Consider the following 225247-nt stretch of genomic DNA (forward strand, 5'->3'; position numbering starts at 1 on the left):
CATTCCGATCTTCTCCGTCTCCATCGCGCTGGAACGCCAGGGCCAGATCGTCGCCGGCGTCATCTACAATCCGGCGATGGACGAGCTCTACAGCGCCGAGCGCGGCGGCGGCGCCTTCCTCAACGATCGCCGGCTGCGGGTCTCCGGCCGCACCAAGCTGTCCGATGCCGTCATCGGCACCGGCGTGCCGCATCTCGGCCGCGGCCATCATGGCAACTACCTCCTCGAACTGCGCAACGTGATGGGCGAGGTGGCGGGCGTCCGCCGGCTCGGCTCGGCTGCGCTCGACCTCGCCTATGTCGCCGCCGGCCGGATGGACGGTTTCTGGGAGCAGAACCTGTCGCCGTGGGATGTCGGCGCCGGCATTCTGCTGGTGCGCGAGGCCGGCGGCTTCGCCACCGACAAGTCGGGCGGCCAGGACATGTTCGGCACCGGCGACATCGTCGCCGGCAACGAGGCGATCCACCGCGCTCTGCTGAAGACGCTGAAGAAGCCGGTGCCGCCGCGCTGATTTCGTTCGGCTTCGGCCCCGCGCGCATGCGCCGCGGTCATGAAACGGTCATCCGGCCTTGCAATCCTTGCCCGCATGTTCCCACATAAACGGCATGCAGGTCGGTCATGCATAGCAGCGGCAACGATTCCCATATCGACATCCCCTTCTGGGGCCGCTTCCACTATTCGCGCGCCGAGATCATCGCCGACGGCATCGTCCATGCGGTCGGCATCGTGCTGGCGATCGCCGCCGGCGCGGCGCTGCTGTCGCTGGCGGCCTTCCATGCCGGTCCGGGCGAATATGTCGCCGCGGTGTTCTATGTCGTCTCGCTGCTGACGGTGCTGTCGATCTCGCTCGCCTACAATCTCTGGCCGCTGACGCCCGCCAAGTGGATCCTGCGCCGCTTCGACCACGCCGCGATCTACCTGCTGATCGCCGCGACCTACACGCCGTTCCTGACACAGCTCGACGATGCGGCCGTCACCGGTCCGATGATCGCCGTCGTCTGGGCCGCGGCTCTCGCCGGAATGGCGGTAAAGCTCTTCCTGCCCGGCCGGTTCGACCGGCTGGCCATCGTCTTCTATCTCGCCATAGGCTGGAGCGGCATGGTCGTCATCCGCCCGCTGCTTGACACGCTTCCGCCGCTGACGCTCGGGCTGATCCTGGCCGGCGGCATCGTCTATTCCTGCGGCGTGGTCATCTTTGCCTGGAAGGGGCTGCGTTTCCACAACGCCCTGTGGCACGGTTTCGTCGTCACCGGGGCCGGCCTGCACTGCGCCGCTGTGATCGATTGCATGGTCGTCGCGCGCTTTTGATCGGCGCGACGGACGGCCTCTTGGCCGTTAGCGTCTTCCCATTTCGTCATAATTCCGCTTAGAGTCCCAAAGAGTTTATCGCCGGGAACGGATTCGGGGCGAGAATGGGCATACTGAGATCCTTTGGACTGGTCGGCTCATCGGATGTGATGGAGTACGACCCGCACAGGCTGTCGAGCCCGCAGGTCTTCGTTCTGTCGATGCTGGTGTTCCTCGCCATCGTCGCTTTCATCGCCGCCATCCTCACCCGCCAGATCTCCGCCGCCTTCTCCAGCAACCCCGGTCTGAACGGCCTGATCCTCGGCGTTTTCGTGGTCGGCGTCTTCCTGGCCTTCCAGCAGACAGTGCGGCTCTTCCGCGAGGTGCGCTGGATCAACTCCTTCCGCGCCGGCTCCGAGGTCAACGAACCGGTGCTGCTGGCGCCGATGAAGGCTTTGCTGTCGCGCTCCTCGAGCATGTCGCTTTCGACCGCCTCGATGCGCACCATGCTCGATTCGATCGCCACCCGGCTCGACGAGAGCCGCGACGTCTTGCGCTACCTTACCGGTCTTTTGATCTTCCTCGGCCTGCTCGGCACCTTCTGGGGTCTGCTCGCGACCATCGGCTCGATCAGCGACACCATCCAGTCGCTCGATCCCGGCTCGGGTGACAGCGGCGCGGTGCTCGACTCGTTGAAGGCGGGTCTCGCCGCTCCGCTCGCCGGCATGGGCACCGCCTTCTCGGCGTCGCTGTTCGGCCTGTCCGGCTCGCTTGTACTCGGTTTCCTCGATCTTCAGGCCGGCCGCGCGCAGACGCGGTTCTACACCGAGCTCGAGAACTGGCTCTCCTCGGTCACCGACTTGTCCTCCGACATGGTCGTTCCGGATGCGGGCAGGGGCGAGACTTCGGACGAGATCCGCGCGCTGTCGGAGCGCCTGCGCAGCCTGCAGGAGCATGGCGGCTCCAACCCGCGCGTCGCCACCGCCATGGCCAATCTCGCCGACGGCATCTCCGGCCTGGTCAAGAATATGCGTTCGGAACAGCAGATCATGCGCGACTGGGTCGAGGCGCAGTCCGAGGAGCAGAAGGCCATGCGCCGCACGCTCGACCGTCTCGCCGACCAGCTGAAGAACCGGGAACTCAACTAAGGACCAGACCGAATGGCGCTTGCAAGGGCAAGGCGCGGCAACCGCCACATCGACTATTGGCCGGGCTTCGTCGACGCCCTGTCGACGCTGCTGATGGCCATCATGTTCCTGCTCTCGGTCTTCGTGCTGGCGCAGTTCCTGCTCAGCCGCGAGATCAGCGGCCGCGACGAAGTGCTGGCGCGGCTCAATTCCCAGATCAACGAGCTCACCCAGCTCCTTGCGCTGGAGCAGAGCACCACCCAGGACGCCCAGGACAGCGTCGCCAATTTGCAGGCCTCGCTCAGCGCCGCGGAGAACGAGCGCTCCCGGCTGCAGCAGCTTCTGGACCAGGGCGCCGGCGCGGATTCGCAGGCCAATGCCCGCATCAGCACGATGTCGGGCGAACTGGACGCGCAACGGCAGATCAGCCAGCGCGCGCTCTCCCAGGTCGAACTGCTCAACCAGCAGATATCGGCGCTGCGCAAACAGATCGCAGCGCTCGAAGAGGCGCTCGACGTGTCGGAGGCGCGCGATCGCGAATCCAACACCAAGATTGCCGATCTCGGCCGCCGGCTGAATGTCGCGCTGGCGCAGCGCGTGCAGGAACTCAACCGCTACCGTTCCGATTTCTTCGGCCGCCTGCGTGAAATCCTGTCCGACCGCGAGAACATCCGCATCGTCGGCGACCGCTTCGTGTTCCAGTCCGAGGTTCTCTTCCCCTCGGGCTCCGACGAGATCAACGATGCCGGGCGCGTCGAGATGAAGAAGCTCGCCGACGCCATCATCGAGTTGCAGCGCGAAATCCCGCCGGAGATCAGCTGGGTGCTGCGCGTCGACGGCCACACCGACAATGTCCCGGTCTCGGGCAACCGCCGCTACCGCGACAACTGGGAACTTTCCTCGGCCCGCGCGACGTCGGTGGTCAAATTCCTGATCGAAAACGGCGTGCCGGCAAACCGCCTCGTCGCCGCCGGCTTCGGCGAATTCCAGCCGCTCGACGAGACCGGCACAGACGAGGCGCGCACCCGCAACCGCCGCATCGAGCTCAAACTCACCGAGCGCTGAGCTTCACCATCCCGCCCACAGCGCAATCAGCGCCAGTGCCGCCGGCAGGGCCTGCAGATAGAGGATGCGCCGGCTGACGGTCACCGCACCAAACACGCCGGCGACGACGATGCAGGCGAGGAAGAACGTCTTCACGGCGAAGCCTGGTTCGCCGAGCCAAAACCCCCAGGCGAGCCCCGCAACGAGAAAGCCGTTGTAGAGTCCCTGGTTCGCCGCCAGCGCCTTCGATGCGGCGGAGAATTCGGGCGTCGTGCGAAACGTCTTGCGGCCGAGCGGCCGGTCCCAGGCAACCATCTCCAGATACATGAAATAGACATGCAGCGCCGCCACCAGCGCGATCAGAATAGTGCTGAGCATCTTACCTCCGGGCACGGCCGCCGTGGATGAAGCCGCCCCGACATTAGTTCGCCCGAATAAATTACGCCATTCGGATCAACGGGAAGTGCGCGTTCTGAAGAATTTTCGTCCGCGATTTGTTCATGCGTCGCCTTCCACACCCCGGCTTCGCAAAAACGAAGCGCGGCAACGATTTCGCGTGTCCGCAGTCCGGTGTGAACAGCGGGCCGCATCTCGTACTTGCCGTTGCCCCGCCCATGCTGTTCTTTCGCAGCTCAACAAACGAACGGAATCGCCATGTCCTTCCAAAAACTCGACGAACTCGGCCACAAGCTTGAAGCGCTGGAGCATGCGCTGGCCATCCTGGGCGCGGACGAGGCAACGCATATGGCGGTCGGCGGCGGCGACAAGCGCGCCGCGGCGATGGCTTCGCTTGCCGGCATGCTGCACCGCCAGGCAACCGCGCCCGAGATAGCCGACTGGATCGAGGCGGCCGAAGCCGAGCCGCTCAACGAGGATCAGCAGGCAGCCCTGCGCGAATTGCGCCGCCACTATGCCAACCTTACCTGCCTGCCAGCCGAATTCGTCGAGCGGCAGACGGTCGCCCGCATGCGATCCGAGCAACTGTGGCGCAGCTTGCGCGGCGTGAACGACTGGGCCGGTTTTCTGCCGGCGCTCGAAGGCGTCATCGCACTGGTGCGCGAGGAGGCCGCCATGCGTGCCGACAAGCTCGGTCTCGATCCCTATGACGCGCTGATGGAACAGTACGATCCCGGCAACCGCGCCGCCGACATCGCGCCGGTCTTCACCGAGCTGAAGGCGTTCCTCAGGGATTTCGTGCCGGAAGCGCTGGCTGTCCAGGAAGAGCGTCTCGCCAAGGCGCCGCTCAAGGCGCTGTCCGGAAACTATCCTGTTGAGCGCCAGCGCGAGCTCGGGCTGGCGATGATGGCGGCGGTCGGCTTCGACCTCACCCATGGCAGCCTTGCGGTGTCGCACCATCCCTTCTGCGGCGGCGTGCCGAGCGACGTGCGCATCACCACGCGCTACCGCACCGGCGATTTCCTGTCGGCGCTGATGGGCGTGCTGCACGAGACCGGCCATGCGCTCTACGAGCAGAACCTGCCCGGCGAATGGGCGCACTGGCCACTCGGCAAGGCGCGCGGCATGGCCGTGCATGAAAGCCAGAGCCTGTTCGTCGAAAAGCAGCTCGGCCGCAACCCGGCCTTCTGGGTCTGGGCCCTGCCGGTGGTCGAAAAACATCTCGGCGAAGACTGGTCGCTCCAAGACATCCTGCCGCATGTGCACCATGTCGAGCGCGGCCTGATCCGCGTCGACGCCGACGAGGTTACCTATCCGCTGCACGTCATCCTGCGCTTCGAGCTGGAGCAGGAGCTGGTCTCTGGCCGGCTCGAGGCGGCGGACATTCCGGACGCCTGGGACGCCAAGATGCGCGACTATCTCGGTCTCTCGACGGAGGGCAATTTCGCCGACGGCCCCATGCAGGACGTGCATTGGCCGGGCGGCGCCTTCGGTTATTTCCCCTCCTACACGCTCGGCGCCATGATGGCCGCGCAACAATGGGCGGCGCTGAAGCGCGAACATCCTTCGGTCGACGAGGACGTGTCGAAGGGCCGGTTCGATGGGGTCAACGAATGGCGGCGCGAAAAAATCTGGTCGCAGGGCTCGCGCTGGTCGACGCCCGAACTGATCGAGCGCGCCACCGGCGAGAAGCTCGCCGCCCGCCATTTCACCGAGCACCTGAAGCAGCGCTACGGCAGGGTGTGAGGGACCCGCAAACGACGTGGGAGGAGAGACGGCATCTCCAGCGTTCACGCCGTACTCACGTTCGCGCGAGGCGCTTGCCGGCGAAACGCTTTCGCCTAGGTTAGCGACATGGGGCGGCTGCATTTCGCCGGACCGCAGACATCATTCGAGGGAGGTTTCGCAATGAAATTTTCGCGACGCGACACGCTGCAGCTCGGGCTTGCGGGGCTCGCCGGCTTCGGGGTAACGACCTTCATGCCGTTCACCGCACGGGCGCAGGGCAAGGGCGACAGCTACAAGACGATGGGCGGCGAGATCCTGATCAGCCCGATCAGCCATGCGAGCTTCGTGATGAGCATGCCGGGCCTGGTCATCTACAACGATCCGGTGGGCGGCAAGGAACTCTATGAGGGCCATCCGACTGCCGGGCTGGTGCTGATCACCCATGAACACCAGGACCATTTCGATCCCGAAACGCTGGCCGCCATTGTCGGCGCGGACACCAGGCTCGTGGTGAACCCGGCGGTGATGGACAAGCTGCCGGCCGACCTCAAGGCCAAGGCGGCAGCGATCGGCAATGGTGAAAAGACCACGATCGGCACGGTCGAGATCGAGGCGATCCCGGCCTACAACACCACCGAGGATCGCAAGAAATATCATCCGCAGGGGCGCGACAATGGCTATGTGCTGACCGTCGACGGGTCCCGGGTCTACATCGCCGGCGACACCGAGGACATTCCTGAGATGCGCGCGCTCAAGGACATCCTGGTGGCCTTCGTGCCGATGAACCTACCCTACACGATGGACGAGACACAGGCGAGTTCGGCGGTGACGGAATTCAAGCCGGCCTTCGTTTATCCCTATCACTACAAGGGCAGCGACCCGCAGGCTTTTGCCGCAAAGCTGGCTGCGGCAGCGCCTGATATCAAGGTGGTGCAGGGCGCCTGGTACGGGTAAGCGGCTACTTCCGCGCCGCGCGGATGGCCGTGGAAGACAGCCGCGAGCGCGGGCCGTGGATGAAGGTCCATGCCGGCGCCCTCATGCGGGCCAGAAGCGGCGCGTCGGCCTCGTCGACCCGGGCATAGTCGAAGGTCTTGGCCACCATCGACGACAGAAATGACAGCGTCGAGCCCGGCCGGTCGATGACGGCGATCGGAAAGGTCATGACGATCTGTTGCCAACGCTGCCAGCGATGAAAGTCGCGCAGACCGTCCGCGCCCATCACCCAGACGAAATCGACGCCGGGATTCCTGGCGCGCACCAGCGCAAGCGTGTCTGCCGTGTAGCGCAGATGATGGGCGGCTTCGAAGGCGGTCACCTTGATGCGCGGATCGCCGGCCACCGCTTCCGAAAGCTTCAGCCGCTCGGCGAGAGGCGCCAGTTCGGTGCTCGACTTCAGCGGATTGCCCGGCGTGACGATCCACCAGAGCTGGTCGAGCGCCAGCCGTCTCAGCGCGATCTCGGCGACAAGCGCATGGCCGGCATGCGGCGGATTGAACGAGCCGCCGAACAGGCCGACGGCTTGGCCCTTCTCGACATGCGGCATGCGCAGGTAGTGCGCTGGAACCGGCGGCACCGGCGCTTCAGGAGACGAAAGCAAAGCAGATCAAGGCCGCACCTGCCCGATTCCGCGCACGCGGTATTTGAACGAGGTCAACTGCTCGACGCCCACCGGTCCGCGCGCATGCATCTTGCCGGTGGCGATGCCGATCTCCGCACCCATGCCGAACTCGCCGCCGTCGGCGAACTGGGTCGAGGCGTTGTGCAACAGTATGGCCGAATCGATCTCGTTGAAGAAGCGCTCGACGGCGGCAGCATCCTCGGCGACGATGCCTTCCGTGTGGTGCGAGGAATGGGTCTCGATGTGCTCGATGGCGTCGCCGACGCCCTCGACGAGTTTCGCCGAGATGATCGCGTCGAGATATTCGGTCGTCCAGTCGGCATCCGTGGCGAGCTTCGCCTTCGGGAAGGCGGCGACCACTTCTTCCGACCCCCGGATTTCGCAGCCGGCCTTGTCGAGCGCCTCAAGGATCGGCGCCAGATGCGTGGAAGCGACGGCTCGGTCGATCAGCAGCGTCTCGGCGGCGCCGCAAATGCCGGTGCGGCGCATCTTGGCGTTGACGGCGATCGCAACCGCCATGTCGAGTTTGGCCGACCGGTCGATGTAGAGGTGGCAGATGCCTTCAAGATGCGCGAAAACAGGCACGCGCGCCTCCTTCTGCACTCTGGCCACGAGGCTCTTGCCCCCGCGCGGGATGATGACGTCGAGATTGCCCTGGAGGCCCGACAGCATCTCGCCGACCGCCGCGCGGTCGGCTACGGGCACGAGCTGGATCGCATCCTCGGGCAGGCCGGCGACCGTCAGGCCCTCGACGAGGCAAGCGTGGATCGCGGCGGAAGAATTCAGCGAATCCGAGCCGCCGCGCAGGATGACCGGATTGCCGGCCTTCAGGCAGAGCGCGCCGGCGTCGGCCGTGACGTTCGGCCGACTCTCGTAGATCACGCCGATGACGCCGAGCGGCGTGCGCACACGCTCGATGTGAAGGCCGTTCGGCCGGTCCCATTGGGCGATGACCTCCCCGACAGGGTCCTTCAGCGCCGCGATCTCGCGGATGCCTTCGGCCATGGCCTTGACACGTGCCGGATTGAGCTTCAGCCGGTCCATCATGGCCGGCGACAGCTTGGCCTCCTCGCCATTTGCCACATCGATCGCATTGGCTTCGAGGATCGCCTTTTCGTTGCCCTCGATGGCGTCGGCCATGGCGATCAGCGCCGCGTTCTTTTGAACCGGACCGGCGACGGCGAGCGGGCGGGCAGCCGCGCGCGCCTTGCGGCCGATTTCGGCCATCAGGGCGGTTGTGTCTTCGCGGGATTTTTCATGCGCCTTCAGCATGGCTCACCCTTTCGCTTCCTTGCGGTACTCTAGGCCGGCGCGGCTTACCACCAGGTCGTCGCGATGCACCATCGCCGATCTCGCCTCGTAGCCAAGCACGGCCTCGATCTCCGCGGTCTTCAGCCCGGCGATCCTTACGGCATCGGCGGCATCGTAGGCAACCAGCCCGCGCGCGATCTCGAATCCCTCGGGCGAAAGTACCGCCACCGTGTCGCCGCGCGAGAAGCTGCCGCTGACCAGCCTGACGCCCGCCGGCAGCAGCGACTTGCCCTGTAACAGCGCGCCTATCGCGCCGGCGTCGACGGTCAGCCGGCCGGCCGGCTCAAGCTGGCCGGCGATCCAGCTCTTGTACCCCTTCACCGGCGTGCGGCTCGGATGGAACAGGGTGAAACGCTCGCCGCGCTCCATGGCAGTCAACGGGTTCAGCCGCGCGCCCGAGGTGATGATCATGGCGGTGCCGGCGGTGGTGGCGATCTTGCCGGCGTCGAGCTTGGTGCGCATGCCGCCGCGCGACAGTTCGGACGCGGCGGCACCCGCCATCGCCTCGATCTCGGGTGTGATGCGCTCGACCACCGGCAGGAACTTCGCGTTGGGATCAGTCGCCGGCGGGGCGGTGTAGAGCCCGTCAATGTCGGAGAGCAGCACCAGCAGGTCGCCGCCCATCATGGTCGCGACACGCGCCGCCAGCCGGTCATTGTCGCCGTAGCGGATTTCGGAGGTCGCGACCGTGTCATTCTCGTTGATAACAGGAACGGCCTTCATCTTGAGCAGCGTGCCGATCGTGGCGCGGGCGTTGAGATAGCGGCGGCGCTCCTCCGTGTCGCCAAGCGTGAGCAGGATCTGGCCGGACTTCAGCCCCTTGCGCCCGAGTTCCTCCGACCACGCGCCGGCAAGCGCGATCTGGCCGACGGCCGCGGCTGCCTGGCTCTCCTCGAGCTTCAGCGCACGCTTGCCGAGGCCGAGGATGGTACGCCCCAGCGCAATGGCGCCGGAGGACACGACCAGAATTTCGGCGCCATCAGCGGCGAGCGCGGCGATGTCGTCGGCGAGCGACGCGAGCCAGTCGCGCTTGAGGCCGGTCGAACGATCGACCAGCAGCGCCGAGCCGATCTTGACCGTGATGCGCTTGTATTTTTTCAGCGACTGGGTCGTCATCGCCAGAACCTATTTCTGCCAGCGCGCTTCGCCGGAGGTCACTTCAGGAGCCGCCTCGCGCGCAGTGTGAACTTCCGCGATCAGGGCGCGCAGCACCGCCTCGACGCCTTCGCCCGACACCGCCGACAGCATCAGCGGCGCGCGGCCGGCGGCGCGTTTGAGCGATGCCGCCTTCTTCTTCGCCGCTGCCGCGTCGAGCGTATCGACCTGACTGAGCGCCAGGATTTCCGGCTTTTCGTCAAGGCCGTTTCCGTAAGCCGCGAGCTCGGCGCGGACCGTCTTGTACGCCTTGGCCGGGCTCTCCTCCTGCGCGGAGACAAGGTGGAGCAGCACGCGCGTGCGTTCGACATGGCCGAGGAAACGGTCGCCAATGCCAACGCCTTCGTGCGCGCCTTCTATCAGGCCGGGAATGTCGGCAAGCACGAATTCGCGCCCGTCTATGCGGGCGACGCCGAGGCCCGGATGCAGCGTGGTGAACGGATAGTCGGCGATCTTCGGCTTGGCCGCCGTCACCGCCGCCAGGAAGGTCGACTTGCCGGCATTGGGCAGTCCGACAAGCCCGGCATCGGCGATCAGCTTGAGGCGCAGCCAGATTATGCGCTCCTCGCCGGGCTGGCCGGGATTGGCGCGGCGCGGGGCCTGGTTGGTCGAGGTCTTGAAGCGCTGGTTGCCGAAGCCGCCATTGCCGCCCGCAGCCAGCCGGAATTTTTGTCCGACCTCGGTCAGGTCGCAGATCAGCGTCTCGTTGTCGTCCTCGTAGACCTGCGTGCCGGCCGGCACTTTCAGCGTTACGTCCGCGCCCCTGGCGCCCGTCATGTTGCGGCCCATGCCGTGCACGCCCGTCTTGGCCTTGAAATGCTGCTGGTAGCGGTAGTCGATCAGCGTGTTCAGCCCGTCGACGGCCTCGACCCAGACGTCGCCGCCGCGCCCGCCGTCGCCGCCGTCCGGCCCGCCGAACTCGATGAATTTCTCGCGGCGGAACGACACCGCGCCGGCGCCGCCGTCGCCGGAGCGTATGTAGACTTTCGCCTGGTCGAGGAATTTCATCTAACGGACAACGATCTGCTGTTTATGGAGTTTGTGGCTTCGTCTATCGCAAAGAACCGGCAAGCGCGAGTGCCGGCCTGGCGAATGGAATAGCCGGCACATAGGGGTTTTCATGAAGCTCGTCACCTACAATACCCAATATGGCGTCGGCCGCGACGGCAAGTTCGACCTCGAGCGCATTGCGAAAGAGGTCGAGGGCGCCGACATGATCACGCTGCAGGAAGTGACCAGGAACTTTGCGCGAAACGGCGGCGTCGACATGGTCGAAGGGCTGGCGGCGCTGCTGCCCGGCTACTTTCACGTCTTTGGTGCCGCCATGGACCTCGACTTCGGCGCCATCGACGGCGAGGGCCGTCCGCTCAACAGGCGCTTTCAGTTCGGCAACATGGTGCTGTCGCGCTGGCCCGTGGTCGCCTCGCGCAACCTGCTTTTGCCGCGCACCCTGAGGACGAGCCGCGGCAATCTCCAGCGCAGCGCGCTGGAAGCGCTGGTCATCGCCCCGTCCGGACCGCTCAGGGTCTATTCCGTGCATCTCGACCACGTCTCCGTTACCGAACGGACCCTGCAGATCCACGATCTCAAGCAGCGCGCCTTCGCTTATGTGGGCGAGGGCGGGGCAATCAGCGGCTCGGCCGAATACGGCTTTCCCGAGCCGCCGCGCCCGCAGGGTTTCGTCCTGATGGGCGATTTCAACATGGACCGTTTCTCGCCCGAATACGCGCTCATGGTCGGCGAGCGGGACGAAGCCTCGCCCGAAACCGATCCCGTCGACGTCTATTCGCTGGGCAGCGGCCTGCCCGAGGGCACGGTCAGCTGGGTCGACGACGCCAAACCCGAGGACAACAGGCTGATCGACTTCGCCTTCGTCGAGGCCAGCCTCGCCGGGAGGGTCGGCAAGGTCTGGATCGACCGCGACGCAAAAGGTTCCGATCATCTGCCGGTCTGGTTCGAGCTGGCGTGATGCCCCGGCCGGACGGCCGGCGATCTTCAGCCGGCCGCCTGCGACGGTCATGACCAGTTCCTCAAGCTCTCCCAGGTCTTGCGGTCGAGGCGATAGCGCTCGACCGGCACCTGGCCGGCGACGATCGAGTTCATCATCCCCTGGCCGGCATACTGGAAGCCGCATTTGTGGATGACCCGCCGCGAGGCCGGGTTGATGACCCGCGCGGACACGTGCAGGACCGGGATGCCCGTGGCGCGGAAAGCGAGATCGACCAGCGCATGCGCAGCCTCGGTGGCGTAGCCCTGCCTCCAGTAAGGCTCGCCGATCCAGTAGCCGAGTTCCAGCCCGCGATCCTTGGCGTTCAACCCCGCGCAGCCGACGAACGTTCCCGTTTCGGGACCCGATCCGGCAAGCGTCAGGGCGTAGGTGGCGCCCGGCTGCCTGAGCTGGCACATGGCGATGAATGCGCGCGCTTCGGCCTCACCGTAGGGATGCGGCATGCGCGCCAGCATCTGCGCCACGTGCCTGTTGTCGGCGAGTTGCATAAGCGCGGGGATGTCGCCTTCATGCGGCGACCGCATCACCAGCCGCTGCGTGACCAGCACCGGCCGCTCGATGAACAGACTTTCGTCGTCGCTGTCGTCCTTGTCGGCAATCATGGCAGTCCCTCCAGGGTGAAAAAGAAAAAGGGGAGATGGCGACCCATCTCCCCTGATCCATTTCCTGGCTCTGCCAGACACCGGTTCCCGAGATGGGGCGCCGGTGTTTTAGTGCGGAACCGGCTACTCCGCGGCCTGGGTCGTCGGGTTTACCGACACGTAGGTACGGCCATTGGCTTTCTTGCGGAACGCGACGGCGCCGGACTCGAGCGCGAAAAGCGTATGATCCTTGCCCATGCCGACGTTGACGCCGGGATGCCAGGTCGTGCCGCGTTGACGAATGATGATGTTGCCGGGAATGACGGCTTCGCCGCCGAACTTCTTCACGCCAAGGCGCTTGGATTCGGAATCACGACCGTTGCGCGACGAACCGCCAGCTTTCTTGTGTGCCATGGTTGATCTCCTTCAGCCGCTCTTCTTACTCTGATTCCTTGCCGGCCGCAGCATCTTTGTCGACCTGCGCCCGAGGCGGCTTGCCCGCCAGCAATTCCTTGGCCTGCGCCACCCATTCCTCGCGCTCGATGCGGCCGCCGAGGCTGAGCTCTTCGTCGAGCTTGGCGACGTCCGCCTTCTTCAGCTTCGAGATAGACGCCAGCGTGCCGTAGCCCGCCTCGGTCAGCTTGCCCTTCAGCACCGGGCCGACGCCTGAGATCAGCGAGATGTCGTCGACGACATCGGGCTTCGCGGCCTTGGCCGCCTTCGCCTTGGGGGCCACGTCAGCGAAAGCCGCGACAGGAGCCGCCTCCGCTGCAGGAGCCTTTGCCTTCTTGGCCGGAGCGGGCGCTGCTTCCGCAGCCGCTTCCGCCTTGGCCGGCTTCGCGGCAGCCTTCTTCGAAGGCTTCGCTCCGCCGAGCAGGATCTCGTCGATGCGGACGGTCGTCTCGTACTGCCGGTGGCCGTGGCGGCGGCGCGAATTCTGGCGGCGGCGCTTCTTGAACGCGATGACCGTCTTCGCACGGCCCTGCGCGACAACTTCCGCCGTTACCAGCGCACCATCGACGAACGGCGCGCCGAACGTCACGGCATCGCCCTCGCCATGCGCCAGCACATAGCCGATTTCAACCATGTCGCCGACTTCGCCGGCGACCTTCTCGATCTTCAACACATCATTGGCGACGACGCGATATTGCTTGCCGCCCGTTTTGATGACTGCGAACATTTTTTGCCTTTCGCTGTTCGGTCGGCCTTCTGGAATGCTCGGAAGCATTCCGGCCGTCTTTTTGTCAGTCTGCGGGGTCTAACTCTTTGTTTTGTCGCAATCCCGGACGGAAAACCGGTTTCCACTTTTCCTGGAATTGCTCTAAAACACGACCGGCGCGGAGAGACCCCACGCCGGATGCGCGGGTTCCCTAACCGAAGGAAGCAATCGAGTCAAGGCAAGCGCCGGAATTCCGCCATCCGCGGGCATGCGGTGGCAACATCGACGGTATTCCTCGCTGGGCGTTTGAACGCGACATGAGGTGATCGACCGTTTTGCCGCCCGTCCTGGCGGGGCCACCGCTCGCCCGACATTCGACGACAAGCCGCATTTCCAGCGTGAATTGGCCTTGTAACCGCGAAGGTCCGCCGTTATCTAGTGCCCGCGCCGGAAACGGCGTCCGCGGAGAGGTGGCAGAGCGGTTGAATGCACCGCACTCGAAATGCGGCATGGGTGCAAGCCCATCGGGGGTTCGAATCCCCCCCTCTCCGCCAGCCGTCTTCGAATAAGGTAATAGGGTCATTGAGTTAGTCGGGCTTACGAGTAACCAGCCCCACATTTTGCCCCACGCGAGCCTCTGGCATATTTATGAAGTTCGTCCTGCGTGTGGCAAGAGTACACCGCGAAATGGTCAAATACCAACGGGCCTAATGCCAGAGGGCCGCCCAGGGTTTGACGTTGCTCCACCACTCTGCAGGTGTCGCGATGCGTATTGGAAGGTGGCGAAGCCGATCGCGTTTGGAGACAATCGTGCGCCGGTCGCAGGTGCAAAAAAAATCGCAACCTAGGCCGATTGCATTGCCTATGATCTCGCGATCTGAGGCGTCCGGCAAGACGGCCGTCGAGGGCGCGTCGATCATTCTTCTTCCCAAACTGATCGCATAGTCTATGTCATCGGAATCGCGGCTGACGATCTCCACGGCATAATCCATCAGGTTCTTCCGAACCGATCTGTCCTGGGTACCATCGATCTCGTCGAGCGTCTTTGCGGCCGCAACGATTTGCCAAGGTGCCCGTCCGCCGAGATGGCAAACATGCATCAAAGCTTCCACATCGTGGGCGCGAGTGCAGTCCGGCTCCTCTGGCAACGGGGCCTGCTCGAAAATCTGATCGCCGTATTTCACCATTAGATTGATGACGTTGGTATCGAGAAAGACGCGCCGTGGAATGGCTTCGAACGGGTAGCGCTCACAGTCGGCGCTATGCTCCGCTTGGCTGCGATACAATATCCATCTTCGGCGCCTCGCATCCCAATATTCGATCCCCATGTTTGATCTAAAGCCCTCGTCAACGATCGCACGGAATCACCGATCCTCACTGTCCACCATATCGTTTCAATCCCGGTCACAGCGCCGAAAAGTTTTAACAACCGAAGTTTAAGGGGGGGACCCCCGCTGGCTCGCAGACCGAATGTCGATAGTGTATGAAAAAACGATTCGTTAGAAGCATTCTGCGCGGCAAGAATACGATGCGGGGCCCACTTTCCGATGAAGAGTCTGAAAAAGAGGAAAGCGGGCTCCGATAGCGTCCCCGGTCAGCGCGATCCGAAAGTTACTGAAGCGTACAGGACTTCTGCGGGACGTATGCTTATCGGCCGGGTTGAGGACGCCCTCGAACACCCTGAATTGAAGACAGTTGTGGGCAAGGCGAATCTGATTTTTACGTCGCCGCCTTTTCCGCTCGTGAGGAAAAAGCGCTACGGCAATGAGACCGGCGAACAGTATTTGAAGTGGCTGGAGAGCCTTGCGCCCCGGCTGTCGGACCTTCTCGCTCCGGAAGGCTCCATTGTGATCGAGATAGGCAATTCGTGGGAACCCGGCGTCCCAGTGATGTCCACGCTCGGTCTCGAAGCGCTCTTGGCTTTCAAGCGGGCTGGTAACCTGCACTTGTGCCAGCAACTCATTTGTCACAATCCTGCCCGGCTCCCCAGCCCGGCACAGTGGGTCAACATAAATCGCGAGCGTCTGAAAGACTCCTTCACACATGTCTGGTGGATGTCGCGGGACCATCACCCCAAGGCGAACAACCGCCGCGTTCTGCTCCCCTACAGCGGTCATATGAAAGGTTTGCTGAAATCCAAGAAGTACAACTCTGGGGTTCGCCCTTCCGGGCATGTGATTTCGGCGTCAGGCTTTCTGACGGATCATGGCGGCGCGATAGCGCCCAACGTCCTCCGTATTTCAGAGGATGATGCGACCCTGCCAGAGTCTCTGCTCCAATTTTCGGGGACGTCGGCTGATCTCAAATATCGCGAATACTGTAAAACGCACGGGCATGAACTTCATCCTGCTCGCATGCAGATGGGATTGGCCAGTTTTTTCATCGAGTTTTTGACCGAGCCGGGCGATCTCATCCTCGACCCCTTTGGCGGGTCCAACACGACCGGTTATGCCGCCGAGTCATTGAAGCGTCGTTGGCTTTCTGTGGAAGCCAGCGCGGACTACGCCCTGGGCTCAAGGGGGCGTTTTATGGAGCAGGAAGAGAAGGCAGCTTAGTCTAGGGGGGAGAAATGCAGCCTGACGATTTTGGAGAGCTGACTATCGGCTCCGGCGCGATCAAGAACTACGCGCGGATGCCGTACACTATGTGGTTTGCGCTTGCCGAGTTTATCGACAACTCGACCCAATCGCGCCTGAATTATCCCGAACTGGTGGATGAAGCGCTGAAGCGGGAGGGCAATCCTCTCACAGTCGAGATAGAATATAACGTGACCAGACGTGAGCTGACGGTCACCGACAATTCCATCGGAATGTCGAAGGACGATTTGATCGCCGCGCTCAAGATCGCGCAGCCAACGAAAGACAGCAAGGGCCGGTCAAAGTACGGTATGGGCATGAAAACTGCTGCCTGCTGGATCGGTAACAAGTGGAAAATTGAAACAGCAGAACTGACCGGTGGTGAGGAGTGGACCGCCGACATCAATGTCGATCGTATAGCAGCCGGCGACAACAAGATTCCGCTGACCGTCAAAGGGGTGGGTCCCGATGAGCACTATACGAAAATCACGATAACGGACCTCAACCGCAATCTGCAGTCGCGCACGGACGAGACCATCAAGGCGTATCTGAGCTCAATCTATCGTTTCGATCTTCAGGCCGGACGCCTGAAGATCATCTATCGCGGCGAAGAGATACGGACGCCACCGGACGACAATTTCGATGTCGATATGGACGGCAACCCGATGAAGTTGCCTTTCGAGCACACGATAGGCGGTAAGAAAGTCAAAGGCTTTGTGGGCGTCCTCAAGCAGGGCGCGGGCGGGAGGAAGTTCGCAGGATTTTCGCTCTATCAGAACCAGCGGCAGATCAAAGGTTTTCCGACTGCTTGGAAGCCGAGCAACATCTTTGGCGGCATCAATGATGAGGGCGCGAACAATCTTGTCTCCCAACGCCTGATGGGCATTCTGGAGCTGGACCCGGCGTTTCACGTCTCTCACACCAAAGATGCGATCCTATATACCGGAAACGAGGAGGAGGAGCTCGAGGATTACCTTTTCGATCTCACGAAAGACTATCGTGAGTTCGCCAGTCGGAGACGAGGGGGAGATCGCGATCCCATCAAGCGCGAAAAATTCCGGGAGATGGTTGCCGACCTCAAGTCGGAGTTTGTCAACGACGAATTGAAGGACGTGATCAACACATCGGTGTTGCCTCCTCTGGAGACGATCCTTGCCAACAACGCGAAGCAGGCGGAAGGCGTCGTCGATGAGGAGAAAGTCGCGTCTTGGCAGATAACGGCCGACTTACGTGTCGATATCTGGATTCAAGACAAGAGCGAGAACGACCCATACGTGGTCAGCTATGCCGGCGCGGGCAAGGGGATCATTCATATTATTATCAACAGGATTCACCCGTACTACACGGCGCGCCCGACAGTCGAGGCGATCTACGAGTGCATCCGTCAGTACATCTACGACGCGGTCGCCGAATATCGGGTCGGGCAGATGATCAAAGTGACGCCTGATAGTGTCCGGCGAATGAAAGACTCGTTGCTCCGCGCTGACGCACACCGCATTGAGAACATCGATGCTCCGGGAACGACCGGCAACGCCGGCAGCGGCCCCGACCAGGCGTAGCATATGGTCCCGCTGCCGCTGCGAGACTGGCAAAAAGACGCCTTGGAGCTATGGAGAGAGGCGGGCAAAAGAGGAATCGTTGAAGTCGTTACCGGCGGCGGAAAAACGATATTCGCGCTGTCTTGCATTCGTGAGATCGAACTAGGCACAACTCTCGTCATCGTTCCAACCGTCGCGCTCCTGGACCAGTGGTGGGAGGAGGCGGCAGGCTTCTTCGACATCTCGTTGAATGACATTAATATCGTCACCGCGTCAGGGCGTATTCGGCCGGGCACAATCAATCTCGTGGTGCTGAACACGGCCGCCAAACTCGAACTGGCGCAACGCAAATTGCCGTACTTCCTGATAGTCGATGAGTGCCATAAAGCGGCGAGCCAGAAATTTAGAAGCGCGCTGGACGGCGAACCCGTCGCCACTCTCGGTTTGTCGGCCACGCCGGAGCGTCCGTACGACGAAGGTCTAAACGACGTTTTGATCCCGAAAATTGGGCCAATCATCTACCGCTACACGTACAAAGACGCATTGCGCGATAAGGTCATTGTGCCGTTCGATCTGAAGAACGTGGTGTTCGAACTGGAGCCTCACCGACAAGCGGAATACGAAAAGCTCACTAAGGCCGTTGGCCGAGCGATTGCCAGGAACGGGCTCGATGACGATCGAACGATCGTGCTTTTGCTGCGGCGAGCGCGCCTCGTCAATCTTAGCATGAACCGCATTCGCCTCGCGCTTCGTTTGGTGCTTGCCCACAAGGGCTCCCGCACGATCGTGTTCCACGAAGATATCGAGGCATGCGACGTAATCCAAGAGGTGCTGACCGAAGCTCGGATTCGCTCAGGGGTTTACCACTCAAAAATGAAAATCCGCCAGCGCGCCGAGACTTTGCTGGCATATCGTAAAGGTGAGATCGACGTTCTTATCACCTGCAGGGCCCTTGATGAGGGCTTCAATGTCCCTGAGACGGAAGTGGGGATCATCGCGGCGAGCACGGCGACGCGCCGTCAGCGCATCCAGCGGCTAGGCCGTGTCTTGCGGCCCGTAGCGGGAAAAGATCGTGCCGTGATTTATAGCCTGGTTGCCACTGAGCCTGAGATCAAACGACTTCGGCAAGAGGAAGTTGATCTGGAGAATGTCGCAGAAGTCACGTGGGGGCGCGCATGAGTACCATCGTCGTTGGGGACTGTGCACCGGAAAATCTTCTTGAGGTATGGGATGCGGATGCGGCGCGTGAAAGTGAATTTGAGTTCGTTGTCGCGAAAGCCTTGACTTGCATCTACCCCAATTACCATTGCTTTCCGTTCGCGGGCTCCTTCAAACTCGAAGATAACGTCTCTCGACCCGACATTGCCATGGTCGCGAAAGACATGTCGCACTGGTTCGTCATTGAAGTAGAGCTCATTTCGCATTCGCTTGATGCTCACGTTCTGCCTCAGATACGCGCCTTCCGGTACGGCGAACCTCAAGCGGATTGCATCAGCATTCTCTCCCGTGAACTTCAGCTAGATCGTGATCAAATAAGGACCTTCCTGATGGGCGTGCCCCGAACGGTTGCGGTCATTGCGAACAAGCGGCATCGCGATTGGGAGATTTCCTTCCGCTCGCTTGAAGTGCAACTGTTGACAGTGTCTGCGTTTAATTCACCCGCCGGCATTCAGGCCGTTGAAGTGGACGGACGCTTGATTGCGCAGCAGGAACATATCGGATTCGGCTACTACATGGCGACCGATCGGAGCTTACGCTTTCATCGCGGTGTTGGCCTACCGGACGGCGCGATCATGGTGGACGACTTCTTAGGAGCGGGCAGCATGTGGACCGTCACGCGCGACACATCTTACGCGTGGGTGACGCGGAACCAGGGCACGCCGGACATCGCTAACGGATCGCTAGTGCAGATGATCAGGGCATTCGGCGGCCGTTTTCTGATCAAGCAGTCGCCGGGTTACTGAGGAGAATCGCAGGTCACCAACGTCGGCCGCGAACCCAGGAACAGCACATCTTTCACGAACCTAAAGTGGACTCCGATAATAGGGTGTTATCGCGAGTTGGATCGTTCAACCGATAGCATTTACGGGCGTTCGCTCAGACATAATTGAAGCTGCCTCATCCTGGGGAGCTTGTTTTCCGTCCGCTTCATTAGCGTGAGAAAGTCACAACCATTCTTGGGGAACAGACCCTCCACCCAACCCAGGGACGGTTTGGCTGGATATGCCGCTCTATCTATCTGAACAATTTTCGACCACCCTACCTCGTCGATCTGCGCGGCAATGTACTTTACCAGCAACTCAGAAGCACGCATATCGAGTTCAAGCATCCTTCTCAGGGCTCGCACCGTAGCGCCGACAGGGTTTGGGTTGGGATAGAGGTTTATGTCGAGATAGCGTCTTTCCAAATCGTCTAACGTACCAGGCTTTGCATAGATTTTTCGGTCGCTCAGAAGATAGATTATAGCGTCAACGTTAAAGAAAGTGGTGTTCAAGACGTCCTCCAGATCATTCACCTTCTTGTACCCACTAGTGTGCGCCCATGAACACCTCAAGTCCCAGAAATCAATGTCTACGACCGGGGTCGAAACACGAAATCCCCCAAATTTGTTTGGTGTTGCACCACGCCTTTCAACTAGGCTCTGAAATTTTTCGGGCTTGGTCACTTCCACCACGAAATCAAGATCAGACTGGAAGCGCTTTATGGGGGCATAGCGTAGCTCACGCAGAGCTCCTCCTATGAGCGCTACACGGCCTACTTCTTCCAATTCGTCCAATACTTCAGCGGCAAATCGTTGTCCCGCTACGACCTTTTCGCTGCGCAGCAACTGCCACGCTTGCTGGGCTAGTCGTCTGCGGATTTTTGTTTCAGGCACCATCGTGCACCTCTCTAAACATTGCAAAGAGGTCAATGGCAAAATTCTCTGTCATGCCCGAAACCATATCGGTCAATAGAAGCAGTTGGTGGTACCGCGCATTGATGGGTGTGGGATCGGTTCCCAGCTCAGCCTCGAATGAGGCAACGTAGTTTCTGGAGATATGACTGTAGACAAATTGTCCAAATGGCGTGGGCTCGGGAGCTTTCACTGCTAAGCGAACCTCGCGCCTTTTTTTCCTATCCAAACTGCATTCTTCAATGGCCCGCCAAAAATAGCTCATCAAGCCTTGCAGCAAAGTGTCCCCTTCGAGTTCCAGCTTTTTAACGCTCGGCGCGTTGTAGGCATGCTCGCGGGCAAAGCTTTTCAGAGCTTTGCATAAGGGCGAGCAGGTAGCAGCATCTAGCAAACCATGAGGGAAATCTCCGCTCAAAATCCGGTCCCTTTCGCGAAGGAACGCATCTGCCACAGAGTTCATCATATGATGGATGGTGAAGGTTCTATAGTACTGGGAGCCGATTTCGTTGACATCAGCCGTTGGCCTCTGTTCCGTTCGGAGCTCATTCACCTTGCCTCCAACGCCCTTTGCGATATCTGCGAACATGGGGCCAGCGCTCTCAATCGCAACTAGCAGGTCGTTTATGGAAACCAGTCCCTTCTTAATCGCGTCTTCGATATCGATGACCGAATAAGCGATGTCGTCACAAGCCTCCATTAGGTAGGCCAATGCGTGACGTTTGCCGGAAACGAGGCCCACGGAAGCTAGAATTTTTTCGGCATTTGCCTGGTCTGCCGAAAAGTAGCCAAACTTCTTTAGCGCAGGATGACACTCTTTTTTCTCGCTTCGACCTATGGATGGCACCGTATATTTCATTAATGCCGCCAAAGAAGCGAACGTTAGATCAAGGCCAAAACTTCCCTTGGCTACTTGCAGGCGCGTGAGGAGCCTTAGCGCTTGAGCGTTCCCCTCCCAAGAGCGGAAATCCTGCTTTTGCTGCTCACTCAATTCTCCTCCATCTGCCAAAAACAAGTCAGGTCTGGTCTTGAACCATCTTTGGATCGACGCCTCCCCCTGGTGTCCAAAAGGTGGGTTTCCTAGGTCATGCGCTAGCCCTACCGATGCAGCAATCACCGGAACTTGGTCTTGCGCGATGTTGGGTCCAAACGCTCCGGCGTTCTTTCGGAGAAGTTGGGTGGCCAAAGAACGGCACAGATTGGAAACTTCATGCGAGTGGGTAAGTCTGGTTCGGACGCTGTCGTTCTTTTCTAACGGGAAAACTTGTGTTTTGTCGGCCAAGCGGCGAACAGGCGCCGAAAACAGGATGCGGTCATAGTCGCGTTCGTACTCAGTGCGGTCATCCGGCTCCCGTTTCGGAGAGGTGACCCCAGCAGAGAACCGATTAGGGTTGAAAAGGCTAAGCATATTTCAATCGCCTGCGAGGGGAACGAAAAGAGCACAAGGCATTAACAACTGCAACGGCCTTCGTCGATGCAATCTGAACCATCCAGGGTTTATCGGAGCCTCCTACTCCTGAGAAGGTGGAGCCATGAAAAGCACGAGATAGCCTCGTGACTTAAACGAAACGGCCTGCGGCAAACCCGGGGCGGTTCTGAAGCGCCATCCCGATACAACGGCCAGCGCGAGATGAGGTCTGGCGACCGTACGGGCGCACTCAAAGTTCCTCCTGTGTCCGTTCGAGTTCGCTTAGAGAACAGTCGAAACAGCGTTGTTTGTGAACATGTCGCCGTCTCGAATGTATCGAGCGAGCATCGCATCGGAAGCGTGTCCGGTCTGAGCTCTGATTTTGAATGTCGATGCACCTGCGATAGCCGCACTGGTTGCGAAACCAGCGCGAAGGCTGTGGCCAGAGTACAACGCCGGATCGAAGCCTGCTGCCTCGGCTCGACCCTTCACGACGATGGACACCGCCTCACCCGAGAGACTTTGATCGGCGACATGGCCATGGCGGTTAATGCCGCGAAAGATGGGGCCGTTTTCGATCACAGCGTGGCTGAGCCAATCGGTAAGGTGTCGCACTGGACACCACCGTGTGCGCCCGAATGGGATGCCTATCTTCCGCCCCTGCCCTTCCTGATCGGTCTTCGATCTACGGAGCGTGACCACCATGCCCTGGCGGACGTGCTCGATGTCGGCGACGACAAGGCCGACGAGTTCCGACCTGCGGAATGCGCCGGCAAAACCAACCAACAATAGTGCTTTGTCCCGACGGTCTAAGGGGCGATCTCCCATGCGTTCCAGGATTGAGAACAAATCATCGCGGACGATAGGCTTCGCTTGCCGTTGGGCTGTACCTACCGACCGCCTGATGCCGCGCATGGTGGCACGCACTAGCTCATGCCTGGTGGGGTCAACTGCCTCCATCGCGAGATGCGCCTTGGAGATTGCCACGAGACGTCGCTGGATCGTCGCAGCTGCGTGGATGCCTGCACTCTCTGCCAGATATTCCGCAACAAGATACGGGGTCGATGGGACAATGCGCCCGGTGCTTTCGTAGTGGGCTAGATCAGCCCTGTAGGCACGTTTAGTGCTGTCGGTGAGTGATTGGTTGATCAGGTTCCTGACAGCATCTGGCGAGCCCAGAACGGGCGAAGATTTGCATTCCACCGATCTCGTGTCGGTGGGAGGCCAGCCCAAAGTCCTATCTTTGCAATTGATTGCACGCGACCTCGCGACCGCTTGGCCGTTCCACATCGTCATGCTCGACCTCCTACTGCCTCAATCCGGCATTGAAGAAGCAGGTCGAGATTGTCGCCAAATATCGCCAGAACGTCCGTGACCAGGTTTGCAGGAAACCCGGAGTATGTGAGATGAGCAACCTCGGCCTCGCCTAGGATTGTCCCGGAGCCGGGATAGGAAATCCTGCGATCCACGAGGTGCCCTTCCGCCCTGAACACGATGTGCCCGACGAGATCGGCGTGTGCTTTTATGGGCAGGTGGCGCTGCATCATCTGACGCAGAGCCGTGCACCGATCTGTAAATAGGGAAAGCGCCCGCCTTCCCAGGCGGCAGTGTCCGTCGAATGCGAACTCCGGCCAGCCGCCGATCAGGAAGGGTTGGGGAACCGCCGTCGGCGCTATTGTCACCGGACCGGCGCTTGACGCCAGCCAGATGAGCGGGATTGTCAGCGGATGGCCCTCTTGCGTGCGTGTCGATGCGAGGCGAGCTACCTCAAGTACGTCCTCGGGGATGCCTAACTGTCGGTAAACATCGAGAAGCGTCGCGAAAGAGCCTGCAACCTGCGGAAAGGCATAGGCAGGGAACCGCTTTGTCCCGGCCAAGAGCCATGCCGCCAGCGTCCGCTCGACGAGATGCCGCATTGGGTCGGCCACTACGTCGCAAAGCTGGTGCTGATTGAGATCAAGGAAGGCCGACCGTTGCCCAGTCCATCGGGGATGCAAATCGGCAGCGACTAGGAGCTCACAAGCATCCCGGCATTTGGGAGCTGCGCAGAGATCGGCAACCAGTCGTGCTGCTACGACTTGGTCTCCACCTTGCTCGGCCCGCCATGTTTTACGTGTCGAGGCTAGTAACACAGATCGCACGGTTTCCAGATCGCCGATACCTATGTCCTCTAGTGCTATGACGACCAGCCTTCGCCAAAAGCGGTCTGGTTGGACGGACAGAAGGTAACTTGCCGCCATCAGTGCTCCGGAGACGTGTCCTCGACGGATCGTCTTTTGAAGGGAAGATGTGGCTACGTATGCGTCGTCCAGAAGCCCCGCTTGGTTTGGCCGAATGACTTCAAGGTATTTATTATCCAAATGCACGATCACTCCTCCTTGGTTATAGGAGCAAGAGTATCGCGTGGCCACGCTACGTCATTGTTTTTGCTATAATTTCTACAAGGTTTTGCCAGACGACGGACGGTAGCGGGAAAGATGCGCGCAGCGAACCCCGTTTGCTGGCGTCCATCTTTCGGTGACGATGGCTCCTAACGAAAGGCGTGCGCTTCTTGATTAGCAGTCTTCCGGAATGTGCGATGTCTTGGTTGTCCAATTCCAAGTCCAACTGGCCTCTTGGACAATTCCGAGGAACCGCCTAGTCCTCTCCTGAGGTGCTCTCCTTCGGAACTCTTTCGAGGTCACCGGACCTCGGAGCACCATTGCTGGCGTCAGCCAGCAGTGGTCCTTCTGTTCCTACTGACCGATCTATTCTTGTCCCCTGAGGTAAGTGGGAATAGTAGGTAGGTTATAGAATAAAGGACCTTATTTCGAAGAATGCGTTCGGTCAGGACAACCCTGACAGGTACTTCCAGGCTTCGGGATTGTGCGCCTTGCACCACGTTGGAACAGGCTTCCCATGTTCCACAGCGTTCATCTCCGCGAGCATGGTATCCACCTGTTCAGAATGATCGACGGCGATCTCCAAGGCAAGAAAAGCGAAGCGCCTCATCACGGTGATCGAGGGGAACGCAAAGAAACGCTTCTTTAGCGTCGGCTCCTTGCCTTCTAGACTCGATACCGAAAGCTCCATATCGATATGGTGCTTTACCGCCGACATGAAGAACGGCCAATCCCAAAGAACGATTTTGAACAGCGTGATCTGGAGGCCCTCGGGCCATTCGCCAGCTAGGCCCAGCAGGCAATGGAACTCATGGATCGTGGTGCGCTTGCCTGTCACCTTGCGCCAAATCGACGACATGATTTGTGCACGATCGTAATTCGTGACAGGTCCCGGGACGCCTTCCCTTACCAAGGTGATGTTCTTACGCCGCCTTCTAACAAAGGGAGGCTTTCTGATTATTCGACGAACTGTCTCCACAGAGCAGCCGATCTTCGCGGCCATTTCGGGTTGCGGCAACGCGCACCATGAAAAGCCGTCGAGTTCATAGGGCGACGCGGCAATCGTAGCTGCAACTAAATCGCGAAGCGCATCCACATGGTACTGGGGCTTCATTGCAATAGGCTCGCCTACAACTGGGACGTCGAAGTGCGGCGAGTTTCTTCAAGCCATTGATCCAGATCGCGAGCCTTATAAACGATCAAGCGGCGGCCCATCTTCATGAAGGGTGGGCCGTCTCCCCTCATCCTCATTTTCGCGAGCGTGGACGTTGATATGCCAAGCATGCTGGCAGCGGCCTCAGTGCGCAGAACGTGGCCCGAAGCGGTAGGGATGATCATGGTCGAATTTCCTCGTGGTTGATCTACCCACGAGTGTCATCAGGTATCCGGACTGCCCGCCAATGGTGTTTTTCGACTTATTTTTACCAGTGGTCGAGGCTAGCCCCGGAGAAAGTCGGGATCAACGAAACTTCCAACAGGAGGGTCTTGCCCCAGCGCGACTTGAAACTCGAACTCCAAGCCCTCCAAGAACTTTCTCATTTTTTCGTCTTTAAGCAGCTTCTTTATTTTCGCGTGAGTTTTGGGGATTGTTGACGGCGAAAGAGGCTTTGATCTTGAGGCGCTAACGTATTCGCTGGTCAGCTGGTATGCCTCGTCCCAAGTTTTCTTACTTTGCACATATCGCTCAACCAGCACGTAACGCACGTAGTCGCGCTGGAGCGCTGGCAACCTGTACCGAACGCCGTTGGGTGCCGAAATAAGTTCGTTCCGAAACCGGTACCTTAGCGCCGCATAGGTTTCTTTGGCCATTGTACTGGCATTTGGGTCCAAGGCGGCCATGAAAGCGTGGCGTAGTATTGTGGCTGGCGAACCGCGACCGGAGGCGATCCGCTCTAGCTGCTGGACGACGCGTGAATGCTTGGTCAGCAGATAGCTTTCGGCCCCCTTAGTCATAGTGCATTAGCGATCCGCGCTGAACACATACGCTGCCCATTTCTCCATAACCGACCTACGCCGCTCCAGAAGGTCTGATCGAGCATAAGCCTGTTCTGTCTTGTCACCGACCTTGTGCGCCAGAACCATCTCTGCGATCTCGCGAGGGGCCGCCTCGTTCTCCGAACTCCAGTCCCTAAACGTGGACCGAAATCCATGCGGCGTGAACCCCTTCATTCCCATACGGTCGATCAGTGCCGCAAATGCCATATTGGATAGCGGCCTCTCGGATTTGTCGCTCGGGAATACGAACTTCGACCCATAGTCCCTGCACCCCTCCAATAGTTTGATTGCCTCGGGTGCGAGCGGCACGCGGTGCTCTCGTTTCATCTTCATCCGCTCGGCTGGTACAACCCATATTCTCTTCGCTAGGTCGATCTCGCTCCAAGTTGCAAGCCGTACCTCGGCGGAGCGCAACGCGGTCAAAATGACAAATTGCAGCGCCTTGGCCGAAACGGCGTCTGCCTCCCGCTGTCGGAGCTTCAGAACGAACTTGGGCAGTTCTTCCCAACGCAAAGCGTCGTGATGTTTTACTTTTCGAGATTGCCGGGGGAGTGCTTTCAAAATCCCATCGAGGGGACTGTCGCCAGTGCGATGGCCAGCCACTTTCGCCCAATCGAAAACCATCTTCATTCGTTGCTTAAGTCGGCGAGCGGTTTCTTCCTTTTCCAACCAGATTGGTTGCAGGACATCCAGCAAATGGCCGCTAGTCACTCGATCTATGCGGAGATCACCGATTTTGGGGAAGGCATACGTAGCTTGCGTGTTGATCCACTGATCAGCATGCTTTGCGTTTTTCCACGTCGAGCGGTTTTCCACCCACACGTGTCGGGCCGCCTCCTCGTAAGATGGTGTGGCTCGTCGTTTTCGACGCTCCTGCAACGGGTCATGCCCTTGCTTGGCCGACCTCCGCATTGCGGAAGCTGCAATACGCGCCTCGTCGAGTTTCACAATCGACAGCGAACCCAACCCAATGTCTTTGCGACGACCGTGAACTGTGGTTCTGAGAACCCATTGGCGGGAACCGCCCTCTCGAACGTGGAGGTACAGCCCGTCACCGTCCGCGTATCGGCCCGGCGACTTAAGATCGCGCATCTTCTTGGTTGTAAGTTTTCCCATGCCCCACAGTTTGCCCCACGAATGGAACGCCATCAAGGGGACAAGTGAGGAACGTGCTTACAATCTTTGCAACCAATTGCAAATTATTTTCAATGTGTTAGTCGATCCAAATGATCGGCGGAGAAAGTAGGTTGGGGGGACCCCCTCTCCGCCATGGGCAGTCTATTGGAAGACAAGAGTTTCGACGAGCCGGTGCGCATCTTGACCGGCAGGGCGAAGAGCGTGACACGCCAAGTCAGGTCGACGGCTGAGGCGGCAAACTATCTCCTCTACCATTGGCCCATAGGAGGCGGCAGGAAGCACCTGGCGGCCCGCAAGGCATGCCCGTCGCGCCGATCTGCTGCGCATCGATCTGGACTCAGCCCTAAACACCGTGAAGCCGTTCAACGAGCACTACAACGCCATGTCGGAACTTCGTGCCGCGACGCTTCGGTGCGAGGCAATCTTGCGCGGCGTGTCGCCTGAACAGTTCGGGGAGTCGTGGAACTCGACGCCCGGTCCGGCTAAGGATTGACGGACTATTGCATTTCGCCGAATTTAGCAGATGCTAATTTGTTAGCCGGGGGCCGGTACCAACCGGCTAGGCCCGGCTGCGTCCGCTCCCACCCAATGTGAGGCAGTCGGGCCACCAGAAGGGGAGTTGGGGAAATGAAAAAGACCTATACGAAGCCGTTGTTGGTTCGTCGTGAGGTTCTCAGCAAGGTAACGGCGCAAGAGCTGCCTTCAGACATCATTATAAGGGAAGAAGTCCTAGAATAGCCACGGACGCAACTCTCATCCGTGAGACTTTCAAACCAACGGCTATGGGGATTTGACATGAAAAAGCAGTACGAGAAGCCGACGCTAGTTCGTCGCGAGACCTTGGACGAACTCACTGCGAGCACCATGGTCATCGTGTCGTCGAAGACCCGCGCCGAACCCTGATCTGGCGCGTCACGCCAGCCACATACCCAGACCCACCACCACGGCGGCGCAGGCCGCTCCGAAGGCTATCCAGCCGATCGGCCAAGGCGGCGGGTCAGTCACTCGGATGCCAGTTGATGGCTAGGCCCGCAATCACCCACCGGGGAACCCGTATCGGTGAACCGCCGCCATTGAAGGCGGTGACCTTGCCACCGGTCCGGCACCGAGTCGCCCAGCGCCCCAGACCAACTGCCCTCAAGGCAATTGGTCGCCAAGCTTAACGTTGCCTTCATATCAGCAGCAGCGAGAACGCGATCCTGTAGTGAGCAACGGAGGACCCTCACTTCAGTTCCACAAGGAAGAGCTGAAATTTACCGGAACCAAGGTCCATGACATCCGTTGCGACCCTGAAGGGACAACCCCCTCTCAAGGAGTTGCAATATGAATATGCTATTCAAAGCCATTATGGTGACGGCCATCATTGCTGCCGGCGGAAGCTCGGCATTAGCCGAATCGAAAAAGGCAAGCGCGCCGGGTCAGGACCGCACGTGCCTGATAACGACCAAGAACCCTGGCAGCTTCAACGATGCTGATGTTGCCGACGCAAAGTGGCTGCCAAGAAAGGCGGCTGAGGCTCAGGCGAGCAAGGACCCGGATACAATGCGGGTGTTCGACTACGACCAGGATGCGCTGGTCATGAACAAGACATATGCGTCGGCAGAAGAACTCTGCAACAAGCACTTCAACTGAGCCAGGCAATCGTCCGAGCCTCAAACGAACTAGCGTGACGAACTATTGGCCCGCTGTCGAGCTACCTGCTGACAGCGGGCCTTCCAAGGACCCGCTTAGTTCTGGCGTGCGATACCCGACCTGGGCGCCCCGAAGCTGCGGCGGCAGGGGCGGCCTCCAGGCCAGCCGGAACGGGGTTTCGCTTCAGGGCTCCCCCTTCGCCTTCACCGTCTCGATGAAATTGAGTTCGTCCTGGATCGCCTCTTCGATATCGCAGACCACCGCCTCCAGACTTTCCAATGGGATGCCTTGGGTCGCCGCATCTGAGATGCAGCGTCGCGCCAGCGCCTTGACTGTCCTGGCGCTCGGTTTCTTCGCGTGCTTGTGATTGACGTTGGCATCAAGCCATACGTCCATGAATGCCTCAGCGGCCTCATCCATTTAACGTGCCTTCCCGCGCGATGTCCCTTCGCGGCATTAGGAACGCGCGACGGCGACAATGGATGCGGGAGACCAATAGATCCCGGGATTCGAATTTGGTCAGGCTGTAATCAGGCTCGTAACGGGCATCGCAGCCTCAGACGTGACTCGCCTGTGTCGCCGCGGGTTTGACCATTCCGCTGCGCCTCTATGGCTCCGTCAGACCTTGCCTTGCCGCCCAATCGACGGGATGCACCGCGTAAAAGTAGGCGGCGCGTTGCCTGGCGATGTATTTCAGGTGGGTGCCGTTGGGCAGCCAGACGATGTCGCCGGTGTTACATTCGTGCGCGGCGCCGTCGAACTCGACCGTGAGCGGCCCTTCGAGAATGAACAGCACCTCGTCATAGGTGACCGTCCAGTCGATGGTCGCGTCCTCCAGATATTCGATGCCGGCGCCCATCTCCCGGCTGATCGAGGCGTCGATTACGCGGGCGATCGCCGTCGTGCCTGTCGGCGTGACCGCTGGCTTCAGCTGCATCTGCGACCGCTTGAAGATCCTTGGCCCCGTCATCGCGTCACTCCCTGCTGGCAATGTTGGCCTTGGACGGCGTCACGCCTGACGGGGCCAGCCCGGCGAGCCACCCGGTAAGCGTGTCGGGCTTGCGACCGAGATGCTCCATGCGATCCCGTCGGCGCACGGCGCCACGCACGAAATGCGCGCCGACGAACCGGAACGGCTCAGGCGGAAAGCCGCGCCGGACCGGGCGTACCAGGGCGGCGTTCGACCAATCGTCATCGCGGCCGAGCAGCAGCGATGCAAGGATGTGGCCCCCGAGATAGGTCATGCCGATGCCGTTTCCGGAAAAGCCGTATCCGTAGAGGATGTCCCGGTTGCCGGGCAGGCGGCCGAAAAGCGGCAGGCCGCTGTCGGTACGGTCGATTGGTCCGTTCCATGCATTGTCCAGCGCAAAGTCGGCGAGCGCCGGATGACCGGCGCGCAGCGCGTCGCGCATCGCTTCCACGCGCGGCGACGGTCGATGGAAACGCCGGTCGATCAGCCCGCCGAAGCCGATGTGGCCGCCGGTGACGCCGACATTCAGCCGGCCGTCGCGCGTGACCCGCCAGCCGGCGACGAAGACGCGGCTGTCGATCATCAGGGGGCCGCGCCGGTAGCCGGCCCGGTCAAGCTCTTCCGGGATCGGCAGGGACGCCGCATCATCGCTGGAGATGTTGAACAGAGCGGGTGCGAGTTCGGGAACGGCCGCCGACCAAGCATTCATCGCCAGCACTATCCGATCGGTCTGCACCTCTCCGCCGCCGGTCCTGACCGTTAGCGGCGCGCGGCGCGAGAAACCGGTCATCGCTGTCTTTTCATAAATGCGAACGCCGCGCGCGAGCGCCGCGCGGCGAAGTCCCCGGACCAGGAGGCCCGGATGCACGGTGGCGGCTGAAGCATCGAAGGCGCCCGCGAGGAAGCCGGACGAGCCGGTTATGGCGGCGATCTCGTCGCGGCTTACCCGGCGGGCGGGCTCACGGCCCAGCCGTTCGTATCGGGAAAGCGCGTCGTTCCAGGCGCCGTCTTGGGCCTCGCAGGTCGCGCCCCAGATCCAGCCGACGCGATCGAACCAGCAGTCGATGCCGTTCTCGGCGCAGAATCGCTCGATCCCGTCGATCGCCATCGTCGACAGATCGACGATGCGCAGCGCCTCTGCCTCATTCCGCAGCGCGGCAAGCGTGGCAAGCTTGGTCCAGGCGGACAGGAGCATGCCGGAATTGCGGCCGCTCGGGCCGCCGCCGCAGATGTCGCGCTCGATGACGACCACGTCGAGACCGGGGTCGGCTTCTCGCAGACGGATGGCGGTCCACAGGGCGAGATAGCCGCCGCCGACGATGCATACATCCGCCTTCGTCACGCCTTTCAGCGGCGGCGCGAGGTCGGCCTCGACGGCCAGTGCCTGCCGGAGCCAATGGCTGCGCCAGACGATATCGGATTCGGCAACCTTGTTCATGGTTTTGTACAGCCTGGACCAATATTTGATCAAATTAGTGATGCGAATCTGTTTGAACTGCAAGCGAAAATTGCTAGTCTGCAGCCGTTGCATGCAATCATGTGCCATTTCCGGTGTGAGAATTTGATCGAATGAGTGCCGCCCCTGCCGTTCTTCGCAACGCCGACCTTGATGCCGTTCTTGCCGACGCGGAAGAGCGCCTTACCGCCGCGAACCCGAACAGCTTCGCGCGGCACCGGGAAGCGATGGCTGCCCTGCCCGGCGGCAACACTCGCGCGGTGCTGTGGTACCGTCCGTTTCCGCTGGCGCTGGTCGGCGGCGACGGCTGCCACGTCGAGGATATCGACGGCCATCGCTATGTCGACCTCGTCTCCGAATACAGCGCCGGGCTCTACGGCCATTCCGACCCGACGATCGCCAGGGCCATGAAGAAAGCCATCGACGACGGGCTCGCGCTCGGCGCTCCCAATCGCTACGAGGCCCGCTATGCGGCCGCAATCGTGGAGCGTTTCCCGGCCATCGAGCGCGTGCGCTTCTGCAATTCCGGCACCGAAGCCAACATCATGGCCCTGTCCATGGCGCGCGCGATCACCGGCCGCGGCAAGATCATCGCCATGCACGAGGGTTATCACGGCGGCGTGCTCACATTCGCGCATGGCGGCTCGCCGCTTAACCTCCCGTTCCCCTTCGTCTTCGCGGACTACAATTGCATAGACGCAACGGTGGCCCTGATTCGCGAGCATGCGAAGGATCTGGCGGCCGTCATCCTCGAGCCGATGATGGGCGGCGGCGGATGCATACCGGCGACGCGCGAGTTCCTGGTCGCCGTCCGGGAGGCGACGCTCAAGAGCGGCGCGCTGCTGATCTTCGACGAGGTCATGACGTCGCGGCTCCACTATCGCGGCCTGCATGGCGCGCACGGCATCAATCCCGACATCATGTCGCTCGGCAAATATCTCGGCGGCGGCGCCAGTTTCGGCGCCTTCGGCGGTCGCGCCGATCTGATGGACCGCTTCGATCCGGCCAGGCCCGGGGCCTTCTCGCATGGCGGCACCTTCAACAACAACGTGCTGTCCATGGCAGGCGGGCTGGCCGGCTTCACCGAGGTGCTGACCGAGGAGGCCAGCCGCGACGTCAACGAGCGCGGCGACCGAATGCGCGCGGCCCTTGGCGAGGCGTTCGTCAGGCACGGGGTTGCCGGCGTCGTGCTCGGGCGCGGCTCGCTCATGAACATTCATTTCGTGCCGGGGCCAGTGACGAGCCCGGCGCCGCTCGACGGCGTCGATCCGCGCATCCTGACGCTCTACCACGTCGAGATGCTGTTGCGCGGCCAGCACGTCACGCCGCGCGGCATGCTGGCGCTGTCGTTGCCCTTCGGCGACGCCGAGGCCGACGGCTTCGTCGCCGCCTTCGACGATTTCCTCGCCGCCCATCGCGCGCTGCTGCCGCGAGCCGCCTGACGATGGCGCTGCGAACGCCTTCGACCGGCGGAACGGCGCATGCGCGAATCCACGCGGTGCTGCGCGAGGCGCTGATGAACGGCGACTTCCACCCCGGCCAGCGTCTCGTCGTGCGGAGCATCGCCGAGGAGTTCCAGACCAGCGCCATGCCGGTGCGCGAGGCGCTGCGCCAACTGGTCAGCGAGGAGGCCCTGTTCGATCACGCCAACCGCGGGGTCATCGTGCCCGAAGCCAGCGTTGAAGTGATCTCGGATCTTACCCGCGTCCGCTGCTCCATCGAGGGATCGGCAGCGGGATGGGCGGCCTCGACCATAACACGGGCGGAACTGGATGCCGTGCGCGTCCTCGACGGCGAGATGAAGGACCGCGCGATGCGCGGCGCGGCGGCCGACTATCTTTCGCTCAACCGGGAGTTCCATTTCGCAGTGTATCGCGCGGCGCGTTCGACCGTGCTCCTGCCGATCATCGAGCGGCTGTGGCTGCGCGCCGGCCCCTGGCTCAACATCATGCGCGAGGAGGCGACCCTGGGCATGGGCCTCGACCATCACGCCGAGATCATCGACGCGCTCGTAAAGGGCGACGGCGAACGCGCCAGGCGGGCCGTTGCGACCGACATCTCGGACGCCGCCGACATCATGCTGCGAGCCGCCAGCGGCCTGAACGGGAGCGAGGCGCGCCGCGGGCGTCCGCGCCTGGGAGAACTGGCGCGACGGCGACCGGCGCGCGCATAAGGACGGCGGGAGTGAGCAGGAAATCATGAAGCAAGCACAAAAGGTCATCATCACCTGCGCAGTGACGGGGTCGATCCATACGCCGACCATGAGCCCCTATCTGCCGGTAACGCCGAGCGAGATCGTCGATGCGGCGGTCGGCGCCGCGCAGGCCGGTGCGTCGATCATCCACCTCCACGCACGCGATCCCGCGACCGGCAAACCGTCCCCCGATCCGAAGCTGTTCATGGACTTCCTGCCGCGCATCAAGCAGCAGACCGACGCGGTGATGAATATCTCGACCGGCGGCGGTCTCAAGATGAGCCTCGAGGAGCGTCTCGAAGCCGCCCATGCCGCGCAACCCGAACTCTGCTCGCTCAACATGGGCTCGATGAACTTCGCCCTCCACCACATCGCGCCGAAATACAGCGAGTGGAAACACGAATGGGAGAAGGGCTACCTCGAGGACACCAGGAAGGGCATCGTCTCCAACACGTTCGAACAGATCGAGCGTATCATCGTCGAGGTGGGCCAGGCCTACGGAACGCGCTTCGAGTTCGAGTGCTACGACGTCAGCCATCTCTACACGCTGGCGTACTTCCTTGACCGCAAGCTCTTGACTCCGCCGCTCTTCGTTCAGACGATCTTCGGGCTGCTGGGCGGCATAGGACCGGACCCGGAGGATATGCTCCACATGCGCCGCACCGCCGAGCGCCTGTTCGGCGATGCCTTCATGTGGTCGATCCTGGCCGCCGGCAAGCACCAGATGGGGCTCTGCACGATGGGGGCGATCATGGGCGGCAACGTGCGTGTCGGGCTGGAGGACAGTTTGTATCTGGGCAAGGGCCAGCTCGCGAAGAGCAATGCCGAGCAGGTGGCGAAGATCCGTCGCATCCTGGCGGAGCTGTCGCTCGAGGTGGCGACGCCCGACGAGGCGCGCGACCTCCTGAAGCTCAAGGGCGGCAACGAGGTTGCGTTCTGAGATGGAGCCGGTGGTCACATATGTCGGCGTCTCGCACCCCTGGATGTGCGACGCCATGGGGCACATGAACGTACGCCATTACATGGCCATGTTCGACGATGCGAGTTTCCAGCTCCTCGGCCAGCTGACCGGCGTGGAAAAGGACAAGTCGCTCGGCTGGGCGGATGTCCGCCACGAGATCGAATACAAGCACGAGACGCCGGCGGGCGCCCTGTTGACGATACGTTCGCAGGTGGTGCGCGTGGGCCGTTCCTCCGTCACCTACAGGCATGCCATGACCGGATCGATCGAAGGCGAACTCCACGCCGAGGCGACAGTCACCTCGGTGCGCTTCGATCTTGCGGCGCGCAAGTCGCTGGACATCGACGCCGAGACGCGTCGCCGAGCCGAAGCGCTGATGGTGGGCTAACGTGGTCAGGCTCGTTGCTGGAACGCCGGCGGCCCTTCAAGGCAGCATCGAGACGGTGGAGATGCACACCGGAGGCGAGCCGGTACGCATCGTGACGGCCGGCTACCCGCCTATTCCCGGCTCGACCATCCTGGAGAAGCGCCGCTATGCGCGCGACCACCTCGACCACCTTCGGCGCATGCTGATGTTCGAGCCGCGTGGCCACCACGAGATGTATGGCGTGCTGCCGGTCGAACCCGATCTTCCCGAGGCGGATCTTGCCGTGCTGTTCATGCACAATGAGGGTTATTCGACGATGTGCGGCCACGCGACCATCGCGCTCGGCCGCTATGCGGTGGACACCGGAATCGTGGCGCCGATCGTGCCGGAAACGCTCGTCAGCCTGCAATGCCCCTGCGGTCTGGTTCGGGTCAGGGTCGCCGTCGAGGAAACGTCGAGCGGGTTCGCTACCGGCGCCGTGTCGTTCGAGAGCGTGCCGTCCTTCGCTTTCGCGCTGGACCTGCAAGCCGATGTGCCGGGCGTCGGCCGCGTGCCCTGCGACATCGGCTATGGCGGTGCCTTTTATGCGCTGGTCGATGCCGGCGCGATCGGGCTCGACCTTTCCGAAACGCCGCTCGACCGGCTTGTGGATGTCGCCGACCGCATCACCAGGCACGTCGCGGCGACCGTGCCCCTGGAGCATCCCGACGACGCCGATCTCGCCTTTCTCTACGGCACGATCCTGACCGACGGCGGAGACGGCTCGGCCGGACGCCCGAGCCGCAACGTCTGCGTCTTCGCCGAGCGCGAGGTCGACCGCAGCCCGACCGGCAGCGGCGTGTCGGCCCGCATCGCCGTGCAATGCGCCCGCGGTCTGCCGACCGGCGAGAGGCGAGATTTCGAGAGCCTGACCGGCGCGGTGTTTTCGGCCACCCCGGTGCGGCGCGAGCGGCTGGGGCGCTTCGAGGCGGTGCGCGTCGAGGTCAGCGGGCGCGCCTATTATTCCGGACGCTCGAGCTTCTCCGTCGAGCCTGGCGATCCGCTGGGCGGCGGCTTTCTCTTGCTTTGAGTGGTGGGAAAGAAATCTCCCCGCTGAAGGCCAGGAATGATGACACGGGCCGCATCCTGTATGTCGCGCGTCATGGCGGCGCGCAGGCCCGCCGCGTCCCCCGCGGCGACCGCGTTCACCGCCGCCTCGTGCGCCTCCAGACCGGAACGCATCTCCTCGCGGTTGGTGACCAAGTTGAGCAGCGGCCCTATCTGCATCCACAGCGTTTCGATGAAGCGCAGCAGGCGCGGCATTCCGGCCGCGGCGTAAATGTGGAAGTGAAACTGGCGGTTGAGGTCGAGATATCCGGTCCAGTCGTCGCGGTCCGCCTTGAACATGCTGCGGTTGATGTCCTTGAGCAGCGCGACGTCGGCGCGACCGAGGTGCGGGCAGCCACGCTCGGCGGCCGTTCCCTCGAGTATGGTGCGCAAATCGGCGATCTCGCGAAAATCCTCTGGCGAAAGCATGGGCAGAGCGAAGGTCCGGTTGGGCTGCACATCCAGTGCGCCTTCCGTCACCAGCCGCTGCAAGGCGCTGCGAACCGGCATTGGGCTCACATTGATGACGTGGGCCAGCGTGCGGATCGAGATGCTCTGTCCTGGCCGTAGCTGACCCGAGATAATCAGGCGGCGCAGCTCGTTGTAGACCTGATCGTTCAGGGTCAGCCGCTCGGGCGGCGCGAAATCGAGCAGTGCAAGTTCTTCCTGGCTTCGTGCCGACACCGGTCGTCCTCCTTCATCGGTTCCTTGCGCCTACTCGGCAGCTTCGGGCAGGATCGCCCATGCCTCGAGCTCCACCAGCAGTTCGGGGTACACGAGTTCGACCTTCAGCGTGGCGCGCGCTGGCGCGAAGTTCCCGAACACCTCCCGGTAGGCAGCGTCCATGGCCGGATAGTGCGAAAAGTCGGCCAGATAAACGGTGACCTTGGCCACGTCCTCGAGCGTCGCCCCGACCCCGGCGAGCGCCGCCGCCAGATTGGCGATCGTCTGCCTGGTCTGCGCCGCAACGTCATTGGGCGCAACCACGTTGCCGGCCTCATCCAGACTGGCCATCCCGGAGGCGGCGACAAGGTTCCCGCGTCGTACGACCTGGCTGTAGCAGCCGATCGGCTTGTGCAGCCCTTCCGGGTTCGATCTCAACATCTCGGTCACGGTTCCGCGCTTTCTGCGCCGGGCGGCGCGAAGGGTGTGGCGTCGGCGAACCGGCGAAAGACGTTCTCCGTGATCCTCGACACGTTGTTGTCGAAACCGTTGTGCGGCAGGCTGGCCGCCCAGGCGATCGAGCCCGTGGAGAACACGGCGCCGCCGTTGGGCGTCTCGAAGAAGGTCATGTCGGCATGCACCAGCGGATTTTCGGTGCCACCGATGATGTAGTTGGTGGCGGGCATGTCCTCCTTGCCGATCATCATCTCCTCGGTGTGATCCTCGGAGCGGGCCACGACAAGCGCATTCGGAGGCGAGCCGAGCCGGCGGTCGTAGCGGTCGATCTCCTGGCCGGCCGCGCCGCCTCCCGCCAGCCCGAAATCGCCGATGATCTCCTCCTCGACGCCGTCAAAGATGAATGCGGCGCGAGGATCCCGGCTCTCGGGCGTACGCCGGTAGTAGGAGGAGATGTCGAAGCCGGAGGCGGTAAAGCCGACACCCACCAACTCGTTCGGCGCGCGGCCGACCCTGCGCCACATGCCGCCATATTCGCCGTTGAAGCTCATATAGTATTCGCCGGGCTCGGCTTCCCATGGACGCGAGCCGTCCTCGGCGCGCCGAAGTTCCAGAACACCGGCTACTTCGGGATGGTAGGCGACCCGCCAGAAGAAGCCATTGCCGCCAAGATACATGAGCCGGCCGCCGCGATCGAGGAAGGCCGACAGCGCGTCCCACATCGGCGTCGAGGTGTATTCGGGGTGGTTGCCGGTAATGACGAGCGCATAGTCCGCCAATAGGCCAAGGCCTTCGTTGTGAAGGTCTTCGTCGGTGATCACGTCGACCTCGATCCCGCACGCGCGAAACCAGCCGAAGATCCAGCCGTCGTCGTTGAAGGCGGACAGCGTCGTGTTCGGCCGCATGTTGACGATCGGCCGCAATCTTGTGCCGATGGACATGCCGCTGTCGTCATTGTGGACGGCGTAGAGCGAGTCGCCGTATTCCGGCCGCGTGTTCAGGAAGAGGTCGCTCTCCACCAGCTCCGGAAGCTGCCCGAGATACATCTCGTACAGGTTGCTTCGGTTCATCACGCGGTAGTTGCCATAGGCCATGTAAGTCGCCGTCGAGGCGAGGAAGACAGCTCTGGACCCGGGTTGGCCGCGCGGCGCCCTGACATAGAAGACGACATGCTCCGCGTCGCCGTCGCCTTGCAACCTGGCGGCGTAGACGCCGCTGGGCAGGCCCTCTGGAACGGTATAGGTGAAGTCGGTTTCCCACCGGCAGTCCGAAAGGTCGTCGTCGTGGAAATGGATCGCGCCATATTCCTCCGGCGCCGACTTCCAGTCGTGCCAGCGGGCCGACCAGTTCCAGCCCTTCATGGCGCGGCCCGGCATGTTGATCAGCCGGCCGTCGAGGCGGCAGGCCGAGAGATCGACGAAACATTCGCGGTCCATCTGCCGCGAAAAGTCCCATGCGCCAACGAGGTCGGCAGCGAGATCGGCGGCAAGCGGTTCGACGATCGAACGGCGCAAGCTTTCGGCCGCAAGCGCACCGGCGAACAGGCGCGGGCTATCGACCTTGCCGTTGTAGTGACTTGCGAAACGATTCGCACCCGCGGCACGCGCCGCCACGATGAAAGTTCCGTCGCCGCCGCAGCGGAGGCCGCGCGCCGCCCTCGCGACTACACTCTGGGGCGCCGAGAAGCCGGCGTGGACGTCCAGCGGTTCCGCGTGCAGCATGGCGGAGCCCGTTTCCACGTCGTAGGAAGCGGCGACAAAGGTCCATTGCCGGACAAGCAGCGGTTTGGCTAGCCTGATGCTTGTCCCGTCCGGCAGCCTGAGCGCCAGCAGGTTGCCGGCCTCGAGCGACAGATCGAAGCCGGATCCGGACTCGACGGTCAGCGTCGAGAGGATCGACTGGGGGCTGTCCTTGGACAGCGTCGGCCAGATCATCGCCGTGACGGAGAAGCTGCCCAGACCTGCAATCGCGCGTCCCCCGGGGACAACCCCGCACGAGCCGATCGCGATCGGCTGATGCCGTGCCGGATAGACGCCGTCGAAGGCGCTGGGAATGGCATCCTCCTGCAGTCCGGGCCCGTCGCGGTGGGAATCGACGCAATGAAGCCGCACCAGGGAGGCCCGGTATTGCTTCGATCCGTTCTCGGCCGAGACCTTGAACGCGATCGTCTCGCCCGGGCACGCGCTGATCCGGTCCGTGTATCCTGCAAGCGTGCGCGCCATGTCAGACGCCCTCCGGCACGTCGCTGCCGAAATATTGCCTCCAGCGCAGTTTGAAGACCGCCCATTCGGCTTCGTCCCAGTCGGTGAAGACGGGGTCGCGATGCACGGTCAGCGGCTGGCCCTTCACGCCGTTGAACTGGATGAGCACCCAGGCACGCGCGTGATCGACGCGCAGCAGGGCGTGCTTTCCGGGCACCGGCAGTGTCCGAAACGCCCGCAGGAGCCGCTGCAACTGCGGGCTGTGGTGGCCGAGCGGAGTCTTCCGGAACTCGGCGGCAAGGGAGGGGTCCGGGAGGATCGGGAAGGCCATCATGCGCTCGTTTGCATCGGATGTGGTTCGGTTACCGGAGCTGCCGGCGCATGCGCCACCAGCGCGGCGGCGAGCAGCCGCTGCGTGTATGGATGTCTCGGTCTCTGGAAGACCTCCTCGGTGTCGCCGGCCTCCACGAGATCGCCGTTGAACAGCACGACGACGCGGTCGGCCAGCGAGCGCACCACGCCGAGGTCGTGCGATATGAACAGCATCGAAACGCCCGTGCGCGCACGCAAATCGCGCAGCAGTTCGAGCACGCGCGCCTGAACGGACACGTCGAGCGCCGACAGGACTTCGTCGCAAAGCAGCAGCGACGGCTCGGCGATCAGTGCGCGGGCGATCGCCACGCGCTGGCGTTCCCCGCCCGACAGTTCGTGCGGGAACCGCTCCGCATATTCGGCGGGAAGGCGCACGTCATCGAGCGCCTTGTCGACTCGCGCCGCGACGGAAGCGCTACGCTCGCCGAAGAACACGTCGCGCGGACGCGACAGAATCTCGCCGACCCGCATGCGCGGATTGAGCGATGCGTCGGGATTCTGGAAGATATACTGGATTTCGCGCCGCTGGGAGGACGGGCGCGCTTCGAGCCTTGGCGCCAGCACCTTGTCCAGGTAGCGGATTGCCCCCGCGCCGGGCGGAGCCAGCCCGCAGATAGCGCGCGCGATCGTCGACTTTCCCGAACCGCTCTCGCCGATCAGCGCCACCGTTTCGTCACGGCCGATCGAGAAGTCGACGCCGTGAACGACTTCCGTTCCGGCCGCGCGTCCGATGCCGAACAGGCCGCGGCGCCCGCCATAGGCGATGCGCACCGCCGACACCGAAAGCAGACCAGTCTCAGACGGGGCGCGCCGAACCGGACGCTCCGGCGCGGCCCGGAACAGCGGCACCGCCGCGATCAGCGCCTTCGTATAGTCGTGCCTGGGGCGGGAGAAGACTTGCTCGGCGGCGCCGATCTCCACGAGCGCGCCGCGATAGAGCACGGCCAGCCTGTCGGCGATCTGGCTGAGCAGGGGCAGGTCGTGCGTGACATAGACCATCGAAACGCCATGGGTGGTGCGAAGCGTTTTCAGCAACTCGACGATCTGCTGTTGAACGGTGACGTCGAGACCGGTCGTGGGCTCGTCGAGAACGATCAATTCCGGCTCGCAGGCCAGCGCCATGGCGATTGCGATGCGCTGCTGCTGCCCACCGGAGAGGCGATGCGGATAGCGTCCGCCGACGTCAGGCACTTCGCTCAGCCCGACCTGCCCAATCAACTCACCGATGCGGACCTGGATGGCCTCGGCATCTAGCTTGCGGTGCTCGCGAAGCACCTCGGCGATCTGGTCGGCGACCGTCATCGCCGGGTTGAGCGCGGTCGTCGGGTTCTGCGGCACGAAGCTGATGCGGTTGCCGCGCAGCTTCTGCAGCGCCTCGACCGGCAGGGCGGCGACGTCGACGCCGCCGAAGAGAACCGAGCCGCCCGCGCATCGCGCGTTCGGTGGCCGATAGCCAAGCAACTGGTAGGCCAGCGTGCTTTTGCCGGAACCGCTCTCGCCCACCAGGCCCAGCACTTCGCCTCGCCGTACTTCGAGGCTGACCCGGTCGACGGCGCGCTGCCAGCCGGCCGGCGTGCGGTATTCGATCGAGAGGTCGCGCACCTCGATGCAGGCCTCCGTCGCCACTAGTTGGCCCTCACCGGTGAACGGCCAAGCACGCGGGCAAGCCCTTCCGTGAAGAAGTTGAGCCCGATGACGAGGCTGGACAGCATCAGTCCGGGTCCGAACACGGCCCATGGCTGGATGGTCAACAGGTTGCGGTTCTCCGCGATCATCAGGCCCCATTCGGGCGATGGCGGGCGCAATCCGAAGCCGAGGAAGCCAAGCGTGCCGATGATGACCGGCGCATAGCCGGCGCGCACGGCGAATTCGACCAGCAGCACGCCGGTTGCGTTGGGCAGCATCTCGCGTCGCACCACAGAGAAAGCCGGCTCGCCGCGAAGTCGCGCCGCGGTGATGTAGTCACGCGTTACGATTTCGAGCGCTGCCGCGCGCGCCATGCGCGCGATGCGCGGCGTGTAGATAAGGGCGACCACCAGCGCGACCAGTACCGGCGAACCGGCATATTCAGGGCCGGCCATCGACACAGCGAGCAAAGCGAGGATCAGGAACGGGATGCTCAGCACCGCCTCCACGATGCGCATCACGAGCTCGTCCACCCAGCCGCGCACATAGCCGCAGGCAAGCCCGATCATCGAACCCAGCGCGACACCGAGCAGGGTTCCGGAAACCGCCAGCGAGATGACGATCCATCCGCCGTGCAGCGTACGGCTGAACACATCGCGGCCGAGCTGGTCGGTGCCGAACCAGTGAAGCAAGTCCGGTCCCGCGACCGGCCGGCCCGCCATCATCTGCTGCTGGGGGAAAGGTGCGATCCAGGGTCCGGCGGCCGCAAGCACAAGATGGACGGCGAGCAGCGCCAGGCCGATGCGGAAGCTGCCTGGCGCGGACGCGAAGGCCGCCCATCGCTTCTGCCGGCGCCTTGGCGGCAATATCTGCTCGACGGCCATATCTCAGTTCCTCAGCCGCGGGTTGAGCAGGATGGCGCCGATGTCCGCGGCGAGGTTCACCAGGATGAAAAGCGCGGCCGCAAGCAGCACGGACGCTTCGACCAGCGGAATGTCGCGCAATTGGAGGGCGTCGACGAGCAGCGAGCCGAAGCCCGGGAACAGAAAGACCCGCTCGACAACGACGACGCCGCCGATCATGAAGGCGATGTTGATCGCAGTGGCGTTGAGCCAGGGGATGAGCGCGTTCGGCAGCGCGTGGCGCAGCACGATGCGGCGGCGCGTCATGCCTTTCAGCTCGGCCATGCGAATGAAATCCGAATCGAGCAGCTCGACAAGGCTCTCGCGCAAGAGCCGCGTTCCGTAGGCCGCGAGCAGGATGGCTAGGGTGAGAGCCGGCAGCGTGATCATGTAGAGGAAGCCGATCGGCCCCGCCGCCGCCGAAACCTGCGCAAGCGGAGGGAAGACGGGATAGACGACCGCAAGGCCGAACAGGAGGAGTGTCGCCAGCAGAAACTCGGGGGTCGACAGCACGAGCACGGTGAGTGTCGAGATCGCGCGGTCGGCGACGCCGTTTGGGCGGAATGCCTGCACCAGCGCCGGCGCGATCGACAGCGGGATGTAGAAGACGAGGGCGAGACCGGCCAGCACCAGCGTGTTGCCCAGCCGCGGAAACACCACCTCGGAAACAGGCTTGCGCAAGGTGAGCGAGACGCCGAAATCGCCTTGCAGCGCGTTGCCGGCCCAGATCGCGTACCGCTCCACCGCGGGTCGGTCGAGACCGAGCTCGACCCGCAGCTTTTCGCGCGCCTCCAGTGGCGCCTCGCGGCCGAGGATGCGCGAAGGTATGTCGCCCGGCAGCACCTCGACCGCGGCGAAGATCACCACCGAAACCAGCGCCAGTGTTCCGAGCGAGTAGACCAGCCTCTGCAGGATGAGGGAGACGGCGCTGTTCATGGAAGGCAGATCGTCATCTTGAGAAAATTCCCTGGACGGTTCTTAGGCCGGCATCCCGGCGAAACAGGTCGCTGCCGGCGCCTCCCCATCGCGGGAAGGCGCCAGACCGTAGCGAACTCGGGATCGCGTCCGCAATCCCGCTGTCCAGGCTTCAGTTCTGGGCCTCCTTGCCGGTGCAGACGAAGTTCTCGTAGTTGATGATCGGCACTTGCGGATGCGGCGTATAGCCGTCGCATTCGGCGCGCATCACCGCGACGTCGCTGACGAAGTAGGGGATAATCACGCCGCCGTCCTCCGACAGGACCTTCTGCGCCTGCTGGTATAGCTGACGCCGCTTGTCCGGGTCGACTTCGGAGCGAGCCTTGTCGAGCAGTCCGTCGAACTCGGCATTCTTCCACTTCGCTTCATTGTAGGTCGCGTCGGACTTGAAGGTGTAGGGCAAACCCTCCGCAGCCGGGCGTCCCGACCAGTTGGATCCGAAGAACGGCTTCTTCATCCAGATGACGTCCCAGTAGGAATCGGCCGGGTTATTGACGATGTTGACGGTGATTCCGGCCTGTGCCGCCATCTGTTGGTAAGCCTGGGCGAACGCGACCATGCCCGGAAAGCCCTCGCCGGTGTTGAGTTCGACCGTCAGCCCGTTGGGATGCCCGGCGTCGGCGAGCAGCTTCTTGGCTCCCTCTATGTCCTGCGGCTTGATGTCCGACATGTAGGCGTCGGGGCTGGTAGGCGGGACCGGGTTGTCGTTGCCGGCGACGCCGTTGCCGAGCACGATCGTGTCGACGAGGAGCTGCCGATCGATGACTTTCTTCAAAGCCTGGCGTACGCGCACGTCGTCGAAAGGCGGCGTGTCGACCCACATCGACAGCGTCACATAAGTGCCGGGCGCCGACTTCTTCAGCGTGAGCGTGGTGTCGCCGGCGAGCACGCCAGCGTTCGCTGCGCCCGCTTGCATGATGAGGTCGGCAGCGCCGGACTTGATGGCGGCCAGCCGCGTCACATCCTCGGTGATGACGCTGAGTTCGAGGCATTCGGCCTTGGGCAGCCCCTTGCGCCAGTAGTTCTTATTGCGCTGGAAGACGCGGCGGGTCTCCGGTGGATTGTAGACATCCTGCACGAACGGGCCCGTTCCTATGCCCTTGGCCTTCAACTCTTCCTTCGTCGACCCGTCCGGCACCACCATGCCGTACTTGATGCCCAGGACCGTCGGCAGGTCGGCAATCACGGTGGGTGTCTTGAAGGCCACGGTCAGGTCGTCGACCGCGGTGATGCCCTCAGGATCGAGGAAGCCCAGCACGCTTGCCGCCGGTGAGCCGACTTCGGGGTCGAGAAGGCGGCGGAACGAAAACACCACGTCTTTCGCCGTCATCGGCCTGCCGTCGTGGAACTGTACGCCTTCCTCGAGGTGAAACGTCCAGGTGAGGCCGTCTTGCGACACATCCCAGGTTTTCGCCAGTTCGGGAATCGGCTGGAAGCTCTCGTCCAGATTGACGAGACGGTTATAGACGGCGTTCTGCTGATAGCTGTCGTCGGACAGGTTCACGAAGGCCGGGTCCATTGTGAGGGTCGGTCCGCCGGGCTCCGTGCCGATCACCTTCACGCACTCCACGGCGAACGCATTCGTCCCGGCGAGGGCAGCGAGGCTCGCACCTGCCAGCAGCGTCTTCAGCGTCTTCTTCATCTTCATGACCTTGTTCCCCTGTTCTCGTTGATCTTCGGCTCGGTCACCTCGCGGCGCATCAATTTCGCACGCCGTCCTTCCAGTCGAGCCATCCCTGGTAGCGGATGTAGAAGGGAAGGAACCAAGGCCTCCCCCAGTAAAGCGGGTTTGCCGGCATTTCGGGCCGGTCGAGCGGCGTCGTCGCCCGTTCGCCGAGTATGCCGCGCGCGGTCGCATCGCCGAGCCACGTCCCGAATGGCATCCCGGCGCCGAAGCAGTAGCCCATGGCGTAGTGCATGCCGTCGTGGCTACCGCGATGCGGAAAATAGTCGAATGTGCCGGCGCATTGTCCGGTCCAGGCATGGCTGACACGGACGACGCCGAGTTGCGGAAAAAGCTTCAGCAGCTTTTCGCGCAGCCTGAGCGCCACGGTGCTGAGATCGTCGTGCGCCTCGCCCGTCAGAGCGCCGTAAATGAGCCGCGAACCGTCCGGCGCGACGCGTGCATATTCCATCTCGCGGGCGCAGTCGTGAAAGCCGCGCCGGCCCGGCATGACGGCGGCGATAACGGCCGGATCGAGCGGCTCGGTTGCGATCATATAGGCCCGGATCGGCACGATCCGGCGTCTAAGCCAGGGTGTCGCCTTGCCCGTATAGCCGTTGGTGGCCGCTATGAGATGCTTCGCCTTGATCGGTCCCCGGTCGGTCTCCAGCAGCCAGGCTTCGTCCTCCCGCCGCATCGTGAGAACCCGCGTGCCCGAGTGGATGGCCGCTCCGGCCTGCCGCACGCGCTCGGCCAGCCCGTTGTGGAACAGGCCGGGATGCACGGTGCGGTGTTCAGGGATCACCGCGCCGCCCAGGAATTTCGCGGTGACGATCTCCCGTTGCTGCTCGTCGCGAGGCACCATGTGGAAGGCGTGGCCGAAATGCTCCTTGCGCGCCGACAGCTCCCTTTCGAGGGCGTCCATATGGGCCGGCGTGTTGGCGGCGATGTAGCGGCCGGAAGGCGCATGGAAACAGTCGATCTTTTCGCGTTCGATCAGGCCGTTCACAAAGGCGAATGCCCGGTTGCAGCCTTCGTAAAGTTCCTTGGCGCGCTCCAGACCGAATTTTGGGATCAGCGTGGTGAAGTCGTATTTGAGTTGCCGCCCCAGCATGCCGAAATTACGGCTTGAAGCGCCGGAACCGACGCTGCCCTGCTCGATGACCGTCACTTCCGTTCCAGCACGCGATAGCGTGAGCGCTGCGGAGAGGCCGGTGTAGCCGGAGCCGACGATGGCCACGTCGGTGGTCGCCGGTACGGTGCGTTGCGCCTCGTGTTGCCGCGGCGCGGCGTCCCACCAGTAGGGGTCGGTCCTGAAGCCCGGCGCCAGAGCATCCGAACCCCGGTTGGGCGCCGGAGAAGGTCGCTGCCTTGGCCGAGTACCTCCGAGCATGCCGAGATCCCACAGTGAAAATCACATATACTGTGATCTCACTTTGGAGCATGGCTCAGCCACCTGTCAAGCCGCTCGCAGCGGGTGCATGATTCGTAGTTTAAGGATTCCCCGATGGTCGTCCCGGCAGGCGAATCTTCTTGGCTGGCACAGAAGGCGCAGCGAGCTTCCGTTGCCGCAGGGCTATAGCTTGCCGGCCGTCGAGCAATAAGCCAAGACAAGCTGGCGCCAGTTGACCGGATCATTGCCTCATGGACATCCGCACAAATTCCTTGCTCGATGCAGTGGCTTCCGCCGAGCGGCCGTTCGTCAAGATGCACGGTCTGCGCAACCATTTCGTCATCTTCGACAGGCGCGCCGATCGCCGCGCCTTTCGAAGAGACGACATCGTCAGGATCTGCGATGCCCAAGTGGGCGTCGGCGGCGACCAGCTGGTCACCATTGAACCGCCCTCCCGAGAAGGGATTGCTCGCGGCGCCGATGCCGCGATGCGAATCTTCAACATCGACGGCCGCGAGGTTTCGGCATGCGGCAATGCAACCCGGTGCGTCGCGCATCTGCTGTTTGAGGAAAGCGGGAACAGCGAGCTTGTGCTGGAGACAGGGGGAGGCTTGCTGAAATGCCGCCGTTCGGGCGCGATGCAGGTCAGCGTGGAGCTTGGACCCATCGGCTGGAACTGGCGGGATTTTCCGCTTGCGCGCGAAGTCGATATGTTCGACCTGCCCGTCCAGAGCGGGCCTCTGCGTCACGGCATCGGCCTCTGGATCGGCAATCCGCACGCCGTTTTCTTCGTTGACAGGCTGGCGGAGATCGATCTGGCCCGGGATGCCGCTCCGATCCACGACGATCCACTGTTTCCGGAAGGCATCAATGTCGGCGTGGCGGAACTGGTGGACGCTCAGACGATCCGTCTCGCGGTGTGGGAGCGGCCCGGCATCGCCACGCAGGCCTGCGGGACCGGCGCGTGTGTCGCTGCCTTTGCGGCGCGCCGCAAGGGCCTCACCGAAAGCGAACGGTTCACCGTGCATCTCCCGGCCGGTCCGCTGACGATCGAACTCGCGGGAGCCATGGCTGTCATGTCCGGCCCGGTCGCCTATTGCTGTCGGGGGGTAGTCGCGGCTGAAGCCGTCGACGACTTCGAGTGATCATCCGCCGGAAAGCCCCGCTCCTCCCAGCCGGAGCTTCAGGCTATGCGCGAACCGTTCTCGTTGAGCAGCACGCAGTCGGCGGCATCAAAGCCGACATCGACCGCCTCGCCCTCCCGCGCGATCCTGCCGCTGATGGGCGTGTTGGCGCGGACGGTCGTTTTGCCTCCGATATCGATCTCGTAGATCGCACTGGATCCGAGATAGGAGGTCGAGACCACCCGACCCGCCAGACGGTTGGACATTGCAGCGGAACCGACCGACAGCTTCTGCGGGCGCACCACCACGGTAATGGCGGCGCCCGGCACGAGGGTCTTTTTGGGCGCGACGACCGCGACCGTCTGTCCGGCCGCAAGCAGGACGGTCGTCGTTTCGGCATCGGCGGCGGTCACGGTTCCAGCGAGCATGTTGGCCTTGCCGAGGAAATCGGCCACGAAGGCCGTAGCGGGCATCTCGTAGACCTCCTCGGGTGAGCCGATCTGTTCCACGGCGCCTGCGTTCATGACCACGATCTGGTCGGACATGGACAGGGCTTCTTCCTGATCGTGCGTCACGAAGATGGCCGTGATGCCGGTTGCCTTCTGGATCTTCTTGATCTCGACGCGCATGTCCTCGCGCATGTTGGCGTCGAGCGCGGAAAGCGGTTCGTCGAGGAGCAAAACTTCCGGTTCGAAAACAATGGCGCGCGCAAGCGCGATGCGTTGCTGCTGTCCGCCCGACAGTTGCGACGGCAGCTTCTTCTCGCTGCCCGGCAGCCGCACCATATCGAGAGCCCGGCGCACCTTGCGTTCGATGTCGGCCTTCGGCACGTTGCGGTACTTCAGGCCGAACGCGACGTTGTCGAAGACGTTCTTATGTGGAAACAGCGCGTAGCTCTGAAAGACCAGGCCGATGTTGCGCCGATAGATCGGAATGTCGTCGACCCGCCGTCCGCCGATCGAAATCTGGCCGCCCGATATGTCGACCAGCCCGGCGATCGAGCGCAGGACGGTGGTCTTGCCACAGCCGGACGGGCCAAGAAGGGTGACAAAACTGCCGCGCCGGATGGCCAGCGAAAAATTGCGCACCGCCATGAACCTGCCATAGGCGATGTCGATGTCGCGGAACTCGACCGCCGGGGCATTCGCATCCGTGCCGTTGCGAGGTGCAACCCCACCCGCGACGAGCTGCGAAGCCCCGGCCGAACTCGGCCGAGGCTTTAGGGTCTGATCCGCCAGCTTGTCAGGCACCCTTCGAGATCCTGTCCCACTGCTTGGTCCAGGCATCCTCGTTGTCCGCCCAGTAGATCGGGTCAGCAAAGGTCAGCGACTTCATCGAGCCGGTCGGATCGAAGGCCGGAAGGGCTGCGATCTTGTCGGTGAGCTTGACCTTGGTGGGATCGAGCGAGGGCGGATAGTTCTGGCCCTCGGCAACCGCGATTGATGTCGCGGGTTCGAGCATGAAGTTGAGCAGTTCCTCGCACTCGGCCATGGGCGATCCCTTGAGGACGAGCATGTCCTCCATCCAGGCATAGGAGCCGGCCGGGTCGAGATAACCGATCGGATGGCCTTGCTGCTGCAGCGCGGCGATGCGGCCCGACCAGGCATCGGTCACCACGATCTCGCCCTTTGAGAGCAGGTCCATCAGTTCGGCGCCGGAACTCCAGAACTTCTTGGCGAGGTCGCGCGTCTCGCGCACCTTGGCCCAGATAGCGTCCATGTCCTTGATGTTGTTGGGATCCTGCCCGGTATCCAGCGCCGCGTACCAGACGCGGGTCGTCATGTCGGCATAGCCGCCGACCTTGCCGGCATACTTCTTGTCGGAAAGCATGGCCGCGCCCTTCTCCTTCGCCTCCTCCGGCGAGATCACGGTGGTGTTGTAGGCAAGGCCGGTCGTGCCGTAGTCGTAAGGAACCGCCGAGAGCTTCGGCGTCAGCTTGCGGAACGGCTCGATCATCGGCTGCAGCACATTCGCCAGATTGGGAATGTTGGCCTCGTTGAGTTCCGAGTTCACCCCCGCGTTGACGTATTTGATGTAGTAGTTGACGCCCGACGAATGGATGATCTGGAAGTCGCCCGGCTTCGATGTCTTGATCTTGGTGATGATCTCGTTCTCGTCGCCGAAGGTGCCCTGCACCACGCCGATGCCGGACTTGGCCGTGTAGGGCTGGAACGCATATTTATCGATCGCCTCCTGCACCACGCCACCCCATCCGTCGAAGCGGACCTCCGTGGCGGCCGCGAGGGCCCGGCCCATCCATGGCATCGACAGGCCGGCCGATGTCGCGGCCGCCGCCGTCAAGGTCAGGAAGGTCCGTCGGCTGACATCCCCGTTCGCATAGCGCTCATGCAGCCTTTCGAGCCGTTTCGTGCTGGATAATTTCATTATGCTCTCTCCTCTGGTTTGCCGCGTCTTCTCAATATGGTGAACCCTTGCAGAATAAGCCCGCCGATCAGCGGAATGCCGACGGTCACCAGTATCATGACCGTGCCGAGCGCATTGATTTCCGGGCTGATCGAAATCTTCAGCATCGACAGGATCTGGGTTGGCATCGTCTCGACGCCGGCCGGCCGCCAGAAAAGGCTCGCCGATGTGTTGTCGAAGGAGATCGTGAAAGCCAAGAGCGCGCCCGCGACCACTGCCGGGACCAGCAGTGGAAGGGTGATTTCACGGAACGACGCCATGCGCGAAGCTCCGAGCGAAAGCGCCGCCTCCTCATAAACGCGCCGGATGGCGATCATGCGCGCCTGGGCTATCAGCACGACATAGGGCACGGCAAGCAGGATGTGGCCCAGCACGAGCAGCAGCAACGTTCTTGGCTGATCGACCGCCTTGATCAGCACGAGAAGGCCTACACCGAGGATGGTTTCGGGAACGAGGGCGGGCAGGATCACCAGCGTACCGAGGGCCTGCTTGCCGCGGAACTCGAATCGAACCAGAGCGAAGGCGGTCACCACGCCCACGGCCGTCGTAACCGCCGCGGTGACGAGCGCGATCCACATGGAGGTTCGAAACGCCGTCAGAACCTGATCGTTAGCCAGCAGCTTGCCGTACCATTGCAGGCTAAAGCCCGTCATCGGGAAACCGCCGAACATCGATGAGTTGAACGACAGCAGGACCGTGGCGACGATCGGCGCGAACATGAAGACATAGACGCACAGCGTGATGAAGCCGGTCAGCCGCCAAGCCCATCTTCCTTCCCTGTTCCGGGAAGCCGCCACGGTCATCCGCCCAGCCCTTTGACGATCTGCGACATGCCCATGTAGCGAGTATACAAGGCGGCGAAAGAGCCGAGCACAACGAAGAGGACGATGGAAAGAGTGGCGCCCATTGGCCAGTTCAATTGCCCCATGATGGTGTCGTAGATGAGGTTTCCAAACAGCGCGTCGCGGCCGGCGCCGAGCAGCTGCGGCGTCACGTAGCTGCCGGCGGCCAGCACGAAGCAGAGCAGCAGGCCCGCCGCGAGGCCAGGCAGCGAAAGCGGCAGCGTGACCTCGCGGAAGGCCTGTGCGCTGGTGCAGCCCATTGACCGGGCAGCGGCGATCAGCGTGCGGTCGATACTCTCGAGGCTGACATAAACGTTGAGGATCATATAGGGCAGCAGGAAATGCAGCAGCCCCAGGATCACCGCGCCTTCCGTGTAGAGCATCTGCAAGGGTTGATCGATCAAGCCGAGCTTGAGCAGCGCGACGTTTATGAAACCCTGCTCGCCCAGGATGTGGATCCACGAGAAGGTGCGAATGGTGAAGCTGATCCAGAACGGCACGATGAGCAGCAGGAGCAGGAGCCACTTGTGCTTGAAGGTCGTCGCCCAGATGAAATAGGCCGGGAAATAGCCGAGGATCCCGCAGATGAGAGCGGTCATGGCCCCGACCCGCAGCGTCTTGAACAGAAAGCCGTGATAGTAGCTGTCGGTCAGGAATTCATGCCAGTTCGCCAGCGTCGGCACGGTCGTTTCGACCCCGGCCGTGACGAAGGTGAAGAAGGTGTAGGCCGCCATCACGGCGATCGGAAGCAGCAGGAAAAAGATCAGCAACAGCAATACGGGCGCTACCATAATCCACGCCAGCCGCGGATCGTATAGTGTCCATCCCTTGATCATCCGCTCACTTGTCCGAGGCGCGCCTTTGCAGCGCTTTTGTTCCCGCGGCAAAGATTGGGTGATCGGGGCGGTGATGTCCACAGGCGGCGTGCAGAAATCGATTCGTCCAAGGCTGGAAGCGCCGGTGAGCGCGCCCTGGGAACCAGTCGCCGACAACCCCGGCGGACACTGGCGCCGATTAACATCCGGCAGTGAATCGGCTTAAGGTATTGAACCACCGCGGTGTCGTTTCATGCCCAAATCCATCAGCACCATGACCGATTTTCGAAGGGTTGCGCCTGAACGCTTCACGTCGAATATCCGCGTATTCCTTTCGTCGACCTTCCGCGACATGCAGGCCGAACGCGCAATGCTTCTGGCTCAGGCCTTCCCTCCGGTTCGTCAGCTTTGCGCAAGGGCAGGGCTGGGCTTTCACGAGGTGGATCTTCGCTGGGGCGTAACGGCGCAAGAGGCAGAAGCCGGCGAGGTGCTGCGCATCTGTCTGGATGAGATCGACGCCTGCCGACCATATTTTCTCGCGACCATCGGCGGCCGATACGGCTGGATCGATCCGGACGCGGAGCGACGTCTCTCGGCGTCGTTTCCCCACCTGGCGAGATATGCCGACCGAAGCGTCACGGAACTCGAGATCAGGCACGCCCTCCTGGATCGACCCGATGGCGCGCAAAACTGCACGCCGCTTGTCTATGTCCGCGAAGATGCGGTTGCAGCGAGCGCCGACGAACCTTCCATCCGCCGGCTGTTGGCGGATCTTGCGGCTACCGGGATTCCTCTGCGCCCATACGTTACGCCGGACGACCTCGCGGCCCAGGTCTCTGCCGATCTCGCCGCCGCCATTGCCCCTGTTCTCGAAGCCGCGCCGGACCGATCCACGGCGGTCGACCAGCGGGCGTTCGAGGCGATGCTGCTCGCCACCGGCTTCCAGCGTGACCTGCTTGTCGACCAGTTGAGGGGCAAGCTGCTGCGAAACCGCAAAATCGTCGTCGTCGGCCCGTCGGGATGCGGGAAGTCTACCCTGCTGGCGGCGTTGGCGCGCATAGAGAGGGTTCGCCGATCGGCGCCCGACCGTCAATCCCGGAACCTGGGCCTTCTCGCGCGTATCGGCAGCCTTTTTTCGCGGGGTACGGACGACGGACCTGTCCTGTTCGCCTCTCTTGCGGCCATGTCGGGCTCCTGGCAGCGGCTGTCCCTGGAACTGTGCGGGACGGCAGGCATCGAGGCGACGGCAGATCCGGTCGCCGATTTCGATCGACTTCTGTCGGAATTCAAGGGCACGGTCGTCATCGACGACCTCGATGCGGGGCAGGACCTGATTTTCGGTCAGGCTCAGGCTTGGCTGCGCAATGCGGACTGGCAAGCCAAGCTTGTGGTTTCAACGTCCGACCGGGCGCTGGCGGACAACCTCGCCGCGCAGAACTTCGCCTTGTTCGAAATGCCACGCGTAGCGCCTGTCGATCGTTCGGCGATGATGGAGTCGATCCTGATCACCTTCGGCAAGCGACTCGACGAGAAGCAGCAGGAGATGGTGCATGGCGCGGCGGTGGAATCTCCGGCGCTCCTGCGCATCATCTGCGAGGAAATGCGGCATCTCGGCCTTTTCGAGGAGGTCGACTCAACCCTCCGGGAACTGCTGTCCCTCGAGAATGAAAGTCGGGCCTTCGAGGTGATCCTGGCCAGGCTGGAGAGCGGGAATGACCGAGCCGAGATGGTCTCGAGAACGCTGCTGTTGCTGTCCGCCGCCCGCAGCGGCCTGACCGAGCGAGAGCTTCAGGACATTCTTGGCGTGGCTGGCAAGCCGCTGCCGATGATGCGGCTGTCTGCGATATTGCTGCCGCTGCGTCCGTACCTGCTCGACCGACGGGGGGTTCTGTCCATTGCCTACCCCTCGCTTGAAGCCGCGGTCGGGGCGCGTTACCGGCGAGGGCGTGACGCGTCGCACGAGCGCTCCGAGCTCATCAGCCATTTCCTGTCCAATCGCCTCACACCGCGTTCCATCGATGAACTTCCCTGGCTGATCGCGATGAATCGCGACGCCGCTGCTGCTCAGACGTTGGCCGGCGACATGAGCTTCCTTGCAGCGGCGATGGAGCGCGATAGCGTCGCATGCCGTGCCTTTCTGCGCAGCCTGCCCCGCTTGAGCCTCGCAGCGGCAAATTCCGCCGCGGCTCGGGCCGTGGCGGCTGTCGCGGACGTCGCCTCCGGCGACGAAATGATCGCCGTGGCGCTACAGGCGGCCACGGCGCTCGGCGCAGCCGTTGAGGCGGTTTCCATGGCGATGAGCCGCGCCTCTGGATCACAGTCGGCCGCGCTGCTCGACGCTCTGGCCGACGGCCTGACCGCGTCCGGAAGATCGGCGGAGGCGCTTTCGGTTCTCCAGCGTCTGCGCAGGCAGTTCGACGGCGCAAACGATGCAGCACGTATTGCCAGCGTAACCGAGCGGGCCGGCGCCGTCGCGCAGCAGACGGGCGACGCGGAGCTTGCCCGAGCATTGTTCATGGAAGCCGCCTCGGCCCATCAGAGTCACGGCAATCGCTGGGCGGCCTCTCGAGCGAGGGCGAGCGTCGGCACCGCACTGATCGATCTGGGACGTTACCGCGAGGCGGACGAGCTGTTCGCCGAGGTCGAAATCGAAGCGCGGCGGCGCCACGACTACGACGTGACCTCGCTCGCCATCGGCGGGCGGGGCATTGCCCAACGTTTTGCCGGCCGGCCGCGCAAGGCGATCGAACTGCTCAAGGAAGAAGCGAGGCGGTGGCGCCTGAGCGGCAACGGCAGTCGTCTTGCCAACTCAATGATCAATCAGGCGCAGTGTGCGATTGACCTCGACGATTTCGACGGCGCCGACGCGCTGCTCGAAATGGCCATCGCCGAGGCGCGATCCGGCCGGGACGAACGGATGGAACTTGCGGCGCTCGATCTCAGGGTCGAGATATTGCAGCGGCTCGGGCTGGACAAAGGCGCCAGGTTTCGAAAGCTCGCCGCCGAGCGCGATGCGCTGAAGGCTGCGTCCGAAACTCGATGACCGTTCATCGGCCACGGTCGGGAGCCATGGCCCCCGACCGGCCGCCTCAAATTCAGTTCACCAAAGACGGGCAGATCGATTGCCCCGGCAGGGCAGCCGGCCGCGACAATTGCGCCTCGTCGTCTTTCTGGACGCCCAGTGCCTCGCGCAAGGCCCGCGCCTTTGATGTTTCCAGACTGAAAGCGGCCAGTTCCATAGTGCCCTCGTCGATCGATTCGAAGACGCACTTGCTGTCCCATTCCTCTGCCGGGATCTTCGACAACGCGGACGGCTCCAGATCGATGAAGGCATTCACACAGGACTGAGCCGCGTCCGCCAGGGCGCCTGCTCGCTGCTCTTCGATCTCGCTCCGGGTCGTGCTGAGGAAGCTGAGTTCGAGAAGGCCGGTTCTGGCGTTCCAGCGCGGCGTGCGCACCTCGGTTACCCCGTCGCGCGTTGCAATCGTCAGATCGGCGAGCTTCTGCACCGGAAACTGCTCGCCCAACTTGCCGTCGAGCGCAGCGCGGAACAACCGCTGCAGATAGACGAATTCCTCGATCGAGCGGAGTTCGTCCTGCCGGCCGGCGTCGGTGGCGACGGCAATTCGCACGACATCGTCGACCCGAGTGTCGAGTGAAGGAAATTGCCAGGGGCTCTCATCGACCGTGTCGTTCAGTGTCGGCTGGTCCTCCTCCCACCAGTTCTCGACGTTGGGAGCGAAGTAGGGCAACGTGGCAAAGGCCGTCTGAAGCATGAACTCGAGCGGCGATGTGGTGCGCACACCCGCGCCTGCGAAGTTCAGGTCGGCGTCGCGGGACCATTCCCGCTCGCGCACGCCGCTCCAGACCTCATACTGCGGAGGCGGCGCAACCGCCGCATTGCGCTGCGTCTCGTCGTCGAACCGCGGGTCGGCTGCCGCTTCATCCGCAATGCAGGCTCCGAAGTCCTCCAGGGTAGCCTGCGACGAGCAATAGTTCATGGAGCCGACCAGATTGGGGTCGAAATAGCCTGGTTTCGACACCAGCAGGGATTGCGGCTCGAACAGGGCTCCCTTGCGTTCAAAGGCAAGTGCCGCGGCGGCGACAGTCGACTGGTTGGCCAGAATGCCGTTGGCGTTCCGCTCGGCATAGGAGACAATCTGTGCGGAGAGGCTTTCCGGCACGATCGTCGGAGCCGACCGGGCAACCAGCGCCAGATTCCGCCTGGCCCAAGCGTAGTTGTAGAGCATCAGCGGGTCGTTTGCCGCGCTGCGCGTCTGTTCAACCGTGGGATCCGCCCCCGAGTAGGTGTCGACATAGCGATCGACCTCGATGGCGCGGCAGCCCAGCGACGTGTCGACCAGGGCCGGGTGCAGCTGAATCTTCAGCTCCAGCAAAGGCGTCGCCTTCGTCATCGTTGCGGCGATGGGGCGCCCTTCCGCCGCATAAACCAACGCCAGCTGGACGATCTCGGGATCCGCCGGCGGCAAGTCGATCACTGTGCCGTCGCCGCGCTTCAGCGAAAGCACGATGTCCGGACCCTGGCTGCGCCATGTCATCTCACGGAAGTCGAGAACGACGTCGTCGTCAGTGGGAGCCCGGCCGATCAGCACCCCGCCGATCCGCCTGGAGCCCGAGAGGCGAAAGAAGCTGCGCGAAGACTTGAACGCCGGCGACCGCACCTCTGCGACCTGAGCCGGGCGCAACGCAGCTTCCGTGATGATCGGGCGCGGCTTGGCAGGGCCTGCACCGCCGCCACCGCCACCGCCACCGCCACCGGCAGGCTGCCCGTCGCGCCAGCCCGGAAAGTAGTCGTCGAAGCCCGCAATAGCCTCGATGGATTGCGGCGCGGCGCGTCCGCCGGCCGTCACCGCCCGCTCGTAATCATCGACAGCGAGGCGGACACGATCGAAATCGACATGCGCCTCCTCGAAACGGACGAGCGTCGGCGGCCGGTTTTCGATGAGCGCCGGGGCGTTGCTGTAGGAGATTTCCGGCGCGAGCGCCTGCAGCGTGGCGCGCTCGCTCGCCCGCACCCCGCTACGGGCCGTGGCGCCGTCTGCGGATGCTTCTATCCGCAGCGCCACGTCGTCGGGCGCCACGCCCAGCAGCAGGTCCTTGGCATACATGCGGGACTGGATGTCGAAGGTCGCCTTGTGCACCCCAGCCTTGCGCAGGCTCTCCTCAAGTGCGTCGCCGTAGGGCAGATCGCCAGGCGGAAGCTCGGCCAGCGCTCCCATCATGCGCAGCGCAAGCTCCTGCTGGATCGCGGCCTTGGCGGGAATCTGCGTGAACTGCGCCGCATAGGGCGCCAGCTTGTGCTTGATGGATTTCCAGGCGGCGGGGTTGCCGTCACGCATCTCGGTGCGCAGGAATTCCTTGAACTGCTTGCGTGCTGGCGTCTCGACCCGCTGGTCGGCGGTTCGCAGATAATCCTCGGCCTCGAGCCGGGCTAGTCCGTTGCCAGCGCCGTCCTGAACGCCGATCGAATGGGCCGGTGCGTCGCCGAGCCCGACGCCCAATGAGACGGGCCGTTGCGCGGCCTCGGCCAGAATTGCGGTGCGGGCAGCGATCCCCCGCCTGTTTGGGATCGTTGTGGTCGATACGCCCAGCCGCCTGATCGCAGCGCGCGCATAGGCGTCCTCGAAGCCTGCCGCCAGTTGCTCGAGCACCGTCTCGTCGCATTCGGGCGAATCGTCGACGCACCATCCGTCGGCGCTCTGCGTATCCTCAGCGGGCGGCGGCGGTTCTGTCGCGGCGGCGGCCAGCGCCTCGCGCCAGGTCTTGGCGGCATCCTGCGCGGACAGGTCGATCTCGATGTTTTCAAGATCGTCGACGGCAAGCGCCAGGCGAGTTGCCGTCTCATTGCTGGCGCCGACAGCGACGACCGAGCCGCCTACCAGGGCCATCAACGACAGAACGAACAAGGCCCGTCCGAACCCGCCAAAAGTATTGAACAGGCCGCGGCTTATGAAGAAGGTTCCGACCTTGCCAAGCCAGCCCTTTGGCGCCCCCAGATCGAGCTTGGACCGATCGACGCCCACCTCCACCCGCCGTATGATGTCGACGAACGCTCGCGCCTGGGCGACCTGCTGGCGTTCGGCGAGCAGGCGCTCGAGTTCCGCCTTCTGACCGGGTTCCAGATCGTCGATGCTCTTGTCCGGATTTTCGTCCGCGATCCTGGCGATGGATGTCTGCAGCTGATCGATGATCTCCGTTGCGCGCAGCATCTCGGCGGTGGGCGGCAGTTCGGGCAGGCTGCCATCCTTTGCCTTCTCCACCAGCGCGTCGAACTCGGCTTCGCGCTCCTTCTCGATCAGGGCCGAATACTGGGCGCGGCGGCCTCGCCATGACACATAGGCGAGCGCCGCCAGAAGCAGGCAAATGACGCCGACGATCAGCCCGAACTGCAGAGCCTGGAGCTGTTCATGAATCTTGCCGAACCGCTCGACGGCCGCCGCGACGACATCCAATTGGCCGCTGCCGCCGGCCGCCTGACCCCAGGCGACGAAGGCAAAAAGCGCGAGCCCCGCCAGCGCGACCGAAATCGACACGATGAGCAAGGCGCTGGCCGCGAACTCGGTCAGGCCAAGCAGGCCGGCCGTCGCCAGCCGCGGCGTGCTGCTCTTCTTCGCCAAGCTGCTTCGCAGCGCAGGTGCGGCCACGTAATACAGCAGAAGCGCTGCGATCAGACATCCAATACCCAAAGACGTTAGTGACATGATTGCGCCCCCGCGCGTTGAGACTGTTGTTTCGACTTACCTCATCATTCACTGCGATCACAATCGTGGGTGGCTGAGCACTTCTGCAGCCTGGTCTCACTAAAGCACCGTTGCAATATTAGCCCCTAATTGTGACCATGCGATCTCTATTCTTCACCGATCGTGCTTACGATCCATTCGTGAAAGCTGCCGACCCGAGCATATATTCCAGGCAGCATCGGGTGCCCGCATTGTTTGCCCCAACTGACCACGCCAAGCTGTACGTAGTCCTGCGTTTCCGGGTCCCGGACCGTCAACGGCCCGCCGCTGTCGCCGTAGCAGGAATCGCGGCCGCTGCCGGCAACGCCGGCGCAGACCTCGGTGTCGTAGATCCTGCTCGCCGCGCCGTAGACCTGGCGGCAGAGCTCCCGATCGACGATCTCGACCTCGGCTTGCCTCAACTCCTCCGGTATCTTCACGCGCGGGCTATCCATCAGCGACTGGAGCGCCTTGGCATCGAATTTGTCGTACAGGGCCTTGATGGCTTTCTCGTTCTTGAATTCGAAGGTAGCGCCCCAGCCGATCACGATCGTTTTCGCCCCGGGAACGTTCAATCGCCGGTCCGAGGAACCGTCGGCAAGCGCAACCGTGGGCAGGTCGAGCGGCTCGGCAAGCCTGATCAGCGCGATATCGGTCTTCGGAGAGGGCGGCAAATCCTGTTTCTGCCGGGCCACGGAGGCGGCGGACTTCGCACCTACGGCCTCTTCGGTGGGAGCGGCCGAGCTTTCCAGCATCAAGGGCGGCGCGCCATAGAGAGGATGAATGACGATCTTGTCGCCGGCGACCACGGAAAGTTCTGAAAGCTTGACGCTGCCATAGCCCACGGCGACTTTCGTGCGCCGCTGAAGGCAATGGGCCGCGGTCAGAACCCAGCGCGGCCTGATGAGCGAGCCTCCGCAGAACCCCTTCTTGTCGTCGGGGCCTGCTAATATACGCACTTGCCAGGGCCAGCTTCCCTGGGCGGCCGGAATGCCGTTGACGATGAAGTCGTCTAGAAAGTCGTCATCGGCCGCCTGGCCGGTGTAGGCCGAGCCGGCGAGTATCGCCGCGACGACAAGCGCCCTCGAACAGAACAGTTTCAAGAGAAGCCCAACCCGTTCTATGTTGCCCGCAAGCAGTTCATTCCGAAATGCTGGCGAAATCAAGGAGCAGCTGGAAATGCCGGATTCAGCTATCCCGACAGACGACGTCGAGCGCGATCTTGTCGAGATCGAGACAGGCATCGAGACAGACGCGGCGCCGGCTGAAATCTCCAAGCGGCTGCAGGCCCTGTCAGCGCGTGCCGGCCCCGACGGGCTGACCGCCGGGCTGGATCGGCTGCGCTTCCTCATTGCCCGCGCCACTGTCGAGAACAGGCTCGGCCTCGCCGGTCGGGCGATGGGCACGTTGATCGAGGCGCGGCGGTTTGCGGCCGCTCCGGAAGGCTTGCCCTTCCGGTCGCGGATTTCCCGCGCGATCGCAACCGTGCATGCCTGGCGCGGACGCGGCGAGCAGGCCAAGGGAGAACTCTTGCGCGCGGTCGCCGAAGCGTCGGCGGCCGACAGCGGAGCCGACTTCGCCGCGGCTATGGCCGAGGCCGCCCGCGTCAGCCAGGAAATCGACCGTTTTGACCTCGCACTTGTTTTTCTGGACGCCGCGCTGGCTTCGTCCCATCTCGCACACGTGGAGCGCATCCGGGCGACGGTCAACCGCATGCAATGCCTCAACAGGCTTGGACGCCACGACGAATGCCTGCAGGAGATAGACGCGACGAAAGCGGAGCCCGGCTGGAGCCAGCGCCGGCTGCTGTTGCGCATGCTCGAGAAAGCGAGGGCGCTGGCAGCAATCGGCAAATCGCCCGAGGCTCAAGCCGCGCTGGAAGAAGCGCGGCGTCTGTTGCCATCCGATCCGGAGACCTATTCCCATATTGACTGGACCGAGGCCTCGGTCGAGGTGACCGCCCGCGACAATCCGGCAGACGTCGCCGCGGGTCTGCGCGAAATGATCGCCAGTTTCGCCGAGGATGAACTCCACCAGCGCGAAGCCGGCGCCCGACTCGCGCTGAGCGAGCTGAAGCGGCAGTCCGGCGACCGGAAGGCCGCCTTCGACGAGGCGGTCAAGGCGCTGCGGATCGCCGTCGCCGAGAACAATTCGCGCATGGCGGAGCGCGCCCGCAGCGCCATCTTTCGGACCGGCGACGGCGAGGCAGCCGATGTCGCATCGCCGCAACTCTCCGAACGCTATATACTGGCGGAACCGCTCGGGCGCGGCGGCTTTGGCGTCGTCCACCGCGCGATCGACCTGCAGACCGGCGAAGAGCGCGCCATCAAGATGGTCAGCCTCGATGGCGTGGCTGACGCGGACAGGCGCGAGCGGCTCGCCGCCGACGCCAGGGCCGAGATCGAAGCGGCGAGCCGGCTGCGCCATCCGGGCATCGTGCGCATCCACCATGCCTTCGTTTCCGACGGTTCAATCGTCATCGTGCAAGATCTGATCCGCGGCCGGACGCTGGCCGCGCTGGACCGCGCCGGCGATCCGAGCGCACTGTTTCTGGGCATCTTCGCCAAGCTTGCCCATGCTCTCGTGGCGATGCACGAGAGCGGCGTCGTGCATCGCGACCTGAAACCTTCGAACGTCATCGTCGACGAGCGGGACAGGCCGGTGATCATCGATTTCGGCCTGGCGGCCGTCGCTGGTGAAAGGGGAGACATGGGGCCGGCGCGCGGTACCCGGAATTACGTGGCCCCGGAACTTCTGCGGTTCGGAGAGAAGCCTGGCCCCGATCCAAGGCAGGATATCTACGCCTTCGGCCAGATGTTGGAGGAGTTCCTGCCCGACCGCCGGCAGGCAGGGATTATCGGCCTGCTTGGCATAGGCCGCGCCGACCCGCTGCAGAACATGAGGCGCGCGATGCTGGCGCCCGATCCTCGCCAGAGGCTTGCCTCGTTGCGCGCGGTTGCGGCCGAACTCGATCGTGCACAACCATCGTAGTTCGCAGGGAACGCCCTCCCGCCTCAAGCCACGAGACGGAAGCCACGCCTTTTCCGGTTGATCCTTCGCCGACCGGCTACTTGCTTCGATAGACGAACAGTTCGACGCTCGACGGCTCCTCGCTGCTCGTCACCAGCAGCAATTCGGCTTCGCCGGAAGCCTTGGCGTCGAAGACGGCCTTGGCGGCGTCGGCATTGTCGGAGGCGATTTCCTGGCCTTGCGCGTTTACTCTCAGCCAGACCGGACCGGCGCCGTGCGAATAGGCGAGCACCGCGTAGCTGTGCCCGCCGTCGAGCCTGATGGGAAGGCTGCGTGCGTCAAGGCTTCGGTTCACCGGTTGAACCTGCGGATCTTTGACCGCGACAAATTCGCCGCGCTTGGCGAGTTCATCGAGAAACCGGTTGAGCACATACTGCCGGTGGTCATCGAACTTTCCAAGCTCGCGCTGCCAACCGGCCCGTTCCGCCTCCATGTCGAAGGACGATCCGTCGAGCAGGTCGCGGACGAGGCCGGCCTCCTGGGCGTAGTTCACCATCGCCGCGCTGGGAACCTTCGTGACTTTCTGATCAGAGGCCTCCGAGTCGGCCGGCAGTGGCACGACGGTGCCCGAACTTATGATGCCGACAACGCGCCCCTGCTGATCGATCACAGGTCCCCCGCTGGTCCCGCCGGTCAGCGGAATCGTGTTGTGAATGAGGCGGCCGTCAGCCGTGTCCTCGGGCGGAAACAGGAAGAAGTTCGTCACCGCGCTGACATTGCCGAAATGCACCCGTGGCGTCGGGAAGCGGTGGGCGTTCTCGTTGCCCTCTATGTCGCGAAGGAAGTAGCCGGCAAAGGCGATCTGGTCGCCGGCCGCGGCGCTGCCGGGCGGCGCGAGTTCCAGCACGGGCCCGGCATCCGAACCCGGAGCCAGTTCCAGGATCGCCAGGTCGTAGGCGCTCGGCAGCTTCACCTGTTTGAAGGCGCCGTCGGCGGTCTTGGTCCCAGCCTTGTGCTCGCGAAGGTAGCGGGAGAACGGTTCGTAGCCGGCATGGATCGTGACGGCTGCCACGGTGAAATCGCGCGGAGCCGCTCCGGGACTGCGGACAATGATCTCGAGATCGCGGCGCCCGGCAATCTGCGCTGCGACGTGAGCGTTCGTCACCAGGCGTGTCGGTGTGATCGGCCAGGCAGTGGCGACGCCGCGTTCGACGCCGTTCTGCCTGACGACGACCAGGTGGACGGCCTTCTGCAGCCTATCTGCTTGTCCGCGCCACGCAGAGGGCTGATCGAGCGCGCGTTCTTCCCTGCTCGTCAGCTCGTTGGAGACGCTCTGAAGCCGTGACGTGTGTTCGTCGACGGTCACCCACAGATAGCCGGTGACCAGCACCACAGCCCCCAGCACAGACGCGACGAGGGTAGCGTTGCGCTTCAGCCGTTCGAGCGCGATCTCGAGAGCAGGAACCGGCGCCTGGAAATCGGTGACGTCCGGGTCCGGGCCGGTCGCGCCGTCCGGCGGCAGCAGTTCGAAGCGAAGCGTCGGTCCATCCGGGCCGCCGAGCGTGATCAGGTCGCCGTCGCGGAGCCTTGCCTGGGCCATGGTCGGCCGGCCGTTCACCTCGACATAATAGTCGGCCAGCCGGGCGACTTCCCAATCGCCGCCGGCCTGCCGCTTGAGCTGAAGATGGCGGCGGCCCGCGCGCTTTTCGTTGGAGGGCAGGACGAAGCTCGCCCAGCTCCCGTCGCGGCCGATCAGGATTTCAGACGATTGCGGCGAGAAAATCCGGGACTGGCCGGTCGAAACCAGAGTAACCCGCACCGCGCATTGATATGATTTTGCCGCAGCGGCATTCGACAAATCGCTCCGGCGCGTCCGCCAGGAAAACCCCATCGCCCGATCGCCCCCTTCCCGTCACGGCCGACTTTTCGAGCCGACGGCCTGCCCCGGAAACCTGTCATTGAAGAATACGCCGCGCAATCCGGCAATTTCTTGGCGACGAGCGATAGCGCGGGTTTTTGCCGGTTCGGCCTCCCGCCGCAGGTTTGATAATATATGCATAGATGATAGCCTCGCCGGATGCTGGCGCCCGGCGGGAGGGGAAGTCGATTGGCAGTTGAAGCGGATGTCGCCAGCGCTGGCATCGGCAATGACACGGTGGGGCAAAGCCTGCCCGCACTGGTCTTCTCCATCGGCGTTACCGGCCACCGATCGCTCGCGGACGATCCCGAACTGGCCGATGCGGTGGCCGGCACCATCGGCCGCGTATTGGACAGTATTTCGGCCGCAGCCGAACGTCTGCCTCCGCAGAGCGAGGACGGCCGGCGGACCACGCTGCGCATTGTAACCATGCTGGCCGAGGGAGCCGACATCATCGGCGCCTCGGAAGCGATGCGGCGCTCGGTGCCGGTTGCGGTAATTCTCCCTGGATCGATCAGGGCCTACCGGTCGACCTTCGAGCGGCAACAGTGGCTGGACAGGTTCGACGCCACGATCGCGGACGCGCACAGCGTGACCGAACTGCCCTATGAAGTCATCGACGCCGCCGACTACGAACGCGCGAACGGCTTCATCCTTGCGCAATCGGACCTGTTGCTGGCGGTGTGGGACGGGAAGCCGGCGCGAGGACGTGGGGGAACCGGGTCGGTCGTGCAGGACGCACTCGACAGAAAAATACCGGTCGTCGTCATCGATCCTGTTCTGGCTGGAGAAGCATCCGTCATCGTGGACCCGGCTGCCGCAATGCTGCCCGGGCGGGTCTACGATCTTCCACGGGTACCAGTGCAGACCGCGCTGACTCGCCTCGTCGCGTCGGTGCTCCGACCGCCATGGGCGCCATCCCGCCATACCGCGCTGAAGGATTATCTCGCCGAGCCCCAAAAATTGCGCAGCTGGAGAGTCGCCCAGCGGCTGCTCAAGCTGGTCGGCTATTCCTTCCGCACGGCGCGGAAGCGGGTTCGCAAGGGTCCGCACGAACCGGCTTTACCCGACGATCCGGCCGCGCAGCGCATTGAACGCGAGTTCCAGCGCGCCGACCGGCTGGCCAACCACTACGGCGACCAGATGCGGTCGACAATGGTGTCCCGCTATTTCGTCATCGCGTTCGCGGCATTCGTGAATGCCGCCGTTTCCATCCTGCTGCCCGCCTATCTGCCCTGGTCGACGCTCATCCAGCTGATCGTCACCGTCTCGTCGCTGATCGACGAACGAACCGCCCGCAGGCGCCGCTGGCACGAGCGCTGGCTCGACTACCGGGCACTGGCGGAAGGGCTGCGCTGCCTGCGCCATGTCCACCCCCTCGGCATGGACGACGAAGTATACCGGCGGTCATCGCCGGCAAGACCGCTCCACTGGACCGAGTGGTATCTGGCGCGGCTTGCGCGCGACATCGGTCCGTCGCCGGGAGCCCTGACGCCGGAGGAAATCGGCCGTCGGTACCGGGGGATTCGCGACTTGATCGGTGAGCAGGTCGAATATCATCGAAAGGCCCTGCGCGATCTTGCCAGGCTCGATGGCCGCCTGCGCCGGCTTTCGACCATCAGTCTTGCGGCGACGGTATTGGCGGGCGTCGGGAGCCTCGTCATTCAATTCGTGTATCCGACCGCGTCCAGCTTGCTGCCGTCGATTGCCGCGGCCCTTCTGGTCATAGCGCCGGCATTTGCCGTTGCCGCGAGCGGTCTGCGAAGCAGCGCCGATCTCGCCCGCCTTGCACAGCGCTCCGCGCGGACGGCAGCGGCCCTGAGCAGGATCGGACGCCAGATGGACGGGCTCCCGCCCACCTTCGATCGCCTTGCCGTCGCGGCCAGGATGACATGCGGCGCGATGCTTCAAGAGCTGCTTGAGTGGCGGTTCATCCGCGAAAGCCGCCAGACCGGTCGGCTGAGAACACTGCGGGGGAGGCGCTAGACATGTCTTCTACAGACCTATCTCCGCGGGACCGGCATCTCTTCGGGCCAGGTCCCAAGACGATTCTCTCGCTTGACGGCGGCGGTGTCCGCGGCGCCATCAGCATCGCGTTCCTGGAGCGGATGGAGGCGCTTCTCGGCCATGGCGGTCAGCATCGGCGGCTCGGCGATTTCTTCGACCTGATAGGAGGAACCTCGACCGGCGCCATCATCGGCGCTGGCCTGGCGCTCGGTCTCAGCGCCGAGGAGATGCGCAGCTTCTATGTCGATCTGGCGCCGCGGATCTTTCGCCGGCCATTCTGGCGGGTGGCGGGACTTCAGGCGAAATTCGATTCGCTGCACCTGAAAAAAGAGCTCGCCGGCATCATCGGAGACCGCAAGCTCGACAGCGAGGACCTGAAAACCGGCTTCTGTCTCGTCATGAAGCGGATGGACAAGGGAAGTCCCTGGATCCTGTCCAACAACCCTCGCGCGCGATACTGGGCGGATCCGGATGACGGCTCATATATCGGCAACCGGCACTACCATCTGGCGTCGCTGATTCGCGCCAGCACCGCGGCCCCGCACTATTTCGATCCGGAGCCGCTGACGATCGTCGAAGGTGAGGAAGATGGTCTGTTCGTGGATGGCGGCGTAACGCCCTACAACAATCCGGCGCTTCATCTGTTTCTTCTGGCGACGCTTCCGCAGCATGGGATCTGCTGGAACCTCGGGCCTCGCGACCTGACGATCGTCTCCATCGGCACGGGCCGCTTTAGCGACAAGATCACAATCCGCGAGGTCTTCTATGTCAGGGCGATCGGCCTGGCGATCCGCGCGTTGGCCGGGTTGATATCGGACACCCAGACGCTCACACTTGGACTGATGCAGGCTCTGGGCGAAACGCCGACGCCTTGGCAGATCAACTCCGAAGTCGGCACGATGCAGGGGCTCCCGCTGCCGGGCGGTCCGCTGTTCCGGCACGTCCGCTACGACGTCCGCCTGGACCGGGACTGGCTGGAGGAAAATCTCGAGGTCAAGCTTGACGAGCGGACGGTGAGACGGCTGCGCGCGATGGACGATCCGAGCATCGTGCCGCTGGCCTATGAGATCGGACAGCTTGCTGCGGAAAGACAGGTTCAATTGGAGCACTTTGCGCGGCCTGCCTAGCGGCGACATGCGTCGGGCGAGCGGGCTTCGATTGACTATTTGCCGATTCCCGGTAAAAGCCAGCCGCGAACGGGAACTTCTAGTGATGCGCGGCCTGATGATGGCGCTCTTTGCACTCGACTTTCCCGGCCATAGTGGGACGTTCAGGGCGAACCATTGGGCCGGGCGCATTGGCGTGCCCTTCGTGTCCAGCACCACTACGGCCAAAACGATCACCACCAAAACGACCGCCAAAACGGTCTGATCTCCCTTGGCCTTACCGTCCCTCCCGGGTCTGGCCCGGGGAGACGAGGCCCGCGCCGGTCGGCGGGTTCCTCCAGAATCAACAGGCGGAGAGGGGGCAGGAGAATACTCATGGGTTTCAAGGTTGCAGTCGTCGGCGCCACGGGCAATGTCGGGCGCGAGATGCTCAATATCCTCGAGGAGCGCGGCTTCCCCGCCGACGAGGTCGTGGCGCTCGCCTCGCGCCGCAGCCAGGGCACGGAAGTGTCCTATGGCGACCGGACGCTGAAGGTCAGGACCCTCGACCAGTACGATTTCTCCGACACCGACATCTGCATCATGTCGGCCGGCGGCGAAGTGTCGAAGCAATGGTCGCCCAAGATCGGCAAGCAGGGCTGCGTGGTCATCGATAATTCGAGCGCCTTCCGCTACGATCAGGACGTGCCGCTGATCGTGCCGGAGGTGAATCCGGACGCGATCGCGCTGTTTACGCGCAAGAACATCATCGCCAATCCGAACTGCTCGACGGCGCAACTCGTCGTGGCGCTGAAGCCGCTGCATGATTTCGCGACCATCAAGCGCATCGTCGTGGCGACCTACCAGTCGGTCTCCGGCGCCGGCAAGGAAGGCATGGACGAGCTGTTCACGCAGACCCGCGCGGTGTTCGTCGCCGACCAGGTCGAGAACAAGAAGTTCACCAAGCGCATCGCCTTCAACGTCATCCCGCATATCGACGTCTTCCTCGACGACGGCTTCACCAAGGAAGAGTGGAAGATGGTCGCCGAGACCAAGAAGATGCTCGACCCCAAGATCAAGCTGACGGCGACCTGCGTGCGCGTGCCTGTCTTCATCGGCCATTCGGAGGCCGTCAACATCGAGTTCGAGAAGCCGATCACCGCCGACGAGGCGCGCGACATACTGCGCGAGGCGCCGGGCTGCGTCGTCATCGACAAGCGCGAGAACGGCGGCTACATCACGCCGCTCGAATCGGCCGGCGAGGACGCCACGTTCATCTCGCGCATCCGCGAGGATTCGACCATCGAGAACGGGCTTTCGATGTGGATCGTGTCGGACAATCTGCGCAAGGGCGCGGCGCTGAACGCCATCCAGATCGCCGAGCTTCTGATCGAGCGCGGCCTGATCCAGCCCAAGCGCAAGGCGGCGTAGTTTTCGCTCACGGGCCGTACCGCCGCCTCCGGCGGCTGGCCCTCCGCCCCTTCGACAAGCTCAGGAGGCGCCGGATTGACGGCGGCCCGCAGTCGCGGGCTCGGCCTGCGGCCGAAAGGCACTGGGCTTTCCTCCGCATTGAAGGGAGGGATGCCTGTGCGCTTCATCATTGCCACGCCTGCTTTCGCATCTGGCTTTTGTCAAAGAACACTCCCCGTTTCGGGGAGGTGGGAAGCGGGGCGCGGGCCCAAGCCTCTCAAATTTTTGTACGTGGCCCGGTTTCCCGCGCCCCGCCGGCGTTCTTGCCCTGATGGAGGACGGGGCCGTTGCCCTTGGTCTCCGCCAAGGCCCGGATCTGGGGGTTCATCACCCAGCCGCGCCACCGTAGCGCGACCGATCCGGCGCCGCCGCCCTCCCCGTCATCCGGTTCATGACCCGGGTTCCCGCGAGAGCGATGGGGCAAGTATGCGGGAGGCTCGATCGGTGTGAATGAACAGGCCCGATTATTTTTCGAGATATAAGGAAATCCGAGGGTTGACGCGGATGTATATCCACGCGGCCTGATGACTTGGACGGCGCCTTCCGGAAAAGAAAACGGCGGAGGATTGCTCCCCCGCCGTCTGCGTTTGGACCACCCGCAGAAAGATCAGGAAGCGGCGGCTTCCTCGGCAGCCGGAGCGGTCGCCGCGGCGATCGCCGCCGCCGCGTCGTCCTGCGCCTTCTTCAGGGCGGCGGTGCGCTCCTGAGCCTTCTTGCCGGGCAGCGCCTTGGTCGGGTTGTTGCGGGCCTCGCGCTTGGTGATGCCGGCCTCGTCGAGGAAGCGGGCGACGCGGTCGGTCGGCAGCGCGCCGTGGCTCATCCAGTGCTTGACCCGCTCGGCGTCGACCTTGACGCGCTCGCCGTCCTTGGGCAGCAGCGGGTTCCACGAGCCGAGCTGCTCGATGAACCGGCCGTCGCGCGGCGAACGCACGTCGGCGACGACGACGTGATAGTAGGGACGCTTCTTGGAGCCCGCTCGGGCCAGACGAATCTTCAGCGACATTTGTTTCTCCTTGGAATTCTGTCGATTGATGGGTTGATCTATGCGTTTGTCTTCAGCTCGCCGTTTCCGGCGGCGATCTGTTCGTGGTGGCGGATCACTTCCTTGATGACGAAGTTCAGGAATTTTTCCGCGAAATCCGGGTCGAGCTGTGCCTCGTCGGCGAGGCGGCGCAGGCGAGCGATCTGCTCGGCCTCGCGCGCCGGGTCCGCCGGCGGCAGGCCGTGCTCGGCCTTGAGCACGCCGACCGCCTTGGTGCAGCGGAAGCGCTCGGCGAGCATGTGGATGAGGGCCGCGTCGATGTTGTCGATCGACGCCCGGTAGCCGGCGAGCATTGTCCGCGCGTTGGCCGTTTCGATCGTGTCGCTCATCTCCCCCTCACTTCTTCTTACCCAAGCCCGACAAGCCGCCGCCGAGGCCCGGAAGTTTCATGCCACCCGGCAGGCCGGGCAGTCCGCCACCGCCCAGACCAGGAAGACCGCCGGGCAATCCCCGCGGCAGTGCCCCGCCGAGGCCGGCGGCCTCCGCCTGCTTCCGCAGCGCCTCGAGCTGCTTGGGGTCCATCTTCGACAGATCGGGCATTCCGCCCATTCCGGCCATGCCCCCGGGCATCATGCCGCCGAGACCCATCTTGCTGGCAAGCCCGCCCATCATGCCGCGCATCATGCCGCCGCCTTTGCCCTTGCCGCCCATCGCCTTCATCATGTCGGCCATCTGGCGGTGCATCTTCAGGAGCTTGTTGATCTCGGCGGCGTCGGTGCCCGAGCCGGCGGCGATGCGCTTCTTGCGGCTGTGCTTCAGAATGTCGGGATTGGCGCGCTCGGCCCTGGTCATCGACGAGATGATGGCGACCTGGCGCTTGAACATCTTGTCGTCGAGGCCGGCGGAGGCGAGCTGATCCTTCATCTTGCCCATGCCCGGCATCATCGACATGATGCCGCCCATGCCGCCGAGCTTCGACATCTGCTCGAGCTGGCCGGCGAGGTCGTTCAGGTCGAACTTGCCCGACTGCATCTTTTTCGCCATCGCCGCGGCCTGTTCGGCGTCGATGCTTTCGGCGGCTTTCTCGACCAGCGAGACGATGTCGCCCATGCCGAGGATGCGGTCGGCGATGCGGCGGGGATGAAACTCCTCCAGCGCGTCCATCTTCTCGCCGGTGCCGATAAGCTTGATCGGTTTGCCGGTGACGGCGCGCATGGAAAGTGCCGCGCCGCCGCGGCCGTCGCCGTCCATGCGGGTGAGCACGAGGCCGGTGACGCCGACGCGTTCGTCGAAGCTTTTCGCGAGATTGACGGCGTCCTGGCCGGTGAGGCTGTCGGCGACGAGCAGGATTTCGTGCGGGTTCGAGGCCTTCCTGATCTCGGCCATCTCGACCATCAGCGGCTCGTCGATATGGGTGCGGCCGGCGGTGTCGAGGATGACGACGTCATGGCCGCCGAGTTTTGCCGCCTGCACGGCGCGCGCCGCGATCTGGACCGGCGACTGGCCGGCGATAACGGGCAGCGTGGCGACGCCCGCCTGCTCGCCGAGCTGGCGCAACTGCTCCTGCGCGGCCGGACGGCGCGTATCGAGCGAGGCCATCAGAACCTTCTTGTTCTGGCGGTCGGTCAGGCGCTTGGCGATCTTGGCAGTGGTCGTGGTCTTGCCCGAACCCTGCAGGCCGACCATCATGACGACGACCGGCGCGGGCGCGTTGAGGTCGATCGCCACGCCCTCGGAACCCAGCATCCCGACCAGCTCGTCATGGACGATCTTGACGACCATCTGGCCGGGCTTGATCGACTTCAGCACGTCGGCGCCGACAGCCTTGGCGCGCACCTTGTCGGTGAAGGAGCGCACGACATCGAGCGCCACGTCGGCTTCAAGCAGCGCACGGCGCACCTCGCGCAGCGCTGCCGAGACATCGGCCTCCGACAGCGTGCCGCGGCCGGTCAGGCCGTTCAGAATCGAGCCAAGGCGCTCTTGCAGCGACTCAAACATTTCATTCCCTTCGTCTCAGGCTTTCAGACCCGAGAGGTAGTGCGTCCGCCCGTCAGGTCCAAGCAATGCGCAAAGCCAAAAAGCACCCGGGGGCGCATCGCGCTGCCGGGTGTTGGCCTCCGGGATCGATTTATACCTTCCACCTATAACAAGGTTTCGGGTCCCGGTCGGCTTGCTCGGAGTGTCTACTCGTCGCGGAATTCGCTGCGCATAGACAGGAAAAGCCGGCTGGAGTCAAGGTTTGGGCGCCGCAGGTAGTGGGTCAGCTTGAAATCCGGATAATAGGTCCGGACTTACTTGGTATAGTGAATTTGACCGAGCTGAAGTCGATCTTCCGGGTATCGTCCTCGCCGACCGACGCGCACTCCAGACAATCTGCGTAGCCATCCGACAGGTAGAGGAGGAATATAACGGGCCCGGACAGGCCGCTCACATCGGCTGTCGCATCGCCGATGGGGCTCGCCACCTGAAGTGGCGGCGACCGCCGGCTGACGGTAAAGTCCATGAAGAAACCACTTCCGGTGTTTCTGCGCTCGTGCACGAGCGCAGTCTCGATTTGCGCGAGGATCGGCGAGCCGAGGGGATGGCCAGAGCAAATAGCCTCTATGGCGGCTCGCTCGAAGGCATTCAACGACGATTCAGGGCTAGTCTTTGCGCTCATGAGTAACTCGCTCCGTAGGGATGCGCCGCTCGCTGCCGCTAAGGCGAGGCAACGCTACCGGCAGTCGGAAGGCTACCCCAGGTCCGGCGTCACCCTGAGCGGCGAGCGTGGATGCATGAGCAGCAGCCAGGTGGCCAGGATCGAGGCGATGCTGATGCCGGCGATCATCGCCGTTTGCGCCGGCGTCCAGTCAAGGGCGGTCAGTGGCGCGCCGCGAAAGAGCGCAAGGCCGCCAAGTGCGTCGTCATGCGAGATGAACAGGAAGCCGACGAGATTGTTGCCGAGATGCGCGCCCATCGCCGCGCCAAGATTGCCGGTCGCGTAGACGAGCAGCGCCAGCAGTGCGGCGAAGGCGCCGATCGAGATCGCCACGCCGATGTTCATGCCGAGCACGGATGCGGGGTTCCAGTGCAGCGCGGTGAACACCACGGTCGGCAGAACCGCCCATATCAGCGGACTGCGGAAACGGTGGGCAAGGCCGCGTTGAAGGTAGCCGCGGAAAAGAAGCTCTTCCGAGGAGGTCTGGACGAAGGCGAGCAAGAGGATCGGCAGCAGGAAAAGCAGCCAGGCGCCGAACTCGACCGGGCCGCGCCCGACATCGGGGGTGATGAGCAGATAACCGAGTTCCGTCAGCAGCGAGGTTATGACGACCGCGACGAAACCCTTGAGGAAGCCGTTGCCGGAGAGCCGGGCGCTGTTGCCGAAGAGCCGGGAGAGCTTCTCCCGGTGCAGCAGGCGCATGGCGATCCAGACGCCGAGCCAGATGCCGGCGAAGGTGGCGAGCGTGGCGAAAAGGCCACCGGAGGTGGTGAGGAAGCGCTCGAGGGGATTGCCGCCGTCGAAGGTCAGCACCTCGTCCTCGCCGGTCAGCATCCAGCCATAAGCGCCGGCGAAGACGACAGCCATCGTGATCACCAGCCAGCACACCGCCACGATCACTGTTCCCGCAATCAGGCGTGGCAGGGTGGTCTTTTCGTTCGGCGAGCGCCTGTAGCGCTCGAAAGCCGTGGGATCGATCGCCATCGGGAGCCTGTTCGAGGGTGGGTTTGTCGCGATAGGCTCGATGAAACGGCGCCGCGTCAAGGGGACACCCAAAGCTTCGATTGCGATGGTGAAAAAAATCCGCCCGGAGACGATCTCCGGGCGGATTTTCAAACCAGTGCTCAAACCGGCGCCTGTCGGCGCATCAGGTCAGCGCAGCACGTAGACGATGCGACGCGTGTCCGGCTCGACCAGGACGGGCTGGCCGTTCACGTAGACGTAGCGGTATTCGTAGTCGGGAATTTCCCGGAGTTGCACCGTCTCGGGAAGTCCCGCTCCGACGACGACTTCGCCGTCGAGATAGACCGGCTCGATCTGGTTCGAGGTGACGTAGGTGCGCACCTTCTCCGGCGGGTCGATGACCGTGCCGGCGGCTCCGCCCGCGATCACGCCGGCGCCGCCGCCGACGACCGCGCCGACCGGGCCAGCGATGAGCGCGCCCGCGACCGCGCCGGTCACGCCGCCGGTGACGGCGCCAGTCGCGCCGCCGTCGACGTCAGCCGGAGCCTCGACGATCCGTACGCCGGAATCGGCCGGCCGCTCGGTGAGGACAAGCTGGGCGCCGCCGAAATCGCCGGTCAGATAGTCCGAATAGACCCAGCCGTCGCCGTCGTTGAAGGCGACGACACACCATTTGCTGGCTTCCAGGCAACCGTTGAGATTGGCCGACTGTCCGGCGCCGATGACGCCGACGACCTGATGCTGCGGGCCGGGGCCTGCGCGTACGTTGAGGTCGGTGGTGGCGACGACGGCCGACTGCGCGAAGGCAGCGCCCGTCATGGCGAGCAGTGCGCCGGCTGCCGCCGAAACGAGAAATTTGCTGTGCATTTGTCTTCTCCGTTCTGATGGTCCCTCGACCCTGAAACGGGGCGCAAGTCGATGAGTTCCGGTTAAACCGGGCCGCTCCATGACGTTTTGTTGCAATGGGTTTCAGCCGTCCTGCAGCGCCGGTTGAGCCGGGCCGGAGAGCAGTTCGTGCACGAAGCCGAGCTTTTGCGCCGTTACCGGCGAGATGACGAACGGGTAGAGGTCGGGCAGGCCCATGCAGCGATTGATGGAGTTGGACGCCTCGGAGAGCACCAGCCAGCGCGCCAGCGTGCGCTCGAACGGTTCGGGCGGGGAACCGCCGACAGGCGGCTGGCCCCTGTCGCTGTCGGGCAATTCGTCGCCTGCGTCGGTGTCCAGCCGTGCAAGCGGAATTCTCAGCGCACGCACCATCTCAAGCGTGTCGGTGATGTGGAGATAATGGGCGAAGGTCTCGGCCCAGTCCTCCCAGGGATGGCTCGCCGCATAGGCGGAGATGTGGCGGTTTTCCCAGTCCGGCGGCGCGCCTTCGGCATAGTGGCGGCGCAGCGCCTCCTCGTAGTCCGCGCTCTCGTCGCCGAACAGTTGGTGAAAACGTTGCAGGCGGCCGGCATCGTCCCGGATCAGACGATCCCAGTAGTAGTGGCCGAGTTCGTGGCGGAAGTGGCCGAGAAGCGTGCGGTAGTCCTCGCCCATCGCGGCGCGCATCTTCTCGCGCTCGGAGGAATCGGCCTCGGCGACGTTGAGCGTGATCAGGCCGTTGTCGTGGCCTGTCAGCACATGTTCGCCCGTCGGAACGTCGCCGGCGAGCGGATCGGCGAGGAAATCGAAAGCGATGCCGACTTCCTCTTCCGGGCCGGCCTTGGCCTCCACCGGCAGGCCGAAGGCCAGAAGCGAGTAGATGGCGCGCTTCTTTGCCGCCTCGACCCTGATCCAGCGCTCGCGGTTGCCTGATATCGAGAGGTCGGGGATGGTCTTGTTGAGCGCGCAGGCTCGGCAGAACAGGCTTTCGGGCTCCGCCATCCAGTTGCAGCCGCATTCGGCCGCGTTGACGCAGGCCGGCGCCCCGGCGCCGGAAAGCGTGAAAGCGCCGCGTCTCGGGTCGTAGAGCACGAGGCTTGCGCAATTCAGGCACTGCGCATTCTCGAAATAGAGACGGCCGCCGCAATGGGGGCAGACAAACAGCTTCATGATTTCCGATCGATTCAAACAACTCAGGCGCGGGACGCGCAGCAACGCTTCCGCGCCGCCTTCGGTTCCGCGTCCCGGAAGTGGGGTGTGTGCGTCCTCGACAAAAGGGACATTGCCAGCAGTGTCCTGTCGATCACAACATCGACAACTTCGCCGTTTAGCGGCTGTTCACCGCAACAAACGCTTGATCGGTGCGGATTTTTTGGGCATTTCGCTGCAGATCACGGTGTTTCGCCTGTTCAATAACCGCCGTGACGGGCATGCGTTTGGCTGGCAGGGTTCCCTGCACGGGATTGTGGTTCAGGCAACTCAGGAGAACGGCATGGCATTTTTTGCCAAGGGAAGGATGTTCGCGGCGGCGACCGCGGTCGCGCTAGGCTTGCTGACGGGCAGCGCCCAGGCGGCCCAGTGCGGCGATACCGCTGACGGGTTCGAGCAGTGGAAGGTCGACTTCGCCGCCGAGGCAAAGGCGGCCGGCGTCAAGAAGAAGGGACTGGCGGCGCTTGCCGGCACGACATACGCCACCGGAACGATCAAGGTTGACCGGGCGGTCCACAAGGCTTTCAGCGGCAGCGTCGAGTCTTTCATGCAGCGCCGCGGTGCATCGACGATCATATCCAAGGGCCGTTCGCTGAAGAAGGCGAACGCTGCGCTGTTCGACAAGATCGAGCGCACCTATGGCGTGCCGCCCGGCGTGTTGCTCGCCATCTGGGGCATGGAGACCGGTTTCGGCTCGTTCATGGGCAAGCAGAATACGGTTTCAGCCATTGTGACGCTGGCGTATGACTGCCGCCGTCCGGCCTTCTTCTATCCGCACGCGATCGGAGCGCTCAAGCTGGTCGACCGCGGAGCGCTGAGCGCCAGTTCGGTCGGCGCAATGCATGGCGAGATCGGCCACACCCAGTTCCTGCCCGGGAATGTTCTGAAATATGGCGTCGGCAACATGAACCTGCGCGACAAGAACACGGCGCTGATGTCCACCGCCAATTTCCTTGCCGGCCACGGCTGGCAGCCGGGCGCCGGCTACGCGGGCAACATGGGCGCGATCGCCGGCTGGAATTCCGCGAACGTCTATCAGCAGGCCATCGCCCGGATCGGCGCAGCCATCGACGGCGAGTGACGCGCCGCTTGCATCGCAAACAAAAAGCCCGGCGTGCCGGGCTTTTTGTTTGATTTGCCTGCCGGTCAGCCCTTGCGCTTCCTTGCCGCCAGCGTCCTCAGCCGCAGCGCATTGAGCTTGATGAATCCGGCCGCGTCCTTCTGGTCGTAGGCGCCCTGGTCGTCCTCGAAGGTGACCAGCGCGTCGGAATAGAGCGACTTTGGCGAGCGGCGGCCGGTGACGATGACGTTGCCCTTGTAGAGCTTCAGCCTGACATCGCCCTCGACGTCCTCCTGGCTCTTGTCGATCAGCGCCTGCAGCATCTCGCGTTCGGGCGAGAACCAGAAGCCGTTGTAGATCAGCTCCGCATAACGCGGCATGATGTCGTCCTTGAGATGGGCGGCGCCGCGGTCGAGCGTGATGGATTCGATCGCGCGGTGCGCCTGGAGCAGGATCGTGCCGCCCGGCGTCTCGTAGACGCCGCGCGACTTCATGCCGACGAAGCGGTTTTCGACCAGGTCGAGGCGGCCGATGCCGTTGTCGCGGCCGAGGTCGTTCAGCGCCGCGAGAAGCGTTGCGGGCGAAAGCTTCTTGCCGTTAATCGCGACCGGATCGCCCTTCTTGAAAGAGATGGTGATCTCGGTGACCCTGTCCGGCGCGTCCATGGGCGAGACGGTACGCTGGTGGACGAATTCCGGCGGCTCGGTCCACGGGTCTTCCAGCACCTTGCCCTCCGATGAGGAGTGCAGGAGGTTGGCGTCGACCGAGAAGGGCGCTTCGCCCCGCTTGTCCTTCGGCACCGGGATCTGGTGCTGTTCGGCGAAATTCAAAAGGTCGGTGCGCGACTTGAAGGACCAGTCGCGCCACGGCGCGATGACCTTGATGTCGGGGTTCAGCGCATAGGCCGAGAGCTCGAAGCGGACCTGGTCGTTGCCCTTGCCGGTGGCGCCGTGAGCGATGGCGTCGGCGCCGGTCTCCTTGGCGATCTCGACGAGATGCTTGGAGATCAGCGGACGGGCGATCGAGGTGCCGAGCAGGTAAAGACCTTCATACTGGGCATTGGCGCGGAACACCGGGAAGACGAAGTCGGAAACGAACTCCTCGCGGACATCCGTGACGCGGATGTCCCTGATGCCCATCATCTCGGCCTTCCGGCGTGCCGGCTCGAGCTCGCCGCCCTGGCCGAGATCGGCGGTGAAGGTGATGACCTCCGCGCCGAGTTCGGTCTGCAGCCATTTCAGGATGATGGACGTGTCGAGCCCGCCCGAATAGGCAAGCACCACCTTCTTGACGTCTTTCCACTTCGACATGCCGGTCCCCGGTTCGATTTTCGGGGCACTCATATCAGGAAAGGCGGCGCGGACAAGCCGAGGACAGGCCGCACGCCGGCGCTGGACCAAGGAAACGCCGCTCGATGCGCTGGCTCGCGGACCGCCGCCGCTTTATAGGTGGGGGTAGCTAGGGTCAGCCGTCATGCCATTCATCCCCGACACAACCGTGCTCGTCCAGTTCGCCATCGCCTCGGTGATCCTTGCGATCACGCCCGGACCCGACATGACGCTCTTCGTCAGCCGGACGCTCTCACAAGGCCGCGCGGCGGGTTTCGCGTCGATGGCCGGCGCGCTGACCGGCACGATCGTGCACACGCTGCTGGTGGTGATCGGCGTGTCCGCCCTGATCATCGCGTCCCCCACCGCCTTCCTGGTGCTGAAGATTTTCGGGGCCGGCTATCTCGTCTACCTGGCCTACCAGGCGATCCGCTACGGTTCCGCCTTCTCGCCGGAAACGCGGAAGGGACCGCGCATATCGGCGGCGAGAAGCTTCTCGATCGGACTGGGCGTCAATCTGATGAACCCGAAGGTCATCCTGTTCTTCATGACCTTCCTGCCGCAATTCGTCTCGGCGCATGATCCGAACGCGGCAGGCAAGCTTTTCTTCCTCGGCGCGATGTTCGTGCTGATCTCGATACCGGTGACGGCGCCGATGGTGTTCGTGGCCGACCGCTTTGCCGCCGCGATGAAAAGAAGCCCGCGTGTCACCCGGGTGGTCGACTATCTGTTCGCCGGGGTCTTTTCCGCCTTTGCCCTGAAGATCATCACGGCGCAGGCGAAGTGACATCCTTGCGGGGCCGCCAACTGCCGGCGGTGCGGCCGGCGACCAGCCAGTAGCCGATGCCGCCGCACATGCCTGCCCCGACGACCAGCAGAGCGAGGCTCGAATCGGTGATCGCCGAACGCCTGCCTGCTGGCTGGGAAACCAGGTCCAGCCCTTCGGAAACCTCGTACATCCCGTCGGCGGCCCGCCAGAAGAAACCGAGCACCACGACCGCGACGATGCCGCCGGCGATGGCATAGAAGAGCCAGTCGCGCTTGCCCAGGATCTCGGCAAGCAGAATCGCCGGCGCCGACGGGACGAAGGCGAAATAGGCGACGAAAAGGGCTACGAATGGGATCACGAAGATATATGAGCCCGCGAGCATCGCAGGCAGTTCCTCGGCCGCAGATCCCGCCGAAGCGATGACCACGACAACGAGGAAGGCGCTGGCGGCAAGCGACGCGACGGAATAGCCGGCGATGATGATGAAGAAGCGGCCGAGATAGGTCAGGACGCGGTTCACGGAAGCTGCCTGCCTGCGACGCGGTCCACGAAACGGCCCGCCACCAGCCAGTAGATGGCGCCTCCCGCGAGCCCGCCCGGAAGGGTGGGCAGGACGAGGCCAACCGGGACAAGGGAAGCGCCGCCGGAGAAGATGTTGAACAGCCCTATCGCCACGACCGCATCGATACCACCGGCGAGCGCGAACCGCCACCACCGGTTCCAGCGCAGCGACAGCGACAGCCAGACGACGACGAGGAAGCCGGGAAGCGCCGTGGCGAAGGTGATCACCATGCCGGCAAGAACAAAGCCCGCGAACTCCATTGCCCGGTTTCCAAACGGTTCCGGATCATTGCCGGCGAACAGGCTGGCAAAGGATAACGTTATTGCGATCACCACCAGGGTCGCGACGAACACCGCCGCAAGATAACCGCCTGCGACCACGGCCCCCACCGTGGCGCCGCGCCTCCAGTTCACGCCTCGCCGTGCCCCGCGATCATCATGGCTTCGAGCGCGAGACGGTCGGTCCTCTTCATGCGCTCCGACTCCGACTTGAGCTGGCCGCAGGCGGCGAGGATGTCGCGGCCGCGCGGCGTGCGGATCGGCGAGGCATAGCCGGCATTGTTTATGTAGTCGGCGAACTTCTCGATCGTCTCCCAGTCGGAGCACTGGTAGTTGGTGCCCGGCCAGGGGTTGAAGGGGATCAGGTTGATCTTGGCCGGGATGCCCTTCAAGAGCTTGATCAGGCCCTTGGCGTCCTCGATGGAGTCGTTGACGTCCTTCAGCATCACATACTCGAACGTGATTCTTTTCGCGTTCGATAACCCGGGATAGTCGCGGCAGGCCGCGATCAGTTCCTTCAGCGGATACTTCTTGTTGATCGGCACCAGCATGTCGCGCAGATCGTCATTGGTGGCGTGCAGGGAAATGGCGAGCATGACGCCGATCTCCTCGCCGGTGCGCACGATCTCCGGAACGACGCCGGAGGTCGACAGCGTGATGCGGCGCTTGGACAGCGACAACCCGTCGCCGTCGGACGCGATCAGCAGCGCCTTCTTCACCGCCTCGAAATTATAGAGCGGCTCGCCCATGCCCATCATGACGATGTTGGAGATCTTGCGCCCCTCGGCGGGCACGATGGCGCCGGCCGGCGTATCGCGGTCGGGAAAGTCGCCGAGCCTGTCGCGCGCCGTCATCAGCTGCGTCAGGATTTCCTCTGATGTCAGATTGCGCACCAGCTTCTGCGTGCCGGTGTGACAGAAGGAGCAGGTGAGCGTGCAGCCGACCTGGCTTGAGATGCAGAGCGTGCCGCGGCCTTCCTCGGGGATGTAGACGGTTTCGATCTCGACCGGGCGGCCGGCGCCGCGCGGCGGAAAGCGGAACAGCCATTTGCGGGTGCCGTCGGCCGAGATCTGCTCCTCGACGATCTCGGGACGCGCGATCGAAAAATGCGTGTCTAGCTCCGCGCGCAGATCCTTGGAGATGTTGAACATCTCGGAGAAGTCGGAGACGCCGCGCACATAGAGCCAGTGCCAGAGCTGCTGGGCGCGCATCTTCGCCTGCCGCTCAGGCACGATGCCGGCGGCGACCAGCGCCTCGGCGATCTCGGCCCGGGTAAGGCCGATCAGCGGCGGCTTTTCAGGCATGCCCGCGCGTTGCGCAATGCTTGCGCGGGCAGGTCCGGTGGTGAGGTCGAGGGTCAGGGCCATGATCGGGTCATATAGGATGGGCCGGGCTTACGTGCCCGTTGCGTTGGCCGCATGTATCACGGGATCGGTTTGGCGTCACGTTGTGGCGGAATCGAGCCGGTCTATTGGCTTTCTCCAAACGAAAGGGCCGGTCGAGCCGGCCCAGTCGAAGATTCTCGGCGATAGCCGCGCTATTTGCAGCCGGCGATCGAATCCAGCGCCGCCGAAATGCCCTTCAGCGAGAAGGAATAGCTGGTCTTGGTGCCGCGCCCGGACTGCGCCTGCACCTGCATGCTGTCGCCGCCCTTCATGGCCGCGATGAGGACCGGCTCTTCGGCGGCGTTCTCGACCCAGGCCGACTTGCCCTTGGTGAACATCGTGAACTTCTTGTTGCCGATGGCAACCGACACTTTCGAGCCTTCCCTCAGCGCATAGCCGGCGATGAACTGCGGCTCGAATGACACGGCCTGTCCGGGCCGCTGGCTGACGAAGAAGAACATGTCGCCGTGGTCGACCGAGGCCGGCTGCATCGATTTCGGCTTCGGAACGGTCAGCACGTAGCAGACCTTGCCGTTCTGCGCCTGATAGCTGTAGGTCGCCCAATCGCCGTGCTCGGCCATCTTTCGCGCGGACTGCGCGTAGGCCTGGCCGGCCAGCATGACCAGCGCCAGGCTGGAGAGTATCGCGATCAATCCCCGCATCGTCTTTTGTCTTCCCATGTTCTTGCCGGCTGCCCGTGGGGCTGGTCCGCTGGCCGGATGCGACCCAAGCCCGTCGGGTTCATTTTGATTTAATCTGGGTTACCAAATGATGAACCTTCATGAGAAGGATCAGCTTCAGATACGCCGCACTGCGCCGCCTGCGCAAGCGGCGCACTTGTCCATCGACAGGGTTCAAGAGCAGGAAAGCGGCAACAGTTTGTCTTTTGCCGCGACGATCGACGCGTTGAGGCCCGGTCAGTCCCTGTCGAGCGCTTCCTTCGCCGCCAGGCGATGGGCCGGCGTCATATGGGCGCGCATGGCGGTGATGGCAGCCGTCAGCACCGCGATGTCGTCGGTAAAGCCGAGCCCCAGAATGACGTCCGGGATGGTGTCGGCCGGCAGGACGAAATAGCCCAGCGCGGCGAGCAGAACCGCCTTGGCGCGAAGCGGCGTGTTCCTGTCCAGCGCGCAATAGTAGGCCGCAACGACCTCGTCCATGAAGGGAACCTGGCGCGCCGCCTTTTTCGCGGTGCGCCAGAATTTCTCGCGCACGTCGTTTTCGGCGGCGCCGGCAGTGTTGGTGGAACGCGATTGAGCGACCATCGGCGATTCTCCTCACGGCAAATGTGGGAAATAATGCCGGGCGCTGCAAGATGCCGTTCCAAAGGCTCCCAATTCATCCGCCGGCGTAGCGGTTCATGCGCCTGGCCAGTTCGAAATCGAGCGCCGTCAGTCCGCCGGCGTCATGGGTGCTCAGCCTGACATCGACGGTCTTGTAGACATTCGACCAGTCGGGGTGATGGTCGAGCTTTTCGGCGGCAAGCGCCGACCGGGTCATGAAGGCGAACGCCTCGCTGAAATTCCGGAAGGTGAAGCTGCGGCTGATCGACAGGCCGTCGCCGGCCACAGTCCAGCCATCGAGGCCGGCCATCGCTTCTTCCACGGCCTGTCTGCCGAGTTTTTCCCTTGCCATGTCATGCTCCCGTTCTTTCGGGAAGATAGCGCCGGCCCGCCGACGGCCAAGCGGTCGTCTACCGCATGATCGAGGTGACGTCCGGGGCGCCTGCCGGCGGGCTCGACGGGCGCGCATCGGCGCCGGCCAGCGGCCATGCCTCCTCGATGACATAGGGGCCGCCGCCAACCGAATCGCGCGACGACATCAAGACGAAGCGGCCGACGCGGAATGGCGCGGTGGAGAAATTGCCGCGCGCCGACAAATATTTGGCGACGTCGGCCGGGCTCGAATTGCGCAGCCGGGCAAGGGTGACGTGCGGCGTGAACTTGCGCGCGTCAGCGGCGATGCCCAATCGCTGGCAGATGCGGTCGATCTCGCCCTGGAGGGCGTTGAGATCAGGCGAGGCCTTCGTGCCGGCATAAACCGAATGCGGCTTGCGGGAGCCGAAGGCTCCGACGCCGGAGAGGGCCAGCGAGAAGGATGGCCGGCGCACGCGATCGAGCGCATTGGCGATCTCGTCGGCGACGTGGCCTTCGACATCGCCGATGAAGCGCAGCGTCATATGGTAGTTTTCGACGTCCATCCAGCGCGCGCCGGGCAGGCCTCCGCGCAGCAGGGAAAGGGAAAGTGCGGCGTCACGCGGAATTTCGAGGGCGGTGAAAAGTCGCGGCATGGCCAGGCTCCCTTCCTCGAATCGTACTCTCGACGCTCAGCGAATCATCGATCCCCCGGAGGGGCAAGCGGTTTTTCGCAACGGCACTGCGGCGTCGGGGATGCCGCAACGTAAGCTCGCGCCCGCATTGGTTTTTGTCCGCTCAGGAGTCACCGCTGCCCGCGGCGATCAGCTTTTCGACCGCCGGCAGCATTCTTTCGACCATGCGGTCGATGCCCTGGGCATTGGGATGCATGCCGTCATCGAGCAGGAAAGCGCGGTCGGCCGCCACGCCGTCGAGGAAGAAGGGATAAAGCGCGACGCCGTATTTATCGGCGAGACGCGGATAGATCGCGTCGAAGGCCGACTGGTAGTCGGGGCCGAGATTGGGCGCGGCGCGCATGCCGGCGAGCAGCACGGGAATGTTGCGCTCGGCCAGCCGCGCCAGCATGGCGTCGAGGTTCTTTTCGGTGATGTCGGGGCCGATTGCGCGCAGCATGTCGTTGGCGCCGAGTTCGAGGATGACCAGTTGCGTGCCGTCCGGCACCGACCAGTCGAGCCTGGAGAGCCCGCCGCTCGTCGTGTCGCCGGACACGCCCGCCTTGGCGATCACGACATCGTGACCCTTTTCCCGGAGCGCTTTTTCAAGCTTTTCCGGAAAGCTTTGGCCGGCATCGAGGCCGTAACCGGCCATCAGGCTGTCACCGAAGCCAACGATTTTGTACGGCTCGGCTTTTGCGGCGGCGGAAATCGACAACACGGCGAGGGCGGCCGCGAAGGCGAAACGCACGGGGAATTTGAAAGCCATGCCGCACAACCCATATGACGAAGACGCGCGCCGCCTCCTGCCCTCCATATAGGACAGTTTTTCCGTGACAGAACCCGTCATCCAGTTGAAGGACGTGTCGCTGACGCTTGGTCACGGCGCATCCTCCGTGCATGTGCTGAAGAGCGTCAGCCTCGAGGTCGGCCAGGGCGAGGCGACCGGCATCGTCGGCCCGTCGGGCTCGGGCAAATCGACGCTGCTGATGGTGCTCGCCGGGCTCGAGCGGGTCGATTCCGGCACGGTGCGCATCGCCGGCGAGGTCCTCAACGGCAGGAGCGAGGATCAGATCGCGGCCTTCCGCGGCAGGAATGTCGGCATCGTCTTCCAGTCCTTCCACCTCATCCCCAACATGACGGCGCTCGAAAATGTCGCCGTGCCGTTGGAGCTTGCCGGCCACGCCGACCCGTTCGGCGCGGCGGCGCGGGAACTGGCGTCCGTCGGCCTGTCCGAGCGCACCACGCATTATCCGGGCGAACTCTCCGGCGGCGAGCAGCAGCGCGTTGCGATCGCCCGGGCGCTGGCGCCCGAGCCCAGTATCCTGATCGCCGACGAGCCGACCGGCAACCTCGACCAGGCGACCGGCCGGCAGATCGCCGATCTCCTGTTCGCCAAGGCCAAGGAGCGCGGCATGACCCTGGTCCTGGTGACGCACGACCAGTCGCTCGCGGCGCGCTGCGCGCGGCAGGTGGCGATGCGTTCGGGCCGGATCGAGGCCGGGCCGGAGCTGGCGGCGGTGTCGGCGTAGCATGACGGCAGGCGATACGACTTCCCCATCCAGCGTTTCGGCAGGCTCAGCGAGCGGGTCGCGGAGCGAGCGCGGCGAGCGCTCCATTTTTTCCTCCCCTCGCCGCACATTGAAACTTGCCCTTCGCTTCTCGCTGCGCGAGATGCGCGGCGGGCTGTCCGGCTTCCTGATCTTCCTCACCTGCATCGCGCTCGGCGTGGCCGCGATCGGCGGCGTCAATTCGGTGGCGCGCTCGATCACGGCGGGCGTCGCCGAAGAGGGTCAGTCGCTGCTCGGCGGCGATATCCGCTTCGAGCTCAACCAGCGCCAGGCGACGGACGCCGAGCGGACCTTCCTGGAAGGGCTGGGCACGCTGGCCACGAGCGCCAACATGCGGTCGATGGCCCGGCTCGAGGACGGGTCCGACCAGGCGCTGGTCGAGGCGAAAGCGGTCGACGGCGCCTATCCGCTCTATGGCGAGCTCGCCACCGAGCCTGCGATGACGCAGGCGGAACTGTTCGGCGCGCGCAACGGCGTGTTCGGCGCGGCGGCGCCGGAGCTGCTGTTCGAGCGGCTCGGCATCCAGCCGGGCGCGCGGATAAAACTCGGGACCGCGACCTTCGAACTGCGCGCCAGGATCGTCACCGAGCCGGACGCGGCCTCGGACGGCTTCGGCTTCGCGCCGCGGCTGATGGTGTCGCTGGACGGACTGGCGGCGTCCGGCCTGGTGCAGCCGGGCAGCCTGGTCGAACACGCCTACAAGGTGCGGCTCGACAGCCGGACGAGCGAGGCCGAGCTTACCGAAATCCGGGAACAAGCGGGGCGAGAGTTCCCTGAAGCCGGCTGGTCGATACGCACACGGCTCAACGCCGCGCCGTCGCTGTCGGCCAATATCGAGCGCTTCTCGCAGTTCCTGACGCTGGTCGGGCTGACCGCGCTCGTGGTCGGCGGGGTCGGCGTCGCCAACGCGGTGCGTGCCTATCTCGATTCCAAACGCGGCGTCATCGCAACCTTCAAGAGCCTCGGCGCGTCAGGGGGCTTCGTCTTTGCGGTCTACCTGATCCAGATGCTCATCATCGCCGGCATCGGCATCGCCATCGGGCTTGTGCTGGGTGCGCTCATGCCCTTCGCGGCGCAGGCAGCGCTTGCCTCGGTCATCCCTGTTCCCGCCGAGGTCGGCATTTATCCCTCGGCGCTTGGCATGGCAGCGCTGTTCGGCGTGCTGGTGACGCTTGCGTTCGCGCTGCTTCCGCTTGGCCGCGCGCGGGACGTGCCCGCAACGGCGCTGTTTCGCGAGATGGGTTTCGAGGCCGGTGCCCTGCCGCGCAAGCCCTATGTCTACGCCGCCGCCGGGATCGCCGTGCTTCTGGCGCTCACCGCCGTCTGGTTCTCCGGCGACCGGCGCATTGCGATGATCTTCGTCGGCGCGGTGATCTTCTCCTTCATCGTGCTGCGCAGCGTCGGCCAGTTCGTGCAGTGGCTGGCGAAGAAAAGCCCGCGCGTGCGGTGGGTGGCGTTGCGCCTTGCGATTGGCAACATCCACCGTCCCGGCGCGCTGACGCCCTCGGTCGTGCTGTCGCTCGGTCTCGGGCTGACGCTGCTGGTGACGCTGGCGCTGATCGACGGCAATCTCAGGCGGCAGATATCAGGCAGCCTGCCGGAACGCGCGCCCAACTTCTTCTTCGTCGACATACAAAGCACCGAGGTCGAGGATTTCGCAGCCTTCGTGGCGGGCGAGGCGCCGGCCGGCGAACTGATGCGCGTGCCGATGCTGAGGGGTCGCATCGTCGAGCTCAACGGTGTCGACGTGCAGAAGGTGACCGTGCCGCCGGAAGGCGCCTGGGTGCTGCGCGGCGACCGTGGCGTGACCTACGACGCGAAGCTGCCGGAGAACGCCACGCTGGCCGAAGGCGAATGGTGGCCGGAGAACTATGCCGGCGAGCCGCTGGTCTCCTTCTCGGCCGACGAAGCCAGTGAGATCGGGCTGAAGATCGGCGACACGATCACGGTCAATGTCCTCGGGCGCGACATCACGGCCCGGATATCCAGCCTGCGCAAGGTCGAGTGGGAGTCGATGGGCATCAACTTCGTCATGGTGTTCTCGCCCAACACCTTCGCGGGGGCGCCGCACAGCTGGCTGGCGACCCTGACCACGCCCGACGCCACGACCGCCGAGGAGGCACGGCTGCTCAACGCCGTGACGCGGAGCTTTCCGGCCGTCACCACGGTGCGCGTCAAGGATGCGCTCGACGTAGTAAACCGCATCGTCGGCCAGCTCGGCACGGCGATCCGCGCTGCGGCGAGCGTGGCGCTGATCGCCTCCGTGCTGGTGCTGTCCGGCGCGCTGGCGGCGGGAAACCACGCCCGCATCCACGACGCCGTCGTGCTGAAGACGCTCGGCGCGACGCGCAGGACTCTGATCGCCGCCTTCTCGCTCGAATATGCGCTGATCGGGCTGGCGACGGCGGTCTTCGCGCTCCTCGCCGGAGGCGTGGCGGCCTGGTATGTGGTTTCGCAGGTGATGCAGCTGCCCTCCGTCTTCCTGCCCGAGGTCGCCGTGGCGACCGTCATTGCGGCGCTGGTGCTGACGGTCGGTTTCGGTCTTGCCGGAACCTGGCGGGTGCTTGGCCACAAGGCCGCACCGGTACTGCGCAACCTGTAAAGGGCCGGACGCAGGCTCAGCCCAGCAGTAGCTGCAGTAACGCGCATGTGATGACGAAAAGTTCATCCGCTCACGCAGCGTTGCAGTCCGTTACGGGTCTTGTTCTTGACGTCAACAAGCATCATATTCTCCGCAGGCATGCTGGGACCCCGCCAGCGGCGCCTGGGCGCTTGAAAAGCCGCCTGACACCGGACGGGGCAGAAGCAATGAGGAATCCAATGGCTGAACTCCGCAATTATCAGACGCGAGCCGTGCCGAATGCCGGCAGCCGCGCTGATACGTCAATCGACGAGGGCCTGCGCGCCTATATGATCAAGGTCTACAATTTGATGGCGCTGGGCCTTGCCATCACCGGCGTGGCCGCACTCGCCACCATGATGCTGGCCACGACCAACGATCCGGCGGCCGCCGTCGCCACGCTCGGCAACGGCAAGATGCTGACCGGCCTCGGCGCCGCGCTCTACGGCTCGCCCCTCAAGTGGGTCGTCATGCTGGCGCCGCTCGGCATGGTCTTCTTCCTGAGCGCCCGCATCCAGTCGATGAGCCTCTCCGGCGCGCAGACCGCGTTCTGGGTCTTCGCCGGCCTGATGGGCCTGTCGCTGTCGTCGATCTTCCTGGTTTATACGGCGCAGAGCATCGTGCAGACCTTCTTCATAACGGCGGCCTCCTTCGGGGCGCTGTCGCTGTGGGGCTACACGACCAAGCGCGACATGACCGGCATGGGCACGTTCCTGTTCATGGGCGTGATCGGCCTGATCATCGCCATGGTGGTGAACATCTTCCTGGCGTCGCCGGCGCTGCAGTTCGCCATCTCGGCGATCGGCGTGCTGGTCTTCGCCGGCCTCACCGCCTACGACACACAGAAGATCAAGGAGATGTATTACGAGGGCGACGAGGTTCTGGTCGCCGGCCGCAAGGCCATCATGGGCGCGCTGACGCTCTATCTCGACTTCATCAACCTGTTCACCTTCCTGCTCTCGTTCCTCGGCAACCGCGAATAAGCGCAGGCTGGACCATCAAACACCGAAGGGCGGCCCAAGCGGCCGCCCTTTTCTTTTGGCGGCGCCCTCGATTTTATGCGTCCGGACAAAGACGCCGGGCGAGCATCGTGAACGAATCAATCATAAGGCCGGCGGCAGCCGCCGATCTCGACGCGATCACTGAAATCTACGCGGACGCGGTGAGGAACGGCACGGCGAGCTACGAGCTCGAGCCGCCGACGAGGGCGGAGATGGGCGCGCGCTTCGAGACGCTCGTTGTTGGCGGTTTTCCCTACGTCGTCGCCGAAGAATCGGGAACCGTGCTCGGCTACGCCTATGCGGGTCCGTTCCGGCCCCGCCCGGCTTACCGCTTCATCGTCGAGAACTCGGTCTACGTCGCGCCGCACGCCAAGGGCCGCGGCCTGGGACGGCTGCTGCTCGAAAGGCTGATCGCGGAAGCCGCAAAGCTCGGCTTCCGGCAGATGATCGCCGTCATCGGCGACGGCCATCCCGGCAGCGCCTCGGTGAAGCTGCACGAACGCATGGGTTTCCGTCACAGCGGCCGGCTGGAAGGCTCGGGCTACAAGCACGGGCGCTGGCTGGACACCACCTTCATGCAGCTGTCGATGAACGGCGGCGCGTCGACGGCGCCGGATCCCGACTCGCTGCCGGAACGGAAATTCAGGGCTGGCAGCGTGAAAGCCGGCTAAGGGCGCGCGGGCTTCACGACCTGCCGGGGTGCCTCTGCCGCGCCTCTCAGCGGAACGATCTCTCAGGCGTCGACCAGTCTCAGCTTGTTGTCGAAGACCGAAAGCACCCGGGCAAGTTCGTGGCCGCGCTTGAGGATCAGGCCCGTCGCTGATGTGACCGACCACGTGCCTTGCCGCCGGGCGAGCGACGGATTCTTCGTGATGCGGAAGAGCGGCGTCTCGCTGGTGCGGCGGAAGACGGAGAAGACGGCGCGGTCGGAGAGATGGTCGATGGCGTAGTCGCGCCATTCGTTGGCGGCGACCATGCGCCCGTAGAGCCGGAGAATCTGGTCGAGTTCGCGTCGCTGGAAGGTCACCGGCAGAGCTAGCCGCTCGCGCCGGACCTCGTGCAACGGAATCAATATTGAGGAATCGTCCCCACCCTCCGTCCCGCTGGCCCGATCCATCGTCGGTGACCTTTCATCACGGTTTCATGACGGTCGAAGCGTGACGTTTTCATGCTGCAATTGCAAGCCCCGGAAACGCGATCCGGGCAGCGTTCCAACATTAATCACAAATCGGTAACAGCCTGAAACATTCTGTATCGATTGGTGATGCTGCGCCACATTGCTGCCTTTTTTTATCCGCGCTGACGCCCCAATGTCCGACGAATTTACCCGTGTTGCCTGAGACGGTTCGGTCCGGCACCGGCTCGTAAACCCCAAGCCCCCCGCCCACGGGTCTGCGTCGGATCGAACCAACCTCGGCCTTCCCAAGGAAGCCGAGTGCGACGATCCCAAAATCCTGAATTCTGAATCACCGGTGCCGGAAGCAAGCTGGCGCCGGTTTTTCTTCGTTCCGGCTGGCCCGGGCCAAGCCCTAAGGCGTCTCGGCTTCCGGAGGAACAATGGCTGCGCCGAGGATCGGCCCGGGCAGCCCGTCCCTGGTCACGGACTGGAGAAGGATGGCGCAGCCGCCCTTCTTGTTGACCTCGCTGCGCGGCAATTCGAAGCGCGCCGCCTTGCCGTGCCACATTCCGGCGGTCTGCACGCTGGTGACGGGATTGGCGTAGGTGATGGTCTTGCCTTTGTTCTCGCCGCGCTCGATGGCGACGGGCCGCATCGGATCGAAATGCACCAGCACGAGGTGGGCGTCGCCCTTCTCTCCGGGCGCCGCCGCCGCATCGATCACGACGCTTTCGCCGGCGCGGGTGACGCCGATGTCGACCGACAGCCCGTCGCCCTTGTTCTCCATCTCGGTGATCGCCCAGGAGACCGCGTCGCCCTTGGCGCCGTTGACATGGGCGCGCCCGTTGATGACGGCCTGCGGCGTGTAGACCGTGCGCTTGCCGAACGCCTTGCCGTACCGATGCTGGCGCTCGGTGTTTTCCGGCGTCGCCAGAGTGTCCTTCCAGCCGAGATAGTCCCAGTAGTCGACATGGTAGCCGAGCGCCACCACGTCGCCTCTCTCGGCGAGTTCGGTCAGCACCGCGTCGGCGGGCGGACAGGAATTGCAGCCCTGGCTGGTGAAGAGTTCGACAACGGCCCTGGGCTTCAGAATGTCGCCGGCAAAGGAGGGCACGGCGCAAATCAGCGCCGCCGCCGCCGCCATCCTCAACAGGAGCCGTCTGTTCATGCGCATCCCGGTTCCGCCGGCAGGACCGGCTCTTATCGTTCGCCGGAATGCTTGCCAGACCGCCTCAACAAGAGGAAGTCACGTTGCGGTGAAACGGGATGGCCGAGCTCAGCCGACCCCCTCAACCGGCGCAGCCCGAGGGGGTCGTTCGATCGCCGGTTCAGGCGGCCAGGTCGCGCAGCACGTATTGCAGGATGCCGCCGTTCTTGAAGTATTCGAGCTCGTCGACCGTGTCGATGCGGCAGAGGATCGGCACGTTCTTCACGGTGCCGTCGCCATAGGTGATCCTGGCCGTCATCTTCTGGCGCGGGCGGATCTGCTGCAGCCCGTCTATGGTGACGGTCTCGTCGCCCTTGAGCCCCAGCGAGGCCCATGAGGTCCCCTCCTCGAAGCCGAAGGGGATGACGCCCATGCCGACCAGGTTGGAGCGGTGGATGCGCTCGAAGGACTGGGCGATTACGGCGCGCACGCCGAGCAGGTTGGTGCCTTTGGCGGCCCAGTCGCGCGACGAGCCGTTGCCGTATTCGACGCCGGCGAAGATCACCAGCGGCACGCCCTCCTGCTTGTAGAGCATGGCCGCGTCGTAGATCGAGACCTCCTCCTTCGACGGATAGTGGATCGTGAAGCCGCCCTCCTTGCCGTTCTCGCCCAGCATGTGGTTGCGGATGCGGATGTTGGCGAAGGTGCCGCGCATCATCACCTCGTGGTTGCCGCGGCGCGTGCCGTACTGGTTGAAGTCGGCGACGCCGACGCCGTGGTCTGTAAGGTACTTGCCGGCGGGCGAGGCGGCCTTGATCGAGCCGGCCGGCGAGATGTGGTCGGTGGTGATCTTGTCGCCGAACAGGCCGAGAATGCGCGCGCCCTCGATGCTGCCGATGCCGCCGGGCTTGTGGCCCATGCCGACGAAATAGGGCGGGTTCTGAACATAGGTAGAGTTATCGTCCCAGGAATAGGTCTGGCCTTCGGGCGCCTGTACCGCCTTCCAGTAGTCGTCGCCCTTGAAGACATCGGCATATTTGCGGGCGAACAGCTCGCGGGTGACGTTCTCGGCGACGAACTCGTCGATTTCCTGCGTCGAGGGCCAGACATCCCTGAGGTAGACCGGCTTGCCGTCGCGGTCTTCGCCGAGCGGCTCGGTGGTGAGATCCTTGGTCACCGTGCCGGCGAGCGCATAGGCCACGACCAGCGGCGGGGAGGCGAGGTAGTTCGCCTGCACGTCGGGCGAGACGCGGCCCTCGAAGTTGCGGTTGCCGGACAAGACAGCGGCGGCGATCAGGCCCTTGTCATTGATGGTCTTGGAGATCGGCCCCGGCAGCGGGCCGGAATTGCCGATGCAGGTGGTGCAGCCGAAACCGACGAGGTTGAAGCCGATCTGGTCAAGCTCCTTCTGCAGGCCGGACTTCTCGAGATATTCGGCGACGACCTGGCTGCCCGGCGCCAGCGAGGTCTTGACCCACGGCTTCTGCTTGAGGCCGCGGCGGTTGGCGTTGCGCGCCAGAAGGCCGGCGCCCATCAGCACCGAGGGGTTCGACGTGTTGGTGCAGGAGGTGATGGCGGCGATGACCACGTCGCCATGACCGATATCGTATCCGGCGCCCGGCACGGCATAACGCGCGGCGATGTCGGCGGTCTTCTTGTATTCGATTTCCATCGCCTTGGCGAAACCCTCGGCGATGCCTTCGAGAGGCACGCGGCCCTCGGGGCGCTTGGGCCCGGCCATGGACGGCACGACGGTCGAGAGGTCGAGGTCGAGCTGGTCGGTGAAGACAGGATCGGCGGAATCCGTGTCGCGCCACATGCCCTGCGCCTTCGAATAGGCTTCCACCAGCGCGATGCGGTTCTCGGCGCGGCCGGACATGGTCAGATAGCGGATGGTCTCGGAATCGACCGGGAAGAAGCCGCAGGTGGCGCCGTATTCCGGCGCCATGTTGCCGATGGTGGCGCGGTCCGCGAGCGTCATGTTGGAGAGGCCGGAGCCGAAGAACTCCACGAACTTGCCGACCACGCCCTTCTTGCGCAGCATCTGGGTGACGGTGAGCACGAGGTCGGTGGCGGTGACGCCTTCCTTCAGCTTGCCTGTGAGGCGGAAGCCGATGACCTCGGGAAGCAGCATGGAGACCGGCTGGCCGAGCATGGCGGCTTCAGCCTCGATGCCGCCGACGCCCCAGCCGAGCACGCCAAGCCCGTTGACCATGGTGGTGTGCGAATCGGTGCCGACGCAGGTATCCGGGTAGGCGATAATGTCGCCGTCCTGGCCGGTCGTCGTCCACACCGTCTGGGCGAGATATTCGAGGTTGACCTGGTGGCAGATGCCGGTGCCGGGGGGCACGACGCGGAAATTGCGGAACGCCTGCTGGCCCCATTTCAGGAAGTTGTAGCGCTCCTGGTTGCGCTCGTATTCCAGCTCGACGTTGCGGGCGAAGGCCATCGGCGTGCCGAATTCGTCGACGATGACCGAATGGTCGATGACGAGATCGACCGGCACCAGCGGGTTGATCTTCTGCGGGTCGCCGCCGAGCGCGGCCATGGCGTCGCGCATCGCGGCAAGGTCGACCACCGCCGGCACGCCGGTAAAATCCTGCATCAGCACGCGGGCGGGCCGATAGGCGATCTCGACGCCGGCCTTGCCCTTGTCGGTCAGCCAGCCGGCGACGGCCTGGATCGATTCCTTGGTGACCGAGCGCCCGTCCTCGTTGCGCAGCAGGTTCTCGAGCAGCACCTTCATCGAATAGGGCAACTGGCTGATGCCGGTCAGCCCGTTCTTCTCGGCCTCGATGAGGCTGTAGTAGATGTACTCCGTGCTCCCCACTTTCAGGGTGCGGCGGCAATTGAAGCTGTCGAGCGATTTGGACACGTGCGATCCCATCCTGGTCTGTTCGGCCTGACGGGAACGGACTCCGATGGCATGCAATCACGCGCAAAGGTGCGGGTACGGCCATTTCCGCTGTCCGCTCCCAAGCGTCCGAGCCGTTGAAGGCGGCGGGCGCGCTGGTCCGGCGCAAAATTCGGTTCCCGCGCCGACCGCTGGCACGGATGACCCGCATATAGAGAAATTTCTGGAATAGTTCTAGACACGGAATCGCCATTTTTGCTGCGCCGCACCAGCGGGCGGCCTGCAAAGGGCGGTACGGGCCTTGGCAACGGGGAAGACGATGCGGCTGATCGCCGAGGATCTGAGCGGCGAGCGCGGCGGGCAGCCGGTCTTTTCGGGCGTCGGCCTGTCGCTCGGCGAGGGCGAAGCTCTCATCGTCACCGGACCGAACGGATCAGGCAAATCGACATTGCTCCGGGTCATGGTCGGGCTGCTGCCCGCGGCCGGCGGCAGCGTGCGGCTGGAAGGCGGCGGCGAGGCGTTCCCGACGGTCGCGTCGGCTGCCCACTATCTCGGCCATCTCAACGCGATGAAGCCGGCGCTGACCGTGACGGAGAACCTCGCCTTCTGGCGCGATTTCCGCGGCGATGCGGCGGTTTCAGTGGGCAACGCGCTGGAGACCGTCGGGCTCGGGGCGATCGGGCATCTTCCCTTCGGCTACCTCTCCACCGGCCAACGCCGCCGGGCGACGATCGCCAGGCTGCTGGTCAGCCGGCGGCCGCTCTGGCTGCTCGACGAACCGACGGCAGGGCTGGATGCGCAGTCGGAGCGGCAGTTTTCCGCACTGATGGCGGCGCATCTTGCCGGCGGGGGGATGATCGTCGCCGCCACGCACCTGCCGCTCGGGGTCGAAGGGGCAAGAGAGCTGAGGATGGGCGAGGTTGGCGCCGACTTACCCTCCACCTCGCGGGGAGGGTCGACCCGCGAAGCGGGGCGGGGTGGGGGCGGTCCAGAATCGAGTGCTTCGTCTCCACCCCCACCCGGCTCACACCCTCGGGGTTCGCCACCCTCCCCGCAAGGGGGAGGGTAAGGTGGGCGCCCTCTACCTGCGCGAGCTTCGCCTGGCGACGCGCGCCGGCGGCGGGGCGCTGACCGGTGTCTTGTTCTTCCTGGCGGTGGTCGCCACCATCCCCTTCGCGCTCGGCCCCGACCTCAACATGCTCGCCCGCATCGGCCCGGCGATATTGTGGATCGGCGCGCTGCTCGCCTCGCTGCTCGGCCTCGACCGGCTGTTCCAGGCCGACCGCGAGGACGGTTCGCTCGACGTGCTCGTGCTGTCGGCCGACCGTCATATGCTGGCGCTCACCGTCTTCGTCAAATGCCTGGCGCACTGGACGGCGAGCGTGCTGCCGCTGGTGATCGCCGCGCCGGTGCTGGGGCTGATCCTCAACATGGAACCGCTCGGGATCGGCGCCACCGCGCTGACGCTGCTGGTCGGCACGCCGGCGATCGCCTTCATCGGCGCCGCGGGCGCGGCGGTGGCGGTCGGCCTGCCGCGCGGCGGCGTGCTGGTCTCGGTGCTGGTGCTGCCGCTGGCGATCCCGGTGCTGATCTTCGGCGTCTCGGCGAGCTATGCGGCGGTGAACGAGCCGGACCCGTTCATGCCGCCCTTTCTCATTCTCGCCGCACTGACGCTGTTTCTCGCGGTGATCGGCCCGGTCGCGGCGGCGCTCGCGCTGCGCTATTCGGCTGATTGAGCATGACCCCGAAAAGTTGCAGACTTTTCGGCCAAGGTCATGCTTCCAAGAAGCCGATGCGGCGTTCGGCGCGATTGCGGGGGAAGCTTCCGGCCGATATGCAGCCGGGCCAAGGAAGGCAAGAACGATGACCGCGCATGCGCTCTATGTGACAGCGGCTTACGGCGTATCGGCGCTGGCGATTGCCGGGCTGATCGCCTGGGCGCTCTTCGACAACCGATCTCGGCGACGCGAGATGGCGGAGCTGGAAGCGAGCGGCGTGCGCCGCCGCTCCGACCGCAAGGACGCAAGCTGATGGCGACGGAGGCGGCAACGCCGAAGCCGCGGCGTCTCATCGTGCTGGCGCCACTCGCGCTGTTCCTCGGACTGGCAGCGCTGTTCCTGATACAGCTCCTGTCGGGCCGCGACACAGCCGAGATTCCCTCGGCGCTGATCGGCGAGCCGGCGCCCGAGACCAGCCTGCCGCCGCTCGAAGGCATGGACCTCCCCGGCCTCGACAGCAAAAGCTTCGCCGGCAAGGTGACGCTGGTGAATGTGTGGGCGTCGTGGTGCGCGCCCTGCCGCGAGGAGCATCCGCTGCTGCTCGCGCTGGCTGAGGACAAACGTTTTTCCATCGCCGGGCTGAACTACAAGGATGCGCCGGAGAACGCGCGCCGCTTCCTCGGCAGCCTCGGCAATCCCTATTCGGCGATCGGCGTGGACGGCGCCGGCCGAACCGCGATCGACTGGGGGGTCTACGGCGTGCCGGAAACCTTCCTCGTCGGCAAGGACGGCAAGATCGCCTTCAAGCATGTCGGGCCGCTGTCCGAGCAGGCCGTGACCGGCGCGCTGCTGCCGGCAATAGAAAAGGCGCTGGCCGCCAATTAGGAGCCAGCGCCGTTCTAATTTTACCTGGACTGCGTTTACGCGACGGCTCAGCCGTAAATTTTCTTGTAGGCGTGGCGCAGCATTTCGCCGCGGTCGGCGCGAAGGTCCGCGAGGTCGCGCTGGGAAAGGCCGGCGATCTCGTTGGCGAGGCGGTTGTATTCGCGACGCTTCTCGATGCGCGTCTGCGCGTAGGCGATGAGGTTCTGGATCATGGCGAGGCTCCTTGCCGCTCCCCAAGTAGCGGCTGAATGGTTGTTCCTCCCTGACAAGCCAAAGATATGCAACGATGTGTGCAATGCAACATGGCATGTTGCATCGCAGCAATGCGCCGCGCGCATGGCCGGTTAATGCCGGCTTGCGAACCGCTGGAAGCCGACAAGCATCTCCTGCATGCATCGTCGCGCCTCTGTAGCAGCGAGCATCGCCTCTACGTCCTCCGGCTTCTTGCCGAGCAGCGCGATCTCGAATTCGTCGCCGGCAAAGACATCAAACGACATGGTATTCAGTATTTCGCGCAGCGCTGTGCGGGACGTCAGCGAGCGCGGCGAGGCGTGGACGAGCATCGCCGGCTTGCCCACCGCCGCCTCGCCCGACACCAGCCAGTCGAGTGCGTTCTTCAGACCGCCGGGCACGCCATGCGCATATTCCGGACAGGCAATGACGATGCCATCGGAGCGCCCGACCAAGTCGGCCAGCCTCAGGACCTCCGCTGTCGGCGTCTGCTCGTCGTCCGGGTTGAAGATCGGCAATTTGCCGAGCCCGTCATAGATTTCGAGCCTGCAGCCATCAGGCGCGCAGTCGCGCATGGCGAGAAGCAGCGCGCTGTTGGTGGAGACTGCGCGCAGGCTGCCCGACAATCCGAGAAAATTCACAGGGGTTGCGCCTACCAAAGGGTCTGCTTGTAGGCCTCGTCGAGCCGGCGGTCGGTCTCAGCGGCCGACTGGTCGACGGCCATCTGGTCGCGCAGGATTTCGCCGAGAGTCGGCATGGAGCCGCGGTCGGGCCAGCTTTCAGGCTTCCACAGTTCGGAACGCATGAAGGCCTTGGCGCAATGCATGTAGGCCGCCTTCACCGTGACCACGACCACGCTGATCGGCGGCTTGCCCTCGACCGCCAGGCGCTCGCGCAAGACGGCATCGGTGGTGATCCTCGCCTCGCCGTTGACGCGCAGCGTCTCGTTCATGCCGGGGATGAGGAAGAGCAGGCCGACGGCCGGATTGACGACGATGTTCTCCAGCGTGTCGAGCCGGTTGTTGCCCGGGCGGTCGGGTATGGCGATGGTGTTGTCGTCGAGCACCGTTGCGAAGCCCGGCTTGTCGCCCTTGGGCGTCACGTCGGCATTGCCCTGGCCGTCCGACGAGGCGATCAGCACGAACGGGCTCCTGGCGATGAAGGAACGGCAATGGCGGTCGAGCCGCTTCAGCTCCTTGCGGAGAGCGGCGTCATGGACGGGCTTGTAGAGACTGCGCAGCTCTTCATGCGAGGTGATAAAGTCCATGATCCCCTCCGGCTACTTCTTCTGGAGCTTCTCGTCGAGTGAATGGCGCATGATGAGCGGCATCTGGCTGAAGGTGAAGACCAGCGTGATCGGCATGATGCCCCATACCTTGAAGGCGACCCAGGCATCGGTCGAGAAGGAGCGCCAGACGATCTCGTTGACGACTGCCAGGAAGATGAAGAACAGGCCCCAGCGCAGCGTCAGCTTGCGCCAGCCTTCGGCGTCGAGACTGAAGGCGGAATCGAAGACGTAGCCGAGCAGCGACCTGCCGAACCACAGCCCGCCGAGCAGCACGGTGCCGAACAGCGTGTTGATGATGGTCGGCTTCATCTTGATGAAGACGTCGTCCTGCAGATAGAGCGTCAGCCCGCCGAAGACGAAGACGACGACGCCCGACACCAGCGGCATGATCGGCAGGGTGCGGGTGAGTGCCCAGGAGACGGCCAGCGCGATGGCGGTGGCGATCATGAACAGCCCGGTGGCGATGAAGATCGGCCCGCCGAAGGCGGCGAGCGCCGGAAACCGCTCGGCCAGCCATTCGCCGCGCGCATTGGCGAAGAAGAAGACAACCAGCGGCCCGAGCTCCAGAGCGAGCTTCAGCAGCGGGTTTATTTCCTTTTTCCTGGGGTCGCCGGGTTCGCGTTCGAGGATCGGTGGGTTCATGGGCGCTCAAGAAACTCCTGCGATCGCCTTGGCGAAATCGCTTGCGGAAAAGGGTTCGAGGTCGTCGATCTGCTCGCCGACGCCGATGAAATAGACCGGCAGTTTGTGCTTGGCCGCGATCGCAACAAGGATGCCGCCGCGCGCGGTGCCGTCAAGCTTGGTCATCACCAGGCCGCTGACGCCGGCCACGTTGCGGAAGATCTCCACCTGGTTGAGCGCGTTCTGGCCGGTCGTCGCGTCGACGGTCTGCAGCACCGTATGCGGCGCATCCGGATCGTGCTTGCCGAGCACGCGCACGATCTTCTCCAGTTCCGCCATCAGCTCGACCTTGTTCTGGAGCCGGCCGGCGGTATCGATGATGAGCACGTCCGAGCCGGCGGCCTTGGCCTTCTCGTAGGCTTCGAAGGCGAGGCCGGCGGCATCGGCGCCGAGTTTCGAGGAGATGACGGTCGAGCCGGTGCGCTCGCCCCAGATCTTCAGCTGCTCGATGGCCGCGGCGCGGAATGTGTCGCCGGCGGCAAGCATCACCTTCAGTCCGCCGGCGGTGAGTTTCGCCGCGAGCTTGCCGATTGTGGTTGTCTTGCCCGTGCCATTGACGCCGACCACCAGGACCACATGCGGCTTGATCCGGAGGTCAAGCTCCAGCGGCCTGGCCACCGGGGTCAGCACCTTCTCGATTTCGGCCGCCATGATGGCGCGCACGTCGGCGTCGGACACGTCACGGCCATAGCGGGCGGCCGACAGCGCATCGGTAACGCGAAGTGCGGTCTCCATGCCGAGATCGGCGCGGATCAGTACGTCCTCCAGATCCTGCAGCGTTTCCTCGTCGAGCCGCTTTTTGGTGAAGACGCCGGCGATGTTGCCGGTCAGTTCGCGCGAGGAACGGGCGAGACCCTGGCTGAGGCGCTGGAACCAAGAAGGCTTCGGCGCTTCAGGCGCAGAGGCAATGACAAGCTCAGCCGCTTGTCCAACGGTCCTTCCGACGGTGACCTTGCCGGGAGTGCTTCGAATCTCAGGAGGCACCGGCTGAGAGGGCTGCGGCTCGGGAACGTATTCGGGGACCGCCGGCTCGACTTCGGGCGGCACGGTCGAAGGAATCTCGGCGGGGGCGGGCGTTTCCGGCAGGTCAGGAGAGGGAGGCACTTCCCGTGGCCGTTCCGGCTCCGGCTGCGTCGGAATTTCTGGCGGCGAGTAGGGCGGAGCCTCCGGCTGCGGAGCCGGTGGCGTTTCCGGAGGAAGGTGTGGGGTCTCGGGGGGCGAAGCCGGCGGGGTTTCGGGCGGAGCCGGCGGCTCGACAGGCGTCGGCGTATCGGGCGCTTCGCCGAACGAAAAGACCTTTCGGAAAAAACCCAGCGCCATCTGGTTCAGGCAGCCCGGTCGCGCGTGTCGGCGGCAGGCGCGGCGAGCAGCCGTTCGCGGTCGTGGCCGGTGACGACTGCCGCGACGATGTCGCCAGGCTGCCCCGCGTCGAGCGCCGTCAGCGTGAAACCCTCCGTGCGGCCGAGGCCGTCGCGTTCGATCAGCACGGACTGCTGCGTGCCGGCAAGCGATGCGAGATGCTTCGCGTAGGCATGCTCACCCTCGGCGCGCAGACGTGCGGCGCGTTGCTTGACGATTTCGCGGCGGAGCTGCGGCATGCGGGCGGCGGGCGTGCCTTCGCGCGGCGAGAAGGGGAAGACGTGCAAATGCGTCAGGCCGCATTCTTCGACGATTTTGAGCGAATTATCGAACATCGCCTCGGTCTCGGTCGGGAAGCCGGCGATGATGTCGGCGCCGAACACTATGTCCGGACGCAAAGCGCGGACCTCGGCACAGAAGCGGATGGAGTCGTCGCGCAAATGGCGGCGCTTCATGCGCTTCAAAATCATGTCGTCGCCGGATTGCAACGAGAGATGCAGATGCGGCATCAGCCGCCTTTCGGTGGCGATGGCCTCCATCAACTCATCATCGGCTTCGATGGAATCGATCGAGGAAAGGCGCAAGCGCCTGACGTCCGGCGCCTGGCGCAGGATCGTTTTTACCAGCCTGCCGAGCTTGGGGCTGCCCGGCAGGTCGCCGCCATAGCTGGTGAGATCGACGCCGGACAGCACGATCTCGGCATAACCGTTGCCGGAGAGCCGCTTCACCTGCTCCACGACCGCTCCCATCGGTACGGAGCGCGAATTGCCGCGGCCGTAGGGGATGATGCAGAAGGTGCAGCGGTGGTCGCAGCCGTTCTGCACCTGCACGAAGGCGCGGGCGCGCCCCTCGATGGCGTCGACCATGTGCGAGGCGGTCTCGCGCACCGAGAAGATGTCGTTGACGCGGGCCTTCTCGAAATCGTTGACGCCGAAGTCGGGGAGTGCGCGGTAGTTGTGGCTTTTCAGCTTCTCCTCGTTGCCGAGCACGAGGTCGACCTCGTCCATGGCGGAAAAACTTGCCGGATCGGTCTGCGCCGCGCAGCCGGTGACGATGATCCTGGCGTTCGGATTCTCGCGGCGCGCCTTGCGGATCGACTGCCTGGCCTGGCGCACGGCCTCGGCGGTGACCGCGCAGGTGTTGAAGATCACCGCGCCGTCCTTCAATTCGCCCAGGCCGGCGGCCGTCGCCTCACGGCGCATGACTTCCGACTCGTAGGTGTTCAGCCGGCAGCCGAAGGTGACGATCTCGACGCTCATCACGCCGCGCTTTCGGTGTCGCGCGCCCAGGCGCCCGTCGCCGGATCGAAGCTGCCGGAAAATTCCCATTCCGCCGGACCGGTCATGATGACGTGATCATCATCGCGCCAGTCGATGTGGAGCGGGCCACCAGGTACGGTGATCGTAACCCGGCGGCCAGTGCGGCCGGTGCGCGCGGCGCTGGCGGCGACGGCGCAGGCGGCTGAACCGCAGGCGCGGGTGAGCCCGGCGCCGCGCTCCCAGGTGCGGATGATGATCGTTTCGGGAGAGGTGACATGGGCGATCGAGATGTTGGCGCGCTCCGGGAAAATCGGGTGGTTTTCGAGCATCGGGCCGAAGCGGTCGAGCGCATAGGTCCAGACGTCGTCGTCGACCCAAAAGATCGCGTGTGGGTTGCCCATATTGGCGACCGAAGGCGAATGCAGCACCGGCGCGTCGATCGGGCCGACCTGCAGCTCGATGGCGCGCGTGTCGCGGAACTCCTCGGCGAGCGGGATGTCCTGCCAGCCGAAACGCGGCACGCCCATGTCGACCGAGATCGACCCGTCGGCGTGTTCCTCGGCGGTCAGGATGCCCGCGATCGTCTCGAAGGTGAACAGCTTCTGGCCGGTTTCGGCGGCGAGCGCCTGCACCACGCAGCGCATGCCGTTGCCGCAGGCCTGCGCCATCGAACCGTCGGAGTTGATGATCTCTATGTAGTTAGCAGTGCCTGGCGTCCTCGGATCGTGGATCGCCATGATCTGGTCGAACTTGGTTGCCGGATCGGCGTTGAGCGCGACCGCCGCGGCTGGGGTGACGCGGTCGGCGCGGCCGCGCATGTCGGCGACGATGATCTCGTTGCCGAGCCCGTTCATCCTGGCGAAGGGGGCCGCGTTGGCCATGGAGCAAAGCTTCCGCTGGTCTTTCCGGCGCTATATGGCCGAACCGACCGCGAATTACCAGTGCGGGAAAGTCGCGCTCGCCGCCCGTTGCGTCAGGTCACGGCGAAGAGGCCGAGCGCCAGCCGGGCAGGTCGGGGATGTTCCCGACCGCCGTCCTGGCGCAAGCGTTCCGCCGGTGTGGAGGCCAGCAGGCGGCGATTACCGCGCTATGCTCGGCGTGCAGGGGGACGCCCGATCATGCCGATGAAACGCACCAGAACGCCGTGGATGAAGGCCGAGGATTTCGGTCGTTCACTGCCCAGAGGCATCGGCATCAATCTGCTCGTACCGGAGATCGGCCCGATGGAGGCGTTCTGCCGCGACGTGCTGGGTGCTGATATCGTCTATGCCGACGAAGATTTCGCTGCCGTCACGCTCCTCGGGTCGGTCTTCATGCTGCACGCCGACCATTCCTATTCCGACAATCCGATGAGCGGTGTGATCGAGGGCGTCGAGCAGCGCGGCACAGGGCTGGAGATACGCATCTACGGGCTCGATCCGGACGCCGTCGAAGCGCGGGCGCGCGAGCAGGGGCACCATGTTCTTGCCGGTTCGCTCGACAAGCCGCATGGATTGCGCGAGTGCCATATTGTCGGCCCCAGCTTCTATGTCTTCGTGCCCAGCGTGGCGATTGGCGGCTGAATCGAGGCCGGATTGCCGGGATTTGCCGGGATAATTTTGCAACAAACCTCGCCGCAAACCGTATTTTAACCATATCTGGCTGAAATTTGGCCACCTTCACCGGCTTGATGGTGGTGGAAAGATTGTTCCTGGAGCGCCGACGGCTGTCTGGCGGAGGGTGTTATGGCTTTTTCAAAGACCGGCCTTGTTGCGGTTTCGCTGGCGGCCCTGCTTGCGGCGGGCTGCTCGAGCACCCGCTTCACGTCCATGAACGACCAGCCGGCGCCGCTGTCGCCCGCTCCATCCGGCAACGTGACCGCCTCCACGACGCTGCCGCCGCCGGCCACGCCGGCGGATCCGGCGAGCTTCCCCGCGGCGCCTGGCGAATCCACCGACGTCGCCTCGATCAATCCCGGAGCAGACCCGGCGGCGGCTGCACCCGATATCACGACAGGCAGCGTGGTCGGCGCGTGGAATGCGTCGGTCTCCGGCCAAAGCTGCCAGTTGATAACGTCGCTGACCAAGCTAGGCTCGAACAATCGCGCGGCGTCGCGGCAGTGCGCTGCCCCGGTCAACGGCGTCAAGGCATGGAACGTCGCCGGCAAGCAGCTCTCGCTCTATGACGAAAGCGGATCGGTCGTCGCCCGGCTCTACTCGTCGGGCCCGGAAAAATTCGATGGACAGACCTCGACCGGATTGCCTATCTCGCTTAACCGGTAGACCGTTCCTTCCACACGTCGTTTCATGACCGATGCATCTGCGTGACGGCCTCGAGCCGCATCCGACCCTCGCGCAGCGTTATGCGCATCGCGTGGAGATCGGCGAAGTCTCCGACGATGGCGAGCAGCGCAAGGTCGTCGCGGCGCTCGACCGGCTCATCGACGAGATCAGGACCAAGCGGCTGCAGCGCAAGTCGAGCGCTCTGGGCTGGCTGTTCGCCAAGAACCGCGCCGCTACGGAGGCCGTGACCGGTCTCTACATCCATGGCGGTGTCGGGCGCGGCAAGACCATGCTGATGGACCTTTTCTTCGACACCGTGCCGGTGAGGCGCAAGCGGCGCGTGCATTTCAACGCCTTCATGGCCGACGTGCAGGACCGCATCCAGAAGCACCGGCTGGCGCGCAAGAACGGCGCGGCGAAGGAAGACGACCCTATCCCGCCAGTCGCCAGGGCGCTCGCCGAAGAGGCCTGGGTGCTCTGCTTCGACGAGTTCTCCGTCACCGACATCGCCGACGCGATGATCCTGTCGCGGCTGTTCTCGGCGCTGTTTGCCAGCGGCGTGGTGCTGGTCGCGACCTCCAATTTGGCGCCCGACGACCTCTATCGCGACGGGCTCAACCGCCAGCTCTTCCTGCCCTTCATCAGCCTGCTGAAGCGCCATGCCAAGGTGATGCCGCTCGATTCTCCCACCGACTACCGGATGGAGAAGCTGAACCGAATGCCGGTTTATCTGACGCCGATCACCGCCGAGACGGATCGGCTCATGGACGAGGCGTGGGAGGTGGTGACGCGCGGCGCTCCCGCCCGGCCCGAGGCGCTGACGGTCAAGGGGAGGCAGGTGTCGGTGCCGCGGGTGGCGGGCGGTGCGGCGCGCTTCGCCTTCGCCGATCTGTGCGACGCCCCGCTCGGCGCGAGAGACTACCTTGCGATCGCCGCACGCTATTCGACTGTCTTCATTGATCGCATTCCGGTGCTCGACCAGACGCGACGCAACCCGTCGAAACGCTTCATCCTTCTTGTCGATACGCTTTACGACAGCCATTCGCGCCTGTTCGTCAGCGCGGAAGCGCAGCCGCAGGAGCTCTATCGGGGCCGTCCCGGCGTCACGGAAGCCTTCGAGTTCGACCGCACCGTGTCCCGGCTGATCGAGATGCAGAGCCGCGAATGGCTGGACGGCTGGGCGGAACGGGCGCGCGCAGAGCCCGGTCGCGGCAAGCTGGAAAGCCAAAACTCGAAGGTTGCCACGCCGGTCCCCCAGAATTGATGACAGTTTTGTGAAGCTGTTTTGACGTTTACGTAAATGCATTTCAATCTAACCGATTGAAAACATTCACCCAAAAATAATCGTTTGAATTTTTTCCGGTGCGGCGCTATTGCCAAGCGCGAATTTTCGGCATTGCCTCTTTCTCTTTGGCCTCTCGCACTTCACCGGGCCATCCGCCCGGTTCCGGATTAAGGGAAAAATCCTCACATGGCACGCAACAAGATTGCCCTCATCGGCTCCGGCATGATCGGCGGCACGCTCGCCCACCTCATCGGCCTCAAGGATCTCGGCGACGTCGTCCTCTTCGACATCGCCGAGGGCATTCCGCAGGGCAAGGGGCTGGACATTGCCCAGTCCTCGCCGGTCGAGGGCTTCGACGCGCGCTATGTCGGCGTCAACGACTATGCCGGCATCGAGGGCGCGGACGTCTGCATCGTCACGGCCGGCGTGCCGAGGAAGCCCGGCATGAGCCGCGACGACCTGATCGGCGTCAACCTCAAGGTCATGGAGCAGGTTGGCGCTGGCATCCGCAAATACGCGCCCAAGGCCTTCGTCATCTGCATCACCAACCCGCTCGACGCTATGGTCTGGGCGCTGCAGAAATTCTCGGGCCTGCCCAAGACGCATGTCGTGGGCATGGCCGGCGTCCTAGACTCGGCGCGCTTCCGCCACTTCCTCGCCGAGGAATTCAAGGTCTCGGTCGAGGACGTGACGGCCTTCGTGCTCGGCGGTCACGGCGACACGATGGTGCCGCTGGTGCGCTATTCGACCGTTGCAGGCATTCCCCTGCCCGACCTCATCAAGATGGGCTGGACCTCCAAGGAGAAGCTCGACCAGATCGTGCAGCGCACCCGCGACGGCGGCGCCGAGATCGTTGGCCTGCTCAAGACCGGTTCGGCCTACTACGCGCCGGCCGCTTCCGGCATCCAGATGGCGGAGGCCTATCTCAAGGACAAGAAGCGCGTGCTGCCCTGCGCCGCGCACCTGTCGGGCCAATACGGGGTCAAGAACCTCTATGTCGGCGTGCCGACGGTGATCGGCGCCGGCGGCGTCGAGCGCGTCATCGAGATCGACCTCAACAAGGCCGAGCAGAAGATGTTCGAGAAGTCGGTCGAATCCGTGCAGACGCTGTGCGAGGCCTGCGTGAAGATCGCGCCGAACCTGGCCAAGAAATAAGCTGGCGAAGAAGTAAGGACGCGGCCATGAACATCCATGAGTATCAGGGCAAGCAGCTCCTGAAGTCCTTTGGCGCGCCGGTCGCCGAGGGGGTTCCCGTCTTCAGCGCGGGCGAGGCTGAAGCCGCGGCCAAGAAGCTGCCCGGCCCGCTTTATGTGGTGAAGAGCCAGATCCATGCCGGCGGCCGCGGCAAGGGCAAGTTCAAGGAGCTGTCGCCGGACGCCAAGGGCGGTGTGCGGCTGGCGAAGTCGGTCGCCGATGTGGTGACCAACGTCAACGAGATGCTCGGCAACACGCTGGTCACAAAGCAGACCGGCCCATCAGGCAAGCAGGTCAACCGCCTCTACATCGAGGACGGCGCCGACATCGACCGCGAACTCTATCTGTCGCTGCTGGTCGACCGCACGGTCGGCCGCGTCGCCTTCGTCGTGTCGACCGAAGGCGGCATGGACATCGAGGCGGTGGCGCACGACACGCCGGAGAAGATCGTCACCGTGGCGATCGACCCCGAAAAGGGCGTGACGCAAGCCGAGCTGAAGGCGCTGAACGCCGCGCTTAAGCTCGACGGCGACGCCGCCAAGGACGGCGAGACGCTGTTCCCGATCCTCTACAAGGCCTTCACCGAGAAGGACATGAGCCTGCTCGAGGTCAACCCGCTGATCGTCATGAAGGACGGCCGGCTGCGCGTGCTCGACGCCAAGGTGTCGTTCGACAACAACGCGCTGTTTCGCCATCCCGAGATTCTCGAACTGCGTGACACGACCGAGGAGGACGAGAAGGAAATCGAGGCTTCGAAATACGACCTCGCCTATGTCGCGCTCGACGGCAATATCGGCTGCATGGTGAACGGCGCCGGGCTTGCGATGGCCACCATGGACATCATCAAGCTCTACGGCGCCGAGCCGGCGAACTTCCTCGACGTCGGCGGCGGCGCTTCCAAGGAGAAGGTCACGGCGGCGTTCAAGATCATCACCGCCGACCCCGCCGTAAAGGGCATCCTGATCAACATCTTCGGCGGCATCATGAAATGCGACATCATCGCCGAAGGCGTGATCGCAGCGGTGAAGGAAGTCGGGCTGAAGGTGCCGCTGGTGGTCAGGCTCGAAGGCACCAACGCGGACCTCGGCAAGAAGATCATCAACGAGAGCGGGCTGAACGTGGTGTCGGCCGACGACCTCGACGATGCGGCCAAGAAGATCGTCGCGGCGGTGAGGGGTTGAACGATTACACATAATCGCACATATTCTGACTGTGTGATTATGTGGAGATGGCAAGATGAAGAATGTGACGCTTGCAATCGACGAGGCACTTCTCGAACGCGCGCGCGGCTTGGCCGAACGACGCAAGACGTCCCTCAATGCGATGGTGCGGTCCTTGCTCGCGCATGAGGTAGAGCAGGAAGACCGGATCGCCTGGGCGCGGGAAGGTATGCGGAAACTTATAGAGGAAAAGCAGAAGAAGGGGGAAAGCGGCCCACCCTTTACGTGGAACCGCGACGAAATCTATGCCGAACGAGAAGATCGAATCATTTCTCGACTCGAACGTCCTCCTCTACGCGGCTTCGGAGAGGACTCGTGATCCGCGTCGTTTCGACATCGCCCTTGATCTCGTCCTTCGGACGCTGTTCGGCGTTTCGGGCCAAAGTCTTGCCGAGTTCGCTAATGTCTCGCGGCACAAGAAGCTTCTCGAAGAGCACGAACTTGATCGCTGGCTGCTGTTTCTCGGCACTTTTCCTTTCGTGCCAGTCGATCAGGACTATGTCGCGGCGGGTCTTGCAATGGCCCGCCGCTACCGGCTCAGCTACTACGACGCGGCGTTGCTTGGCGCGGCCGAGCGCCTCGGGGCGCCGGTTTTCTACACGGAAGACCTCAACCACGGCCAGGTCTACGGCACGGTCCGGGCAATTAATCCTTTCCTTTGACAGCTGAATTGCAAGGACACATCGCTTCATGTCCATTCTCGTCGACAAGAATACCAAGGTTCTCGTACAGGGCCTGACCGGCAACACCGGCTCGTTCCATACCGAGCAGGCGCTGGCCTATCACGGCACCAAGATGGTCGGCGGCATTCACCCGAAAAAGGGCGGCACGTTCTGGGACGGCAGCGTCTCGCTGCCGATCTTCGCCACCGTCGCCGAGGGCAAGGCCAAGACCGGGGCAAATGCCTCGGTCGTCTATGTGCCGCCGGCCGGCGCCGCCGCGGCCATCATCGAGGCGATCGAGGCGGAAATCCCGCTCATAGTCTGCATCACCGAGGGCATCCCGGTGATCGACATGATCAAGGTGAAGGCCAGGCTCGACCGCTCGGCATCGCGCCTCATTGGTCCGAACTGCCCCGGCGTGGTGACGCCCGACGAGTGCAAGATCGGCATCATGCCCGGCAACATCTTCCGCAAGGGTTCGGTGGGCGTTGTTTCGCGCTCGGGAACGCTTACCTATGAGGCAGTGTTCCAGACCACGAATGAAGGGCTCGGCCAGTCCACCGCCGTCGGCATCGGCGGCGATCCGGTCAAGGGCACGGAGTTCATCGACATATTGGAGATGTTCCTCGCCGACGACGAGACCAAGTCGATCATCATGATCGGCGAGATCGGCGGCTCGGCCGAGGAAGACGCGGCGCAGTTCCTGATCGACGAGGCAAAGCGCGGCAGGAAGAAGCCGATGGCCGGCTTCATCGCCGGACGCACGGCGCCTCCCGGCAGGACCATGGGTCACGCGGGCGCGGTGATCTCCGGCGGCAAGGGCGGCGCGGAAGACAAGATCGCGGCGATGGAGGCGGCGGGCATCAAGGTCTCGCCTTCGCCGGCGCGGCTGGGAAAGACCCTGGTCGAGGCGATCAAGGGATAAGAAATCAGGGAGTAGGGAATAGTGAGCAGGGAAAAGCGAAGGTAAGGAACGCCGCGGCAAGGCGGTGCAGAACTGTAACCGATCACTATTCCCTACTCTCTATTCACTCCCCTCAAAGGAGACGGAGCGGCGCTCCGACAGGCAAAAATGGCACGGCAAGATCAGGCCAACGACGAGTTCTCTCTCACCTCCTTTCTCTATGGCGGCAATGCCGACTATCTCGAGCAGCTGCAGGCTGCCTGGGAAGACGATCCGCAGTCGGTCGATCCGCAGTGGCAGGATTTCTTCGCCGCTCTGAAGGACGACGCGATCGACGTCAGGAAGAACGCCAAGGGCGCGTCCTGGTCGAAGCCCTCATGGCCGATGCAGGCGAATGGCGAGCTGGTTTCGGCCCTCGACGGCGACTGGGGCCTGGTCGAGAAGCACATCGAGAAGAAGGTCAAGGACAAGTCCGCGTCCGGCGGCGTGGCGCTCTCCGACGCCGACCTGCTGCAGGCGACGCGCGATTCGGTGCGCGCCATCATGATGATCCGCGCCTTCCGCATGCGCGGCCATCTGCACGCCAACCTCGACCCGCTGGGCATCGCCAAGCCGCTCGAGGACTACAACGAACTGTCGCCGGAGAACTATGGCTTCACGGAAGCCGACCTCGACCGGCCGATCTTCATCGACCATGTGCTGGGGCTGGAATACGCCACCATCCGCCAGATGATGGACATCCTGAAGCGGACATACTGCTCCACGCTCGGCGTCGAATTCATGCACATCTCCGACCCCGAGGAGAAGGGCTGGATCCAGGAGCGCATAGAGGGGCCTGACAAGGGCATCGAGTTCTCCAAGCGCGGCAAGATCGCGATCCTGCAGAAGCTTATCGAATCGGAGGGCTTCGAGCAGTTCATCGACGTCAAGTACAAGGGCACCAAACGTTTCGGGCTTGACGGCGGCGAGTCGCTGATCCCGGCGCTCGAGCAGATCATCAAGCGCGGCGGCGCGCTCGGCATGCGGGAGATCGTGCTCGGCATGGCCCATCGCGGCCGCCTGAACGTGCTCTCCCAGGTGATGGGAAAGCCGCACCGCGCCATCTTCCACGAATTCAAGGGCGGCTCCTACGCGCCTGACGACGTCGAGGGCTCGGGCGACGTCAAGTATCACCTCGGCGCTTCCTCCGACCGCGAGTTCGACGGCAACAAGGTGCATCTCTCGCTTACCGCCAATCCGTCGCACCTGGAGATCGTCAATCCGGTGGTGATGGGCAAGGCGCGCGCCAAGCAGGACCAGATATTCGGCCGCACGCGTGAGGAGATCGTGCCGCTCGAGGAGCGCGCCAAGGTGCTGCCGCTGCTGCTGCACGGCGACGCCGCCTTCGCCGGCCAGGGCGTGGTGGCCGAGTGCCTCGGCCTGTCGGGCCTGCGCGGACACCGGGTCGCCGGCACGCTGCACTTCATCATCAACAACCAGATCGGCTTCACCACCAATCCGCGCTTCTCGCGGTCGTCGCCCTATCCGTCCGACGTCGCCAAGATGATCGAGGCGCCGATCTTCCACGTGAACGGCGACGATCCGGAAGCCGTGGTCTACGCAGCCAAGGTGGCGACCGAGTTCCGCATGAAGTTCCACAAGCCCGTGGTGGTCGACATGTTCTGCTACCGCCGCTTCGGGCACAATGAGGGCGACGAGCCGGCCTTCACGCAGCCGATCATGTACCGCAAGATCCGCACCCAGAAGACGACCGGCGCGATCTACGGCGAGCGGCTGGTCGCGGAGGGCCATATCACCCAGGAAGAGATAGACAGGATGCGGGCCGACTGGCGCGCGCATCTGGAATCGGAATGGGAAGTGGGACAGGCCTACAAGCCCAACAAGGCCGACTGGCTGGACGGCGCCTGGTCGGGCCTGAGGGCCGCCGACAACGAGGACGAGCTCAGGCGCGGCAAGACCGCCGTGCCGGTCAAGACGCTGAAGGAGATCGGCAAGAAGCTCACCGACGTGCCAAAGGATTTCGAGGTCCACAGGACGATCGGCCGCTTCCTCGAGACGCGGCGCGGCATGATCGACACCGGCGAGGGCATCGACTGGTCTACCGCCGAAGCGCTCGCTCTCGCCTCTATCCTGCTCGACGGCAACCCGGTCAGGCTGTCCGGGCAGGATTCGGAGCGCGGCACCTTCTCGCAGCGCCATTCCGTGCTCTACGACCAGCGCGACGAGACGCGCTACATCCCGCTAAACAACCTCTCGGCGGCGCAGGCCGGCTTCGAGGTGATCAACTCGATGCTGTCGGAAGAGGCCGTGCTCGGCTTCGAATATGGCTACTCGCTGGCGCAGCCCAACGCGCTGACGCTGTGGGAGGCGCAGTTCGGCGATTTCGCCAACGGCGCGCAGGTGGTGTTCGATCAGTTCATCTCCAGCGGCGAGCGCAAGTGGCTGAGGATGTCTGGCCTCGTCTGCCTCTTGCCGCACGGCTATGAGGGGCAGGGTCCCGAGCATTCCTCGGCTAGGCTGGAGCGCTTCCTGCAGCTCTGCGCGGAAGACAATATGCAGGTCGCGAACTGCACGACGCCGGCGAACTACTTCCACATCCTGCGCCGGCAGATGAAGCGTGACTTCCGCAAGCCGCTGATCCTGATGACGCCGAAGTCGCTGCTGCGCCACAAGCGCGCCGTGTCGACGCTGGCCGAGATGTCTGGCGAATCGGCCTTCCACCGCCTGCTCTGGGACGACGCGCAACTGCTCGGCAACCAGCAGGTCAAGCTGGTCAAGGACTCCAAGATCCGCCGCGTCGTGCTGTGCTCGGGCAAGGTCTATTACGACCTCTACGAGGAACGCGAGAAGCGCGGCATCAACGACGTCTACCTGCTGCGCGTCGAGCAGCTCTATCCGTTCCCGGCCAAGGCGCTGATCACCGAGCTCAGCCGCTTCCGCAACGCCGAGATGGCGTGGTGCCAGGAGGAGCCCAAGAACATGGGAGCCTGGTCCTTCATCGACCCCTATCTCGAATGGGTGCTCGCCCATATCGACGCCAAGCACCAGCGCGTGCGCTATACCGGCCGCCCGGCGGCGGCCTCGCCCGCCACCGGCCTGATGTCGAAGCATTTGGCGCAGATCGCCGCTTTCCTCGAAGACGCGCTCGGCGAATAGCTAGAAACCAAGGCAGAACGGACAGGCAGGACCAGAAACGATGGCTACCGAAATCCGCGTTCCCACCCTCGGCGAATCCGTCACCGAGGCCACCGTCGGCAAGTGGTTCAAGAAGGTGGGCGACGCCATTGCCGCCGACGAGCCCATCGTGGAGCTGGAAACCGACAAGGTGACCGTCGAGGTGCCGGCGCCTTCGGCCGGCACGCTGAGCGAGATAACCGTCGCGGAGGGCGACACGGTCGGGCTCGGCGCGCTGCTCGGCCAGATTTCCGCGGGCGCGGCCGCATCGGCAAAACCGGCTGCCAAGGCCGACGTAAAAACCGAGGCCAAGCCGGCGACCGTTGCGCAGGCCGCGGGGGCGTCTGGCGCCGACACCATGAAGGAGGCGGCCAAGAAGACGGCGGCCGTTGCCGGCGACGCCGGCGCGGTGGAAGAACGCAAGGCGCCGCCGGCGCCCGCCGCCGCCAAGCTGCTCGCGGAAGCCAACCTGTCGGTCGATCAGGTGACGGGATCGGGCAGGCGCGGGCAGGTTCTGAAGGGCGACGTGCTCGACGCCGTCGCCAAGGGCGCCCCGTCCCAGCCGGTCGAGACGCCGCGCGTGGCGGAGGTCGCCAAGGCGGCGCCTGCGCTATCTTCGAGCGACGACGCTTCGCGCGAGGAGCGCGTGAAGATGACGCGGCTGCGCCAGACCATCGCGCGCCGGCTCAAGGAAGCGCAGTCCACCGCGGCGATGCTGACGACCTTCAACGAGGTCGACATGTCGGCTGTCATGGCGATGCGGACCAAATACAAGGATGTCTTCGAGAAGAAGCACGGCGTGAAGCTCGGCTTCATGGGCTTCTTCACCAAGGCGGTGACGCATGCGCTGAAGGAAATCCCTTCGGTCAATGCCGAGATCGACGGCACCGACATCGTCTACAAGAACTATGCCCATATCGGCGTCGCCGTCGGCACCGACAAGGGCCTGGTCGTGCCTGTCGTGCGCGACGCCGACCAGATGTCCATCGCCGGGATCGAGAAGGAGATCGGCAGGCTCGGGCTCGCGGCGCGCGACGGCAAGCTGTCGGTCGCCGATATGCAGGGCGGCACGTTCACGATTTCGAACGGCGGCGTCTACGGCTCCCTGATGTCGACGCCGATCCTCAATGCGCCGCAGTCCGGCATTCTCGGCATGCACAAGATCCAGGACCGGCCGGTCGTGGTCGGCGGCCAGATCGTCATCCGCCCGATGATGTATCTGGCGCTCTCTTACGACCACCGCATCGTCGACGGCAAGGAAGCGGTGACCTTCCTGGTCCGCGTCAAGGAGAGCCTGGAGGATCCGGAACGTCTGGTGCTCGATCTCTGAGTAGAATTGCTTCACTGCGTTCGCGGCCTTTCGAGATAGGCAGCTTTGAAACGACATTCGCCTGCAACTGTCTCTAAAGCGAAGCGCCGCTTCGCGTGAGGAAGGTGATGACATGGAAGCCGCTGCCGCATCGACTGAAATCTGGATTCTCGGCTGGAGCGCCGTGCTGCTGCTCGTGCAGGTGGTCGCCCAGGCTACCGCCGCCTCGGACCTCGGGCCGACCTATCTTTTCAGCCCGCGCGACGAGCCGCGCGAGTCCAAAAGCGTCGTCGCCCGCCGGCTCTACCGGGCGCTGAAGAACCTGCTCGAAACCTACCCGGCCTTCATCGCGATCGTCGTCGCGCTTGTCGTCACCGGCAAGACAGGAGGCCTGGCCGCCACCGGTGCGTGGCTGTGGCTGGCTGCCCGCGTGGTCTATGTGTTGATTTACGCGGCAGGTATTCCCGTGGTGCGCACGCTGGTCTGGCTGGCGTCGATCGTCGGCCTTGTGCTGATGCTGATCGGGTTGATGACCTGACGGGGCACCGGTCGAGATGAGCGGGGCACGAAAAATTCTGCTCGTCACCGGCGGCGGCCGTGGCATCGGCGCGGCGACGTGCCGGCTAGGCGCCGCCGCGGGCTACCGCGTGGCGGTCAACTACGTATCCAACCACGCCGCGGCCGGAACGCTCGTCGAATCGATCCGGCAGGCGGGAGGAGAGGCCATCGCGGTGAAGGCCGACATGGCCAGCGAGTCGGACATCCTGACCATGTTCGAAACGGTCGACCGCGCCTTCGGGCGGCTCGATGCGCTGGTCAACAATGCCGGCGTCATCGACGTGCTTTCGCGCGTCGAAGAGATGAGCGCCGCCCGCATCGATCGGATGATGCGCGTCAATGTGACCGGCCCGATGCTTTGCGCCCGCGAGGCGGTGAAGCGCATGTCGACGAGACACGGTGGCAAGGGCGGCGCGATCGTCAATGTGTCGTCGATGGTTGCGGTGCTCGGCGCGGCCAACCAGTATGTCGACTACGCGGCGTCCAAGGGCGCGATCGATACGTTCACCATAGGCTTGGCGCGCGAAGTGGTCGCCGAAGGCATCCGCGTCAATGCGGTTCGGCCCGGCTTCGTCGATACCGACATCCACGCAAGCTCGGGCGACTCCGATCGGTTGAGATCGGTTCTGGACATTTTGCCGATGAAAAGGCCTGCGACTGCCGAAGAAGTTGCGCGCTCGATTGTCTTTCTTCTGTCGGAGGATTCATCCTATACGACAGGCGCAATCCTGAATGTAAGCGGCGGCCGCTAGGCCGGATACGAGGAACAACAGCATGGCTTATGATGTCGTCGTCATCGGAACCGGTCCGGGCGGATATGTCTGCGCCATCAAGGCCGCGCAGCTCGGCCTGAAGACGGCGGTCGTGGAGAAGAACGCGACGCTCGGCGGCACCTGCGTCAACATCGGCTGCATCCCGTCCAAGGCGCTGCTTTACGCATCCGAGATGTTTGCCGAAGCGCAGCATTCCTTCCCGGCGCTCGGGGTCGAGGTCGGCAAGCCGAAGCTCAACCTGAAGCAGATGCTGGCGCACAAGGACGTGACGGTCGAGCAGAACGTCAAGGGCCTCGATTTCCTGATGAAGAAGAACAAGATCGACGTCCATCGCGGCGCCGGCAGGATCATTGCAGCCGGAAAGATCTTGGTGACGGGCGAGGACGGCAAGACGGAAGAAATCGAGACGAAGAATATCGTCATCGCCACCGGCTCGGATGTTGCCGGCATTCCGGGCGTCGATGTTGTGTTCGACGAGAAGGTGGTCGTGTCGTCGACCGGCGCGCTCTCCTTCGACAAGGTGCCGGCGAGCCTCGTGGTGGTCGGCGGCGGCGTCATCGGCCTGGAGCTCGGCTCGGTCTGGGCGCGGCTTGGCGCCAAGGTCACCGTGGTCGAGTTCCTCGACACCATCCTCGGCGGCATGGACGGCGAGGTCGCCAAACAGTTCCAGCGCATGCTCGCCAAGCAGGGTTTCGACTTCAGGCTCGGCTGCAAGGTCACCGGCGTGAAGAAGGCGAAGAAGGGCGCGTCCGTCACCTTCGAGCCGGTAAAGGGCGGTGCGGCGGAGACGGTCGAGGCGGACGCCGTGCTGATCGCGACCGGCCGCAAGCCTTATACCGAGGGGCTCGGTCTTGCCGAGGCCGGCGTCGGGCTTGACGAGCGCGGGCGTGTGAAAACCGACGGCCATTTCCAGACGAACGTGCCGGGCATCTATGCGATCGGCGACGTGATCGCCGGGCCGATGCTCGCCCACAAGGCGGAGGACGAGGGCGTCGCGGTGGCCGAGATCATCGCCGGCCAGGCCGGCCACGTGAACTACGATGTCATCCCGAGCGTCGTCTACACCAGCCCGGAGATCGCCTCGGTCGGCAAGACCGAGGAGGAACTGAAGAAGGCCGGGATCGAATACAAGGCCGGGAAATTCCCCTTTTCCGCCAATGGCCGTGCGCGCGCCATGCTGCACACCGAGGGCTTCGTGAAGATCCTCGCCGACAAGGCGACCGACCGGGTGCTCGGCGCCCATATCGTCGGTTTCGGCGCCGGCGAGATGATCCATGAAGCCGCCGTGCTGATGGAGTTCGGCGGCTCGTCGGAGGATCTTGCGCGCACCTGCCACGCCCATCCGACCATGTCAGAATCGGTCAAGGAAGCGGCGCTCGCCACTTTCTTCAAGTCGATCCACATCTGAACGGGTCTTCCCGCCTTTGCGGGAATTGAAAGCTCCTGCAACGTAAGGTAGAGGTAGTGTGGCGATCCACCGGGATACGCAAGCTGCCGCACCTGCGGCAGGAGGCGTGTCAGGAGGTGATCGTCCCATCAGCTTTTCTGACTATATTGCGGTGCAAACTTGATGTAAGAGTCGCCGCCCTCTCTGCATGTACCCGGCGGAGCGGAATCGAATCGTTTGAACTCGGTGCGGCGCGGACCCATATCGAACATCATCGTCCGGGCTCGACCTTGCCTTGGGCGAGACCTGCGCAAGCGGATTAAGTTGGCAATGGCTAAGTACAGGTTTCACAAGCTGGCCGCGCTGGCGGTGCTCGTCGGCGTCGGCGCCTGGGTCGCGACCGGCGAATTCTCATCCGTGGGGAGCGCCCAGAACGAAGCGGCGGAGACGCCGTCCGTACCGGCCGAGCAGCCCGAGGCCGCGCTGAGGACGGTTGCCGTTGTCACGCCGCCGCGCATCATGCATGCGCGCGCGATACACGTTTCGGGCCATACCGAGGCGGAGAAGCGCGTGACGCTGGCCACCCGCGTCATGGGCGTCATCGAGAGCCTGCCGGTGAAGCAGGGCCAGCGCGTCGAGCGCGGCGATCTGGTGATGCGCCTCGACGCCGAGGACAAGGAAGCGGCGATCCGGATGGCCGAGAGCGTGGTGACGCAGCGGCAGGCCGAGGCCGACGCCGCTGAACGGCTGGTGGCCGGGGGCAACGCGCCGAAGCTTCAGGCCGACCAGGCCCGCGCGGCGCTCGCCACCGCCAGGTCGCAACTGGAGAATGCCAAGGCCGAGCTTGCCCAGTACGAGATATACGCGCCCTATAACGGCCTCATCGACCGGGTTCCCGTCCAGCGCGGCAGCACCATCCTGGCGGGCGCCGAGGTGGCGACGCTGATCAATCTGGACCCGCTGCTGGCCCTCGGCGAGGTGAGCGAACGCGACCTGCGCTATCTGGAACTGGGCGACACCGCCGACATCCGGCTGGTCGACGGAAAGGTCGTGAGGGGCACGCTGCGCTACATCAGCAGGGATGCTTCCTCGGCCACCCGAACCTTCCGCATCGAAGTCGCGATCCCCAACGAGAACAAGGAACTGCCGGCCGGCATGACCGCCGAGATCACGCTGCTTACCGAGCAGACCGACTCGGTCATGCTGCCGCGTTCGGTGGTGACGCTGGGCGCCAATGGAGATCTCGGCATCCGCGCGGTCGACAAGGACAACAAGGTCGTGTTCTTCCCGATAGACCTCGTCGACGACACGCCCAAGGGCCTGGTGCTGGCCGGAATTCCCGCAGACGCGCGCGTCATCGTCGCCGGGCAGGATCTGGTGACCGAGGGCAATGAGGTCAAGCCGGTCGAGGCCGACGCCGCCATGATCAAGAAATTGATCGGCGAAGCCACCGACGGAACCTGAGCCGGAAACGACGGAACATCCATGGATATCGTCAAGCTAGCGATCCGCAACGCACGTCTGACGCTTTCGGTCCTGCTGTTCCTGGTGATCGCGGGGGCGCTCGCCTATCAGTCGGTGCCCAAGGAAGCGGAACCCGACGTCGCCATCCCCATCATGTATGTGAGCCTTGTCTATCAGGGCATCTCGCCGGAGGACGCCGAGCGGTTGCTGCTGCGCCCGGTCGAGTCGCAGTTGAAGAGCCTCAAGGGGCTCAAGGAAATGAAGTCCAACGCCTTCCAGGGCGGCGCCAACGTGGTCGTGGAGTTCGATCCGTCGGTCGACCTCGGCGACGCGCTGATCGATACCCGCAACAAGGTGCAGGACGCCAAGCGCGACCTTCCGGACGGCGTCGAGGAGCCGACGGTCAACGAGGTCAATCTTTCCGAATTCCCTGTCGTCTTCGTGACGCTTTCGGGCGATATCCCCGAACGCGCGCTGACCGCGGCCGCCAAGACCCTGCGCGACCGTATCGAGGAGGTGCCGGGTGTCCTGGAGGGCGAAATCCAGGGCTCGCGCGACGAACTGGTCGAGGCGATCATCGATCCGGTGAAGCTCTCCTCCTACGGCCTGCAGCTCGACCAGCTGATTCAGGGCATCGGCGCTTCGAACAGCCTGGTCGCCGCCGGCGCGATCGAGGGCTCGGAGGGCAAGTACGCCGTCAAGGTGCCTGCGTTGATCGAAACGCCGGAGGATGTCGCCAACCTGCCGATCGTCGTCGGCGAGAATGCCGTGGTGCGGGTTCGCGACCTTGCCACGGTGCGTTCGACCTTCAAGGATGCCGAGACGATAGCCCGCATCGACGGCGAGAGCGCCATCACCATCGCCGTCAAGAAGCGCATCGGCGCCAATGTCGTCGAGACGATCGAGGGCGCCAAGGCGGTCGCCGAGCAATTCGTTTCACAGAACAAGCAGGTCCTCCCCGACCTGAAGGTCACGTACACCCAGGACAAGTCGGTGTTCGTCAACCAGCTGCTCAACGACCTGCAGAATCATGTGATCATCGCCGTCGTCCTGGTGTTCATCGTCATCCTGTACGCGCTGTCGGGCCGCGCCTCGATGCTGATCGGGCTGGCGATCCCGTCATCCTTCCTGATGGGCATCCTGTTGCTCGCGCTCATGGGCTACACGATCAACATGATCGTGCTGTTCTCGTTGATCCTGGCAGTCGGCATGCTGGTCGACGACGCCATCATTGTCACCGAATTCGCCGAACGCCGCATGTCCGAAGGCATGCCCAAGGAGCAGGCTTTCGAGCTGGCCGCCAAGCGCATGGCCGGCCCGGTGATCGCCGCCACGCTGACGCGCATCGCCGCCTTCTCCCCGTTGCTGTTCTGGCCGGGCATCGTCGGCGATTTCATGAAATACCTGCCGATCACGCTGATCGTGACGCTTGCCGCGTCCATGGCCTATGCGCTGATCTTCGCGCCGTCGATCGGCGCGCTCATAGGCAAGGCGCCGCTGCACGACGAGCACGACAACCGCGACGGCGTCTACATGGCCGTCGTCAAGAAGGCCGTGCATTATCCGATCACCGCCGTCGTGCTGACGATGTTTTTGCTCGGCGGCGGTATGTTCGCCTATGTGAAATTCGGTAACGGCGTCGAGTTCTTTCCCACGGTCGAGCCGGACTATGGCCTGCTTTACGTCCATGCTCGCGGCAATCTTTCGCTGGACGAGATGGACGCGGCGACGCGCATCGCTGAGCAGAGAATGCTTGGCTGGCCGGGCATCAAGTCGGTCCTGACCAAGGTCGGCAAGTCGCGCGGCGGAGAAGACATCCCCGAGGACGTGGTCGGCGTCATCAACTACGAGTTCATCGACTGGCGCGAGCGTAAGTCGGCGCACCACATCCTCGACGAATTGCGCGTGGCGATGGCCGGCATTCCCGGCGTCGATGTCGAGGTGCGCGTCCCCGACGCCGGCCCGCCGACCGGCAAGGCGATCCAGGTGCAGCTGTCGGCGACCGATCCGACCGGGCTGAACGATTATGCCAGGGAAGTCGCCGCTGCGGTCGCCAAGGTCCCCGGGGTCATCGACCTGTCCGACGGACTGCCGCCGCCCGGCGTTGACTGGGCGCTTGAGGTCGACCGTTCCAAAGCGGCGCAATATGGCGTCTCGCCGACCTCGGTCGGCACCGTCGTGCAGCTTGTCACCACCGGCCTGAAGCTCACCGACTACCGCCCGGCCGGTACGGACGACGCGGTCGATATCCGTTTGCGCCTGCCCGAGGACCGCCGCACGCTCTCGGCGCTCGACGATCTGCGCATCGAGACCGCTCAGGGCTCGGTGCCGATCTCGAACTTCGTCTCGCGCAAGCCGGAAAAGACCACGGGCGTGCTCAACCGCATCGACGCCAAGCGCACCATCACCATCCAGGCCAACGTTGCGTCCGGTTTCCAGGTCGCGGAGGTTCAGGCCGCGGTGAGCAAGGTCGTCGGCGACATGGCGAAGCCCGGCGTCGACTGGAAGCTGGCCGGCTCCAACGAGGACAGCGCCGAGGCCGGCGCCTTCCTGATAAACGCATTCGGCGCGGCGATCTTCCTGATCTTCGTCGTGCTCCTGGCGCAGTTCAACAAGTTCACCAGTGTGCTGCTCGTACTGACCTGCGTGGTCATGGCGGTGGTCGGCGCACTACTCGGCATACTGCTGACCGGGCAGACCTTCGTCATCGTCATGTCCGGCATCGGCTTCATCGCGCTAGCCGGCGTGGTGGTGAACAACAACATCGTTCTGATCGACACCTACGACCGCCTGCGCGAAGAGGGCTGGGACAAGGAGGAGGCGGTGCTGCAGACCTGCCGCGAGCGTGCCCGCCCCGTCGTCCTTACTGCGCTATCGGCCATCCTCGGCGTGCTGCCGATCGCCTTCGGCCTCGGTCTCGAGATCTTCCACCACGAGATGACGATCAATGCGCCATCGACGCAATGGTGGATCGCGCTTTCCTCGGCGATCGTGTTCGGCCTGGCGTTTGCCACCGTGCTGACGCTGGTCGTCACGCCATCGATGCTGATGATCTTCACGCGCAGCAAGAACAGCCGCTTCTACGCATTTTTCCGGCGCCTGTTCCGCCGCGACGGCAAGCCGGCTGGCGCTGTCGCCGAAGGCAAGCCGTCCGGTGCGGCCGCGATCGCCTATCCCAAGGCTGCCGAGTAGCAGCCCCGGTATAGGCGTTGCCACCTTACCGTCTCAGGCTTGGGAACAAGCCTAAGCCTTCGCGCATTGTGGTGTCATTGCAACACCACCAAGCGAGGGACTGAAATGACTTTGACGACCATCCTGATCATCGTCCTCATCCTGATCCTGCTCGGCGCGATCCCCGCATGGCCGCATTCGAGGTCCTGGGGTTACGGGCCGTCCGGCATTGCCGGCGTCATCCTGGTCATCCTGCTGATCCTGGTGCTGCTGGGCCGCATCTGACCGATGCCGGTCACTGGTCCCGAGGGCCTGCGGTAAAATCGGCGGCGCGCGTGAGCCCTGACAGCAGGAAGATCAGGCCAAGAAGTCCGGCTATCGCAATGAAGATCGGCGCAAAGCCGGTCTTCTCGCCGACAAAACCTATGACCGACGGCGCGGCCAATATGCCGGAATAGCCCATCGTGGTGACGACGCTGACCCCGGCGCCGGCGTGCACGCCCGGCTGGTTGCCCGCCGCCGAGAAGAGGATAGGCACCATGTTGGCGATGCCGAGGCCACAGACGGCGAACGCCCCGATCGCCAGCCACGGCCAGGGCGCGATGGCGGCCGACAGGCCGGCGACGAGCATGCCCGCCGCCGAGACGATGCACGACATGCGGAAGGTCGCGACGGCGCCCAACCGGTTGCGGACGCCGTCGCCAACGAACCGCATCAGCGCCATCGCGCCGGCGAAGGCGCCGAAGGCGAAGCCCGCCGTCGCGATGTCGCTGCCGAGTTCCTGGCGGAGATAGAGCGCGCCCCAGTCGAGCACGGCACCCTCGGAATTCATGCATAGAAGAGCCATGATGCCGATCACGTAGACGGTCGGATTTCGCGGCAGCGAGAACGTCCTGTGCTCCTGCGCCACCGGTAGGTCGGCGACGAGATGGCGCAGCGCCGCCGCCGCGATCGCGATCGCCACGATCGAGACGATGGCCGCGTGCGCGACATGGCCGTAGTTCTGGATGACGATGCCGCCCGCGCCGCCGCCGACGAAGCCGCCGAGACTCCAGAAGCCGTGCGATGACGACATGATGGCGCGGCCGAGCTTGCGCTCGGCCGTCACTGCATTGGCGTTCATGGAGACGTCGCAAGCGCCGATGGCGCCGCCGAACAGGTACATAGCGACCGCCGCGGTTGCGACGGTGGGCGCCAGCGCGACGAGCAGCAGCCCGAAGCAGCAGGAGATGGCGAAGAGCGTCGTTACCCTCTTCGAGCCATGTTTCGGGATCAGGTGGCCGGCCCAGACCATGGCGCTGACCGCGCCGGCCCCGAACAGCAGGATCAACAGGCCGAGTGTGGATTCCGTGATGTCGAGCCTGGTCAGGAAGACCGGGATCTGCGGCGCCCAGCTGCCGGTGACGAAGCCGTTGACGAAGAAGATCGCGGCGACCGCCCAGCGGCCGCGTAGGGCCACGGCGAGAGGATTGTCGGCATCCATTGGGCGGCTCCGTTCGCGACTCGCATGGCAGGCTTCACAGGGCTTTGCGTCAATCGCCTCGACGCCGCAAGTGTTGAGCCAGCTTGACTGTGACGCGCCGTTGCGGGACGCTGTACCTCAACGGCAAGTTGAACACGCGTCGCATGCACCAAGGTTCCTCGGAGCTGTTGCCATGTCCACCGACCGATCCCTCTATCCCGACCTCGTGCTTTCCTTCGACCGCAATCTCGAACGGGCGTTGAACCGGGAAAAGCCGGCGAAGGGCAAACGCCGACAGCCGCCCGCGCGGCCGATTCCCGTTGTGCGCAAGTCGCTGATGGAACCGCTTTCCAAGGACCCGCGCGGCTGGGAGCGCCTTGTCGGCGAGAGCAATCTGGTCTCGATCAATTTTCTCGACCGTGGCCGCCGGGCGGCCGACGCGGTCTGCATGATCCGCGTGCCGGCGCCCGAGATCAGCTGGCGCGGCACCGGGTTCCTGGTGGCGCAGCGGCTCCTGATGACCAATCACCATGTGCTGGGGACGCTCGCGGAGGCATCGCAGGCGGAAGCGGAATTCGGCTACGAGATCGATGTGGACGGCGTCGCGAGACACCCCGTCAAGTTCAACCTCGCACCGCACGAGATATTTTTCACCGATCCGGAACTGGACGTCACCCTCGTTTCCGTCAACCGCTATTCCGACGCGGACGTTCCGCTCGACCGCTACGGGCGGCTGCCGCTCATTCCGCTGTCGGGCAAGGCCATGGATGGCGAAGATGTTTCCATCATCCAGCATCCGCGCGGCGAGACCAAGCAGATCGCCATCCGCGCCAGCCAGGTCATCGATCTGCGTTGCAGGGAACAGCCGGGCATCGACGACGACTACCTCGAAAAGTTCATTCACTATTCGACGGACACGCAGCCAGGCTCCTCCGGCGCTCCGGTCTTCAGCGACAACTGGCAGGTGATCGCCATCCACCACAAGGCGATCCCCGACTGGTCGAAGATGCCGAAAGGTTTCAAGGCTCAAGATCCGCGCACCGGTGTCGGCGAAGGCGACATCGAGTGGCTCGCCAATGAGGGCGTGCGCGTCAGCGCCATCTACCGGAAGCTCGAGCGCTCGCGCTTTTCCGACGCGAACGCCGCCGCTGCTCTGGCTCGGCTGGAAGAGGCGATCGGCCTGCAGCCGTTGATCCGGCCGCAATTCAGCCGTACCTCGGCCGCCGAGTTCGAGGCCGACCGCAAGCCACTGAAGCAGGTCGTCTGGGACAAGCTCGCCGGCAAGCTGGGCTACCGGGCCGACTTTCTCGCGGGCCGTGCCCTGTCGCTCGAGGATATTCTCGCGGGCAGCGAGGACAAGGTGGCTCCGCTCAAGGACGGGTCCCTCTTGCTTCATTACCTGCATTTCTCGACGGCCATCGACCGGGAGCGCAAGTTTCCCTTGCTGACCGCGGTCAACATCCGCGGCGACAGCCTGTTTCACCCGGGCGACAGGGGTCCATGGCGCCGCGATATCCGCATCGACGACGAGTTCCAGCCGAACGAGGAGTTCTACGGGCGTGACAAGGGTACCGTGCCGGTCGATTTCGATCGCGGCCATCTGGTGCGGCGCTTCGATCCCTGTTGGGGCGAGGACAGGGACGAGGCGATCATCGCCAACGACCACACGTTCCACTACACCAACACCGCGCCGCAGGTTAACGGCTACAACGCCAACGACTGGGGCAACCTGGAAGACTATGTGCTGAGCCAGACACAGATCAAGGAAAAGCGGGTAACAGTCTTTACCGGTCCGATCTTCCGCTCCGACGACCCGCTGTTCACGGTCCGCAAGACCGAAGCAACGTACCGGATCCCGATCTCGTTCTGGAAAATCGCGGTGATCGAGCGGTCGCCCACGGAGATCGCCGCGGTCGGGTTCATGAACGGCCAGCTCAAATACGTTTCGGCGCTCTACGAGGCTCAGGTCTTCGGCGGGCTCAGGCCCTATACGCTGGAAGAGCTGAAGGAGCAGAACATCCAGGTTCCCATCGCGACCATCGAGGAGGAAACCGGGCTCAATTTCGCCGCCCTGCGCGACGCCGACACGCTCGGCGCGCTCGAGGCGACGAAGCGCGTGCGCTTCATCCGCAAGGCGTCCGACATTCTGTTCTGAGCTGCCGGAGCGATACCCCGCCAGGGAAGCCCCGCGCGACTTACACGAACACCACCAGCAGGTCCTTGGCGTCGATCTGATCGCCGGCCTTGACCAGTACCTCGGCGACCGTGCCGTCGCGCTCGGCGTGGAGCGCGGTCTCCATCTTCATAGCCTCGATGGAGAGAAGTACGTCGCCCGCCTTGACCGCCTGGCCGGCCGCAACGCCAAGCGTCGAGACGACTCCCGGCATCGGCGCGCCGACATGCAGTTCGTTGCCGGCCTCGGCCTTGCGGCGCACCGCGCCCGACGACGCGCCATGGGCGCGATCCGGCACCTTGACGCGGCGCGGCTGGCCGTTGAGCTCGAAGAACACGGTGACCATGCCCTTCTCGTCGGTGTCGCCGATGGCAAGGCAGCGCACCACCAGCGTCTTGCCCTTCTCGATGTCGACGAAGATCTCGTCCTCGCCCTTCATGCCGTAGAAATAGGTCGGCGTCGGCAGCACGCTGACCGGCCCGTAGATGTCGGCCGCGGCGGCGAAGTCGGAGAACACCTTCGGATACATCAGCCAGGACGCGAACTCGTATTCCGAGAGCGGCCGGCCGAGTTTCTCCTCGATCTCCTTGCGGTTCGCCTTGAGGTCGGCGGGCTTCAGCAGCGAGCCGGGCCTGACCGTGATCGGCTTCTCGCCCTTCAGCGCCTTCTTCTGCAGGCTCGAAGGCCAGCCGCCGGGCGACTGGCCGAGGTCGCCGCGCAGCATCGACACGACCGAGTCCGGGAAGGCGATGTCCTTGGCCGGGTTCTCGACGTCGGCGACGGTCAGATCCTGGCTCACCATCATCAGCGCCATGTCGCCGACGACCTTGGAGGACGGCGTGACCTTGACGATGTCGCCGAACATCAGGTTGACGTCGTGATAGGCCTGCGCCACCTCGTGCCAGCGCGTCTCAAGCCCGAGCGAGCGCGCCTGTTCCTTGAGGTTGGTGAACTGACCGCCCGGCATCTCGTGCAGATAGACTTCCGAGGCCGGCCCCTTGAGGTCGCTTTCGAAGGCCGCGTACTGGTTGCGCACCGCCTCCCAGTAGAACGAGATCTTGCGGATCGAACCCGGATCGAGCCCGGGGTCGCGTTCGCTTCCCTTCAGCGCTTCGGCGAGGGATCCCAGGCACGGCTGCGAGGTGTTGCCGGAAAAACTGTCCATCGCCGCGTCGATCGCGTCGACACCGCTTTCGACCGCCGCGAGCACCGTCGCCGCAGACAGGCCGGAGGTGTCGTGCGTGTGGAAATGGATGGGAAGGTCGGTTTCCTCGCGCAGCGCCTTGAACAGGACGCGCGCGGCCGTCGGCTTCAGCAGCCCCGCCATGTCCTTGACGGCGATGATGTGCGCGCCGGCCTTCTCCAGGTCCTTGGCGAGGCCGACGTAATATTTGAGATCGTATTTCGAACGGTCCGGGTCGAGCAGGTCGCCTGTGTAGCACATGGCCGCTTCGCAGAGCTTGCCCTCGGCGACCACGGCGTCCATGGCGACCCGCATGTTCTCGACCCAGTTCAGGCAGTCGAAGACGCGGAACAGGTCGATGCCGCCCGCTGCCGCCTGCTTCACGAAGTGCTGGACGACATTGTCGGGATAGTTGGTGTAGCCGACGCCGTTGGCGCCTCTCAGCAGCATCTGCAGCAGGAGGTTGGGCGCGGCCTCGCGCACCAGCGACAGCCGCTCCCACGGATCCTCGGTCAGGAAGCGCATGGCGACGTCGAAGGTCGCGCCGCCCCAGCATTCGAGCGAGAGCAATTGAGGCAGCGCGCGTGCATAGACCCCGGCGATCCTGGCGATGTCGTAGGTGCGCATCCGGGTGGCGAGCAGCGACTGGTGGCCGTCGCGCATCGTCGTATCGGTGACGAGCACCTGTTTTTCCGCGCGCATCCAGGCGGCGAATTTTTCGGGGCCGAGCTCATCGAAGCGCTGCTTGGAACCCGCGGGAACCGCGCCGTTGAGATAGGGAACGACCGGCTCGGCCGCGTCGGGAGCGGGCGCCGGCCGGCCGCGCGTTTCGGGATGGCCGTTCACGCTGACGTCGGCGAGATAGTTGAGCAGCTTGGTGGCGCGGTCCTGTCGCTTGACCTGCGCGAACAGCTCAGGGGTCGTGTCTATGAAGCGCGTCGTGTAGCTGTTGTCGCGAAACGACGGGTGGTTGATGATCGCCTCGAGGAAGGTGAGGTTGGTCGCCACGCCGCGGATGCGGAACTCGCGCAGCGCGCGGTTCATGCGCGCGATCGCCTCCTGCGGCGTCGGCGCCCAGGCGGTGATCTTTTCGAGCAGCGGATCGTAGAAGCGCGTGATCACCGCGCCCGAATAGGCGGTGCCGCCGTCAAGCCTGATGCCGAAGCCGGTCGCGCCGCGATAGGCGGTGATGCGGCCGTAATCCGGGATGAAATTCTGCTCGGGGTCTTCCGTCGTGATGCGGCACTGCAGCGCGTGGCCGTTGAGGCGGATGTCCTTCTGGGCGGGCACGCCGGATTCGGGCGTGCCGATGGCGAAGCCGTCGAGGATGTGGATCTGCGCCTTGACGATGTCGATGCCGGTCACCTGCTCGGTCACGGTGTGCTCGACCTGGATGCGCGGATTGACCTCGATGAAGTAGAACTTGCCGGTGTCGGCGTCCTGCAGGAACTCGACCGTGCCGGCGCCGATGTAACTTGTGTCCTTGGCGAGCTTCAGCGCATAGCCGCACAACTCGTCGCGCAACTCCTGGCTGAGGTAGGGGGCGGGCGCCCGCTCGACGACCTTCTGGTTGCGGCGCTGTATCGAGCAGTCGCGCTCGAAGAGATGCACCGCGTTGCCGTGGGTGTCGCCGAGGATCTGCACCTCGACGTGGCGCGCCCGCTCGATCAGCTTTTCGAGATAGACCTCGTCCTTGCCGAAGGCGGCCTTGGCCTCGCGCTTGCCCTCGGTCACCTCGCGCACCAGGTCGGCCTCGCTGCGGATGGATCTCATGCCGCGCCCGCCGCCGCCCCACGAGGCCTTCAGCATCACCGGATAGCCGACCTCGGCGGCCAGTTTTTTCACCGCATCCATGTCGTCTGGAAGCGGGTCGGTCGCGGGGATAACCGGCACGCCGACACGAATGGCGAGGTTTCGCGCCGCGACCTTGTTGCCCAGGCTGCGCATCGTCTCCGGCTTCGGGCCGATGAAGGTGATGCCGGCGGCAGCGCATGCCTCGGCGAATTCGGGGCTCTCGGACAAAAGGCCGTAGCCCGGATGGATGGCGTCGGCGCCGGACAGCTTCGCGACGCGGATCACCTCCTCGATCGACAGGTAGCTCTCGATCGGACCCATGTCCTTGTCGAGATGCGGCCCGCGCCCGACCTGGTAGCTCTCGTCCGCCTTGAAGCGGTGCAGCGAATATTTGTCTTCCTCGGCCCAGATGGCGACCGTCTTCAGCCCCAACTCATTGGCGGCGCGAAAGACCCGGATGGCGATTTCGGAGCGGTTGGCGACGAGGATCTTGGAGATAGGCACGAACACGCTCCGGACAGGCGGCGCCTACAGTGGGCACCCAAACAGCAGCTCATGATTAACGGGAAAATGCTGCAGTGCAAACAAAAAAGGCAGCGCGCTTCAATCGATTAAAACGAGGGCACTCCCGGAGCCCGCAGGTGGAAGCCGGTTTCGGATGATCCGAAGCTCGACCCAAAAAAAATGCCCGGCGCGTCGGCGCCGGGCATCTGCAAGCGAACGTCTCGCCAGCTTACGGATTCTGGACGTAGGTGTACTTGCCGTCGTCACCCTTCTTCCAGGTATACATCACGTAGTCCGGACGGGTGATGTCGCCCTTGGCGTCGTAGCCGATGTCGCCGATAGCAGTCGTCCACGGGCCATTCGCCTTGATCGCATCAGCCACCTTCGCGGCGTCGTCAGAGGCGCCGACCTTGTTGGCGGCGGCGGCGACGATCTGCAGTGCGGCGTAGGAGTAGAGCGTGTAGGCTTCCGGCTCGAACCCGGCGGCGCGGAACTTCTCGACGAGCTCCTTGGCGTTCGGGTTGTTGCGCGGATCGGGAGCAAACGTCATCAGGGTCCCGTCAACCGCATCGCCGGCGATCGAGGCGAGCTCGTTCGACACGATGCCGTCGCCCGACATGAAGGTCGCCTTGACACCCTGGTCGGCGAGCTGGCGCATGATGAGGCCAGCCTCGGTATGCAGGCCGCCGTAGTAGACGACCGTAACGCCGGCTTCCTTCATCTTGGCGATCAGCGCGGAGAAGTCCTTGTCGCCGACATTGATGCCTTCATACATGACTTCGGTCGTGCCGGCGGCATTGAGCGCCTTCTTGGTCTCGTCGGCAAGGCCCTGTCCATATGGCGTCTTGTCGTGGATGACCGCGATCTTGCCGTCCTTGAAGTTGGCGGCCAGATAGCCGCCGGCGACCGCGCCCTGCTGGTCGTCGCGTCCGCAGGTACGGAACGTGTTCCACAGGCCGCGCTCGGTCAGCTGCGGGTTTGTAGCCGACGGCGTAATGACCAGGATGCCGTTTTCCGCGTAGACTTCGGATGCCGGGATGGTGACGCCCGAGTTGAAGTGTCCGACCACGTACTTGACGCCGTCGGCGACGAATTTGTTGGCGACCGAGATGCCCTGCTTCGGATCGGAGACGTCGTCGCCGATCGTCAGCACGATCTTCTCGCCATTGATGCCGCCCGCCGCATTGATGTCGGCTGCTGCCTGCTCGGCGCCCTTTTGGAGCTGTGCGCCGAAGGCGGCGTTCGGGCCGGTGATCGGACCGGCGACGCCGATCAGGATATCCGCCCAAGCGCTGCCGCCGAACGCTACAAGAGCGGTCAGGGCAACTGCGGACAAGAGTGATTTTCTCATGGATAACTCCCATTAAACGAGTGGGCGGAATGAAACTTTCATGCGATGCCCACCCTATCGCAGAAAGGGTACTTTGCCCATTTTACGGCGGTTGTCACGCCCGTTTCACCGCCAAATCACTCAAACGCCCGCCTTGGGCTTCCAACTGAGGAGCGAAGCCCTCTCGTAGAGCCAATGATACTGGGTCACCATCTGGTTGGTGCGCGTCAACTGGTATCCGAAGATACCGATCGCGAGCAGGACGATCGTGTCGACGATGTAGTATTGCGCGGTGAACATGGTGCCCTCGAACAGGGCATGATGGATGAAGCGCACGGCAATGCCGAGGAGCAAAAGGAAAACCACGAGGCTCGATATCGGCCGCCATGTCTGCGCGCAGGCGCGTCCCGTCATCCACGCCGCCCAGCCGCCGAGCAGGCAGGTGACGAAAAAGAACTGCCAGACCGAGGGTTCTTCGTAGAGTATGCCGGTCATATTGTTCCTCCGCTCAATGCCGTCCGCCTTCGAGATAGGCGGCGCGCACTTCCGGATTGGCGAGCAACTCCTGGCCGGTGCCGCTCATGGTGACGTTGCCGTTGACCATCACGTAGCCGCGGTTGGCGAGCTTCAGCGCGCCGAAGGCGTTCTGCTCGACCAGGAACACCGTCAGGCCCTGCGTGCGGTTCAGCTCGCGCACGGCGTCGAAGATCTGCTTGACGATCAGCGGCGCCAGGCCGAGCGACGGCTCGTCGAGCAGCAGCAGCTTGGGACGCGCCATCAGCGCGCGGCCGATCGACAGCATCTGCTGTTCGCCGCCCGACAGCGTGCCGCCGCGCTGGCCGATGCGCTCCTTCAGCCGCGGGAACAAATGGAACACCTTCTCCACGTCCTCGTCGTAATGTTTGAGGTTGTCGAGGCTGGCGCCCATCTGCAGGTTTTCCATCACCGTCATGCGCGGAAAAATGCGCCGCCCCTCGGGCGACTGCGCGATGCGCATGCGCGCGATCTCGTGCGTCGGCATCTGGGTGATGTCCACACCGGCGAAGGTGATGGTGCCGCTCTTGGCGCGCGGCGTGCCGAAAATGGTCATCATCAGCGTCGACTTGCCGGCGCCGTTGGCGCCGATCAGCGCGACGATCTCGCCTTCGTTGACTGATATCGAGACGCCGTTCAGCGCGCGGATGTTGCCGTAATAGGTCTCTACGGCCGCGACATCGAGCAGGGCTCCGCCGGCCATCACCGAGATCCTCCGCTCTTGCCGGCAAGCACCTTGGCCTGACCGACCCAGTCTTCGCGCGCGATGCGGCCGTCGAAAGCGAGATAGGCCTCCACTGCCTCGATATCGGCCTGCGTCCACGCCGCGATCTGGTCGAAATGGAAGATGCCGTGCTCGTGCAGCTTGCTCTCGTTCACCGGGCCGATGCCCTTGATGAGAGTGAGCTTGTCGGCGGTTCCGCCGCGCGGCGCTGCGAGGACATTGGAAACCAACGGTCCATGCGCGGCCGCGGTGCGACGGTCGTACTGCTCGGCCTTCGACGCGCTTCTCGAAACCTTGACGACCTCGCCCGCCTCGTCGCTGTGGCCGACCGTATCGGAGACCGGTCCGGCCATCATCGAGGCGGAGTCCGACGGTCCGTGCGCCCGGTCGGGCTCGCCGTCGAGTTCCTCGATCACCTGCTCGTCGCCGACCGCGGCCAGCACGTCGGTGACTTCGGTATCGTCGACGCCGAGATAGGCGGCAATGACGCGCGGGTCGCTCTTCACCGAGGCTGGGTCGCCATCCGAGATCTTGCGTCCATATTCGAGCACCACGACATGATCGGAAATCTGCATGACGACAGACATGTCGTGCTCTATCAGCAGGATCGAGGCTCCCTCGGAGTCCTTGATGTCGTTGAGGAGCGCGTTCAGCGCGGCCGACTCCCTCGGGTTGAGACCCGCCGCCGGCTCGTCGAGGCATAGCAGTTCAGGTCCGGTGCACATGGCTCGGGCGATTTCCAGCCGGCGCTGCGCACCATAGGACAGGTCGCCCGCGGGATCGTCGGCCCGGTCGATCAGGTTGGCTTTCTCCAGCCAGTGCTTCGCCAACTCGATGGATGCCGCTGATGCCTTGCGGTAGGTGGCGAAGCCGAGCAGGCCGAGCACGGTGTAGCCCGACGCCAGCATCAGCCGGTTGTGCTGCGCGACGAGCAGATTCTCCAGCAGCGTCATGCCGGAAAAAAGCCTTATGTTCTGGAAGGTGCGCGCCACCTTGGCCTTTGCCGGGATCTGGAAGTCGGGCAGTCGCTCAAGCAGGAATTGCTTGCCGCTGCTGCTGGTGAGCGTGATCATGCCCTCGGACGGCTTGTAGAAGCCGGTGATGCAGTTGAACACGGTCGTCTTGCCGGCGCCGTTCGGGCCAATCAGCGCCGTGATCTCGCCGCGCCGCGCCTGGAAGGACAGGTCGCCGATGGCGACCAGCCCGCCGAACTTCATCGACAGATGTTCCACTTTGAGGATCGGCTCGTTCATGGCAGGTGCCGCATTCATCAGCCGTGTCCCTCCTTGGTGAAGGAACTGGAGACGGCCTTTCGCTCATGCAGGAAGGCCGTGGGCTCGCGGCTGCCGACGAAGCCGCGCGGCTTCCAAAGCATGACGATGACCATGGCCATGCCGAAGAGCAGCATGCGGTAGAGTTCCGGTGTGAAGCTCTCGCCGAACACCGCCTTCAGGAAGTGCAACTCGCGCAGGATCTCGGTGCCGCCGATCATCACCAATGCGGCAATGGCGATGCCGGTGAGCGAGCCCATGCCGCCGAGAACGACAATAGCCAGGATGATAGCCGATTCCAGGAAGACGAAGGATTCCGGACTGACGAAGCCCTGCCGGGCGGCGAAGAAGGCGCCGGCGAAGCCGCCGAACATCGCGCCCGTCGCAAATGCGGTGAGCTTGGTCGTCGTGGTGTTGATGCCGAGCGAACGGCAGGCGATCTCGTCCTCGCGCAGCGCCTCCCAGGCGCGGCCGACCGGCATGCGCCTCAGCCGCATCGTGACGAAGGCCGTCAGCAGCGCCAGCGCCAGGATCAGGTAGTAGAGGAAGATCTTGTAGTAGGCGCCCGACTGCGCGATGCCGAACACCTTGGCGATGTAGTAGGGAGAGGAGACGTTGAAATCGAACAGACCGAAGAAGGTCACCTTCGGGATGCCCGAAATGCCGGTCGTGCCGTTGGTGACCTCACGCCAGTTGATCAGCACCAGGCGGATGATCTCGCCGAAGGCGAGCGTCACGATGGCGAGGTAGTCGCCCCTCAGCCGCAATACCGGGAAACCGAGGATGACGCCCCAGAACGCGGCCATGGCGCCCGCGGCCGGCAGCAATATCCAGAAGGACCAGCCAAATTCGGTGCCGAGCAGCGCGTAGCAATAGGCGCCGACCGCGTAGAAGGCGACATAGCCGAGGTCGAGCAGGCCGGCCAGTCCGACGACGATATTCAGGCCCCAGGCCAGCATCACGTAGATCAGAATCTGGATGCCGAAATTATCAACCCATTTCAGCGAGCCCTGGAAACCCACCAGCAGCACGATGACGACCGGGTAGAGGATCAGCGCGCCGATGGCGATCTTTGACCAATGCTTCCAGAGGAAAGCCTTCTCGGCGCTCTGCGCAACGACCGGAGCCTTCGCCTGCGCAGCCTTGCGCTCGGCAAAATAGGGCTGCAGGTAGGCGACCGTTAGGAAGCGGCCTGCCATGACCAGCGCAACCACGATAGCGAGCAGGCCCCAGCGCTGCACGAGGATCAATTCGTTGCGGATGTTCTGGTCGGTCTTGACGCCGATCAGCAGGAAGAACAGGCCAAAGGAGATGGCGCCGGCGTAGAGCGCCTCGCGTATCGCTCGTTGGAGAGTGCTGGTGTTCTCTACCCGGTCCGGGGAAATGGCTGCCATTTTCTCAGACCTTTTCGACTTCTGGCCGGCCGAGGATGCCGGAAGGCAGGAAGATCAGCACGATGGCCAGGATCGAGAAGGCTGCGACGTCCTTGTAGTCGATGGAGAAATAGGCCGACCACATGCCCTCGATGAAACCGATGAGCAGGCCGCCGAGCACGGCGCCCGGGATCGAGCCGATGCCGCCGAGCACCGCAGCCGTGAACGCCTTCACGCCCGGCACGAAGCCGTCCGAGAAGACCACGACGCCGTAGTACATCAGGTAGAGCGTGCCGGCGACGGCGGCGAGCGAGGCGCCCATGATGAAGGTGATCGAGATGGTGCGGTCAACGTCGACGCCAAGCAGCGCCGCCATCTTGCGGTCCTGCTCGCAGGCCCGCTGGGCACGGCCGAGCGAGGTCTTGTTGACAAGGTACCAGAACAGGGTGAGCAGCGCGGCCGTCACCACGACGATGACGATCTGCTTGGCCGAGATCGAAATGCCGAAGACGGTGTAGACGGTCGAGATCATCGGCGGGATCGGCTTGTTGCGCGGGCCCTGCGTGACCTGCACGAAATTCGACAGCGCGATCGACATGCCGATCGCGGTGATCAGCGGCGCCAGCCGGAAGGACCCGCGCAAGGGGCGGTAGGCGACCTTCTCGATCGTCCAGTTGTAGAGGCTGGTCAGAAGCATCGCCACGATCATCATGATCAGCAGGAAGAGCACGACGTTGACCGACGCGAAGACGCTGACCAGGAAAAGAAAGACGATCAGCGCGGCGAAGGCGCCGACCATGAAGATGTCGCCATGGGCGAAGTTGATCATGCCGATGATGCCGTAGACCATCGTATAGCCGATCGCGATCAGCCCATAGATCGATCCCAGCGTCAGCCCGTTGACAAGCTGCTGGACGAAATATTCCATCTGTACGCGGCTCCCCTAGAATGTCGCCCGCAGGACGCATTCCTTATCTTTGCTTTCCCCTAGTCCTAAAGTGTCGAGCCCGGATTGCAACGTCAATTTTTGCGATGCAACATGCCGTTGCGGCACGCCCCACCGATGCGTTGTTCTGCCCGGAACCGCCCTTGGTCCATCTCGAAGCTATCATTGGCACAACGCAATGTCCTTGAGGAATCGGCGTTAGGCAAGCCCGAAAATCGAAGATCGTTCGACGAAATTAGCAAATGACGGCAGTAGTTTGCGCGTACAGTGCCGGTGAGAAGCCCGCTCGCAGCGCTCATCGCGGCCCGTCCTACTTGACCACGAAGCCGTGCGCGAACGGATCGCGCTCGTCGATGAAGATGGTGTTGAAGCCTGTCTGGCGCGCCCAGCCGCCGATCGAGGGAACGATAGCCGGCTTGTTGGCGACGCTCGTCTCCTTCTCGACGCGCCCCTTGAACAGCGAGCCGATGATCGACTCGTGGACGAAGCTGTCGCCTGCCTTCAGCCTCCCCTTGGCATGGAGCTGCGCCATGCGCGCCGAGGTGCCGGTGCCGCAAGGCGAGCGGTCGATCGCCTTGTCGCCATAAAACACGGCGTTGCGCGCGTCGGCTTCCGGACGCGTGGCCGCGCCGGTCCACAGCATGTGGCTGAGACGGTTGATGTCGGGGTTTTCGGGGTGCTCGAACGTGTATTTCTCGTTCAGGCGCTGGCGCACCACCGGGCTCCAGGCGATCAGCTGGCCGGCGGAATAATCGGCCATGTCGCGAAAATTCTCCTGCGGCTCGACGATGGCGTAAAAATTGCCGCCATAGGCGACGTCCACCCTGATCTCGCCGAGGTCGGGACATTCCACCGTCAGGCCTTCGGCGTGGAGGAATGACGGCACGTTGGTGATACTGACTTCCTCGACATAGTCGCCCTCCTGCCTGTATTCGGCGATCACCAGCCCGGCCGGCGTATCGAGGCGCAGCACGCCCGGCGTCCTCGGCTTCACAAGCCCGTTCTCGATGGACATGGTGACCGTGCCGATCGTGCCGTGCCCGCACATCGGCAGGCAGCCCGACGTCTCGATAAAAAGGATGGCGACGTCGCAATCCGGCCGCGTCGGCGGATAGAGGATCGAGCCCGACATGACGTCGTGGCCGCGCGGCTCGAACATGAGGCCGGTGCGGATCCAGTCGTATTCGGCGAGGAAATGCGCGCGGCGCTCCATCATCGACGAACCATGCAGCAACGGCCCGCCGCCGGCGACGAGCCGCACAGGATTGCCGCAGGTGTGGCCGTCGATGCAGGTGAAGGTGTGTCGGGCCATTCGCGAGAAATCCTCAGAAACGCTGCGGGCTGAAGGGAGCAAGATCGAGCGCCGGAGCCTCGCCCGAAACTAGGTCGCGGATCAAGCAAGCGGTGCCGGCGGCCTGGGTCTTGCCGAGATGGCCGTGGCCGAAGGCATAAAACACGTTGGCTAGGGATTTCGACCGGCCGATAGCCGGCAAGGAATCCGGCAGAGAGGGGCGAAAACCCATCCATTCGCTGCCGCCCTCGGTCCTCAGGCCGGGCAAGAAAATTTTCGCCTTTTCGAGCATCGCCTTCGAGCGCGCGTAGTTGGGCGGCAACTTCAGCCCGCCAAGCTCCACCGCGCCGCCGATACGCAGGCCGGTGACAAGCGGCGTGACGACGAAGCCGTGGCCGGGAAAGATCAGCTGCCGCTTCACGTCGAAGGCGTCGGCCGGCAGCGTCGTGTTGTAGCCGCGCTCTGTTTCGAGCGGAATCCTGTCGCCAAGCTGGCGCGCCAGGAGATGCGACCAGGCGCCGGCGGCGATCACAAGCCGCCGCGCCATTATCGTGCGTCCGTGCTTGAGCTGGATCGAGACGCGGTCCTTCGACGGCATTACGAGCCCGACATCGCCCTTGACGAACTCCGCGCCCATCCGCTCGGCATAGGCCCAGATCGCCTTGCCGAGAAGCTTCGGATCGTCCGCCGTCTTCCAGCCCGGTACGAAGGTTGCCTTGACGAACTGTTTCGACAGGCCGGGCTGAAGTCCAGCCAGTTCCTCGCTATCGATATGCTGGTATTTGATGCCGAAACGGTCGCGCGCGGCCCAGCCCGGCAAGGAGGCGCGGAACTCGACCTCGCTCCCGTAGAGCTCCAGCGAGCCGTCCTCGCGCAACATGTTTTTCGTGCCGGAGCGGTCGAGCAGACCCATCCATTCGGGCTCCGACAGCTTCATCAGCCCTGCCTGCGCGGCGAGGCTCGTCTCGTAGTTCCTGGGATCGCCGGCGCGCCAGAAGCGCCAGAGCCAGGGCAGGAGTTTCGGCAGGTAGGAAGGCGGGATGGAAAGCGGCCCGAGCGGGTCCGCCAGCCAGCGCGGCAGGTTCTTCATAATACCCTTGTGGGCGAGCGGCAGCACGTCGGAGAAAGCGAAGGCCGACGCATTGCCGGAGCTCGTTTCTTCGCAGATGCCGGTGCGGTCGATGACCGTGACCCTGTGACCAGTCTCGGCCAGATACGCCGCCGCGCAAATGCCGATGATGCCGGCCCCGACGATGGCGATGTCGCTTCCTTCGGCGTTTATACTCAAAGCCGACACCCTTGACCGAGGCATAGGTCTAGTTTCAGCTCGTCCTTTAGGCCGCCTTCGCCACCGAAAACTTCGGCAGTTCCGGTCTGGTCGCGATCGCCTGCTTCACGATCTTCTCCACCATGGCTCGGCGTTCGCCCATCAGCGGCATGCGCGGCATGCGCACCCGGTCGTTGGTGCCGATGGCGAGGACTTCCGCCAGCTTGATATTCTGGACGAGATAGGTCGAGACGTCGAGGTCGAGCAGCGGGCGGAACCAGCGGTAGATCGCCAGCGCCTCCTCGCGGCGGCCCGCCTTCATCAACTGGCAGATCGCCACCGTTTCCCTGGGGAAGGCGACGACCAGCCCCGCCACCCAGCCGATCGCCCCGACCGACAGAGCCTCGAAGGCGAGGTTGTCGACGCCGGTGAAGAGGTCATAGCGATCGCCGAAATGGTTGATGATGTCGGTCGAGCGGCGGATGTCGTCGGACGATTCCTTGATGGCGACGAAGCGCTCGTCCTTGGCCAGTCTTTCCATGTCGGCGATGGTCACGTCGACGCGGTATGCGATCTTGTTGGAATAGATCATCACCGGCAGGTCGCCGGCCTGCGCCACCGCCTGGAGCGCCGCCACCGTCTCGTCCGGGTTGGTGTGGTAGATCGGGGAGGGCACCACCATCAGCCCGTTTGCGCCGGCTTTGGCGGCACGCTTGGCAATCGTCGCGGCCTCGCGGGTGCCGGCCTCGTTGACGGTCAAGAGCACCGGCTTCTTGCCGGCCACCTTCTGGGCCGTCTTCAGCACCTCGATCTTCTCGTCGTGGGAAAGCATCGGCCCTTCGCCGAGCGAGCCGCAGACGATGATGCCGTCGCAGCCGGCCTCCATCTGCAGCGCGAAGCAGCGCTCCATCTCGGCGTGGTCTAGCTCGCCGTCAGCGGTGAATTTGGTCGTGACTGCAGGAAATACACCGGCCCACATAGGTTTTCTCCATCTGATATATCAGCAATATATCTTGACGCCGCAGGTCCTGTCAATGGCTGTCGCGCTGTGATAGATGGAAAATATATCAGACGGGGACCTGCTTGATCACTTCAACCAATACATCAACAAGCGAGCCGGCGGCAGCCAAGGCCTACCACGCCCTCGAACGCATGATCGTAACGCTGGAACTGCCCCCCGGCAGCGTCGCCACGGAGGGCGCGCTGATCGAGCGCCTCGGCCTTGGCCGCACGCCGGTGCGCGAGGCAATCCAACGGCTCGCCTGGGAAGGCCTGGTCGACGTCAGGCCGCGCGCCGGCCTCGCCATCGCGCCGCTGCATCCCGGCGACTGGCTGCGGGTCATCGACGCCAGGCGCGGCGTGGAGATCGTACTTGCCCGATCCGCGGCCCGCTACGTCACGCGCGAGGCCGCCGCCCGTTTTCACGATGCCGCGCTCGGCATGCAGAAGGCGGTGGTGGAGAGCGACGTGATCGCCTTCCTCGAAGCCGACAAGGCGCTCGACGAAGCGCTGGCGCTCGCCGCGGAAAATCCCTTTGCCGCGCGCGTCGCGGCTCCGCTGCAGACCCACAGCCGGCGCTTCTGGTTCCGCTACAAGGCGGGGACCGGGCTCGCCGAGGCCGCCGAGCACCATGTCGCGCTGATCCGCTCGATCCTGGAGGGCGACGAGAAGGCCGCTGGCGCGGAAGCCGAGCGGCTCATGGCGCTGCTCGGCGCGCATGCCGAGGCTGCGGCGCGGCGGTTACTGCCGATCAGGATGCCGGTGGTTCCAGCAAAGCGGCAAGAAGCGGGTTAGGCTTTTCCGCGAAGGGATTCACGATGGTGACGCCGCCCCAGGTGAAGCCGTCTTGCATGTCTTCGGACAAGAGCAATCGGCAACCGGCCTGAGACGCCACGGAAAGGATCACAGCATCCCACGAGTTCAGATCGTGGCGAGTGGCGAGTTCCCCAGCTTGAAGGAAAGCTTGTGGCGTAGTGCCCACAACCACCGAGGCCTGATGCCACTCCAGCATGGCGTCCCTCGCACGGGTGCGCGTGAACTTGCCTTTTCGGCAAAGCACTTGAAAGAGTTCTCCAAGTACCTGGACCGGAATTACCAGATCCTGGCTCGGAATGGCATCTATGAGATGCTGAGCTATCTTCTCGCGCTGTGGATCATCAATGCCCTCGGCATAGGCGAGGACATTGGTGTCGGTTGCGACCTTCACCGATCGCGCTCATAAAGCTCGTCACGGGTCCATTTCCCGGCATTGAGCGCAGGTTGGTTCCTCAGGCGCTTCAATAGTTTCTGTTTGGCATCTTCCCGCCTACTCATCTCCTCCGTCAACGGCACCAGCTTCGCCACGGGACGGCCGTGGCTGGTCACGACATAGCTGTTACCCTCGCGCACGCCGCGAAGGAGTTTTGAGAATTCGCGGTTGGCTTCCGCGGCCGAGACGGTCTCTTCCATGAGGGGCGTTCCAAAAAGTAGTGATATTGCCTACTATAGGGAGCTTGAGCTCGCCGCGCAAGCGGCGGGGCATCTTCGATCAGGCGCCGTCGCCCAATGCGGCGACGTTGATCTCAAAACCTTCGCCGGCCGAAAGCACGCAGCTCTTGCCGTCCGTCCCGGTCGCCAGGATGGTCCAGGTACCGTTGTCCGAAACGAAGATCTCGACAACCGCGCTGCCGTCGATCTGGCCGAGGGCGGCAGGGTTTTCCTTGAATTTGTCGGAAAGCGACTTCACCATTTCGGTGCGGTTGGCGCAGAAGCTTCCAGCCGGTGAGGGCGTTGCCGTCATCGCCAGCAGGCCGGTAATCAGAGCCGGGAAAAGTACCATCTCGCGTTTCATGTCGACATCTCCTGCCGCTTGAGCCGGGCAACGGGCCAAGTTTCCAAAGCCTATAAGGCCTCAGGACTTTTCTTGATGCCGATCGCAAGCGGCGACCGTGACGGATCAAGCGAATCCGCCGCTCCGTCGTTCCATCACGAACCGTAACGGGCGGAAATTCTGCATGAATGACTTCCGCCAGTCAGGTGGTTTCATCCGAGAGGATCGGGGAGTTCTCCCAGTTCTCGCCGGCAGCGATGATGCAGCTCAGGCCGTTCAGGTCGGTGACGATCACCGTCCAGGTCCCCGTCTTGCCGACGAAGACTTCCATGACGGCGATCTGCCCGATCGTGCCGTATGCGAACTGACTTTCCTGATATTTCTTGCCTAGATGGGCGACGAGCTCGCCGTGGTCGGCGCACTGGCTGTACTGGGCCTGCGCGCCGCCCGTGCTTGCCGCGAGGGTCACGGCTACAGCGAGCGCTCCGATCCACTTTTCCAACGATTTGCGTGCCATAGGGCACCTCCTTTGCCATCGCGTTCCGGCAAAGGAGCGGTGTTTTCACGGCTTCATCTTGCCGAAACGATCCAGGCCGGTCCCGACGTCGTCATCGCGTCGCTCCTTTCTGTGTTCCGGTCTGCCGTAGTGGTTCACCTTACTCGGCGTTCCCACTATGTTCCATATATGGTGAGTCCCGATCGCGCCCACAAGATCGATGCCATCCAGCTATTCGGAACATCTGGAGGCAAAAAAGGGCGCGGCCTGAGCCGCGCCCTTTTTTCGTGCGATCGATGCCAGTCCTCAGTTCATTGTCGGAATGACGAATTCCGCGCCGTCCTTGACGCCGCCCGCGCGACCGCAGCCGAAGGCGAGGACGCGCAGTGCAACAATCGGCGGGCGTCAGTTCATCGTCGGAATGACGAACTCAGCGCCGTCCTTGACGCCTGACGGCCAGCGGGAGGTCACCGTCTTGGTCTTGGTGTAGAAGCGGAAGGCGTCCGGCCCATGCTGGTTGAGGTCGCCGAAGGACGAGGCTTTCCAGCCGCCGAACGTATAATAAGCGATCGGCACCGGGATCGGCACGTTGATGCCGACCATGCCGACCTGGACTCTGGATGCAAAATCGCGGGCGGCGTCGCCGTCGCGGGTGAAGATCGCCACGCCGTTGCCCATCTCGTGGTCGTTGGCGAGCTTGATGGCGTCCTCGTAGCGCGGCGCGCGCACCACCGACAGGACCGGTCCGAATATCTCCTCCTTGTAGATCTTCATGTCCGGCGTCACCTCGTCGAACAGGCAGCCGCCCATGTAGTAGCCGTTCTCATAGCCCTGCATGGAGAAGCCGCGGCCGTCGACGACCAGCTTTGCGCCTTCCTTGACGCCGGCGTCAACGTAGCCCTTCACACGCTCCAGCGCCTGCCTGGTCACCAGCGGGCCGAAATCGGCGGAGCTGTCGGTCGACGGGCCGACCTTCAGGTTTTCCACGCGGGGGATCAGCTTTTCCATCAGCCTGTTGGCCGTATCGTTGCCGACCGGCACCGCCACCGAGATCGCCATGCAGCGCTCGCCGGCCGAGCCGTAGCCGGCGCCGATCAGCGCGTCGACCGTCTGGTCCATGTCGGCGTCGGGCATGATGATCATGTGGTTCTTGGCGCCGCCGAAGCACTGCACCCGCTTGCCGCTCGCCGTGCCGCGCGAATAGATGTAGTGCGCGATCGGCGTCGAGCCGACGAAGCCGATGGCCTTGATGTCGGGATCGTCGAGGATGGCGTCGACCACCTCCTTGTCGCCATTGACGACGTTGAGGATGCCGGCCGGCAGGCCAGCCTCGAGGAACAGTTCGGCGATGCGGATCGGCACGCCCGGATCGCGCTCCGACGGCTTCAGGATGAAGGCGTTGCCGCAGGCGATCGCCGGCGCGATCTTCCACAGCGGGATCATGGCCGGGAAATTGAACGGGGTGATGCCCGCCACCACGCCGAGCGCCTGGCGCATCGAATAGACGTCGATCCCCGGGCCGGCGCCGTCGGTGAACTCGCCCTTCATCATATGCGGCGCGCCGATGCAGACCTCGACCACTTCCAGGCCGCGCTGGATGTCGCCCTTGGCGTCGGCGATGGTCTTGCCGTGCTCGCGGGCCAGCATCTCGGCCAGCGCGTCGTTCTCGCGAGCGGCCAGTTCGAGGAACTTCATCAGCACGCGAACGCGGCGCTGCGGGTTGGTCGCCGCCCAGGCCGGCTGCGCAGCCTTGGCGTTCTCGACGGCGGCGCGCAGTTCGGCGGCGGACGCGAGCGCGACGGTGCCGCGCACCGTGCCGTCCATCGGCTGCATCACGTCCTGTTTGCGTCCGCTGGTGCCGGCGACCCGCTTGCCGCCGATGAAATGGCCGTATTCGATCATGTCTCGCTCCCTGGCGTATTCTCTTGTGCCGCCATTGTCCCGCTTTGCGCCTGCCTTGGCAACGCTAGGGAGAACGGAACTGTTGTGCGCAAATTGAAGAACGTGTAAGATCAGCGCTTCATTTGGCGCATAGACGCGTCACCCAAGGGTCTGCATGAACTGGGACGACGTCCGCATCTTCCTCGCCGTCGCGCGAGCCGGGCAGATCCTCGGCGCGGCGCGCCGGCTGGAGCTCAACCATGCCACGGTCTCGCGCCGCGTCGTGGCACTCGAGGACGCGCTCGGCGCGAAACTGTTTCGCCGGCTCACCACCGGCAGCGAGCTGACGCCGGCCGGCGAGCGCTTCCTCCAGACCGCCGAACGCATGGAGGCGGACATGATCGCCGCACGCTCCGAGCTGGCCGGCGGCGATGAGGCGATCTCCGGGATCGTGCGCATCGGCGCGCCCGACGGCTTCGGAGTTGCATTCCTGGCCGCGCGGCTCGGCGCGCTGACGGCCCGGCACGGCGACCTCAGGATTCAACTCGTGCCGGTGCCGCGCTCCTTCTCACTGTCGCGGCGCGAAGCCGACATCGCAATAACCACCGAGCGTCCGGCGGAAGGCCGGTTGGTGGCGCAGAAACTCGTCGACTATTCGCTCGGCCTCTACGCCTCCCGCGCCTACGCCGAGGCGAATGGCCTCCCGGCAACGCCTGCCGACATGAAGAACCATCGGCTCGTCGGCTATGTGCCCGACCTCGTCTTCAGCCCGTCGCTCGCCTATGCGCAGGAATTTTCACCGGACTGGGACGCCGCCTTCTCCATCTCGTCGGCGCTCGGCCAGGTCGAGGCGGTGCGGTCGGGCGCCGGCATCGGCATATTGCACGCCTTCATTGCCCGCGCGCTGCCCGATCTCGTGCCGGTCGATGCGGTCAAGCCGATCCGCCGGGCCTACTGGCTCGTCTATCATGAGAGCGTGCGGCCGCTCCGCCGCATCCAGGCCGTTGCCGGGTTCATCACCGGCGTCGTCGAGCGGGAAAAGCTGCTCTTCGTCTGATCCGCGTCTGTTCCCAAAATACCTGCCCAAGACTTCCGGTTAACATCCGGAAAACGCGGGATTTTTTCAGGCCGATGCTGTCCCGTACGGTTCGACGTGGCCGCCTGAATTCGCGTAAGCTATTGCAAATGAATGAAAAATATGCGCATATTGAATGAATATTCAACAATTACAGAGCCTTCACATGAACCCACATCCCCGGAACGTGGCGGTTCCCAACGATTGGGACAGAAGCGGTCTGCCCGGCTGGGCCTATCACAGCCCCGCTTTGCTGGAGCTCGAGAAGGAGCACGTGTTCCGCAACCACTGGCAGATCGCCGGACACGTCTCCGACGTGCCCAATGCCGGCGACTACCTGACCATGGACGTGGTCGGCGAGCGGGCATTGATCGTGCGCGGCAAGGACGGCGTTGTGCGCGGCTTCCACAATCTGTGCCGCCATCGCGGCTCCAGAGTCGTCGCCGACAACCAGGGCAACTGCAAGAACGCGCTGGTCTGCCCGTTCCACGGCTGGGTCTACAATCTCGACGGCACGCTGAGGGGTGCTGCCCGCCCGCGCTCCTTCCCGGATCTCGACAAGACCGAATTCGGCCTGGCGCCGCTCGACCTCGAGGTCTGGATGGGTTTCATCTTCATCCGCTTCCACTCCGGCCCGCAGCCTTCCGTGGCCGAGCTGATGAAGCCGGTCGCGGCCGAACTGGCGCACTACCATGTCGAGGACATGGTTCCGTCCTGGGGCATCTGGACCCAGAAGAGCCCGGTCAACTGGAAGTCGGTGCGCGACGTCGACAATGAGGGCTATCACGTCGCCATGGCGCATCCGGCGCTGCAGGACCTCTACGGCGCCACCTATTTCGACGAGCCCTTCGTCGGCGGCGTGTCGCGTTCCTTCGCCACTTACAACCCGCATGCCGGCCGCCGCTGGAGCGTCAGGAACTACATCAACGTCGCGCCCGAGCCGACGCATCTGCCCGAACACCTGCGCAAGGCGTGGATCTATTACGGCATCTTCCCCAACAACGCGTTGTCGATCATGCCGGAATCGGTGCAGTTCTATCAGGAGTTCCCGCTGTCGACCGGCGAGACGCTGCTGCGCGGCGCCATCTACCGCTACAAGGACGAGAGCCGCGCGCAGGCCGCCGCCCGCTACCTCGCCTACCGCATCGACCGCGACACCATGGCCGAGGACGTGCAGCTTTCCGTGTGGTCGAACGAGTCGATGCTGTCGCAGTCCTTTGCCGGCTTCTATCTGTCCGATCTCGAATACGGCGTGCGCACCCACCACGATCACTTGCGCGCGCTCGTCCCGGTGCTCGATCTCGAAAACGCGCCCGCGGAAAAGGACATGTGGAACGTGAACGAGGCGCTGCTCGGACGGAGCTGAGCGGTCCTCTTGCCCGAAAGCAGCGACTTAGTTGCTCGCCACCTTCTTCTTCGGCGCGACGTATTTTTCGCGCTCGTCGTAGGACACGGCGACCGCACCGCCGCTCTTGGCCGCGAGCCGGCTGAGATAGTTGTCCATATGGTGGTCTTTCAGGTCGGCGATATTCAGCGAGCGCCCGAATTCGCCAATTGAGATGCGGCCCGCATCGTGTGTCGGCAAGAAAACGTAGTGAGGGCCATCGAGCAGGATGATCTCGGGACCGGCGTGCTCATAGACCCCGTAGAGGCGATTGACGATCGTGGTTGGCGGCAGCATGGGCACCATGTCGTTCTCGTCGACGACGCGGGTGAGTTTCAGGAAACCGAGCTTTGCGACGCCGTCGGTGGTGGTGAATTTGGGCTGTCCGAAGGTGACCACCTTGTCGACCTTGTATCCGTCCTCGATCATGTGGATCGCGAGCAGCGCGGCAAGCGCGCCGCCCAACGAATGCCCGGTAATGTAGGTCGTGTAGTCCCGCTTTAGAGACGGCGTCATATCGGCGTAGAGGACCCGCGCTGTCCCGTCGAACCCGGCATGGACCGGGATGGCCAGCGCCAGATCCTCGCGGATCCTCATCTCGACATCCTCTATGAGGTTCCGCCGGTTGGCGGTCCCGCGTATCGCGATGTACTGGACCTTCGCCTTGTCGTCCTGTTCGAGGAAATACTGTGCGTCGGTCTTGCCGGGCGAACCGACCCTCACCGTCGCAGGATATTTGGAGCGGATGGCGGCCTCGGTCGCATAGGCCGCCTTCGACCGGCTGGCATAGGCGCCGAGCTCCACGAAATCGACCTTGGCGGGCGTGACGGTCGAGCCGAGAAGCAGCAGTTCCTGTCTGGAAACGCCGATACAGGCCGTCAGCGTCATCAGGCAGACGACCACTATTGCCGATAATTCGAGGCGAGACCGCATGCAGAGCGCCCTTCTAAGCTTGCGGTGCAAATCAGGCCGTCACAGCTTCGATGTCAATGCCTTAGCACCGGAGGGATGGCAGTTATACGAAGGCGTCGAGGCATCCGCTCGCCCGTCTGACCGCTCAGCCCAGCGGCTTCGACATCGCCTTGACGAACCGCACGCCGCCGCCGTCGTCGGCCTCGCCGAGCGCGACGTCCATGAAGCCGTTCGTCACCCGGGCAAGCCCGAAGCCGCCCATGAACGCCGCCTTCGGCTTGACGAGATCGAAGCCGCCGCGGTTGTAGATCATCGGAACATCGTGTTCGTGGCCGTGGAATATACCGACGATGTTGTAAGGCTTCACGGTGTCGAGCAGCCCGGCGCGCTGTTCTTCGCTCCACCAGTGCGGCGGGCCCGAACCCTCATCGTCGAAGGTCACGGCCGCCGCGTCCCAGCGCTCCACCGAAAACGTGTCCCAGCCGTAGTGCTGGAACAGCACGACCGGCCGCCCGTCGGCCGCGTGCCGCGCAAGATCGCGAGCCAGCCAGTCGAGCGAGCTGACCGCCCCTTTGTCGGTGTCGCCGCCGAAGCGGTGCAGTTGCACGAGATGCAGCCCGTCCCAGTTCCAGGAATAGCAGTCCGACGCCACGTCGTAATTGTCGGCCGGCACGATCGGTTTGAAGAACAGGCCTGGCCGGTGGTTGAGCTCGACATAGTCGCGCAGTTCGCGACGGTACCAATCGACGTTGTCCTTCGGCCCGTCCTGATCGAGGTCGTGATTGCCGAGGCCGGCATAGGCAGGAAAATGCACCGCGTCGTCGCCGTCGCCCATCTGGTAGCGCTCGCTGAACTGGAGAAGCTGAAAACCTTCTTCCGGCTCGGCCCTCTGGCCGCCTCCGTCGTCGGTCATGTCGCCGCCGAGCACGATGCCGCGCGGCGCCGCCACGGTCTCGCCGGCCGAGCGCAGGGAGGTCGCCACGCCGTCGATCTCAACCGGCCAGACCGCTTCCTCGATCCGGTTGATTGCACGGATGTGGCGGAGCAGGTTCTGGTCCGTCTTGCCCTCCTTCTCGCAGTTCGGGCTCAGCCCGTCGCGCGTGCGGCAGGCATGCACGTCATTGATGAACAGGAAGGTGACGTCGGTCGCGGGAAACGCGCGGGCAGGGCGGCCGCCGAGCATGGCCAGACCCGCCATGCCGGCCAAGACGCCGCGGCGGGAGAGGCAGGGCGTGGGCATCTACATGTATCTACATCATGACCCGAGCTTGGCGCTACCCCGCTCGGCGGCGGTGCTGCGGATCGTCTCGGCGATCGCGGGATTGTGGCTGAGCAGGATCTGGAAATCCAGCGAATGCAGCGACAGCAGCGTAACCGCCGACGCCGCGGTGACCGTCGCCGTCCGCGGCTCGCCGGTGATCAGCGCCATCTCGCCGAAGAACGCTCCCGGCCCCAGCTCCACCGGAGCCGCGGCGGCCACGCCTACGCGTCCCTCGACGATGAAAAACATCTGGTCGCCGGTCTCGCCCTTCCGGCAGATGACCGCTCCCGCCGGTACATGTCTTGGCCGCAGCGCGCGCACTATGCCGGCGAGTTCGGGGGCGCCGAGTTGCGCGAAAAGCGGGACCGCGGACACCAGTTGCCATTTGTTCACGAAGTCCAGGCGGCGGACCTCCTCCGCGAAGCCGGAGGCGAGAATGCCCGCCCAGAGTGCAAACACGCCGATGCCGCACATCATCACCAGCCCTGCGAGAACCCGGCCCGCGAGACTTTGCGGAATCGCGTCGCCGTAGCCGGTCGTCGACAGGGTGACGACGGCCCACCACATTGCTTTCGGTATGCTGCCAAACGAGTTCGGCTGCGCGTCGCGTTCGACGAAATAGGCAATGACCGCTGCAACGATCAGCACGATGCCGAAGATCGACACGACGCCGATCAGATTGCGGGCCTCGTTGGCCAGAACTTTTGCCACGAGGCGGAAGGCAGTCGAATCGCGCAGCGGCTTCAGGATCCAGACGCCACAGGCTAGACTGACGTCGCGCGGGTCGGACGCCACCAGGAACGCGGCAAGAGGGACAGCGACAGCCAGCAGATCCACGATCAGGATTGCGCCTCGGCCTTCTTCGGCGGGGCGTGTGCGGATCGTGGCGATAAGCTGCACGATATAGACGCACCAGATGATCACCAGCAGCGTCTGAAGCGCCAGACGCGTCCTGTCGGCCAGGTCGGGCTCCGACAGCAGGACGACGGCAAGGAGGCCGAACGCGACGGGCAGCGCTTTCGTCAGCACCGACACCCGCGGGATTGGCCAAGCCGTCATCATCGTGTCCGCGAGGCATTTGTCGGCGCCGCGGCGGCAATCGCGATAGACCGCCGCACCCGACAAACTCACTCCCTGGCCTCGTCGCGCAAATGCGCGTTGCGGCCGCCCTTGGCGAATATACTCCATCACGCTCGCCGGCCAAAGCCCCAGCCGCCGCACTCGTCCTGATGCGGCGGCATGCAGTGTCGCAGGACTATCTGGCGCTTGCGCTCACGGCAGCCGGCCAGTCGCCACGCGCCATCGCCGCCGCCTGCTCGAGCGTGATGCGCTTCACCGTCAGGTCGGCGTGTCTGTGCACCAGTTCCCAGTCGGTTTCGCCGCGGCGAAAGACCAGCGTGACCCGCAGCGGCCATTGCTGGTCGGGCAGCCCGCCGACCTTGCCGTGCTGATGCTCGATGGTCACCAGCACCGCGATGTCGCCCGGCCCGTCGCCCGAGGCGTAGGACTGCACCAGTTCGACGGCGGCCTCTCCGTCCTTGAAGTACTCGGCAATCCCCCTGGCCCATTCCGGGCTGCGGTTGAAGCCGCGGCTCACCTCGCCGCCGAATGGTTGCATCAGCGTGAAATCGTCGGCGACGTCGATGAACGAGGGATAGGCTGGCACATCGCCGCGCATGAAGGCGCGCACCGCCTCCTGGCTGCGTCGCACGAGCTCGGCAGGGGCACGTCGGATCACCGGCCCGATGGCCGTGCCCGTCAGCAGATCGCGCTCATCCGCGCCGGCCGGAGCCGCGAGCGGCAGCGTGATCGCCGCCGTCATCGCCACGCGCCGGCTGAAGGATGGGCTCGGTTCGCGCCGCCGCGGTTTGGCGCTCTTTTCCGCGCCCGAAATGTCTGGATGTCTGGTCATCGGTGAAAATCCTCGGTTGGACGGGCGAGGCATTCCCACTTTCCTCCACATGCATCCAGTGATACGATTTCACCGATATGCTGCATGAAATTAATCTCAGCCGGATCGATCTCAACCTCTTCGTGCTGTTCGATGCGGTGCGCGAGGAGGGCCATGTCGGCCGCGCCGCCGAGCGGCTCAACCTGTCGCCTTCGGCCGTCAGTCACGGCCTGTCCCGGTTGCGCCGGCTGCTCAACGACCCGCTTTTCCTGCGCACGCCCAAGGGCGTGGTGCCGACTGGCCGCGCCGACGAGCTCGCCGGTCCGATTGCCGAGATACTGGCTCAGGCGCGCCGTGTCGTCGCCACCGCCGAACCCTTCGATCCCGGGACCTCGGCGCGGCGCTTCATGATCGGCGCGCCGGACGGGGCGTTGCCGATGGTGCTTTCGCCGCTGCTCCTCCGCCTCGAAAAATCCGCGCCGTCGGTCGACATCGGCATCCGACAGGTGCTGCCCCCGCCGGGCGCGCTGGATCCCGACCGCGCCTGGACCTCCGCGCTCGCCGATCTCGAATCCCGCGCGCTCGACATCGCGGTCGTGCCGCTCGACCGGGTGCCGCCGCGCTTCGCGCTGCGCCCGCTCTTCGAGGAACGTTTCGTCGTCGCCATGCGCAAGGGCCACCCCTTCGCGAAAAACCCGACGCTCGACCGCTATTGCGGGGCCCGCCACCTCGTCGTCTCGACCTCCGGCGATCCCGTCGGCTTCGTCGACATGGCGCTGCTGGAAATGGGCCGCGCCCGCCGTATCGCGATCACGGCGCCGAACTTCATGCTGGCGCTGGCAATGGTCGCCGACAGCGACTTTCTGGCGGCCCTGCCGCGAAGCCTGCTTCAACGCCACGGAGCGCTGTTCGGCATCCAGAGCGTCGAGCCGCCGCTGCCCCTGCCGGCGTTCCAGATCAGCGCGATTGCGACGCGCGCCGCGCTGATGGACGCGGGCGTTGCCTGGCTGTTCGGGGTGTTGGGGGAGGTGGTGGAGTCCGGGGGCTGAGATTACCCCCGCCACACACCCTCTTTTCGCAGATCGTCCATCGTGCGCGAGATGCCTTCGCTGAGGATGGCGACGAGGTCGTCGACCTGCTCCCTGGTGATGATCAGCGGCGGGCTCATCACGCACATGTTGATCAGCGGGCGCACCAGAAGGCCGAGCTCGTGGCAATGCGCGTCGATCCGTTTTCCCACGTCCTTGTCGAGCTGCAGCGGGTCCTTGCTCTCGCGGTCGGCAACGCATTCTACGCAGCCCATCAGGCCTGCGCCGCGCACCTCGCCGACCAGCGGCAGTTCCTCCAGCGTCTTCAGCCGCCCCTGGAAATACGGCCCGATGTCTCGCGCGTGCTCGAGAATGCCGCCCTCCAGAAGGTCGAGGTTCTTCAGCGCCACCGCGCAGCCGATCGGATGGCTGGTGTAGGTCAGCCCGTGGCCGAACATGGCGTCGGGATGATTCGAGCGGTTGAGCTCGCGGAACAGCCGCTCGGAGATCATCACGCCGCCGAGCGGGAAATAGCCTGACGTCACGCCCTTGGCGAAGGTGATCATGTCCGGGTCGACACCGAACAGCTCCTGCGACGCGAAGATGTGGCCGAGACGCCCGAAGCCGGTCACCACCTCGTCCGACACGAACAGGATGTCGTTCTCGCGGCAGATCTCGCGGATGCGCTTGAGATAATCCTTCGGCGGCACGATGACGCCGCCGGAAGCCTGGATCGGCTCGCCGACGAAGCAGCCGATCTTGTCCGCGCCGATCCTCTTCACGGTGTCACGGAACTCGTCGACCAGGAAGTCGGCGAAGGCCTCTGATGTCATGCCTTTCGGCCGCCGGAACGGATCGGGCGAGGAGAGCTTCACCACCAGCTCGTCGGCGCCGTCCATCCAGTCGCGGTCGCGCGGCCGTCCGTTGAGCGAAGCCGACAGGTAGGTCGAGCCGTGATAGGCGCCGCCGCGCGACAGGATGAGCTTCTTTTCCGGCCTGCTGCGCACATTGTTGTAGAACTGCATGAAGCGCAGCGCCGTCTCCACCGCCGACGAGCCGCCGGTCGTGTAGAAGACATGGTTGAGATCGCCAGGCGCGTAGCCGGCGAGGCGCCGCGACAGCTCGGCCGAGGGCGCGTTCATCGTGTACCAGGGCGTGTTGTAGGAGAGCTCCATCGCCTGGTCGTACATGACGCGCGCCAGTTCCTCGCGGCGGTGGCCGAGATTGAGGCACCACATGCCGGCCGGCCCATCGATCAGCCTTTTGCCCTCGCCGTCGACCAGATAGATGCCGTCGCCGCCCTGCATCAGGCTACGCGCCTCGGCGCCGATCGACCCGGCATAGGGCCAGGGCTGCACGAGGTGCTTTTTCGCGAGGTCGACGGCATCGGCCGCCGCGTCGGACGCTTCCAGCCTGCCGAAATCCCTGACTGCCGCCATCTTTTTTCTCCGCCTTGCGCTTCCGGCTAAAAACGCCGGAAAACAGGCCTCGGTTCGCATCAAATTGAATGTCCGTTCAATCAATATCGCAGAAATAGCGCTTGCTTTCAATCGAGCTCTGCGCTCATGATGAAAGAAAGCCGGCAAGCGGGACGGGAACCTCGCCGCCGGTGAAAGCCTTGGGACGGCTGATGGCGCGAAAGCCAAGATTGTCTGATCGGACTGCCGACCGGCCGGCCATGTGCGGGCTTGGACGCAGTGCCATGGCGAGCGGCCCGCTGCAATGACGGCGCTCGCGGAAGGAACCGGTTCGCCAGGCGCCGCGCGGCGCAATCGAAAACCCCTTCTGCAATCCGAACAGTCCCAGGGCCTCGCCCTCATCAGCCCGACGCTTCTCTATGCCTTCGTCCTGCTGGTCGCGCCGATCGCGGTGGTGGTCGCCTACAGTTTCTGGACGCAGGACTATCTCACCGTCGAGCGCAGCTTCACGCTGGAGCAATACCGCATCGCGCTGACCGAGCCGATCTACCGCGACCTGCTGCTGCGCTCGCTCTTTGTGTCGCTGCTGGTCAGCTTCTTCACCGTCGTGCTCGCCTATCCGATCGCCTACTACATCTCCTTCCACGGCGGCAGCCACAAGAGCCTGTGGCTCTTCCTCATCACCATCCCGTTCTGGACCAGCTACCTGCTGCGCGTCATGTCGTGGAAGGTCATCCTCGGCTACAACGGCGTGCTCAATTCCGGGCTCATGGGCTTAGGCATCATCGACGAACCCTCGACCGCGCTGCTCTACAACACCAGCGCCGTCGTCATCACGCTCACCCATGCCTGGGCGGCCTTCGCCGTGCTGCCGATCTTCGTGTCGCTGGAAAAGGTCGACCGCACGCTGATCGAAGCCGCCACCGACCTCGGCGACGGGCCGGTCAGGCGCTTCCTGCGCGTGACGCTGCCACTGTCGCTGCCCGGCGTCATCTCGGCCATCCTCATCGTCATGATCCCCACCGTCGGCGACTACGTCACGCCGAAGCTCGTCGGCGGCAAGGACGGCGTGATGATCGCCACCGCCATCGAGACGCAGTTCAAGCGCGGCTCCAACTGGCCGCTCGGTGCGGCGCTTTCCGTCATCACCATGACGGTGGTGACGCTGATGGCGGCTTCCATCGTCGTCGCCATCCGCCAGGCGGGAAAGCGCGTGCGATGAAAGCGATCCTGTCGAGATGGCTGCCGGCCTACGCCTTCCTCTACATCGTCTTCCTCTATCTGCCGGTGATCTTCCTGCCGATCTTTTCGGTCAACAGTTCGGCGGTGCCGAAATTCCCGCTCACCGGCTTCACCTGGAAATGGTACGAGGAGCTGCCGCGCACGCCAGCCCTTCTCGACGCCGCCTGGAACAGCCTGATGGTCGGCGTCACCGCCGCGCTGCTTTCCACTGTGCTCGGCATCTGCGCGGCGCGCGCCATCACCCGCTACCGCTTCCCCGGCCGCACCGCCGCGTCGGGCCTCATCATGGCGCCGCTGGTGCTGCCGGAGATCATCCTCGCGGTCTCGCTCATGATCGTCATGCTGTCGCTCGGGCTTCAGCTTTCCCTGTTCACCGTCGTGCTCGGCCATGTGCTGATCTGCATCCCCTATTCGGTGACCGTGCTCAACGCCGGCTTCGAAGGCTTCGACCGCAGCCTGGAGGAAGCCTCCGCCGATCTCGGCGAGACCGCCTTCGGCACGTTCCGGCGGGTCACGCTGCCGATGGTCGCGCCGGCCATCATCTCGTCGCTGCTCGTCTCCTTCACCATCTCGCTCGACGAGTTCATCATGGCCTTCTTCCTCGCCGGCACGGAGGCGACGCTGCCCGTCTACATCTGGGGCCAGCTTCGCTTCGCCGCCAAGCTGCCGGGCGTCCTGGCGCTGGGCACGCTGCTGCTCGTCGGCTCGTTCATTCTTCTCACCATCGCCGAGATCTTCCGCCGCCGCGCCGAGCGGCGGATCAGGAGCACGGGGGCCGCCATTGCCTGAACCGTCCGTAACAGCAGAGGCCAAATCCGGACAGGCAGGGGCGCAAGCCCGGGCCATGATCGAGATCCGCGGCGTCACCCGCAGCTACGGCATCTTCAAGGCGCTGGACGACGCCAACCTCACCATCCGCGAGGGCGAGTTCTTCTCGCTGCTCGGGCCGTCCGGCTGCGGCAAGACCACGCTTCTGAGGATGATCGCCGGCTTCGACAACCCGACCGCGGGTTCGATCGTCGTCGACGGCCAGCCGATGGACGGCATCCCGGCCAACCGCCGCCCGACCAACATGGTGTTCCAGAGCTACGCCATCTTCCCGCATCTGAATGTCGAGCAGAACGTCGCCTACGGGCTGAAGCGCCTGGCGCTCGATGCGCCGGAGGAAAAACGCCGCGTCGAGGAGGCGCTGGCGCAGGTGTCGCTGACGGGGCTCGGCAAGCGCGGCGCGACCGAGCTTTCCGGCGGCCAGCGCCAGCGCGTCGCGCTCGCCCGTGCGCTGGTCATGCGGCCAAAGGTGCTGCTGCTCGACGAGCCGCTGTCGGCGCTCGACAAGAAGCTGCGCGAACAGATGCAGGTCGAGCTGCGCCGCCTGCAGCAGGCGGTCGGCATCACCTTCGTGCTGGTCACGCACGACCAGTACGAGGCGCTGGCCCTGTCCGACCGCATCGCGGTTATGTTCGGAGGCAGGATCGCGCAGGTCGCCTCGCCGAAGGAAATCTACCAGCGTCCGGTCAACCGCCAGGTCGCCGACTTCCTCGGCGGCATGAACTTCATGAAGGGCGAACTGGTCGAGGCGAACGGGACCACCATCACGCTCGACACGCCGGGCTTCGGCCGCGTCAGGACGGAGAAGCCCAAAGGTTTCGTCGCCAACGGCCACGCGACGCTCGGCATCCGCCCGGAGCGCCTGCGCGTGCTGTGGGACGACGCGAAGGCCAGCCACGAAATTTCAGGCAAGGTGGTCGAGCGGCATTATTTCGGTGAGATCACCCATCTCGTCGTCGAGGTTCCCGGTTTCGAGAAGCCGCTCTCGGTCACCGAGACCAACGATTTCGGCGCCGACGACCTGCCCATCGGCGCCACCATCCGCCTAGGTTACGATCCCGACGCTCTGGTCGCGATGGGAGAGTGAGCTTCTCAGACAGTCGCGGCCGGCCGGCCGCCACGACAGCGTCACGCGGCTTCGGTCAACAGTCAAAGGTCAAAATCAATTAGCCTTGACTCATCGATTAGCATACACTATTCAATTATTCATGACCGAAGCCGCCTCCATCAACGCCGTCATGCGCGCGCTCGCCGACCCGACACGGCGCGCCGTCTTCGAGCGCATCGCCGGTTCGGACGAAATCACCGTCGTCGAGCTGACGCGCGGCAGCGGCGTCACGCAGGGCGCCATTTCCCAGCACCTCAAATCGCTGAAGCAGGCGGGCCTCGTCGCCGAGCGGCCGGAAGGACGCAACGTTTTCTACCGCGCCGATCCCGCCGGCCTCGAGCCACTGGCCGACTGGATGAGCCACTACGGCGTCTTCTGGCGCGAGCGCTTCGGCAAGCTGCGCAGCCTTCTTACGGAAATCGATCCCCCGAAAAGCAAATCCAAGGACATCGACCGATGAACAAGCCGGCATTGAAGCTCGACATGCAGGACATCGTCGTCGACGAGGTGTTTCCGCATGCGCCCGAAACGATCTGGAAGGCGCTGACGACAGGCGAGCTCATCGCGCGCTGGCTGATGGAGGCGCACGGTTTCCAGCCCGTCGTCGGCAACCGATTCACTTACAGGACGACGCCGGCCGGCGCATGGGACGGAACAATAAATTGCGAGGTTCTCGAAGTCGTGCCCAACGAACGCCTGGTCTATTCTTGGCGCGGCGGCCACGAGGCGAATGTCGGCTACGGCTCGAAGCTCGACACCGTCGTCACCTGGACGCTGGGCCGCGTCGAAAACGGCACCCGCATCCGCGTCGTCCATTCCGGCTTCGAGCTGCCGAGGAACGACACCGCCTATCGCAACATGAGCGACGGCTGGAAGAAGGTCGTCCGCAATCTCGACGCGACGGCGGCGGAACTCGGGTTCTCCGGCAAGCCGCACTGAATGCGCCCGACGAGATCAGGCGGGGCAAACAGGAGACCATCATGCAGCAGGAAGATCCCCGGATGAACAAGCCGCCGGTCGTGATGGCGCAAGAGTGGCAGGCGGCCCGCCAAAAGCTGCTTGTGAAGGAAAAGGAGATGACGCGCGCCCGCGACGCGCTGGCGGCGGAGCGCCGGCGCATGCCGTGGCTTGCCGTCGACAAGGATTACGTGTTCGAGGGGCCGGACGGCAGGATGAGCCTCGCCGACCTGTTCGACGGCCGCCGCCAGCTCATCGTCTACCGCGCCTTCTACGAGCCGGGCGTCGCCGGCTGGCCCGACCACGGCTGCCGCGGCTGCTCGATGGTCGCCGACCAGGTCGCGCATGTCGCCCATCTCAACGCCCGCGACACCACGCTCGTCTTCGCATCCCGCGCGCCGCAGGCCGACATAGCGCGGCTCAAGAGCCGCATGGGCTGGACGATGCCGTGGGTCACCGTCACCGACGGTTTCGACGCGGATTTCGACGTCGGCGAATGGCACGGCACCAACGTGTTCTACCGCGACGACCAGGGCCGCATCTTCCGCACCTATTTCGTCAACAGCCGCGGCGACGAGCAGATGGGCGGCACCTGGAACTATCTCGACATCACGCCGCTCGGCCGCCAGGAGGCGTGGGAGGATTCGCCTCAGGGCTATCCGCAGACGCCGCCCTACAAGTGGTGGAACTGGAACGACAGCTACGAAAGCGCCGCCCGCCAGTAGGGCTCCGACCTCGGCTTCGTCCTCGGGCGGAGCCGGGCGCAGCGAAGGCGCGGGCCCAGAAATCCAACGGAACATCGCCGCCGTGCGCTGGCGTCGAAGGATTTTGCTCGCCCAAATCCAACCGCACCCCAGCAAGGAGAAATGACATGTCCAAACCCTACACCGGCGGCTGCGCCTGCGGCGCCATCCGCTACGAGGTCTCCGGCGAGCCGATCGTCATGGTCGACTGCCAGTGCCGCCAGTGCCAGCGTACCAGCGGCGGCGGCCACACGTCGAACATGACGTTTCGCGGCGCCGAGGTGAAACTGTCCGGCGAGGCGTCGCGCTGGGAGACGACGGGCGACGGCGGCACGGTCAAGAGCAGCGCTTTCTGCCCGGTCTGCGGCTCGCCCGTCTACATGACCTTTCCTGATATGCCCGACATCTTTATCGTCAGGCCGGCGAGCCTGGACGACCCCGGCCGCTACCGTCCGCAGTTGGTCACCTGGACCGCCGCCGCGCAGGCCTGGGACCGCGTCGACCCCGCGCTGCCGGCATTCGACAGGATGCCGCCGGCGGGGTGAGGGGGCGCGTCCTGGTCGCGACAGCGGATTCAGCAGGATCCCGAAAAGTTGCGACTTTTCGGGATCCTGGAAGAACGCAAGCCCCAAGCTTTCTGGCGTCGGCCAATGCGCGCGGGATGTTCAACTCAGCCTGCTTGTATTGGCTTTTCCGGCCTGACCATCGGGCTGCGTCGGGCCGGGTTCGCCTGTCATACGGAGGGGCCAAGGTGTCGGAACCCCGGCCCCGTCGCTTTGGCTATTTAACCAGCTCGATCTCGCTCAGGCGCCACTCCCTCGTGAAGAAGGATTCAAGCGGGCTGTAGAGCCTAAGGATCGTGAACCAGCCCTTGCCGGGCATGGTCTGGATCCAGTTGCCGCGTGCTACGCCCTCCGGTTGTGTTGGGCCGAAGTAGACGGTCGTCGCGCCGTCCTCGGCAGCTTCGGCCGCCGGCGAAGGGTAGCTCTGGCTGCCGGCGCGCGGGTAGCCCTGTGGCGTCTGGAGCATGGAGCGCGTCTGGTTGTCGTACAGCGTGAACGACCAGAATGCAGCCGCCGGGATGTCCTTCGGGAGCGTGACCTTGTAGGTCTTGCCGCCATCAAAGGGGTTCCCGTCGGGATCGAGGAAGCCCATGAGGTACTGTGAGCCGACGCCTGGAATGCGCATGATCATGCCGGGCGAGTCGAGTGTATAGCCGTAGTAGAAGGCCGTGCGCGAATCGAGGGTACGGGCGCCGGTCGGGGGCAGCGGCTTGAAGATCCCGCCCTCGAAGAGCGGCGGCGGCGTCTCGAACATGGCGCCGCCTTCCCACAGCATGCTCCCCCACTGCGAACCCTCGTAGTAGGCCCAGTCCGGGTGCTGCATCGCATAGCGCCAGTTGAGCGCCCTGCCGGTGGCCTGTCCGAACGCGGCCGCGTCCGAAAGGATCTTCTTCATCCGATCGTCCGGCGCAAATGCCTTGCCGTGGGCAATTCCGATGGCGGCAAGCTGTCCGGCGAGTTCCGGGTCATAGCTGGTGGCCGGCTGGCTCTGGATGTTCTCGTTGATCAGCTCGAAGAAGCCATAGCCGCTGGGCGGGATGGTGTTGAACGACAGGCCGCTCGCCTCGATGAACTTCGTCTCGGGGATCTTCGGCTCGCCTGCGATGCGCACGGTTCCCTCCAGCGCCTGCGCAATGCTCGAGCCGAAGGAACCCGGCTGGTAGGGATAGATTTTCATGTTCTTTTTGACGTTCTCGACCGCCGGCTTGGGGTCGTTGTCGACGAGGTAGGCCCGCGATGCATAGAGGGCGAAGTTGGTCTTCGAATGCCCGATGAAATAGCCGCCCTCAGGCAGCGGGCCGTCATAGTCCGGTCCTACGATGAGATATTTGCCGCCGAGCCCGCGATCCGGCCCTGGCCCACCGATGTCGATGATCCAGGAGAACCACATGTCGTTGATCGTGCCGACTGCGTTCGACGGCTGCTCGATCACCACCGGGCCTTTGCTCAGGTCGAGCCCGGTCAGGTAGTAGACCGTGTCGGCATTGGCCGTCAGGAACAGCGAATTCGAATCCATCAGCTCCGAGAAGATGACAACGTCGCCGGGCTTGGCGCCGATGCCTTCGAAGCCCTTGACGATCGCGAGCGCCGAGGCGCCGCGGAAGCTGTTGTTGTAGGCGGCCAGAGCATTGGTGAAGTCCAGCGTGTCGTATACCTTCTGAGCGGTGTCCGCTGTCGGGACGCCGTCCCAGAATTCCAGCGTGCCGGTGCTGGTCTCGACCTTGTCCGGGGTGATCAGGATTGGCGGTATTTCGCCGGGTGTCTGCGCGTGCAGCGGCATCGCCGTCAGCGCGACGAATGCCGTCAACGCGGTCAGAGGCGCAAAGAGCTTCGCATTCATGTACTTTCCTCCTCAAAGGGTCGGCACCTTTGGGGTGGACGAGGTGCGACGAAGCAAGCCTACGCCCAGTGTGGGGGCGAACGCACGTTACTTCAGGTAATGTACGTGGAGACTCTGCCCCTATTTGCTCTTCTCCTTATGCCCGCCGAAGGCGAACCGCATCGCCGATAGCAGCTTGTCGGCGAATTCGGACTCGCCCTGCGACGCAAACCGGTCGAACAGCGCCGAGGACAGCACAGGCGCGGGCACGCCGGTGTCGATGGCGGCCTTCAGCGTCCAGCGTCCCTCGCCCGAATCCGACACGCGGCCGCCGAAATTCTTCAGCGTCGGGTCGTCCTTCAGCGCGCCGGCGGTCAGGTCGAGCAGCCATGAGCCGATCACCGAGCCGTGCCGCCAGACCTCGGTCACCGCCGGCAGGTCGATGTCGAACTGGTAATATTGCGGCTCCGACAGCGGGCTCGTCTCGGCGTCGGCGCTGCGCGGGCGTTTGCCGGCATTGGCCGACTTCAGGATATTGATGCCCTCGGCATAGGCGGCCATCACGCCGTATTCGATGCCGTTGTGCACCATCTTGACGAAATGCCCGGCGCCGCTCGGGCCGCAATGCAGATAGCCGAGCGATGCGGTTCCCTCCGCCAGAGCCGGCGAGGTGGTATCGGCGCCCGGCGCCAGCGTGGCGAAGACCGGGTCGAGATGCTTCACTGCATCGTCCGGCCCGCCGATCATCAGGCAGTAGCCGCGGTCGAAACCCCAGATGCCGCCTGATGTGCCCACGTCGACATAGCTGATGCCCCGCACGGCGAGCTTCGCCGCCTGGTCGACCGCGTCGCGGTAGTTTGAGTTGCCGCCGTCGATGATGATGTCGCCCTGTTCCATCAGCGCCGCGACCTGGTCGACGATCCTGCCGGTGATCGCGGCGGGCAGCATCAGCCAGACCGAGCGCGGCTTCGACAGCTTGCCGACGAACTCCTCCAGCGAGGCTCCGCCCACCGCGCCTTCCTTGACCAGGTCCGCGACTGCTCCCGCGTTGATGTCGTAGACGACGCATTCATGGCCGTCCTTCATCAGGCGGCGCACCATGTTGGCGCCCATCCTGCCCAGTCCCATCATCCCGATCTGCATGTACTGTCCCTTCGTGGCCGCTGCTTTCGCCCGACCCTAACCGAAACGCATCGGCATTCGTTTGACAATCCCGCGAGGGAGCGGAGCTTCGCGTCAGGTTGACCAGCTCTTCTCGATGTCTTCCAGCGACCGCCCCTTGGTTTCGGGCACCACCCGGTACACCCAGATCCACCCGGCGAGGCAGAAGAAGGCGAACAGCCAGAAGGTGGCCGGTTTGCCGATCGCCTCGATCAGCGTCAGGAAGAACTGGCTGACCAGGAAGGCCGCGCCCCAGTTGACGGCGGTCGCCACAGCCACGGCGCGGCCGCGCACGCGGCCGGGAAAGACCTCGTTGATGACCGTCCAGACCACCGGTCCGAGCGAGAAGGCGAACGAGACGATGAAGACGACCAGCGCCACCAGCGTAACGATGCCGGCCGCGGTCGGTCCTGTTCCTGGCGGCTGGCCGTCGATCGACAGGAAGGCGATGCCGACGACGAGCAGCGCCAGCCCCATGCCGACCAGCCCGGCAAGCAGCAGCGGCCGCCGGCCGAGCTTGTCGATGAAGGCGATGGCGATGAAGGTCGCCGCCACGTTGACGCCGCCGACCGCCCAGGTGGTCGCGGTGGTCTGTTCCTGAGGCGTCGCGAAGCCGGCCGCGGCAAAGATCTGGTTGGCGTAGTAGATGATGGCGTTGATGCCGGTGATCTGCTGGAAGACGGCAAGCCCCAGCGCGATGATCAGCGGCTTGCGCCAGGCGCGGTCGAACACGTCGCCCCAGGAAGCGCCGCCCGCCTCCTCGCCCAAAGTGTGCTCGATGGCTTCGAGCCGCGCCGCGGCGTCGGCGTCGGGCGCCAGCCTGGCAAGCACGGCGCGCGCTTCGTCGCGCCGTCCTGCCTTGACCAGCCAGCGCGGCGATTCCACGCCGATTGCGCCGACCGCGACGAGCAGGATGCCGGGCACCACCGAGACGCCGAGCATCCACCGCCAGGACGCGTCTTCCAATACCGAATCGACCAGATACGCCAGGAAGATGCCGATGGTGATGGCGAGCTGGTAGGCCGAGACGAAGCGGCCGCGATGCGCCGCCGGCGCGAGTTCGGCGCCGTAGAGCGGCGCGGCTACCGCCGCGACACCGACGCCGAAGCCGACGGCCAGTCGGCCGAGCACCAGGAGAAGAACGCCCGGTGCTAGTGCCTGCAGCAACGCCCCGAGCATGAACAGCAGGCCGGCGATCAGCACCGCCCTTCTGCGGCCGTAGCGGTCGGCGAGATAGCCGCCGGCGAGCGAGCCGCCCAGCGCGCCGAGCGTCACCCAGCTCGTCACCACTTCGGTGAGCAGCGCGCTCAGGCTGAAATGCTGCCGGATGCCTGCGAGCGCGCCGGAAATCACGCCCTGGTCGTAGCCGAACAGCAGCCCCGCCATGACGACGACGGCGAGCACGATGACAAGCGGCCCGGTCAGAGCGTCGCCCTTCGCTTGCCCGGCATTCGTCGATGGCTGTGTGACCGACATCGCCTTCCCCGCCTGGCTGCGACATTGCCCTTGCGGAAGTCGTGCCACGCCGCTCCCGGCTTGTCCATTGCCGGGAGCGTGGCGCTTTCCGGCTGCCCCAAATCCCGCGCCGTCCCGGCGTTGTCCGGCGACTACCCTCTCCCCCCGGTCAGGGGGGAAAGGTGGTTCTGGTGGGGTCCGAGACGGAGAGGGGATGCTTCACAGCCGAACCCCGTCGCTGGTCGAGGGAACGCTTCAGTACCCTGCTTTGATCTTCTCGAATTCCTCGATCATCTTCTGCTTCAGGGTGACCGGCACCGGCGCCTGGAACAGCGTCTTGTCGACGAACTTTTCGACATCGGCGTAACCCTGCGCCTCGACGACGGCCGGGTCGATCGACGCCATGCTCTTGGCGTCGGCGTGGCCGTAGCCCCAGTCGCTGAGCAGGAAGCTCGCCACTTCCGGCGCGTTCACCGAATTGAGGAAATCATAGGCCTTGTCGGCGCTGCCCGGCGCGCCTTTCAGCCTGACATAGCCGCATACCCAGGTGGACTGGCCCTCTGCCGTGTCGCGCGTGTTCTTGATCGGCGCGCCGGCGGCCGCCGACTGCACCGCGGCGTCGTTCCACGCCCAGGCGAGATCGACCTCGCCGCCCGACAGCGCCTGCACGATCTCGGTCGAATCCGTCCAGTAGAGGCGGACGTTCTTGTGCACCTCGCGCAGGAAGGCCGAGGCTTGGCTGAACTGTTCGTCGGTCATCTGCGTCCAGTCCTTCAGCCCGATGACCAGCGAGGCCAGCGCATAGGCGTCGTCGACATTGTCGCCGATCGACACGCGGTCCTTGAACTTGGGGTCGGCGAGCGACTTCAGCGACTTGATGTCGTCGGCGGAGACCTTCTCGCTGTTGTAGGTGAGCAGCGTGTTGCCCCAGTCCCAGGGCATGAACCAGGCGGTTCCGCTTTCGTCGGTCGCCAGATCCTTCATCTTCATGATGCCGGGGTTCAGATCCTTCCAGCCCTCGATCTTCGAGGTGTCCAGAGGTTCAAGCAAACCGGCCTCGCGCCATTTCACCACGCTCTGCGAGCAGGGATGCCCAAGGTCGGTCTTGAAGCCCGAGCGGATCTTTTCGAACGCCTCGTCCTCGTCGCCGAAGAAGGTGAAGGTCGGCGACTGGCCATGCTTGGCAATGTAGCCCGGATGGAACTCCGGCGCCTCGTAGCCCGACCAGTCGAAGATCACGAGTTCGCTGTCTTCGGCGGTGGCGATCGCAGCGGCCGAAGCGAGCAGTGCGGCGGCGAGCGCGAGGCTGGCGCCAAGGCGGCGTGTTGCTGGTTTCATGATGGTTCCCCTGTCACTGGTTTCTAGTCGCTGGCTTCTTGTTGTCATTCGGTCTTCCCGAGCTTCGTCCCGTTGCGCGCATAATGCCGGGGAAACGCGGAGGCGAGGTATTCGCAGGCGGCCTGGTAGGCGACCTCCCGCGTCACGTCCTCGGTGCCCATCATCAGGCGCAGCCAAAGCCCTTCGAGCATGGCCGACAGCGCCAGCGCGGTCGCGACGGGCTCGAAGTCGTAATCGCCGTCGGCCTTCAGCTTGCGGCAGAGATCGACGAACACGTTCTGGTAGGCTTCGTCGCGCGCGCCGCAGAGCGCCTGGTAGGTCGGCCGGGACTTCGCCTCGCCCCAGAAGGCGCACCAGGCGGCGAGCTTCCTCTTGTTGCAGATCGAGCGGTCGAAGTCGGCCGCGACCAGAACACCGAGCTGGCGCGCAGGGTCGTCGCCGGCCTTCTGCAGCGCCGAGCGCCAATGCTGCGAATATTCGTCGGCCATATATTGCAGCGTGGCGACGAGCAGCTTCTCCTTGCTCTCGAAATGGAAATTGACGATGCCGCGCGACAGCCCGGCGCCGTCGGCGACATCGGCCATCGTCGTCTCGGAGTAGCCGCGCTTGGCCAGCGAATCGATCGTCGCCTCGATGAGCTGCTGGCGGCGCGTCTCCTTGGACGCCTTGCGCCCGCGTTTTTCCGGCTCGGATTGTCTCTCGCTGTCGGAGCCGCGCTCCTTGAGCGCCGTCGTTTTCATGGTGCCTGCCGCGCTCCACATTCGTCTACCGGCCCCCTGCCGGCTTCCAGCCGCGAAGATGAGTGGGCCGGTGTTCGCCCGAGTCAAGCACCTTCTGCATGGCCTCCCAGGTCTTGATGTTCTTGTCCACATAGGCGGGGCCGACTACGGCCGCGACCTTCTCGTACAAGGGTCCCCTGAGCTGTTCGAGCTCGCCGCGCGCGACTTCGCGGTACCACCGGTTGCGGTCGCGCGTGACGACGTCGTGGAAGCCGGCGCGCCGCATCGCCTCGGCGTAGCGGGCGGGCGAGGCCATGGCGAAAGACAACCCCTCCGCGGCGATGTAGGCTTTCATCTCGGGAGAGGGCTCGCCGTCATGCGAGATCATCCAGTTCGACGCCGCGAAGACGCCGCCGGGCTTCAGCACGCGGAAGATTTCGGCAAACAGCGCGTCCTTGTCCGGCACGTGCAGCAGCGCGTCCTTGGAGAACACCATGTCGAAGGTCCCGTCGGCGAAGGGCAGGGGTCCGGGCCGCGTATGAACGAAACTGGCCCGGTCCGACAAGCCACGTTTTTCGGCGCGCCGCCTGGCTGCCTCGACCACGGGCAGTTCGACGTCGAAGCCCGTCGCATGGGCTGCGCCGTGCTTCTCCACCATGTGCAGGGTGATGCCGCCCGAGCCGCAGCCTATGTCGAGGACGGCCTTGCCTCGGAGCGACAAGCCCTGAAGCACGCGGTCGACTTCCTGCGGGCCGCCGGGCGACAGGTAGCCGTCGCCCCACAGCGTTTCCAGGAAGCGTATGGCGTCGTCGTCATATTCGGGCGCGGCATCGGCCGTTTCGATCATCGATCGCTTCCCAAATGCCTGGCCTTTCTTGGCCCAATCCAGCAACCAAAGCCTAACGCAGCTTGCGCAAATTGCAACTATATTTGTTGAACATTCATTCAATATGGCTGGACAAATCGCGCTTAGCCGTGTGAAATTTGGAGCGCACTGAGGCGGATCACGCAGATATGAAGACCTGGGACGCTATCGTCATCGGCGGCGGCCACAACGGGCTGGTCAACGCCTGCTATCTGCAGCGGGCGGGGCTCGACGTCGTCGTTGTCGAGAAGAACGACTGGGTCGGCGGCGCGGCGACCAGCCGCGAGCTCACGCCGGGCTTCCTCTATTCCAACTGCTCCTATGTCTGCTCGCTGTTCCGGCCCGAGATCATGCGCGACCTCGAACTGCCGCGCTTCGGGCTCCAGGTCATCGCCTATGAGGGCGGCGCCGTCTTCACGCGCGACGGCGACTATCTCGCCAACTACCGCGACCATCACGCGCATCGCCGCGAGTTCGCGCGGTTCTCGGCGCGCGACGCCGAAGCCTACGACCGCTATGCCCGCGACGTGACGCGGCAATGCCGCTTCATCCAGCCGCTCTTGATGCGCACCGCGCCCGACCCGACCAGCTTGCGTCCGCGCGACGTCGGCGAGCTGATGTTCCTGGCGAAGAAATTCTGGGACCTCGGCCCAAGGGAGATGGCGCAGACGCTGCGCTTCTGGACGATGTCGATCTCCGACTTCCTCGACGAATATTTCGAGACCGACGTCATCAAGGCGAATTTTTCCATCTCCGGCATCATCGGCACCGCGCTCGGGCCGATGTCTCCAGGCACCGCCTATGTTCTCCTCCACCACTATATGGGCGAGGTCGACGGCTCGGTCGGCGCATGGGGTTATGCGCGCGGCGGCATGGGCGCGATCACCAGGGCGCTGTCGGCAAGCTTCGAGGCGTCGGGCGGCACGATCCGCACCGGCGCCGAGGTCGATCATGTGCTCGTCAAGGACGGCAAGGCGACCGGCGTCGTGCTGGCGAACGGCGAGGAAATCTCGGCAAAACTCGTCGTCTCGAACGCCGACGTGAAGCGAACCTTCCTGAAGCTCGTCGAGGAGAAGGAACTGCCGGAAATCTTCCTGCGGCGGGTGAAAAACTTCAAGATCAGGGGGTCGTCGGGCAAGGTCAACATCGCGCTGGATTCGATGCCCGAATTCCCGGCTCTGCCCAAGGACGCGCCGTCGCTGCGCGGCGACATGCATTTCACCGATTCGGTCGAGCGCATGGAACGCGCCTATGACGACTGGAAAGCCGGCCGCTGGTCCGCCGACCCCTTCCTCGACATGATGATCCCGACCACGCTCGACCCGACCATGACGCCGCCGGGCAAGCACTTCATGAGCTGTTTCGTGCAGTATTGCCCGCCCAAGGTGGAGGGCCGCGACTGGACCGACGCCGACCGCGACGCCTTCGCCGAAACCGTCGTCTCGCAGATATCAGATTATTCGCCGGGCTTCCGCGACCGCATCATCCACATGGAGGTACGCACGCCGCGCGAGCTGGAAGCCGAGGTCGGCCTGACCGAGGGCAACATTTTCCAGGGCGAATTGACCTTCGACCAGCTGCTCTTCAACCGTCCGGTGCCGGGCTACGTGCAATACCGCTCGCCGGTCGGCGGCCTCTATATCTGCGGCTCCTCCACCCATCCGGGCGGCGGCGTCATGGGCGCACCCGGCCGCAACGCGGCCGCCGAGATACTGCGCGACCTGAAGAAACCCACGCGACACATGAGCCCGGCCCATGACGTCATATGATGTTGTCGTCATCGGCGGCGGCCACAATGGGCTCGTCTGCGCGACCGTTCTGGCAAAATCCGGCCGCAAGGTGCTGGTGCTCGAAGCCGCCTCCGAAATTGGCGGGGCTGCCCGCACCGAGGAGTTCGCGCCGGGCTTCCGCGTCTCGTCGGTTGCCCATCTGCTCAACCGTCTCCACCCGGAGGTGGTGAAAGCGCTCGAGCTGGAAAAGCATGGGCTGGGCTTCGTGCTCCCGGAGCCGATCCCGTCTATTTCTTTGTCGGCTAAGGATGGCCCGCTGACGCTTACCGGCGCATATGGCGAAGGCCTCGTCGGCGCTTCGGCTTCGGAAGCCGCCGCCTGGAAGGATTTGCGCGCGCAGCTTTTCCGCTACGCCGGCATACTGAAGCCTTTCCTGTCGCGCCGGCCGCCCGATCTCAGTGGCGGCAACTCCCTTTCGGAAACCTTCGCGCTCGGCCAGACCGCGCTGGCATTGAAGAAGCTCGGCAAGGAGGACATGCGCGACTTCCTGCGCGTCATCCTGATGAACGTCGCCGACCTGCTCGACGAACAACTGACCGACGACCGGCTGAAGGGTCTGGTCGCCTTCGACGCGGTCCTCGGCAGCCATCTCGGACCGCGCTCGCCGACCTCGCTGCTCGGCCTCTACTACCGTCTTGCAGGCGAGATCAGCGGACAGCCTGGAGCGCAGCTCGTGCCGAAAGGCGGAATGGGCGAAATCGTCGCTTCGATCGCCGCTTCCGCCGCCAAAGCGGGCGTAAACGTGCGCACGGACGCCGTTGTGAACAAAATTCGGGTCGAGAATGGGCGCGCAACCGGCGTAGTCCTTGAAAACGCCGAGGAAATTGCCGGGCGCACCATCGTGTCGGCCGCCGATCCATCCACGACCTTCCTGCATATGGTAGGACCGCGCGAACTCGACACCGGCTTCGTGCGCAAGGTGAAAAACATCAGGAATCATGGCGATGCGGCGAAGCTGCATCTCGCGCTCGACCGCCCGCCGAGGTTCCCTGGGGTCGACGATGCGGGCCATCGCGGAAGGCTCGTCATCGCGCCTTCCGCCGACCATGTCGAGCGCGCCTTCAATCCGTCGAAATACGGCGCCTTTTCGCCGGAACCCGTACTCGAGGTTACGCTTCCCTCGCTGGCCGATCCTTCGCTCGCGCCCGACGGCGCCTGCGTCCTGTCGGCGGTCGTCCAGTATGCGCCCTACAATCTGCGACAGGGCTGGGAACGCGGAAAGCCGGAATTCTTCAGGGCGATCATGGCTTTGCTGGAAAAGCACGCGCCCGGGATCGGCAAGATCACGCGCCATGTCCAGTTGCTCACCCCGCTCGACATCGAGCAGCGCTACCGCATGGCCGGGGGCCATTGGCACCACGGAGAATTGCAGGCGGATCAGATGCTGATGTCGCGCCCGGTGTTCGGTGCCGAAGGCTATTCGACACCGATTGACGGGCTATTCCTGTGCGGCGCGGGCTCGCACCCGGGCGGCGGCGTGTCCGGCGCCCCGGGCTTGAACGCCGCGCGCCGCATCCTGGCGATGAAGGGCTAAGCCATGGGAAAGGCTACGAAAAAGAGCTCCCCCTACGCCGGCCGCATCGCCGCGCGCGGCCATTTCCGCACGCTGCGTCTCGACACGCCGTTCCAGCCGCGCATCGACGCGCTGATGAAGCGTAACGACTGGTACGACTGGGGCGGCTACCGGGCGCCGAATTCCCTTTGGGATGAAGAGCTTGAGTATTTCGCCATCCGCAGCCAGGCGGCGCTGTTCGACATCTCGCCGATGGTCAAGTACCGCATCGAAGGCCCCGATTCCGAAGCGTTCCTCAACCGCGTCACCTTGCGCGATGTTGCGAAGCTGAAACCCGGCCGCGTCCACTACACCGCTTGGTGTGACGACGAAGGCCATGTGCTTGACGACGGTACGCTTTTCCGGTTGGCGGAAGACCGCTTCCGCCTGTGCTGCCAGGAGCGGCACCTGCCCTGGCTGCTCGACAGCGCGATCGGTTTCGACGTGTCGGTTGCGGAGGAAACCGAGGCGGTTGCCGGTCTGGCGCTGCAGGGGCCGACCTCTTTCGCTATCCTGCGCGAGGCGGGTTTTGCCGGCGTCGAGCACCTCAAGGTCTTCGATCTCTTCGATTTTCCGCATCAGAACGGAACCGTAACGATCTCCCGCACCGGCTTCACGGGCGATCTCGGCTACGAACTCTTCGCGCCGGCGAGCCTGGCGCTCAGCCTCTGGGACCGGCTGATGGAGGCCGGCCAGACGCGTGGCATCCGAGCCATCGGCTACACCGCGCTCAACCGTGCCCGCCTCGAAGCCGGGCTGATCGTTGCCAATGCCGATTTTTCGACGGCCGAACATGCACTTAGGGCTGACCGGGTGCGTTTGCCGGACGAGATCGGGCTCGGCTTCATGGTCGATCCGGACAAGGGCCATTTCAACGGCCGCAAGGCTATCACCGAGGCCCGCAAGAACAGGAAGCTGCGCCATATCCTCGTCGGGCTGGAGATCGAGGGCAACGTTCCCGCTGACCACGCCATCGTCTATCACCGCAAGACGAAGGAAGTCGGGCTGGTCAGCGCGGCCGGCTGGTCGCCCCTGGCGAAGCGAAACCTGGCGATTGCAAGCCTGGAACGGCCGTTCGGCGACACGGTTACCGACGATCTCTGGGTCGAGATCTACGCCATGCGTGAACTGAAATACGAGAAGCTGATGAAGCGGGCGAAAATCGTGCCGAGGCCGTTCGTCAAGCTCGACCGGCGTACCGCGAACCCGCCTGCGGACTTCTGATAATGAGCGAAATCAACGCCCAAGCCCCCGACAACGAACTCAAAGAACAGTGGGAACTGGTCAACACGCCGCTCGGTGAGCAATGGTCCGGCCGCACGCGCTATGCGGCGGCGATGTATTTCTACAAGCGCGGCGAGCTTTCGCCCGAGGTGCTCGAAGTCTACCGGCTCTGCTCGCGCCTCGACCACCAGGATCCGCTGTCGATCATGCGCGACCGCGGCATCGGCAAGGACTGGATGAAGCGCATGGGGTATCGCGCCAAGCCGTAACGGTGGGTACGCCCATCCTGCCGCCGTCAAGCGTACCGGCGGCTACTCCGCAGCGCCGCGGAAGGCGCTGGCTCCGGTCTCGAACTGCAGCTTGGCGAGACCGGCATAGAGTCCGCCCTTCGCGACTAGGCTTTCATGCGTGCCTTCCTCGACGATGCGGCCGCCGTCAATGACCAGAATGCGGTCGGCGCGAAGCACGGTTGCGAGGCGGTGCGCGATGACGATGGTCGTGCGGCCCAACATCAGCCTTTCGAGTGCGGTCTGCACCAGCGTCTCGCTGCCGGCGTCGAGCGCGGAAGTCGCTTCGTCGAGGAGCAGGATCGGCGCGTCGCGCAATATGGCGCGGGCGATCGCGATGCGCTGGCGCTGGCCTCCCGACAGCGTAACGCCGCGTTCGCCGACTTCGGTTTCGAAGCCCTTTTCCAGCCTGTCGATGAATTCGTCGGCCAGCGCGTCCTTCGCCGCCTGCTCGATCTCGGCGTCGGTAGCGCCCGGCCGGCCGTAGGCGATATTGTCCCGCGCGGTGCCGGCAAAGATGGCGACGTCCTGCGGAACGATGGCGATTCGGACGCGCAGCGCCGCGGGATCGGCGTCCCTTATGTCGACGCCGTCGATGACGACCTTTCCCGAATCCGGGTCGTAGAAGCGCAGGATGAGCGAAAAGACGGTGCTCTTGCCGGCACCCGAAGGGCCAACAATTGCAACGGTTTCGCCGGGCCTGACCTGGAAGGTGACGGCATGCAGCGCCGGCAGGTCAGGGCGGGCGGGATAGGCGAAGGTCACGTCGTCGAAGAAGATCGCGCCCTTGCCCGCGGCCGGCAAGGGTTTCGGATTGGCGGGCGGACCGATATCCGGTCGTTCGGCAAGGATTTCCGTCAGGCGTTCCGCTGCCCCGGCGGCCTGCGAGAGCTCGCCCCAGACCTCCGACAGCGCGCCCAGCGCGCCGGCGGCGAACACCGAATAGATCAGGAACTGGCCGAGCGTGCCCGGCGACATGACGCCGGTCAGAACGTCGTGCGAGCCGAACCAGAGCACCATGACGACTGACGTGAAGATCGCGAAAATGGCGAAGAAGGTGAGCGCTGCGCGTGCCAGGATTGAGGCGCGGGCGGCGTCGAAGGCTGCCTCGACCGCGCGCGAGAAGCGGCCGGTGACCAGTCCCTCATTGGTGAAGGACTGCAGCGTACGCACCGAAGAAATCTGCTCGCTGGCATAAGCGGTGGCGCCGGCCAGCGTGTCCTGCGCAGCCCTTGCCTTGCGGCGCACTGCGCGGCCGAAAGCGACCAGAGGCAGGACGACGAGCGGGATCGCCGCTATGACCAGCGCGGACAGTTTCGGGCTCGTAACGATCATCATGCCGACGGCGCCCAGCCCCAGGATGACGTTGCGCAGCGCCACCGAGGCCGTGGCGCCGACAGCCGACTTTATCTGGGTGGTATCGGCGGAGAGCCGGGACACGATCTCGCCGGAGAGGGTGGCATCGAAGAAGGCGGGCGACAGCGTGGTCACATGGGAAAAGACGTCGCGCCTGAGATCGGCCACGACCCTCTCGCCGAGCGTGATGACGAAATAGTAGCGGCAGGCGGACGCCAGTGCGAGAATGGCGGCGACCGCGATTAGGATGTAGAAATAGCTGGCAACAAAAGCGGTGTCGGCATTGGTGAAGCCGTGATCGATGAGGCGGCGCACGGCAAGCGGAAGCGTGAGCGTCGTCGTTGCGGCGACCGTCAGCGATATGAGGGCGGCGACGATGAGGCGAGGGTAGCGCAGCACATAGGGCAGGACGCGCCGCAACGGCCGCAGGGGCGGACTTGCGCGGTCATCGGCGAATGCCGCCGTCAAAGCCATTTCGTCGCGTTTCCCGGATCCAGACGTCAACCGCGGAATGCGGCCGGCGCGGCCTTGTGATTCAATTGCCGCTGATGTATAGGCTCGCCGACCGTTTTAGAAGCCGCGGCTGCCTGAATAGCTGCGGCTCTACGTTTTTCAAAAGAGACGCATCGACGCAGGCCGTACGGCCACACGGCGCGCGCAAAGGACGAGACCGATGAAAGACAAGATCCACCCCGACTACCACACCATCACGGTCGTGATGACCGACGGCACCAGCTACGAGACGCGCTCGACTTACGGCAGCGCGGGCGACACGCTGAATCTCGACATCGATCCGAACACGCATCCGGCCTGGACCGGCGGCCAGCAGAACCTGCTCGACCGTGGCGGCCGCCTGTCGAAGTTCAAGAACCGCTACGCCGGCCTGACGATGTAACCTCCGCCTGCTTGGGCGGGCGCTCCCCGAGAAATGAAAGAGGCTCCGTTTCCGGGGCCTTTTTTGCTTTTGTGAGGAAGGTGCGCCGCGCACGGTCGTCTCCCTCGGCAAAGAAAATGGCCGCGTCCCTTGGGACGCGGCCATTTTGTTTTCCGGTAGATTCCGCTGACGGGAAAACGGCGATCAGGCCGCCTCTTCCTGCTCGGCTTCCTCGTTGTCGGCCTTGGCGCCGCGCTTCGGACCCTTGGCGAGGTTCACCTCGATCAGGCGCACCGCTTCAGTCTCCGACATGCGGTTGACGGCCGCGATCTCGCGCGCCATGCGGTCGAGCGCGGCTTCGTAAAGCTGGCGCTCGGAATAGGACTGCTCCGGCTGATTGTCGGCGCGGAAGAGATCGCGCACCACCTCGGAGATAGAGATCAGGTCGCCGGAATTGATCTTTGCATCATACTCCTGCGCGCGGCGCGACCACATGGTGCGCTTCACGCGGGCGCGGCCCTGTACGACCTTCAGCGCGCGCTCGACATAATCCTCCTCGGACAGCTTGCGCATGCCGATCGAGGTCGCCTTGGCCACCGGAACCTTCAGGCGCATCTTGTCCTTCTGGAAATCGATCACGAAGAGTTCAAGCTTGTGTCCCGCCACTTCCTGCTCGTCGATCGATACGATCTGCCCAACGCCGTGCGCCGGATAGACGATGTATTCGCCGGTCTTGAAGCCGTGACGCGTCGCGGACTTCTTCTGCTGGGTGGTGGTTGCCATTACGCCCTGAACTCCTTGTTATGGCGCCGGCCGGGTAGCCGGCAAACCTGCTAAGGCGGCCCGGAAGGCCGAACCCATGCCAGTGCAAAACAGGTGAAACCCAACGGAACAGTCCAAGCCGGCATGACGCAATAAAACATCCGCCTGGCCCAGATCACCCTGGTCCGAAGTCAGTTTGCACCTTTCAATGATTAGGGCTTTCGCGCCTTGATTGACGTTTTGCCACCGGCATATCCGGTACAGCTAGCACAAAAAGTCGCAAGAATCAACAATTTGCTGCATACGCGAACGAGTCCGCCGCCATTTCCGGCGCGGACTGGTTAACGTCATATGGCGGCAAGCCAGGCCACGGGGCCAGCTTCCGTAGGGTCATCAATCGCCGTCGCCGGGCTCCGCCGAGAAGAATTTCTCGAACTTGCCCTCGACGCCGTCGAATTCCTTGGCGTCTGCCGGGGGTTCCTTCTTGGCCGTGATGTTGGGCCATTTCACGGCATATTCCGTATTGATCTCGAGCCACTTTTCAAGGCCGGATTCAGTATCCGGCTTGATCGCATCGGCGGGGCATTCCGGTTCGCAGACGCCGCAGTCTATGCACTCGTCAGGGTGGATGACGAGCATGTTCTCGCCTTCATAGAAGCAGTCGACCGGACACACCTCGATGCAGTCCATGTATTTGCATTTGATGCAATTGTCAGTCACCACATAGGTCATCGGCGGCTCCGGGATTTTTCCCGCATTTCTAAGTGTTTCGGGGTGAGTTAGACCGTTTGCAGCGGGGTTGCAAGGTTGCGGGTTGCGCGCGGCGGCCCCGACTGGGAACAGGTTTCCGCGCGGCCTGCCTGACACACCGCTCAGTCCTTGCCACGCAGCCGATCGGTCTCGCGTCGCTCCCGCTTTGTCGGGCGGCCGCTGCCGGCTTCGCGCAGCGGAGGAATGGCGTCGGCGGGAGCCTCCCCCTTCGGGACCGGGGCGGGCGACAGGTCTTCGTAGAGCGTCCTTGCCTCTTCCGCCGGTCCGCGCCGCATGCCCGGGTCCAGTACCTTGTAGATCACGATGCGGCGGTCGAGCGTGATGGTGAGAACGTCGCCGGGCTTGACCACGTCGGCTGCCTGCGACGCCTTGTCGCGATTGATGCGGACGCGTCCGGCGGCCGCCAGCTTGGCGGCGAGCGAGCGCGATTTCACCACCCGCGCAAAGAAAAGCCACTTGTCGATGCGCTGGCGGCCCTCCGCCATCGGCTACTTCTTGGGTTGGAGTTGATCGCGCAATGCTGCGAGCTTTGCGAATGGCGATAGCGGATCGACCGCTACCGGACGCTCTTCGCGCGGCCGTGACTGGAACGCCGGCTTCGCGCCACGCTCGCCGTTCGGGCCGCGCCCTTCGGACCTGCGTCCATCCTGCGGCTTGCCCTTGCGGAAATCCTGGCGTGCGCCCTCGCCTTGCGGCTTGGGCGGACCCTTGTAGCGGTCGCGGTTGAATTTGGGCTTGCCGGCGCCCTCCGCCGCGGCCCCTTCGGGGCGGCCCTGGAACGGGGGGCGGCCGTCCTGACGCTGCCGATGGGCCGGGCGCTCGCCCGTCTCCGCGCCGGCCGCAGCCGGGCCGCGGCCATGACGCGGGCGCTGGTCGTGGCGGCGCGGGCCGCCCTGACGGTCGAAGCGCGCCGGACGCCAGAGAAGGATGGGTTTTGGCTCTTCGGCGGGAGCTGCATCGGCGTCGACTGCAGCGGTTGGCTCGGCAGCCTGCGCGCCGATGGGCGCGGTGTCACCCTCGACGAGGGGAGAGATGCCCGCCTGGCTGGATGGGGTGGTTTCCTCGACGGACTCGAGGCCAATCGTTGTGGGATCCTGGGTGGAGACCGCGTCGCGCGCTTCCGAAGCAACGTCCTCCAGCGCCTTCCCTGCAAGAGGGGAGCCAGCCTCGACGGCCGGCGCTTCTTCGATGTCCGGCGTCCAGGTCGCCGCTTCGAGCGGAGCCGAATCCGGCTGCGCGCTTGCTTCCTCGGTCACCGAAATGGGAGTTTCTGCGGGGACTCCGGCCTGCTCGGCGGAGGCGGTCGCTTCGGCCTGTTCGGCGGCGGCTCCGGTTTCCGAGGACGTTGCCGCCTGGGCCTCGGCAGCGGCTCGCTCTGCCGCCTCCGCCTTTTCGGCTTCGGCCTTGGCAGCCGCCTCGCGCGCGGCCTGGTCGAGCGCTTCGAGCCTCGCCTTCACGTCGGCGGCCGGCTTCGGTTCGGCACGGTAGCCGAGACCCTTCAGGATTTCCTCCATGTCGTCGGCGTTGGCGCCGAGGATCGACATCATGGGCGCGGTCACCATGAAGGCCTGCCCGTCATAGGCTCCGTCGGGCCGCGCGCCGAGGCCCGTCTTCCAGGACAGAGCCGGACGGATGAGGTCGGCAAGCCGCTCCAGAATGTCGACGCGGACGGCGCGCCGGCCGAGCGCACGGAATCCCGCGAGCTTGTAGAAGACGCCGTCGAAGGCCGGGTCGATGACGACCGAGGTGCGGCCCGAGGCGAGCGCATGGACGACATCGCCGAAACCGGGCTTGTCCTTGCCGTCGTTCTTCAATGCCCAGAGCAGCGTGATCAAGCCGGCCGGGCCAGGCTTCACCAGCGCCGGAACAAAGATGTGGTAGGCGCCGAAGCGGACGCCCAGCCGGCGCAGAGCCGCCCTGCCCGCCTGGTCGAGCGATTTCACGTCGTCGGCGATGTCGCGCCGGTTGATCAGTCCGAATTCCTCGACGAGCCGGAAGGCAATGCCACGGCCGATGCCGGCGATCTGGTCGGCGTCCCTGAGATCGATCAGGGGCTTCAGAAGGCTCTCGATCTGGAAATTGACGAAGCGCTCGGCGCGGGCGGCGACCTTGTCGCGGGAAGGTCCCGTGAGCTGTTCGTCTGCGAGCAGGATCGTGCGGGGGCGGAGTGGATCCTCGCCCGCGGCGAGCGTGCCGATCGGCGCGCCGATCCAGCGCAGGACGCCGTCGGAGCCGAGCGCGATGTCGCCATTGGCGGAAGCCGAGAAACGATCGGCGCGCGTCTCGAACTCGGTCGCGAGCGCCTTCTGGGCAGCCGCCCTTATCGCCTTGCCGTCCTCGCCATTGGCGCTCTGATCCGCGGTGAAGCGGAAGCCCTGCAGTTCACCGACATGGTGGCCTTCGACCACCACCGTCCCGGTTGGGCTGATTTCCGCTTCAAGCATCGTATTTTCCCGGAGGCGCCGCACAAGGACGGAAGTCCTGCGATCTACAAAGCGTTTCGTCAACCGCTCATGCAGCGCATCCGACAATCTGTCCTCGATTTCGCGCGTCTTTTCCTGCCAGTGTGTCGGATCGGCAAGCCAGCCCGGCCGGTTGGACACGAAGGTCCATGTCCTGATCTGCGCGATGCGCTGCGACAGCGCGTCGATGTCGCCTTCGGCTGAATCGGCGCGGCGCACCTGTTCGGCCATGTAGGCCTCGTCGACATGGCCCTTGCGGGCGAGGTCGTCATACATGGAGGCGATCAGGTCGGCATGCTGGGCCGGTGCGATCTTGCGGTAGTCGGGCAGGGCGCATGCCTCCCACAGGAGCGCGACCCGCTCGCGTCCGACGGCGAGGTCGCGGATGACAGGATCCAGCGACAGATGTTCGAGCGCCTGCTGGTCCACCGCAGGCAGCGCCCGCGTCAGCCCTTCGACGGGCGCCGACGTCTCGATCGAGCGCTTGAGCGCTTCGAGGCTCGAGAAGTCGAAGCCGACCGTGCGCCATTGCAGCACCTTCACCGGATCGAAGTCGTGCGTCTCGATCTTCTTGACGAGTTCGTCGTCGAGCGGATCGACCTGGCCGGTCACGCCGAAGGTGCCGTCGCGCAGATGACGTCCCGCGCGGCCGGCGATCTGGCCGAGTTCGGCGGCGGAGAGATTGCGGTACTGATAGCCGTCGAACTTGCGGTTCTGCGCGAAGGCCACGTGGTCGAGGTCGAGGTTGAGCCCCATGCCGATCGCGTCGGTGGCGACGAGATAGTCGACGTCGCCCGACTGGTAGAGCGCGACCTGTGCGTTTCGGGTGCGCGGCGAGAGCGCGCCGAGCACGACGGCGGCGCCGCCGCGCTGGCGGCGGACCAGTTCGGCGATGGCGTAGACCTCGTCGGCCGAAAAGGCGACGATCGCCGAGCGGCTGGGCAGCCGGGTGAGCTTCTTCTGACCGGCATAAGCCAAATGGGAGAGGCGCGGCCGCGTCACCACCGAAATGCCTTTCAGCAGCCTTTCCAGGATGCCGCGTATTGTGGCGGCGCCGAGCAGCAGCGTCTCCTGCCGCCCGCGCAGATGCAGCAGCCGGTCGGTGAAGATGTGTCCGCGCTCGAAATCGCCGGCCAGTTGCACCTCGTCGATGGCGACGAAGGCGGCGTCGGTCTCGCGCGGCATCGCCTCGACCGTACAGACCGAATAGCGCGCGCCGGGCGGGACGATCTTTTCCTCGCCTGTGATCAGCGCAACCTTGTGTGCGCCGACCTTTTCGCAAACACGGCCGTAAACCTCGCGCGCCAGCAGCCTGAGCGGCAGTCCGATCACGCCGCTCTCATGCGCGACCATGCGCTCGATGGCGAGATGCGTCTTGCCGGTATTGGTGGGCCCGAGCACGGCGGTCACGTCGCGGCCCGACAGCACGAGCGGTCCGCGGGGCGGCTCATTCGACTTGGGATGAATGGTCATCGGATCGGAACGTGGCCTTTCTGGCTCTGCGTCTCGTTGGCGGCGATCTGCCCGCAGCGTCCGGGAGGACCTGTGAACACTTAGGGATTTGCGAGCGGGAGCGAAAGAGCAAAAGTACGCCCGAAACGGTCGCGAATTAAGTCTTGGAACGAGTCTGGAACGAATCAGCGACGAATCAGTGACTCGCCCTGATTCAGGTTTTGTTCGCCGCAAGATGTAGTCGGACTCCGTTACTCCCTCACCACATGCTGAATCGCCAAAATGACTCCGAAGTCGACTCCGTCCGGAATTGTACGACCGCGTTAACGATTGCGCAGCGGTCGATGCGCAAAGGCTCGGAGTCGAGCCAAACTTATGAAATCCTTAAGTTTTGCTGCCCGGATATGAAGCTGCCAATCCGGGCTTGGACCCCGTGGCGTTAACGATAGGCCCAAAGGCGGAACGAATCGGCGACGAATCGCTTTCGGGGAAGATTTCCCGTTCTGTTCGCCACAACATCTTGTGCCCGCTCGGGTCTCCCGGGCTATCGCCGCCGCCCGCGCGCCGACGCCTTCCCATAGGCGCGAGGTCGGCGTTAACCACTTCGTCCCGGCATGACACAGCCGGCAGAAATGCCGCGTCTGCAAAATAGCTGTGAGTTGTCCGCTCGCGGCCGCCTGCCGTGGGGAAGGTCGGTTGTCAGCACGGGCGAAGGGTGTTCACTTCGCGCGGGGCATCAGGAGGGATCATGTCTAAAAAGCTTCTTGCGGAATTTCTCGGCACGTTCTGGCTGGTGTTCGGGGGCTGCGGCAGCGCCGTACTGGCTGCGGCGTTTCCCGAACTAGGCATCGGCTTCGTTGGCGTCGCAATAGCCTTCGGCCTGACCGTGCTGACGATGGCCTACGCGGTCGGCGGAATCTCGGGCGGGCATTTCAATCCAGCCGTATCGGTCGGGTTGGCGATTGGCGGCCGCTTCGACGCCAAGGATCTGATCCCCTATGTCGTGGCGCAGGTGATCGGAGCTGTCGTGGCCTCGGCGGTGCTCTATGTCGTGGTGAGCGGCAAGGCCGATTTCGCCGGCATCGGCGGCTTCGCCACGAACGGATATGTCGACGCCTCGCCCGGCAAGTACGGACTTGCCTCCGCGTTGGTCATCGAGGTCGTGCTGACCTTCATGTTCCTGATCATCATCCTGGGCTCCACCCATGGCCGCGTGCCGGTGGGTTTTGCGCCGATCGCAATCGGACTCGCGCTGACGCTGATCCACCTGATCTCCATTCCGGTAACCAATACGTCGGTCAATCCGGCGCGTTCGACCGGCCCGGCGCTGTTCGTCGGGGGAGTCGCGCTGCAGCAGCTCTGGCTGTTCTGGGTCGCCCCGATCGTCGGCGCGGCACTCGCCGGCTTCGTCCACAAGACGCTGCTGGAGAAAGACTGACAGCAGCGGCAAGAAACGAAACGGCGCCTAACGGGCGCCGTTTCAGGCAGAGGTTTCAGGGCGCGCGCTCAGGCGAAATACTGGCCGCCGTTGGCTGATATCGTCGAGCCGGTGATGAAGCCGGCGTCGTCGGACGCCAGGAACACCACGCAGCGCGCGATTTCCTCGGGCTCGCCGAGCCGGCCGACTGGGATCTGAGGGATGATGCGCTCGTTGAGCACCTTCTCGTCGATCGCCTTGACCATCTCGGTGGCGATGTAGCCCGGGCAGATGACGTTGACGGTGATGCCCGCGCGGGCTCCCTCCTGCGCGAGAGCCTTGGTCAGGCCGATGTCGCCGGCCTTGGAGGCGGAATAGTTCGCCTGGCCCGCCTGGCCCTTCTGGCCATTGATCGAGGATATGGTGATGACGCGGCCGAACTTGCGGTCGCGCATGCCGCTCCAGACGGGGTGCGTCATATTGAAGACGCCGGAGAGGTTGGTGTCGATGACTTCCCGCCATTGCTGCGGCGTCATCTTGTGGAACATGGCGTCGCGGGTGATGCCGGCATTGTTGACCAGAATGTCGACCGGCCCGAGATCGGCCTCGACCTGTTTGATGCCGGCAGCGCAGGCATCATAATCGGCGACCGACCATTTGTAGGTCTTGATGCCGGTCTCCGCCGTGAACTTGTGCGCCGCCTCGTCGTTGCCGGCATAGTTGGCGGCGACGGTGTAGCCGGCTTTCTTCAACGCGACGGATATCGCCGCGCCTATGCCCCGCGAGCCTCCGGTGACGAGTGCGACTTTAGCCATGAATGTTCCCTCCCTGGAATTTTTGGGCAGTGGGCAATAGGCAGTTGGAGAAGACGACTACCGCCTACCCGGGTTGGGTCTTTTCCCTACTGCCTACTGCCTATTCCCGACTGCCTCGTTCAGTTCATCGCCTCGACGCACATGGCGACGCCCATGCCGCCGCCGATGCAGAGCGTGGCGAGGCCCTTCCTGGCGCCGCGGCGCTTCATCTCGTAGACCAGCGTGTTGAAGATGCGCGCGCCGGATGCGCCGACCGGATGGCCGATGGCGATGGCGCCGCCGTTGACGTTCACGATCTCGGGGTTCCAGCCCATGTCCTTGTTGACCGCGCACGCTTGTGCGGCGAAAGCCTCGTTGGCCTCGACGAGATCGAGGTCGCCGACCGACCAGCCGGCCTTTTCGAGCGCCTTGCGCGACGCGGGAATAGGTCCCGTGCCCATGATCGCCGGGTCGACGCCGGCAGTCGCCCAGGACACGATTCGCACCAGCGGGGTGACGCCGCGCCGCGAGGCCTCGGCCTCGGTCATCAGCACAACGGCGGCGGCGCCGTCATTGATGCCGGATGCGTTGGCAGCGGTCACCGTGCCCTCCTTGTCGAAGGCGGGCTTCAGCTTGGAGATGGCTTCGATCGTGGTGCCGGCGCGGATATATTCGTCCTGGTCGACGACCGTATCGCCCTTGCGGCCCTTGATCGTGACTGGGACGATCTCGTCCTTGAACTTGCCGGCCTTCTGCGCCGCCTCTGCCTTGTTCTGCGAGGCGACGGCGAAACGGTCCTGATCGTCGCGGGTAAGCTGCCACTGACGTGCGACGTTCTCGGCGGTGTTGCCCATGTGGTAGCCGTGGAAGGCGTCGGTCAGCCCGTCCTTGATCATGGTGTCGATCAGCTTCAGGTCGCCCATCTTGGTGCCGCCGCGCAGATATTGCGCGTGCGGAGCCATGGACATCGATTCCTGGCCGCCCGCGATTATGATCCTGGCATCGCCGGAGCTGATCTGCTGCATGCCGATGGCGATGGCGCGCAGGCCGGAACCGCAGAGCTGGTTGAGGCCCCAGGCAGTCGCTTCCTGCGGGATGCCGGCGCCCATGGCGGCCTGACGGGCCGGGTTCTGCCCTTGAGCGGCGGTGAGGATCTGGCCGAGGATGACCTCGTCGACTTCCTTGGGGTCAACGCCGGCACGGACAAGCGCTTCCTTGACCGCAATGGCGCCAAGTTCATGCGCGGGCGTGTTGGCAAAAGCTCCGTTGAAGGAGCCGACCGGGGTGCGGGCGGCGGCGGCTACGACGATGGAAGCGGACATGGCATTCTCCAGGTGGGTGCGGCTGAAGGCCGGATTTAGGAGCTTTCTTCCGCATTTCCATGATCCAAGTCAAACCGGAAATCAGTAATCCTCTCACGGAGAAGCGCCACGCCGATTTATGCTGCGCAGCATAATTTGCCGGCGCTGCAGCATGGCATTTATTCCGCACTGCACAAACCGCTTGGAATTGCGGCGCTTTTGGGCATATCCTGCCTGCAAGGCGCAATCGTTGCCGGGGCCGATGGGGGCTGCCGGTCTTCTGGGAGGATGTCGATGCCCGCCAAGGACGAACCGGTTGTAATCAAGAAATACGCCAACCGCCGCCTCTACAATACGGGCACCAGCACTTACGTAACGCTCGAGGACTTGGCCGAGATGGTCAAGAAGGGCGAAGAGTTCACCGTGCAGGATGCCAAGACCGGCGACGACATCACCCATCCGGTTCTGACGCAGATCATCTTCGAGCTGGAGAACAAGGAAGGGCAGAACATGCTGCCGATTCCGTTCCTGCGCCAGCTCATCTCCTTCTACGGCGACCAGATGCAGATGGTGGTGCCGAGCTTCCTCGAACAGTCGATGATCGCTTTCGCCAAGGAGCAGGAGCGCTTTCGCGAGCAGATGAAGTCGGCGATCGGCAAGTCGCCGATGGACATGATGAAGATCGCCACGCCGATCAAGGCGATCGAGGAGCAGACGCGCCGCAACATCGAGCTGTTCCAGAACGCCATGCGCCTGTTCACGCCGTTTCCGCCCGGCGGCGGTCAGGCGGCGCCCGCCGAACCCAGCCGGAAGGACAGCGAGAAGTCCGAGGAGCTTTCGGAGCTGAAGCAGCAGATCGCCGCGATGCAGCGCAAGATCGACTCGATGGGCTAGAGTCGCGAGCCTCGGTACTCTCCTCAGAGAATTGGCGCAGCAGTGGTGAAGTATACCGCCATTGAATCAGGCTTTGCGTTGGCTTGCAGCGGCAGCGACCTGTTGGAACTGCATTGGCGCAACAATGGTATTGTCGCGGATTTCATCGATCCCGAAAACGATGATCGCCTGTGGCGCGTCGTGTTCGACGATGTCGATTTTATTCGTGTTCTTGACGAGTTTTACCTGAGTACCGAGGAGCATCCCCTCGACAAGGAAGGGCTTGTTCCGCAGAATTTCGCCTACTTGGTGGAAGGAAGCAGGTTTTATAGATCTCAATCAGACATGCTTCCAACCACTCTCCCAAAGGCACGTCATTATCGGTTTGTCACGGGATGGACCTGTCTGGACGTTATCTCCATGCTAGAGCCGAAGTTCGAGATTTCGGCGAAGTCCTCTAGAAGTGTCGACACAGCCTGACGGCTGGATCGGCCTGTAGCCGAGGAGCACCGCTCATGACCGAACTCTCGCTGGCCAAGGCCAACGCCATTATCGCGGCGGCTTTCTCCAAGGCGGCCGAGCTGAAGCTGAAGCCGCTCGGCATCGTGGTGCTCGACGCGGGCGGGCACCCTGTGGCGCTGCAGCGGCAGGACGGGGCGTCGATGCTGCGCACCGAAATCGCGTCGGGCAAGGCCTATGGCGGGCTTGCTGTCGGTTCGGGCTCGCGGGCGCTGAGCAAGACGGCGGTCGACAGGCCGCATTTCGTCCAGGGCCTGTCGGGCGTATCCGGCGGCAAGATCGTGCCCGTGCCGGGCGGCGTGCTCATCAGGGCGAAGTCGGGCGCGATCCTCGGCGCCGTCGGCGTGTCGGGCGATACGTCCGACAATGACGAGGCAGTCGCCATTGCGGGCATAGAAGCTGCCGGCTTCACCGCTGAGGGGTAATTCAGACCGGCAGCGAGAGTTCATGCATTCCCCTGAAGATCGGCGTTGCGATGGTGAGGTATATCCCTATCGATTCAGGTTTTGCTCTGGCCTGCAGCACCAGCGACCTTCTGGAGCTGAGGTGGAGACACGAGGGCATCGTTGCAGACTTCATTGACCCGACAAACGATGAGCGCCTATGGCGGGTTCAGTTTGACGAAGTTATCGCCATTCGTGTCATTGACGAATTCTACATCAGCACCGAGGAGGAGACCCCAAAAGAGGGTCTTGTTGCAGAGAATTTTGCCTACCTGGTAGAGAACCGCCAATTTTTTAGATCTCAGCCCGAGCTACTTAGGCGCGATATGGACTTCCGCCACTATCAGTTTGTGACGGCTTGGGCGTGTTTGGACGTAATCTCTCATAAGCTGCGCAGGTTCGGCTTGCCATTGAGGGCAGCAGGAAACTGCCGATAGCGCGCTCAGTTTACGCTGATGTCGCGGCCGGCGGAGCGCAGCGACACCGAGAAGCCGGCGAGCACGTCGATCAGCGAAATCACCATGAGGACGAAGAACACAGGGTGCGCGGCGCCGCGCACCAGCAGGAACTCGACCAGGAAGGCGACGAAGACGAAGGTCGACAGAAGGTGGTCGATCACCGAGGCGTTGGACGTGCGCGTCGACTTGACGATCTCGACGAAGAACAGCACCAGCGCGATGACGATCATCAATATGCCTGTTGTCATCGAGAAGACGCCGCCCGACATCATGCGGAAGGAGAAAAGCTCGGTCTGCCAGGGATCGCCGTTGGGCCCGTCGCCCAACAGGCCGGCCAGCCCAAGATTGTAGAGGATGAAGGACACGACCAGCAGCGGGACGCTCGACAGCATGGTTTTCTCCCGGAGAAACTTTTGTCCTGTCCTGTAGAGAGCGCGTTCCGCGTTGCGTCAAGGCCCGGCCTGACGGCGGTGCTTCCTTGCTGCTTAGTCCAGGTCACCGGTCATCTTTACCAACCCCACAAATCGACAATGATTTCGAAGGGTTCGTAACATAGACTCACCAAATGTGATGCGTGGCGCGTTGCTTTCTGTGGCAGAAACCGCGCCAAAGGCGCCGGAAGCGCCAAGCTTTTCGGGGACGAACTTAGATGGCCGGCAAATATTTCGGCACGGACGGGATCCGTGGCAAAGCCAATACATTTCCAATGACCGCGGAAGTGGCGATGAAGGTCGGCATGGCGGCCGGCCTGTCCTTCCAGCGCGGCAACCACCGCCACCGCGTGGTGCTGGGCAAGGACACGCGGCTTTCAGGCTACATGATCGAGAACGCCATGGTGGCGGGGCTTACCGCGGCCGGCATGGACGTGTTCCTGCTCGGGCCGATACCGACACCGGCGGTCGCCATGCTCGCCCGGTCGCTGCGCGCCGATATCGGCGTGATGATCTCGGCCTCGCACAACCCCTATTTCGACAATGGCATAAAGCTGTTCGGGCCCGACGGCTACAAGCTCTCCGACGAGATCGAGGCGAGTATCGAGGCGATGCTTGAGCCGGGCGTCGAGATGGCGCTGGCCGATTCCGACGGGCTGGGGCGGGCGAAGCGCGTGGACGGCGTGCACGACCGCTATATCGAATTCGCCAAGCGCACGTTGCCCAAGTCGATGTCGCTGTCGGGCCTGAGGGTCGTCGTCGATTGCGCCAACGGCGCGGCGTACAAGGTGGCGCCGGAGGCGCTTTGGGAACTCGGCGCGGAAGTGTTTTCGATCAACGTCGAACCCAACGGTTTCAACATCAATCAGGAATGCGGCTCGACGCATCCGGCCGGCCTGTCGGCGAAGGTGCATGAGGTGCGGGCCGATATCGGCATCGCGCTCGACGGCGACGCCGACCGGGTTGTCATCGTCGACGAGAATGGCGAGATCATCGACGGCGACCAGATCATGGCGCTGGTCGCCGAGTCCTGGCATCAGTCCGGGCGGCTTGCTGGCGGCGGCGTCGTGGCTACGGTCATGTCCAACCTCGGGCTGGAACGCTTCCTGTCCGGCATCGGGCTCGAACTCCACCGCACCAAGGTCGGCGACCGCTACGTCGTCGAGCATATGCGCGCGCATGGGCTCAATGTCGGCGGCGAGCAATCGGGGCACATCGTGCTTTCGGATTTCTCGACCACGGGCGACGGGCTGGTGTCGGCGCTGCAGGTGCTCGCCTGCGTGAAGCGGCAGGGCAAGCCGGTGAGCGAGGTCGCCAGAAAGTTCGAGCCTGTGCCGCAACTCCTGAAAAACGTCCGTTTCTCCGGCGGCAAGCCGCTCGAAGAGGCGCCGGTGAAGGCTGCGATCGAGGAGGCCCGCAACCGGCTCGGCCAATCCGGACGGCTGGTCATCCGCCCATCCGGCACCGAACCGCTGATCCGCGTCATGGCCGAGGGCGACGACCCGGGCCTGGTCAAGCGTGTGGTCGACGACATCGTCGGCGTGATCTCAGAGACACGCAGCGCGGCCTGACTGGCACGACTCCCTGTCACCTTCTTTGAGATGCGTGTCCGAGCCCCTATATTCAGGGCGATACTTTGCCGAGGTTCGAGGAGCCCGCGATGGACGCGAAGACCTATCCCGTTAGCCACACCGACGCCGAGTGGCGCGAAAAGCTTACGCCGGAACAATATCAGGTGATGCGCAACCACGGCACCGAGCGCCCGGGAAGCTGCGCGCTGCTCCATGAGAAGCGCGCCGGCGCCTTCACTTGCGCCGGCTGTGACCAGCCGCTCTTCGAATCCAAGCTGAAGTTCGAGAGCGGCACCGGCTGGCCGAGCTTCAACGACCCGATTCCAGGTGCGGTCGAGACAACGACGGACCGCGCCTATGGCATGGTGCGCACCGAGGTGCATTGCGCGCGTTGCGGCAGCCATCTCGGGCATGTGTTCGAGGACGGGCCGCCGCCGACCTTCTTGCGCTATTGCATCAACGGCGTGGCGCTGAATTTTCAGCCGGCCTGAGGATATTCGCTATGAAGCGATCTTCTGCTGACGCTCCGGCGGCGGCAGGAGAATGTTTCCGCGGCCGGCGCGCAGCAGCGCGCTGTCGAGCGCGTGCGGGATGAACTCCTGGTGCATCCTGGCGACGTCAAGCAGCCTCTCGAGGTCGATGCCGGTTTCGATGCCCATGCCGTGCAGCATGTTGATCATGTCTTCCGTCGCGATGTTGCCGGTGGCGCCCGGCGCATAGGGGCAGCCGCCCATGCCGGCGACGCCGCCGTCGAAGCGGCTTATGCCGGCCTCCAGCGCGGCCAGCGTGTTGGCCAGCGCCATGTCGCGGGTGTTGTGCAGATGCATGTTGAAAGTGACTTCCGGATAGCGCCCGACCAGATTTGAAGCGACGTCGTAGACGAGGCGTGGATTGGCGACGCCGATCGTGTCCGCGATCGAGATGGCGTCGATGCCGAGTTCGACGTAGCGGCCGGCGATGCGGTCCAGCGTCTGGATCGGCACCTGCCCCTCGAACGGGCAGCCGAGCGCGCAGATCATGCTGCCCACCGTACGAAATCCCTCGCTGCGGGCGAGGCGCTGCATGGCTGCGATCTCCTCAAGGGTCTCGTCGATCGAGTGGTTCCCGTTGGCGCGGTTATGCGATTCCGTCACCGACAGCATGAAGGACACGGTATCGATGCGGTCGCGAAGGGGGCGGACGCGCTCCAGGCCGCGCAAATTGGGAACAAGCGCGCGGTAGCTGACGCCTGGAACAATATCGATGCCGGCAACCACGTCCTCGGCATCGACGAATTGCGGAATCGCCTTGGGGTGGACGAAGGAGGTGACCTGGATCTCCGGCAGGCCGGTACGCGACAGGGCGTTGATCACCTTGATCTTGGTCCCGGTCGGGACGAACTGCTTCTCGGACTGGAAGCCGTCGCGCGGACCGACCTCCATGATGTGGACTTTCTTGACTTTGTCCGTCGCCAGCATAACGAGACTCCCGCTTACCCGATCTCATATGGCCGTCGCGCGCTGCAATGCAAAGGCCTTTTCACGAGGCTGCCTGGCGTCATTCCAGGATGAGACGGCTCAGACTTTCACCCGTTCGCCCGTCTCGGACGAGCGCAGGATCGCCGCGATCAGCCTGTGAACCTTCAGCGCCCCGCGGCCGGTGACGGCAGGATCGCGGTCATCCCGGATGGCCTCGAGGAAATCCTCGATGACGGCGCGGTGGTGCTGGTGCGGGAAGGCCATCGGGTCGGCACCCGCGCCGCCGCCCAACGCGCCGTCATCGACGAGTTCCTCGGTGCCGTCATGGAATTGAGCGATGAGCTGCGCGCCTTCGATGCGGGCCATGCCCTTGGTGCCGATGATCTCGACCGCGTCGGGAATACCGGGGTAGGCGGTGGTGGTGGCGCTGATGGAGCCGATGCCGCCATTGGCGAATTTCGTCGCGGCGAAAGCAAGATCTTCGGTCTCCATCCTGTGAACCGGACTGGTGGCTGCATAGCCGGTCACTTCTTCGGGCAAGCCGGCTAAGGAAATCATCAGGTCGAGCGTATGGATCGCCTGGGTGAGCAGCACGCCGCCACCGTCGCGCGCCCTGGTGCCGCGACCGGGCTGGTCGTAATAGCTTTGCGGCCGCCAGTTGTAGAGCCGCACCGAGGCGCTGACGATGTCGCCGAGGCGGCCTTCGCGGATCAGGCCGGAGAACGCGACGCTGACCGGGCGGAAGCGGTGCTGCAGCACGACGCCGAGTTTTATGCCGGCTGTTTCGGCGACTGCGACGAGCTCCTCGGCGCGTTCGAGGCTGGTTTCGAGCGGCTTCTCCAGAAGGACGTGCTTGCCCGCGTCCGCCGCGCGGCGGACGAAATCGAGATGGGTGTTGGGCGGCGTCAGAAGCAGCACGGCGTCAATCGAGGAATCGCCGAAAACGGCATCCGCATTCTCGCAGACGGGGAAGCCGTAGGTATCCGCGAAAGCCTGGCGGCGCTCGACGCTCGGACTGAAGGCGGCCACGACTTCGACGTGTTCCTTAAGATCCTGAAGGCTTTTTGCATGAGGCGCGGACGCCATGCCGAGTCCGACGATGCCGATTCGAGTCTTCTTCATGCCGGCATTTTCTCCCCCACGAACACTTTCCTCATCGCACGATAGGCGTTGAAAAGTCATCATACAACTTTACAGATTTTGTATGTTGACAATCCCGGTCGCGCCCGTACGTTTGGCGCCGGATCGGGGAGGAGACAGGCTGTAACGATGGGCGCGCTGATCGCGGACGATCTGCTGTTTCCGGCCGAGCCAAGCGTGCGTTCGCTTGCCCGCGACCTCTATGCGGGGGTCAAAAGCTTGCCCATCATAAGCCCGCATGGCCACACCGATCCACGCTGGTACGCGCTCGACGAGCCGTTTCCCGACCCGGCGCAACTGCTGATCGTGCCCGACCACTACATCTTCCGCATGCTGTTCAGCCAGGGCGTGCGGCTCGAGGATCTCGGCGTGCCCAGACTCGACGGATCGCCGGTGGAGACCGACGGCAGGACGATCTGGCGACGCTTCGCCGAGAACTATTTTCTCGTCCGCGGCACGCCAACGCGGCTCTGGTTCGACTACGTTCTGTCCGACCTGTTCGGCATCGACGAGCCGCTGACCGCCAAAACTGCCGATGCGCACTACGACACGATCGCGGCGCTGCTCCAGACCGACGCATACCGGCCGCGCGCGCTGTTCAAGCGCTTCAACATCGAGGTCATCGCCACCACGGAGGGCGCGCTCGACGATCTGAAATGGCATCGCATGATCCGCGACAGCGGCTGGGACGGACGCGTCGTCACCGCCTACCGGCCAGACTCAGTCGTTGATCCCGATTTCGAGGGTTTTGCCGCGAGTCTCGACAGGCTCGGCGACATCACCGGCAACGACACCGGCACATGGGCGGGCTATCTCGAGGCCCATCGCAAGCGGCGCGCCCATTTCAAGGAATTCGGCGCGACATCGAGCGATCACGGCCATCCAACCGCCGAGACGGCCAATCTTTCCGGCAGCGAGGCGGTGGCGCTTTTCGAGCGCATCCGGCGCGGTTCGCCCGATGCCGCCGACCGCCGTCTATTCCGCGCGCAGATGCTGACCGAGATGGCCAGGATGAGCCTGGACGACGGACTGGTGCTGCAGATCCATCCGGGTTCATGGCGCAACCATTCGCCGGCGATGATGCAAAAGTTCGGGCGTGACAAGGGTTTCGACATACCGACGCGCACCGACTACGTCTCCGCGCTCAAGCCCCTGCTCGACGCGGTCGGCATCGAGCCCGGTCTCTCGATCATCGTCTTCACCCTCGACGAGACGAGCTATGCGCGCGAACTCGCGCCGCTCGCCGGCGTCTATCCTGCGCTGAAGCTCGGTCCAGCCTGGTGGTTCCACGACAGCCCGGAGGGCATGCGCCGTTTCCGCGAGATGACGACGGAGACGGCCGGCTTCTACAACACCGTCGGCTTCAACGACGACACCAGAGCATTTCCATCCATACCGGCCCGCCACGACGTGGCGCGCCGGGTCGATTGCGCATTTCTTGCCCGCCTCGTCTCCGAGCATCGCCTGAGCGAAGAGGAGGCGCACGAGCTTGCGCAGGAACTGGCCTATACGCTGGCGAAGAAGGCGTACCGGCTTTGATCGAAGTCTGGCATCGAACGGGAGGAAAACCATGATGCATCTTTCGAAACTGGCAGGGGCGACGCTGCTTGCTGCCGCGCTGATGACGGTAACTGCGCTTGCACAGACGGTGCTGAAATCGTCGGACACCCATCCGGACGGCTATCCGACCGTCGAGGGCGTCAAATATTTCGGCGAGTTGGTGAAGGAGCGCACAGGCGGCCGCTACGCGGTCGAGGTCTATCACTCGGCGCAGCTTGGCGAGGAGAAGGACACGATCGAGCAGGTGCGCTCGGGCGTGATCGAGCTCAACCGCATCTCGATGGCGCCGTTCAACGGCACTGTGAAGGAAACCGTCGTTCCGGCGCTGCCCTACATCTTCCGGTCGGAAGACCACATGCACAAGGTGATGGACGGCGCCATAGGCGACCAGATCAAGGCGGCGTTCGAGCCGGCTGGCCTGGTAGTGCTTGCGTTCTATGACGCGGGCGCGCGCTCCTTCTACAACAAGCAGAAGCCGATCAATTCGGTCGCCGATATGGCTGGCCTGAAGTTCCGCGTCATCCAGTCCGACATCTTCGTCGACATGGTGGCGGCTCTCGGGGCCAACGCCACGCCGATGCCCTACGGCGAGGTCTATTCGGCGATCGAGACCGGCGTCATCGACGGCGCCGAGAACAACTTCCCGAGCTACGACACCGCCAAGCATTTCGAGGTGGCGAAGAACTACTCGCTCGACGAGCACACCATCCTTCCGGAGGTGTTCGTGATGAACAAGGCGGCATGGGACAAGCTGACGCCGGAGGATCAGGCGATCTTCAAGCAGGCTGCGACCGACAGCGTCGCCAAGCAGCGCGAGTTGTGGGCCGCCAAGGTGGGTGAGTCGCGCAAGAAGGTGGAAGAAGCCGGCGCGCAGATCACCACGCCGGAGAAGCAGGGTTTCATCGACGCGATGAAGCCGGTCTACGACAAGCACATCACGGATGACGTGCTCAAGAAGATGGTCGCCGACGTCCAGGCGGTAAAGTAACGAAGCGGGCGGGCGGGATTTCCTGCCCGCCCTCGATCCACGGGAGGCGAGAGGATGTCGGCTGCGCTTCGAAGACTGGGTGGATTTCTGGGCGGGGTGAGCACGCTGTCGCTCTGGCTCGCCGGCATCGGGCTCGTCGCAATGACGGCGATGGTCGCCTGGCAGGTGTTCTGCCGCTATGTGCTCAATGACTCGCCGAGCTGGACCGAGCCGGGCGCCGTCATGCTGATGAGCTGGTTCATCTTCCTCGGCGCCGCCGTCGGCGTGCGCGAGAACTACCATCTCGGTTTCGACGTGCTGCTCTACGTCCTGCCGAAGAGCGGCAAGAAGTGGCTGCGCATGATCTCCGACCTCGTCGCCTTCGCCTTCGGCAACGGCATGGTCTGGTACGGGTCGCAGCTGGTCGCGCTGACCTGGGGGACGACGCTGCCCGCTCTCGGCATTTCCGGCGGCTGGGATTACGTACCGCTGGTCGCCGGCGGCGCGCTGGTCTGCCTGTTCTCGCTGGAGCGCATCGTGCTGCGTCTTTCAGGCGAGCCGATCGACGACATTCTGGACGACCTGCCGCCGGCTGAAGTCGCGGCCGAGCTCGACACAGCCAATTTGAAGGCCTGACGCGATGGAAATCCTTATCCTCTTCGGCGTCTTCACCCTGCTGATGCTGATCGGCACGCCGATCGCGTTTTGCCTCGGCGTATCGAGCTTTGCGACAGTGCTCTACTTGGGCCTGCCGCCGCTTGTGGTGTTCCAGCGGCTGAACTCCGGCATGAGCGTCTTCTCACTGCTCGCCATCCCGTTCTTCATCTATGCCGGCGACCTGATGGTGCGCGGCGGCATCGCGCAGAAGATCGTCGCCTTCGCGGCGTCGCTGGTCGGCCATATCAGGGGCGGCCTCGGCCAAGTGAACATCGTCACCGCGACGCTGTTCGGCGGCATTTCGGGCTCGGCCGTAGCGGAAGCTGCAGCCGTCGGCGGGCTGATGATCCCGCAGATGAAAGCGCGCGGCTACGGCGCGGATTACGCCGTCAACGTGACGTCGATGGCGGCACTCATCGCGCTGCTTCTACCGCCGTCGCACAACATGATCATCTATTCGATCTCGGCCGGCGGAAAGATCTCGATCGCCGACCTTTTCACCGCCGGCATCATCCCCGGCCTGCTCTATGCCGCGGCGCTGATGGTGACCGCCTATTTCGTGGCGCGGTCCAGGGGGTATCCGACCGAGGCTTTCCCGGGCTTCCAGGCGGTCGGGCGCTTCTTCGTCATCTCGCTTCCCGGCCTGCTGCTCATCGCCATCATCTTCGGCGGCGTGCGCTCGGGCGTCTTCACGGCAACGGAAAGCTCCTGCATCGCCGTGCTTTACGCACTGGCCGTGACGATGTTCGTATACCGCCAGATGACATGGAACGACTTCAAGCACGCCACCTTCGGCGCGGTGCGCACCACGGCGATGGTGCTCCTGATCATCGGCATGGCGGGGGCCTTCTCCTGGCTGATGGCGTTCCTGCGCGTGCCGGCTGCGCTGGTCGCCTGGATGAACACGATCTCCGAGAACCCGATCATCATCCTGCTGCTCATCAACGTGTTGATGCTGGTGTTGGGCACTTTCATGGACATGGGTCCGACGATCATCATCTGCACGCCGATCTTCCTGCCGGTGGCGATCGCCTATGGCATCGACCCGGTGCATTTCGGCGTCATCATGATCCTGAATTTCGGCATCGGGCTGAACACGCCGCCGGTGGGAGCGGTGCAGTTCGTCGCTTGCGCGGTCGGCAAGATCAGCGTCTGGGAATCGATGCGCTCGATCTGGCCGTTCTATGGGGCCGGGCTGGTCGTGCTCGGCCTCGTGACCTACATCCCGGCGCTGTCGCTCTGGCTGCCGGGCGCATTCAAATAGGAACTGATATGGCCGACCTAGCCTCCGACATCCGCGTCGAACGCAAACCCAAGCTCTCCGAGCGCGTGGTGGCGGCGCTGCGCAGCCAGGTCATGTCGGGCGTGATCTCGCCCGGCCAGAAACTGCCGACCGAGAACCAGTTGACCGAGACCTTCGGCGTCAGCCGCACCGTGATCCGCGAGGCGATGGCCACGCTTGCCGCCGACGGCCTGGTCGAGTCGCGCCAGGGCGCCGGCGTGTTCGTGCGCGACCATCCCACGTTCGCTTTCGGATCGATCAGCCTCGACGCCGGCAACAAGATCAGCCAGGCGATCAACGTGCTCGAAGTGCGCATGGGGATCGAGATCGAAAGCGCGGGACTGGCCGCGCTGAGGCGCAACAGCGCGCAGGAGGCCGAGATCCAGGAAGCCTTCTTCGAGTTCGAGCGGCTGCTGGCGCTCGATCAGGCGACCGGCAAGACCGATTTTGCCTTCCACCGCGCAATCGCCGTGGCGACCAACAATCCGTTCTACGTCGAGGTGCTCGACGCGCTCGGCGCGCGCACCATCCCGTGCGACATCACCTCGCCGTGGGGAACCGAGAGCGTGCTGACGCGCGATTACCAGGAGGGATTGCAGCGCGAGCATCTCGTCATTCTCAATGCGATCTCGGCCAGCGACCCGGCCGCCGCGCGCGATGCGATGCGCCAGCATCTTTCCGCCAGCCAGGAGCGCTACCGTCGCCGCCTGCGCGGCCAGCAGGCCGAATATCTGGCGAGCATGGCCAAAGCCCGTCTCGCCTGACCCGCCAGCAACCCGGAACCAGCACATGACGCATGTCGACTACACATCCCGCTACGCGATCGACCCGCAAGCAGCCGCCGCGATGGCGACCGACGAGTTGCGCAGCCACTTCCACATCGGCGACCTGTTCCAGGCGGGGCGGATCAATCTGACCTACACTCATTACGACCGCATGATCGTCGGCGGGGCCATGCCTGCCGGCGAGGCGCTGGAGCTCCCGGCGATCAAACCTACGGGAACGAAAAATTTCCTCGACCGCCGCGAACTGATCGCAGTCAACATCGGCGACAAAGGAACCGTGCAGGCCGGTGGCGAACAGCACGAACTCGGCCCTCGCGACATGATCTATGTCGGCATGGGCACGGCGACGGTTCGTTTCTCGTCCGCCGACGCTTCTTCGCCGGCGAAATTCTATCTTCTCAGCGCGCCGGCGCATCAGACGCATCCTACGAAGGTCATCCGCGTCGGCGACGCCAAGCGGCTCGACCTCGGCAGCCAGAAAACCTCGAACGAGCGCTCGATCTTCCAGTTCATCCATGCCGACGGCGTCAAGACCTGCCAGATCGTCGTCGGCATGACGCAGCTTGCCGAGGGATCGGTGTGGAACACCATGCCTTGCCATGTGCATGACCGGCGCATGGAGGTTTATCTCTATTTCGACCTGCCGGAGACGGCGCGCGTGTTCCACTTCCTCGGCGAGCCGGACGAAACCCGGCACATCATCGTGAAGAACGAGGAGGCGGCGCTTTCGCCGCCCTGGTCCATCCATTCCGGCGCAGGCACCTCGAACTATGCCTTTATCTGGGCGATGGCCGGCGACAATGTCGACTACACCGACATCGATCCGGTGCCGCTGGAGACGCTGCGGTGACCGATTTTTCCGCTTTCAGCCTGGCCGGCAAGCGCATCGTCGTGACCGGGGCCAACACCGGTATCGGCCAAGGGATATGCGTTGCCATCGCCAAGGCGGGTGGCGCGGTGATAGGCGTCGGCCGTTCGTCGATGGACGAGACCGAGGCACTGGTGAAGGCCGAAGGCGGAACATTCGCGCCTGTTGCGTGCGACCTCGGCGACCATAAGGCCGCCGCCGCGATGCTTGGCCGGGTGTGGGAGTCGACCGGTCCGATCGACGGGCTGGTCAACAATGCCGGCGTCATCCGCCGCGCCGACGCGGTCGATCTTTCGGAAACCGACTGGGACGACGTTGTGGACGTCAATCTGAAGTCGCTGTTCTTTCTGTGCCAGGCCTTCGCCCGAAAAGCGCTCGGCGCGGGCCGCGGGGGGCGGATCGTCAACATCGCGTCGGTACTGTCCTTCCAGGGCGGCATCCGCGTCGCTTCCTACACGGCGTCGAAACACGGCGTGCTGGGCATCACGCGCGCGCTCGCCTGCGAATGGGCGGCGAAGGGTATCAACGTGAACGCTATCGTGCCGGGCTATGTCGTGAGCAACAATACCGAGGCGCTGCGCAACGATCCCGACCGCAGCGCGGCGATCCTCGGCCGCATACCGGCGGGCCGCTGGGGCAAGCCCGAGGACATAGGCGATGCAGCGGTCTTCCTGCTCGCGCCGGCTTCGGCCTACATGCATGGCGCGGCGTTGCCGGTCGACGGCGGCTGGCTGGCGCGCTAGGAGAAAGCCATGGCCGACACGACGCTTTTTGCCCAGCCCGACACGAAGGAATGGACGCCGACGCCGGACGGCAACCGCCGGCGCGTCATTCTCCACACGGATGAGCTGATGATGGTCGAGTTCGGCTTCGAGAAGGGCGGCATAGGCGCGCTGCATTCCCATCCGCATGTCCAGTCGAGCTATGTCGCGGAAGGCCGGTTCGAGGTGACGATCGACGGCAGGACCGAGATCGTCGAAGCCGGGGGCGCGTTCATCGTGCCGTCGGGTCTGGTGCATGGCGTCAAGGCGCTGGAGGCCGGCCGGCTGGTCGACACGTTTGCGCCGCACCGCGCCGATTTCCTGTAGCGTGCACGAGATGTCCCAACGCCTGTCAGACAGGACCTTGGCCGCGCTGCCTTCTTCGGTGGCGACGCCCGGCTATGACCGCGCCACCATCACGCCGGGCATCGTGCATCTCGGCGTCGGCGCGTTCCATCGCGCGCATCAGGCCGCCTATGTCGATGACTGCCTCGCGGCCGGTGAGAAGGACTGGGGGATCGTCGGTGCGTCGCTGCAGAGCGCATCGACCGCGCAGGCGCTCGGGCCGCAGGGCGGCCTCTACACGCTCGCCGTGCGCGGCAGCGACGGCGAAAGGCTGCGGGTCGTCGGTTCGATCGGCGAAATACTTGTCGCGCCGCATGGTCCCGCCAAGCTGCTCGACGCGCTGACCGATCCACGCATCCGCGTCGTCACGCTGACGATTACCGAAAAGGCCTATCTGCGTGATGCGGCGGGAGACCTCGACGCCAGCCATCCGGGCATCGTCGCCGATCTGGCGGATCCGGCCAAACCGCGGACGGCGCACGGTTTCCTCGTCGAGGCGCTGGCGCGTCGGCTGGCGGCCGGAACAAAACCCTTCACCATTCTCTCATGCGACAATCTCCCCTCCAACGGGGCGACGCTGCACCGGCTGCTCAGACAGTTCGCCACGCTTCGCGACGCCGGATTGGCGAAGCACGTTGAAGGCGTGTCCTGCCCGTCTAGCATGGTCGACCGCATCGTGCCGGCGACGACCGATGCGGACCGCGCCCGCGTCTTGGAAGCGCTTGGCGTCGAGGACGCATGGCCTGTCATGACCGAACCCTTCTCGCAGTGGGTGATCGAGGACAAATTCTCCGCCGGCCGGCCGGACTGGGAGAGATTCGGTGTCCAGGTGGTGCGCGACGTCAGTCCTTTCGAGGAGATGAAGCTGCGGCTGCTCAACGGCGCGCATTCCTCCATTGCCTATCTCGGGCTGCTCGCCGGTCACGACACCGTGGCGAAATCCTTCGGCGACCCCGCAATACGCCGCTTCGTGAATGCGCTCTGGTCCGAGGCAGGCACGGCTTTGCCAGCCGGGGCCGGCCTTGATCCTAAAAGCTACGTCGCCGCCCTGACCGAGCGCTTCGACAACACTGCGCTCGCGCATCGCACCGCCCAGATCGCCAATGACGGCAGCCAGAAGCTGCCGCAGCGCATTATCGGCACAGCACTCGACCGCCTTGCAGCCGGAGCCGGCGCGGATCATCTGATGCTAACCGTCGCCGCATGGATCCGCGCGGCCGAACTGCGCGGCACAAAGCTTCCCACGGGTCATTTCACCGATCCGCTGGATGCGCCGATGGCGAAGATCGCCGAAGCCGGGAACCCGGCAGCAAGCACCGTCAGCGCCGCCTTCGAGCTTGCAGGCTTTGCGCGGGACACCGCACACCGTGCAGCTTTGGAAAAGCTCGTATCCGCCCATCTGGACACCTTGCGCAAGGAGGGTGTCGCAGCCGCCCTTGCCGCGCTCTCTCCGACAGGAAAATCGGCGTGAAACAAACCTGGCGCTGGTTCGGGCCAAGCGATCCCGTCCTCCTCCCGCATATCCGCCAGGCCGGCGCGACCGGTGTGGTGACGGCGCTCCATCACCTCAATGACGGACGCGCCTGGCCGGCCGACGAGATCGCGAAGCGCAAGGCAGAGGTCGAGTGCGCCGGCCTCACATGGTCCGTGGTCGAGAGCGTCATCGTGCATGAGGAAGTGAAGACGCGCAGCGGGCGTTTCCGCGAACTCATCGACAATTACAAGGCGTCTATCCGCGCCCTGTCGCAGGCCGGTATCACGACGATCTGCTACAATTTCATGGCGATCACCGACTGGACGCGCACCGACCTCGACTATCCGATGTGGCATGGCGGGACGGCGCTGCGCTTCGACATCGTCGATTTCTGCGCCTACGATTTGCTGGTTCTGAAGCGCGCCGGGGCCGAGGCCGACCATCCCGCCGATCGCATCGAGGCGGCGAAAGCGCGGCTCGCGGCGATGAGCGAGAGCGATCTCGCCAGGCTTGAGACGAACCTGATTGGCTGGGTGCCGGCGCGGGAGTTCATCTTCGACCGCGAGAGCTTCTGCCGTGCGCTCGACGTCTACCGGGAGATCACGGTCGAGGATTTCCGGCAAAATCTGTTCGCCTTCCTGCGCGAGATCGTGCCGGTCGCGGAGGAGGAAGGGGTACGGATGGCGATCCACCCCGACGATCCGCCTTTCCCGATCTTCGGCCTGCCGCGCGTGGTGTCGAGCGCCGGCGATGCGGCGGCGCTGATTACTGCCGTTCCCTCGCCGTCGAACGGGCTGACGCTCTGCACGGGCTCCTACGGCGCCGGCCGCCAAAACGATCTGCCTGACATGGCGAAACGTTTTGCCTCCGACATCCATTTCGCCCATCTGCGCAACGTGACGAAGGAGCCGGATGGCTCATTCCACGAGGCCGAACATCTCGAAGGCGACACCGACATGGTCGCGGTGGTCGACGCGCTGCTTGCCGAGGAGCGGCGGCGCAAGGCCGACGGCAGGGCGGATTGGGAAATCCCGATGCGCCCCGACCACGGCCATGCCATCGTCGACGACATCGGCAAAAAAGTGAACCCCGGCTATTCCTGCATTGGCCGCCTGAAGGGGCTGGCCGAACTGCGCGGCATCATGCGCACCCTTGAAACGCTGAGAGCCTGAAGCTCAGGGGACGGAGCGGACGGGTGCGGTGCCGAACGATCCCATCTCGCCCGGCGCGACGCCGAAGACGAACTCCGCATTGCCCTGGCCCATATTGTAATACTGGTGGCGGTAGCCGCCCGGAATGTAGAAGCCGTCGCGCGGGTTGAGCTCGAACCAAACCTGGCCCTCTGCGTCGGGCACGTGGATGTTCAGCGCCCCGGACAGCACGTAGATGGATTCGTCGCCGGCATGCGTTTCCATGCCAGTGCGCTTGCCGGTGAGAATCGACGTGCGGCCGACCGTCAGGTGTTTGGTGGCTGAGTAGAAGCCGGTGTAGGCGCCTTGCGTCTCGCGGTCGAGGCTCCAGAGAAGATCGCCGTCGCGCATCGGATGGATGGTGCGGCCGGCGCGCTCCGCGGCCGCTTCCATTGGAAAGCGGCCCATCCACTTGTCCTGCAGATAGCGGTTTTCGCTGATCAGCTCCTTGGTGCGGGCGTAGGGGCCGGACGTGCCCTGCGACGGCGGCGGCGCGAAATATTCGAGCACGCGCACCGGCTCGTCGCCGAGGTTGAAACCGTGGTGCCAGGTGTCCTTGCGGAAAAACAAGGCTTCGCCAGCCTTGGCTACCTGCATCTCGCCGGTCTCAGGGTTGGCGAGTCCGAAGGTGCCGGAAAGAACATAGAGCAACTCGTCGGCGCCGAAGATTGTGCGGAAGGCGTCGGTGTGCTTGAAGAAGCCGCCGGGCTGGAGGCCGAAAACAAGCTGATGGATCTTGTCGGTCGAGGCGTAGATCCAGTCGTCGACGAGGCCGGCATCCTCCTCGCCCCAGAGGTGACGGGTCACGCTCGCATAGGGAATGTGCGACGGCTTGTCGAAAACCGGGCGGGGCGAAGGCTTATAGGCCATTTTTCTCTCCAGAAGCTCGTCGTTTCATTGCGACACGGCTGTCCCAGCTCGCCAGGACAGAGCGGCGACGCCGATGGCGCAGGCATTGTCGCCAAGCGCCGCCGGCACGATCGGCAGGTCGCGCGCCAGGTCGGCGAAGATGAAGGGGCGCGTCAGCTCGCCAAGCCGCCGGTTGATATCAGGATTGCCGCCGACGCCGCCGCCAATCACCATGATCGCGGGATCGAGGATGTTGATCAGCTGACCGAGATAGGAGGCGATCGACAACAGCGAATTTTCCAGCAGCCTGTTGGCGCCGGTGGCCGATTTCGCGGCCTCGAAGAGATCGCGCGCCGTGGCGCCAGGCTTTCCGATCAACGCGCCGTAGCGTTCGCCCATGCCCTTGCCGCTGGCGAAGACCTCGATGTGCTGGCGCACCTCGATGTCCTTGTTCGGGCCGGTCCATGCCACGAGTTCGGCACCGGCGAAATGGATGGCGAAGCCGCGCGCGCCGCCGTAAGGTTTTCCGTCGATGACCAGCGTATGCGACATGCCGGTCGACAGCGTGACATAGACGAAGATGCCGGCGTCTCGGCCGGCGCCGATCCAGCCTTCGGCGAAGGCCGCGGCGCGAACGTCGCTTTCGATATAGACGGGTCCGAAAGCCGACAGCGGCGTGCGGTAGTCCAGGCCGCGCCACTCGAAATTCCAGGCGGAGCCGGGCTCGCCTTGGTTGGTGACGAGTTCGGGCAAGCAAACCCCAACGGGGCAGGGAGCGCCGCGCACCAGTTCGCCCGCCTCGCGCTGCGTCTCGGCCGCCATGGCGACGACCAGATCGAGCACGGCGCCGCCGCCGTCGGCGCAAGGCGTGGCCCGCGTATTTTCGATCAGCACAGCGCCATCGGCCATCCGCACCAGGCAGGCTTTTGTCTTGGTGCCGCCGACATCGACGCCGACCGCGTAGCTGTCGCCCGGCGATAGGTCATCCATCGGCGGCCTCCCGGTCGGCATGGAGCTCGGCGTCGCGGCATTCGACGACGATGGTCGCCGGCCACGCGGGATCGTAAGCCGTGGCTTCCGAGATACGCGAATATGCGGTGCGCTTGCCGGCGCCCCAGACGATCATGGCTGCCGCCTTCGACAATTCGGCGATGGAAGCGATGCCGATCGTAATCCCGTGCTTTGGCACCTCGTCGAGGGACTTGAAGTCGGGAAAGGTGGCCAGGTTGTCGCGCCGGGTCTGTTCGGCAAGGTCGACCACCCTGCTGCGGCTGTCGCGCGGTGAGCCGGGCGGGTTGAAGGCGATATGACCGTCGCCGGCGCCGGAAGCGAGCAGGAAGAGGTCTACGCCACCTGCCGCGGCAAGACGCCGGTCGTAGTCGCCGGGCTCAGACGGATCTGGCATCCAGAAGTTCCCGGGGCGAACCCGGAATGCGTCGGGAAGGCCGGCGTTGATGTGGCCAACGATCTCGCGCTCGCCGAAACCGCGGCAGGAGTAGTGCGCGGAAACCGGCGGCGGCAACAGCGCGCCGTCGGGCGTAACGATCAGGTATTCATCCATCATGGCGATGATCAGCCGCGAGCAGTCGACTGGTCGGGCGGCGAGCCGCGCAGCCAGCGCCTCGTAGACCGGCATTGGGCTGCGCCCGCCGGGGCAGCCGAGCACATAGGCGTGGCCGGCCTCGTTGGCGGCACGGATGCCGGCGGCGATCCGCTCGGCAAGCTCCGTTCCGATGGCGGCCGGGGTATCGTGCGTGTAGGTCCTCATATGAAATCCGCGACCCCGCTCACAAGCCAGCCTATAGCCGCAGACGCCGGCATCGCCAACCGCGCCATGGAGATCATGTCGTGAGGGACCCCGCAAAATCCTGTCGGTGCGTCACCCGGCATAGAAGGGCCGCGTCATACCGTGCACGCCGGGCTTGAGCGCGAACAGCCCGCCTTGCTGCGGGTAGCGCCGCGCGGTTTCATCGTCGATGCCAAGCCGCGCCGTGGTGACATAGAGCGTATCGAGATCGGGGCCGCCAAACGCGCAGGATGTGACGAGCGAGGCAGGGATCGGCACGATGCGATCGACGACGCCGTCGGGCGCAATCCGCGCCACGCAATGCCCATCCCAGCGCGCGCTCCACAAAAACCCTTCGGCGTCGACGGCGTTGCCGTCGGGCGTGCCGAGGTCGCCGGCATCGTTGAAGATTCGCCTGGGGCCGACCGTACCGGCATCGAGGTCGAAGTCGCAGACGTAGATGCGGTTCAGCATGGAATCGGCGACGTAGATCTTCGTCCAGTCCGGACTCCAGGCGACACCGTTCGTGATGCCGAGGTCCGCCATGGCGGCGAAGGGCGACCCGCCGGGTTCGACGCGCCACAGACTGCCGACCCTATTCTTGATGGGAATGCCCGCGCCGCCGGGGCCGAGATTGTTCTGCATCGTGCCGATCCAGAACCGACCGCGCGCGTCCGGCGCGCCGTCGTTGCTGCGGTTCTTCGGCAGATGGGGCTCGAGCGCCGCAAGATGGCGATAGTCGCCGGTACCGGGATCGAAGACGTTCAGCCCGTGCTCGGAGGCGACGAGAAGCGTACCGTCGCGCCGTTTCGCCATCGCGGTGACCATCTCGGGCATCGGCCACGCGGTGTGCTCCTTCGTGGCCGGGACGAAGCGATGGATGCGTGACGGCATCGGCACGTCGAGCCAGTAGACGGCCTGCTCCTCGGGACACCAGAATGCGCCTTCGCCGATCGCGTCGCGGCTGTCGATGACGCAGGAGACATCATGCTTCGAGACGCGATAGCGGCTCACCGTCCATGCTCCTGAGTTTCGCTGACTAGCGTTGCGCCGATATCGTTTTCGTCGAGGCGGCTGGCGAGATCGAGATAAGGCATTTCGCAGAGCGCGCGGGAGACGGTTTCGGCCAGAGGCGCGTTCCGCGCCGAGATGGCCTCGGTCAGTTCGCGGTGGAGTGGCAGGCCGCGCTCGAAATCGCCAGGTTTGCTCGCCGTGTAGGTGAGCTGGACGCGCATGATTGCGGCGGTCAGCACGCCGAGATGCTGCAGCAGCGCGTTGTGGGAGGCGCGCTGGATGCTCTGATGAAATTCGATGTCGGCGTCGGGCATCCGTTCGAGATGGCCGACACACGCTTCGAGCGCGTCGCAGGCGTCACGGATCGCCTTTATCTCCGGATCGGTGGCGCGTTTTGCCGCGAGAAAAGATGCCTTCGGCTCGACGATCAGCCGGAACTCGCAGAAATTGAACGCGTAGGGCAAGTGCAGGTCACCGGACGCCTCCCAGGTCAGCACCTCGGGGTCGAGCATGTGCCAATGCTGCTTGGATCTGATAGTGGTGCCGGTCTTCGGCCGGACGTCGAGCATGCCTTTTGCGACGAGGACCTTGACCGCCTCGCGCAGGACGTTGCGGCTGACGCCAAGGTTGCCGGCAAGGTCTGCTTCGTTCGGCAGGCTGGTCCCCTCGGCAAAGACGCCGCCGACGATGCCACGCCCGAGTTGCTCTACGACCTCCTCATGCAAGCTGCGCCGATGAACCGCGCTGACCGCGGGCCATCCCGATCCCGATCTGTCGGAAACCGTCGGCCGCTCGGCTGGACCCGAATATGCGTTCGCAAGTCCGTAGATCAATATCTCCTCCTGCCCTGCGCAGCATCGACGCCGTTGACCAATCATCCTATGTTTGTATCATTATCTCAATCAGGCTGTGTTGGGGCAAGGCCGAGTGGCGTCAACTTGCGTGGCAATCTCCGCGACACGACACGACGTTTGTGCGTCTGCGGCGACGATAAAATCCATGACGCCAACATTTTCCGCGTCAGATTGGAGCGGCGATCTCAGGCGCTTCCCGGCAATGTGCGACGTCGCTGCATTGCATCGGCAGCGAGTCATCAAGCATACTCATCAAGAATGCAGCCGGACAGCCGCGCTACATGAAGCTGGCGGCGACGAACATGTTGTCGGCGTGCTGCGGGCTGGCGCGATGATGAGGGATGACTTTTTTGTCTGTCGCCCGCCCATTGCGGACTGTCAGGCGCGGGCACTGCTCGCCGAACAGCGTATCGGCGTCGATGTGGACAAGCCCGCGCTTCATGTGAAAACGTATCCGAAAGCGGCTCGTTCAAGCTCAGCCGACGGGCGGAAAGCAAGATGACGCTCCAGACCCGGACAGAAACGCTATCCTCGCAAGGAGGGTCGCCTGCGCTTCTCAAGCTGCGCGGCATCTCGAAGCGTTATGGCGACCTGGCCGCCGTCGAGCCGCTCGATCTCGACATTTTCCCGCGCGACTTTGTCGCCATCCTCGGGCCGTCGGGCTGCGGCAAGACGACGTTGCTGCGCATCATCGGTGGCTTCGTTGCGCCGACATCAGGCACGGTCGAGATCGACGGCCGCGACGTCACGCGCATCGGTCCTGAACAGCGGCCTACCAACACTGTCTTTCAGGGTTACGGTCTCTTCCCGCACATGACCGTGCGCCAGAATGTCGGCTACGGACTGCGGCTTCAGAAGAAGGCGAAGGCCGAGATCGACGACCGCGTGGCCGATGCGCTGCGCCAGTCGCGACTGACCGAATTCGCGGACCGCTCGGTGACAGCCCTGTCCGGAGGCCAGCAGCAGCGGGTCGCCCTGGCGCGCGCGCTGATCCTCAGACCGAAAGTGCTGCTCCTCGACGAACCGCTCGCGGCGCTCGACCTCAAGCTGCGACATGTCATGCAGGACGAACTCCGCCGCCTGCACCAGGAGTTCGGCGGCACTTTCGTTTTCGTCACGCACGACCAGGGCGAGGCGCTGTCGCTCGCCAACCGCATCGCGGTGATGAACGCCGGCCGTATCGAGCAGGAAGGCGACGCCGAAACCATCTATGCCGCGCCGACGACCCGCTTCGTCGCCACCTTCATCGGCGATGCGAACCTTTTGCCGGGCGAACGCAAGGCCGGCGAGGTGAAGCTCGCGGCAGGGCCGGTCTTTGCCGACGCCGGCCCCGACGGCGCGGTCACCGCGGTGGTGCGTCCGAAATCGGTCAGGCTGCTAGGGTCCGGCGAAAAGTCGGATGTCGAGATCGAGGGCGCCGTCGCCGCCGCCGTCTATCTCGGCGACCATATCAAATGCACGGTCGGCATTCCCGGCGGGCACGACGTGATCGTTCACCTCGATGCAGCGGCCGCGCCACGGCCGGTTGCGGGTGAGCGTGTGAGGCTCGGCTGGGCGCTGCGGCAGCACCGCGTCGTCAGCGCGTGAGGCCGCGCAGCCGCGAGGGAATATCGGGAAGACAACAAAGCAAAAACAGGAGAAGCAAAATGGGAAGCGACAAATCGAAGCCGTCAGGCCTTAGCCTGACAAGACGCCATTTCACCCAGGCACTGGCCGCCACGGCGGCTGCGGCAGCGATCGGGCTGCCGGCAACGCGCGCGCGGGCGGCGACATCCGTCAACTTCGTCGGTTGGCAGGGTTACGACGACCCGGTCGCCTTCGACGACTTCCTCAAGTCGAAGGACATAACGCTCAACACGACCTACATCGGCAACAATGACGAGATCGTCGCCAAGCTCAGGGGCGGCGGCATCGGCACCATCGACATCGTCACGCCCTACATGGGCTACATCCCGCTGCTGGTGAAGCTTGACCTCATTCAGCCGATCGACGTCTCGCGCGTGCCCAACCTCGAGAAGGTCATGCCGATCTTCCGCAACGACCCGAACATCGTCGTCGACGGCAAGCTCTACGGTGTGCCGTTCACCTGGGGCGGCGGTCCGATGGTCTATGACCCCGCTGTCTTCGCCACGCCGCCCGCATCCTGGAAGGATCTGCTGAAGCCGGAATTCACCGGCAAGGTCGGCATGATGGACGATCCGCTCGGCAACATGATGATCGGCGCGCTGGTCGCGACGGGCACGCAGACGCCGACCAAGATCAACGCTGCCCAACTCGAACAGACCATCGATTTCCTGATCGAGATGAAGAAGCAGTCGCGAGTCGTCGCGGCGAGCTGGGGTGATCTCTCGGACGCCATCGCGCGCGGCGATGTCGCCATCACCTTCAACGGCTGGGAGACGATGGTGAAGTTCTGCGCCGACAAGGGCAAGGCGGTGAAATACGCCTACCCGTCGGAGCGTACACATGCATGGCTGGACAATTATTGCATCGCCAAGGACGCGCCAAACCTCGACGCCGCCTACGAGTTGTGCAACCGGGTCATCAGCGTCGAGGGACAGAAGCGCCTCGCCGAAGTCGCCATCCAGGCGATCGTCAACGCGGACGCGGTCGCAGCCCTTCCGGCTGATATCCGCGCGCTTTACCCGTACGACGACATCGCCGACTACGGCAAGAAGGCGAGCTTCTTCGGCTTCCCGCCTGTCGAGCCGGAAGGCGATCTCACAACCTTCAGCGACTGGCTGAAGGCCTACGAGCGCTTCAAGGCCGCGTAAGACTAAAAGGGAGCTCCGGTTAGGACCGGAGCTCCCGTCTCCTCCTGCGTTCCGGACAGATGGAAAACAGATCGACCTACTGGCTGGTCGCCCCGTCGGCGCTGATCTTCTGCGTGCTCTTCATCGCGCCGATGGCGTTCTTCGTCGTGCTGAGCTTCTGGCAGGTCGAATATTTCGAGCTGAGCACGGAACCGACGATCTCCAACTATCGCGACGTCTTCGCCAATTACTGGCACGTGATGGGCTTCACCGTGGTGGTCGCCACCGCCACCGCGCTGCTCACCACAGCGCTCGGTTTCATCTTTGCCTTCCTCGCCCGCTTCCGCGCCGGCAAATGGGCGCAGGTGCTGCTCTTCATCGTGCTGATCACGCTGTTCGGCGGCTATCTGATGAAGATCTATGCGTGGAAAACGATTCTGGGCAATGAAGGCGTGCTCAACAGCGCGCTGATGGCGGCGGGCATCATCTCATCGCCGATCACGTCGCTGCTCTATAGCCCGCAGGCGGTCGTGCTGACGCTGATGCATTTCAGCCTGCCCTTCGCGGTGCTGCCGATCTACGCGTCGATGCGCGGCATCGCCGACAGCGAGGTGGAAGCGGCCCGCGACCTCGGCGCCCGCCGCTGGCCGATACTCTCGACGGTCATCGTCCCGCGTTGCCAGAGCGGCATCGTCGCCGCCTTCAGCTTCGTCTTCCTGATGGTCGGCGGCGACTATGTCACGCCGCTGCTTGTCGGCGGCAAGCTGACGATGATCGGCAATCTGATCGCGCCGCAGTTCGGCGCGCAGTTCAACTGGCCGCTGGGCGCCGCCATGTCGATCGTCATGCTGATCGCCGCCGTGGTCATCATCTATCTCTTCCGCCTGCTGATCGCATTGTGGAGCCGGCAATGAACGCACGTTCCAACATCTTCTGGGGCATCGTCGCCGTCCTCTTCATCGTCTTCCTGCTGTCGCCTATCCTGCTGCTCGTCGTCTTCTCCTTCACCTCGCGCACGCTGACCAACTTCCCCATCGAGGCGCTCTCGTTCCACTGGTGGCAGGAGATGGTGGTGACGCGCCAGTTCTGGCCGTCCCTGGCCAACAGCCTGATTATCGCCGTCTGCGTCGCAATCGTCTCGGCGATCGTCGGAACGCTGGCCGCCATGGGGCTGGCCGCGATGCCGAAACGTCGTGCTTCCATCATCATGGCGCTGCTGACGCTGCCCGTCATGCTGCCGCCCCTGGTGCTCGGCGTGGCGCTGCTCTCCTTCTATGTCAGCATCGACCTTAAGCTCGGCCTGCCGACCGTCATCCTCAGCCACGTGCTTTTCGCGCAGCCCTTCGTGGTTCTCATCGTGCATGCGCGCATGGTCAATTTCGACCCGCGCGTGGTCGAAAGCGCGCGCGACCTCGGAGCGAGCCCCCTGCAGGCCTTCCTCACGGTGACGCTGCCGATCATCCGGCCGGTGGTGATCGGTGCTGCGCTCATCGCCATGGCGCTGTCGATCGACGACTTCATCATCACCTTCTTCACCATAGGCACCGGCAACACGCTGCCGACTCTGGTCTGGGGCATGATCCGTACCGGTCTCACGCCATCCGTCAACGCCATCGGCACGCTGATCCTGCTCTTGACCATCGGCTCGACGGTGATCGCGCTGCAGCTCACGCGCTATCGCGGCTGAGGGCGGAAGATGGCGGGGCGGTTGAAAGGGAAAGTCGCGCTCATCACCGGCGGCGCGTCGGGTATCGGCAAGGCCGGCTCGATGCTGATGGCACGGGAAGGCGCGAAGATCGTCGTTGCCGACATCGATGCGGCGCGCGCCGAAACGGTGGTGCGTGAGATCGAGGCGGCCGGCGGCGAAGCGCTCGCGGTCCGGGTCGACGTCCGTGAATCCGCCTCGGTGCAGGCGATGGTCGCCGCCTCGGTCGAGCGTTTCGGCCGCATCGACGTGCTCTTCCACAACGCGGTCTCGGTGCCGCTGGTCAACAAGCACGACCGCCGCATCACCGAGCTGCCGGAAGAGACTTGGCACGCCATCGTCGGGCTGGTTCTGACGGGCACGTTCCTCACGGCGAAATACGTCGCGCAGAAGATGCTGGAACAGCGTTCGGGTTCGATCATCCTGACCGCCACCGTGGACGCGCTGGTCGGCCAGGCCGGGCTCGACGCCTATACGGCCGCCAAGGGCGGCGTCGTGTCGATGACGCGCTCGATGGCCGCCGGCCTGTCGCCGGAAGGCGTGCGCGTCAACGCCATCTGCCCGGGTTTCGTCAAGACGCCGCACCAGAGCGTCTTCCTCGACGACGACAAAGAGCGCGCGGCGATCGAATCGCTGCACCTGATGGGCATCATGGATCCCGAGGAGGTCGCGGCCTTCGCGGTTTTCCTGGCATCCGACGAGGCGCGCTCGATGACCGGCGGCATCCATGTCGTCGACAGCGGCTACACGGCCTTCAAGGCGAACATCGACCCCGCGGCGGTCTTCAAGCGCTGACGTTCTGGTTATCCGGTCCGCGAACCGGCGTTTCATGCCGTCCCGGTCAGCCGCTCTATTCCTACCGCATGCACGCAACGCCCCCAACAGGATCGCGATTGACTACCCCGCAAATCGATGTTGAATATTGGATGCAAAATCCAGCAAGGAGCATCCAGTATGACGCCTGTTCGTTTCGGCATCGTCTCGACGGCCAGGATAGCGAGGGACTGGGTCATCCCGGCCATGCAGGCCGTACCGGAATGCGAGGTCGTCGCCATCACCTCCCGCGACGAGGCGAAAGCCGCTACCGTTGCCGCCGAGTTCGGAATACCGCGGCACTATGGCTCGCTGGCTGAAATGCTGACGGACCCGCTCGTGGAGGCGGTCTACATTCCAACGCCCAACAGCGCTCACGTGGAGGAAACGATCGCGGCGGCGCGCGCGGGGCGGCACGTGCTGTGCGAGAAGCCGATAGCCCTCGATGCGGCGGAAGCGCGCCAGCTGATCGACGTGCAGCGGGAAACCGGCGTTCAGATGTCGGAAGCCTTCATGGTGCGCTACCATCCGCGTTGGCTCGCCGCTCGCCAGATCGTCCGCAGCGGCAGGCTCGGCCGGGTCACGCAGATCCATGCGACGTACAGCGTTCTCAACGACAATCCCGGCGACATCCGCTTCGATCCGGCGCTGGGCGGCGGCGCGTTGGGCGATGTCGGCGTCTACCCGATCACGGCCGCGAGGTTCCTGTTCGAGGACGAACCCGTGGCTGCAACGGCGACATTCCAGAAGAACAACCCGGCCGGCGTCGACATCGCCGTTTCCGGGATGCTCGAATTCCCTGATGACCGCGCGCTTCTGTTCAGCGGCGCGCTGCTGCAGGCATGGGCGCACTGGATCGTGGTGATCGGCAGCGAAGGGTGGATGGAGATCCCCATTGCCGTCTGGCCCTCGGCCCAGCAGGAGACGGTGATACGGCTTCGGGGCCGCGCCGACCTCAACGACACGGATGTCGAAGTCCTGACCTTCCCGCCGGCAAACCAATATGAGCACGAGGTTCGAGAGTTCGCCCGCGCGGTGCGCGGCGCCACGCCCCAGCCCTGGCCGATCGAGAATGCGGTCGCCGGAATGCGCGTCCTCGACGCGGTCCGCAAATCGGCTTCGACCCATTCACGGGTTCTCGTCGAAAAGGCCTAGAGCAGAATGGTCTCAGGTCCTTCAGGAGGGCCGGAGGAAGATCACATCCTCGGCGGACCAGTAGAGCGTCGCCGCGTCGCCCACATCAGGCAGCTTTCGCGCCTGGCTGTTCTGGATCTGAACCCTCACGCGCTCGCCATTCTGCACACGCACCGTGTAGAAGCTGCGGCTTCCCATGAAGACCGACTCCTCGACGGTCACCGCAACCGATTGGGCCGGTTCGGGACCGGCTGAAAAGGCAAAAGCCTCCGGCCGTATCGACACTATGACACGGTCGCCCTTCCCGAAGCCTTCGAAACGGGCGCCGGCCGCAGTGAATTCCGCGAATCCGGCCCGCGCCGTCCCCGATTCCACGGATTCCTTATCGACAATGGCCTCGAACAGGTTGGTTTCCCCGAGGAACTTCGCGGCAAAGAGCGAGGCCGGCCGCGAATACATCTCTCTGGGCGGCGCGACCTGGACGATCCGCCCCTTCTCCATCAGCACCACTCGATCCGACAGCACCATCGCCTCGTCCTGGTCATGCGTGACGTAGACGAAGGTTGCGCCGGTCGCCGCGTGGATACGCTTCATCTCGATCAGCATGTGCTGCCTGATCTTGAGATCCAGCGCGGCAAGCGGCTCGTCCAGCAGGAGCACTTTCGGCTCGTTGACCAGGGCTCTGGCGAGCGCCACACGCTGGCTTTGCCCGCCGCTCAGCTCGGTGATGCCGCGGCCTGCCAGGGATTCCAGCTGGACGATGGCAAGCATCCGTTCGACGCGGGCCCTGACCTCGGCCGCCGGAATGCCGCGCACGCGCAGGCCGAAGGCGACGTTGTCGAACACATCGAGATGCGGAAACAGCGCATAGCGCTGAAAGACCATATTTACCGGACGCCGCTCGGGCGGCTGGTTGGCGCAATCGCGCCCGTCGATGCTGATCGTTCCGACGCTCGGCGTATCGAAGCCGGCGATGAGGCGCATGAGGGTGGTCTTGCCGCAGCCGCTGGGGCCAAGCAGCGTGACGATCTCGCCGACGCCGACAGACAGGTTGATATCAGACAGCGCCTGGAAGGTGCCGAAGGATTTTCCGACGCCGACGGCTTCGATGACAGCTTGTGTGGGCATCTCAAATCTCATGTGGGTGTCCGTGCTGCAATCGCCGTCCTGCGCTTCAAATGCCCGATCGCCCAGGCGATGCACAGGATCACGATGGAGAAGACGAGCGCCAGCGTCGACACCGCGTTGATCAAGGGGGTCACGGTCCGCCGCATCATCGACCAGATATACATCGGCAATGTGGTTTCGGTCCCGGCGACGAATACCGTGACGATGAATTCGTCGAACGACACTGCGAACGCCAGTATGGAGGCGGCGAGCAGCGTCGGCATGATCAGCGGCAGCGTCACATTCCGGAACACCTGCAACTGATTGGCGCCGAGGTCGCGGGCCGCTTCCTCCAGCGACGGGTCGAACAGGGAAAGCCGCGCGCGCATGGTCAGGATGAGGACCGGCAATGCAATGACCACATGGCCGATGACGATGGAGACGGTCGACAGCTGGATGCCGAGCTGGGCGAACAGCACCAGCAGCGATACGCCGACGAACAGGCCGGGAAGCGCGATCGGCGTCAGCCAGAGCGCTGCCAGCACGGTTCTCGTGCGCCGGCCGACGCGCAGCCAGGCGAGCGCAGCCGCGGCACCGAGCACCAGGCAGATGACGGCTGTAGCAAAGGCGATGACCAGGCTCTTCAGCAGCGCGTTGCCCAACTGCGCATTGCCCAGCATCTCGGCGTACCAGCGCAGGCTCAGGCCCTGGAATGGAAACGAAAGGGCCGGCGAGGCGTGAAACGAGAAAAGCACGATGATCGCGATCGGGGCGATCAGGAAGCCGAGAACCAGCCAGACAGTCAGTCTTAGGATCATTGGCCGGCCGCCTCCCAATGCCTAAGCCGCTTGCGTCCCGGCAGGAGCCCCGTGGTGCGGCCTGCAACGACAATCACGGCGTAGAGAATGCCGGAGACCGCGAACATGATGAAGGCCTGCGCGGCGCCGAGCGGCCAGTTCCCAGTCTTGCGAAACTGGTCGGCGATCAGCAGCCCGGTCGTCTGGCCCGAGGAGCCGCCGAGCATCTGCGGCGTGACATAGTCTCCGGCGACGAGGATGAAGGTCAGAATGAAAGCGCTCACCAGCCCGTTGGCCGCGTTGGGGGCAATGACCCGAAAGAAGGCGCCGATCGGCGATGTTCCGAGGTCGCGCGATGCTTCGACGAGTTCGGGCTTGATGTCCCTCAGCGAGGAAACCACCATCAGGATGCAGAGCGGCAGATAGACGTGGACCAGCGTGATCGCGACGGCGAACCTGCTGAACAGCAATGCTTCGACCGGTGCATCGATCAGCCCCAACTGCAGCAGGATCGTGTTGAGCACCCCGCTGGTGCCGAGCAGCGTGCGCCACGCGTAGATGCGCACCAGGTAGCTCGAGAACCATGTGATCAGGATGAGATACAGGATTGCCTGAGAGCGGCTAACATAAGTCAGGTAGTAGGCTACCGGCACAGCCAGAAGCAGCGTTGCCGCGGCAGTCACCAGACCGATGACGATCGCGTTGACGGTCACGCGCCAGAACAGCGGTGACGCCAGCGAATTCAGGTAGTTGGAGAAGACGAAGTCGGGAACGATCCTGTAGGACGCCGCCGTCCAGAAACTGTAGACAAACAGAATCGCTGTCGGCACCACGAAGAATGCCAGCATGTAGAAGGCTGCCGGCGCCGCCAGCAGCCTTCCGGTCATCTCGTTGGACAGTTTCACGATGTGCTTCCGTAGCGCGCCGGGCGCATCAGGCCATCTTCACATGCCGGCCTTGAATTCCTGCCAGGCGGCGACCCAGTCGTCATAGGTCGCATGGGTGTCCGATGCGCGCGGCGGAATGCCGGGCAGTCCGGCCGCGAATATCTTGTCGATCGAGCCATAGTCGATGCGCGCGCGAGATTTCTCATCGAGCAGCTCGACGGCCTTCTTGGACACTGGCGCCTGGACGACGGCCATCGCCACCTCGGCCTGGATCTTGGGATCGAGGGACTGATTGATGAAGGCGTGAGCAGCCTCGATATTGTCGGCGGAAATCGGAATGAACCAGGCATCGACCCACAATACCGGCCCTTCCTCGGGCAGCGCCATCTCGATCTTCACATTCTGCTCTTCGGCCTGTCCCAGGATTGACGGGTCGGCGCACAGCGCCGCCACGACCTCGCCCGACACCATCAGGTTGAGCAGCTCGCCCTGGTTGAGGGCGATGACGCGCGCCTGATCGCGGTATTTGGCGAATTCGGCGAAGGTCTGGGCCAGCTCGTCCTTGGTCAGCAGAGGATACTTCGCACCCAGGCCGGCGACCCGCGCGGCGACCGGCCAGGAGCTGACCGTGTCGTCCATGATCGCGATCTTGCCCTTCAATGCGGGATCGAGGAGGTCCGCGTAGGATTTCGGCGCCGCCAGCTTGTCCTTGTTGTAGAGCAGCGTGTTGAAGCCCCAGATGTAGGGCGAGCCCCACAGCTTGCCGTCGGCGAACCATGTCGGCTGGTCGTAGAACTGTCCGAAAAGGTTGTCGGCGTTGTAGTTGGGGACCTGTGCCGGGTCGATCGGCGTGACGATCTTCATCTCCCGGATATAGAGGTCGGCATAGGCCTGGTTGTATTCGGCAAGATCGATGGGCGGGGGATTGCCGGCCACGAATTTCGCCTGAACGTCGTCCTGATTGGCGATCGACGTCGCTTCGATGGTAACGCCGGTGGCGGCCTTCCAGTCGGTCAGTTGAGCGTTGAGGTCGTATCCCTCCCAGGCCATCACCTGAAGCGCGCCGCTCGGCGCGGCCTGCGCCCAAGACGATATCCTGACCAATGTCGCGCCTGCCGCGAGGCCGGTCAGCCCTGCCAGCGCCGCGCGGCGGCTGACGGAGGTCCCCAAACCCTTCCTGCCGATTTCGTCAAACATTATCGTTCCTCTCTTATTGCCGGATTGACTATGGGATATTGGATACATCTTTGGCGGAGAGTCAAGGGCGCAGCCCCACAAAGGGTATCTTTACGATCGGCTTGAGGGACCCGAGGAAGGAGGCGGAACGCCGCTCCGGCTAAGCCAGGCTTTCGCTGGCCTTCAACTGGCTGACGATTTCCTCGGCAGCATCGGAGACGTGCTTCTTGAGGAGCTTCGAGGTCTGCACGATGTCGCGCGCCCGATAGGCTTCGAAAATATCCCGGTGTTCATGCAGCGCCTTGGTCTGCGCCTTGATCGGTTCGATCTGCAAGCGCAGGTATCGGTCGGCGGAATTGTACAAGGTTTGCACGACCGCCAGCGACCGCGGACGCATCGCCGGGGACAGCAGCGCAATATGGAAAGCCCAGTTCAGGCGGCTGAGTTCCTTGGGGTCGCCTCGCGGAATAGCGTCTTCATAGTCCTTCAGCGCGCGGCCGGCATTGGAGATATCCTCGTCCGACATACGAGCCATCGCCTTGCGGACGAGAAACGGCTCCAGCAGGAGGCGGGCGTCGAAGAGGTCGATCGCATCGTCGGCGGACAGATCCGACACCACAGCGCCGCGATGGGTGCGGATCACCACCAGCCCGTCCGCCTCGAGCTGCAGCAGGGCCTCACGGACCGGTATGCGGCTGACGCCGAGTTCGGCCGCGATCGCTTCCTGGCGTATCTGGTGCCCGCCCGGGTAGTCGCCGCCAATGATCTTCGACGCGATATAGTCGGCCACCATCGCCGTGACGGTCTGCCGCTGCAGCAATGGCTTGGCCTGGGTCGACATGGTCGATGCTTCCGGGTTGGTTCAACTCAACATATGACCCTATACAACCAATATATTGCATCCAACTGGCTGCGGACCAGTTTACACACGATTCCGCATAATTCGAGGTCCGCATGATTCCAGGCCTCCGGCGGAAGCCGTGCGAGACGGTCGGCCAATCCCGTGCTTCAGGTGGCCCACCACACGCTTTTCGTGCGCGAATACTGGTCGAGCGAATGGATGCCTTTGTCCTTGCCGCCAAATCCCGATGTCTTGAAGCCTCCGAAAGGAGTCGTGAAATCACCTTCGCAAAACGCGTTCACGGCGATGAAGCCGGCGTCCAGATCGATCGAAGCCTGGCGGATTGCGTCAGGGTCGGAACCGAACAGATAGGCGCTCAGGCCATAGGGCGTGTCGTTGGCGCTTCGCGTGGCGTCCGCGAGATCGTCGTAGAAGCGTACCGAAAGCACCGGTCCGAAGATCTCCTCCGTCCAGGCCTCGGACTGCTCGTCCACGTCGAAGAACACGACGGGCTCGACGAGCCTCTCGGAATGTCCGACGACGCCGGCCTGGGAGACGATCAGATCGTTGTTGCGCGACTTCTCCCCGTCGATCGCGCCGCGCACCTTCGCGGCATGGATGTCGCTCACCAGCGGGCCGATGCGGGTTGCCGTGTCGAACGGGTCGCCGATCTGCCAATCCTTCATCCTGGCGGCCAGAACCGAACGGACCTCGTCTTCAAGATGGGCAGGCGCCATCAGGCGTGAAATGGACGAGCACAACTGGCCCGAATTCATCAGGAAGCCGGTCGTTATGTCGTCGGCGTAGCGCTCGATGGAACGCACCTCGGGCAGAATGATGGCCGGGTTCTTGCCGCCGCATTCGAGCGAAATCTCCTTGAGATTCGAATCGGCGGCATAGCGCAGGAAGCGTCGGCCGGTCGCGGTGGAGCCGGTGAAATTGATGGCGGCGACCGAACCGTGCAGCCCGAGCGCCTTGCCCGCCACGGCGCCGGAGCCGGGCACGACATTGATGACGCCGGCAGGGAACCCGATCTCGAAGGCAAGCTCGGCGAGGCGCAGCGTCGTCAGCGGCGTGTCGTCGGCGGGCTTGCAGACGATCGTGTTGCCGGCGGCGAGCGCCGGCCCGATTTTCAGTGCTAGCGTGGTGAGGGGATAGTTCCACGGCAAGACGATGCCGACGACGCCCCGCGGTTCGCGGATGATCTGGCTGACCACGCCCTTGCGGCGGGAGGGGCTGAGATCGTAGGCGGTTTCCACCAGGCTCGCGTACCAGCGCAGGACGCCGAGCGTGGTCGGCACGTCGTCGTTGACGGTGTGCAGGATCGGCTTGCCGACATCTAGGCTCTCGAGCAAGGCGAACTCGAGGCCCCGCTCCTCGATCGCGTCGGCGAGCGCCCGCAACAGGGCGGCCCGGCCGTCGCCTTGCAATGCGCCCCATGGTCCCTTGAGCGCGGCCGCCGCCGCCTTCACCGCGAGATCCACTTGGTTTTCGCTGGCGAAGCTGACTTCGGCGATGATTTCGCCGCCGAAGGGTGCCATGATCTGCCGGGTCTCGGCGCTGGCGTCCGCCGTCATGCGGTCGCCGATCCAGGATGCGTTGAGGCTGGCGGCAACTTTCCTGATCTTGTCGATCTCGGACGGCTCGATGGGTGACAGGGGTTTCATTTCACCGTCTCGTCAGAAAGACATCGGAGCGTTAGCGACCGGTTACGCAGCGGAGAGCAGTTTGCCGTTCGCCAATTGCTTGATCGTACCCTCGATGGTCGCGATGACGCGGTCCCGTTCCGCGCCGGTCAGCGGCAAGCGTGGCGCGCGCGTCCACTCCGGCGCGCCATAGACGAGGTGCTCGGCCATCTTGATATATTGAACGAGCTTGACGTGTGTATCGAGATGAAACGACGGAGTCATAACCCTGTAGAGCGTCCGCGCCGCCTCATAGTCGCCGGCCGCGCAAAGGTCGAAAATGCGCACGCATTCGGCAGGCCACGCATTGGTCATTCCGGAGACCCAGCCGACGGCGCCGAGCGACATGCTCTCGACGATCTGGTCGTCAACGCCGCAGAAGATCGCGAAGCGGTCGCCGAGTTCGATGTACATGTCCGTCACGCGGCGCACGTCGCCCGTCTCTTCCTTGACGGCGACGATGCTCGGGCAATCGGCGAGTTCTCTGAGGATCGCCGGCGTGACGTCGACGCCATAGGCGATCGGATTGTTGTAGATCATGATCGGCAGGTCGCTCGCTCCGGCGATCGCCTTGTACCAGGCAGCGGTCTCGCGCGGATCGGTCTTGTAGCCGAGGCTCGGGAAAACCATCAGGCCTTCGGCGCCAAACGATTGGTACCGCTTCGCGGCGGCGGCCGCGTTGGCGGTGGAAATCTCCGCCAGGCCCGAAAGCAGAGGCACGCGCCCCTGAACGGCCTCCCTGGCCGCACGCACCACCGCCTCGCGCTCCTCCGGCTGAAGCGACGCGTTCTCGCCGAGCATGGGAAGCACGATGATGCCGGACACGCCATTGCCGATCAGGCGATCGATGCTCGCTTGAGTCTTTTCTATGTTGATCGAACCATCCTGGTTGAGTTTGGTCGTCACCGCCGGGAAAACGCCCTTCCATTGGGACATCGTGCTTACCTCTCCTGAAACGCAGCAATGCGTCTAATGTATCCAATCTTACAATATGTCTTCAAGTCCGTCCAGCGTGAACCGCCAGCGATTGCCCGTTTGCGCGGCAGAAATTGTTGATTTCGAGCAGCTTAGTCGTGAAGCTCGCGCGAGATGGGCGGGCCGATCGTGTAATCGCTGAACGACACCTTGAAGCCTTCGCGCTGCGGCGAGCAGCACATGATGCCGACATCGACAGACGCCGTCGGCGGGAAATAGGCGAGGCGCGCCGGCTTCCAGCGGTTGTCCGTGATGTCCAGATACTGCACCCGGATCGCCTCGTGATGCCGAGTGACGCGGATCCTCACGCTGTCGGCGGCGGGAATCTTGATGAGCGACCAGTCCGACGTGTCGTTCGTCACGACGGTCGAGAAATACATCTCCCCGTCTGTGTATTCGATGCCGGCCTTGATCCAGTGGGATTCGCCGAGGCGCACCATCAGCCCAGCCTGGTCGTAGAGCACCTCGTAACGGCCGTCGACGGTCACCTCGGCGGTGAAGTCACCCGCAATCGGAGCGAAGAGGAAATGACCGCTGTCGCGCCAGAAATCGTAAAACGTCTCCCGCCAGAAGTCGGTTTCCTTTCCCGTTTCGACGTGCAGCGCATTGCCTTCGAACGAGTGTCTGAGCGGCGGGTTGAGCCAGTTGTAGCCCTTGAGCAGCATCGTTTCGCCTCTTGGAAGTTGGTGCGGATTATCTCGGCGCCGGCCACGTCCGACCCGCCTTGTGCCTTACTGGAACCAGCTGTCCGACAGGCGGTAGCCTTCAGGAAAAGGATCCTCCGGATCGACGCCATAGTGGCTGATGCCGGTCAGCCATGCCCGTCCGGAGATCTCCGGAATGATGGCTGGCACGTTTCCGGTCGTGGCCGCGCCGACGATGCGGCACTGGAACTCCGTGTCGAGGATCGACGTGTGAACGAAGCGCTCGCCGCTGGCGAGTTCGCCGCGGGCGTGAAGCAGCGCCATGCGTGCCGCGGTCCCGGTGCCGCACGGGCAGCGGTCCAGGCGGCCGGGCGAGACCACGACCGCGTTCTTCGAGGTCTTCACTCCGTTCACGATCTCCAGAGGTCCCGCGAACTCGGTCTGGTTGATCGTGTGGATCTCGGGATTCTCCGGGTGGACGGAGGGCAGTTGCTCGGCCGCCGCGCTCTTTATCAACTCACCGAGCGCGACGAGATCGCGCGCCTCGTCGCGGCGCAGCCCGACGCCGACATCGGCGGTGTCGACGATGCAATAGATCATGCCGCCATAAGCGACGTCGACGCGAAGCGTTTTGAGGCCCGGCACTTCGACGTGCTTGTCCCTGTGCATGACGAAGGACGGGACGTTGCGGAAGGTGATGCGCCGGCACTTGTCGCCCGAACAGTCCGCGACGACCTCGACGAGGCCGGCGGGCGTGTCGACGCGAACCACCGTCTCGGCGCCGCGTTTTGCAATCATGCCCGTCTCGAGCGCCACGGTGACGGTGCAGATGAGGTTCGAACCGGACATCGGCACGAAGTAGTCGGATTCCATCACGAGCATGCCGAGATCGGCGTCTGGCCGTATCGGCGGCGTTATCAGATTGACCGCCGCGTTGACGCTGCCCCTGGGGTCGAAGAGCAGCATGTTGCGCAGCCACGAGGAGTCTTTCTCGAGGTTCTGCATGCGCTCGAACATCGTCGCGCCCTTCGGCGGCAGCACCCCGCCCGTTATGACGCGTCCGACTTCGCCCTCGGCATGGGCGCCGACAACGGTGATTGCGCGATCGAGTATCATGGCTACGCCTCTTCAGATTGTCCGCAGGGGCACGGCTCGTAGTCGCGTCATTGCATATTGGATGCAATATGGGTCTGTCAAATGAAAGCTTTGCGCAGACCATCCGCGCCGATGGACGCTATAGGCGGACGCAATGGAGCTATCGATGAGGTGTCGTCGGCGGGCAGACGCGGGCGCGCCGCCTGCGCGCCCTAATTCCCCTCGAAGCCGGTCAGCACGCCGACGGCATTGACGCCGATCTCTTCCACCGCGTAGCCGCCTTCCATGACGAACAGCGTCGGCAGGCCGAGTGCGGCGATGCGCGCGCCGATCTTCGGATAATCCTGGGTCTTCAGCTTGAACTTGCTGATAGGATCCCTCTCGAACGTGTCGACGCCGAGCGACACGACGACGACATCCGGGCGATAGGCGACCAGCTTCTGGCAGGCGTCTTCCAGCGCGGCGCTCCAAACGTTCCAGGCGGTGCCGAAGGGCATCGGGTAGTTGACGTTGAAGCCCGCGCCTTCGCCTTCTCCAGTCTCATCGGCATGGCCGAGGAAGAATGGATATTCGGTCATGGGGTCGCCATGCAGGTTGAGCACCTGCACGTCGCCCCGCTGGTAGAAGATCTGCTGGGTGCCGTTGCCGTGGTGATAGTCGACATCGAGGATGGTGACGCGCTTGGCGCCCTGGTCCTTGAACCACTGCGCCACCACCGCCGCGTTGTTGATGTAGCAGTAGCCGCCCATGAAGCGGTCGCCGGCATGGTGGCCGGGCGGGCGGCAAAGCGCGAAGGCCGAGCGTTCGCCGCCCTGCACGAGTGCGGCCGCGGTCAGCGCGACATCATAGGACGACTTGATCGCCGTCCAGGTGCCTTCGATGAAAGGCGCGCCGCCGTCGAAGGAATAGAAGCCGAGCAGCGCGTCGATCGTCCGCGGCCGAACGTCGCCGCGCAGTCCTCGTGTCGGCCATGTGAAGGGCAGGGCCGAGCCGTCGCGGCCCGATTCCGTCCAAAGCGGCCAGACCGTCGGCAGGAAATCGATATAGTCCGGCGCGTGGACGCGCGCGGCAGCCTCCAAGCCGTGCTCGGCCGGCGGCAGGATCCGGCCGAGGCCTTCGCTTTCCACCCGCGCGCGTATGTATTCGGCGCGCGAAGGCATCTCGAAGCCGGGCACGATCGACCCGCCGATCAGTTCCATCGTGCCCGAATGCCCGGCATGCAGCGGCGAGTAGATCGTCTTCATGAAGTCTCCGTTCCCGAAAAACCGGCTCCCGAAAAAGCCGGGCGACCCTAGCCGCGCCGACCAAGAATGCGCAAGCGCCTCGCGCCGGATTGCCAAGTTGCGTCCGTTATGCTGACCTTCCTGCGCGGAACGCCCGTCGCAAGAGGTGCTCCGCAGGGGACAAGGGTATCGAGGCAGCGTGGCGGTTACGAATGACAAGGCGGCGATAGAAGCCCGCGGAGTGAGCAAACTCTTCGGTTCTGGCGAGCATCAGGTGACTGCGCTCGACAATGTTTCCGTTTCCATCCGGGAAAATGAGTTCTTCACCCTGCTCGGCCCTTCGGGCTGCGGCAAGACCACGCTGCTGCGCCTGATTGCCGGCTTCGATTTCCCCAACAGCGGCGAGATCCTGCTTCACGGCAGCGACATAGCGCCGCTGCCGCCCTACAAGCGGCCGGTCAACACCGTGTTCCAGAGCTATGCGCTCTTCCCGCACATGACCGTCGCGGAGAATATCGGCTTCGGGCTGGAGATGCTGGGCAAACCGAAGAGCGAGGTCGAGGCGCGCGTTTCGGCGATGCTGAAGCTGGTGCACATGGAGAGTATGCGCGAGCGCCGGACCAGCCAGATCTCCGGCGGCCAGCAGCAGCGCGTCGCGCTTGCCCGCGCGCTGGCGCCGCAGCCGAAGGTGCTGCTGCTCGACGAGCCGCTTTCGGCGCTCGACTACAAGCTGCGCAAGGAGATGCAGATCGAGTTGAAGCGCCTGCAAGGCGAGACCGGCATCACCTTCATCTTTGTCACCCACGACCAGGAAGAGGCGCTGGCGATGTCCGACCGCATCGCGGTTATGTCCGGGGGAAGGATTCTGCAGATTGGCGCGCCCTGGGAAATCTACGACCGGCCGGCCGAACGTTTCGTCGCCGACTTCATCGGCGAGACCAATTTCCTGATCGGCGACGTGAAATCCGTCGAAGGCGAGACGGCCACCGTTGCGCTATCCTCTGGAGCCGAGATCCGCTCGACATTCCCAGCCGGCACGAAGCCCGAGGGCCGCGTCACCGTCGTCATTCGTCCGGAGCATGCGCAGACGGTCGAGCCGGGCGCCGGGCTTCTTTCGGGCACGGTCGCCAACGTCGTCTATCTAGGCACCGACACGCATATCCATGCGACGCTTGACGATGGCGCGCATTTCGTCGTGCGCCAGCAGAATGCGAAGAGCGGCCGATGCAGCCAGGAGGCCGGCGACAGGATCGGCATCGCCGTCAGCGCCGGTGTCGCGCAAATCCTGAAGGATTGACAATGGCGGCTGTGGCGCAGACGGCGGAGGCGAGGGCGCGAAAAGACGTCGCCAATCGCTGGCTGCTTTCGGCCCCCGCGCTCATCATCATCCTGTTCGCGGCAATAGGCCCGCTTTTCATCGTTCTCGTTTACTCCTTCCTGGCGCCCGGCCCCTATGGCGACGTCAAATGGGAGTTCTCGTGGGATGGCTGGACCTCCGTCCTTTTCCAGCGCGACATATTCGATGAGACGCTGTCCTTCGCCGACGCGCACCTCTCGATCTTCTGGCGCTCGGTGAAGCTTTCGCTGGCGACCACCGTCATCACGCTGATCGTCGGCTTTCCGACCGCCTATTTCATCGCCACGCGGCGCGAGAGGGACCGCGACATCTGGCTGTTCCTGATCACCATTCCGTTCTGGACGAACCTCTTGATCCGCACTTTCGCGGTGCTCGAGATCATCCGCAACGAGGGCATCGTCAACAAGCTGCTGATCGGCATAGGCCTGACCGATACGCCGATCCAGATGCTGTTCACGGACTTCGCCATCATGATTGGCATGGTCTATGTCTATCTGCCGCTGATGGTGCTGCCGCTCTACGCCAGCATGGAGAAGCTCGACTTCCGACTGGTCGAGGCCGGCTACGACCTTTATGCGACCCGTTTCAACGTGCTTCGGCGCATCATCTTCCCGCTGGTGAAGCCCGGCGTCATCGCCGGCTCCATCCTCGTCTTCATTCCCTCGCTCGGCGCGTATGTGACGCCGTCGATACTCGGCGGAGGCAAGAATTTGATGATCGGCAATCTGATCGAGCTGCAGTTCGGGCAGGGCCGCAACTGGCCGCTGGGCGCAGCGCTTTCCATCGCCTTGATGGTCGTCGTCATGATCACGCTGCTCGTCTACGTCCGCAACGCCGGCGCCGGCGGAGAGCAGCATCATGGCTAGGGCGTTCTCGATCCGCCGGCAGCCAGGCTTCACGACGATCGCGGTCGCCTGTTTCGCCGCGCTCTATGCGCCGATCCTCATCCTCGTCTTCTATTCCTTCAATGCCGGCACCTCGCTCGCAAATTTCGAAGGCTTCTCGCTGCGCTGGTTCGAGGCGGCGTGGAACAACGAGGCGGTGATCGAGGCGTCGATCCGCTCGCTCCAGATTGCCTCGACCGCGGCGGTGCTTGCGACGGTCGCGGCAACCATGGCGGCGCTCGCCACCACGCGCACGGCGCCTTATCGCGGGCTTACTTTCAAATACGCCTTCATAAACCAGCCGCTGATGGTGCCGGAAATCGTGACGGCGGTGGCGCTCCTGATCTTCTTCTCGCGCATCAAGGTGTTCACCGGCTATTCAGGCCTCGGCTATCTCATCATCGCGCACACGGCTTTCTGCATTCCGTTCGCCTATTTGCCAATCAGGGCGCGGCTCGAAAGCATGGACCTGACCCTGGAACGCGCGGCCGCGGACCTCTACGCCACCCCCTGGAAGACCTTCCGCCGGATCACCATGCCGCTGCTGTGGCCCGGCATTCTGGCCGGCCTGATGCTTGCCTTCGTCATCTCGCTCGACGATGTGGTGATCACCAATTTCGTCAAATCGGGGGGACAGGATACGCTGCCGACCTATATGCTCGGCCAATTGAGAAGGGCGATAACGCCCGAAATGAATGCGATCTCGACCGTTTTCCTGCTGCTGTCGGTCGCGATCGTGACGCTTTTCTTCTTCGCGAGCAGGAAACAGAGCTGACAAATGGGAGCCATAACGATGAACTGGAAAATAACCGCCGCGGCCGTAGGGGCCGCATTGCTGGCCTCGACCAGCCTCGCCAGCGCGGAAGGCGAGCTGCAAATCTACAATTGGGGCAACTACACCAGCCCCGAGATGATCAAGAAGTTCGAGACGGAAAACAACGTCAAGGTGACCATCACCGACTATGATTCGAACGACACGGCGCTCGCCAAGATCCGCCAGGGCGGCCACGGCTTCGACATGGTCGTGCCGTCACAAAACTACATCCCGATCTGGATCCAGGAAGGGCTGCTTCTGGAGTCGCGGCCCGACGAGATGGCCAATTTCAAGAACGTCAAGGAAGACCTGAAGAACCCCGAATTCGACCCCGGACGCCACTACACGGTGCCGTGGGCGATGGGCACCGTCGGCATCGTCGTCAACACCGACGTCTACAAGGGCCCGATCAACACCTGGGGCATCATCTTCGACACGCCTGCCGAGCTGAAGGGCAAGGTCAACGTCGTTCCCGAGATGACCGACGTGATCGACGCGGCCGTGCTCTACAATGGCGGCAAGAAATGCACCGGCGACCTCGAAATCCTGAAGAAGGTCCGCGACACGCTGGTCAAGGCCAAGCCCGACTGGGTCGCCATGGAGTACGGCACGATCCAGAAAATGGGGTCGGGCGACTTTGCGGCGTCGAGCGACTGGAACGGTTCCGCGATGCGTCAACGGCTCGCCAATCCGGCCATCCACTACGCCTATCCGAAGGAAGGCTTCGTGATGTGGAGTGACAACATCGCCATCCTCAAGGACGCCAAGAACGTCGACAACGCCAAGCTGTTCCTCAACTTCATGATGGACCCCGAGAATGCCGGCATGAACTCGGCCTTCCATCGCTATGCCAACGGCATCGCCGGTTCCGAAGCCTTCATGCCAGCCGACATGAAGGGGGCGATGGAGATCGAGGTTCCCGAGGAGCTCAAGTCGATCGCCGTGCCGTCGCAGACCTGCGCGCCGGAGGTGCAGGAACTCTACACCAAGATCTGGACCGAACTGCAGAAGTAAGCGCAAGCACCGGCCCGGCGGATATCCGCCGGGCCGGCTTTCCTTCAATGCGGAAAGGCGTCGCTCCCTGGCGTTCCGCGAAAGACAATCCATGACCCTGCCCGAAAATCTGTTCCGCGGCCGCTACGGTTTTGCGCGCGAGGCCGTGACGCTTGCGAACTGGCGCACCAGCCCCTATTCGCGCTGGAGCTTCACCAACGTCGCCGAACTGGTGCCGAGCGCCGTGATCGAGGCGGCGTCCGGCCGGTCCGAGCCTCCGCTGGCCGACCCTGCCTGGCTGCTCGGCCAAAAGATCGAGCTTTCCAGTGGCGTCGCGACGGTCGGCGCCTTCCTCGAAAGCTGCGACACCGATTGCCTCGTCGTGATGAAGTCCGGCAAGGTCGTTGCCGATCATCATTCCCCCCTGCATCGTCCGCATGACCGCCACATCATCTTTTCGATCAGCAAGTCGCTGACGGCGATCCTTGCCGGCGTGCTCGAGGACGAGGGCAGGCTCGATCCGGAGGCGCCCGTCATCGACTACGTGCCGGAAATGTCGCATTCGGCTTACGCCGAAGCGACGGTGCGGCACGTGCTCGACATGCGCGTCGCCGTCGCCATCGAAGAGACGTACCTCGACCCGATGAGCGCCTACGGCCGCTACCGTCGCGCCATGCTGTGGAACCCGCCGCTGACGGGCGAAGAGCCTGAATCCATGCTCGGTTTTCTCGCCAGTCTCGACAAGGCTGAAGGGGCGCATGGCGGCCCGTTCCGCTACCGCTCGCCCAATTCGGACCTGCTCGGGATCGTCGTCGAGCGCGCATCCGGCCAGCGTTATGCGGACATCATGCGCGACCGGCTCTGGCGCGGGGTCGGCGCGCATTCCGACGGGCTGGTCACTATCGACCGGGCCGGCACGGCCAGGGCTGCCGGCGGTGTCTCGATGACGGCGCGCGATCTCGCCCGGGTCGGCGAGATGATGCGACTAGGCGGTGTCGGCCCGATAGGGCACGTAGTCTCCGAGCGCTGGGTGCGCGATACGCTTGGTGCGGGTGACCGCGCGGCCTGGAAGGCAGGCGATTTCCCGCATCTTTTTGCCAACGGCAGCTATCGCAACAAATGGTATTCGAGCGGGCGCGAAAGCGGCGCCTTCTGCGCCATCGGCATCCACGGCCAGTGGCTCTATGTCGATCCGGCGGCGGAGGTGACGATCGTGCGCTTCTCCTCGCAGCCGGTCCCGGTCGACGATCCGGTCGACCTCGACTGCGTCAGGCTGTTCCAGGCGATCGCCGAGCGGATTTGATGAGCGGGGAGGCAAAAAAACGCGCTGCCGCGTTTGACCCGCTGGTGGAGCTGAGGGGGATCGAACCCCTGACCTCGTCATTGCGAACGACGCGCTCTCCCAGCTGAGCTACAGCCCCGTCCAGCGGATGGCGCATTTATCGACCGGCTTCCCTGCCTGTCAAGCATTGCTCGCGCCTGCAAGTGGCCGGTTTCTATCGTCCCGGCGGTCATCTCGAGGTCATCTCGACGCTGCGCCCTTGCCGCCCCGCCGGCCAATGGCTAAATGTCGCGGGTTCATAGGAGACCGGCATGCTCGCCCTCATTCAGACCGTGGTCCTGGCGCTCGACATCTATTGGTGGATCATCATCGCCTCGGCGATCTTCTCCTGGCTCCATGCCTTCAACGTGGTCAATCCGCGCAACCAGTTCGTCGGCACGATCGGCAACATGCTGTTCCGCCTGACCGAGCCGGCGCTGCGGCCTATCCGCCGGTACATGCCGGATCTCGGCGGCATCGACATCTCGCCGATCGTCCTGCTGCTGATCCTGTTCTTCATCCGCCAGTTCATCGTAAACACCATCGCGCCGGCGCTGCTGGCCTGACCTCCCTCGCCTTGGCCTCCTGCTTCAGGCTTCGCGCCGACGGGCTCGACCTTTTCGTGCGGCTGACGCCGAAAGCATCGGTCGATGCGATCGACGGCCTCGGGACGGCCGCCGACGGTTCGATCCACCTTGCCGTCCGGGTGCGGGCCGTGCCGGAGAAGGGTGCTGCCAACACTGCCCTCGAACGGCTGCTTGCCAAGCGCCTTGGCCTGCCCAGGACTTCCCTTCATGTGGTCGCCGGTTCGACGTCGAGGCTGAAGACCGTTCGCCTCTCCGGCGACGGAGCGATGCTGGCTGAAACCCTGAAGCGTGCGATCGGCTAGGGGTCCGTCGGGCATCAGGGGCGCGGCGCGCGCAGGATTTCGGAGCTGAGCAGGCGAACCGACCGACGTGGTGTCGGGGTCTGAGAGCGAAGCGAAAACTGATCTACTTCGCCTTGGCCCGCTCGATCGCATCGACGATCATCTTCTTCGCGCGGGCGCTGTCGTACCAGCCGCCGATCTTGACCCATTTGCCGGGCTCCAGATCCTTGTAGTGCTCGAAGAAGTGCTGCACCTGCTGCAGGGTTATGTCGGGCAAATGCGTGTATTCGGTGACTTTCTCGTAGCGCAACGTCAGCTTGGGCGACGGCACCGCGATCACCTTCTCGTCCTCGCCGGCATTGTCCTCCATCACCAGCACGCCGATCGGGCGCACGTTGATGACGCAGCCTGGCACCAGCGCGCGCGTGTTGCAGACCAGCACGTCGATCGGGTCGCCGTCGCCCGACAGCGTGTGCGGAACGAAACCGTAATTGCCGGGATAGCGCATCGAGGTGTGCAGGAAGCGGTCGACGAACAGCGTGCCGGCCGCCTTGTCCATCTCGTATTTGATCGGCTCGCCGCCGATCGGCACCTCGATGATGACGTTGACGTCCTCGGGCGGATTGTTGCCGCTGGGTATCGCTTCAATGCGCATGCCGTTTGCCTCACGTGATTGCCGATGGATACAAGCAGGTCAGGCCCAGCGCAATGCGGCTCGAGGAATTGATGGTCCGACGAAAAGTCGCGGTAGTCATTCTGCCGCGCACGGATGCGGGTTTCTCAGGGGGGGTTGCATCTATGCGCTTCCCTACACGCGGCGAATCGCCTTTAGCGTATGTGCAACGCCAAGGTGTGCTTTCGGGAGGCTCGGAATGGACCGGCTGTTCGCGTCCGTGGATATCTATTGCGAGCGAACGGATCCGAGTTTGTGGTCCGAGCCCGTCAACGCGCTTACGAATCTCCTGATTGTCGGCGCCGGCTTTTTCGGCCTGGCGCAGGTGCGCTCCAGGAAAACCGGCGTTTACGCCGCGCTTCTCTGCTGGTGGGTCGTGGCGATCGGCCTCGGCTCGCTTCTCTTCCATACCACGGCGATCGAACTGACGAAGTGGGCGGATATCGTCCCGATCGCCACCTTCACCCTGGCAATGGCGATCTTCTGCCTGCGCCGTTTCGCGGGCCTGAACTGGACGAAGACGGCGATCTATTTCTCCGCCTACATCGCGGCCGCTTCCGTCGTGACCTATCTAGTCCCCGCATGGCTGAGCGAAGCCAGCAACGGCACGACTGCGTATCTCCCGGCCTTGGCCGGCTTCGCATTCTTTGGCGTCGTGGCGTTGGCCCATGGCAGCCAGGCGGGATGGTATTGCATCGCCTGCGCGATCATCCTCCTGGCCGGTTTCGTCTTCCGTGCCGTCGATCAGGACGTATGCGCCGCTTTTCCGCTCGGCACGCATTTCCTGTGGCACATTCTGATTGCCGTGATGCTGGGCGTCATCCTGATCGCGGTCGCAAGACATGGCGCACCACGCGGGCCGGCCGAAAGCGAACACAGGTAGAGCGGGCGAGACGCGCCGGGGCTCAATCCCAGACGAAAGCGACTTTTTTCAGAGCCTTCTGGTCGAAGATTTCGACGCCTTCGGCAATGTCGCGGCCGCCAGCGCCTTCATAGAAGGACAGTGCGCCGCCGTTCTCCTCCAGCGCCCAGACGACAAGGCCCCGCAAGCCCGAATCCGACAGCTTCTTGCGCGCCGCGGAGAACAGCCTGCTGCCCAGCCCTATGCCCTGGTATTCCGGCCGCAGGTAGAGCTCGTAGATTTCGCCCTGCTGCGCGAGTTCTCGCGCGCGGTTCTTGCCGATCGTGGCATAGCCGGCGAGCTTGCCGCCGATCTCGATCACCAGGACGGTCGCTGCGCGGCGGATCGCGTTCGCCCACCAGTCCGGCCCGCGTCGGTTGATCATCTTGTTCAGCGCGCGGTGCGGGATGATGCCACTATAGGCGCCGCGCCAGGCCAGCTGGTGCACGTCGGCAATCGCTGCGGCGTCCCTCAGCTCGGCTTTCCTGATGTCGATCGTCAGCGTATTCATGATTTGTTAACCATAAGCGCTGCCCGGACTCCCTGGCAAGCAGGTAATCGCAGCAACCGGCCGTCTGCCACAACTCTATCCCGACTAGCCTTTTTTGGACGAGATCAGATTTCGACGAGATGATCGTCGAGCTCGTTGACGTCGTCCGGCCGGGCCGGAAAATGTTCGGCAAGCAGCACGCCAACGGCCGCGATTGCCGTCACGAAACCGTCGGCCAGCCTGTCGCGACGCGCGTCGTCGAGCAGTCCTGCGACGATCGAGTCCCACATGTCCTGCGGCACCTTTGCGTCGATGCCCGCGTCGGCGATGACCTCCGCGTAACGCTCGGCGAGCGACACGAAAATCAGCACCCCCGTCCGCTCGGCGGTCAAGTGGACGTTGCGCGCCAGAAACTGCTTCAGTGCGTTGTCGTGCGCACGCATATATTGCCAGCGTCGTGGCGCGAGGCTGATACGCAGCGCGGGCAGGGCGTAGACCAGCGCCAGCGCGGCGGCGAGCGCCAGAAGCTGCGCGCCGACGAACACCGGCAGCCGCATGGTCAGCCACCAGGCTTCCATGACGAAGGCGACGGCTAGGCTGATGACCAGGATCGAGGTCGCCACCACCATGGAAGCGGAGAAGAAATAGCCGTCGCTCGCCTTCGCGACTACGCAGTAAATCTCGCCGGCCGTGTTCTTTTCGGCGGTGCGGATCGCCTCGGCGATGCGGTCATGGTCCTCTTGGGTCATGGTCTGTCGCGCCATCTACCAGCTCCCCGATGATCCGCCGCCGCCCGACGATCCGCCGCCGCCGGAAAAGCCGCCGCCGGA

General features: G+C 64.1%; 216 protein-coding genes, 2 tRNA genes and 1 pseudogene (2 of these 219 running past the window's edge). 99 read left to right on the forward strand and 120 right to left on the reverse strand.

The genetic code is table 11. The features are described 5' to 3' along the window. The 4 genes from ABLE71_RS08375 to ABLE71_RS08390 all read left to right on the forward strand — a co-directional run. On the forward strand, window positions 1-511 hold the 3' portion of the coding sequence (locus tag ABLE71_RS08375) for an inositol monophosphatase family protein (RefSeq protein WP_348782880.1). Its footprint begins 290 nt before the window's first position; the window shows 511 of its 801 coding nt (coding positions 291-801); its start codon lies beyond the left edge, outside the window; the stop codon is at window positions 509-511. Window positions 512-618: 107 nt separating this feature from the next. Further along, a complete protein-coding gene (locus ABLE71_RS08380; protein ID WP_348782881.1) occupies window positions 619-1308 on the forward strand; it encodes a hemolysin III family protein in 690 nt (229 codons plus the stop codon). A gap of 104 nt (window positions 1309-1412) precedes the next feature. Next, window positions 1413-2435, forward strand: coding sequence for a MotA/TolQ/ExbB proton channel family protein (locus ABLE71_RS08385; protein ID WP_348782882.1), 1023 nt, complete (start codon window positions 1413-1415; stop codon window positions 2433-2435). Between the two features lie 12 nt (window positions 2436-2447). Continuing rightward, entirely contained in the window at window positions 2448-3479 is a 1032-nt protein-coding gene (locus tag ABLE71_RS08390) for a peptidoglycan -binding protein (protein WP_348782883.1), read from the forward strand. Window positions 3480-3482: 3 nt separating this feature from the next. On the opposite strand, the gene ABLE71_RS08395 is transcribed toward ABLE71_RS08390, so the two are convergent. Continuing rightward, window positions 3483-3836, reverse strand: coding sequence for a DUF1304 domain-containing protein (locus ABLE71_RS08395; protein ID WP_348782884.1), 354 nt, complete (start codon window positions 3834-3836; stop codon window positions 3483-3485). Between the two features lie 276 nt (window positions 3837-4112). Here ABLE71_RS08395 and ABLE71_RS08400 point away from each other — a divergent pair, with 276 nt between their 5' ends. After that, window positions 4113-5600: a carboxypeptidase M32 gene (locus ABLE71_RS08400; RefSeq protein WP_348782885.1), complete on the forward strand. Its 1488-nt coding sequence runs from the start codon at window positions 4113-4115 to the stop codon at window positions 5598-5600. Window positions 5601-5762: 162 nt separating this feature from the next. Beyond that, on the forward strand, window positions 5763-6536 hold the full coding sequence (locus ABLE71_RS08405) for an MBL fold metallo-hydrolase (protein WP_348782886.1): 774 nt from the start codon (window positions 5763-5765) through the stop codon (window positions 6534-6536). 4 nt (window positions 6537-6540) lie between these two features. On the opposite strand, the gene ABLE71_RS08410 is transcribed toward ABLE71_RS08405, so the two are convergent. Genes ABLE71_RS08410 through obgE form a run of 4 tightly spaced genes read right to left on the reverse strand, consistent with a single transcriptional unit; the run spans window position 6541 to window position 10674 of the window. Beyond that, complete coding sequence (locus ABLE71_RS08410; protein ID WP_348783698.1) at window positions 6541-7125, reverse strand: nicotinate-nucleotide adenylyltransferase; 585 nt, start codon at window positions 7123-7125, stop codon at window positions 6541-6543. Between the two features lie 60 nt (window positions 7126-7185). Next, window positions 7186-8472, reverse strand: coding sequence for a glutamate-5-semialdehyde dehydrogenase (locus ABLE71_RS08415; RefSeq protein WP_348782887.1), 1287 nt, complete (start codon window positions 8470-8472; stop codon window positions 7186-7188). A 3-nt stretch (window positions 8473-8475) separates the two neighbouring features. Further along, complete coding sequence (gene proB, locus ABLE71_RS08420; protein ID WP_348782888.1) at window positions 8476-9627, reverse strand: glutamate 5-kinase; 1152 nt, start codon at window positions 9625-9627, stop codon at window positions 8476-8478. 9 nt (window positions 9628-9636) lie between these two features. Next, entirely contained in the window at window positions 9637-10674 is a 1038-nt protein-coding gene (gene obgE / locus ABLE71_RS08425) for a GTPase ObgE (RefSeq protein ID WP_348782889.1), read from the reverse strand. A gap of 112 nt (window positions 10675-10786) precedes the next feature. Here obgE and ABLE71_RS08430 point away from each other — a divergent pair, with 112 nt between their 5' ends. Then, window positions 10787-11635, forward strand: a complete 849-nt coding sequence (locus ABLE71_RS08430; protein WP_348782890.1) for an endonuclease/exonuclease/phosphatase family protein — start codon at window positions 10787-10789, stop codon at window positions 11633-11635. 47 nt (window positions 11636-11682) lie between these two features. Here ABLE71_RS08430 and ABLE71_RS08435 read toward each other — a convergent pair whose 3' ends face one another. The 3 genes from ABLE71_RS08435 to ABLE71_RS08445 all read right to left on the reverse strand — a co-directional run bounded on the left by ABLE71_RS08435 (window position 11683) and on the right by ABLE71_RS08445 (window position 13435). After that, window positions 11683-12276 (reverse strand): GNAT family protein, encoded by a 594-nt coding sequence (locus tag ABLE71_RS08435; RefSeq protein ID WP_348782891.1) that lies wholly within the window; start codon window positions 12274-12276, stop codon window positions 11683-11685. 123 nt (window positions 12277-12399) lie between these two features. Beyond that, window positions 12400-12669 carry a 50S ribosomal protein L27 gene (gene rpmA, locus ABLE71_RS08440; protein ID WP_348782892.1) on the reverse strand — a complete coding sequence of 90 codons (270 nt, stop codon included), beginning with the start codon at window positions 12667-12669 and terminating at the stop codon, window positions 12400-12402. A 25-nt stretch (window positions 12670-12694) separates the two neighbouring features. Further along, window positions 12695-13435, reverse strand: coding sequence for a 50S ribosomal protein L21 (locus ABLE71_RS08445; RefSeq protein ID WP_348782893.1), 741 nt, complete (start codon window positions 13433-13435; stop codon window positions 12695-12697). Between the two features lie 443 nt (window positions 13436-13878). Between ABLE71_RS08445 and ABLE71_RS08450 the strand changes: the two genes are divergently transcribed. Beyond that, window positions 13879-13968, forward strand: a tRNA-Ser gene (locus ABLE71_RS08450). Between the two features lie 153 nt (window positions 13969-14121). Here the strand turns inward: ABLE71_RS08450 and ABLE71_RS08455 are convergent. Beyond that, window positions 14122-14700: a hypothetical protein gene (locus ABLE71_RS08455; protein ID WP_348782894.1), complete on the reverse strand. Its 579-nt coding sequence runs from the start codon at window positions 14698-14700 to the stop codon at window positions 14122-14124. 261 nt (window positions 14701-14961) lie between these two features. Between ABLE71_RS08455 and ABLE71_RS08460 the strand changes: the two genes are divergently transcribed. Genes ABLE71_RS08460 through ABLE71_RS08475 form a run of 4 tightly spaced genes read left to right on the forward strand, consistent with a single transcriptional unit; the run spans window position 14962 to window position 19492 of the window. After that, window positions 14962-15969 (forward strand): site-specific DNA-methyltransferase, encoded by a 1008-nt coding sequence (locus tag ABLE71_RS08460; RefSeq protein WP_348782895.1) that lies wholly within the window; start codon window positions 14962-14964, stop codon window positions 15967-15969. A 14-nt stretch (window positions 15970-15983) separates the two neighbouring features. Further along, a complete protein-coding gene (locus ABLE71_RS08465; RefSeq protein WP_348782896.1) occupies window positions 15984-17549 on the forward strand; it encodes an ATP-binding protein in 1566 nt (521 codons plus the stop codon). A 3-nt stretch (window positions 17550-17552) separates the two neighbouring features. Then, window positions 17553-18707, forward strand: coding sequence for a DEAD/DEAH box helicase (locus tag ABLE71_RS08470; RefSeq protein ID WP_348782897.1), 1155 nt, complete (start codon window positions 17553-17555; stop codon window positions 18705-18707). Next, window positions 18704-19492, forward strand: a complete 789-nt coding sequence (locus ABLE71_RS08475) for a hypothetical protein (RefSeq protein ID WP_348782898.1) — start codon at window positions 18704-18706, stop codon at window positions 19490-19492. The genes ABLE71_RS08470 and ABLE71_RS08475 overlap by 4 nt, the downstream gene beginning before the upstream one ends. 119 nt (window positions 19493-19611) lie before the next feature. On the opposite strand, the gene ABLE71_RS08480 is transcribed toward ABLE71_RS08475, so the two are convergent. The 8 genes from ABLE71_RS08480 to ABLE71_RS08515 all read right to left on the reverse strand — a co-directional run bounded on the left by ABLE71_RS08480 (window position 19612) and on the right by ABLE71_RS08515 (window position 27318). Further along, on the reverse strand, window positions 19612-20406 hold the full coding sequence (locus ABLE71_RS08480; protein WP_348782899.1) for a hypothetical protein: 795 nt from the start codon (window positions 20404-20406) through the stop codon (window positions 19612-19614). Next, a complete protein-coding gene (dgt, locus tag ABLE71_RS08485) occupies window positions 20396-21826 on the reverse strand; it encodes a dGTP triphosphohydrolase (RefSeq protein ID WP_348782900.1) in 1431 nt (476 codons plus the stop codon). The genes ABLE71_RS08480 and dgt overlap by 11 nt, the downstream gene beginning before the upstream one ends. A gap of 282 nt (window positions 21827-22108) precedes the next feature. Next, window positions 22109-23122 (reverse strand): site-specific integrase, encoded by a 1014-nt coding sequence (locus tag ABLE71_RS08490; RefSeq protein WP_348782901.1) that lies wholly within the window; start codon window positions 23120-23122, stop codon window positions 22109-22111. Beyond that, window positions 23119-23742 carry a hypothetical protein gene (locus tag ABLE71_RS08495; protein ID WP_348782902.1) on the reverse strand — a complete coding sequence of 208 codons (624 nt, stop codon included), beginning with the start codon at window positions 23740-23742 and terminating at the stop codon, window positions 23119-23121. Before ABLE71_RS08495 ends, ABLE71_RS08490 begins: the two co-directional genes overlap by 4 nt. A gap of 910 nt (window positions 23743-24652) precedes the next feature. Continuing rightward, window positions 24653-25321: a hypothetical protein gene (locus ABLE71_RS08500; RefSeq protein ID WP_348782903.1), complete on the reverse strand. Its 669-nt coding sequence runs from the start codon at window positions 25319-25321 to the stop codon at window positions 24653-24655. 14 nt (window positions 25322-25335) lie between these two features. After that, window positions 25336-25545: a helix-turn-helix domain-containing protein gene (locus ABLE71_RS08505; protein WP_348782904.1), complete on the reverse strand. Its 210-nt coding sequence runs from the start codon at window positions 25543-25545 to the stop codon at window positions 25336-25338. Between the two features lie 99 nt (window positions 25546-25644). Continuing rightward, window positions 25645-26160, reverse strand: coding sequence for a hypothetical protein (locus tag ABLE71_RS08510; RefSeq protein ID WP_348782905.1), 516 nt, complete (start codon window positions 26158-26160; stop codon window positions 25645-25647). A 6-nt stretch (window positions 26161-26166) separates the two neighbouring features. Then, window positions 26167-27318 carry an integrase arm-type DNA-binding domain-containing protein gene (locus ABLE71_RS08515; RefSeq protein ID WP_348782906.1) on the reverse strand — a complete coding sequence of 384 codons (1152 nt, stop codon included), beginning with the start codon at window positions 27316-27318 and terminating at the stop codon, window positions 26167-26169. Between the two features lie 1344 nt (window positions 27319-28662). Here ABLE71_RS08515 and ABLE71_RS08520 point away from each other — a divergent pair. Next, the gene (locus ABLE71_RS08520; protein WP_348782907.1) at window positions 28663-28971 is read left to right on the forward strand and encodes a hypothetical protein; all 309 of its coding nucleotides are present in this window, start codon (window positions 28663-28665) and stop codon (window positions 28969-28971) included. Window positions 28972-29154: 183 nt separating this feature from the next. On the opposite strand, the gene ABLE71_RS08525 is transcribed toward ABLE71_RS08520, so the two are convergent. From ABLE71_RS08525 to ABLE71_RS08535, 3 genes are all read right to left on the reverse strand, one after another. Continuing rightward, on the reverse strand, window positions 29155-29391 hold the full coding sequence (locus tag ABLE71_RS08525) for a hypothetical protein (protein WP_348782908.1): 237 nt from the start codon (window positions 29389-29391) through the stop codon (window positions 29155-29157). Between the two features lie 187 nt (window positions 29392-29578). After that, window positions 29579-29941 (reverse strand): cupin domain-containing protein, encoded by a 363-nt coding sequence (locus ABLE71_RS08530; protein ID WP_348782909.1) that lies wholly within the window; start codon window positions 29939-29941, stop codon window positions 29579-29581. A 4-nt stretch (window positions 29942-29945) separates the two neighbouring features. Next, window positions 29946-31379, reverse strand: a complete 1434-nt coding sequence (locus ABLE71_RS08535; protein ID WP_348782910.1) for an FAD-dependent oxidoreductase — start codon at window positions 31377-31379, stop codon at window positions 29946-29948. A gap of 131 nt (window positions 31380-31510) precedes the next feature. Between ABLE71_RS08535 and ABLE71_RS08540 the strand changes: the two genes are divergently transcribed. The 5 genes from ABLE71_RS08540 (at window position 31511) to ABLE71_RS08560 (ending at window position 35988) form a co-directional block, all read left to right on the forward strand. Then, window positions 31511-32839 (forward strand): aminotransferase class III-fold pyridoxal phosphate-dependent enzyme, encoded by a 1329-nt coding sequence (locus ABLE71_RS08540; RefSeq protein ID WP_348782911.1) that lies wholly within the window; start codon window positions 31511-31513, stop codon window positions 32837-32839. Between the two features lie 2 nt (window positions 32840-32841). Further along, the gene (locus ABLE71_RS08545) at window positions 32842-33570 is read left to right on the forward strand and encodes a GntR family transcriptional regulator (protein ID WP_348782912.1); all 729 of its coding nucleotides are present in this window, start codon (window positions 32842-32844) and stop codon (window positions 33568-33570) included. Window positions 33571-33595: 25 nt separating this feature from the next. Further along, complete coding sequence (locus tag ABLE71_RS08550) at window positions 33596-34531, forward strand: 3-keto-5-aminohexanoate cleavage protein (RefSeq protein WP_348782913.1); 936 nt, start codon at window positions 33596-33598, stop codon at window positions 34529-34531. Next, window positions 34521-34940, forward strand: a complete 420-nt coding sequence (locus tag ABLE71_RS08555; protein ID WP_348782914.1) for an acyl-CoA thioesterase — start codon at window positions 34521-34523, stop codon at window positions 34938-34940. The genes ABLE71_RS08550 and ABLE71_RS08555 overlap by 11 nt, the downstream gene beginning before the upstream one ends. A gap of 61 nt (window positions 34941-35001) precedes the next feature. Continuing rightward, the gene (locus tag ABLE71_RS08560; RefSeq protein ID WP_348783699.1) at window positions 35002-35988 is read left to right on the forward strand and encodes a proline racemase family protein; all 987 of its coding nucleotides are present in this window, start codon (window positions 35002-35004) and stop codon (window positions 35986-35988) included. On the opposite strand, the gene ABLE71_RS08565 is transcribed toward ABLE71_RS08560, so the two are convergent. The 9 genes from ABLE71_RS08565 to ABLE71_RS08605 form a co-directional block, all read right to left on the reverse strand. Next, complete coding sequence (locus ABLE71_RS08565) at window positions 35919-36689, reverse strand: GntR family transcriptional regulator (protein ID WP_348782915.1); 771 nt, start codon at window positions 36687-36689, stop codon at window positions 35919-35921. The genes ABLE71_RS08560 and ABLE71_RS08565 overlap by 70 nt on opposite strands. A gap of 30 nt (window positions 36690-36719) precedes the next feature. After that, window positions 36720-37109: a RidA family protein gene (locus ABLE71_RS08570; RefSeq protein WP_348782916.1), complete on the reverse strand. Its 390-nt coding sequence runs from the start codon at window positions 37107-37109 to the stop codon at window positions 36720-36722. Between the two features lie 5 nt (window positions 37110-37114). Further along, entirely contained in the window at window positions 37115-39346 is a 2232-nt protein-coding gene (locus ABLE71_RS08575; protein ID WP_348782917.1) for a N,N-dimethylformamidase beta subunit family domain-containing protein, read from the reverse strand. Window position 39347: 1 nt separating this feature from the next. Further along, window positions 39348-39656 carry an ABC transporter permease gene (locus tag ABLE71_RS08580; RefSeq protein ID WP_348782918.1) on the reverse strand — a complete coding sequence of 103 codons (309 nt, stop codon included), beginning with the start codon at window positions 39654-39656 and terminating at the stop codon, window positions 39348-39350. Continuing rightward, a complete protein-coding gene (locus ABLE71_RS08585) occupies window positions 39656-41323 on the reverse strand; it encodes an ABC transporter ATP-binding protein (protein ID WP_348782919.1) in 1668 nt (555 codons plus the stop codon). The genes ABLE71_RS08580 and ABLE71_RS08585 overlap by 1 nt, the downstream gene beginning before the upstream one ends. Beyond that, window positions 41323-42207 (reverse strand): ABC transporter permease, encoded by an 885-nt coding sequence (locus tag ABLE71_RS08590; protein WP_348782920.1) that lies wholly within the window; start codon window positions 42205-42207, stop codon window positions 41323-41325. Before ABLE71_RS08590 ends, ABLE71_RS08585 begins: the two co-directional genes overlap by 1 nt. Window positions 42208-42210: 3 nt before the next feature. Further along, on the reverse strand, window positions 42211-43161 hold the full coding sequence (locus ABLE71_RS08595; RefSeq protein WP_348782921.1) for an ABC transporter permease: 951 nt from the start codon (window positions 43159-43161) through the stop codon (window positions 42211-42213). A 151-nt stretch (window positions 43162-43312) separates the two neighbouring features. Further along, complete coding sequence (locus tag ABLE71_RS08600; RefSeq protein WP_348782922.1) at window positions 43313-44848, reverse strand: ABC transporter substrate-binding protein; 1536 nt, start codon at window positions 44846-44848, stop codon at window positions 43313-43315. A 52-nt stretch (window positions 44849-44900) separates the two neighbouring features. Beyond that, window positions 44901-46256 carry an FAD-dependent oxidoreductase gene (locus ABLE71_RS08605; RefSeq protein ID WP_348782923.1) on the reverse strand — a complete coding sequence of 452 codons (1356 nt, stop codon included), beginning with the start codon at window positions 46254-46256 and terminating at the stop codon, window positions 44901-44903. Window positions 46257-46507: 251 nt separating this feature from the next. Between ABLE71_RS08605 and dapF (ABLE71_RS08610) the strand changes: the two genes are divergently transcribed. Next, a complete protein-coding gene (gene dapF, locus ABLE71_RS08610; RefSeq protein WP_348782924.1) occupies window positions 46508-47401 on the forward strand; it encodes a diaminopimelate epimerase in 894 nt (297 codons plus the stop codon). A 38-nt stretch (window positions 47402-47439) separates the two neighbouring features. On the opposite strand, the gene ABLE71_RS08615 is transcribed toward dapF (ABLE71_RS08610), so the two are convergent. From ABLE71_RS08615 to ABLE71_RS08630, 4 genes are read right to left on the reverse strand one after another with little or no spacing between them, the layout of a single operon-like run. Beyond that, window positions 47440-48630 carry an ABC transporter ATP-binding protein gene (locus ABLE71_RS08615; RefSeq protein ID WP_348782925.1) on the reverse strand — a complete coding sequence of 397 codons (1191 nt, stop codon included), beginning with the start codon at window positions 48628-48630 and terminating at the stop codon, window positions 47440-47442. Then, a complete protein-coding gene (locus ABLE71_RS08620; RefSeq protein ID WP_348782926.1) occupies window positions 48623-49765 on the reverse strand; it encodes an extracellular solute-binding protein in 1143 nt (380 codons plus the stop codon). Before ABLE71_RS08620 ends, ABLE71_RS08615 begins: the two co-directional genes overlap by 8 nt. Beyond that, the gene (locus tag ABLE71_RS08625) at window positions 49765-50607 is read right to left on the reverse strand and encodes an ABC transporter permease (protein WP_348782927.1); all 843 of its coding nucleotides are present in this window, start codon (window positions 50605-50607) and stop codon (window positions 49765-49767) included. The genes ABLE71_RS08620 and ABLE71_RS08625 overlap by 1 nt, the downstream gene beginning before the upstream one ends. Continuing rightward, entirely contained in the window at window positions 50604-51437 is an 834-nt protein-coding gene (locus tag ABLE71_RS08630) for an ABC transporter permease (RefSeq protein WP_348782928.1), read from the reverse strand. The genes ABLE71_RS08625 and ABLE71_RS08630 overlap by 4 nt, the downstream gene beginning before the upstream one ends. A gap of 277 nt (window positions 51438-51714) precedes the next feature. Between ABLE71_RS08630 and ABLE71_RS08635 the strand changes: the two genes are divergently transcribed. Beyond that, the gene (locus ABLE71_RS08635; protein ID WP_348782929.1) at window positions 51715-54504 is read left to right on the forward strand and encodes a DUF4062 domain-containing protein; all 2790 of its coding nucleotides are present in this window, start codon (window positions 51715-51717) and stop codon (window positions 54502-54504) included. Between the two features lie 52 nt (window positions 54505-54556). Here ABLE71_RS08635 and ABLE71_RS08640 read toward each other — a convergent pair whose 3' ends face one another. Then, entirely contained in the window at window positions 54557-58099 is a 3543-nt protein-coding gene (locus tag ABLE71_RS08640) for a hypothetical protein (protein WP_348782930.1), read from the reverse strand. A gap of 230 nt (window positions 58100-58329) precedes the next feature. Next, complete coding sequence (locus ABLE71_RS08645) at window positions 58330-59304, reverse strand: serine protease (protein ID WP_348782931.1); 975 nt, start codon at window positions 59302-59304, stop codon at window positions 58330-58332. A 76-nt stretch (window positions 59305-59380) separates the two neighbouring features. Here ABLE71_RS08645 and ABLE71_RS08650 point away from each other — a divergent pair, with 76 nt between their 5' ends. After that, the gene (locus ABLE71_RS08650) at window positions 59381-61192 is read left to right on the forward strand and encodes a serine/threonine-protein kinase (RefSeq protein ID WP_348782932.1); all 1812 of its coding nucleotides are present in this window, start codon (window positions 59381-59383) and stop codon (window positions 61190-61192) included. A 76-nt stretch (window positions 61193-61268) separates the two neighbouring features. On the opposite strand, the gene ABLE71_RS08655 is transcribed toward ABLE71_RS08650, so the two are convergent. Next, a complete protein-coding gene (locus tag ABLE71_RS08655; protein WP_348782933.1) occupies window positions 61269-62990 on the reverse strand; it encodes a trypsin-like peptidase domain-containing protein in 1722 nt (573 codons plus the stop codon). 258 nt (window positions 62991-63248) lie between these two features. Between ABLE71_RS08655 and ABLE71_RS08660 the strand changes: the two genes are divergently transcribed. The 4 genes from ABLE71_RS08660 (at window position 63249) to ABLE71_RS08675 (ending at window position 67612) form a co-directional block, all read left to right on the forward strand. Then, on the forward strand, window positions 63249-65075 hold the full coding sequence (locus ABLE71_RS08660; RefSeq protein ID WP_348782934.1) for a DUF4231 domain-containing protein: 1827 nt from the start codon (window positions 63249-63251) through the stop codon (window positions 65073-65075). Between the two features lie 2 nt (window positions 65076-65077). Then, a complete protein-coding gene (locus ABLE71_RS08665; protein WP_348782935.1) occupies window positions 65078-66223 on the forward strand; it encodes a patatin-like phospholipase family protein in 1146 nt (381 codons plus the stop codon). Window positions 66224-66308: 85 nt separating this feature from the next. Further along, the gene (locus ABLE71_RS08670) at window positions 66309-66467 is read left to right on the forward strand and encodes a hypothetical protein (RefSeq protein ID WP_348782936.1); all 159 of its coding nucleotides are present in this window, start codon (window positions 66309-66311) and stop codon (window positions 66465-66467) included. A gap of 110 nt (window positions 66468-66577) precedes the next feature. After that, a complete protein-coding gene (locus ABLE71_RS08675; protein WP_348782937.1) occupies window positions 66578-67612 on the forward strand; it encodes an aspartate-semialdehyde dehydrogenase in 1035 nt (344 codons plus the stop codon). Between the two features lie 646 nt (window positions 67613-68258). On the opposite strand, the gene rpsP is transcribed toward ABLE71_RS08675, so the two are convergent. The 7 genes from rpsP to ABLE71_RS08710 form a co-directional block, all read right to left on the reverse strand. Continuing rightward, window positions 68259-68654 carry a 30S ribosomal protein S16 gene (gene rpsP / locus ABLE71_RS08680; protein WP_348782938.1) on the reverse strand — a complete coding sequence of 132 codons (396 nt, stop codon included), beginning with the start codon at window positions 68652-68654 and terminating at the stop codon, window positions 68259-68261. A 38-nt stretch (window positions 68655-68692) separates the two neighbouring features. After that, window positions 68693-69022, reverse strand: coding sequence for a chorismate mutase (locus tag ABLE71_RS08685; protein WP_348782939.1), 330 nt, complete (start codon window positions 69020-69022; stop codon window positions 68693-68695). 7 nt (window positions 69023-69029) lie between these two features. Then, on the reverse strand, window positions 69030-70631 hold the full coding sequence (gene ffh / locus ABLE71_RS08690) for a signal recognition particle protein (protein WP_348782940.1): 1602 nt from the start codon (window positions 70629-70631) through the stop codon (window positions 69030-69032). 262 nt (window positions 70632-70893) lie between these two features. Beyond that, window positions 70894-71292 carry a hypothetical protein gene (locus tag ABLE71_RS08695; protein WP_348782941.1) on the reverse strand — a complete coding sequence of 133 codons (399 nt, stop codon included), beginning with the start codon at window positions 71290-71292 and terminating at the stop codon, window positions 70894-70896. 72 nt (window positions 71293-71364) lie between these two features. Continuing rightward, window positions 71365-72315: a type II CAAX endopeptidase family protein gene (locus tag ABLE71_RS08700; protein WP_348782942.1), complete on the reverse strand. Its 951-nt coding sequence runs from the start codon at window positions 72313-72315 to the stop codon at window positions 71365-71367. A gap of 168 nt (window positions 72316-72483) precedes the next feature. Beyond that, window positions 72484-73161, reverse strand: a complete 678-nt coding sequence (locus tag ABLE71_RS08705; RefSeq protein ID WP_348782943.1) for a DUF1236 domain-containing protein — start codon at window positions 73159-73161, stop codon at window positions 72484-72486. Between the two features lie 102 nt (window positions 73162-73263). Continuing rightward, window positions 73264-74328 (reverse strand): putative zinc-binding metallopeptidase, encoded by a 1065-nt coding sequence (locus ABLE71_RS08710; protein ID WP_348782944.1) that lies wholly within the window; start codon window positions 74326-74328, stop codon window positions 73264-73266. A 322-nt stretch (window positions 74329-74650) separates the two neighbouring features. Between ABLE71_RS08710 and ABLE71_RS08715 the strand changes: the two genes are divergently transcribed. After that, entirely contained in the window at window positions 74651-75448 is a 798-nt protein-coding gene (locus tag ABLE71_RS08715) for a lytic transglycosylase domain-containing protein (protein ID WP_348783700.1), read from the forward strand. 65 nt (window positions 75449-75513) lie between these two features. Here ABLE71_RS08715 and ABLE71_RS08720 read toward each other — a convergent pair whose 3' ends face one another. Continuing rightward, complete coding sequence (locus ABLE71_RS08720; RefSeq protein WP_348782945.1) at window positions 75514-76737, reverse strand: argininosuccinate synthase; 1224 nt, start codon at window positions 76735-76737, stop codon at window positions 75514-75516. A gap of 163 nt (window positions 76738-76900) precedes the next feature. Here ABLE71_RS08720 and ABLE71_RS08725 point away from each other — a divergent pair, with 163 nt between their 5' ends. Continuing rightward, entirely contained in the window at window positions 76901-77542 is a 642-nt protein-coding gene (locus ABLE71_RS08725; protein ID WP_348782946.1) for a LysE family translocator, read from the forward strand. Here the strand turns inward: ABLE71_RS08725 and ABLE71_RS08730 are convergent. The 8 genes from ABLE71_RS08730 to ABLE71_RS08765 form a co-directional block, all read right to left on the reverse strand. Further along, on the reverse strand, window positions 77523-78044 hold the full coding sequence (locus ABLE71_RS08730) for a hypothetical protein (RefSeq protein WP_348782947.1): 522 nt from the start codon (window positions 78042-78044) through the stop codon (window positions 77523-77525). The genes ABLE71_RS08725 and ABLE71_RS08730 overlap by 20 nt on opposite strands. Then, window positions 78041-78499 carry a hypothetical protein gene (locus tag ABLE71_RS08735; RefSeq protein ID WP_348782948.1) on the reverse strand — a complete coding sequence of 153 codons (459 nt, stop codon included), beginning with the start codon at window positions 78497-78499 and terminating at the stop codon, window positions 78041-78043. The genes ABLE71_RS08730 and ABLE71_RS08735 overlap by 4 nt, the downstream gene beginning before the upstream one ends. Continuing rightward, on the reverse strand, window positions 78496-79731 hold the full coding sequence (rlmN, locus tag ABLE71_RS08740; RefSeq protein ID WP_348782949.1) for a 23S rRNA (adenine(2503)-C(2))-methyltransferase RlmN: 1236 nt from the start codon (window positions 79729-79731) through the stop codon (window positions 78496-78498). The genes ABLE71_RS08735 and rlmN overlap by 4 nt, the downstream gene beginning before the upstream one ends. Before the next feature lie 170 nt (window positions 79732-79901). Next, window positions 79902-80411 (reverse strand): invasion associated locus B family protein, encoded by a 510-nt coding sequence (locus ABLE71_RS08745; protein ID WP_348782950.1) that lies wholly within the window; start codon window positions 80409-80411, stop codon window positions 79902-79904. A gap of 255 nt (window positions 80412-80666) precedes the next feature. Further along, window positions 80667-81014: a YkvA family protein gene (locus ABLE71_RS08750; RefSeq protein WP_348782951.1), complete on the reverse strand. Its 348-nt coding sequence runs from the start codon at window positions 81012-81014 to the stop codon at window positions 80667-80669. A 73-nt stretch (window positions 81015-81087) separates the two neighbouring features. Further along, entirely contained in the window at window positions 81088-81384 is a 297-nt protein-coding gene (locus ABLE71_RS08755) for a 4a-hydroxytetrahydrobiopterin dehydratase (protein WP_348782952.1), read from the reverse strand. 58 nt (window positions 81385-81442) lie between these two features. After that, complete coding sequence (thpR, locus tag ABLE71_RS08760) at window positions 81443-82039, reverse strand: RNA 2',3'-cyclic phosphodiesterase (protein ID WP_348782953.1); 597 nt, start codon at window positions 82037-82039, stop codon at window positions 81443-81445. Between the two features lie 142 nt (window positions 82040-82181). Beyond that, entirely contained in the window at window positions 82182-82826 is a 645-nt protein-coding gene (locus ABLE71_RS08765; RefSeq protein WP_348782954.1) for an arylesterase, read from the reverse strand. Window positions 82827-82890: 64 nt separating this feature from the next. Between ABLE71_RS08765 and ABLE71_RS08770 the strand changes: the two genes are divergently transcribed. The 4 genes from ABLE71_RS08770 (at window position 82891) to ABLE71_RS08785 (ending at window position 87920) form a co-directional block, all read left to right on the forward strand. After that, window positions 82891-83589 (forward strand): ABC transporter ATP-binding protein, encoded by a 699-nt coding sequence (locus tag ABLE71_RS08770; protein WP_348782955.1) that lies wholly within the window; start codon window positions 82891-82893, stop codon window positions 83587-83589. A gap of 142 nt (window positions 83590-83731) precedes the next feature. Continuing rightward, a complete protein-coding gene (locus ABLE71_RS08775) occupies window positions 83732-86230 on the forward strand; it encodes an ABC transporter permease (protein WP_348783701.1) in 2499 nt (832 codons plus the stop codon). A gap of 218 nt (window positions 86231-86448) precedes the next feature. Continuing rightward, complete coding sequence (locus ABLE71_RS08780; protein WP_348782956.1) at window positions 86449-87231, forward strand: Bax inhibitor-1/YccA family protein; 783 nt, start codon at window positions 86449-86451, stop codon at window positions 87229-87231. Between the two features lie 107 nt (window positions 87232-87338). Further along, complete coding sequence (locus ABLE71_RS08785) at window positions 87339-87920, forward strand: N-acetyltransferase family protein (RefSeq protein WP_348782957.1); 582 nt, start codon at window positions 87339-87341, stop codon at window positions 87918-87920. Between the two features lie 62 nt (window positions 87921-87982). Here the strand turns inward: ABLE71_RS08785 and ABLE71_RS08790 are convergent, their stop codons facing one another. The 3 genes from ABLE71_RS08790 to acnA form a co-directional block, all read right to left on the reverse strand. Beyond that, on the reverse strand, window positions 87983-88366 hold the full coding sequence (locus tag ABLE71_RS08790; protein ID WP_348782958.1) for a DUF2794 domain-containing protein: 384 nt from the start codon (window positions 88364-88366) through the stop codon (window positions 87983-87985). A 412-nt stretch (window positions 88367-88778) separates the two neighbouring features. Next, window positions 88779-89510 carry a thioredoxin family protein gene (locus tag ABLE71_RS08795; RefSeq protein ID WP_348783702.1) on the reverse strand — a complete coding sequence of 244 codons (732 nt, stop codon included), beginning with the start codon at window positions 89508-89510 and terminating at the stop codon, window positions 88779-88781. Between the two features lie 184 nt (window positions 89511-89694). After that, the gene (gene acnA, locus ABLE71_RS08800; RefSeq protein WP_348782959.1) at window positions 89695-92388 is read right to left on the reverse strand and encodes an aconitate hydratase AcnA; all 2694 of its coding nucleotides are present in this window, start codon (window positions 92386-92388) and stop codon (window positions 89695-89697) included. Window positions 92389-92686: 298 nt separating this feature from the next. Between acnA and ccmA the strand changes: the two are divergent. From ccmA to ABLE71_RS08820, 4 genes and pseudogenes are all read left to right on the forward strand, one after another. Then, window positions 92687-93286, forward strand: a pseudogene (ccmA, locus tag ABLE71_RS08805) (heme ABC exporter ATP-binding protein CcmA); the annotation flags it as partial. 151 nt (window positions 93287-93437) lie between these two features. Continuing rightward, window positions 93438-94103 carry a heme exporter protein CcmB gene (gene ccmB, locus ABLE71_RS08810; protein WP_348782960.1) on the forward strand — a complete coding sequence of 222 codons (666 nt, stop codon included), beginning with the start codon at window positions 93438-93440 and terminating at the stop codon, window positions 94101-94103. A gap of 127 nt (window positions 94104-94230) precedes the next feature. After that, window positions 94231-94398, forward strand: a complete 168-nt coding sequence (gene ccmD, locus ABLE71_RS08815; RefSeq protein ID WP_348782961.1) for a heme exporter protein CcmD — start codon at window positions 94231-94233, stop codon at window positions 94396-94398. Next, window positions 94398-94970, forward strand: a complete 573-nt coding sequence (locus ABLE71_RS08820; RefSeq protein ID WP_348782962.1) for a DsbE family thiol:disulfide interchange protein — start codon at window positions 94398-94400, stop codon at window positions 94968-94970. Before ccmD ends, ABLE71_RS08820 begins: the two co-directional genes overlap by 1 nt. A 47-nt stretch (window positions 94971-95017) precedes the next feature. Here ABLE71_RS08820 and ABLE71_RS08825 read toward each other — a convergent pair whose 3' ends face one another. The 7 genes from ABLE71_RS08825 to dapF (ABLE71_RS08855) all read right to left on the reverse strand — a co-directional run bounded on the left by ABLE71_RS08825 (window position 95018) and on the right by dapF (ABLE71_RS08855) (window position 100669). Then, window positions 95018-95182, reverse strand: a complete 165-nt coding sequence (locus ABLE71_RS08825) for a hypothetical protein (RefSeq protein ID WP_348782963.1) — start codon at window positions 95180-95182, stop codon at window positions 95018-95020. 132 nt (window positions 95183-95314) lie between these two features. Continuing rightward, window positions 95315-95842, reverse strand: coding sequence for an NADPH-dependent FMN reductase (locus ABLE71_RS08830; protein WP_348782964.1), 528 nt, complete (start codon window positions 95840-95842; stop codon window positions 95315-95317). 11 nt (window positions 95843-95853) lie between these two features. Next, complete coding sequence (locus tag ABLE71_RS08835) at window positions 95854-96468, reverse strand: pyridoxamine 5'-phosphate oxidase family protein (protein ID WP_348782965.1); 615 nt, start codon at window positions 96466-96468, stop codon at window positions 95854-95856. A gap of 12 nt (window positions 96469-96480) precedes the next feature. Further along, a complete protein-coding gene (locus ABLE71_RS08840; protein WP_348782966.1) occupies window positions 96481-97131 on the reverse strand; it encodes a septation protein A in 651 nt (216 codons plus the stop codon). Window positions 97132-97137: 6 nt separating this feature from the next. Continuing rightward, window positions 97138-98490 (reverse strand): signal recognition particle-docking protein FtsY, encoded by a 1353-nt coding sequence (gene ftsY / locus ABLE71_RS08845; protein ID WP_348782967.1) that lies wholly within the window; start codon window positions 98488-98490, stop codon window positions 97138-97140. Between the two features lie 5 nt (window positions 98491-98495). Continuing rightward, a complete protein-coding gene (gene mtaB, locus ABLE71_RS08850; protein ID WP_348782968.1) occupies window positions 98496-99788 on the reverse strand; it encodes a tRNA (N(6)-L-threonylcarbamoyladenosine(37)-C(2))-methylthiotransferase MtaB in 1293 nt (430 codons plus the stop codon). Beyond that, window positions 99788-100669 (reverse strand): diaminopimelate epimerase, encoded by an 882-nt coding sequence (gene dapF / locus ABLE71_RS08855; protein ID WP_348782969.1) that lies wholly within the window; start codon window positions 100667-100669, stop codon window positions 99788-99790. The genes mtaB and dapF (ABLE71_RS08855) overlap by 1 nt, the downstream gene beginning before the upstream one ends. Window positions 100670-100906: 237 nt before the next feature. On the opposite strand from dapF (ABLE71_RS08855), the gene ABLE71_RS08860 reads away from it, so the two are divergent. From ABLE71_RS08860 to ABLE71_RS08935, 16 genes are all read left to right on the forward strand, one after another. Beyond that, complete coding sequence (locus ABLE71_RS08860) at window positions 100907-101350, forward strand: hypothetical protein (protein WP_348782970.1); 444 nt, start codon at window positions 100907-100909, stop codon at window positions 101348-101350. Between the two features lie 162 nt (window positions 101351-101512). Continuing rightward, the gene (locus tag ABLE71_RS08865) at window positions 101513-102049 is read left to right on the forward strand and encodes an AprI/Inh family metalloprotease inhibitor (protein ID WP_348782971.1); all 537 of its coding nucleotides are present in this window, start codon (window positions 101513-101515) and stop codon (window positions 102047-102049) included. Window positions 102050-102080: 31 nt separating this feature from the next. Further along, entirely contained in the window at window positions 102081-103313 is a 1233-nt protein-coding gene (gene zapE, locus ABLE71_RS08870; RefSeq protein WP_348782972.1) for a cell division protein ZapE, read from the forward strand. Between the two features lie 207 nt (window positions 103314-103520). Continuing rightward, the gene (gene mdh, locus ABLE71_RS08875; protein ID WP_348782973.1) at window positions 103521-104489 is read left to right on the forward strand and encodes a malate dehydrogenase; all 969 of its coding nucleotides are present in this window, start codon (window positions 103521-103523) and stop codon (window positions 104487-104489) included. 26 nt (window positions 104490-104515) lie between these two features. Continuing rightward, window positions 104516-105709: an ADP-forming succinate--CoA ligase subunit beta gene (gene sucC / locus ABLE71_RS08880; RefSeq protein ID WP_348782974.1), complete on the forward strand. Its 1194-nt coding sequence runs from the start codon at window positions 104516-104518 to the stop codon at window positions 105707-105709. Window positions 105710-105764: 55 nt separating this feature from the next. Then, window positions 105765-106067 carry a hypothetical protein gene (locus ABLE71_RS08885; protein ID WP_348782975.1) on the forward strand — a complete coding sequence of 101 codons (303 nt, stop codon included), beginning with the start codon at window positions 105765-105767 and terminating at the stop codon, window positions 106065-106067. Next, window positions 105994-106410, forward strand: a complete 417-nt coding sequence (locus ABLE71_RS08890) for a PIN domain-containing protein (protein ID WP_348782976.1) — start codon at window positions 105994-105996, stop codon at window positions 106408-106410. The genes ABLE71_RS08885 and ABLE71_RS08890 overlap by 74 nt, the downstream gene beginning before the upstream one ends. Window positions 106411-106438: 28 nt before the next feature. Further along, entirely contained in the window at window positions 106439-107335 is an 897-nt protein-coding gene (gene sucD / locus ABLE71_RS08895; protein WP_348782977.1) for a succinate--CoA ligase subunit alpha, read from the forward strand. 147 nt (window positions 107336-107482) lie between these two features. Further along, window positions 107483-110470: a 2-oxoglutarate dehydrogenase E1 component gene (locus ABLE71_RS08900; protein ID WP_348782978.1), complete on the forward strand. Its 2988-nt coding sequence runs from the start codon at window positions 107483-107485 to the stop codon at window positions 110468-110470. A gap of 40 nt (window positions 110471-110510) precedes the next feature. Then, the gene (gene odhB / locus ABLE71_RS08905; protein WP_348782979.1) at window positions 110511-111818 is read left to right on the forward strand and encodes a 2-oxoglutarate dehydrogenase complex dihydrolipoyllysine-residue succinyltransferase; all 1308 of its coding nucleotides are present in this window, start codon (window positions 110511-110513) and stop codon (window positions 111816-111818) included. Between the two features lie 112 nt (window positions 111819-111930). Beyond that, on the forward strand, window positions 111931-112335 hold the full coding sequence (locus ABLE71_RS08910) for an MAPEG family protein (RefSeq protein WP_348782980.1): 405 nt from the start codon (window positions 111931-111933) through the stop codon (window positions 112333-112335). Window positions 112336-112351: 16 nt separating this feature from the next. Further along, window positions 112352-113107 (forward strand): SDR family oxidoreductase, encoded by a 756-nt coding sequence (locus ABLE71_RS08915; RefSeq protein ID WP_348782981.1) that lies wholly within the window; start codon window positions 112352-112354, stop codon window positions 113105-113107. Between the two features lie 22 nt (window positions 113108-113129). Next, the gene (gene lpdA, locus ABLE71_RS08920; protein ID WP_348782982.1) at window positions 113130-114536 is read left to right on the forward strand and encodes a dihydrolipoyl dehydrogenase; all 1407 of its coding nucleotides are present in this window, start codon (window positions 113130-113132) and stop codon (window positions 114534-114536) included. 309 nt (window positions 114537-114845) lie between these two features. Next, window positions 114846-115979, forward strand: a complete 1134-nt coding sequence (locus tag ABLE71_RS08925) for an efflux RND transporter periplasmic adaptor subunit (protein WP_348782983.1) — start codon at window positions 114846-114848, stop codon at window positions 115977-115979. Between the two features lie 21 nt (window positions 115980-116000). Further along, window positions 116001-119171: an efflux RND transporter permease subunit gene (locus ABLE71_RS08930; protein ID WP_348782984.1), complete on the forward strand. Its 3171-nt coding sequence runs from the start codon at window positions 116001-116003 to the stop codon at window positions 119169-119171. Window positions 119172-119276: 105 nt separating this feature from the next. Then, window positions 119277-119435, forward strand: a complete 159-nt coding sequence (locus tag ABLE71_RS08935) for a DUF3309 family protein (RefSeq protein ID WP_348782985.1) — start codon at window positions 119277-119279, stop codon at window positions 119433-119435. 10 nt (window positions 119436-119445) lie between these two features. On the opposite strand, the gene ABLE71_RS08940 is transcribed toward ABLE71_RS08935, so the two are convergent. Further along, window positions 119446-120633 (reverse strand): MFS transporter, encoded by a 1188-nt coding sequence (locus tag ABLE71_RS08940; RefSeq protein WP_348782986.1) that lies wholly within the window; start codon window positions 120631-120633, stop codon window positions 119446-119448. A 172-nt stretch (window positions 120634-120805) separates the two neighbouring features. Here ABLE71_RS08940 and ABLE71_RS08945 point away from each other — a divergent pair, with 172 nt between their 5' ends. Further along, entirely contained in the window at window positions 120806-122767 is a 1962-nt protein-coding gene (locus tag ABLE71_RS08945) for a DNA/RNA non-specific endonuclease (RefSeq protein WP_348782987.1), read from the forward strand. A 40-nt stretch (window positions 122768-122807) separates the two neighbouring features. On the opposite strand, the gene pyc is transcribed toward ABLE71_RS08945, so the two are convergent. From pyc to ABLE71_RS08995, 10 genes are all read right to left on the reverse strand, one after another. Further along, a complete protein-coding gene (pyc, locus tag ABLE71_RS08950) occupies window positions 122808-126266 on the reverse strand; it encodes a pyruvate carboxylase (RefSeq protein WP_348782988.1) in 3459 nt (1152 codons plus the stop codon). Between the two features lie 229 nt (window positions 126267-126495). Beyond that, the gene (locus ABLE71_RS08955) at window positions 126496-127617 is read right to left on the reverse strand and encodes a branched-chain amino acid ABC transporter substrate-binding protein (protein ID WP_348782989.1); all 1122 of its coding nucleotides are present in this window, start codon (window positions 127615-127617) and stop codon (window positions 126496-126498) included. 120 nt (window positions 127618-127737) lie between these two features. Continuing rightward, the gene (locus tag ABLE71_RS08960) at window positions 127738-128091 is read right to left on the reverse strand and encodes a DUF6867 family protein (RefSeq protein WP_348782990.1); all 354 of its coding nucleotides are present in this window, start codon (window positions 128089-128091) and stop codon (window positions 127738-127740) included. A gap of 13 nt (window positions 128092-128104) precedes the next feature. Beyond that, window positions 128105-128833, reverse strand: a complete 729-nt coding sequence (locus ABLE71_RS08965) for an ABC transporter ATP-binding protein (RefSeq protein ID WP_348782991.1) — start codon at window positions 128831-128833, stop codon at window positions 128105-128107. After that, window positions 128833-130125: an ATP-binding cassette domain-containing protein gene (locus tag ABLE71_RS08970; protein WP_348782992.1), complete on the reverse strand. Its 1293-nt coding sequence runs from the start codon at window positions 130123-130125 to the stop codon at window positions 128833-128835. The genes ABLE71_RS08965 and ABLE71_RS08970 overlap by 1 nt, the downstream gene beginning before the upstream one ends. Then, the gene (gene livM / locus ABLE71_RS08975; RefSeq protein ID WP_348782993.1) at window positions 130125-131519 is read right to left on the reverse strand and encodes a high-affinity branched-chain amino acid ABC transporter permease LivM; all 1395 of its coding nucleotides are present in this window, start codon (window positions 131517-131519) and stop codon (window positions 130125-130127) included. Before livM ends, ABLE71_RS08970 begins: the two co-directional genes overlap by 1 nt. A 4-nt stretch (window positions 131520-131523) precedes the next feature. Then, window positions 131524-132426 carry a branched-chain amino acid ABC transporter permease LivH gene (locus tag ABLE71_RS08980; protein ID WP_348782994.1) on the reverse strand — a complete coding sequence of 301 codons (903 nt, stop codon included), beginning with the start codon at window positions 132424-132426 and terminating at the stop codon, window positions 131524-131526. A gap of 328 nt (window positions 132427-132754) precedes the next feature. Next, window positions 132755-133756, reverse strand: coding sequence for a 4-hydroxyproline epimerase (locus ABLE71_RS08985; protein ID WP_348782995.1), 1002 nt, complete (start codon window positions 133754-133756; stop codon window positions 132755-132757). 13 nt (window positions 133757-133769) lie between these two features. Then, window positions 133770-135017: an FAD-dependent oxidoreductase gene (locus ABLE71_RS08990; RefSeq protein WP_348783703.1), complete on the reverse strand. Its 1248-nt coding sequence runs from the start codon at window positions 135015-135017 to the stop codon at window positions 133770-133772. Between the two features lie 52 nt (window positions 135018-135069). Next, window positions 135070-135981, reverse strand: coding sequence for a dihydrodipicolinate synthase family protein (locus ABLE71_RS08995; protein ID WP_348782996.1), 912 nt, complete (start codon window positions 135979-135981; stop codon window positions 135070-135072). A gap of 173 nt (window positions 135982-136154) precedes the next feature. Here ABLE71_RS08995 and ABLE71_RS09000 point away from each other — a divergent pair, with 173 nt between their 5' ends. Continuing rightward, a complete protein-coding gene (locus ABLE71_RS09000; RefSeq protein WP_348783704.1) occupies window positions 136155-136796 on the forward strand; it encodes a GntR family transcriptional regulator in 642 nt (213 codons plus the stop codon). Here the strand turns inward: ABLE71_RS09000 and ABLE71_RS09005 are convergent. From ABLE71_RS09005 to ABLE71_RS09025, 5 genes are all read right to left on the reverse strand, one after another. Next, window positions 136753-137208, reverse strand: coding sequence for a PIN domain-containing protein (locus ABLE71_RS09005; protein WP_348782997.1), 456 nt, complete (start codon window positions 137206-137208; stop codon window positions 136753-136755). The genes ABLE71_RS09000 and ABLE71_RS09005 overlap by 44 nt on opposite strands. After that, window positions 137205-137450, reverse strand: a complete 246-nt coding sequence (locus ABLE71_RS09010; RefSeq protein WP_348782998.1) for a type II toxin-antitoxin system prevent-host-death family antitoxin — start codon at window positions 137448-137450, stop codon at window positions 137205-137207. The genes ABLE71_RS09005 and ABLE71_RS09010 overlap by 4 nt, the downstream gene beginning before the upstream one ends. Before the next feature lie 79 nt (window positions 137451-137529). Beyond that, window positions 137530-137832 (reverse strand): hypothetical protein, encoded by a 303-nt coding sequence (locus ABLE71_RS09015; protein ID WP_348782999.1) that lies wholly within the window; start codon window positions 137830-137832, stop codon window positions 137530-137532. Between the two features lie 181 nt (window positions 137833-138013). Beyond that, window positions 138014-138328 (reverse strand): hypothetical protein, encoded by a 315-nt coding sequence (locus ABLE71_RS09020; RefSeq protein ID WP_348783000.1) that lies wholly within the window; start codon window positions 138326-138328, stop codon window positions 138014-138016. A 384-nt stretch (window positions 138329-138712) separates the two neighbouring features. Further along, window positions 138713-140209 carry a CoA-acylating methylmalonate-semialdehyde dehydrogenase gene (locus ABLE71_RS09025; protein ID WP_348783001.1) on the reverse strand — a complete coding sequence of 499 codons (1497 nt, stop codon included), beginning with the start codon at window positions 140207-140209 and terminating at the stop codon, window positions 138713-138715. Window positions 140210-140363: 154 nt separating this feature from the next. Between ABLE71_RS09025 and ABLE71_RS09030 the strand changes: the two genes are divergently transcribed. Both ABLE71_RS09030 and ABLE71_RS09035 read left to right on the forward strand, forming a co-directional pair. Next, the gene (locus tag ABLE71_RS09030) at window positions 140364-141245 is read left to right on the forward strand and encodes a LysR family transcriptional regulator (RefSeq protein WP_348783002.1); all 882 of its coding nucleotides are present in this window, start codon (window positions 140364-140366) and stop codon (window positions 141243-141245) included. A 184-nt stretch (window positions 141246-141429) separates the two neighbouring features. After that, window positions 141430-142629, forward strand: a complete 1200-nt coding sequence (locus ABLE71_RS09035) for an aromatic ring-hydroxylating dioxygenase subunit alpha (RefSeq protein ID WP_348783003.1) — start codon at window positions 141430-141432, stop codon at window positions 142627-142629. A gap of 27 nt (window positions 142630-142656) precedes the next feature. Here ABLE71_RS09035 and ABLE71_RS09040 read toward each other — a convergent pair whose 3' ends face one another. From ABLE71_RS09040 to ABLE71_RS09055, 4 genes are all read right to left on the reverse strand, one after another. Next, entirely contained in the window at window positions 142657-143580 is a 924-nt protein-coding gene (locus ABLE71_RS09040) for a lipase family protein (protein WP_348783004.1), read from the reverse strand. A gap of 124 nt (window positions 143581-143704) precedes the next feature. Then, window positions 143705-144799 (reverse strand): metallophosphoesterase, encoded by a 1095-nt coding sequence (locus ABLE71_RS09045; protein WP_348783005.1) that lies wholly within the window; start codon window positions 144797-144799, stop codon window positions 143705-143707. 15 nt (window positions 144800-144814) lie between these two features. After that, window positions 144815-145879: a cyclic nucleotide-gated ion channel gene (locus ABLE71_RS09050; protein WP_348783705.1), complete on the reverse strand. Its 1065-nt coding sequence runs from the start codon at window positions 145877-145879 to the stop codon at window positions 144815-144817. A gap of 196 nt (window positions 145880-146075) precedes the next feature. Further along, entirely contained in the window at window positions 146076-146732 is a 657-nt protein-coding gene (locus tag ABLE71_RS09055) for a nuclear transport factor 2 family protein (RefSeq protein ID WP_348783006.1), read from the reverse strand. A 77-nt stretch (window positions 146733-146809) separates the two neighbouring features. Between ABLE71_RS09055 and ABLE71_RS09060 the strand changes: the two genes are divergently transcribed. Then, on the forward strand, window positions 146810-147760 hold the full coding sequence (locus ABLE71_RS09060; RefSeq protein ID WP_348783007.1) for a LysR family transcriptional regulator: 951 nt from the start codon (window positions 146810-146812) through the stop codon (window positions 147758-147760). Window positions 147761-147762: 2 nt separating this feature from the next. Here the strand turns inward: ABLE71_RS09060 and ABLE71_RS09065 are convergent, their stop codons facing one another. Next, window positions 147763-149178: an aminotransferase gene (locus ABLE71_RS09065; protein WP_348783008.1), complete on the reverse strand. Its 1416-nt coding sequence runs from the start codon at window positions 149176-149178 to the stop codon at window positions 147763-147765. A 283-nt stretch (window positions 149179-149461) separates the two neighbouring features. Here ABLE71_RS09065 and ABLE71_RS09070 point away from each other — a divergent pair, with 283 nt between their 5' ends. From ABLE71_RS09070 to ABLE71_RS09100, 7 genes are all read left to right on the forward strand, one after another. Beyond that, window positions 149462-150379, forward strand: coding sequence for an ABC transporter permease (locus ABLE71_RS09070; protein WP_348783009.1), 918 nt, complete (start codon window positions 149462-149464; stop codon window positions 150377-150379). Beyond that, entirely contained in the window at window positions 150376-151188 is an 813-nt protein-coding gene (locus ABLE71_RS09075; protein ID WP_348783010.1) for an ABC transporter permease, read from the forward strand. The genes ABLE71_RS09070 and ABLE71_RS09075 overlap by 4 nt, the downstream gene beginning before the upstream one ends. Window positions 151189-151243: 55 nt before the next feature. Next, window positions 151244-152314, forward strand: a complete 1071-nt coding sequence (locus ABLE71_RS09080; protein WP_348783011.1) for an ABC transporter ATP-binding protein — start codon at window positions 151244-151246, stop codon at window positions 152312-152314. A gap of 121 nt (window positions 152315-152435) precedes the next feature. Continuing rightward, entirely contained in the window at window positions 152436-152795 is a 360-nt protein-coding gene (locus ABLE71_RS09085; protein ID WP_348783012.1) for a metalloregulator ArsR/SmtB family transcription factor, read from the forward strand. Then, complete coding sequence (locus ABLE71_RS09090; protein WP_348783013.1) at window positions 152792-153274, forward strand: SRPBCC domain-containing protein; 483 nt, start codon at window positions 152792-152794, stop codon at window positions 153272-153274. Before ABLE71_RS09085 ends, ABLE71_RS09090 begins: the two co-directional genes overlap by 4 nt. Window positions 153275-153315: 41 nt before the next feature. Beyond that, window positions 153316-154017, forward strand: a complete 702-nt coding sequence (locus tag ABLE71_RS09095) for a thioredoxin family protein (protein ID WP_348783014.1) — start codon at window positions 153316-153318, stop codon at window positions 154015-154017. Between the two features lie 146 nt (window positions 154018-154163). Then, window positions 154164-154580: a GFA family protein gene (locus ABLE71_RS09100; protein WP_348783015.1), complete on the forward strand. Its 417-nt coding sequence runs from the start codon at window positions 154164-154166 to the stop codon at window positions 154578-154580. A gap of 235 nt (window positions 154581-154815) precedes the next feature. Here ABLE71_RS09100 and ABLE71_RS09105 read toward each other — a convergent pair whose 3' ends face one another. The 6 genes from ABLE71_RS09105 to ABLE71_RS09130 form a co-directional block, all read right to left on the reverse strand. Beyond that, window positions 154816-156378: a DUF1254 domain-containing protein gene (locus tag ABLE71_RS09105; protein WP_348783706.1), complete on the reverse strand. Its 1563-nt coding sequence runs from the start codon at window positions 156376-156378 to the stop codon at window positions 154816-154818. Window positions 156379-156558: 180 nt separating this feature from the next. Beyond that, on the reverse strand, window positions 156559-157560 hold the full coding sequence (gene gnd, locus ABLE71_RS09110; protein ID WP_348783016.1) for a phosphogluconate dehydrogenase (NAD(+)-dependent, decarboxylating): 1002 nt from the start codon (window positions 157558-157560) through the stop codon (window positions 156559-156561). A gap of 93 nt (window positions 157561-157653) precedes the next feature. Continuing rightward, complete coding sequence (locus ABLE71_RS09115) at window positions 157654-159054, reverse strand: sugar porter family MFS transporter (RefSeq protein WP_348783017.1); 1401 nt, start codon at window positions 159052-159054, stop codon at window positions 157654-157656. A 234-nt stretch (window positions 159055-159288) separates the two neighbouring features. Continuing rightward, window positions 159289-160371 (reverse strand): extracellular solute-binding protein, encoded by a 1083-nt coding sequence (locus ABLE71_RS09120; RefSeq protein WP_348783018.1) that lies wholly within the window; start codon window positions 160369-160371, stop codon window positions 159289-159291. 44 nt (window positions 160372-160415) lie between these two features. After that, window positions 160416-161111 (reverse strand): transcriptional regulator BetI, encoded by a 696-nt coding sequence (gene betI / locus ABLE71_RS09125; RefSeq protein ID WP_348783019.1) that lies wholly within the window; start codon window positions 161109-161111, stop codon window positions 160416-160418. Between the two features lie 25 nt (window positions 161112-161136). Next, window positions 161137-161937 (reverse strand): methyltransferase domain-containing protein, encoded by an 801-nt coding sequence (locus ABLE71_RS09130; protein ID WP_348783020.1) that lies wholly within the window; start codon window positions 161935-161937, stop codon window positions 161137-161139. 167 nt (window positions 161938-162104) lie between these two features. Between ABLE71_RS09130 and ABLE71_RS09135 the strand changes: the two genes are divergently transcribed. From ABLE71_RS09135 to ABLE71_RS09150, 4 genes are read left to right on the forward strand one after another with little or no spacing between them, the layout of a single operon-like run. After that, a complete protein-coding gene (locus tag ABLE71_RS09135) occupies window positions 162105-163724 on the forward strand; it encodes an NAD(P)/FAD-dependent oxidoreductase (protein WP_348783021.1) in 1620 nt (539 codons plus the stop codon). Next, entirely contained in the window at window positions 163711-165279 is a 1569-nt protein-coding gene (locus ABLE71_RS09140; protein WP_348783022.1) for an NAD(P)/FAD-dependent oxidoreductase, read from the forward strand. The genes ABLE71_RS09135 and ABLE71_RS09140 overlap by 14 nt, the downstream gene beginning before the upstream one ends. Window positions 165280-165282: 3 nt before the next feature. After that, window positions 165283-166521 (forward strand): aminomethyltransferase family protein, encoded by a 1239-nt coding sequence (locus tag ABLE71_RS09145; protein WP_348783023.1) that lies wholly within the window; start codon window positions 165283-165285, stop codon window positions 166519-166521. Window positions 166522-166523: 2 nt separating this feature from the next. Next, on the forward strand, window positions 166524-166790 hold the full coding sequence (locus ABLE71_RS09150; protein WP_348783024.1) for a hypothetical protein: 267 nt from the start codon (window positions 166524-166526) through the stop codon (window positions 166788-166790). A gap of 42 nt (window positions 166791-166832) precedes the next feature. Here the strand turns inward: ABLE71_RS09150 and ABLE71_RS09155 are convergent, their stop codons facing one another. After that, window positions 166833-168638: an ABC transporter transmembrane domain-containing protein gene (locus tag ABLE71_RS09155; protein WP_348783025.1), complete on the reverse strand. Its 1806-nt coding sequence runs from the start codon at window positions 168636-168638 to the stop codon at window positions 166833-166835. A 199-nt stretch (window positions 168639-168837) separates the two neighbouring features. Here ABLE71_RS09155 and rpmE point away from each other — a divergent pair, with 199 nt between their 5' ends. Continuing rightward, window positions 168838-169059 carry a 50S ribosomal protein L31 gene (gene rpmE / locus ABLE71_RS09160; RefSeq protein WP_348783026.1) on the forward strand — a complete coding sequence of 74 codons (222 nt, stop codon included), beginning with the start codon at window positions 168838-168840 and terminating at the stop codon, window positions 169057-169059. A gap of 183 nt (window positions 169060-169242) precedes the next feature. On the opposite strand, the gene ABLE71_RS09165 is transcribed toward rpmE, so the two are convergent. From ABLE71_RS09165 to ABLE71_RS09180, 4 genes are all read right to left on the reverse strand, one after another. Next, entirely contained in the window at window positions 169243-169821 is a 579-nt protein-coding gene (locus ABLE71_RS09165; protein ID WP_348783027.1) for a CarD family transcriptional regulator, read from the reverse strand. A gap of 372 nt (window positions 169822-170193) precedes the next feature. Then, window positions 170194-170532: a ferredoxin FdxA gene (fdxA, locus tag ABLE71_RS09170; RefSeq protein ID WP_348783028.1), complete on the reverse strand. Its 339-nt coding sequence runs from the start codon at window positions 170530-170532 to the stop codon at window positions 170194-170196. 140 nt (window positions 170533-170672) lie between these two features. Further along, window positions 170673-171056 (reverse strand): RNA-binding S4 domain-containing protein, encoded by a 384-nt coding sequence (locus tag ABLE71_RS09175; RefSeq protein WP_348783029.1) that lies wholly within the window; start codon window positions 171054-171056, stop codon window positions 170673-170675. 3 nt (window positions 171057-171059) lie between these two features. Then, window positions 171060-174506, reverse strand: coding sequence for a helicase-related protein (locus ABLE71_RS09180; RefSeq protein ID WP_348783030.1), 3447 nt, complete (start codon window positions 174504-174506; stop codon window positions 171060-171062). A 727-nt stretch (window positions 174507-175233) separates the two neighbouring features. Here ABLE71_RS09180 and aqpZ point away from each other — a divergent pair. Then, window positions 175234-175923, forward strand: a complete 690-nt coding sequence (gene aqpZ / locus ABLE71_RS09185) for an aquaporin Z (RefSeq protein ID WP_348783031.1) — start codon at window positions 175234-175236, stop codon at window positions 175921-175923. Window positions 175924-175991: 68 nt separating this feature from the next. On the opposite strand, the gene ABLE71_RS09190 is transcribed toward aqpZ, so the two are convergent. Together ABLE71_RS09190 and ABLE71_RS09195 are read right to left on the reverse strand one after the other, a co-directional pair. Continuing rightward, window positions 175992-176717, reverse strand: a complete 726-nt coding sequence (locus tag ABLE71_RS09190; RefSeq protein ID WP_348783032.1) for a beta-ketoacyl-ACP reductase — start codon at window positions 176715-176717, stop codon at window positions 175992-175994. A 119-nt stretch (window positions 176718-176836) separates the two neighbouring features. After that, window positions 176837-178018 (reverse strand): acetyl-CoA C-acetyltransferase, encoded by a 1182-nt coding sequence (locus tag ABLE71_RS09195; protein ID WP_348783033.1) that lies wholly within the window; start codon window positions 178016-178018, stop codon window positions 176837-176839. A 273-nt stretch (window positions 178019-178291) separates the two neighbouring features. On the opposite strand from ABLE71_RS09195, the gene phaR reads away from it, so the two are divergent. Genes phaR through ABLE71_RS09215 form a run of 4 tightly spaced genes read left to right on the forward strand, consistent with a single transcriptional unit; the run spans window position 178292 to window position 180269 of the window. After that, window positions 178292-178891 carry a polyhydroxyalkanoate synthesis repressor PhaR gene (gene phaR / locus ABLE71_RS09200; protein ID WP_348783034.1) on the forward strand — a complete coding sequence of 200 codons (600 nt, stop codon included), beginning with the start codon at window positions 178292-178294 and terminating at the stop codon, window positions 178889-178891. Between the two features lie 45 nt (window positions 178892-178936). Beyond that, entirely contained in the window at window positions 178937-179350 is a 414-nt protein-coding gene (locus ABLE71_RS09205) for a hypothetical protein (RefSeq protein ID WP_348783035.1), read from the forward strand. 35 nt (window positions 179351-179385) lie between these two features. After that, window positions 179386-179814, forward strand: a complete 429-nt coding sequence (locus ABLE71_RS09210; protein WP_348783036.1) for a heme-binding protein — start codon at window positions 179386-179388, stop codon at window positions 179812-179814. A 50-nt stretch (window positions 179815-179864) separates the two neighbouring features. Further along, window positions 179865-180269 carry a hypothetical protein gene (locus ABLE71_RS09215; protein WP_348783037.1) on the forward strand — a complete coding sequence of 135 codons (405 nt, stop codon included), beginning with the start codon at window positions 179865-179867 and terminating at the stop codon, window positions 180267-180269. 5 nt (window positions 180270-180274) lie between these two features. Here the strand turns inward: ABLE71_RS09215 and ABLE71_RS09220 are convergent, their stop codons facing one another. Further along, entirely contained in the window at window positions 180275-180682 is a 408-nt protein-coding gene (locus ABLE71_RS09220) for a hypothetical protein (RefSeq protein ID WP_348783038.1), read from the reverse strand. A gap of 257 nt (window positions 180683-180939) precedes the next feature. On the opposite strand from ABLE71_RS09220, the gene glmM reads away from it, so the two are divergent. Next, window positions 180940-182292, forward strand: a complete 1353-nt coding sequence (gene glmM, locus ABLE71_RS09225; RefSeq protein WP_348783039.1) for a phosphoglucosamine mutase — start codon at window positions 180940-180942, stop codon at window positions 182290-182292. Window positions 182293-182381: 89 nt separating this feature from the next. After that, window positions 182382-182783 carry a peptide-methionine (R)-S-oxide reductase MsrB gene (msrB, locus tag ABLE71_RS09230; RefSeq protein ID WP_348783040.1) on the forward strand — a complete coding sequence of 134 codons (402 nt, stop codon included), beginning with the start codon at window positions 182382-182384 and terminating at the stop codon, window positions 182781-182783. 9 nt (window positions 182784-182792) lie between these two features. Here msrB and ABLE71_RS09235 read toward each other — a convergent pair whose 3' ends face one another. Together ABLE71_RS09235 and ABLE71_RS09240 are read right to left on the reverse strand one after the other, a co-directional pair. Further along, window positions 182793-183749 (reverse strand): hydroxymethylglutaryl-CoA lyase, encoded by a 957-nt coding sequence (locus tag ABLE71_RS09235; protein WP_348783041.1) that lies wholly within the window; start codon window positions 183747-183749, stop codon window positions 182793-182795. A gap of 99 nt (window positions 183750-183848) precedes the next feature. Next, on the reverse strand, window positions 183849-184871 hold the full coding sequence (locus tag ABLE71_RS09240) for a Gfo/Idh/MocA family oxidoreductase (RefSeq protein WP_348783042.1): 1023 nt from the start codon (window positions 184869-184871) through the stop codon (window positions 183849-183851). 147 nt (window positions 184872-185018) lie between these two features. On the opposite strand from ABLE71_RS09240, the gene uxaC reads away from it, so the two are divergent. The 10 genes from uxaC to uxuA are packed head-to-tail and all read left to right on the forward strand — an operon-like array spanning window position 185019 to window position 194760. Then, complete coding sequence (uxaC, locus tag ABLE71_RS09245) at window positions 185019-186428, forward strand: glucuronate isomerase (RefSeq protein WP_348783043.1); 1410 nt, start codon at window positions 185019-185021, stop codon at window positions 186426-186428. Between the two features lie 31 nt (window positions 186429-186459). Beyond that, window positions 186460-187437, forward strand: a complete 978-nt coding sequence (locus tag ABLE71_RS09250; RefSeq protein WP_348783044.1) for a TRAP transporter substrate-binding protein — start codon at window positions 186460-186462, stop codon at window positions 187435-187437. A 54-nt stretch (window positions 187438-187491) separates the two neighbouring features. After that, complete coding sequence (locus ABLE71_RS09255; protein WP_348783045.1) at window positions 187492-188052, forward strand: TRAP transporter small permease; 561 nt, start codon at window positions 187492-187494, stop codon at window positions 188050-188052. Window positions 188053-188056: 4 nt separating this feature from the next. Beyond that, window positions 188057-189337, forward strand: coding sequence for a TRAP transporter large permease (locus ABLE71_RS09260; protein ID WP_348783046.1), 1281 nt, complete (start codon window positions 188057-188059; stop codon window positions 189335-189337). An 8-nt stretch (window positions 189338-189345) separates the two neighbouring features. Beyond that, window positions 189346-190119: a FadR/GntR family transcriptional regulator gene (locus tag ABLE71_RS09265; protein WP_348783047.1), complete on the forward strand. Its 774-nt coding sequence runs from the start codon at window positions 189346-189348 to the stop codon at window positions 190117-190119. Between the two features lie 25 nt (window positions 190120-190144). Next, entirely contained in the window at window positions 190145-190990 is an 846-nt protein-coding gene (kduI, locus tag ABLE71_RS09270) for a 5-dehydro-4-deoxy-D-glucuronate isomerase (protein WP_348783048.1), read from the forward strand. Next, window positions 190987-191751, forward strand: a complete 765-nt coding sequence (gene kduD, locus ABLE71_RS09275; protein WP_348783049.1) for a 2-dehydro-3-deoxy-D-gluconate 5-dehydrogenase KduD — start codon at window positions 190987-190989, stop codon at window positions 191749-191751. Before kduI ends, kduD begins: the two co-directional genes overlap by 4 nt. Before the next feature lie 9 nt (window positions 191752-191760). Beyond that, window positions 191761-192096 carry a cupin domain-containing protein gene (locus ABLE71_RS09280; protein ID WP_348783050.1) on the forward strand — a complete coding sequence of 112 codons (336 nt, stop codon included), beginning with the start codon at window positions 191761-191763 and terminating at the stop codon, window positions 192094-192096. Window positions 192097-192106: 10 nt separating this feature from the next. Then, a complete protein-coding gene (locus tag ABLE71_RS09285) occupies window positions 192107-193585 on the forward strand; it encodes a mannitol dehydrogenase family protein (RefSeq protein ID WP_348783051.1) in 1479 nt (492 codons plus the stop codon). Further along, entirely contained in the window at window positions 193582-194760 is a 1179-nt protein-coding gene (uxuA, locus tag ABLE71_RS09290) for a mannonate dehydratase (RefSeq protein WP_348783052.1), read from the forward strand. The genes ABLE71_RS09285 and uxuA overlap by 4 nt, the downstream gene beginning before the upstream one ends. Window positions 194761-194763: 3 nt before the next feature. On the opposite strand, the gene ABLE71_RS09295 is transcribed toward uxuA, so the two are convergent. The 6 genes from ABLE71_RS09295 to ABLE71_RS09320 form a co-directional block, all read right to left on the reverse strand. Further along, on the reverse strand, window positions 194764-195648 hold the full coding sequence (locus ABLE71_RS09295) for a cupin domain-containing protein (RefSeq protein WP_348783053.1): 885 nt from the start codon (window positions 195646-195648) through the stop codon (window positions 194764-194766). 24 nt (window positions 195649-195672) lie between these two features. Then, window positions 195673-196617, reverse strand: a complete 945-nt coding sequence (locus ABLE71_RS09300; RefSeq protein WP_348783054.1) for an ROK family protein — start codon at window positions 196615-196617, stop codon at window positions 195673-195675. Then, the gene (locus ABLE71_RS09305; protein ID WP_348783055.1) at window positions 196610-197395 is read right to left on the reverse strand and encodes a hypothetical protein; all 786 of its coding nucleotides are present in this window, start codon (window positions 197393-197395) and stop codon (window positions 196610-196612) included. The genes ABLE71_RS09300 and ABLE71_RS09305 overlap by 8 nt, the downstream gene beginning before the upstream one ends. A gap of 111 nt (window positions 197396-197506) precedes the next feature. Beyond that, window positions 197507-198427, reverse strand: a complete 921-nt coding sequence (locus ABLE71_RS09310) for an SMP-30/gluconolactonase/LRE family protein (protein WP_348783056.1) — start codon at window positions 198425-198427, stop codon at window positions 197507-197509. Next, window positions 198424-199260, reverse strand: coding sequence for a FadR/GntR family transcriptional regulator (locus ABLE71_RS09315; RefSeq protein ID WP_348783057.1), 837 nt, complete (start codon window positions 199258-199260; stop codon window positions 198424-198426). Before ABLE71_RS09315 ends, ABLE71_RS09310 begins: the two co-directional genes overlap by 4 nt. Before the next feature lie 298 nt (window positions 199261-199558). After that, window positions 199559-199723 carry a hypothetical protein gene (locus ABLE71_RS09320; RefSeq protein ID WP_348783058.1) on the reverse strand — a complete coding sequence of 55 codons (165 nt, stop codon included), beginning with the start codon at window positions 199721-199723 and terminating at the stop codon, window positions 199559-199561. Between the two features lie 56 nt (window positions 199724-199779). On the opposite strand from ABLE71_RS09320, the gene ABLE71_RS09325 reads away from it, so the two are divergent. The 6 genes from ABLE71_RS09325 (at window position 199780) to ABLE71_RS09350 (ending at window position 205707) form a co-directional block, all read left to right on the forward strand. Further along, window positions 199780-200868 (forward strand): ABC transporter ATP-binding protein, encoded by a 1089-nt coding sequence (locus tag ABLE71_RS09325; protein ID WP_348783059.1) that lies wholly within the window; start codon window positions 199780-199782, stop codon window positions 200866-200868. 59 nt (window positions 200869-200927) lie between these two features. After that, window positions 200928-202055, forward strand: coding sequence for an extracellular solute-binding protein (locus ABLE71_RS09330; protein WP_348783060.1), 1128 nt, complete (start codon window positions 200928-200930; stop codon window positions 202053-202055). Window positions 202056-202114: 59 nt separating this feature from the next. Then, on the forward strand, window positions 202115-202948 hold the full coding sequence (locus tag ABLE71_RS09335; protein WP_348783061.1) for an ABC transporter permease: 834 nt from the start codon (window positions 202115-202117) through the stop codon (window positions 202946-202948). Beyond that, window positions 202945-203721 carry an ABC transporter permease gene (locus tag ABLE71_RS09340; protein WP_348783062.1) on the forward strand — a complete coding sequence of 259 codons (777 nt, stop codon included), beginning with the start codon at window positions 202945-202947 and terminating at the stop codon, window positions 203719-203721. Before ABLE71_RS09335 ends, ABLE71_RS09340 begins: the two co-directional genes overlap by 4 nt. A gap of 21 nt (window positions 203722-203742) precedes the next feature. After that, on the forward strand, window positions 203743-204534 hold the full coding sequence (locus ABLE71_RS09345; protein ID WP_348783063.1) for an SDR family NAD(P)-dependent oxidoreductase: 792 nt from the start codon (window positions 203743-203745) through the stop codon (window positions 204532-204534). 159 nt (window positions 204535-204693) lie between these two features. After that, entirely contained in the window at window positions 204694-205707 is a 1014-nt protein-coding gene (locus ABLE71_RS09350) for a Gfo/Idh/MocA family oxidoreductase (RefSeq protein ID WP_348783064.1), read from the forward strand. Window positions 205708-205728: 21 nt separating this feature from the next. On the opposite strand, the gene ABLE71_RS09355 is transcribed toward ABLE71_RS09350, so the two are convergent. The 10 genes from ABLE71_RS09355 to ABLE71_RS09400 form a co-directional block, all read right to left on the reverse strand. After that, window positions 205729-206814, reverse strand: a complete 1086-nt coding sequence (locus tag ABLE71_RS09355) for an ABC transporter ATP-binding protein (RefSeq protein ID WP_348783065.1) — start codon at window positions 206812-206814, stop codon at window positions 205729-205731. Window positions 206815-206822: 8 nt separating this feature from the next. Continuing rightward, the gene (locus tag ABLE71_RS09360) at window positions 206823-207611 is read right to left on the reverse strand and encodes an ABC transporter permease (protein ID WP_348783066.1); all 789 of its coding nucleotides are present in this window, start codon (window positions 207609-207611) and stop codon (window positions 206823-206825) included. Further along, window positions 207608-208495, reverse strand: coding sequence for an ABC transporter permease (locus tag ABLE71_RS09365; protein ID WP_348783067.1), 888 nt, complete (start codon window positions 208493-208495; stop codon window positions 207608-207610). The genes ABLE71_RS09360 and ABLE71_RS09365 overlap by 4 nt, the downstream gene beginning before the upstream one ends. A 39-nt stretch (window positions 208496-208534) precedes the next feature. After that, window positions 208535-209674 (reverse strand): PotD/PotF family extracellular solute-binding protein, encoded by a 1140-nt coding sequence (locus tag ABLE71_RS09370; RefSeq protein ID WP_348783068.1) that lies wholly within the window; start codon window positions 209672-209674, stop codon window positions 208535-208537. Between the two features lie 139 nt (window positions 209675-209813). Next, window positions 209814-210494 carry a GntR family transcriptional regulator gene (locus ABLE71_RS09375; protein ID WP_348783069.1) on the reverse strand — a complete coding sequence of 227 codons (681 nt, stop codon included), beginning with the start codon at window positions 210492-210494 and terminating at the stop codon, window positions 209814-209816. Window positions 210495-210661: 167 nt separating this feature from the next. Next, on the reverse strand, window positions 210662-212161 hold the full coding sequence (locus ABLE71_RS09380) for an aldehyde dehydrogenase family protein (protein WP_348783070.1): 1500 nt from the start codon (window positions 212159-212161) through the stop codon (window positions 210662-210664). Between the two features lie 42 nt (window positions 212162-212203). Next, the gene (locus ABLE71_RS09385) at window positions 212204-213115 is read right to left on the reverse strand and encodes a dihydrodipicolinate synthase family protein (protein WP_348783071.1); all 912 of its coding nucleotides are present in this window, start codon (window positions 213113-213115) and stop codon (window positions 212204-212206) included. Window positions 213116-213246: 131 nt separating this feature from the next. Then, window positions 213247-213819 (reverse strand): DUF1349 domain-containing protein, encoded by a 573-nt coding sequence (locus tag ABLE71_RS09390; protein ID WP_348783072.1) that lies wholly within the window; start codon window positions 213817-213819, stop codon window positions 213247-213249. A gap of 66 nt (window positions 213820-213885) precedes the next feature. Further along, complete coding sequence (locus tag ABLE71_RS09395) at window positions 213886-214914, reverse strand: proline racemase family protein (protein ID WP_348783073.1); 1029 nt, start codon at window positions 214912-214914, stop codon at window positions 213886-213888. 191 nt (window positions 214915-215105) lie between these two features. Further along, entirely contained in the window at window positions 215106-216137 is a 1032-nt protein-coding gene (locus ABLE71_RS09400; RefSeq protein ID WP_348783074.1) for a histone deacetylase family protein, read from the reverse strand. A 178-nt stretch (window positions 216138-216315) separates the two neighbouring features. Between ABLE71_RS09400 and ABLE71_RS09405 the strand changes: the two genes are divergently transcribed. The 5 genes from ABLE71_RS09405 (at window position 216316) to ABLE71_RS09425 (ending at window position 221467) form a co-directional block, all read left to right on the forward strand. After that, window positions 216316-217413, forward strand: a complete 1098-nt coding sequence (locus ABLE71_RS09405) for an ABC transporter ATP-binding protein (protein ID WP_348783075.1) — start codon at window positions 216316-216318, stop codon at window positions 217411-217413. Between the two features lie 2 nt (window positions 217414-217415). Beyond that, entirely contained in the window at window positions 217416-218339 is a 924-nt protein-coding gene (locus tag ABLE71_RS09410; RefSeq protein WP_348783076.1) for an ABC transporter permease, read from the forward strand. Next, window positions 218332-219132 (forward strand): ABC transporter permease, encoded by an 801-nt coding sequence (locus ABLE71_RS09415; RefSeq protein ID WP_348783077.1) that lies wholly within the window; start codon window positions 218332-218334, stop codon window positions 219130-219132. Before ABLE71_RS09410 ends, ABLE71_RS09415 begins: the two co-directional genes overlap by 8 nt. Before the next feature lie 18 nt (window positions 219133-219150). Then, complete coding sequence (locus ABLE71_RS09420; protein ID WP_348783078.1) at window positions 219151-220185, forward strand: extracellular solute-binding protein; 1035 nt, start codon at window positions 219151-219153, stop codon at window positions 220183-220185. Window positions 220186-220276: 91 nt separating this feature from the next. Further along, complete coding sequence (locus ABLE71_RS09425; RefSeq protein ID WP_348783079.1) at window positions 220277-221467, forward strand: serine hydrolase; 1191 nt, start codon at window positions 220277-220279, stop codon at window positions 221465-221467. 42 nt (window positions 221468-221509) lie between these two features. Here the strand turns inward: ABLE71_RS09425 and ABLE71_RS09430 are convergent. After that, window positions 221510-221585, reverse strand: a tRNA-Ala gene (locus tag ABLE71_RS09430). A gap of 172 nt (window positions 221586-221757) precedes the next feature. Between ABLE71_RS09430 and ABLE71_RS09435 the strand changes: the two genes are divergently transcribed. Next, window positions 221758-222051 carry a YggT family protein gene (locus ABLE71_RS09435; protein ID WP_348783080.1) on the forward strand — a complete coding sequence of 98 codons (294 nt, stop codon included), beginning with the start codon at window positions 221758-221760 and terminating at the stop codon, window positions 222049-222051. Window positions 222052-222062: 11 nt separating this feature from the next. Continuing rightward, the gene (locus ABLE71_RS09440) at window positions 222063-222374 is read left to right on the forward strand and encodes a DUF167 family protein (protein ID WP_348783081.1); all 312 of its coding nucleotides are present in this window, start codon (window positions 222063-222065) and stop codon (window positions 222372-222374) included. Window positions 222375-222477: 103 nt separating this feature from the next. On the opposite strand, the gene ppa is transcribed toward ABLE71_RS09440, so the two are convergent. Continuing rightward, window positions 222478-223008, reverse strand: coding sequence for an inorganic diphosphatase (gene ppa / locus ABLE71_RS09445; protein ID WP_348783082.1), 531 nt, complete (start codon window positions 223006-223008; stop codon window positions 222478-222480). A gap of 217 nt (window positions 223009-223225) precedes the next feature. On the opposite strand from ppa, the gene ABLE71_RS09450 reads away from it, so the two are divergent. Next, the gene (locus tag ABLE71_RS09450) at window positions 223226-223909 is read left to right on the forward strand and encodes a ceramidase domain-containing protein (RefSeq protein WP_348783083.1); all 684 of its coding nucleotides are present in this window, start codon (window positions 223226-223228) and stop codon (window positions 223907-223909) included. A 22-nt stretch (window positions 223910-223931) separates the two neighbouring features. Here the strand turns inward: ABLE71_RS09450 and ABLE71_RS09455 are convergent, their stop codons facing one another. From ABLE71_RS09455 to ABLE71_RS09465, 3 genes are all read right to left on the reverse strand, one after another. Further along, complete coding sequence (locus ABLE71_RS09455) at window positions 223932-224438, reverse strand: GNAT family N-acetyltransferase (RefSeq protein WP_348783084.1); 507 nt, start codon at window positions 224436-224438, stop codon at window positions 223932-223934. 104 nt (window positions 224439-224542) lie between these two features. Beyond that, window positions 224543-225181 (reverse strand): TPM domain-containing protein, encoded by a 639-nt coding sequence (locus ABLE71_RS09460; protein WP_348783085.1) that lies wholly within the window; start codon window positions 225179-225181, stop codon window positions 224543-224545. Next, window positions 225182-225247: the end of a YgcG family protein gene (locus ABLE71_RS09465; RefSeq protein WP_348783086.1), read on the reverse strand. Its footprint extends 798 nt past the window's final position; the window shows 66 of its 864 coding nt (coding positions 799-864); its start codon lies off the right edge, out of view; its stop codon occupies window positions 225182-225184.

It is taken from the genome of Mesorhizobium sp. KR9-304 (assembly GCF_040049215.1).
Lineage (GTDB): Bacteria > Pseudomonadota > Alphaproteobacteria > Rhizobiales > Rhizobiaceae > Mesorhizobium_K.

Excerpts from the sequence above, each read along its gene's own strand:
- ABLE71_RS09015 (WP_348782999.1), bottom strand. The coding sequence starts at position 137,832 with ATGAAACGCGAGATGGTACTTTTCCCGGCTCTGATTACCGGCCTGCTG.
- ABLE71_RS09030 (WP_348783002.1), top strand. The coding sequence starts at position 140,364 with ATGAACTGGGACGACGTCCGCATCTTCCTCGCCGTCGCGCGAGCCGGG.
- ABLE71_RS09305 (WP_348783055.1), bottom strand. The coding sequence starts at position 197,395 with ATGAGGACCTACACGCACGATACCCCGGCCGCCATCGGAACGGAGCTT.
- ABLE71_RS08960 (WP_348782990.1), bottom strand. The coding sequence starts at position 128,091 with ATGACCGGCATACTCTACGAAGAACCCTCGGTCTGGCAGTTCTTTTTC.
- ABLE71_RS09380 (WP_348783070.1), bottom strand. The coding sequence starts at position 212,161 with ATGAAACCCCTGTCACCCATCGAGCCGTCCGAGATCGACAAGATCAGG.
- rpsP (WP_348782938.1), bottom strand. The coding sequence starts at position 68,654 with ATGTCGCTGAAGATTCGTCTGGCCCGAGCGGGCTCCAAGAAGCGTCCC.
- ABLE71_RS08395 (WP_348782884.1), bottom strand. The coding sequence starts at position 3,836 with ATGCTCAGCACTATTCTGATCGCGCTGGTGGCGGCGCTGCATGTCTAT.
- ABLE71_RS08825 (WP_348782963.1), bottom strand. The coding sequence starts at position 95,182 with ATGATCCAGAACCTCATCGCCTACGCGCAGACGCGCATCGAGAAGCGT.
- ABLE71_RS08790 (WP_348782958.1), bottom strand. The coding sequence starts at position 88,366 with ATGGATCGGGCCAGCGGGACGGAGGGTGGGGACGATTCCTCAATATTG.
- uxaC (WP_348783043.1), top strand. The coding sequence starts at position 185,019 with ATGGGCGCGCTGATCGCGGACGATCTGCTGTTTCCGGCCGAGCCAAGC.
- ABLE71_RS08955 (WP_348782989.1), bottom strand. The coding sequence starts at position 127,617 with ATGAGAAAATCACTCTTGTCCGCAGTTGCCCTGACCGCTCTTGTAGCG.
- ABLE71_RS08775 (WP_348783701.1), top strand. The coding sequence starts at position 83,732 with ATGCGCGGCGGGCTGTCCGGCTTCCTGATCTTCCTCACCTGCATCGCG.
- ABLE71_RS09140 (WP_348783022.1), top strand. The coding sequence starts at position 163,711 with ATGACGTCATATGATGTTGTCGTCATCGGCGGCGGCCACAATGGGCTC.
- lpdA (WP_348782982.1), top strand. The coding sequence starts at position 113,130 with ATGGCTTATGATGTCGTCGTCATCGGAACCGGTCCGGGCGGATATGTC.
- ABLE71_RS08755 (WP_348782952.1), bottom strand. The coding sequence starts at position 81,384 with ATGGCAAGGGAAAAACTCGGCAGACAGGCCGTGGAAGAAGCGATGGCC.
- ABLE71_RS09330 (WP_348783060.1), top strand. The coding sequence starts at position 200,928 with ATGGGAAGCGACAAATCGAAGCCGTCAGGCCTTAGCCTGACAAGACGC.
- ABLE71_RS08700 (WP_348782942.1), bottom strand. The coding sequence starts at position 72,315 with ATGGCGATCGATCCCACGGCTTTCGAGCGCTACAGGCGCTCGCCGAAC.
- ABLE71_RS09280 (WP_348783050.1), top strand. The coding sequence starts at position 191,761 with ATGGCCGACACGACGCTTTTTGCCCAGCCCGACACGAAGGAATGGACG.
- ABLE71_RS09210 (WP_348783036.1), top strand. The coding sequence starts at position 179,386 with ATGACCGAACTCTCGCTGGCCAAGGCCAACGCCATTATCGCGGCGGCT.
- ABLE71_RS08415 (WP_348782887.1), bottom strand. The coding sequence starts at position 8,472 with ATGCTGAAGGCGCATGAAAAATCCCGCGAAGACACAACCGCCCTGATG.
- ABLE71_RS09120 (WP_348783018.1), bottom strand. The coding sequence starts at position 160,371 with ATGAAACCAGCAACACGCCGCCTTGGCGCCAGCCTCGCGCTCGCCGCC.
- betI (WP_348783019.1), bottom strand. The coding sequence starts at position 161,111 with ATGAAAACGACGGCGCTCAAGGAGCGCGGCTCCGACAGCGAGAGACAA.
- dapF (WP_348782924.1), top strand. The coding sequence starts at position 46,508 with ATGGACATCCGCACAAATTCCTTGCTCGATGCAGTGGCTTCCGCCGAG.
- ABLE71_RS08935 (WP_348782985.1), top strand. The coding sequence starts at position 119,277 with ATGACTTTGACGACCATCCTGATCATCGTCCTCATCCTGATCCTGCTC.
- ABLE71_RS08725 (WP_348782946.1), top strand. The coding sequence starts at position 76,901 with ATGCCATTCATCCCCGACACAACCGTGCTCGTCCAGTTCGCCATCGCC.
- ftsY (WP_348782967.1), bottom strand. The coding sequence starts at position 98,490 with ATGGCGCTGGGTTTTTTCCGAAAGGTCTTTTCGTTCGGCGAAGCGCCC.
- ABLE71_RS08945 (WP_348782987.1), top strand. The coding sequence starts at position 120,806 with ATGTCCACCGACCGATCCCTCTATCCCGACCTCGTGCTTTCCTTCGAC.
- ABLE71_RS08820 (WP_348782962.1), top strand. The coding sequence starts at position 94,398 with ATGGCGACGGAGGCGGCAACGCCGAAGCCGCGGCGTCTCATCGTGCTG.
- ABLE71_RS09390 (WP_348783072.1), bottom strand. The coding sequence starts at position 213,819 with ATGCTGCTCAAGGGCTACAACTGGCTCAACCCGCCGCTCAGACACTCG.
- ABLE71_RS08980 (WP_348782994.1), bottom strand. The coding sequence starts at position 132,426 with ATGGAATATTTCGTCCAGCAGCTTGTCAACGGGCTGACGCTGGGATCG.
- ABLE71_RS08380 (WP_348782881.1), top strand. The coding sequence starts at position 619 with ATGCATAGCAGCGGCAACGATTCCCATATCGACATCCCCTTCTGGGGC.
- ABLE71_RS09355 (WP_348783065.1), bottom strand. The coding sequence starts at position 206,814 with ATGCCCACACAAGCTGTCATCGAAGCCGTCGGCGTCGGAAAATCCTTC.
- ABLE71_RS08995 (WP_348782996.1), bottom strand. The coding sequence starts at position 135,981 with ATGTGGGCCGGTGTATTTCCTGCAGTCACGACCAAATTCACCGCTGAC.
- ABLE71_RS08470 (WP_348782897.1), top strand. The coding sequence starts at position 17,553 with ATGGTCCCGCTGCCGCTGCGAGACTGGCAAAAAGACGCCTTGGAGCTA.
- dapF (WP_348782969.1), bottom strand. The coding sequence starts at position 100,669 with ATGGCCAACGCGGCCCCCTTCGCCAGGATGAACGGGCTCGGCAACGAG.
- ABLE71_RS09460 (WP_348783085.1), bottom strand. The coding sequence starts at position 225,181 with ATGGCGCGACAGACCATGACCCAAGAGGACCATGACCGCATCGCCGAG.
- ABLE71_RS09055 (WP_348783006.1), bottom strand. The coding sequence starts at position 146,732 with ATGACCAGACATCCAGACATTTCGGGCGCGGAAAAGAGCGCCAAACCG.
- ABLE71_RS08515 (WP_348782906.1), bottom strand. The coding sequence starts at position 27,318 with ATGGGAAAACTTACAACCAAGAAGATGCGCGATCTTAAGTCGCCGGGC.
- ABLE71_RS09420 (WP_348783078.1), top strand. The coding sequence starts at position 219,151 with ATGAACTGGAAAATAACCGCCGCGGCCGTAGGGGCCGCATTGCTGGCC.
- ABLE71_RS08525 (WP_348782908.1), bottom strand. The coding sequence starts at position 29,391 with ATGGATGAGGCCGCTGAGGCATTCATGGACGTATGGCTTGATGCCAAC.
- ABLE71_RS08490 (WP_348782901.1), bottom strand. The coding sequence starts at position 23,122 with ATGACGATGTGGAACGGCCAAGCGGTCGCGAGGTCGCGTGCAATCAAT.
- ABLE71_RS09080 (WP_348783011.1), top strand. The coding sequence starts at position 151,244 with ATGATCGAGATCCGCGGCGTCACCCGCAGCTACGGCATCTTCAAGGCG.
- ABLE71_RS09260 (WP_348783046.1), top strand. The coding sequence starts at position 188,057 with ATGGAAATCCTTATCCTCTTCGGCGTCTTCACCCTGCTGATGCTGATC.
- ABLE71_RS09135 (WP_348783021.1), top strand. The coding sequence starts at position 162,105 with ATGAAGACCTGGGACGCTATCGTCATCGGCGGCGGCCACAACGGGCTG.
- ABLE71_RS09240 (WP_348783042.1), bottom strand. The coding sequence starts at position 184,871 with ATGAAGAAGACTCGAATCGGCATCGTCGGACTCGGCATGGCGTCCGCG.
- ABLE71_RS09020 (WP_348783000.1), bottom strand. The coding sequence starts at position 138,328 with ATGGCACGCAAATCGTTGGAAAAGTGGATCGGAGCGCTCGCTGTAGCC.
- ABLE71_RS08460 (WP_348782895.1), top strand. The coding sequence starts at position 14,962 with ATGAAGAGTCTGAAAAAGAGGAAAGCGGGCTCCGATAGCGTCCCCGGT.
- ABLE71_RS08520 (WP_348782907.1), top strand. The coding sequence starts at position 28,663 with ATGAATATGCTATTCAAAGCCATTATGGTGACGGCCATCATTGCTGCC.
- ABLE71_RS08590 (WP_348782920.1), bottom strand. The coding sequence starts at position 42,207 with ATGGCCGTCGAGCAGATATTGCCGCCAAGGCGCCGGCAGAAGCGATGG.
- ccmD (WP_348782961.1), top strand. The coding sequence starts at position 94,231 with ATGACCGCGCATGCGCTCTATGTGACAGCGGCTTACGGCGTATCGGCG.
- ABLE71_RS09000 (WP_348783704.1), top strand. The coding sequence starts at position 136,155 with ATGATCGTAACGCTGGAACTGCCCCCCGGCAGCGTCGCCACGGAGGGC.
- ABLE71_RS09070 (WP_348783009.1), top strand. The coding sequence starts at position 149,462 with ATGACGGCGCTCGCGGAAGGAACCGGTTCGCCAGGCGCCGCGCGGCGC.
- sucC (WP_348782974.1), top strand. The coding sequence starts at position 104,516 with ATGAACATCCATGAGTATCAGGGCAAGCAGCTCCTGAAGTCCTTTGGC.
- ABLE71_RS09010 (WP_348782998.1), bottom strand. The coding sequence starts at position 137,450 with ATGGAAGAGACCGTCTCGGCCGCGGAAGCCAACCGCGAATTCTCAAAA.
- ABLE71_RS08390 (WP_348782883.1), top strand. The coding sequence starts at position 2,448 with ATGGCGCTTGCAAGGGCAAGGCGCGGCAACCGCCACATCGACTATTGG.
- zapE (WP_348782972.1), top strand. The coding sequence starts at position 102,081 with ATGCATCTGCGTGACGGCCTCGAGCCGCATCCGACCCTCGCGCAGCGT.
- ABLE71_RS09295 (WP_348783053.1), bottom strand. The coding sequence starts at position 195,648 with ATGGCCTATAAGCCTTCGCCCCGCCCGGTTTTCGACAAGCCGTCGCAC.
- ABLE71_RS08985 (WP_348782995.1), bottom strand. The coding sequence starts at position 133,756 with ATGGCCCGACACACCTTCACCTGCATCGACGGCCACACCTGCGGCAAT.
- ABLE71_RS08545 (WP_348782912.1), top strand. The coding sequence starts at position 32,842 with ATGGCGCTGCGAACGCCTTCGACCGGCGGAACGGCGCATGCGCGAATC.
- ABLE71_RS08750 (WP_348782951.1), bottom strand. The coding sequence starts at position 81,014 with ATGGTCGCTCAATCGCGTTCCACCAACACTGCCGGCGCCGCCGAAAAC.
- ABLE71_RS08675 (WP_348782937.1), top strand. The coding sequence starts at position 66,578 with ATGGGTTTCAAGGTTGCAGTCGTCGGCGCCACGGGCAATGTCGGGCGC.
- ABLE71_RS08660 (WP_348782934.1), top strand. The coding sequence starts at position 63,249 with ATGCTGGCGCCCGGCGGGAGGGGAAGTCGATTGGCAGTTGAAGCGGAT.
- ABLE71_RS08445 (WP_348782893.1), bottom strand. The coding sequence starts at position 13,435 with ATGTTCGCAGTCATCAAAACGGGCGGCAAGCAATATCGCGTCGTCGCC.
- ABLE71_RS09095 (WP_348783014.1), top strand. The coding sequence starts at position 153,316 with ATGCAGCAGGAAGATCCCCGGATGAACAAGCCGCCGGTCGTGATGGCG.
- ABLE71_RS08620 (WP_348782926.1), bottom strand. The coding sequence starts at position 49,765 with ATGAAATTATCCAGCACGAAACGGCTCGAAAGGCTGCATGAGCGCTAT.
- ABLE71_RS09335 (WP_348783061.1), top strand. The coding sequence starts at position 202,115 with ATGGAAAACAGATCGACCTACTGGCTGGTCGCCCCGTCGGCGCTGATC.
- ABLE71_RS09220 (WP_348783038.1), bottom strand. The coding sequence starts at position 180,682 with ATGCTGTCGAGCGTCCCGCTGCTGGTCGTGTCCTTCATCCTCTACAAT.
- ABLE71_RS09320 (WP_348783058.1), bottom strand. The coding sequence starts at position 199,723 with ATGAAGCGCGGGCTTGTCCACATCGACGCCGATACGCTGTTCGGCGAG.
- gnd (WP_348783016.1), bottom strand. The coding sequence starts at position 157,560 with ATGCAGATCGGGATGATGGGACTGGGCAGGATGGGCGCCAACATGGTG.
- ABLE71_RS08580 (WP_348782918.1), bottom strand. The coding sequence starts at position 39,656 with ATGGCCTTCCCGATCCTCCCGGACCCCTCCCTTGCCGCCGAGTTCCGG.
- ABLE71_RS08695 (WP_348782941.1), bottom strand. The coding sequence starts at position 71,292 with ATGAGCGCAAAGACTAGCCCTGAATCGTCGTTGAATGCCTTCGAGCGA.
- ABLE71_RS09435 (WP_348783080.1), top strand. The coding sequence starts at position 221,758 with ATGCTCGCCCTCATTCAGACCGTGGTCCTGGCGCTCGACATCTATTGG.
- glmM (WP_348783039.1), top strand. The coding sequence starts at position 180,940 with ATGGCCGGCAAATATTTCGGCACGGACGGGATCCGTGGCAAAGCCAAT.
- ABLE71_RS08405 (WP_348782886.1), top strand. The coding sequence starts at position 5,763 with ATGAAATTTTCGCGACGCGACACGCTGCAGCTCGGGCTTGCGGGGCTC.
- ABLE71_RS09050 (WP_348783705.1), bottom strand. The coding sequence starts at position 145,879 with ATGACGGCTTGGCCAATCCCGCGGGTGTCGGTGCTGACGAAAGCGCTG.
- ABLE71_RS09175 (WP_348783029.1), bottom strand. The coding sequence starts at position 171,056 with ATGGCGGAGGGCCGCCAGCGCATCGACAAGTGGCTTTTCTTTGCGCGG.
- ABLE71_RS08570 (WP_348782916.1), bottom strand. The coding sequence starts at position 37,109 with ATGTTGAGATCGAACCCGGAAGGGCTGCACAAGCCGATCGGCTGCTAC.
- ABLE71_RS09085 (WP_348783012.1), top strand. The coding sequence starts at position 152,436 with ATGACCGAAGCCGCCTCCATCAACGCCGTCATGCGCGCGCTCGCCGAC.
- ABLE71_RS08795 (WP_348783702.1), bottom strand. The coding sequence starts at position 89,510 with ATGGCGGCGGCGGCGGCGCTGATTTGCGCCGTGCCCTCCTTTGCCGGC.
- ABLE71_RS09450 (WP_348783083.1), top strand. The coding sequence starts at position 223,226 with ATGGACCGGCTGTTCGCGTCCGTGGATATCTATTGCGAGCGAACGGAT.
- rlmN (WP_348782949.1), bottom strand. The coding sequence starts at position 79,731 with ATGGCCCTGACCCTCGACCTCACCACCGGACCTGCCCGCGCAAGCATT.
- ABLE71_RS09075 (WP_348783010.1), top strand. The coding sequence starts at position 150,376 with ATGAAAGCGATCCTGTCGAGATGGCTGCCGGCCTACGCCTTCCTCTAC.
- obgE (WP_348782889.1), bottom strand. The coding sequence starts at position 10,674 with ATGAAATTCCTCGACCAGGCGAAAGTCTACATACGCTCCGGCGACGGC.
- ABLE71_RS09150 (WP_348783024.1), top strand. The coding sequence starts at position 166,524 with ATGAGCGAAATCAACGCCCAAGCCCCCGACAACGAACTCAAAGAACAG.
- ABLE71_RS08535 (WP_348782910.1), bottom strand. The coding sequence starts at position 31,379 with ATGAACAAGGTTGCCGAATCCGATATCGTCTGGCGCAGCCATTGGCTC.
- livM (WP_348782993.1), bottom strand. The coding sequence starts at position 131,519 with ATGGCAGCCATTTCCCCGGACCGGGTAGAGAACACCAGCACTCTCCAA.
- ABLE71_RS09385 (WP_348783071.1), bottom strand. The coding sequence starts at position 213,115 with ATGTCCCAATGGAAGGGCGTTTTCCCGGCGGTGACGACCAAACTCAAC.
- dgt (WP_348782900.1), bottom strand. The coding sequence starts at position 21,826 with ATGCTTAGCCTTTTCAACCCTAATCGGTTCTCTGCTGGGGTCACCTCT.
- ABLE71_RS09190 (WP_348783032.1), bottom strand. The coding sequence starts at position 176,717 with ATGGCTAAAGTCGCACTCGTCACCGGAGGCTCGCGGGGCATAGGCGCG.
- ABLE71_RS08840 (WP_348782966.1), bottom strand. The coding sequence starts at position 97,131 with ATGAACCCACCGATCCTCGAACGCGAACCCGGCGACCCCAGGAAAAAG.
- ABLE71_RS08480 (WP_348782899.1), bottom strand. The coding sequence starts at position 20,406 with ATGGTGCCTGAAACAAAAATCCGCAGACGACTAGCCCAGCAAGCGTGG.
- ABLE71_RS09340 (WP_348783062.1), top strand. The coding sequence starts at position 202,945 with ATGAACGCACGTTCCAACATCTTCTGGGGCATCGTCGCCGTCCTCTTC.
- ABLE71_RS08550 (WP_348782913.1), top strand. The coding sequence starts at position 33,596 with ATGAAGCAAGCACAAAAGGTCATCATCACCTGCGCAGTGACGGGGTCG.
- ABLE71_RS08505 (WP_348782904.1), bottom strand. The coding sequence starts at position 25,545 with ATGATCATCCCTACCGCTTCGGGCCACGTTCTGCGCACTGAGGCCGCT.
- ABLE71_RS09195 (WP_348783033.1), bottom strand. The coding sequence starts at position 178,018 with ATGTCCGCTTCCATCGTCGTAGCCGCCGCCGCCCGCACCCCGGTCGGC.
- ABLE71_RS09165 (WP_348783027.1), bottom strand. The coding sequence starts at position 169,821 with ATGGCAACCACCACCCAGCAGAAGAAGTCCGCGACGCGTCACGGCTTC.
- ABLE71_RS08835 (WP_348782965.1), bottom strand. The coding sequence starts at position 96,468 with ATGGACTTTATCACCTCGCATGAAGAGCTGCGCAGTCTCTACAAGCCC.
- ABLE71_RS08575 (WP_348782917.1), bottom strand. The coding sequence starts at position 39,346 with ATGGCGCGCACGCTTGCAGGATACACGGACCGGATCAGCGCGTGCCCG.
- fdxA (WP_348783028.1), bottom strand. The coding sequence starts at position 170,532 with ATGACCTATGTGGTGACTGACAATTGCATCAAATGCAAATACATGGAC.
- ABLE71_RS09130 (WP_348783020.1), bottom strand. The coding sequence starts at position 161,937 with ATGATCGAAACGGCCGATGCCGCGCCCGAATATGACGACGACGCCATA.
- ABLE71_RS08720 (WP_348782945.1), bottom strand. The coding sequence starts at position 76,737 with ATGTCGAAGTGGAAAGACGTCAAGAAGGTGGTGCTTGCCTATTCGGGC.
- ABLE71_RS08865 (WP_348782971.1), top strand. The coding sequence starts at position 101,513 with ATGGCTTTTTCAAAGACCGGCCTTGTTGCGGTTTCGCTGGCGGCCCTG.
- proB (WP_348782888.1), bottom strand. The coding sequence starts at position 9,627 with ATGACGACCCAGTCGCTGAAAAAATACAAGCGCATCACGGTCAAGATC.
- ABLE71_RS08560 (WP_348783699.1), top strand. The coding sequence starts at position 35,002 with ATGCACACCGGAGGCGAGCCGGTACGCATCGTGACGGCCGGCTACCCG.
- ABLE71_RS09090 (WP_348783013.1), top strand. The coding sequence starts at position 152,792 with ATGAACAAGCCGGCATTGAAGCTCGACATGCAGGACATCGTCGTCGAC.
- mdh (WP_348782973.1), top strand. The coding sequence starts at position 103,521 with ATGGCACGCAACAAGATTGCCCTCATCGGCTCCGGCATGATCGGCGGC.
- ABLE71_RS08915 (WP_348782981.1), top strand. The coding sequence starts at position 112,352 with ATGAGCGGGGCACGAAAAATTCTGCTCGTCACCGGCGGCGGCCGTGGC.
- msrB (WP_348783040.1), top strand. The coding sequence starts at position 182,382 with ATGGACGCGAAGACCTATCCCGTTAGCCACACCGACGCCGAGTGGCGC.
- ABLE71_RS09285 (WP_348783051.1), top strand. The coding sequence starts at position 192,107 with ATGTCCCAACGCCTGTCAGACAGGACCTTGGCCGCGCTGCCTTCTTCG.
- ABLE71_RS09115 (WP_348783017.1), bottom strand. The coding sequence starts at position 159,054 with ATGTCGGTCACACAGCCATCGACGAATGCCGGGCAAGCGAAGGGCGAC.
- ABLE71_RS08965 (WP_348782991.1), bottom strand. The coding sequence starts at position 128,833 with ATGGCCGGCGGAGCCCTGCTCGATGTCGCGGCCGTAGAGACCTATTAC.
- ABLE71_RS08400 (WP_348782885.1), top strand. The coding sequence starts at position 4,113 with ATGTCCTTCCAAAAACTCGACGAACTCGGCCACAAGCTTGAAGCGCTG.
- ABLE71_RS08630 (WP_348782928.1), bottom strand. The coding sequence starts at position 51,437 with ATGGTAGCGCCCGTATTGCTGTTGCTGATCTTTTTCCTGCTGCTTCCG.
- ABLE71_RS09255 (WP_348783045.1), top strand. The coding sequence starts at position 187,492 with ATGTCGGCTGCGCTTCGAAGACTGGGTGGATTTCTGGGCGGGGTGAGC.
- ABLE71_RS09350 (WP_348783064.1), top strand. The coding sequence starts at position 204,694 with ATGACGCCTGTTCGTTTCGGCATCGTCTCGACGGCCAGGATAGCGAGG.
- ABLE71_RS08925 (WP_348782983.1), top strand. The coding sequence starts at position 114,846 with ATGGCTAAGTACAGGTTTCACAAGCTGGCCGCGCTGGCGGTGCTCGTC.
- ABLE71_RS09370 (WP_348783068.1), bottom strand. The coding sequence starts at position 209,674 with ATGTTTGACGAAATCGGCAGGAAGGGTTTGGGGACCTCCGTCAGCCGC.
- ABLE71_RS09360 (WP_348783066.1), bottom strand. The coding sequence starts at position 207,611 with ATGATCCTAAGACTGACTGTCTGGCTGGTTCTCGGCTTCCTGATCGCC.
- rpmA (WP_348782892.1), bottom strand. The coding sequence starts at position 12,669 with ATGGCACACAAGAAAGCTGGCGGTTCGTCGCGCAACGGTCGTGATTCC.
- ABLE71_RS08385 (WP_348782882.1), top strand. The coding sequence starts at position 1,413 with ATGGGCATACTGAGATCCTTTGGACTGGTCGGCTCATCGGATGTGATG.
- ABLE71_RS09045 (WP_348783005.1), bottom strand. The coding sequence starts at position 144,799 with ATGCCCACGCCCTGCCTCTCCCGCCGCGGCGTCTTGGCCGGCATGGCG.
- ABLE71_RS08780 (WP_348782956.1), top strand. The coding sequence starts at position 86,449 with ATGGCTGAACTCCGCAATTATCAGACGCGAGCCGTGCCGAATGCCGGC.
- ABLE71_RS09300 (WP_348783054.1), bottom strand. The coding sequence starts at position 196,617 with ATGGATGACCTATCGCCGGGCGACAGCTACGCGGTCGGCGTCGATGTC.
- ABLE71_RS08435 (WP_348782891.1), bottom strand. The coding sequence starts at position 12,276 with ATGATTGCCGACAAGGACGACAGCGACGACGAAAGTCTGTTCATCGAG.
- ABLE71_RS08705 (WP_348782943.1), bottom strand. The coding sequence starts at position 73,161 with ATGCACAGCAAATTTCTCGTTTCGGCGGCAGCCGGCGCACTGCTCGCC.
- ABLE71_RS08605 (WP_348782923.1), bottom strand. The coding sequence starts at position 46,256 with ATGCTCGGAGGTACTCGGCCAAGGCAGCGACCTTCTCCGGCGCCCAAC.
- ABLE71_RS08765 (WP_348782954.1), bottom strand. The coding sequence starts at position 82,826 with ATGGCTTTCAAATTCCCCGTGCGTTTCGCCTTCGCGGCCGCCCTCGCC.
- ABLE71_RS08890 (WP_348782976.1), top strand. The coding sequence starts at position 105,994 with ATGCCGAACGAGAAGATCGAATCATTTCTCGACTCGAACGTCCTCCTC.
- ABLE71_RS09145 (WP_348783023.1), top strand. The coding sequence starts at position 165,283 with ATGGGAAAGGCTACGAAAAAGAGCTCCCCCTACGCCGGCCGCATCGCC.
- ABLE71_RS09425 (WP_348783079.1), top strand. The coding sequence starts at position 220,277 with ATGACCCTGCCCGAAAATCTGTTCCGCGGCCGCTACGGTTTTGCGCGC.
- ABLE71_RS08665 (WP_348782935.1), top strand. The coding sequence starts at position 65,078 with ATGTCTTCTACAGACCTATCTCCGCGGGACCGGCATCTCTTCGGGCCA.
- ABLE71_RS08475 (WP_348782898.1), top strand. The coding sequence starts at position 18,704 with ATGAGTACCATCGTCGTTGGGGACTGTGCACCGGAAAATCTTCTTGAG.
- ABLE71_RS09065 (WP_348783008.1), bottom strand. The coding sequence starts at position 149,178 with ATGGCGGCAGTCAGGGATTTCGGCAGGCTGGAAGCGTCCGACGCGGCG.
- ABLE71_RS08940 (WP_348782986.1), bottom strand. The coding sequence starts at position 120,633 with ATGGATGCCGACAATCCTCTCGCCGTGGCCCTACGCGGCCGCTGGGCG.
- ppa (WP_348783082.1), bottom strand. The coding sequence starts at position 223,008 with ATGCGCATTGAAGCGATACCCAGCGGCAACAATCCGCCCGAGGACGTC.
- thpR (WP_348782953.1), bottom strand. The coding sequence starts at position 82,039 with ATGCCGCGACTTTTCACCGCCCTCGAAATTCCGCGTGACGCCGCACTT.
- ABLE71_RS09455 (WP_348783084.1), bottom strand. The coding sequence starts at position 224,438 with ATGAATACGCTGACGATCGACATCAGGAAAGCCGAGCTGAGGGACGCC.
- ABLE71_RS08500 (WP_348782903.1), bottom strand. The coding sequence starts at position 25,321 with ATGAAGCCCCAGTACCATGTGGATGCGCTTCGCGATTTAGTTGCAGCT.
- ABLE71_RS08930 (WP_348782984.1), top strand. The coding sequence starts at position 116,001 with ATGGATATCGTCAAGCTAGCGATCCGCAACGCACGTCTGACGCTTTCG.
- ABLE71_RS09415 (WP_348783077.1), top strand. The coding sequence starts at position 218,332 with ATGGCTAGGGCGTTCTCGATCCGCCGGCAGCCAGGCTTCACGACGATC.
- ABLE71_RS09025 (WP_348783001.1), bottom strand. The coding sequence starts at position 140,209 with ATGATCGAATACGGCCATTTCATCGGCGGCAAGCGGGTCGCCGGCACC.
- ABLE71_RS08745 (WP_348782950.1), bottom strand. The coding sequence starts at position 80,411 with ATGCGGGGATTGATCGCGATACTCTCCAGCCTGGCGCTGGTCATGCTG.
- ABLE71_RS09215 (WP_348783037.1), top strand. The coding sequence starts at position 179,865 with ATGGTGAGGTATATCCCTATCGATTCAGGTTTTGCTCTGGCCTGCAGC.
- ABLE71_RS08495 (WP_348782902.1), bottom strand. The coding sequence starts at position 23,742 with ATGCGGCATCTCGTCGAGCGGACGCTGGCGGCATGGCTCTTGGCCGGG.
- ABLE71_RS08910 (WP_348782980.1), top strand. The coding sequence starts at position 111,931 with ATGGAAGCCGCTGCCGCATCGACTGAAATCTGGATTCTCGGCTGGAGC.
- ABLE71_RS09250 (WP_348783044.1), top strand. The coding sequence starts at position 186,460 with ATGATGCATCTTTCGAAACTGGCAGGGGCGACGCTGCTTGCTGCCGCG.
- ABLE71_RS08595 (WP_348782921.1), bottom strand. The coding sequence starts at position 43,161 with ATGAACAGCGCCGTCTCCCTCATCCTGCAGAGGCTGGTCTACTCGCTC.
- ABLE71_RS08530 (WP_348782909.1), bottom strand. The coding sequence starts at position 29,941 with ATGACGGGGCCAAGGATCTTCAAGCGGTCGCAGATGCAGCTGAAGCCA.
- ABLE71_RS09105 (WP_348783706.1), bottom strand. The coding sequence starts at position 156,378 with ATGCCGCTGCACGCGCAGACACCCGGCGAAATACCGCCAATCCTGATC.
- ABLE71_RS08685 (WP_348782939.1), bottom strand. The coding sequence starts at position 69,022 with ATGAGCGACACGATCGAAACGGCCAACGCGCGGACAATGCTCGCCGGC.
- ABLE71_RS09265 (WP_348783047.1), top strand. The coding sequence starts at position 189,346 with ATGGCCGACCTAGCCTCCGACATCCGCGTCGAACGCAAACCCAAGCTC.
- rpmE (WP_348783026.1), top strand. The coding sequence starts at position 168,838 with ATGAAAGACAAGATCCACCCCGACTACCACACCATCACGGTCGTGATG.
- aqpZ (WP_348783031.1), top strand. The coding sequence starts at position 175,234 with ATGTCTAAAAAGCTTCTTGCGGAATTTCTCGGCACGTTCTGGCTGGTG.
- ABLE71_RS08410 (WP_348783698.1), bottom strand. The coding sequence starts at position 7,125 with ATGCCGCATGTCGAGAAGGGCCAAGCCGTCGGCCTGTTCGGCGGCTCG.
- ABLE71_RS08900 (WP_348782978.1), top strand. The coding sequence starts at position 107,483 with ATGGCACGGCAAGATCAGGCCAACGACGAGTTCTCTCTCACCTCCTTT.
- ABLE71_RS09155 (WP_348783025.1), bottom strand. The coding sequence starts at position 168,638 with ATGGCTTTGACGGCGGCATTCGCCGATGACCGCGCAAGTCCGCCCCTG.
- odhB (WP_348782979.1), top strand. The coding sequence starts at position 110,511 with ATGGCTACCGAAATCCGCGTTCCCACCCTCGGCGAATCCGTCACCGAG.
- ABLE71_RS09400 (WP_348783074.1), bottom strand. The coding sequence starts at position 216,137 with ATGAAGACGATCTACTCGCCGCTGCATGCCGGGCATTCGGGCACGATG.
- ABLE71_RS08540 (WP_348782911.1), top strand. The coding sequence starts at position 31,511 with ATGAGTGCCGCCCCTGCCGTTCTTCGCAACGCCGACCTTGATGCCGTT.
- ABLE71_RS08650 (WP_348782932.1), top strand. The coding sequence starts at position 59,381 with ATGCCGGATTCAGCTATCCCGACAGACGACGTCGAGCGCGATCTTGTC.
- ABLE71_RS08885 (WP_348782975.1), top strand. The coding sequence starts at position 105,765 with ATGAAGAATGTGACGCTTGCAATCGACGAGGCACTTCTCGAACGCGCG.
- ABLE71_RS09235 (WP_348783041.1), bottom strand. The coding sequence starts at position 183,749 with ATGCTGGCGACGGACAAAGTCAAGAAAGTCCACATCATGGAGGTCGGT.
- ABLE71_RS08860 (WP_348782970.1), top strand. The coding sequence starts at position 100,907 with ATGCCGATGAAACGCACCAGAACGCCGTGGATGAAGGCCGAGGATTTC.
- ABLE71_RS08465 (WP_348782896.1), top strand. The coding sequence starts at position 15,984 with ATGCAGCCTGACGATTTTGGAGAGCTGACTATCGGCTCCGGCGCGATC.
- ABLE71_RS09325 (WP_348783059.1), top strand. The coding sequence starts at position 199,780 with ATGACGCTCCAGACCCGGACAGAAACGCTATCCTCGCAAGGAGGGTCG.
- ABLE71_RS09100 (WP_348783015.1), top strand. The coding sequence starts at position 154,164 with ATGTCCAAACCCTACACCGGCGGCTGCGCCTGCGGCGCCATCCGCTAC.
- ABLE71_RS08670 (WP_348782936.1), top strand. The coding sequence starts at position 66,309 with ATGCGCGGCCTGATGATGGCGCTCTTTGCACTCGACTTTCCCGGCCAT.
- ABLE71_RS08635 (WP_348782929.1), top strand. The coding sequence starts at position 51,715 with ATGCCCAAATCCATCAGCACCATGACCGATTTTCGAAGGGTTGCGCCT.
- ABLE71_RS08510 (WP_348782905.1), bottom strand. The coding sequence starts at position 26,160 with ATGACTAAGGGGGCCGAAAGCTATCTGCTGACCAAGCATTCACGCGTC.
- ABLE71_RS08710 (WP_348782944.1), bottom strand. The coding sequence starts at position 74,328 with ATGAAGCTGTTTGTCTGCCCCCATTGCGGCGGCCGTCTCTATTTCGAG.
- ABLE71_RS08970 (WP_348782992.1), bottom strand. The coding sequence starts at position 130,125 with ATGAATGCGGCACCTGCCATGAACGAGCCGATCCTCAAAGTGGAACAT.
- ABLE71_RS09395 (WP_348783073.1), bottom strand. The coding sequence starts at position 214,914 with ATGATACTCGATCGCGCAATCACCGTTGTCGGCGCCCATGCCGAGGGC.
- phaR (WP_348783034.1), top strand. The coding sequence starts at position 178,292 with ATGCCCGCCAAGGACGAACCGGTTGTAATCAAGAAATACGCCAACCGC.
- ABLE71_RS09035 (WP_348783003.1), top strand. The coding sequence starts at position 141,430 with ATGAACCCACATCCCCGGAACGTGGCGGTTCCCAACGATTGGGACAGA.
- ABLE71_RS09375 (WP_348783069.1), bottom strand. The coding sequence starts at position 210,494 with ATGTCGACCCAGGCCAAGCCATTGCTGCAGCGGCAGACCGTCACGGCG.
- ABLE71_RS09180 (WP_348783030.1), bottom strand. The coding sequence starts at position 174,506 with ATGACCATTCATCCCAAGTCGAATGAGCCGCCCCGCGGACCGCTCGTG.
- ABLE71_RS08625 (WP_348782927.1), bottom strand. The coding sequence starts at position 50,607 with ATGACCGTGGCGGCTTCCCGGAACAGGGAAGGAAGATGGGCTTGGCGG.
- kduI (WP_348783048.1), top strand. The coding sequence starts at position 190,145 with ATGACGCATGTCGACTACACATCCCGCTACGCGATCGACCCGCAAGCA.
- sucD (WP_348782977.1), top strand. The coding sequence starts at position 106,439 with ATGTCCATTCTCGTCGACAAGAATACCAAGGTTCTCGTACAGGGCCTG.
- ABLE71_RS09410 (WP_348783076.1), top strand. The coding sequence starts at position 217,416 with ATGGCGGCTGTGGCGCAGACGGCGGAGGCGAGGGCGCGAAAAGACGTC.
- mtaB (WP_348782968.1), bottom strand. The coding sequence starts at position 99,788 with ATGAGCGTCGAGATCGTCACCTTCGGCTGCCGGCTGAACACCTACGAG.
- ABLE71_RS08430 (WP_348782890.1), top strand. The coding sequence starts at position 10,787 with ATGAAGCTCGTCACCTACAATACCCAATATGGCGTCGGCCGCGACGGC.
- ffh (WP_348782940.1), bottom strand. The coding sequence starts at position 70,631 with ATGTTTGAGTCGCTGCAAGAGCGCCTTGGCTCGATTCTGAACGGCCTG.
- ABLE71_RS08600 (WP_348782922.1), bottom strand. The coding sequence starts at position 44,848 with ATGAAGATGAAGAAGACGCTGAAGACGCTGCTGGCAGGTGCGAGCCTC.
- ABLE71_RS09060 (WP_348783007.1), top strand. The coding sequence starts at position 146,810 with ATGCTGCATGAAATTAATCTCAGCCGGATCGATCTCAACCTCTTCGTG.
- ABLE71_RS08715 (WP_348783700.1), top strand. The coding sequence starts at position 74,651 with ATGGCATTTTTTGCCAAGGGAAGGATGTTCGCGGCGGCGACCGCGGTC.
- ABLE71_RS09040 (WP_348783004.1), bottom strand. The coding sequence starts at position 143,580 with ATGCGGTCTCGCCTCGAATTATCGGCAATAGTGGTCGTCTGCCTGATG.